216 protein-coding genes, 1 tRNA gene and 5 pseudogenes are annotated in these 228,791 nt (G+C 69.0%); 104 read left to right on the plus strand and 118 right to left on the minus strand.

Annotated elements, in window-relative coordinates; all coding sequences use genetic code 11:
* Positions 1–604: 604 nt before the first annotated feature.
* The 5 genes from OG496_RS31235 to OG496_RS31255 all read left to right on the plus strand — a co-directional run bounded on the left by OG496_RS31235 (position 605) and on the right by OG496_RS31255 (position 4,497).
* A complete protein-coding gene (locus OG496_RS31235) occupies positions 605–1,300 on the plus strand; it encodes an ISAs1 family transposase (protein WP_405973282.1) in 696 nt (231 codons plus the stop codon).
* Between the two features lie 154 nt (positions 1,301–1,454).
* Complete coding sequence (locus tag OG496_RS31240; RefSeq protein WP_405973283.1) at positions 1,455–1,592, plus strand: hypothetical protein; 138 nt, start codon at positions 1,455–1,457, stop codon at positions 1,590–1,592.
* A 33-nt stretch (positions 1,593–1,625) separates the two neighbouring features.
* The gene (locus tag OG496_RS31245; protein ID WP_405973284.1) at positions 1,626–2,240 is read left to right on the plus strand and encodes a glycosyltransferase; all 615 of its coding nucleotides are present in this window, start codon (positions 1,626–1,628) and stop codon (positions 2,238–2,240) included.
* Positions 2,241–2,357: 117 nt separating this feature from the next.
* Positions 2,358–2,885 carry a hypothetical protein gene (locus OG496_RS31250; RefSeq protein ID WP_405969167.1) on the plus strand — a complete coding sequence of 176 codons (528 nt, stop codon included), beginning with the start codon at positions 2,358–2,360 and terminating at the stop codon, positions 2,883–2,885.
* Positions 2,886–2,958: 73 nt separating this feature from the next.
* Entirely contained in the window at positions 2,959–4,497 is a 1,539-nt protein-coding gene (locus OG496_RS31255) for an ISKra4 family transposase (RefSeq protein WP_405969166.1), read from the plus strand.
* On the opposite strand, the gene OG496_RS31260 is transcribed toward OG496_RS31255, so the two are convergent.
* A complete protein-coding gene (locus OG496_RS31260) occupies positions 4,487–5,248 on the minus strand; it encodes a transposase family protein (protein WP_405973285.1) in 762 nt (253 codons plus the stop codon). The two genes, OG496_RS31255 and OG496_RS31260, sit on opposite strands and share 11 nt — an antisense overlap.
* Before the next feature lie 263 nt (positions 5,249–5,511).
* On the opposite strand from OG496_RS31260, the gene OG496_RS31265 reads away from it, so the two are divergent.
* Together OG496_RS31265 and OG496_RS31270 are read left to right on the plus strand one after the other, a co-directional pair.
* Positions 5,512–6,039 (plus strand): glycosyltransferase family 4 protein, encoded by a 528-nt coding sequence (locus tag OG496_RS31265; protein ID WP_405976747.1) that lies wholly within the window; start codon positions 5,512–5,514, stop codon positions 6,037–6,039.
* A 200-nt stretch (positions 6,040–6,239) separates the two neighbouring features.
* A complete protein-coding gene (locus OG496_RS31270; RefSeq protein WP_405973286.1) occupies positions 6,240–8,696 on the plus strand; it encodes a hypothetical protein in 2,457 nt (818 codons plus the stop codon).
* A gap of 1,031 nt (positions 8,697–9,727) precedes the next feature.
* Here the strand turns inward: OG496_RS31270 and OG496_RS31275 are convergent.
* The 4 genes from OG496_RS31275 to OG496_RS31290 all read right to left on the minus strand — a co-directional run bounded on the left by OG496_RS31275 (position 9,728) and on the right by OG496_RS31290 (position 14,008).
* Positions 9,728–9,889 (minus strand): hypothetical protein, encoded by a 162-nt coding sequence (locus OG496_RS31275; RefSeq protein ID WP_405973287.1) that lies wholly within the window; start codon positions 9,887–9,889, stop codon positions 9,728–9,730.
* A 47-nt stretch (positions 9,890–9,936) separates the two neighbouring features.
* Positions 9,937–10,359, minus strand: a complete 423-nt coding sequence (locus OG496_RS31280; RefSeq protein ID WP_405973288.1) for a hypothetical protein — start codon at positions 10,357–10,359, stop codon at positions 9,937–9,939.
* A complete protein-coding gene (locus tag OG496_RS31285) occupies positions 10,356–12,239 on the minus strand; it encodes a hypothetical protein (RefSeq protein WP_405973289.1) in 1,884 nt (627 codons plus the stop codon). Before OG496_RS31285 ends, OG496_RS31280 begins: the two co-directional genes overlap by 4 nt.
* Positions 12,240–12,763: 524 nt before the next feature.
* Entirely contained in the window at positions 12,764–14,008 is a 1,245-nt protein-coding gene (locus OG496_RS31290; protein ID WP_405969281.1) for an IS110 family transposase, read from the minus strand.
* Between the two features lie 332 nt (positions 14,009–14,340).
* On the opposite strand from OG496_RS31290, the pseudogene OG496_RS31295 reads away from it, so the two are divergent.
* The 3 genes and pseudogenes from OG496_RS31295 to OG496_RS31305 form a co-directional block, all read left to right on the plus strand.
* Positions 14,341–14,448: pseudogene (locus OG496_RS31295) on the plus strand (DUF4244 domain-containing protein); the annotation flags it as partial.
* Positions 14,435–14,812 carry a TadE family type IV pilus minor pilin gene (locus tag OG496_RS31300; RefSeq protein ID WP_366499354.1) on the plus strand — a complete coding sequence of 126 codons (378 nt, stop codon included), beginning with the start codon at positions 14,435–14,437 and terminating at the stop codon, positions 14,810–14,812. The pseudogene OG496_RS31295 and the gene OG496_RS31300, both read left to right, overlap by 14 nt.
* A gap of 71 nt (positions 14,813–14,883) precedes the next feature.
* Entirely contained in the window at positions 14,884–15,336 is a 453-nt protein-coding gene (locus OG496_RS31305) for an Rv3654c family TadE-like protein (RefSeq protein WP_405973290.1), read from the plus strand.
* Positions 15,337–15,384: 48 nt separating this feature from the next.
* Here OG496_RS31305 and OG496_RS31310 read toward each other — a convergent pair whose 3' ends face one another.
* Entirely contained in the window at positions 15,385–17,895 is a 2,511-nt protein-coding gene (locus OG496_RS31310; protein ID WP_405973291.1) for a DEAD/DEAH box helicase, read from the minus strand.
* A gap of 80 nt (positions 17,896–17,975) precedes the next feature.
* Here OG496_RS31310 and bldG point away from each other — a divergent pair, with 80 nt between their 5' ends.
* The 12 genes from bldG to OG496_RS31370 all read left to right on the plus strand — a co-directional run bounded on the left by bldG (position 17,976) and on the right by OG496_RS31370 (position 37,403).
* Entirely contained in the window at positions 17,976–18,317 is a 342-nt protein-coding gene (gene bldG / locus OG496_RS31315) for an anti-sigma factor antagonist BldG (RefSeq protein ID WP_003975386.1), read from the plus strand.
* A 118-nt stretch (positions 18,318–18,435) separates the two neighbouring features.
* Positions 18,436–18,873, plus strand: coding sequence for an ATP-binding protein (locus OG496_RS31320; protein ID WP_399393876.1), 438 nt, complete (start codon positions 18,436–18,438; stop codon positions 18,871–18,873).
* Positions 18,874–19,173: 300 nt separating this feature from the next.
* Complete coding sequence (locus OG496_RS31325; protein ID WP_405973292.1) at positions 19,174–21,582, plus strand: sodium-translocating pyrophosphatase; 2,409 nt, start codon at positions 19,174–19,176, stop codon at positions 21,580–21,582.
* 195 nt (positions 21,583–21,777) lie between these two features.
* Positions 21,778–22,374, plus strand: coding sequence for a small secreted protein (locus OG496_RS31330; protein WP_405973293.1), 597 nt, complete (start codon positions 21,778–21,780; stop codon positions 22,372–22,374).
* 137 nt (positions 22,375–22,511) lie between these two features.
* Positions 22,512–24,032 carry a methyltransferase gene (locus OG496_RS31335; RefSeq protein WP_405973294.1) on the plus strand — a complete coding sequence of 507 codons (1,521 nt, stop codon included), beginning with the start codon at positions 22,512–22,514 and terminating at the stop codon, positions 24,030–24,032.
* 546 nt (positions 24,033–24,578) lie between these two features.
* Positions 24,579–27,089: a protein kinase domain-containing protein gene (locus tag OG496_RS31340; RefSeq protein ID WP_405973295.1), complete on the plus strand. Its 2,511-nt coding sequence runs from the start codon at positions 24,579–24,581 to the stop codon at positions 27,087–27,089.
* 95 nt (positions 27,090–27,184) lie between these two features.
* Positions 27,185–27,382, plus strand: a complete 198-nt coding sequence (locus OG496_RS31345; protein ID WP_266769886.1) for a hypothetical protein — start codon at positions 27,185–27,187, stop codon at positions 27,380–27,382.
* Positions 27,383–27,802: 420 nt separating this feature from the next.
* Positions 27,803–30,643 (plus strand): type I DNA topoisomerase, encoded by a 2,841-nt coding sequence (topA, locus tag OG496_RS31350; protein ID WP_399393870.1) that lies wholly within the window; start codon positions 27,803–27,805, stop codon positions 30,641–30,643.
* 122 nt (positions 30,644–30,765) lie between these two features.
* On the plus strand, positions 30,766–34,065 hold the full coding sequence (tmk, locus tag OG496_RS31355) for a dTMP kinase (protein WP_405973296.1): 3,300 nt from the start codon (positions 30,766–30,768) through the stop codon (positions 34,063–34,065).
* A gap of 121 nt (positions 34,066–34,186) precedes the next feature.
* Complete coding sequence (locus OG496_RS31360; RefSeq protein ID WP_366499345.1) at positions 34,187–35,392, plus strand: DNA polymerase III subunit delta'; 1,206 nt, start codon at positions 34,187–34,189, stop codon at positions 35,390–35,392.
* Between the two features lie 128 nt (positions 35,393–35,520).
* The gene (locus OG496_RS31365; protein WP_405973297.1) at positions 35,521–37,188 is read left to right on the plus strand and encodes an alpha/beta hydrolase; all 1,668 of its coding nucleotides are present in this window, start codon (positions 35,521–35,523) and stop codon (positions 37,186–37,188) included.
* A 141-nt stretch (positions 37,189–37,329) separates the two neighbouring features.
* Positions 37,330–37,403: transfer RNA gene (locus tag OG496_RS31370), tRNA-Thr, on the plus strand.
* Between the two features lie 424 nt (positions 37,404–37,827).
* Here OG496_RS31370 and OG496_RS31375 read toward each other — a convergent pair.
* Positions 37,828–38,328, minus strand: a pseudogene (locus tag OG496_RS31375) (tyrosine-type recombinase/integrase); the annotation flags it as partial.
* Here OG496_RS31375 and OG496_RS31380 point away from each other — a divergent pair.
* Entirely contained in the window at positions 38,248–38,862 is a 615-nt protein-coding gene (locus OG496_RS31380; RefSeq protein ID WP_405973298.1) for a hypothetical protein, read from the plus strand. The pseudogene OG496_RS31375 and the gene OG496_RS31380 overlap by 81 nt on opposite strands.
* A gap of 341 nt (positions 38,863–39,203) precedes the next feature.
* Here the strand turns inward: OG496_RS31380 and OG496_RS31385 are convergent, their stop codons facing one another.
* On the minus strand, positions 39,204–39,935 hold the full coding sequence (locus OG496_RS31385) for a hypothetical protein (protein ID WP_405973299.1): 732 nt from the start codon (positions 39,933–39,935) through the stop codon (positions 39,204–39,206).
* A 108-nt stretch (positions 39,936–40,043) separates the two neighbouring features.
* On the opposite strand from OG496_RS31385, the gene OG496_RS31390 reads away from it, so the two are divergent.
* Positions 40,044–40,283, plus strand: coding sequence for an integrase (locus OG496_RS31390; RefSeq protein WP_405973300.1), 240 nt, complete (start codon positions 40,044–40,046; stop codon positions 40,281–40,283).
* 2 nt (positions 40,284–40,285) lie between these two features.
* On the opposite strand, the gene OG496_RS31395 is transcribed toward OG496_RS31390, so the two are convergent.
* The 7 genes from OG496_RS31395 to OG496_RS31425 all read right to left on the minus strand — a co-directional run bounded on the left by OG496_RS31395 (position 40,286) and on the right by OG496_RS31425 (position 44,707).
* Positions 40,286–40,621, minus strand: coding sequence for a DUF6233 domain-containing protein (locus OG496_RS31395; protein ID WP_405973301.1), 336 nt, complete (start codon positions 40,619–40,621; stop codon positions 40,286–40,288).
* A 26-nt stretch (positions 40,622–40,647) separates the two neighbouring features.
* Positions 40,648–41,460 carry an aminoglycoside phosphotransferase gene (locus OG496_RS31400; protein WP_405973302.1) on the minus strand — a complete coding sequence of 271 codons (813 nt, stop codon included), beginning with the start codon at positions 41,458–41,460 and terminating at the stop codon, positions 40,648–40,650.
* Between the two features lie 78 nt (positions 41,461–41,538).
* A complete protein-coding gene (locus OG496_RS31405; RefSeq protein ID WP_405973303.1) occupies positions 41,539–41,739 on the minus strand; it encodes a hypothetical protein in 201 nt (66 codons plus the stop codon).
* 3 nt (positions 41,740–41,742) lie between these two features.
* Positions 41,743–42,888 carry a radical SAM protein gene (locus tag OG496_RS31410; RefSeq protein WP_405973304.1) on the minus strand — a complete coding sequence of 382 codons (1,146 nt, stop codon included), beginning with the start codon at positions 42,886–42,888 and terminating at the stop codon, positions 41,743–41,745.
* 15 nt (positions 42,889–42,903) lie between these two features.
* Positions 42,904–43,347 (minus strand): hypothetical protein, encoded by a 444-nt coding sequence (locus tag OG496_RS31415; RefSeq protein ID WP_405973305.1) that lies wholly within the window; start codon positions 43,345–43,347, stop codon positions 42,904–42,906.
* 303 nt (positions 43,348–43,650) lie between these two features.
* Complete coding sequence (locus OG496_RS31420; protein ID WP_405976748.1) at positions 43,651–43,842, minus strand: DUF397 domain-containing protein; 192 nt, start codon at positions 43,840–43,842, stop codon at positions 43,651–43,653.
* Between the two features lie 13 nt (positions 43,843–43,855).
* The gene (locus OG496_RS31425) at positions 43,856–44,707 is read right to left on the minus strand and encodes a Scr1 family TA system antitoxin-like transcriptional regulator (RefSeq protein ID WP_405973306.1); all 852 of its coding nucleotides are present in this window, start codon (positions 44,705–44,707) and stop codon (positions 43,856–43,858) included.
* A 249-nt stretch (positions 44,708–44,956) separates the two neighbouring features.
* On the opposite strand from OG496_RS31425, the gene OG496_RS31430 reads away from it, so the two are divergent.
* Entirely contained in the window at positions 44,957–45,403 is a 447-nt protein-coding gene (locus OG496_RS31430; RefSeq protein WP_405973307.1) for an ATP-binding protein, read from the plus strand.
* Positions 45,404–45,423: 20 nt separating this feature from the next.
* On the plus strand, positions 45,424–45,660 hold the full coding sequence (locus OG496_RS31435) for a hypothetical protein (RefSeq protein ID WP_405973308.1): 237 nt from the start codon (positions 45,424–45,426) through the stop codon (positions 45,658–45,660).
* Between the two features lie 482 nt (positions 45,661–46,142).
* Here the strand turns inward: OG496_RS31435 and OG496_RS31440 are convergent, their stop codons facing one another.
* The 19 genes from OG496_RS31440 to OG496_RS31530 form a co-directional block, all read right to left on the minus strand.
* Positions 46,143–46,592: a hypothetical protein gene (locus tag OG496_RS31440; protein ID WP_405973309.1), complete on the minus strand. Its 450-nt coding sequence runs from the start codon at positions 46,590–46,592 to the stop codon at positions 46,143–46,145.
* Between the two features lie 57 nt (positions 46,593–46,649).
* Complete coding sequence (locus OG496_RS31445) at positions 46,650–46,904, minus strand: hypothetical protein (protein WP_405973310.1); 255 nt, start codon at positions 46,902–46,904, stop codon at positions 46,650–46,652.
* Positions 46,901–47,164, minus strand: a complete 264-nt coding sequence (locus OG496_RS31450) for a hypothetical protein (RefSeq protein WP_405973311.1) — start codon at positions 47,162–47,164, stop codon at positions 46,901–46,903. Before OG496_RS31450 ends, OG496_RS31445 begins: the two co-directional genes overlap by 4 nt.
* Positions 47,165–47,196: 32 nt before the next feature.
* A complete protein-coding gene (locus OG496_RS31455) occupies positions 47,197–48,117 on the minus strand; it encodes a GH25 family lysozyme (protein WP_405973312.1) in 921 nt (306 codons plus the stop codon).
* Positions 48,118–48,196: 79 nt separating this feature from the next.
* Positions 48,197–48,622, minus strand: a complete 426-nt coding sequence (locus OG496_RS31460; protein WP_405973313.1) for a hypothetical protein — start codon at positions 48,620–48,622, stop codon at positions 48,197–48,199.
* Positions 48,623–48,637: 15 nt separating this feature from the next.
* Positions 48,638–52,459, minus strand: a complete 3,822-nt coding sequence (locus OG496_RS31465; protein WP_405973314.1) for a hypothetical protein — start codon at positions 52,457–52,459, stop codon at positions 48,638–48,640.
* 2 nt (positions 52,460–52,461) lie between these two features.
* Entirely contained in the window at positions 52,462–54,675 is a 2,214-nt protein-coding gene (locus tag OG496_RS31470) for a phage tail tape measure protein (protein ID WP_405973315.1), read from the minus strand.
* Positions 54,676–54,719: 44 nt separating this feature from the next.
* Positions 54,720–54,929 carry a hypothetical protein gene (locus OG496_RS31475; protein ID WP_405973316.1) on the minus strand — a complete coding sequence of 70 codons (210 nt, stop codon included), beginning with the start codon at positions 54,927–54,929 and terminating at the stop codon, positions 54,720–54,722.
* On the minus strand, positions 54,926–55,420 hold the full coding sequence (locus tag OG496_RS31480) for a hypothetical protein (protein WP_405973317.1): 495 nt from the start codon (positions 55,418–55,420) through the stop codon (positions 54,926–54,928). Before OG496_RS31480 ends, OG496_RS31475 begins: the two co-directional genes overlap by 4 nt.
* Positions 55,420–55,914, minus strand: coding sequence for a phage tail tube protein (locus OG496_RS31485; RefSeq protein WP_405973318.1), 495 nt, complete (start codon positions 55,912–55,914; stop codon positions 55,420–55,422). The genes OG496_RS31480 and OG496_RS31485 overlap by 1 nt, the downstream gene beginning before the upstream one ends.
* A gap of 12 nt (positions 55,915–55,926) precedes the next feature.
* Positions 55,927–56,358 carry a minor capsid protein gene (locus tag OG496_RS31490; protein WP_405973319.1) on the minus strand — a complete coding sequence of 144 codons (432 nt, stop codon included), beginning with the start codon at positions 56,356–56,358 and terminating at the stop codon, positions 55,927–55,929.
* The gene (locus tag OG496_RS31495; protein ID WP_405973320.1) at positions 56,355–56,708 is read right to left on the minus strand and encodes a hypothetical protein; all 354 of its coding nucleotides are present in this window, start codon (positions 56,706–56,708) and stop codon (positions 56,355–56,357) included. The genes OG496_RS31490 and OG496_RS31495 overlap by 4 nt, the downstream gene beginning before the upstream one ends.
* 617 nt (positions 56,709–57,325) lie before the next feature.
* The gene (locus tag OG496_RS31500; RefSeq protein WP_405973321.1) at positions 57,326–57,649 is read right to left on the minus strand and encodes a hypothetical protein; all 324 of its coding nucleotides are present in this window, start codon (positions 57,647–57,649) and stop codon (positions 57,326–57,328) included.
* Entirely contained in the window at positions 57,643–58,047 is a 405-nt protein-coding gene (locus OG496_RS31505; protein WP_405973322.1) for a hypothetical protein, read from the minus strand. The genes OG496_RS31500 and OG496_RS31505 overlap by 7 nt, the downstream gene beginning before the upstream one ends.
* The gene (locus tag OG496_RS31510; RefSeq protein WP_366093204.1) at positions 58,044–58,190 is read right to left on the minus strand and encodes a hypothetical protein; all 147 of its coding nucleotides are present in this window, start codon (positions 58,188–58,190) and stop codon (positions 58,044–58,046) included. The genes OG496_RS31505 and OG496_RS31510 overlap by 4 nt, the downstream gene beginning before the upstream one ends.
* Positions 58,190–59,047, minus strand: coding sequence for a N4-gp56 family major capsid protein (locus OG496_RS31515; protein ID WP_405973323.1), 858 nt, complete (start codon positions 59,045–59,047; stop codon positions 58,190–58,192). The genes OG496_RS31510 and OG496_RS31515 overlap by 1 nt, the downstream gene beginning before the upstream one ends.
* A 12-nt stretch (positions 59,048–59,059) precedes the next feature.
* The gene (locus OG496_RS31520; RefSeq protein WP_405973324.1) at positions 59,060–59,704 is read right to left on the minus strand and encodes a hypothetical protein; all 645 of its coding nucleotides are present in this window, start codon (positions 59,702–59,704) and stop codon (positions 59,060–59,062) included.
* 1,004 nt (positions 59,705–60,708) lie between these two features.
* A complete protein-coding gene (locus OG496_RS31525) occupies positions 60,709–60,873 on the minus strand; it encodes an Rmf/CrpP fold protein (protein WP_405973325.1) in 165 nt (54 codons plus the stop codon).
* A gap of 3 nt (positions 60,874–60,876) precedes the next feature.
* Complete coding sequence (locus OG496_RS31530; RefSeq protein WP_405973326.1) at positions 60,877–63,120, minus strand: phage minor capsid protein; 2,244 nt, start codon at positions 63,118–63,120, stop codon at positions 60,877–60,879.
* 167 nt (positions 63,121–63,287) lie between these two features.
* Here OG496_RS31530 and OG496_RS31535 point away from each other — a divergent pair, with 167 nt between their 5' ends.
* The gene (locus OG496_RS31535) at positions 63,288–64,403 is read left to right on the plus strand and encodes a DUF4062 domain-containing protein (RefSeq protein ID WP_405973327.1); all 1,116 of its coding nucleotides are present in this window, start codon (positions 63,288–63,290) and stop codon (positions 64,401–64,403) included.
* 37 nt (positions 64,404–64,440) lie between these two features.
* On the opposite strand, the gene OG496_RS31540 is transcribed toward OG496_RS31535, so the two are convergent.
* On the minus strand, positions 64,441–65,922 hold the full coding sequence (locus tag OG496_RS31540) for a phage portal protein (RefSeq protein ID WP_405973328.1): 1,482 nt from the start codon (positions 65,920–65,922) through the stop codon (positions 64,441–64,443).
* A gap of 62 nt (positions 65,923–65,984) precedes the next feature.
* On the opposite strand from OG496_RS31540, the gene OG496_RS31545 reads away from it, so the two are divergent.
* On the plus strand, positions 65,985–66,548 hold the full coding sequence (locus OG496_RS31545; protein ID WP_405973329.1) for a hypothetical protein: 564 nt from the start codon (positions 65,985–65,987) through the stop codon (positions 66,546–66,548).
* Here the strand turns inward: OG496_RS31545 and OG496_RS31550 are convergent.
* Together OG496_RS31550 and OG496_RS31555 are read right to left on the minus strand one after the other, a co-directional pair.
* Entirely contained in the window at positions 66,535–67,788 is a 1,254-nt protein-coding gene (locus OG496_RS31550; protein ID WP_405973330.1) for a PBSX family phage terminase large subunit, read from the minus strand. The genes OG496_RS31545 and OG496_RS31550 overlap by 14 nt on opposite strands.
* Entirely contained in the window at positions 67,788–68,234 is a 447-nt protein-coding gene (locus tag OG496_RS31555) for a helix-turn-helix domain-containing protein (RefSeq protein ID WP_405973331.1), read from the minus strand. The genes OG496_RS31550 and OG496_RS31555 overlap by 1 nt, the downstream gene beginning before the upstream one ends.
* 293 nt (positions 68,235–68,527) lie before the next feature.
* On the opposite strand from OG496_RS31555, the gene OG496_RS31560 reads away from it, so the two are divergent.
* Both OG496_RS31560 and OG496_RS31565 read left to right on the plus strand, forming a co-directional pair.
* Positions 68,528–69,433: a restriction endonuclease gene (locus OG496_RS31560; protein WP_405973332.1), complete on the plus strand. Its 906-nt coding sequence runs from the start codon at positions 68,528–68,530 to the stop codon at positions 69,431–69,433.
* Between the two features lie 57 nt (positions 69,434–69,490).
* The gene (locus tag OG496_RS31565) at positions 69,491–70,864 is read left to right on the plus strand and encodes an ATP-binding protein (protein ID WP_405973333.1); all 1,374 of its coding nucleotides are present in this window, start codon (positions 69,491–69,493) and stop codon (positions 70,862–70,864) included.
* A 64-nt stretch (positions 70,865–70,928) separates the two neighbouring features.
* On the opposite strand, the gene OG496_RS31570 is transcribed toward OG496_RS31565, so the two are convergent.
* From OG496_RS31570 to OG496_RS31605, 8 genes are all read right to left on the minus strand, one after another.
* Positions 70,929–71,717: a hypothetical protein gene (locus OG496_RS31570; protein ID WP_405973334.1), complete on the minus strand. Its 789-nt coding sequence runs from the start codon at positions 71,715–71,717 to the stop codon at positions 70,929–70,931.
* Positions 71,718–71,848: 131 nt separating this feature from the next.
* Complete coding sequence (locus tag OG496_RS31575) at positions 71,849–72,193, minus strand: hypothetical protein (RefSeq protein ID WP_405973335.1); 345 nt, start codon at positions 72,191–72,193, stop codon at positions 71,849–71,851.
* On the minus strand, positions 72,190–72,438 hold the full coding sequence (locus OG496_RS31580; RefSeq protein ID WP_405973336.1) for a hypothetical protein: 249 nt from the start codon (positions 72,436–72,438) through the stop codon (positions 72,190–72,192). The genes OG496_RS31575 and OG496_RS31580 overlap by 4 nt, the downstream gene beginning before the upstream one ends.
* Positions 72,435–73,238 (minus strand): hypothetical protein, encoded by an 804-nt coding sequence (locus OG496_RS31585; RefSeq protein WP_405973337.1) that lies wholly within the window; start codon positions 73,236–73,238, stop codon positions 72,435–72,437. The genes OG496_RS31580 and OG496_RS31585 overlap by 4 nt, the downstream gene beginning before the upstream one ends.
* A complete protein-coding gene (locus OG496_RS31590) occupies positions 73,235–74,047 on the minus strand; it encodes a hypothetical protein (RefSeq protein WP_405973338.1) in 813 nt (270 codons plus the stop codon). Before OG496_RS31590 ends, OG496_RS31585 begins: the two co-directional genes overlap by 4 nt.
* Positions 74,048–74,206: 159 nt before the next feature.
* Positions 74,207–75,136: a recombinase RecT gene (locus OG496_RS31595; protein ID WP_405973339.1), complete on the minus strand. Its 930-nt coding sequence runs from the start codon at positions 75,134–75,136 to the stop codon at positions 74,207–74,209.
* Complete coding sequence (locus tag OG496_RS31600) at positions 75,133–76,164, minus strand: YqaJ viral recombinase family protein (RefSeq protein WP_405973340.1); 1,032 nt, start codon at positions 76,162–76,164, stop codon at positions 75,133–75,135. The genes OG496_RS31595 and OG496_RS31600 overlap by 4 nt, the downstream gene beginning before the upstream one ends.
* Before the next feature lie 20 nt (positions 76,165–76,184).
* Positions 76,185–76,463: a hypothetical protein gene (locus tag OG496_RS31605; protein ID WP_405973341.1), complete on the minus strand. Its 279-nt coding sequence runs from the start codon at positions 76,461–76,463 to the stop codon at positions 76,185–76,187.
* 330 nt (positions 76,464–76,793) lie between these two features.
* Here OG496_RS31605 and OG496_RS31610 point away from each other — a divergent pair, with 330 nt between their 5' ends.
* Both OG496_RS31610 and OG496_RS31615 read left to right on the plus strand, forming a co-directional pair.
* Entirely contained in the window at positions 76,794–77,228 is a 435-nt protein-coding gene (locus OG496_RS31610) for a hypothetical protein (RefSeq protein ID WP_405973342.1), read from the plus strand.
* Between the two features lie 111 nt (positions 77,229–77,339).
* A complete protein-coding gene (locus tag OG496_RS31615) occupies positions 77,340–77,552 on the plus strand; it encodes a hypothetical protein (RefSeq protein ID WP_405973343.1) in 213 nt (70 codons plus the stop codon).
* Positions 77,553–77,908: 356 nt separating this feature from the next.
* Here the strand turns inward: OG496_RS31615 and OG496_RS31620 are convergent, their stop codons facing one another.
* The 9 genes from OG496_RS31620 to OG496_RS31660 form a co-directional block, all read right to left on the minus strand.
* A complete protein-coding gene (locus OG496_RS31620) occupies positions 77,909–79,306 on the minus strand; it encodes a tyrosine-type recombinase/integrase (RefSeq protein WP_405973344.1) in 1,398 nt (465 codons plus the stop codon).
* A gap of 74 nt (positions 79,307–79,380) precedes the next feature.
* Entirely contained in the window at positions 79,381–79,578 is a 198-nt protein-coding gene (locus OG496_RS31625; RefSeq protein ID WP_405973345.1) for a helix-turn-helix domain-containing protein, read from the minus strand.
* 463 nt (positions 79,579–80,041) lie between these two features.
* Positions 80,042–81,517 carry an ATP-binding protein gene (locus OG496_RS31630; RefSeq protein ID WP_405973346.1) on the minus strand — a complete coding sequence of 492 codons (1,476 nt, stop codon included), beginning with the start codon at positions 81,515–81,517 and terminating at the stop codon, positions 80,042–80,044.
* Positions 81,510–82,373, minus strand: coding sequence for a DNA primase (locus OG496_RS31635; protein WP_405973347.1), 864 nt, complete (start codon positions 82,371–82,373; stop codon positions 81,510–81,512). Before OG496_RS31635 ends, OG496_RS31630 begins: the two co-directional genes overlap by 8 nt.
* 88 nt (positions 82,374–82,461) lie before the next feature.
* Positions 82,462–84,306 carry a helix-turn-helix domain-containing protein gene (locus OG496_RS31640; RefSeq protein WP_405973348.1) on the minus strand — a complete coding sequence of 615 codons (1,845 nt, stop codon included), beginning with the start codon at positions 84,304–84,306 and terminating at the stop codon, positions 82,462–82,464.
* A gap of 342 nt (positions 84,307–84,648) precedes the next feature.
* Positions 84,649–84,957, minus strand: a complete 309-nt coding sequence (locus OG496_RS31645) for a hypothetical protein (RefSeq protein WP_405973349.1) — start codon at positions 84,955–84,957, stop codon at positions 84,649–84,651.
* Positions 84,958–85,076: 119 nt separating this feature from the next.
* A complete protein-coding gene (locus OG496_RS31650; protein ID WP_405973350.1) occupies positions 85,077–86,087 on the minus strand; it encodes a DUF2637 domain-containing protein in 1,011 nt (336 codons plus the stop codon).
* Positions 86,084–86,380, minus strand: coding sequence for a DUF6303 family protein (locus OG496_RS31655; RefSeq protein WP_405973351.1), 297 nt, complete (start codon positions 86,378–86,380; stop codon positions 86,084–86,086). Before OG496_RS31655 ends, OG496_RS31650 begins: the two co-directional genes overlap by 4 nt.
* Positions 86,377–86,634, minus strand: a complete 258-nt coding sequence (locus tag OG496_RS31660; protein ID WP_405973352.1) for a DUF6284 family protein — start codon at positions 86,632–86,634, stop codon at positions 86,377–86,379. The genes OG496_RS31655 and OG496_RS31660 overlap by 4 nt, the downstream gene beginning before the upstream one ends.
* Positions 86,635–87,097: 463 nt before the next feature.
* Between OG496_RS31660 and OG496_RS31665 the strand changes: the two genes are divergently transcribed.
* The 3 genes from OG496_RS31665 (at position 87,098) to OG496_RS31675 (ending at position 89,746) form a co-directional block, all read left to right on the plus strand.
* Positions 87,098–87,898 (plus strand): GntR family transcriptional regulator, encoded by an 801-nt coding sequence (locus OG496_RS31665; RefSeq protein ID WP_405973353.1) that lies wholly within the window; start codon positions 87,098–87,100, stop codon positions 87,896–87,898.
* Positions 87,895–88,575, plus strand: a complete 681-nt coding sequence (locus OG496_RS31670) for a YdcF family protein (RefSeq protein WP_405973354.1) — start codon at positions 87,895–87,897, stop codon at positions 88,573–88,575. Before OG496_RS31665 ends, OG496_RS31670 begins: the two co-directional genes overlap by 4 nt.
* A 481-nt stretch (positions 88,576–89,056) precedes the next feature.
* Positions 89,057–89,746 carry an HAD family hydrolase gene (locus OG496_RS31675; RefSeq protein ID WP_405973355.1) on the plus strand — a complete coding sequence of 230 codons (690 nt, stop codon included), beginning with the start codon at positions 89,057–89,059 and terminating at the stop codon, positions 89,744–89,746.
* A 313-nt stretch (positions 89,747–90,059) separates the two neighbouring features.
* Here OG496_RS31675 and OG496_RS31680 read toward each other — a convergent pair whose 3' ends face one another.
* From OG496_RS31680 to OG496_RS31690, 3 genes are read right to left on the minus strand one after another with little or no spacing between them, the layout of a single operon-like run.
* A complete protein-coding gene (locus OG496_RS31680; RefSeq protein ID WP_405973356.1) occupies positions 90,060–90,260 on the minus strand; it encodes a hypothetical protein in 201 nt (66 codons plus the stop codon).
* Positions 90,257–90,445 carry a hypothetical protein gene (locus tag OG496_RS31685; RefSeq protein WP_405973357.1) on the minus strand — a complete coding sequence of 63 codons (189 nt, stop codon included), beginning with the start codon at positions 90,443–90,445 and terminating at the stop codon, positions 90,257–90,259. The genes OG496_RS31680 and OG496_RS31685 overlap by 4 nt, the downstream gene beginning before the upstream one ends.
* Complete coding sequence (locus OG496_RS31690; RefSeq protein WP_405973358.1) at positions 90,442–90,855, minus strand: DUF6415 family natural product biosynthesis protein; 414 nt, start codon at positions 90,853–90,855, stop codon at positions 90,442–90,444. Before OG496_RS31690 ends, OG496_RS31685 begins: the two co-directional genes overlap by 4 nt.
* Positions 90,856–91,057: 202 nt before the next feature.
* Between OG496_RS31690 and OG496_RS31695 the strand changes: the two genes are divergently transcribed.
* The 5 genes from OG496_RS31695 to OG496_RS31715 all read left to right on the plus strand — a co-directional run bounded on the left by OG496_RS31695 (position 91,058) and on the right by OG496_RS31715 (position 95,582).
* Positions 91,058–91,324, plus strand: a complete 267-nt coding sequence (locus OG496_RS31695) for a hypothetical protein (RefSeq protein WP_405973359.1) — start codon at positions 91,058–91,060, stop codon at positions 91,322–91,324.
* A 599-nt stretch (positions 91,325–91,923) separates the two neighbouring features.
* Complete coding sequence (gene ltrA / locus OG496_RS31700; protein ID WP_405973360.1) at positions 91,924–93,687, plus strand: group II intron reverse transcriptase/maturase; 1,764 nt, start codon at positions 91,924–91,926, stop codon at positions 93,685–93,687.
* Positions 93,688–93,791: 104 nt separating this feature from the next.
* Positions 93,792–94,325 (plus strand): DUF6879 family protein, encoded by a 534-nt coding sequence (locus tag OG496_RS31705; RefSeq protein WP_405976749.1) that lies wholly within the window; start codon positions 93,792–93,794, stop codon positions 94,323–94,325.
* 22 nt (positions 94,326–94,347) lie between these two features.
* Positions 94,348–95,199, plus strand: coding sequence for a helix-turn-helix domain-containing protein (locus OG496_RS31710; RefSeq protein WP_405973361.1), 852 nt, complete (start codon positions 94,348–94,350; stop codon positions 95,197–95,199).
* A gap of 140 nt (positions 95,200–95,339) precedes the next feature.
* Positions 95,340–95,582 carry a hypothetical protein gene (locus OG496_RS31715; RefSeq protein WP_405973362.1) on the plus strand — a complete coding sequence of 81 codons (243 nt, stop codon included), beginning with the start codon at positions 95,340–95,342 and terminating at the stop codon, positions 95,580–95,582.
* Positions 95,583–95,693: 111 nt separating this feature from the next.
* On the opposite strand, the gene OG496_RS31720 is transcribed toward OG496_RS31715, so the two are convergent.
* The 3 genes from OG496_RS31720 to OG496_RS31730 all read right to left on the minus strand — a co-directional run bounded on the left by OG496_RS31720 (position 95,694) and on the right by OG496_RS31730 (position 100,251).
* Positions 95,694–96,443, minus strand: a complete 750-nt coding sequence (locus OG496_RS31720; RefSeq protein WP_405973363.1) for a transposase family protein — start codon at positions 96,441–96,443, stop codon at positions 95,694–95,696.
* A gap of 404 nt (positions 96,444–96,847) precedes the next feature.
* The gene (locus OG496_RS31725; RefSeq protein ID WP_405973364.1) at positions 96,848–99,121 is read right to left on the minus strand and encodes a S8 family peptidase; all 2,274 of its coding nucleotides are present in this window, start codon (positions 99,119–99,121) and stop codon (positions 96,848–96,850) included.
* Between the two features lie 191 nt (positions 99,122–99,312).
* The gene (locus OG496_RS31730) at positions 99,313–100,251 is read right to left on the minus strand and encodes an AAA family ATPase (protein ID WP_405973365.1); all 939 of its coding nucleotides are present in this window, start codon (positions 100,249–100,251) and stop codon (positions 99,313–99,315) included.
* 506 nt (positions 100,252–100,757) lie between these two features.
* Between OG496_RS31730 and OG496_RS31735 the strand changes: the two genes are divergently transcribed.
* Both OG496_RS31735 and OG496_RS31740 read left to right on the plus strand, forming a co-directional pair.
* Positions 100,758–101,456: a hypothetical protein gene (locus OG496_RS31735; protein WP_405973366.1), complete on the plus strand. Its 699-nt coding sequence runs from the start codon at positions 100,758–100,760 to the stop codon at positions 101,454–101,456.
* A gap of 42 nt (positions 101,457–101,498) precedes the next feature.
* Complete coding sequence (locus OG496_RS31740) at positions 101,499–101,894, plus strand: hypothetical protein (RefSeq protein ID WP_405973367.1); 396 nt, start codon at positions 101,499–101,501, stop codon at positions 101,892–101,894.
* A gap of 429 nt (positions 101,895–102,323) precedes the next feature.
* Here the strand turns inward: OG496_RS31740 and OG496_RS31745 are convergent, their stop codons facing one another.
* The gene (locus OG496_RS31745; protein ID WP_405973368.1) at positions 102,324–103,994 is read right to left on the minus strand and encodes an HNH endonuclease; all 1,671 of its coding nucleotides are present in this window, start codon (positions 103,992–103,994) and stop codon (positions 102,324–102,326) included.
* Between the two features lie 1,190 nt (positions 103,995–105,184).
* Here OG496_RS31745 and OG496_RS31750 point away from each other — a divergent pair.
* From OG496_RS31750 to OG496_RS31760, 3 genes are all read left to right on the plus strand, one after another.
* Positions 105,185–105,892 carry a hypothetical protein gene (locus OG496_RS31750; protein WP_405973369.1) on the plus strand — a complete coding sequence of 236 codons (708 nt, stop codon included), beginning with the start codon at positions 105,185–105,187 and terminating at the stop codon, positions 105,890–105,892.
* 357 nt (positions 105,893–106,249) lie between these two features.
* Positions 106,250–107,206: a DUF6551 family protein gene (locus OG496_RS31755; RefSeq protein WP_405973370.1), complete on the plus strand. Its 957-nt coding sequence runs from the start codon at positions 106,250–106,252 to the stop codon at positions 107,204–107,206.
* Between the two features lie 413 nt (positions 107,207–107,619).
* Positions 107,620–107,922, plus strand: a complete 303-nt coding sequence (locus OG496_RS31760) for a hypothetical protein (protein ID WP_405973371.1) — start codon at positions 107,620–107,622, stop codon at positions 107,920–107,922.
* A gap of 412 nt (positions 107,923–108,334) precedes the next feature.
* On the opposite strand, the gene OG496_RS31765 is transcribed toward OG496_RS31760, so the two are convergent.
* The 14 genes from OG496_RS31765 to OG496_RS31830 all read right to left on the minus strand — a co-directional run bounded on the left by OG496_RS31765 (position 108,335) and on the right by OG496_RS31830 (position 125,156).
* Positions 108,335–109,879, minus strand: coding sequence for a hypothetical protein (locus OG496_RS31765; RefSeq protein WP_405973372.1), 1,545 nt, complete (start codon positions 109,877–109,879; stop codon positions 108,335–108,337).
* 7 nt (positions 109,880–109,886) lie between these two features.
* Entirely contained in the window at positions 109,887–112,331 is a 2,445-nt protein-coding gene (locus tag OG496_RS31770) for a GTPase-associated protein 1-related protein (protein ID WP_405973373.1), read from the minus strand.
* Positions 112,328–113,515 (minus strand): TRAFAC clade GTPase domain-containing protein, encoded by a 1,188-nt coding sequence (locus tag OG496_RS31775; RefSeq protein WP_366497536.1) that lies wholly within the window; start codon positions 113,513–113,515, stop codon positions 112,328–112,330. The genes OG496_RS31770 and OG496_RS31775 overlap by 4 nt, the downstream gene beginning before the upstream one ends.
* The gene (locus OG496_RS31780) at positions 113,516–115,081 is read right to left on the minus strand and encodes an Hsp70 family protein (protein WP_405973374.1); all 1,566 of its coding nucleotides are present in this window, start codon (positions 115,079–115,081) and stop codon (positions 113,516–113,518) included.
* 4 nt (positions 115,082–115,085) lie between these two features.
* Positions 115,086–117,065 carry an AAA family ATPase gene (locus OG496_RS31785; RefSeq protein ID WP_405973375.1) on the minus strand — a complete coding sequence of 660 codons (1,980 nt, stop codon included), beginning with the start codon at positions 117,063–117,065 and terminating at the stop codon, positions 115,086–115,088.
* Complete coding sequence (locus tag OG496_RS31790; RefSeq protein WP_405973376.1) at positions 117,062–118,483, minus strand: hypothetical protein; 1,422 nt, start codon at positions 118,481–118,483, stop codon at positions 117,062–117,064. The genes OG496_RS31785 and OG496_RS31790 overlap by 4 nt, the downstream gene beginning before the upstream one ends.
* Positions 118,480–119,124 (minus strand): 4Fe-4S single cluster domain-containing protein, encoded by a 645-nt coding sequence (locus tag OG496_RS31795; protein ID WP_405973377.1) that lies wholly within the window; start codon positions 119,122–119,124, stop codon positions 118,480–118,482. Before OG496_RS31795 ends, OG496_RS31790 begins: the two co-directional genes overlap by 4 nt.
* The gene (locus OG496_RS31800) at positions 119,121–120,170 is read right to left on the minus strand and encodes a protein kinase domain-containing protein (RefSeq protein ID WP_399393822.1); all 1,050 of its coding nucleotides are present in this window, start codon (positions 120,168–120,170) and stop codon (positions 119,121–119,123) included. Before OG496_RS31800 ends, OG496_RS31795 begins: the two co-directional genes overlap by 4 nt.
* A gap of 2 nt (positions 120,171–120,172) precedes the next feature.
* Complete coding sequence (locus OG496_RS31805) at positions 120,173–120,943, minus strand: protein phosphatase 2C domain-containing protein (RefSeq protein ID WP_405973378.1); 771 nt, start codon at positions 120,941–120,943, stop codon at positions 120,173–120,175.
* Positions 120,940–121,716, minus strand: coding sequence for a vWA domain-containing protein (locus OG496_RS31810; protein WP_405973379.1), 777 nt, complete (start codon positions 121,714–121,716; stop codon positions 120,940–120,942). Before OG496_RS31810 ends, OG496_RS31805 begins: the two co-directional genes overlap by 4 nt.
* A complete protein-coding gene (locus tag OG496_RS31815) occupies positions 121,713–121,928 on the minus strand; it encodes a hypothetical protein (protein WP_405973380.1) in 216 nt (71 codons plus the stop codon). The genes OG496_RS31810 and OG496_RS31815 overlap by 4 nt, the downstream gene beginning before the upstream one ends.
* Positions 121,929–122,071: 143 nt before the next feature.
* Positions 122,072–122,248, minus strand: coding sequence for a hypothetical protein (locus tag OG496_RS31820; RefSeq protein ID WP_405973381.1), 177 nt, complete (start codon positions 122,246–122,248; stop codon positions 122,072–122,074).
* A gap of 149 nt (positions 122,249–122,397) precedes the next feature.
* A complete protein-coding gene (locus OG496_RS31825; protein ID WP_405973382.1) occupies positions 122,398–124,428 on the minus strand; it encodes an FtsX-like permease family protein in 2,031 nt (676 codons plus the stop codon).
* Entirely contained in the window at positions 124,425–125,156 is a 732-nt protein-coding gene (locus tag OG496_RS31830; RefSeq protein WP_405973383.1) for an ABC transporter ATP-binding protein, read from the minus strand. Before OG496_RS31830 ends, OG496_RS31825 begins: the two co-directional genes overlap by 4 nt.
* A gap of 118 nt (positions 125,157–125,274) precedes the next feature.
* Here OG496_RS31830 and OG496_RS31835 point away from each other — a divergent pair, with 118 nt between their 5' ends.
* Together OG496_RS31835 and OG496_RS31840 are read left to right on the plus strand one after the other, a co-directional pair.
* Positions 125,275–126,519: a sensor histidine kinase gene (locus tag OG496_RS31835; protein ID WP_405973384.1), complete on the plus strand. Its 1,245-nt coding sequence runs from the start codon at positions 125,275–125,277 to the stop codon at positions 126,517–126,519.
* Positions 126,516–127,229: a response regulator gene (locus OG496_RS31840; protein ID WP_405973385.1), complete on the plus strand. Its 714-nt coding sequence runs from the start codon at positions 126,516–126,518 to the stop codon at positions 127,227–127,229. The genes OG496_RS31835 and OG496_RS31840 overlap by 4 nt, the downstream gene beginning before the upstream one ends.
* A 45-nt stretch (positions 127,230–127,274) precedes the next feature.
* Here OG496_RS31840 and OG496_RS31845 read toward each other — a convergent pair whose 3' ends face one another.
* Positions 127,275–127,613, minus strand: coding sequence for a DUF4333 domain-containing protein (locus tag OG496_RS31845; protein ID WP_366497555.1), 339 nt, complete (start codon positions 127,611–127,613; stop codon positions 127,275–127,277).
* A 220-nt stretch (positions 127,614–127,833) separates the two neighbouring features.
* Between OG496_RS31845 and OG496_RS31850 the strand changes: the two genes are divergently transcribed.
* Together OG496_RS31850 and OG496_RS31855 are read left to right on the plus strand one after the other, a co-directional pair.
* Positions 127,834–128,226 carry a hypothetical protein gene (locus OG496_RS31850; RefSeq protein ID WP_405973386.1) on the plus strand — a complete coding sequence of 131 codons (393 nt, stop codon included), beginning with the start codon at positions 127,834–127,836 and terminating at the stop codon, positions 128,224–128,226.
* 115 nt (positions 128,227–128,341) lie between these two features.
* Positions 128,342–128,806: pseudogene (locus tag OG496_RS31855) on the plus strand (DUF5994 family protein); the annotation flags it as partial.
* On the opposite strand, the gene OG496_RS31860 reads toward OG496_RS31855, so the two are convergent.
* Positions 128,799–129,623, minus strand: coding sequence for a SigB/SigF/SigG family RNA polymerase sigma factor (locus tag OG496_RS31860; protein WP_405973387.1), 825 nt, complete (start codon positions 129,621–129,623; stop codon positions 128,799–128,801). The pseudogene OG496_RS31855 and the gene OG496_RS31860 sit on opposite strands and share 8 nt — an antisense overlap.
* A gap of 252 nt (positions 129,624–129,875) precedes the next feature.
* On the opposite strand from OG496_RS31860, the gene OG496_RS31865 reads away from it, so the two are divergent.
* The gene (locus tag OG496_RS31865; protein ID WP_405973388.1) at positions 129,876–130,550 is read left to right on the plus strand and encodes a hypothetical protein; all 675 of its coding nucleotides are present in this window, start codon (positions 129,876–129,878) and stop codon (positions 130,548–130,550) included.
* A 151-nt stretch (positions 130,551–130,701) separates the two neighbouring features.
* On the opposite strand, the gene OG496_RS31870 is transcribed toward OG496_RS31865, so the two are convergent.
* The 4 genes from OG496_RS31870 to OG496_RS31885 all read right to left on the minus strand — a co-directional run bounded on the left by OG496_RS31870 (position 130,702) and on the right by OG496_RS31885 (position 134,604).
* The gene (locus OG496_RS31870) at positions 130,702–131,091 is read right to left on the minus strand and encodes an ANTAR domain-containing protein (protein ID WP_405973389.1); all 390 of its coding nucleotides are present in this window, start codon (positions 131,089–131,091) and stop codon (positions 130,702–130,704) included.
* 81 nt (positions 131,092–131,172) lie between these two features.
* Positions 131,173–131,505, minus strand: a complete 333-nt coding sequence (locus tag OG496_RS31875) for an SCO4225 family membrane protein (RefSeq protein WP_366497560.1) — start codon at positions 131,503–131,505, stop codon at positions 131,173–131,175.
* A gap of 46 nt (positions 131,506–131,551) precedes the next feature.
* Entirely contained in the window at positions 131,552–132,244 is a 693-nt protein-coding gene (locus OG496_RS31880) for a response regulator (protein ID WP_399393806.1), read from the minus strand.
* Positions 132,241–134,604, minus strand: coding sequence for a histidine kinase (locus OG496_RS31885; protein ID WP_405973390.1), 2,364 nt, complete (start codon positions 134,602–134,604; stop codon positions 132,241–132,243). Before OG496_RS31885 ends, OG496_RS31880 begins: the two co-directional genes overlap by 4 nt.
* 206 nt (positions 134,605–134,810) lie before the next feature.
* Between OG496_RS31885 and OG496_RS31890 the strand changes: the two genes are divergently transcribed.
* The 4 genes from OG496_RS31890 to OG496_RS31905 all read left to right on the plus strand — a co-directional run bounded on the left by OG496_RS31890 (position 134,811) and on the right by OG496_RS31905 (position 141,538).
* Positions 134,811–135,275 carry a DUF5707 domain-containing protein gene (locus tag OG496_RS31890; protein ID WP_366497563.1) on the plus strand — a complete coding sequence of 155 codons (465 nt, stop codon included), beginning with the start codon at positions 134,811–134,813 and terminating at the stop codon, positions 135,273–135,275.
* 143 nt (positions 135,276–135,418) lie between these two features.
* Positions 135,419–135,865: a DUF3052 domain-containing protein gene (locus OG496_RS31895; protein WP_405973391.1), complete on the plus strand. Its 447-nt coding sequence runs from the start codon at positions 135,419–135,421 to the stop codon at positions 135,863–135,865.
* Between the two features lie 127 nt (positions 135,866–135,992).
* The gene (locus tag OG496_RS31900) at positions 135,993–136,886 is read left to right on the plus strand and encodes a glycosyltransferase family 2 protein (protein ID WP_405976750.1); all 894 of its coding nucleotides are present in this window, start codon (positions 135,993–135,995) and stop codon (positions 136,884–136,886) included.
* A gap of 461 nt (positions 136,887–137,347) precedes the next feature.
* Positions 137,348–141,538 carry a BTAD domain-containing putative transcriptional regulator gene (locus tag OG496_RS31905; RefSeq protein ID WP_405976751.1) on the plus strand — a complete coding sequence of 1,397 codons (4,191 nt, stop codon included), beginning with the start codon at positions 137,348–137,350 and terminating at the stop codon, positions 141,536–141,538.
* A 22-nt stretch (positions 141,539–141,560) separates the two neighbouring features.
* Here the strand turns inward: OG496_RS31905 and OG496_RS31910 are convergent, their stop codons facing one another.
* A complete protein-coding gene (locus OG496_RS31910) occupies positions 141,561–143,249 on the minus strand; it encodes a bifunctional 3'-5' exonuclease/DNA polymerase (protein ID WP_405973392.1) in 1,689 nt (562 codons plus the stop codon).
* A gap of 253 nt (positions 143,250–143,502) precedes the next feature.
* Here OG496_RS31910 and OG496_RS31915 point away from each other — a divergent pair, with 253 nt between their 5' ends.
* Complete coding sequence (locus OG496_RS31915; RefSeq protein ID WP_405973393.1) at positions 143,503–144,048, plus strand: Uma2 family endonuclease; 546 nt, start codon at positions 143,503–143,505, stop codon at positions 144,046–144,048.
* Positions 144,049–144,129: 81 nt separating this feature from the next.
* Here OG496_RS31915 and OG496_RS31920 read toward each other — a convergent pair.
* Positions 144,130–144,354, minus strand: a pseudogene (locus tag OG496_RS31920) (ATP-dependent Clp protease ATP-binding subunit); the annotation flags it as partial.
* Positions 144,355–144,666: 312 nt separating this feature from the next.
* On the opposite strand from OG496_RS31920, the gene OG496_RS31925 reads away from it, so the two are divergent.
* Positions 144,667–145,314: a hypothetical protein gene (locus OG496_RS31925; RefSeq protein ID WP_405973394.1), complete on the plus strand. Its 648-nt coding sequence runs from the start codon at positions 144,667–144,669 to the stop codon at positions 145,312–145,314.
* A gap of 182 nt (positions 145,315–145,496) precedes the next feature.
* Here the strand turns inward: OG496_RS31925 and OG496_RS31930 are convergent, their stop codons facing one another.
* Entirely contained in the window at positions 145,497–145,688 is a 192-nt protein-coding gene (locus OG496_RS31930; RefSeq protein WP_405973395.1) for a hypothetical protein, read from the minus strand.
* 186 nt (positions 145,689–145,874) lie between these two features.
* On the opposite strand from OG496_RS31930, the gene OG496_RS31935 reads away from it, so the two are divergent.
* Entirely contained in the window at positions 145,875–146,993 is a 1,119-nt protein-coding gene (locus tag OG496_RS31935; RefSeq protein ID WP_405973396.1) for a DUF2786 domain-containing protein, read from the plus strand.
* A gap of 6 nt (positions 146,994–146,999) precedes the next feature.
* Here OG496_RS31935 and OG496_RS31940 read toward each other — a convergent pair whose 3' ends face one another.
* The 4 genes from OG496_RS31940 to rpmB all read right to left on the minus strand — a co-directional run bounded on the left by OG496_RS31940 (position 147,000) and on the right by rpmB (position 148,992).
* Positions 147,000–147,521: a DUF4232 domain-containing protein gene (locus OG496_RS31940; protein WP_405973397.1), complete on the minus strand. Its 522-nt coding sequence runs from the start codon at positions 147,519–147,521 to the stop codon at positions 147,000–147,002.
* A gap of 324 nt (positions 147,522–147,845) precedes the next feature.
* Positions 147,846–148,337 carry a hypothetical protein gene (locus tag OG496_RS31945; RefSeq protein ID WP_366497637.1) on the minus strand — a complete coding sequence of 164 codons (492 nt, stop codon included), beginning with the start codon at positions 148,335–148,337 and terminating at the stop codon, positions 147,846–147,848.
* A gap of 113 nt (positions 148,338–148,450) precedes the next feature.
* Positions 148,451–148,756, minus strand: coding sequence for a 30S ribosomal protein S14 (rpsN, locus tag OG496_RS31950; protein ID WP_366497569.1), 306 nt, complete (start codon positions 148,754–148,756; stop codon positions 148,451–148,453).
* Complete coding sequence (rpmB, locus tag OG496_RS31955) at positions 148,756–148,992, minus strand: 50S ribosomal protein L28 (RefSeq protein WP_365302077.1); 237 nt, start codon at positions 148,990–148,992, stop codon at positions 148,756–148,758. Before rpmB ends, rpsN begins: the two co-directional genes overlap by 1 nt.
* Before the next feature lie 75 nt (positions 148,993–149,067).
* Between rpmB and rpmG the strand changes: the two genes are divergently transcribed.
* The 5 genes from rpmG (at position 149,068) to OG496_RS31980 (ending at position 151,697) form a co-directional block, all read left to right on the plus strand.
* Positions 149,068–149,232, plus strand: coding sequence for a 50S ribosomal protein L33 (gene rpmG / locus OG496_RS31960; protein ID WP_189326552.1), 165 nt, complete (start codon positions 149,068–149,070; stop codon positions 149,230–149,232).
* 5 nt (positions 149,233–149,237) lie between these two features.
* Positions 149,238–149,486: a type B 50S ribosomal protein L31 gene (locus OG496_RS31965; protein ID WP_366497572.1), complete on the plus strand. Its 249-nt coding sequence runs from the start codon at positions 149,238–149,240 to the stop codon at positions 149,484–149,486.
* A gap of 2 nt (positions 149,487–149,488) precedes the next feature.
* Complete coding sequence (locus tag OG496_RS31970; protein ID WP_405973398.1) at positions 149,489–150,943, plus strand: GTP-binding protein; 1,455 nt, start codon at positions 149,489–149,491, stop codon at positions 150,941–150,943.
* 2 nt (positions 150,944–150,945) lie between these two features.
* Positions 150,946–151,191 carry a 30S ribosomal protein S18 gene (rpsR, locus tag OG496_RS31975; protein WP_328680562.1) on the plus strand — a complete coding sequence of 82 codons (246 nt, stop codon included), beginning with the start codon at positions 150,946–150,948 and terminating at the stop codon, positions 151,189–151,191.
* 287 nt (positions 151,192–151,478) lie between these two features.
* On the plus strand, positions 151,479–151,697 hold the full coding sequence (locus tag OG496_RS31980; protein WP_051105974.1) for a DUF397 domain-containing protein: 219 nt from the start codon (positions 151,479–151,481) through the stop codon (positions 151,695–151,697).
* Between the two features lie 69 nt (positions 151,698–151,766).
* On the opposite strand, the gene OG496_RS31985 is transcribed toward OG496_RS31980, so the two are convergent.
* The gene (locus OG496_RS31985; RefSeq protein WP_390166408.1) at positions 151,767–152,258 is read right to left on the minus strand and encodes an ATP-binding protein; all 492 of its coding nucleotides are present in this window, start codon (positions 152,256–152,258) and stop codon (positions 151,767–151,769) included.
* 374 nt (positions 152,259–152,632) lie between these two features.
* On the opposite strand from OG496_RS31985, the gene OG496_RS31990 reads away from it, so the two are divergent.
* The 6 genes from OG496_RS31990 (at position 152,633) to OG496_RS32015 (ending at position 158,229) form a co-directional block, all read left to right on the plus strand.
* Positions 152,633–153,457, plus strand: coding sequence for a helix-turn-helix transcriptional regulator (locus tag OG496_RS31990; protein WP_366497638.1), 825 nt, complete (start codon positions 152,633–152,635; stop codon positions 153,455–153,457).
* 118 nt (positions 153,458–153,575) lie between these two features.
* On the plus strand, positions 153,576–155,036 hold the full coding sequence (locus OG496_RS31995; RefSeq protein ID WP_366497575.1) for an aldehyde dehydrogenase family protein: 1,461 nt from the start codon (positions 153,576–153,578) through the stop codon (positions 155,034–155,036).
* 114 nt (positions 155,037–155,150) lie between these two features.
* The gene (locus OG496_RS32000) at positions 155,151–155,696 is read left to right on the plus strand and encodes a DinB family protein (RefSeq protein ID WP_405973399.1); all 546 of its coding nucleotides are present in this window, start codon (positions 155,151–155,153) and stop codon (positions 155,694–155,696) included.
* Positions 155,697–155,720: 24 nt separating this feature from the next.
* The gene (locus OG496_RS32005) at positions 155,721–156,362 is read left to right on the plus strand and encodes a PadR family transcriptional regulator (RefSeq protein WP_405973400.1); all 642 of its coding nucleotides are present in this window, start codon (positions 155,721–155,723) and stop codon (positions 156,360–156,362) included.
* Between the two features lie 74 nt (positions 156,363–156,436).
* On the plus strand, positions 156,437–157,471 hold the full coding sequence (locus OG496_RS32010; protein WP_405973401.1) for an ATP-binding cassette domain-containing protein: 1,035 nt from the start codon (positions 156,437–156,439) through the stop codon (positions 157,469–157,471).
* Positions 157,468–158,229: an ABC transporter permease gene (locus tag OG496_RS32015; RefSeq protein WP_405973402.1), complete on the plus strand. Its 762-nt coding sequence runs from the start codon at positions 157,468–157,470 to the stop codon at positions 158,227–158,229. The genes OG496_RS32010 and OG496_RS32015 overlap by 4 nt, the downstream gene beginning before the upstream one ends.
* A 232-nt stretch (positions 158,230–158,461) precedes the next feature.
* Here the strand turns inward: OG496_RS32015 and OG496_RS32020 are convergent, their stop codons facing one another.
* Both OG496_RS32020 and OG496_RS32025 read right to left on the minus strand, forming a co-directional pair.
* Positions 158,462–159,868 carry a glutamate decarboxylase gene (locus OG496_RS32020; protein WP_366497581.1) on the minus strand — a complete coding sequence of 469 codons (1,407 nt, stop codon included), beginning with the start codon at positions 159,866–159,868 and terminating at the stop codon, positions 158,462–158,464.
* Positions 159,869–159,906: 38 nt separating this feature from the next.
* The gene (locus tag OG496_RS32025; protein WP_405973403.1) at positions 159,907–161,190 is read right to left on the minus strand and encodes an ion channel protein; all 1,284 of its coding nucleotides are present in this window, start codon (positions 161,188–161,190) and stop codon (positions 159,907–159,909) included.
* Between the two features lie 125 nt (positions 161,191–161,315).
* On the opposite strand from OG496_RS32025, the gene OG496_RS32030 reads away from it, so the two are divergent.
* Positions 161,316–162,098, plus strand: coding sequence for a MerR family transcriptional regulator (locus tag OG496_RS32030; RefSeq protein ID WP_405973404.1), 783 nt, complete (start codon positions 161,316–161,318; stop codon positions 162,096–162,098).
* A 21-nt stretch (positions 162,099–162,119) separates the two neighbouring features.
* On the opposite strand, the gene OG496_RS32035 is transcribed toward OG496_RS32030, so the two are convergent.
* The gene (locus OG496_RS32035; protein WP_363101818.1) at positions 162,120–162,485 is read right to left on the minus strand and encodes a YbjQ family protein; all 366 of its coding nucleotides are present in this window, start codon (positions 162,483–162,485) and stop codon (positions 162,120–162,122) included.
* 144 nt (positions 162,486–162,629) lie between these two features.
* Between OG496_RS32035 and OG496_RS32040 the strand changes: the two genes are divergently transcribed.
* Positions 162,630–163,562 carry a DedA family protein gene (locus OG496_RS32040; protein WP_405976752.1) on the plus strand — a complete coding sequence of 311 codons (933 nt, stop codon included), beginning with the start codon at positions 162,630–162,632 and terminating at the stop codon, positions 163,560–163,562.
* A gap of 15 nt (positions 163,563–163,577) precedes the next feature.
* On the opposite strand, the gene OG496_RS32045 is transcribed toward OG496_RS32040, so the two are convergent.
* Both OG496_RS32045 and OG496_RS32050 read right to left on the minus strand, forming a co-directional pair.
* Complete coding sequence (locus OG496_RS32045) at positions 163,578–165,233, minus strand: threonine/serine exporter ThrE family protein (RefSeq protein ID WP_405973405.1); 1,656 nt, start codon at positions 165,231–165,233, stop codon at positions 163,578–163,580.
* A gap of 105 nt (positions 165,234–165,338) precedes the next feature.
* The gene (locus tag OG496_RS32050; protein WP_019070224.1) at positions 165,339–165,830 is read right to left on the minus strand and encodes an inorganic diphosphatase; all 492 of its coding nucleotides are present in this window, start codon (positions 165,828–165,830) and stop codon (positions 165,339–165,341) included.
* A 124-nt stretch (positions 165,831–165,954) separates the two neighbouring features.
* On the opposite strand from OG496_RS32050, the gene dacB reads away from it, so the two are divergent.
* The 6 genes from dacB (at position 165,955) to folE (ending at position 173,627) form a co-directional block, all read left to right on the plus strand.
* A complete protein-coding gene (gene dacB, locus OG496_RS32055; RefSeq protein WP_405976753.1) occupies positions 165,955–167,607 on the plus strand; it encodes a D-alanyl-D-alanine carboxypeptidase/D-alanyl-D-alanine-endopeptidase in 1,653 nt (550 codons plus the stop codon).
* Between the two features lie 80 nt (positions 167,608–167,687).
* On the plus strand, positions 167,688–168,809 hold the full coding sequence (locus OG496_RS32060) for a zinc-dependent metalloprotease (protein WP_405973406.1): 1,122 nt from the start codon (positions 167,688–167,690) through the stop codon (positions 168,807–168,809).
* Positions 168,810–169,001: 192 nt separating this feature from the next.
* A complete protein-coding gene (gene tilS / locus OG496_RS32065; RefSeq protein ID WP_366497586.1) occupies positions 169,002–170,042 on the plus strand; it encodes a tRNA lysidine(34) synthetase TilS in 1,041 nt (346 codons plus the stop codon).
* A gap of 65 nt (positions 170,043–170,107) precedes the next feature.
* Positions 170,108–170,668, plus strand: coding sequence for a hypoxanthine phosphoribosyltransferase (hpt, locus tag OG496_RS32070; protein ID WP_033286141.1), 561 nt, complete (start codon positions 170,108–170,110; stop codon positions 170,666–170,668).
* A 186-nt stretch (positions 170,669–170,854) separates the two neighbouring features.
* A complete protein-coding gene (gene ftsH / locus OG496_RS32075) occupies positions 170,855–172,888 on the plus strand; it encodes an ATP-dependent zinc metalloprotease FtsH (protein ID WP_405973407.1) in 2,034 nt (677 codons plus the stop codon).
* 133 nt (positions 172,889–173,021) lie between these two features.
* Positions 173,022–173,627 (plus strand): GTP cyclohydrolase I FolE, encoded by a 606-nt coding sequence (gene folE / locus OG496_RS32080; RefSeq protein WP_318017968.1) that lies wholly within the window; start codon positions 173,022–173,024, stop codon positions 173,625–173,627.
* A 232-nt stretch (positions 173,628–173,859) separates the two neighbouring features.
* Here folE and OG496_RS32085 read toward each other — a convergent pair whose 3' ends face one another.
* The 6 genes from OG496_RS32085 to OG496_RS32110 form a co-directional block, all read right to left on the minus strand.
* Positions 173,860–174,348, minus strand: coding sequence for a DUF3180 domain-containing protein (locus OG496_RS32085; protein WP_366497588.1), 489 nt, complete (start codon positions 174,346–174,348; stop codon positions 173,860–173,862).
* A gap of 59 nt (positions 174,349–174,407) precedes the next feature.
* Positions 174,408–175,019 (minus strand): 2-amino-4-hydroxy-6-hydroxymethyldihydropteridine diphosphokinase, encoded by a 612-nt coding sequence (gene folK, locus OG496_RS32090; RefSeq protein ID WP_405973408.1) that lies wholly within the window; start codon positions 175,017–175,019, stop codon positions 174,408–174,410.
* Positions 175,016–175,375, minus strand: coding sequence for a dihydroneopterin aldolase (folB, locus tag OG496_RS32095; protein ID WP_033286136.1), 360 nt, complete (start codon positions 175,373–175,375; stop codon positions 175,016–175,018). The genes folK and folB overlap by 4 nt, the downstream gene beginning before the upstream one ends.
* A 269-nt stretch (positions 175,376–175,644) precedes the next feature.
* Entirely contained in the window at positions 175,645–176,148 is a 504-nt protein-coding gene (locus OG496_RS32100; protein WP_019064272.1) for a nuclear transport factor 2 family protein, read from the minus strand.
* Positions 176,145–177,053: a dihydropteroate synthase gene (gene folP, locus OG496_RS32105; protein ID WP_405973409.1), complete on the minus strand. Its 909-nt coding sequence runs from the start codon at positions 177,051–177,053 to the stop codon at positions 176,145–176,147. The genes OG496_RS32100 and folP overlap by 4 nt, the downstream gene beginning before the upstream one ends.
* A 580-nt stretch (positions 177,054–177,633) precedes the next feature.
* Complete coding sequence (locus OG496_RS32110) at positions 177,634–179,445, minus strand: phosphatidylglycerol lysyltransferase domain-containing protein (protein ID WP_405973410.1); 1,812 nt, start codon at positions 179,443–179,445, stop codon at positions 177,634–177,636.
* 224 nt (positions 179,446–179,669) lie between these two features.
* Between OG496_RS32110 and OG496_RS32115 the strand changes: the two genes are divergently transcribed.
* Together OG496_RS32115 and OG496_RS32120 are read left to right on the plus strand one after the other, a co-directional pair.
* Complete coding sequence (locus tag OG496_RS32115; protein ID WP_366497592.1) at positions 179,670–180,806, plus strand: alpha/beta hydrolase-fold protein; 1,137 nt, start codon at positions 179,670–179,672, stop codon at positions 180,804–180,806.
* Between the two features lie 88 nt (positions 180,807–180,894).
* A complete protein-coding gene (locus tag OG496_RS32120; protein ID WP_405973411.1) occupies positions 180,895–182,256 on the plus strand; it encodes a hypothetical protein in 1,362 nt (453 codons plus the stop codon).
* A 7-nt stretch (positions 182,257–182,263) separates the two neighbouring features.
* Here the strand turns inward: OG496_RS32120 and OG496_RS32125 are convergent, their stop codons facing one another.
* A complete protein-coding gene (locus OG496_RS32125) occupies positions 182,264–183,619 on the minus strand; it encodes a PH domain-containing protein (protein ID WP_405973412.1) in 1,356 nt (451 codons plus the stop codon).
* Positions 183,616–184,116 (minus strand): PH domain-containing protein, encoded by a 501-nt coding sequence (locus OG496_RS32130; RefSeq protein ID WP_405973413.1) that lies wholly within the window; start codon positions 184,114–184,116, stop codon positions 183,616–183,618. The genes OG496_RS32125 and OG496_RS32130 overlap by 4 nt, the downstream gene beginning before the upstream one ends.
* 31 nt (positions 184,117–184,147) lie before the next feature.
* Between OG496_RS32130 and OG496_RS32135 the strand changes: the two genes are divergently transcribed.
* Positions 184,148–185,299, plus strand: a complete 1,152-nt coding sequence (locus OG496_RS32135; protein ID WP_366497597.1) for an NADH-quinone oxidoreductase subunit D — start codon at positions 184,148–184,150, stop codon at positions 185,297–185,299.
* Positions 185,300–185,325: 26 nt separating this feature from the next.
* Here OG496_RS32135 and OG496_RS32140 read toward each other — a convergent pair whose 3' ends face one another.
* Positions 185,326–186,357 carry an SAM-dependent methyltransferase gene (locus OG496_RS32140; RefSeq protein ID WP_405973414.1) on the minus strand — a complete coding sequence of 344 codons (1,032 nt, stop codon included), beginning with the start codon at positions 186,355–186,357 and terminating at the stop codon, positions 185,326–185,328.
* 118 nt (positions 186,358–186,475) lie between these two features.
* Here OG496_RS32140 and OG496_RS32145 point away from each other — a divergent pair, with 118 nt between their 5' ends.
* Complete coding sequence (locus OG496_RS32145) at positions 186,476–187,681, plus strand: sensor histidine kinase (RefSeq protein ID WP_019064263.1); 1,206 nt, start codon at positions 186,476–186,478, stop codon at positions 187,679–187,681.
* Positions 187,682–187,779: 98 nt separating this feature from the next.
* Positions 187,780–188,451, plus strand: a complete 672-nt coding sequence (locus OG496_RS32150) for a response regulator transcription factor (protein WP_327402229.1) — start codon at positions 187,780–187,782, stop codon at positions 188,449–188,451.
* A gap of 81 nt (positions 188,452–188,532) precedes the next feature.
* Here the strand turns inward: OG496_RS32150 and OG496_RS32155 are convergent, their stop codons facing one another.
* A complete protein-coding gene (locus tag OG496_RS32155) occupies positions 188,533–189,645 on the minus strand; it encodes a DUF5937 family protein (RefSeq protein WP_405973415.1) in 1,113 nt (370 codons plus the stop codon).
* Between the two features lie 99 nt (positions 189,646–189,744).
* On the opposite strand from OG496_RS32155, the gene OG496_RS32160 reads away from it, so the two are divergent.
* Positions 189,745–189,960 (plus strand): hypothetical protein, encoded by a 216-nt coding sequence (locus OG496_RS32160; protein WP_366497600.1) that lies wholly within the window; start codon positions 189,745–189,747, stop codon positions 189,958–189,960.
* Positions 189,961–190,016: 56 nt separating this feature from the next.
* Here OG496_RS32160 and OG496_RS32165 read toward each other — a convergent pair whose 3' ends face one another.
* A complete protein-coding gene (locus tag OG496_RS32165) occupies positions 190,017–191,237 on the minus strand; it encodes a threonine aldolase family protein (RefSeq protein WP_405973416.1) in 1,221 nt (406 codons plus the stop codon).
* A gap of 185 nt (positions 191,238–191,422) precedes the next feature.
* Here OG496_RS32165 and OG496_RS32170 point away from each other — a divergent pair, with 185 nt between their 5' ends.
* The 10 genes from OG496_RS32170 to OG496_RS32215 all read left to right on the plus strand — a co-directional run bounded on the left by OG496_RS32170 (position 191,423) and on the right by OG496_RS32215 (position 199,668).
* The gene (locus OG496_RS32170) at positions 191,423–192,343 is read left to right on the plus strand and encodes a Rossmann-like and DUF2520 domain-containing protein (RefSeq protein ID WP_405973417.1); all 921 of its coding nucleotides are present in this window, start codon (positions 191,423–191,425) and stop codon (positions 192,341–192,343) included.
* Complete coding sequence (gene panC / locus OG496_RS32175; protein ID WP_405973418.1) at positions 192,340–193,347, plus strand: pantoate--beta-alanine ligase; 1,008 nt, start codon at positions 192,340–192,342, stop codon at positions 193,345–193,347. Before OG496_RS32170 ends, panC begins: the two co-directional genes overlap by 4 nt.
* A complete protein-coding gene (locus OG496_RS32180) occupies positions 193,344–195,062 on the plus strand; it encodes an L-aspartate oxidase (protein WP_405973419.1) in 1,719 nt (572 codons plus the stop codon). Before panC ends, OG496_RS32180 begins: the two co-directional genes overlap by 4 nt.
* Before the next feature lie 5 nt (positions 195,063–195,067).
* Positions 195,068–196,045: a carboxylating nicotinate-nucleotide diphosphorylase gene (gene nadC / locus OG496_RS32185; protein WP_405973420.1), complete on the plus strand. Its 978-nt coding sequence runs from the start codon at positions 195,068–195,070 to the stop codon at positions 196,043–196,045.
* Positions 196,046–196,047: 2 nt separating this feature from the next.
* Entirely contained in the window at positions 196,048–196,845 is a 798-nt protein-coding gene (locus OG496_RS32190; RefSeq protein WP_366497606.1) for a type III pantothenate kinase, read from the plus strand.
* A gap of 307 nt (positions 196,846–197,152) precedes the next feature.
* Positions 197,153–197,803 carry a hypothetical protein gene (locus OG496_RS32195; RefSeq protein WP_366497640.1) on the plus strand — a complete coding sequence of 217 codons (651 nt, stop codon included), beginning with the start codon at positions 197,153–197,155 and terminating at the stop codon, positions 197,801–197,803.
* A 47-nt stretch (positions 197,804–197,850) separates the two neighbouring features.
* Positions 197,851–198,030 (plus strand): hypothetical protein, encoded by a 180-nt coding sequence (locus tag OG496_RS32200; protein WP_033286119.1) that lies wholly within the window; start codon positions 197,851–197,853, stop codon positions 198,028–198,030.
* Between the two features lie 145 nt (positions 198,031–198,175).
* Positions 198,176–198,565, plus strand: coding sequence for a BlaI/MecI/CopY family transcriptional regulator (locus OG496_RS32205; protein WP_393751662.1), 390 nt, complete (start codon positions 198,176–198,178; stop codon positions 198,563–198,565).
* A gap of 9 nt (positions 198,566–198,574) precedes the next feature.
* Positions 198,575–199,108: an amino-acid N-acetyltransferase gene (locus tag OG496_RS32210; RefSeq protein ID WP_019064250.1), complete on the plus strand. Its 534-nt coding sequence runs from the start codon at positions 198,575–198,577 to the stop codon at positions 199,106–199,108.
* A gap of 224 nt (positions 199,109–199,332) precedes the next feature.
* On the plus strand, positions 199,333–199,668 hold the full coding sequence (locus OG496_RS32215) for an Lsr2 family protein (protein ID WP_033286117.1): 336 nt from the start codon (positions 199,333–199,335) through the stop codon (positions 199,666–199,668).
* Here the strand turns inward: OG496_RS32215 and OG496_RS32220 are convergent.
* Positions 199,647–200,294, minus strand: coding sequence for an SCO3374 family protein (locus tag OG496_RS32220; RefSeq protein WP_405973421.1), 648 nt, complete (start codon positions 200,292–200,294; stop codon positions 199,647–199,649). The two genes, OG496_RS32215 and OG496_RS32220, sit on opposite strands and share 22 nt — an antisense overlap.
* Before the next feature lie 442 nt (positions 200,295–200,736).
* On the opposite strand from OG496_RS32220, the gene OG496_RS32225 reads away from it, so the two are divergent.
* Positions 200,737–203,265 carry an ATP-dependent Clp protease ATP-binding subunit gene (locus OG496_RS32225; protein ID WP_019064247.1) on the plus strand — a complete coding sequence of 843 codons (2,529 nt, stop codon included), beginning with the start codon at positions 200,737–200,739 and terminating at the stop codon, positions 203,263–203,265.
* A 142-nt stretch (positions 203,266–203,407) separates the two neighbouring features.
* On the opposite strand, the pseudogene OG496_RS32230 reads toward OG496_RS32225, so the two are convergent.
* Together OG496_RS32230 and OG496_RS32235 are read right to left on the minus strand one after the other, a co-directional pair.
* A pseudogene (locus OG496_RS32230) lies at positions 203,408–204,119 on the minus strand (ATP-binding protein); the annotation flags it as partial.
* Positions 204,120–204,166: 47 nt separating this feature from the next.
* Complete coding sequence (locus tag OG496_RS32235) at positions 204,167–204,778, minus strand: HAD family acid phosphatase (RefSeq protein ID WP_405973422.1); 612 nt, start codon at positions 204,776–204,778, stop codon at positions 204,167–204,169.
* A gap of 457 nt (positions 204,779–205,235) precedes the next feature.
* On the opposite strand from OG496_RS32235, the gene OG496_RS32240 reads away from it, so the two are divergent.
* Complete coding sequence (locus tag OG496_RS32240) at positions 205,236–205,817, plus strand: M23 family metallopeptidase (RefSeq protein WP_366497609.1); 582 nt, start codon at positions 205,236–205,238, stop codon at positions 205,815–205,817.
* A gap of 23 nt (positions 205,818–205,840) precedes the next feature.
* On the opposite strand, the gene OG496_RS32245 is transcribed toward OG496_RS32240, so the two are convergent.
* Positions 205,841–206,437 (minus strand): TetR/AcrR family transcriptional regulator, encoded by a 597-nt coding sequence (locus OG496_RS32245; RefSeq protein WP_366497610.1) that lies wholly within the window; start codon positions 206,435–206,437, stop codon positions 205,841–205,843.
* Positions 206,438–206,564: 127 nt separating this feature from the next.
* Between OG496_RS32245 and OG496_RS32250 the strand changes: the two genes are divergently transcribed.
* The 4 genes from OG496_RS32250 to OG496_RS32265 all read left to right on the plus strand — a co-directional run bounded on the left by OG496_RS32250 (position 206,565) and on the right by OG496_RS32265 (position 210,336).
* Positions 206,565–208,172: an MDR family MFS transporter gene (locus OG496_RS32250; RefSeq protein ID WP_405973423.1), complete on the plus strand. Its 1,608-nt coding sequence runs from the start codon at positions 206,565–206,567 to the stop codon at positions 208,170–208,172.
* Positions 208,173–208,556: 384 nt separating this feature from the next.
* Positions 208,557–209,048, plus strand: a complete 492-nt coding sequence (locus OG496_RS32255; RefSeq protein WP_405976754.1) for a helix-turn-helix transcriptional regulator — start codon at positions 208,557–208,559, stop codon at positions 209,046–209,048.
* On the plus strand, positions 209,045–209,479 hold the full coding sequence (locus OG496_RS32260; RefSeq protein ID WP_366497612.1) for a VOC family protein: 435 nt from the start codon (positions 209,045–209,047) through the stop codon (positions 209,477–209,479). The genes OG496_RS32255 and OG496_RS32260 overlap by 4 nt, the downstream gene beginning before the upstream one ends.
* Positions 209,476–210,336 (plus strand): class I SAM-dependent methyltransferase, encoded by an 861-nt coding sequence (locus tag OG496_RS32265; RefSeq protein ID WP_405973424.1) that lies wholly within the window; start codon positions 209,476–209,478, stop codon positions 210,334–210,336. The genes OG496_RS32260 and OG496_RS32265 overlap by 4 nt, the downstream gene beginning before the upstream one ends.
* Before the next feature lie 106 nt (positions 210,337–210,442).
* Here OG496_RS32265 and cseC read toward each other — a convergent pair whose 3' ends face one another.
* From cseC to OG496_RS32290, 5 genes are all read right to left on the minus strand, one after another.
* Positions 210,443–211,786 carry a two-component system sensor histidine kinase CseC gene (gene cseC / locus OG496_RS32270; RefSeq protein ID WP_366497614.1) on the minus strand — a complete coding sequence of 448 codons (1,344 nt, stop codon included), beginning with the start codon at positions 211,784–211,786 and terminating at the stop codon, positions 210,443–210,445.
* Between the two features lie 8 nt (positions 211,787–211,794).
* Positions 211,795–212,502, minus strand: coding sequence for a two-component system response regulator CseB (cseB, locus tag OG496_RS32275; protein ID WP_405973425.1), 708 nt, complete (start codon positions 212,500–212,502; stop codon positions 211,795–211,797).
* A gap of 124 nt (positions 212,503–212,626) precedes the next feature.
* Positions 212,627–213,316, minus strand: a complete 690-nt coding sequence (locus OG496_RS32280) for a hypothetical protein (protein WP_405973426.1) — start codon at positions 213,314–213,316, stop codon at positions 212,627–212,629.
* Entirely contained in the window at positions 213,304–213,843 is a 540-nt protein-coding gene (locus tag OG496_RS32285; RefSeq protein ID WP_019064956.1) for a SigE family RNA polymerase sigma factor, read from the minus strand. The genes OG496_RS32280 and OG496_RS32285 overlap by 13 nt, the downstream gene beginning before the upstream one ends.
* 341 nt (positions 213,844–214,184) lie before the next feature.
* Positions 214,185–215,132, minus strand: coding sequence for an A/G-specific adenine glycosylase (locus OG496_RS32290; RefSeq protein WP_405973427.1), 948 nt, complete (start codon positions 215,130–215,132; stop codon positions 214,185–214,187).
* Between the two features lie 290 nt (positions 215,133–215,422).
* On the opposite strand from OG496_RS32290, the gene OG496_RS32295 reads away from it, so the two are divergent.
* Positions 215,423–216,244 (plus strand): hypothetical protein, encoded by an 822-nt coding sequence (locus OG496_RS32295; protein ID WP_405973428.1) that lies wholly within the window; start codon positions 215,423–215,425, stop codon positions 216,242–216,244.
* Between the two features lie 25 nt (positions 216,245–216,269).
* Here the strand turns inward: OG496_RS32295 and disA are convergent, their stop codons facing one another.
* Complete coding sequence (gene disA, locus OG496_RS32300) at positions 216,270–217,328, minus strand: DNA integrity scanning diadenylate cyclase DisA (RefSeq protein WP_366497643.1); 1,059 nt, start codon at positions 217,326–217,328, stop codon at positions 216,270–216,272.
* A 136-nt stretch (positions 217,329–217,464) separates the two neighbouring features.
* Positions 217,465–218,874, minus strand: a complete 1,410-nt coding sequence (radA, locus tag OG496_RS32305) for a DNA repair protein RadA (protein WP_366497619.1) — start codon at positions 218,872–218,874, stop codon at positions 217,465–217,467.
* A gap of 198 nt (positions 218,875–219,072) precedes the next feature.
* Here radA and OG496_RS32310 point away from each other — a divergent pair, with 198 nt between their 5' ends.
* On the plus strand, positions 219,073–220,773 hold the full coding sequence (locus OG496_RS32310; protein ID WP_405973429.1) for a BACON domain-containing protein: 1,701 nt from the start codon (positions 219,073–219,075) through the stop codon (positions 220,771–220,773).
* A gap of 10 nt (positions 220,774–220,783) precedes the next feature.
* Here OG496_RS32310 and OG496_RS32315 read toward each other — a convergent pair whose 3' ends face one another.
* Positions 220,784–221,653, minus strand: a complete 870-nt coding sequence (locus tag OG496_RS32315) for a hypothetical protein (protein ID WP_405973430.1) — start codon at positions 221,651–221,653, stop codon at positions 220,784–220,786.
* An 83-nt stretch (positions 221,654–221,736) separates the two neighbouring features.
* Between OG496_RS32315 and OG496_RS32320 the strand changes: the two genes are divergently transcribed.
* The 4 genes from OG496_RS32320 to ilvD all read left to right on the plus strand — a co-directional run bounded on the left by OG496_RS32320 (position 221,737) and on the right by ilvD (position 226,520).
* Positions 221,737–222,669, plus strand: a complete 933-nt coding sequence (locus OG496_RS32320) for a Ppx/GppA phosphatase family protein (protein ID WP_366497622.1) — start codon at positions 221,737–221,739, stop codon at positions 222,667–222,669.
* A gap of 459 nt (positions 222,670–223,128) precedes the next feature.
* Positions 223,129–223,953, plus strand: coding sequence for a sugar phosphate isomerase/epimerase family protein (locus tag OG496_RS32325; RefSeq protein WP_399398531.1), 825 nt, complete (start codon positions 223,129–223,131; stop codon positions 223,951–223,953).
* Positions 223,950–224,555, plus strand: coding sequence for a TetR/AcrR family transcriptional regulator (locus tag OG496_RS32330; protein ID WP_019064947.1), 606 nt, complete (start codon positions 223,950–223,952; stop codon positions 224,553–224,555). The genes OG496_RS32325 and OG496_RS32330 overlap by 4 nt, the downstream gene beginning before the upstream one ends.
* Positions 224,556–224,666: 111 nt before the next feature.
* Entirely contained in the window at positions 224,667–226,520 is a 1,854-nt protein-coding gene (ilvD, locus tag OG496_RS32335) for a dihydroxy-acid dehydratase (RefSeq protein WP_405973431.1), read from the plus strand.
* A gap of 89 nt (positions 226,521–226,609) precedes the next feature.
* Here the strand turns inward: ilvD and OG496_RS32340 are convergent, their stop codons facing one another.
* Positions 226,610–228,715, minus strand: coding sequence for a protein kinase domain-containing protein (locus tag OG496_RS32340; protein ID WP_405973432.1), 2,106 nt, complete (start codon positions 228,713–228,715; stop codon positions 226,610–226,612).
* Positions 228,716–228,791 lie beyond the last annotated feature (76 nt).

Below are 228,791 nucleotides of genomic sequence, written 5' to 3' on the forward strand. Positions count from 1 at the left end.
CGTACAGGTCCGCCAACTCAGCAGGAAGAGGGAGAGTGCCACCGGTCGGCATGTCCCGCTCGGCCGTCTTGACCTGGGGCGCGGCGAGAGCAGTGAGTCCCCTTGCGAGGTCGCCTCTTGTGGGATTCGCGATCTCGAAGGTCGGCCCAACCGACGGAGCCGAATATCGGGCAGTCTCAGGCTGCGGTCTGCTGAATCGCCCTCTGTGTTACCGCATTTGGCGGATGTGCCGGTGGAGGCGGTCGATGTCTCCGGCCCTTGCGTAGTGGTCCGGGCCTGGACCAGATCCGGCACCTCGGCGGGGTGTACGGGTGCGGGACGAGAAGCGAGTGGAGCCACAGCCGTTGTGTGCGGCATCTCGCTGACACCGCGCTCGGCGGACGTCCGGTGCGGATCGATTTGAACGTGCGCCGTCTGTACTGCGAGAACACATCGCAGAAGCACCCGACGTCAGAGTCACAGCGGCGGCCGCCTTCCGCTTGAGCTGACACCTGCGGCTGCGGCTGCGGCTGCGGCTGCGGCTGCGCGCTAACGATCTCTTTGACGCTCAGTCCGCGAGTGCGGAGGTGGGGTCCCAGCGGCTTTTCTGGACGAACCGGTTAGCGTGGTCCTGGCCCAGCGGCAGGTCGCTTCCAAGAGCAACGAGATCCCCTCCTTCGCGCCATTGCTGGACGGTCTCGCGCTGGAGAACACGGTGGTGACCGCCGACGCCCTGCACACCCAGCACGACCACGGGGCCTATCTGACCAGTCGCGGCGCGCACTACGTGGCCGTCGTGAAGAAGAACCATCCGGGCCTGTATGCCCAGGTCAGGAAGCTGCCCTGGCGCGACATCCCGCTCGGGCACCGCACCCGCGACCACGCCCACCACCGCGACGAGATCCGCCGGCTCAAGGTCGCCGCGTTCAGCCACCTCGCCTACCCCGGCGCCCGCCAGGCGATCCAAGTCGTACGGTGGCGACGCGACTTGAACACCGGGAAGCTGACCATCGAGTGCGTCTACCTGATCACCAGCCTGAGCGTCTTCGACGCCACCTGCACCGAACTCGCCACCTGGATCAGAGGCCACTGGGGCATCGAGAACCTCCTGCACCACGTGCGGGACCGCACGTTCCGCGAGGACGACTCCAAGGTCCGCACCGGCCACCTGCCCCGCGCCATGGCCTCCCTGCGCAACCTCGCCATCAGCTTCTTCCGCCAGGACGGCCAGACCAACATCGCCGCCGCCCTCCGCCACACCGGCCCCTACGAGCCCTCGGTCTCACGTGACGAACCCAGACAGATCTCGATCATGCAATAGCCCTGGTCTGGTGCGGGCGCCGACGCCGATGGCGGTCATCGCAACCCGAGGACTGCGACTCCAGGTGCAGCCCCCTGTGCTGCCGGCGCTGCTGAGGAAGGTTCGTGATCTTCGGAACGCTGGATCAGAGCAGACCGTGGCGGACACTCCCGGGATGCGGGAGGCTCGTGTCCAGGAGACGTACGACCACCTTGTGGATGTAGTGATACATGCCAGCATGCCCGCGAATACCTATCTGCCGATGGTGGACTACTTCGTGGCCGGGGTCGCGGCGGATATCGCCGCACGCTGAAGTGAACGCTGCTGCGCCGCCAGCCACCCCGAGGTGACCTCCGTCGTCGTGCCCCACCTGGAGATTCAAATGGCCGCCAAAACACCTGAGCGGATTGCGCACTTCAGTGATACCTACCTGCCGCGAAGATGCGGCGTTCTGACTTCTATGGGGGTTTTGACGGGCGCTTTGGCTGAGGCGGGGGTTAAGTCTCTGACGGTGGTTCCATCTCACCCCGAACTGGCTGAACGGGCCGGTCTGTTCCAACTTCCGTCGCTTCCCTCTGGTGTGGTCGGACTCCGGCTGGCCTGGCCCGGTAAGCGGCAGCTCGAGCGTGTGGCGGCCTGGCGGCCCGACCTGGTGCATGTGCACACCCCCGGCCCAGCGGGATTGTTGGGTGTACTTGTCGGGCGGCAGCTGGATGTCCCGGTGGTACACACTCATCACTCCGATGCGCAGTCTCAAGCGGTGGCCAACCAGGCCCCTGCGTTGATGGCGAGGGTCGGCCTGCGGCTGTTCGCTGCCCGGCTCGGCACGTCGGTTCCGCCGACGGCGCCAGGCCTGACCGGGGCCATCGACGGGGTGCTGGCGCTGCTAATGCGTGATGCAGATGCCGTGATTGTGCCGGGTCGATCAGTGAGTTTCTTCAGCGTTGCCGCTCCAGGGTGAGGATGGCTTTGGCGATGGGTGCGGATCCTTTCGAGGGACAGCTGAGCTGGGAAGACGCTGATTGACGTGTGAGCGGTGCCGTCGTACTCCTACCGTGGCGAGGTGGAGGTGGGCGCCATGGTGTCGTTGCCGGAAGAGCTCCAGGCGCGGGAGGCCGCGGCTCGACAGCGGGTGGAAGAACTCCAGGCCGAAGCTGCGGAGTTGGCCGTGCGGCTGGAGAGGGCCCGGGTGGATCTGTCGCGGTTGGAGATCACGCGGGAGACCGTCGCGCAGGTGCTGGCGGAGTTGTCGGCCGCCCAGGCAGCGCCGGAAGTAGAGGCGGCCGATGGGCCGGAGCCCAAGGAAGCGCCGGCGCCTCACGGCATCGGGGTGATGGCGGTGCCGCCGTGGCGGGAGGGCCTGGTCGTTCAAGTGCTGCCGGACGTGTACCGGGACATCGTGGAGATCGTCGCTGATGCTCCAGGTCCGTTGCAGGCCAAGCAGATCGTGCCGCGGATCGGGCTGGAGGCCACGACGGCGAAGATCGAGGGGACCCGGGGGAAGCTGAAGCGTCTGGTGGAGCGGGGCTGGCTGGACGAGGACGCGCCGGGACGGTTCACCCTCGCCCGCCATGACGGGGACGCCGGCCGGGTCAACTCCCGGTGACCAAGGGGCTCTTCTCCGTAGATTCGAAGGTGCCAACCAAACGAATCGCAGAAGAGCCGAAGAAGAGCCCCAGATGGAACCCTATGACGCCTTATCCGGGCCTGACGCGTATGCCGCCTCCCGTGGTGCCTTCGAACGCCTCGTCTCGACGCTGGCCGGCGCCCCGGCGCGGGGTATGGCCCATGACGAGCTGGAGGAACTGCTCGAACAGCAAGGACGCGAGTTGCTGCGGCAGTTGATGCAGGATCACCTCGACCTGCGGGCGAGGACGGAAGAAGCCGCGGCCCGCATCAACGCAGGGCAACCGGCGGTGCGCGGGCCGGAAGGACAGCCGCGGACCTGGCGGGAGAGCAACCACCCCCGCTGGCTGACCTGCGTGTTCGGGCCGGTCCGGGTGAACAGGATCGCCTATCGCGGCCGGGGCGTGTCCAACGTGCACCCGGCGGATGCGGACCTGTCGCTCCCCGCCGGCCGGCACTCCCGCGGGCTTGCCCGCCTCGCGGTTCTGGAGGCGGTTCGCGGCTCGTTCGACCAGGCCCAGGCCGCGATCGAGCGACGGTGCGGAAGAGTGCTCGGCAAGCGCCGTCTCAAAGAGCTGGTGGTCGCTGCCGCCGTCGACATCGCCGCCTACTACACGGTGAGGATCCCCACCCCGTGCACCCGCGAGATGCCGCTGGTCATCCAGGTCGACGGCAAGGGTGTGGTGATGCGGCCCGAAGCACTACGCGAAGCCACCCGCCGGGCCGCGGCCAAGACCGCGGCGGCCGGACGGCGCGGACGCCTGGCTCCGGGGGAGAAACCCAACCGCAAGCGCATGGCGACCGTGGCCTGCATCTTCGACATCGCGCCCGCCCCGCGTCGGCCGCACGACATCGTTCATCCGCCCGGCGGCCGCAGCCAGGCCCGGCCCGCACGGCCGGGCCCGACAGCACAGCACAAATGGTGCACCGCCTCAGTGATCCGTCCCCCAGAACGGGTCGTCGCCGACGCCTTCGACCAGGCCGAGGCCCGCGATCCGCAGCATCTGCGGGACTGGATCGTGCTCGTTGACGGCGCCCGCCACCAACTCGACCTGATCCAAGCCGAAGCCGCCCGCCGCGGCATCCGCCTCAACGTCCTGCTCGACTTCGTCCATGTCGCGGAGTACTGCTGGACAGCGGCGCATGCTTTCCATCCGCCCGGCAGCCGCGAGGCCGAGACCTGGGCCGCGGACAAACTCACCGCGATCCTCGCCGGACACGCCGAGCGCGCCGCCACCGAGATGACCGCCCAGGCTGCAGCCGAACGGCTTCCTGCCGCCCGCCGCGAGGCAGTTACCATCTGCCACCGTTACCTCGCCGGCCACCTCGATCAGCTTCACTACGACACCGCCCTCGCGGCCGGCTGGCCGATCGCCACCGGCGCCGTCGAAGGCGCATGCCGCCACCTGATCGGCGACCGCCTCGACATCACCGGCGCCCGCTGGGGCCTTGACGGTGCCGAAGCCGTCCTCCGACTCCGCGCACTGATCACGAACGGCGACTTCGAGAGCTACTGGGTCTTCCACACGGCCCGTGAACACCAACGCCTCTACCCCAGCCCCGACCAGCACAAGTACAGCCTCACGGCTTGATCCCGACCGTCACTTCAGAGGATCCGCACCCTTTGGCGATTGACGTCATGCGGTTTGGGCTGCATCGGGATCTGCGGAAGATCTGCCAGGACTTCAGGCGTGCGACGCCGCGTTCGACCGGTGCCCGTGCTGCGGCCAGGGCCCGGTTGAGGGTCTTCTCGGTGGGGGTGAGTTCCTGCAGGGGCCTTCGTTTGATGCCTGTGGTCAGCCAGGGGCCGCCGCCCTGGTAGGCGAGGTCGGCCAGGATGGGGACGCCCTGGCGCTCGCAGATGCGGATGATCCGGTGGGTGCGGGCAGCGGTCAGGTCGTGGGATCGGCCGGGCAGTGCGGGTGAGAGCCACAGCAGCCGGCCGCCTGGGTCGGTGACCACCTGCACGTTCACGCCGTGCCGGCGGTGTTTGTGGGAGTAGTCGGCCCGGCCGTCGCCGACCCGGTCGCACTCCGCAAGGGTGCCGTCCAGCAGGACGAAGTCCGCATCGGTCTCGCGCAGGACCTTCAGCAGTCCTGGCGCACGTTCGGCGAGCAGGTGGATGACCGCGCTGGTGTAGGCGTGGGCGGTGGACTCGCTGATCCCGAACCCGGCGGCGATCTTCGCCAGGGTGGTGTGTTCGCGCAGGTACACCAGTGCCACTATCGCGCGCTGGGACGGGCGGAGCTTGCAGCGCCGGTCCCCCTCACGGGTGACGATGAGCATGGTGAGCCACTCCACGAGCGCATGGGGCAGGTCGAGTGCGGCAGGATAGATGACCAACGAGGCCCCCGAGCAGCGTGGTTGAGACGTCAGACATCTCGATCAACAGCCCGGGGGCCTCGCTCGTTGCGCTCCATGGACCATCACCTGATCGGTGGCCAACTCGAAGAAGCTCAGTGCTGCGCCGTTTCGCGCTTCCGGTGGGCGAGGATCGGATCTTTATCGTTCCCAGTGGCCTGGCCGGACAGAAAACGGAACCTGATGCGGGGCATCGGTTCCGGGCCAGGTATGGCATCGCGCGCGACGATCGTGTTGTGCTCTTCGTGGGGCGAGTTGCGGCGGAGAAGAATGTCCAGTTGCTTGTTGATTCGTTCCGGCTGCTTCGGCGTCAGGTACCCGCAGTTCGGTTGGTCCTGGTGGGGCAGGTGTATCACCGACGGTGGCTGCGTCGGCTGCTCGGGCAGATGGCTGGCGTGGTCGTGACCGGTCAGCAGCCTCCGGAGGTTGTCGCCGAGGCGTTCGCGGGGGCCGAGATCTTGGCGCTCCCGTCCCTCACGGACGTCCAGGCTCTGGTGCAACAAGAGGCAGCCCTGGCCGGGGTTCCGACCGTACTCACCGATGTTGGTCTGCATACATACGGACCACTTGGTGGGGCGACCGTACTGGCGGCTCCCGAGCCCGTCGCCTACGCTGCGGCACTGCGTGGACTGCTCTGCGATCCAGAGCGAGCCCGGGTCATAGGGATTGCTGCCCGCAATCGTGCGTTGGAGCACACTCCGGAGCGGTTTGCCGCCCAGGTGCGCGATGTATACGCACTGGCCGCTGCTCAGCGGTTCAGCAGGAGCGCTTGATGTGCGCCTGGTCAAGGTCATCCATTCACAACGGGAGCCTCGTTGCGCTCGTAGCCGCCCTTGTGAGCATCGGCATCGAGATGTGACCAGCACCATCACTGGATCAACCGAACTTCGAAATAGCCCTGGGGTGTGTGCCCTGTCTGGAGTCCTGGTGCATCTTCCGCAGAGCTCGGTGTAGCACGAATCAAATGTGATCCATGGCAGCGGCCGACCTTACCCTGGAGGGCAACGCTGAAATCGCTCATCATCTCAGCTGCCACAGTTCCGGGCAAGAGATCTTCGAAAAATCTCCTACGCTGTCCGATTTTCGGCTATCATCAGGAAGAAGTTTCGACCAGCTTGAATTCGCGACCTCGTCAGCGTTTTCCAGCCCGGCGGCGTCGAGAGCGGCACGCGACTCTGGATGGAGAAGGAGTATGCCTCTTACCGCCGATTCCACTTCATTGAATCCGAGGAAATGGGCCTTATTTGCTGCGGGTGCCGTGTTCTGCTCAGGATTCGGCGCACTTGCTGTTCTCTATCACTTCAATGCGGGAGATAATGATCTCTCCGGCCTCTATACTTTTCGCTCGGCGACCATCGGCGACGGATTACTTCTACCCCTACTTGCTTACTCTCTCGTCCGATCTGTGAGTCCGCCTCGAGAGTGGAACAAAAGTGAACTCCGCATCATATTTGGCGCCGGATCACTGGCTGCACTCGGTGGCGCAGTTCTGCAACTTCAGTGGCTGCTGAACACGCGGCCCCGGCTGAACTGGACGTTGCCGGCGCCGCATGTATTCAATCTGCCCGGCTGGTATCACGCCATGTTTCTTATCATCTGCTGCGGCTCTTTTTTCGGACTCGCGGTGGCGGTGTGGCTTCGAGCGCGCAGGGAGCCACAGTTCGCATCACTGTGGCTCCTATCGGTCTCTTCTCTGGGAATCCTTATACCGATACTTGGTTTCTCGGCCCTGCTGGCTGAGGATAACTCGGACTCTCTTTTTCCCCAGCCAGCAATCACCGTTCTCGTCTCGGCGGTGTTGCTCGCGTTCGCCCTTCGCTGGGCGCTCGGTTCTGGCGCCACGCAAAGGTGCTCAGTAGTTGTCGCGGCCAGCGCTGTCCCAGCGGTAGCTTTGGCCGCGCTCTTTCCACCGAGACCGAGCCTTGAGGTGACTTCAGCCCTTCCGGCGCTCTCAGCCGCCCTCGTGGGCGCCTTCTGTTCAGCCGGGCTCCGAGGAAGATTCGACATTACTCGGATCACTCTATGTATATTGCCGGCCATCTGCGCGGCTGGCCCCGTCTACGCTGCATCGAGTGTGCGACACGGCACGGTCCTCGGCCTGGCTGTCGGAGGTATAACGGGCCTCGCCCTTGCCGTAACGGAGCTATTCCTGTTGCGGTCGTTGCTCTTCGACACGGCCGAGCCTCGAAGGTCCGTCGTACTCGCGGCCCTATGCGGAGCGCCTCTGTTGGCCCTCGGGCTTGCGGGACGCTACTTCGCGCAGAACCCTACGGCCGCGGAACGCTATTCCACATTCACTGGTGTGGCCGCAGCGATCCTCATCCTGCTGCTGCCGGCGCGAGCCGTCAGACTCAGGTTCGATCTTGTTATCAAAGCCGAGCAGGGCGAGGGACCAACGGGGGTGCTGTCAGTCCTCAAATGGCAGGCGTATCTGACAATATCCACCTTGTACTCAGCTGCGGCTCTGTCTTGCGTTGTCTTCTTTATGGGCACAACACCAACGGAGAATTGGAATGGCGGAATCTCCCGGTCCTACACCTCGCTGATGCTTCTCGGGGCCGCCCTCGTGATTATGATCACATTCCTGCGATGCATCCGCTTGATTTCACGACCGACCGTGCGTACGGCTCTCGCGGCGTTGACCTGTGCAGGATGGTCCACCATTATGTTCCTGCTTCTTTTGGCAGGTTTTGGCGGGTGGAAGCAACTGATCCTTTCGGCAGCCATCGCTACCATTGTCGGACTGTTCGTCGCTGAAGGCGTTATCAGCAACATTGGATATCTGCACAACCTTCCCATTGGCTGTGGCGTGTCTCTCACTGCAATATCGGCCGGTCTCACCAGTGCTCTGACAAGTGCTTGGATGAGTGGTCCAGCAATACAATCTACGGTTGGCCTTCAACGGGTCGGATTCAGCCTGTGGGCCCTGGCGCTTGGCGCGGCTGCTTGCATCCTGCTGCCGTTCTTCTCCGCTAGCGTACTGCCGGGTTCTTCCCCAGTTAAGCAATATGTGATTGCCAAGCCGCTAGCCGGAGTCCTTCAGGATAGCTTCCTGGCCACGTTACTCGGCGTCAGTATCTCATGGATGGCCAACTTCCTTATGGCACACGAACCCGGGGGTGACGCAGTCGGGGCAATCGTTACCTATCTCGCGCTCCTTTCTGCCGCCTACATTTATGTGATGAAGAATAACATCGGGCATGTTTCCCGTGAGCGAAAAAGAATGACGGATCGTGCCACGATTAATGGTCGGAAACTCTCGAACGAGGAGAAGCAGGCCATTGAAGGGCTGGCAAAGCATGTAGGTCGACAGAACAAGCTAGCGGCGATGGTAATTTTCCCTATAGCGCTCCTCGCTGTCGTCACAGAGATTTCCGGGTTCGATCGAGAGGGCTTCCGGCAATTGTGGCGCGTGAGTGGCGACCAGTGAGAGTTTTCCATCCCCTCAGGTCTCCCTCGCGATTTTTCGTTGGCTCAGCGTGCCGGACCCCTACAGACCGCGAAACTGCCTCAACTCCAACCAGCAATGCGAGTCCAAGACCAGGGCCGGATACCGCAGTCCTCGCGCATCGCGGGGATCGGCGACCAGAATCAGGAAACGCCGCAGGTCAGCGACATCGCTTGAGGTGAGGGGATCAGTCGGGGAGTCGAGTTTCCCCGGTGCGGAAGGGATGGGCGATGATGTTCGGGCAGGCACGGTCTCGCTCAGTTCTCATGGGTCTCGACAACCACATGATCACCAGTACCGTGCCTGTTCTGCTCTCCCGGGCCCCTTGCCGCACAACGGACATGACGCCACGTCACTCACGAGACCGACAAACCGGACTAATCCCAATCACGCAATGCCCCTGGCGCCAGCCCCTCGCCGGAGCCACTCGCTGCGGACGGCGGCACACCGGTCCCGGCGGCGTGAAGGCGGACGGTGCACTCCCGTGCGGAGCTACCCGAGGGTGCGGAAGACGGGGACGCGTGCGTGCTGGAGCAGCCGGTCCTCGTGCTGGGCATGGGGTACGCGTCCGCTCCGTCGAACCGCCTGCCGGGCGCTGCCCGTCCTCACCGTGCTGGCGGGACGGGCACGGAGAGAGCCCTGCTCCCCGACGATGCCGGCATGCCCGCCTGGTCCTGGGCTCCGGCCCCTCCGGCGTCAGCGGTCACCGCGTGACAGTCCGCCGGGATTCCCGGGCTCCGGGCACGGTCTGGCGGTGATCAGCAACGCAGGAACCGGCCACCGATGACGCGGGGAAATCATGTTCCAGAACAGTCGTGAAGCTCCTGGACGCCGGGCTTGCGTCGCCACCCCGGGCGGACACCTGCCCCAGCCCTCTTCCGGGATCCGCGCCGCCGGCTGGTCACGGACCGCCGACTGCCGATACCGACCGCACAGCGGCCCGCCCCGGCGGCCTCCCTGCGCCGCCCTGACTGTTGTCGCCCCTTGCGCACAGCGAGGAGCGTCATGGCATGTCAGATGATATCGCCCATGCCTGAAGCGGCTGCCCGGACGGCGGCCGGCCCCGGCCAGAGTTGCACGTCGAGGGCGTCCTCGATGCGGGTGAGGGTGCCGATGTCCGGCAGGACCTCCCCGTTGAGGACACGGGCGACGGTGGAGTGGGCGACATGGGACACCGCGGCGAGACCCCGCAGGGGGCCTTCACCGTCTCGTCTTGGTCCTATTACCGAGCGGTTCTGCGCGGGGCAGGTCGTCGGGGCCCGCCGATAGTGGGGAGCCGCTTGGTGTCGAGCGGCCGCAGAACCGCTCCGATCCGACCCTCGATCCTGCGCACGAGGTCCTCCTTGGTGTCCGCTACCAGCGGGACCACCATCAGGCGGGTCCACTGTGCGGCGCGTCCGGACAGTACGTGTTCCTGGACGCGGTCACCGGCCGATCCGTCGCGGATCGCGCTTCCGGTGTAGCGGATGACGTTCTCGAAGTCGGCGGCGATGTAGACGCCCGTCGAGAATTCACTCCAAGCCCCACCTTCTGTGATCTGCAGGATCGTCGAGGCGACGGGGAGGCGTCGCAGCAGTGCGGATCCGGCAAGATCGCATGCTGTGTTGTAGTTCTCTTGGGTGAGCGTGCACGTGAAACGCTTCATCGGGCGTCACCGCTCCCGTCCAGGTCGGCCCGCATCCGGTCGGCTCGGCGGCGTGCGCCTCGCCATTCCGAGACAAGGTCAGTGATCTCGACGAGCGTGTTCCGCACGTTTGAGTTGTCGTACCCCATCGTGTCCACCAGCGCCACGCCGTCCTTGCCGGTCACGTCGCCGACCTCCTGGGCCGCCGCGAGCAGGTCGTCAAGGCGTCCTTGGAACTCCTTGAGCGCCGCCGCGAATCGGTCCTCTGGGCTGTCGTGCGTGATGCCTTCCTCGTCGGAAAGGTCGGCGAGTTCGCGAAGTCGCACGGGGGTGAGGGCGTCGGCGCCCGCGATTCGCTTGTCCTCCGGCATAGTGCCCTTGGCCAACTCCTGCGGGTCCCGTCCAGCCCGGCCGTCCAGAACGATCTGGCACAGCTGCCGCAGGCCGACGTCGGTCTTGGCCAACTGCCGCATGATCTGCTGGGGCTCGGTGTTGCTGCCGCGGCCGCCGAACTCGGAACGGGTCAGCAGCTGGGTACGGCCTCCGACCAGGTGGTAGCTAGCCAGCGCGGAGAGTTCGGCGATGGCCGGGCCGGCGGCGTCTCCGGCCTGTACGAGTTCGCGGAGCGCTTCGGGCAGCAGGTCGAGCGGGCCGCTGCAGGTCAGCTCGACGCCGCGCAGCACCGACCAGCGCCAGGCCCGGTCGAGCGATGAGCGCAGGGCGGTGAGCCGCTTGTCCGCGGGGAAGCCCCGCAGGGCCACCTCGGCGGCCAGCTGGGTGCGCTCCTCCAGCTTGGGCTTCGCGCCGGTGAGGTCGACGATCGCCTCGTTGACCGCGCGGGCCTGGCGCTTGTTTGGGTGAGGGTTGAGTGCCCCGCAGGCCAGGACGGCGACCTGGTCGGCGAGAAGGCCGTGCTCGCGGTCCGAGCCATCGAGAATGTCACGGACCTCTTCCGCGGTCATCCCGCTGGGAACGGGGAGCAGACCGCGTTCATAGAGGTTGTCCACCGCAGCGTTCGCCTTGGCGTTCAGCGTCGTCGCAGTGGAGAAATTCATGGGGGGCGCCATGTGCAGGTGCGCCACGAAACGCCGACGAGCCCGGTCGAACCCTCGCGGGGCCGAGAAGCCGATGATCACCCGGGCGTTGGGCATGATCGAGCAGCGGACCTTGCGGGCCTGCTCGTCCGTGACCATGTCGCTTCCAGCCCACTCAACAAGGTCTCGGAGCAGGTTGGTCGCGCGACGGCCGCCGGGACGCAGGTTCCACGCAACGTCCTTGAACGTGATGCCGAGGCCATTGTGGCTGGCCACGATACGGCCGAAGCCATCCGTGGACTCCAGCCTGGTCACGGCGCCCACGTCCGTGGTCACCCGGAGGGCGCTCAGCCATCCCGGAGTCTCGATACCGCGGTCGAGGATGGAGCCGACGTGCGGGTTGTTGTCCACCATGTCGGTGATCCGCGGGGCCATCGCATCGATCAGCTTGTCGGCCGAGTCCATCTCGAAGGTGAGCAGCGCCTCCCCTTCGACGGCCCCAAAGCGGGGCATACCGATCGTGCCGCGAGCGTGCTCGTCCTCGAACCGGATGTTGTCGGGCGACGGCAGAACGCGCCAGGTCACGACATCGAACTCGATGTACGTGAACTCCTCGGAGCCGAAACGCTGCACCTTCGGCGAGCGCAGGGCCCGGCGAAGCTGCTGCTGGTCGGCAGCGGCAGCGGTCAGCGTCTCGGCCAGCTCAAGGCTCAGCCCGGCCGCGATACCGGCGGCGACGCTTTTGTCGATCACTGCCTGCGAGGCTGGTGGCCGCAGATGTGCGCCAATGCGTCGGTGATCAACGATGTCCGACTCGGTGGAGAAGGGGAGCTGCGGCGCGGCGGCCGCCGCGGGTACGTGGGACACGGGGGTCTTCCTAAGTCTCTCGACCTGCTCACCGATTTGGTCAACAGAGGGCGAGGGCTTGGACCTGACTCGGCACCGTGCCCCCACCTGCCCTCCCGGCCGGGCGGCCGTCCAGGGTTGTGGCGCGCACCGCCCAACTCACAGTTTCTTCAGGACACTCGCCGATCAATGACGGGTGGAGCCTTGGTAGGTCCGGGCCACTTTCAGAGCAACGGACTTACTGAACACGTGAACTGACGATGATGCAGCTAGCCAAGGAAGGTAGCACAACGGTGCGTCAGGCGAGCCGATGCCACAGCCTGCGGCAGGTCCACGGCCGCGCGGGCCCTGCGGCGAGCGGGCCGGCAGCCCGTTGACCCTATGTGAGCTGCCGACCGGCAGCCGTGAGGCACGTACGACATGCCTCACGTGCCAGAATGCCTGCTCTGCTGTCTGACGCGTAAATAGCAGCAGGTCAGGGTGGGTGTGGGCAGGGCTGGGTGCCCGGTGGCCGTAAAAGGTCGCTGGGTGTCCGGGACTGCCGGTCAGACTGCGGTCTCCCGCGGGTTGAGGGTGACGGTGTATCCGAGCTGGTTGAGTGCGGTGATCGCGCGGCGGGTGGCCCGTTCGGGATCACGTTGGGTGAAGTAGGTGCCGCCGAGTTCCTGGTAGCCGACGTGATCGCTCAGCATGTGCCAGATCGCGGTGATGATCGAGTGCTCGACGGCGACCAGTGCCCTGAGCGGGCCGCGGCGTGCGGTCAGCCGCTTGTAACGGGCGGCGAGGTAGGTTTCCTTGGTTCTCACCGCGCCGAACGCGGCGAGGCCGAGAGCGCCTTTGAGATATGGATTTCCGGGGCGGACCTTCGTGTTCTTGGTGCGGCCGGCCGACTCGTGGTGGCCGGGGCAGACCCCGGCCCAGGAAGCGAGGTGTTTGGCGGAGGCGAACCGGCTCATGTCGCCGCCGGTCTCCGCGATGATCACTTCGGCGACGGCCTGGTTGATGCCGGGGATGGTGTCGAGCAGGTCGAGGGCGCCGCGAAAGGGGGCCATCGCCTCTTCGATGCGTTCGCTGAGCTGGTCGATCATCGTGGTGAGCTGGTCGTACTGGTCCAGGTGGAGGCGGGTCAGGAACGCGTGGTGTTCGCGGAAGCGTCCGGTCAGGGCCTCGGTGAGTTCAGGGATCTTGTTGCGGAGCCTGCGTTTGGCCAGGTCCGCGAGGGTCTGGGGGTCGCCTTCGCCGCGGATGAGGGCTTCGAGCATGGCCCGGCCGGAGACGCCCATGATGTCGGAGGCGACCGCGGACAGTTTGATGCCGGTGTCCTCCAGCAGTTTCTCCAGCCGCTGGACCACACGGCTTCGTTCACGGGTGGCGGTGGTCCGGGCCCGGGTCAGGTCCCGCAACTCGCGCACCGGCTGAGGCGGGACGAAGGAGGGCCTGACCAGTCCGTGGGCGCCGAGCTGGGCCAGCCAGGCCGCGTCCGAGACGTCCGTCTTGCGGCCTGGCAGGTTCTTGACCTGCCGGGCGTTGACCAGGATCACGTTCAGGCCCTCGGACAGCACGTAGTGGAACGGCTTCCAGTAGTCCGAGGTCGCCTCGATCACCACCAGCGTCACCCGTGCGGCGAGCAGATGGTCCCGCAGATCCAGGACCGCGTTCGTCGTCGATCCCCACGTCGTGGTCTCGGTCGTGAAGGACCCCCGCCGCTTCGGACTCGGGGTGCGGATGCAGACCTTGGCGTCCTTCTTGCTGATGTCGAGGCCGGCGCAGCGTTCGTGCAGCACGTCCACGGTCTTGCTCCCTCCCTCGCCGGACGGACCCGTATGCCGTTCCGGGAGGGCCAAGGTGAATCAGGAATTCTGACGCACGTGCTCACAGCAACACTCCACGGTTCCCGTGGACGGCCCCCAGTACCACGCTGACCTGCGAGCTCACCGGCATCACAGAAGCACCGGTTTCGGCCGGAACGAACCCCTCCAGCGTCCCGGACCGACATCGGCCCACGTCAGGGCAGACAGAAGCATCTCCGGCGCGCGCCACGGGATTTACCACGCCCCCGGCGCGCACCGAAGGTGCGCTGAGTCGCTGACCTGTGCACTCATCTTGACAACCCTAGATAACCATCGCGGCGGTGGCGTTCGCCGTGGTGCTTTACAAGGTGGTGACCAGCGGGGCGGTCAGCGCGGAGCTGCAGAGCATCGTGAAGCGGGCCCTCGATGCGAAGGTGTGAACGGCGGGGCGGGGACGAGGGGTTCGTGACGGCGGAGGCGGCCGTGGTGCTGCCCGTGCTGGTGATGTTCGCGATGGCGCTGGTGTGGGGGCTGTTGGTGGTGGCCGCGCAGATCCAGTGCGTGGACGCGGCCCGCTCGGGCGCCCGCGCTGCGGCGCGGCAGGACCCCGCCGACGCGGTCGTCCAGGTGGTCCGGGACACAGCCCCGCGCGGCGCGAAGGTCACCGTGGCCCGGGAGGGCGACCAGGTCCACGTCGTCGTGGTCGCGAAACCACCGGTGTTGAGCGGGCTGCCCTTCGAAGTGCGGGAGGAGGCCGTGGCGTTGGCGGAGGAGACGGTGGGCGAGGGGAGGGCGGGGCCGTGAGGTGTCGTATGCGGGCCCTACGGGATGTGATTCCGGCCCTGGGGCGTGTGATTCCGGTTCTGGGACGGCATATGAGATCCCGTCACTCGGACCGAGGGGCCGCCACCGTGTGGAGCCTCGGGGCGATGGCCGTGATGTGTGTCGTGTTCGGGGTCGTGCTGGCCCTGGGGCAGGCCGTCGTGGCCCGGCACCGTGCGGCCGGCGGTGCGGATCTCGCGGCGCTCGCGGCGGCCGACCACTGGGCGGAGGGCGGTACGGGGGCCTGCGCCCGGGCGGAGCGGGTGGCGCGGGCGCAGGGGACCCGCATCGTGCGGTGCGCGGTCGTGGGTGAGACGTCGGACGTGACGGCGTCGGCGGGCCGGGGGCCGTTCGCGGCGGAGGTCAGGTCACGGGCGGGGCCTGCGGGACCGGTACCGCCACCGGCGTCCGCACCGGCCCCTGCGTCACCGGCGCCTGCCCCTCCACCGGGCCCCGCGCCACCGGCGCCCGCGCCTCCAGCGGCGCCGGCCTCACCGGCACCCTGAGCCGCAGCCGCAGTCCACCGACGCCGTAGCCGGTCCGCAGCCCGCCCGTCAGACCCCGCCCACCTTCTCCCCGGGCACCCCTCCCACACCCCCCGGCGTCTCTCGCGCATCCTCCGGAGCTCCCCGCAGCAGCTCCGTCAGCAACCGAACGGCTCCCCGTTTGTGCAACGGATCGTTCCCGTTGCCGCACTTGGGGGACTGGATGCAGGACGGGCAGCCGGCGTCGCATTCGCAGGAGGCGATGGCCTGGAGGGTGGCGGTGAGCCAGGCGTGGGCGGTGTGGAAGGCGCGTTCCGCGAAGCCCGCGCCGCCCGGGTGGCCGTCGTAGACGAAGACCGTGGGGAGCAGGGTGTCGGGGTGCAGGGGGACGGACACGCCGCCGATGTCCCAGCGGTCGCAGGTGGCGAAGAGGGGGAGCATGCCGATCGAGGCGTGTTCGGCGGCGTGGAGGGCGCCGCCGAGGATCTCGGGGTTGATGCGGGCGGCGTCCAGCTGGTCTTCCGTGACCGTCCACCAGACGGCGCGGGTGCGGAGGGTGCGAGGGGGGAGGTCGAGTTTTGATTCGCCCAGGACTTCGCCGGTGATGACACGTCTGCGGAGGAAGGAGACGACCTGGTTGGTGACTTCGACGGAGCCGTAGCACAACCGGCCCTGGCCCCACGGGATTTCGACGTCCGTCTCCAGGACGGAGATCGCCGTGGTGTCGCGGGCGACCGTCGAATAGGGCGGGTTGGCCTCCTCGACCAGGGCCACCGAGTCCTCCAGGTCCAGGGAACGCACCAGGTACGTGCGGCCCTGGTGGAGGTGGACCGCGCCCTCGTGGACGGTCGCGTGGGAGGCGGCCTCGTCGACCGTGCCCAGGAGGCGGCCCGTGCCGTTCTCGACGATCTGGACCGGGTTTCCGCCCCCGCCGCGGATGTCGGTGAGGTCGGCGGCCCGTTCGCGGCGCGTCCAGTGCCAGGCCTTCGCCCGGCGGCGGAGCAGTTTCGCGGCCTCCAGCTGCGGCAGCAGGTCCGCCGTCGCCGGGCCGAAGAGGTCCAAGTCCTCTTCGGTGAGCGGCAGTTCGGCTGCCGCCGCGCACAGGTGCGGGGCCAGGACGTACGGGTTGTCCGGGTCCAGGACCGTGGATTCCACCGGCTGGTCGAACAGGGCTTCCGGGTGGTGGACGAGGAACGTGTCCAGGGGGTCGTCGCGGGCCACCAGGATGGCCAGCGCTCCCCGGCCGGAGCGTCCGGCGCGGCCCGCCTGTTGCCACAGGGAGGCGCGGGTGCCCGGGTAGCCGGCGATCAGGACGGCGTCCAACCCGGAGACGTCGATGCCGAGTTCGAGGGCGGTGGTGGCGGCGAGGCCGAGCAACTCGCCGGAGTGGAGGGCGCGTTCGAGGGCGCGGCGCTCCTCGGGGAGGTAGCCGCCGCGGTAGGCGGCGACCCGGCGGGCCAGCGAGCGGTCGACCTCGGCGAGGCGTTCCTGGGCGATCAGCGCGATCAGCTCGGCGCCGCGCCGGGACCGTACGAAGGCCACCGAGCGGACGCCCTGGACGGCGAGGTCGGTGAGGAGGTCGGCCGTCTCGGCGGTGGCCGTACGGCGGACGGGTGCGCCCTTCTCGCCGTGGAGTTCGGTGAGCGGGGGCTCCCAGAGGGCGAACACCAGTTCACCGCGGGGCGAGGCGTCGTCGGCGACCTCGACCACCGGGAGGCCGGTGAGGCGGCCGGCGGCGACCGAGGGCTCGGCCGCGGTGGCGGAGGCGAGGAGGAAGACGGGGGAGGAGCCGTAGCGGGCGCAGAGGCGGCGCAGGCGGCGCAGTACCTGGGCGACGTGGGAGCCGAAGACGCCCCGGTAGGTGTGACATTCGTCGATGACGACGTACTTCAGGGACTTCAGGAAGGAGGACCAGCGCGGGTGCGAGGGCAATATGCCGCGGTGGAGCATGTCGGGGTTGGTCAGCACGTAGTTGGCGTACTGGCGGACCCACTCGCGCTCCTCGAACGGAGTGTCGCCGTCGTACACGGCCGGGCGAACGGCATTGCCCAGCGGTTGTGAAAGTTCCTTCACGGAGCGGAGCTGGTCCGCTGCCAGGGCTTTTGTGGGCGCCAGGTAGAGCGCGGTGGTGCCGCGGCCGTTCGGCGCCTCGGAGCCGTCGAGGAGCGCGGAGAGGACCGGTACCAGATAAGCCAGCGACTTGCCCGAGGCGGTGCCTGTGGCAACGATCACTGACTCGCCGTCGAGGGCGTGCTCGGCGGCCTGTGCCTGGTGGGCCCAGGGGTGTTCGACACCGGCTTCCTGGACGGTGGCGATCACCTCGGCGCGAATCCGGTCAGGCCAGACGGCATGGCGGCCCTCGCGCGGGGGCAAGTGCTCCGTATGAGTGATGCGCGAAGCCCGGCTCGGTCCCGACGCCAGCCGGTCCAGAACCGTGCTCGGCGAGAGGCCGGACACGGGGTCCGCCGAGGGTCGATCGGTTCGCTGATTCTTGGCCATCGGCACCGAGTGTGTCACTGGCGTGACGGACAATGGAGCCAAGGCGTCGTGCACGCCCTGCGGTAAGTGATTGAATGCCATCGCGGCTGGCGAACCGTCCTGGGGGCTCTGCCGAGGTGTCCCATGGGATGACCGCTCGATAGCAAGGTGCTGGAGGATCCGTGGACCTGTCCCTGTCGACCCGTACCGTCGGCGATCGTACGGTCGTCGAGGTCGGTGGCGAAATCGACGTATATACCGCGCCCAAGTTGCGCGAACAGCTGGTCGAGCTGGTGAACGACGGGAGTTTCCACCTCGTCGTGGACATGGAGGGAGTCGACTTCCTCGACTCCACCGGGCTCGGTGTGCTGGTCGGCGGCCTGAAGCGGGTGCGTGCCCACGAGGGCTCGCTGCGCCTGGTCTGCAACCAGGAGCGCATTCTGAAGATCTTCCGTATCACCGGCCTCACCAAGGTGTTCCCGATTCACACCTCGGTCGAGGAAGCGGTGGCGGCCACCGACTGACCGACCGTTCCGGGAGCGGTGTGTGACCGCTCCCCGATCGGCCGTATAGACGACCGGTGGACCGGGCTTTCGGCGGCCCGGCCCTCCGACAGCACGCCCGTAGTCCCGAGGGGGATGCATGGCCACCGTTGAACTCCGCTTCAGCGCGCTGCCCGAGCACGTCAGGACCGCCCGACTGGTGGCGGCAGCGGTGGCGCGCAGGGCCGGAGTGGACGAGGCCGTACTCGACGAGGTCAGACTCGCCGTAGGTGAGGCCTGCACCCGTGCCGTCGGGCTGCACCAGAGCAGTGGGATCACCGCCCCGGTGAAGGTGCTGCTGATCGAGGAGGAGAAGCAGTTCTCCATCGAGGTCGGCGACGAGGCACCACGTTCGGCTCCCGGCGACAAGGCGCCCGGGTCCCTGGGCGACGATCCGGACGCGGAGACCGAGGAGGACGAGATGGGCCTCGCTGTCATCAGCGGGCTCGTCGACGACGTCGAGGTCACCGCGGGGGAGCACGGTGGAACGATCCGTATGACCTGGCCGACGACACCGCCGGCCACGACGCTTTCCTGAAGAAACGCCGCACACCACAGCCGAAGGGCCCTGCTCAGCAGGGCCCTTCGGCATGTCCGGGCGAGTTCCGCGACGGTGCGACGACAGGGTTTCCCCGGCGCGAAAGAATTCGTGAATCAATTCACGATCAATGATTTGATCAATGCCTGATCACTGCCCCGATGATTTGATCAAGCGCCAATGCTTTTAAGGCATTACTATGCGAAGGCCAATTCCGTTTGCCGCACTCTGTTTTGATCAGGTTCCGGTACCTACAATCCGTCCACATCTTGAGCTCAGCACAGGCGTCAAGGAGGACGAATGGCGGGGCTTTCTACCCCTCAGCAGTTTGATCACCCCACAACCTTCGCAGCAGCAGTTCTGACCGACGACAACCGCATCCTCGTGATGGTGATCGGCCTCGTGGCGCTGGCGGCGCTCGCGGTCGCGGTCATCCTGGTCCGCGAGGTACTCGCGGCCGACGAGGGCACCGACAGCATGAAGAAGATCGCGACGGCGATCCAGGAAGGCGCGAACGCCTATCTGGGACGGCAGTTGCGCACGGTCGGCGTATTCGCCGTGATCGTTTTCTTCCTGCTCCTGATGCTGCCCGCGGACGACTGGAATCAGCGTGCCGGACGATCGATCTTCTTCCTGATCGGTGCGGTGTTCTCGGCGGCCACCGGCTATATCGGCATGTGGCTCGCCGTACGCAGTAATGTCCGTGTCGCCGCGGCAGCCCGGGAAGCGACCCCGAGGGAGGGTGAGCCGGAAAAGGATCTCACCGCCGTCTCGCACAAAGCAATGAAGATCGCTTTCCGCACGGGCGGCGTCGTCGGCATGTTCACGGTGGGGCTCGGTCTGCTGGGCGCCTCGTGCGTGGTGCTGGTGTACGCGGCCGACGCGCCCAAGGTGCTGGAGGGATTCGGCCTCGGTGCCGCCCTCATCGCCATGTTCATGAGGGTCGGCGGCGGCATCTTCACCAAGGCCGCCGACGTCGGCGCCGACCTGGTCGGCAAGGTCGAGAAGGGCATCCCGGAGGACGACCCGCGCAACGCCGCGACCATCGCCGACAACGTGGGCGACAACGTCGGCGACTGCGCGGGCATGGCGGCCGACCTCTTCGAGTCGTACGCCGTGACGCTGGTCGCCGCGCTGATCCTCGGCAAGGCCGCCTTCGGCGACTCCGGGCTCGCCTTCCCGCTGCTCGTGCCGGCGATCGGTGTGATCACCGCCATGATCGGCATCTTCGCGGTGGCACCGCGCCGGACCGACCGCAGCGGCATGTCCGCGATCAACCGGGGGTTCTTCATCTCCGCGGTGATCTCGCTCGTGCTGGTGGCGGTCGCGGTGTTCGTCTATCTGCCGTCGTCGTACGCCGACCTCGACGGCGTCACCGACGCGGCGATCAAGGCCAAGGACGGCGACCCGCGGATCCTCGCGCTCGTCGCCGTGGCCATCGGCATCGTGCTCGCGGCGCTGATCCAGCAGCTGACCGGCTACTTCACGGAGACCAACCGCCGTCCCGTGATGGACATCGGCAAGACCTCGCTCACGGGGCCGGCCACCGTCATCCTCGCCGGGATCTCGCTGGGCCTCGAATCGGCCGTCTACACCGCCCTGTTGATCGGCCTCGCGGTCTACGGGGCGTTCCTGCTCGGCGGCGTGTCGATCATGCTGGCGCTGTTCGCGGTGGCGCTGGCCGGTACCGGTCTGCTCACCACGGTCGGTGTGATCGTCGCCATGGACACCTTCGGGCCGGTCTCCGACAACGCGCAGGGCATCGCGGAGATGTCCGGCGACGTCGAGGGCGCGGGCGCGCAGGTGCTCACCAACCTGGACGCGGTGGGCAACACCACCAAGGCCATCACGAAGGGCATCGCCATCGCCACCGCCGTCCTGGCGGCGTCGGCGCTCTTCGGGTCGTACCGGGACGCGATCCTCACCGCCGCCAACGACGTCGGCGAGAAGGTCTCGGGACCGGGCGCGCCACTCAACCTGATGATGGACATCTCCCAGCCCAACAACCTGGTGGGCCTCATCGTGGGTGCCGCGGTCGTCTTCCTCTTCTCGGGTCTGGCGATCAACGCGGTCTCCCGGTCCGCGGGGGCCGTGGTCTACGAGGTGCGGCGGCAGTTCCGCGAGCACCCCGGGATCATGGACTACACCGAGACACCGGAGTACGGCCGCGTCGTCGACATCTGCACCAAGGACGCGCTGCGTGAGCTGGCCACGCCCGGTCTGCTCGCCGTGCTCACGCCGATCGCGGTCGGGTTCACGCTCGGCGTCGGCGCGCTCGGCTCGTTCCTGGCGGGCGCGATCGGCACCGGCACGCTGATGGCGGTCTTCCTCGCGAACTCGGGCGGTGCCTGGGACAACGCGAAGAAACTCGTCGAGGACGGCAACCACGGCGGCAAGGGCAGCGAGGCCCATGCCGCCACGGTGATCGGCGACACGGTCGGCGACCCCTTCAAGGACACCGCGGGCCCGGCCATCAACCCGCTGCTGAAGGTGATGAACCTCGTCGCGCTGCTCATCGCGCCCGCGGTCATCAAGTTCAGCTACGGCGACGACAAGAACACCGGGGTGCGGATCGCGATCGCGGTCCTCGCGTTCCTCGTGATCGCCGTCTCCGTGTACATCTCCAAGCGGCGCGGGATCGCCGTGGGGGACGACGGCGACGACGCCGACCGGACGGCCAAGTCGGCGGATCCGGCGGTCGTTTCGTAGGCGGTTCTACGGAGTCCTGCTCAACGGGCGGGCGGGTGGCGCGAGTTGTGGGCGCCGCCCGCCCGTTCTGTCTGTGTTCAGACTTCTGCCGTGAGCCTTCTCTCGCTTGGTGCAAATGGCTTCAAAAGGACTCCTATCGGACCTTAGGCCCGGGGCTGCGGGCCGTCCGCCGTGTATGTTCCGGGGCCGAGAGCCATGGAAGGGACCAAACCGGTGAACAAGAAGCTCGCGGTCGCACTGTCCGGCGGTGCGGTACTGGTACTGGCGCTGTCGGGATGCGGCGGCAGTGGCGACGACAGCGACGCCAAGCTGGACGCCTGGGCCAAGCAGGTCTGCGTCGCGGTGCAGCCGCAGGCGAAGAAGATCCAGGCCGCCAACACGGCGATCCAGAAGGAGACCTCGGACAACAGCACCCCGGAAGAGGTCCAGAAGACCGACTCGCAGGCCTTCCAGGACATGTCCGACGCCTACAAGGCGATCGGGGCCGCCGTGAACACCGCCGGGGCACCGGACGTCGACAACGGCGCGAAGAAGCAGCAGGACGCGGTGAAGGAGCTCAACGGCATCTCCGCGTCGTACGCCACCCTGAAGGGGCAGGTGGACGTGCTGAACACCAAGGACCAGGCGAAGTTCGCGGACGGCCTCAAGGGCATCGCGACCTCGCTGGACAAGCTCAGCACGAGCGGGAACGACGCCCTGAAGACCCTCGAAGAGGGCGATGTCGGCAAGGCGATGACCAAGCAGGAGGCCTGCAAGACGGCTACTCCGGTGGCTTCGTCGTCGGCGGCCTGACGCATTCCCTGTAGGCAGCGATCTTTCAGTAGCTGAAAGATGCCCCGGTACGCGTGCGTGCCGGGGCCTTCGCGTGTGCGGGAGCCTTGTCGGTCGGTGCCACGCGTGTTGTCGGTGGGAGCGGCCACAATGGGGGTGTGAGTAACTCCACCCTGCCCACCCTGCCCGCATCCGACCGCCCGGAGGTCGCCACCCGGCTCCGGGACGCCCTGCTCGGCGCCGCCTTCACCGCCGACGGACTGCTCGAACTGCTCGGTGCCCCCGCGTACGCGGCGCTGGCCCGCAGCGAGACCGTGCCGGCCCTCCGGGCGACCAGAGGCGACACCCCGCTGGAGACGCTGGTCCGGCTGTTCCTCCTCCAGCAGCCCGTGCCGCACGCACGTGTGGCCGACGTCCTGCCCGTCGCCGCGTGCGTGGAGAGCGGGTGGCTGGTCTCCGTCGGTACCGACGAGGTCGCCGCGACCGTGGACGTACGGCCGTACGGCGGGCCCGACGGCGAGGACTGGTTCATCGTGTCCGACCTGGGGTGCGCGGTCGGCGGGGCCGGCGGGATCGGCAGCCGGGAGGAAGGCGTCGTCCTCGGGGTGGGCGGCGCGTCCACCACGCTCGCGGGGATCACCGTACGGACGCCGGTCTCCGCCGCGCTCGACCTCGGCACCGGGTCCGGCATCCAGGCGCTGCACGCGGCCCGGCACGCCACGCGCGTGACGGCCACCGACCTCAACCCCCGTGCCCTGCACATCACCGCGCTCACCCTCGCGCTGTCCGGAGCCCCGGCCGCCGACCTCCGCGAGGGCTCGCTCTTCGAGCCGGTCCGGGACGACGAGACGTACGAACTCATCGTGTCCAACCCGCCGTTCGTGATCTCGCCGGGCGCCCGGCTGACCTACCGCGACGGCGGGATGGGCGGGGACGATCTGTGCCGGTCGCTCGTTCAGCAGGCGGGGGATCGGCTGCGCGAGGGCGGATTCGCGCAGTTCCTCGCCAACTGGCAGCACGTGGAAGGGGAGGACTGGCAGGACCGGCTGCGCTCGTGGGTGCCGCGCGGGTGCGACGCCTGGATCGTGCAGCGCGAGGTCCAGGACGTCACGCAGTACGCCGAGTTGTGGCTCAGGGACGCGGGCGACCACCAGGGCGACACGGCCGCGTACGAGGCGCTCTACGACGCGTGGCTCGACGAGTTCGAGGCGCGCAAGGTCAAGGCCGTCGGCTTCGGCTGGATCACCCTGCGCAGGACGGACTCCGACGCGCCCTCGATCACCGTCGAGGAGTGGCCGCACCCGGTCGAGCAGCCGCTCGGCGACACCGTGCGGGAGCACTTCGACCGGGTCGACTATCTGCGCGCCCGCGACGACGCGGCCCTGCTCGCCGCCCACTTCAGGCTCGCCCCCGAGATCATCCAGGAACAGGTCGGGCTGCCCGGCGCCGAGGACCCCGAGCATGTCGTCCTGCGCCAGCACCGCGGCATGCGCCGGGCGACCAAGGTCGACACGGTCGGCGCGGGCTTCGCCGGCGTCTGCGACGGCACGCTGAGCGCGGGCCGCATCCTGGACGCCATCGCCCAACTCGTGGGCGAGGACCCGGTTTTGCTTCGTGATCGGACGCCAGCGCAGATTCGGTTGCTGGTGGAGCAGGGGTTCCTTGAGCCGGTGGGGTGACCGGTGCCGGCGGCTGACCGGCGCGGGCGAAGACCGGTTGCGGGCGGCGACTGGCGTGGGGTGGCGGCCGGTTGCGGGCGGCTGACCGGCACGGGGCGGCGACCGGTTGCGGGTGGCCGGCCATTTTCCGAGGCCGGAGCGGGCCTGTCGCCCTCGGCCGACTGGCCGCACCCGGACGGGAGTTGGTCCCGGTCGGGCGGTTGCTCTCGGTCGGCGCCTGCCTCTGCCGACCGGCTGCTCGCGGCGGCCGACCGCGACTCGGCCGCCGGTCTCTCGCACCGCCGAACGCCTACGGCCGGCCCGGTCATCGCGCTGCCGCCCGCCCGCCGTATCCGCCGCCCGCCCCTGCCGTATAGCGCCCCAACCCCTCCCCACCCCTGTCACGCCTGAGGCCTCCCCGGGCCACTGGGCCGCATGCGTCCCCATCCGGCGAGATTGTTCGGATCGGTGCGGAAAAGCCCTCTTGTCAGTGGCGGGTGCGAGGCTACTTTCGGAGACAGGTTCCACGCGTCCTCGGGGGAGGCGCGCCGTCTCGGGGGAGGCGTGATGGCCGGGGATACGCCGGAACAGGGCGAGGGCAGCGTCGTCAACGGGCGCTACCGGCTGCTGCGCATGCTCGGCGCGGGTGGCATGGGGCGCGTATGGCTCGCGTACGACGAGGAGTTGGCGTGCGAGGTCGCCGTCAAGGAGATCGCGCTGCCGGATGCGTCGGGGGACGGCGGCGAGCGCGCGCGGCGCATCGCGCGGGCGCGCGGTGAGGCGCGGCACGCGGCCCGGTTGCGCGGCCATCCGCATGTGGCGACCGTGCACGACGTGGTGATCCACGAGGGCCTGCCCTGGATCGTCATGGACTACGTCCCCGACGGAGTCGACCTCCAAGCGGTCCTAGGGCGTTCGGGCCCGCTGCCGCCGGCCCGGGTGGCCCGCATCGGGCTCGCCCTCCTCGACGCGCTCACCGCCGGGCACCGCATCGGCATCCTGCACCGGGATGTGAAACCGGCCAACATCCTTCTGGCACCGGACGCTTCGGGCGATCCGTACGCGCGCGTGCTGCTCACCGGCTACGGCATCGCCCTCCAGCCCGAGTCCCACGAACCCCACCTCACCGCCACCGTCGGCATCATGGGCACGCCCGGCTACCTGGCCCCGGAGCGCGCCCGCGGCGAACCGCCGACTCCGGCCGCGGACCTGTTCTCCCTGGGCGCCACGCTGTACGCCGCGGTCGAGGGCCGCGGCCCGTTCGACCGCGACGGCGACTTCGCGACGCTCACGGCCCTGCTCGGCGAGGAGCCGACACCGGCCGTCCGTGCGGGTGAACTGGCGCCGGTACTCCAGGGGTTGCTGGTCAAGGACCCGGCGTTGAGGTCGACGCCGGAGACCGCGGCGCGGGGGTTGGAGCGGGTGGGGCGGCGGGCCGGTGCGGCGCCGGGGAGTCTGCCGACGCCGGACGGGGTCGGGCGGGGGCGGGGTGACTTGGGCCGGATGCCCAGCGGCTTCGGACCGCCGCCGGAGGGCTTCGGACCGGCACCGGGCGGTCGGCCCACGGCAGATCAGTCGCCGGGGGGTGTCGCCGGCGGTCCGCCCGGCAGCGTCGGGAGCAGTCCGCGCGGCTACGTCGGGCGCGGTCGGCCCGGCTACGCCGAGGGTGATCCACCCGGTCGTGTGGAGAGCGGACCTCGGGGTCAAGTCCCGGGCGGGCAGCCCGGATACGCCATGGGCGGCCCCTACGTGGGCGGTCCCTACGCCCCGCAGACCCCGGGAGGCCCCGGGGCTACCCACCAGGACCCGGCGCCGTACGGTGACCGGCCCCCGGCCGCCCTCGGGGGCTCCACGCCCGGAGGCCGGCCCACTTCGGGGACACCGGAGGCCTTCGGGACGCCGGAGACTCCGGGCGGCCCAAACGCCCCTGGCACCCCGCCGACCTCCAACGCGCCGAATACCCCGGCGGGCGCCGAGTCGCCGTACTCCCCGCAGGGGCAGGCCGGTTCGCCCGGCGGCGGGTCGTACGGGCAATGGGATCCGTACGCGAACAGCCCCACGATGCCCTACCAGGGCGGCTATCAGGGTGCCCGGCCGGAGTCCTACCAGGGCAGCGCGCCGACGCCCCCCTACGCGGGCGGTCAGGGGCCGACGTATCCCGGTGGTCCGAGGGCGATCGGCGGCGGGTCACGCCACGGGGGTCCGCGTCGGAGGCCGGTCGGGGCGGTTGTCGCTCTTGTCGTGGCCGTCCTGATGGTGGTCGCCGGTGGAGTGTGGGCCGTGACCTCGCTGGACGACGGGAAGGGGGCGGCGGCGACCAAGAAGGCGTCCCCGTCGGCGTCGGCCGGGGCCGCGTATCCGTACGGCGAGGACGTCGGGCTCAAGAAGGCGTTGCGGGCCGGGGATTGTGTGCACGCGGTGTGGACCGGGGCGGCGTTCGCGTCGCGGCCCGACCTGGGTGTTGTGAGCTGTGCGCACGGCGTTCCGGACGGGCAGGTGATGGCGGTCGACGCGGCGAGCGACTTCGCCGACGCGCGGGACCACGGGGGCGAGCGGTGCGCGGGCAAGGTGAAGGGGGTGGCCGGGTCCCTGGCCGACGCCGGTGTCTACGCCCTCACGCCGACCGAGGCCGGCTTCCGGGCGGCCGGGGGCGGTACGGCGTGTCTCGTGCTCGGCCGGCATGTGCCGATCGGCGGGGAGATAGGGCGCTTCCGGAGTGCCGGGTCGAACGTGTGGACCACCGAGATGAGCGTCGGCGACTGCTGGCTGTACGTCGACCACAAGACGTATTTCACCGCGTCCCTGACCGACTGTGCCGATCAGCACACCGACCAGGTGATCGGTTTCGTGACGGCCCCGAGGACGATGGCGTTCGAGGAGGCGCTGCGGCAGGGGAACAAGCTGTGCGGCGACAAGTTCGAGTCGACTTGGGCGCCCGGTGCCGACCGTTCCGTCTTCGGGTATCTGTCCGACGAGACCAACTGGAAGGCCGGTTTCGACTCGGTCGTGTGCACCGTCGGCCGAGCCGACCGGTCCCGGACGAGCGGGGCGATATCGTCCTCAGGAACGACCGCCTGAGCGCTGTCCGCCGCGAGTTCACCCGGGGTTGGCCTGCCCGTCGCCTCCGGATGTCAGCCTCCCGGACCGGGGCATCCGGCCGGGAGGGGACACACATGGAGAGCGGGCCTGCGATCTTCGCGGGGTTGGTGTTCGCCCTGTTCGGAGGCGCGCTGCTGCTGTGGACCGTGGTCAGGGTCCGGCACCGCGAACCCGTCGCCCAGGGTGTGAACCCGGTCGCATCGGCGACCCTCGCGAGCCTCGCCGCGGTCGCCGCCCTCCTCCTCGGAACCTGGTGCTTCCTGCACGTCTGAGCAGCGCACCGGAGCCGCGGCACGGACGATCGGCGGACAACCAGGAGATCACCCTCCGGATGGCTCCGAAAAGGCCGGTGGGGACTCCGGGCGGCAGGAATGGCGGTAGTCGGGTTACCGTTCGAGTGGCCGTTGCGGGCTTTTCCCGTTTGACACGGGGGCGGGATGTACCGTCACACTCCGCAGCGTCACCATGACCCGACCTCGGGACCAAGCGACCCCGGGGAGATGCAGGCACGTCCCCGCGCCGCCCGGCAAGCACTCTCGCCGCACCGGTCGAAGGCCCTGGTAGCTCCGCTACGAGGACCTCTCACCGGTACACCGAGAGCCCGCCCGGAACGACGCGGAAGCGCACCTGCTCCTCCCCGGAGCCGTTTGCCCCGGGGGAGGCCCCAGCGTCGACCGGAGAGAAGAGCGAAGTTGTCCCCGACCAGCGAGACCGCACACGGCGGCCGCCGACTCGTCATCGTCGAGTCCCCTGCCAAGGCGAAGACGATCAAGGGCTACCTGGGCCCCGGATATGTCGTCGAGGCGAGCGTCGGGCACATCCGCGACCTTCCCAACGGCGCCGCGGAGGTGCCCGAGAAGTACACCGGTGAGGTCCGCCGTCTCGGTGTGGACGTCGACCACGACTTCGAGCCGATCTATGTGGTCAACGCCGACAAGCGGGCCCAGGTCAAGAAGCTCAAGGACCTGCTCAAGGACTCCGACGAGCTCTTCCTCGCCACCGATGAGGACCGTGAGGGCGAGGCCATCGCGTGGCACCTCCTTGAGGTCCTGAAGCCCAAGGTCCCGGTCAAGCGCATGGTGTTCCACGAGATCACCAAGGACGCGATCCGCGCCGCCGTCGCCAACCCGCGCGACCTCAACCAGCCCCTGGTCGACGCCCAGGAGACCCGCCGTATCCTCGACCGCCTCTACGGCTACGAGGTCTCGCCGGTCCTCTGGAAGAAGGTCATGCCGCGCCTGTCGGCCGGCCGTGTCCAGTCCGTCGCCACCCGGCTCGTCGTCGAGCGGGAGCGCGAGCGCATCGCGTTCCGTTCCGCCGAGTACTGGGACCTGACCGGCACCTTCGGGACCGGCCGGACCGGTGACGCGAGCGACCCGTCGACCCTCGTCGCCCGCCTCCAGGCCGTCGACGGCAAGCGCGTCGCCCAGGGCCGCGACTTCGACTCCCTGGGCCAGATCAAGGGCGCGAACACCCTCCACCTGGACGAGGCCAACGCCCGCGCGCTGGCCGCCGCCCTGGAGGACACCCGGTTCGCCGTCCGGTCCGTCGAGTCGAAGCCGTACCGACGCTCGCCGTACGCCCCGTTCCGTACGACGACGCTCCAGCAGGAGGCCAGCCGCAAGCTCGGCTTCGGCGCGAAGGCCACCATGCAGGTCGCGCAGAAGCTGTACGAGAACGGCTACATCACCTACATGCGTACGGACTCCACGACCCTGAGCGAGACGGCGATCACCGCCGCCCGCGCCCAGGTGACGCAGCTGTACGGCGCCGACTACCTGCCGGCCCAGCCGCGCGTGTACGCCGGGAAGGTCAAGAACGCCCAGGAGGCGCACGAGGCGATCCGCCCCTCGGGTGATCGTTTCCGCACCCCGGCCGAGACCGGCCTGGCCGGCGACCAGTTCAGGCTCTACGAGCTGATCTGGAAGCGGACCGTCGCTTCCCAGATGAAGGACGCGGTCGGCAACTCCGTCACCGTGAAGATCGCGGGCACCTCGTCCGACGGCCGGGACGTCGAGTTCAGCGCCTCCGGCAAGACGATCACCTTCCACGGCTTCTTGAAGGCCTACGTAGAGGGCGCCGACGACCCGAACGCCGAGCTGGACGACCGCGAGCGCAGGCTGCCGCAGGTCGCCGAGGGCGACGCGCTCAGCGCCGAGGAGATCACGGTCGACGGGCACGCCACCAAGCCCCCGGCCCGCTACACCGAGGCCAGCCTCGTCAAGGAGCTCGAAGAGCGCGAGATCGGCCGCCCGTCGACGTACGCGTCGATCATCGGCACGATCCTCGACCGCGGCTACGTCTTCAAGAAGGGCACGGCCCTGGTGCCGTCCTTCCTGTCCTTCGCCGTCGTCAACCTCCTGGAGAAGCACTTCGGGCGGCTCGTCGACTACAGCTTCACCGCCAAGATGGAGGACGACCTCGACCGCATCGCCAGCGGCGAGGCGCAGGCCGTGCCGTGGCTGCGGCGCTTCTACTTCGGCGAGGGCGAGGCGACGGGCGCCGCCGAGGCAGGCAACGGCGACGGCGACCACCTGGGCGGTCTCAAGGAGCTCGTCACCGACCTGGGCGCGATCGACGCCCGCGAGGTGTCGTCCTTCCCGGTCGGCAACGACATCATGCTGCGCGTCGGCCGCTACGGCCCCTACGTGGAGCGTGGCGAGAAGGACTCCGAGAACCACCAGCGCGCCGACGTCCCCGAGGACCTGGCACCGGACGAGCTCAGCGTCGAGCACGCGGAGGAACTGCTCGCCAAGCCGAGCGGCGACTTCGAGCTGGGCGCCGACCCCGAGTCGGGCCACCAGATCATCGCCCGTGACGGCCGCTACGGCCCGTACGTCACCGAGGTGCTCCCCGAGGGCACCCCGAAGACCGGGAAGAACGCCGTCAAGCCGCGTACGGCCTCGCTGTTCAAGTCGATGACCCTCGACACGGTGACGCTCGCCGACGCCCTCAAGCTGATGTCGCTGCCGCGTGTCGTCGGCAAGGACGCCGAGGGCGTGGAGATCACCGCGCAGAACGGGCGCTACGGGCCGTACCTGAAGAAGGGCACGGACTCCCGCTCGCTGACGGCCGAGGACCAGCTCTTCACGATCACCCTCGAAGAGGCGCTGGAGATCTACTCCCAGCCCAAGCAGCGCGGCCGGGCCGCAGCCAAGCCGCCGCTGAAGGAACTGGGCACCGACCCGGTCAGCGAGAAGCCCGTCGTCGTCAAGGACGGCCGCTTCGGGCCGTACGTCACCGACGGCGAGACCAACGCGACCCTGCGCTCCGACGACAGCGTCGAGGAGATCACCCCGGAGCGCGGCTACGAGCTGCTCGCCGAGAAGCGGGCCAAGTCGCCCGCCAAGAAGACGGCGAAGAAGGCCCCGGCGAAGAAGACGGCCGCCAAGAAGGCGCCCGCCAAGAAGACGACGACGGCCAAGAAGACAGTGGCGAAGAAGACGACGGCGACCGCCAAGAAGACGACCACCGCCGCCAAGACCGCGACGGCCAAGAAGACGGCCACCTCCAAGGTGACGTCCGAGGACTGACCCGCACGCTTCCTGCACCACAGGGTCGCGAAACGAACGCCCCGGCATCACTTTGGTGTCGGGGCGTGCGCAGGTCCGGGCGGGCGCGGCTTGTTGTCGGTGGCTGCCGATAGGCTGAAAGCATGACGCCAGCCGAGCAGCCAACGGCCCACCAGCCGGCCCCCGACGACGCCCTTGTCGCGGACTCCCGCGAGCGTGCCGTCCGCGCCCTGCTGCGCCAGCCGCAGCTCAAGCGGTTGTGGAGCGCACAGCTCGTGACGGGTGTCGGCGACACCCTCGCCCTGCTGGTCCTGGTCGTGCTCGCCTTCCAGGCGGCCATCGCCCAGGGCTCGTTCGGCGGTGGCTACCGGGGTGTGGCGTTCGCGGTGGCGACCGTCTTCGGGGCGCGCATCCTGGCGACGCTGCTCTTCGGGGCGGTGCTGCTCGGCCCGCTCACCTCGCTCACCTCCCAGGAGGGGCCGCTCGACCGGCGCTGGACCATGGTCGGCGCGGACGGTCTGCGGGCCGCGCTGCTGATCGTCGCCCCCCTGTGGATCGACTGGACACCGGACAACGCACTGGCCGTGCTCCTGGTGACCGCCTTCGTCACCGGGGTCGCCGAGCGCTTCTGGACGGTGTGCCGCGAGAGCGCGGGGCCTGCCCTGCTGCCGGCCCCGCCGCTGGAGGGCGCCACGGTCCGGCCGCTGCCCGACCACATGGACGCGCTGCGCCGGCTCTCGCTGCGCACGAGCTTCGTGGCGATCCCCCTCGCGGCCGCCGCACTCGTCGTGGCGGCCCTGCTCAACAACCTGCTGGGCACGGGCGTCGCCTGGTTCGACCAGCACCAGGCCGCGCTCGGTTCGTACGTCGCGGCCGGGCTGTTCGCCGCGTCCCTCTCCGTCCTGACCGCCCTGGAACTGCCCGGAATCCGCACCCCGCGCGCGCGGTCGCCGCTCGAAGGGCTGCGCCGCCCCAGGACGGGCACCGGCGTCGACAAGGGCCGTACGGGCGCGATCGCGCTGCTCGTGGTCGCCTGCGCGGCCGTCGCCGCGGCGATCTCCGCCGCCGTCGCCGTGTCCGTGCTCCAGGCCCAGGACCTGCACGGCGGCCCGGTGACCTTCGGGCTGCTGGTGCTCGGGCTGACCGGTGGGGTCGTGGTCGGCATCCGTACGGCGCCCGCCCTGCTGCCGACACTGTCGCGCCGCCGCCTGCTGACCCTCGCCATCGCCTTCACCGGCATCGCGCTGCTCGCCGCGGGCCTGGTCCCGGACGTCACCACCGTGCTGCTGATCGTCGCGCTCGCCGGCATCGGCGCGGGCGTGGCCGCCAACACCGGGCACACCCTGCTCGACCAGGAGGCCGAGGACTACCGCCGGGCCCGCACCACCGAGCACCTGCACGCGGTCGTCCGGGTCGCGGTGGCGCTCGGCGCGCTGATCGCCCCCCTGGTGGCGGCGCTGATCGGCCCGCACCGCCTGGAGAACGGCAAGTTCGTGTTCGCGCACGGCGGCGCCGCGTTCACGCTGATGCTGGTCGGCGCCCTGCTGCTGCCGGTCGCCGCGCTGGTCCTCGCCAAGGTCGACGACCGCGCCGGAGTGCCGCTGCGGCACGATCTGCGCGACGCGCTGCTCGGCGGCGACGACCCGGACACGGTGCCCGCGAGCACCGGCTTCTTCATCGCCCTGGAGGGTGGCGACGGCGCCGGGAAGTCCACCCAGGCCGAGGCCCTCGCCGAGTGGATAAGGGGCAAGGGACACGAGGTCGTGCTCACCCGCGAGCCCGGCGCGACACCGGTCGGCAAGCGGCTGCGGTCGATCCTGCTCGACGTGTCGTCGGCGGGACTGTCCCACCGCGCGGAGGCGCTGCTCTACGCCGCCGACCGCGCGGAGCACGTCGACACCGTCGTACGGCCCGCCCTGGAGCGCGGCGCGATCGTCGTCTCCGACCGCTACATCGACTCCTCCGTCGCCTACCAGGGTGCGGGCCGCGACCTGTCCCCGACCGAGATCGCCCGCATCAACCGCTGGGCGACCGACGGACTTGTCCCGCACATGACCGTCCTGCTGGACGTGGACCCGGAGACCGCCCGTGAGCGGTTCACCGAGGCGCCGGACCGACTGGAGTCGGAGCCCGCCGAGTTCCACGCGCGCGTACGGTCCGGTTTCCTCACGCTGGCCGCCGCCGACCCGAGCCGCTACCTGGTGGTCGACGCGAGCCAGGAGCCCGAGGCCGTCACCACGGTGATCCGGCACCGCCTCGACACCGTCCTGCCGCTCTCCGAGGCCGAGATCAAGGCCCAGGAGGAGGCGCGCAAGGCCGCCGAGGAGGAGGCCCGCCGCAAGGCCGAGGAAGAGGCCGCCCGCAAGGCGGAGGAGGAGCGCCTGGAGCGCGAGCGCCAGGAGCAGCTCGCCCAGCTGCGCGCCGAGGAGGAGGAGCGCAAGCGGCGCGAGCTGGAAGAGGCCCAGCGCCGCGAGGCCGAACGCCAGGCCGAAGAGGCCCGGCAGCGCGCCGAGGACGCACGCAGGCGTGCCGAGGAGGAGAAGGCCCGCCTCCTCGCCGAGGAAGAGGCCCGCGCCGCCGAGGAGGCCCGCCGCAGGGCGGAGGCCGACCGGCTCCGCAAGCAGGCCGAGGACGAGGCCCGGCTGCGCGCCGAGGCCGAGGCACGGCGGCTGGAGAAGCAGCGCAAGGCCGAGGCGGCCCTGCTCGCGGCCGAGGAGGCCCGCCGCTTGGCGGCGGAGGCGGCGGCCGCGGCGGAACTGGCGGCTCGACAGCCGACGGCTCCTCCGGTGCCCGCCGCTCCGGAGGCCAGGCCTGAGGCGTCGACTGTGCCGACGCCGGTGGTGAAGCCGGGCGCGGGGGCTGGTGCCGGTGCGCGTGGGCGGTCGGCGGAGGATACGGCTGTGCTGCGGTCGGTGAGCTCCGGTTCCGGGGACGAGACGGCCGTACTGCGGTCGGTGTCCGGAGACTCCGAGGCGCCCGGTTCCGAGGTGCGCGACTCCCACGGACGGGACTCCGAGAGGACGGCCGAGCTGCCGCAACCGCCCGCTCCCGCGGGGGCCGCGGACGAGACGGCCGTACTGCCTCCGGTGTCGGCTGCTGAAGAGACGGCCGTCCTGCCGCCGGTCGGTGCCGCGGACGAGACCGCGGTGCTGCCGCCGGTGCGCGACCAGGGGCCGTCGGACCGGGTGCCCGCGGGCTTCTTCCGGGACGAGCATCCGGCCGACCGGTCCGAGGGTGGCGAGGACCGCACCCGCGAGCTGCCCCAGGTCGACGAGCAGGGTGCGCCCCGGCGCCGGCCGCGCCCCGACTGGGCCGAGGAGACTCCCCTGGACGACCTGCCCTCGCTGGCCGACGAACTGCTCGGTCCGCGCGAGGACGGCGACTTCGGCCGCGACGACGACATCGGGCGTGGGCGGGGTCGTGGCCGGGGGCGCAGGGGCTGACGGCAGTGGGGGCGATGACCCGTGCTTCGCCCCCCCCGAGCCGCTCCCCGACCCCCGTTGTCAGTGGTGGCCCGCACAATGGATCGCGTGACTCGAAACGTGACGAAAGGGCCGGTGACCCATGACCGTGTGGGATGACCTGGTGGGCCAGGAGAAGGTGAGCGAGCAGCTCGATGCCGCCGCTCGGGACGCCGACGCCTTCGTCACCGCGGCGACCACCGGCACGGCCCCGCCGGAGGCGTCGAAGATGACGCACGCCTGGCTGTTCACGGGGCCGCCCGGCGCGGGACGCAACCAGGCGGCACGGGCCTTCGCCGCCGCGCTGCAGTGCGTGAGCCCCGACCGCGCGCTCGGCGGCAGCCCCGGCTGCGGCTTCTGCGACGGCTGTCATACGGCGCTGATCGGCACCCACGCCGACGTCACCACCGTCGCCGCGGTGGGCGCGCAGATCCTCGCCGACGACATGCGGGACACGGTCCGCAAGTCCTTCACCTCGCCGGCGACCGGCCGCTGGCAGATCATCCTCGTCGAGGACGCCGAGCGGCTGAACGAGAAGTCGGCCAACGCCGTCCTCAAGGCCGTGGAGGAACCCGCCCCCCGCACGGTGTGGCTCCTCTGCGCCCCCTCGATCGAGGACGTCCTCCCCACGATCCGCTCCCGCTGCCGCCACCTGAACCTGACCACGCCCTCGGTCGACGCCGTCGCCGACCTGCTCGTACGGCGGGAGGGGGTCGAGCCCGCAGTGGCGGCGGCCGCCGCGCGCGCCACGCAGGGGCATGTCGACCGGGCCCGCCGACTGGCCACGGACCCGGCCGCGCGTGAGCGCCGGGCGACCGTACTGAAGCTGCCGTTGCGCGTCGAGGACGTCGGAGGGTGCCTCAAGGCGGCCCAGGAGTTGGTGGACGCCGCTTCCGAGGACGCGAAGCAGTTGGCCGAGGAGATGGACGACAAGGAGACCGAGGAGATGAAGGCCGCGATGGGCGGCGGCCAGGGCAGCCGGATGCCGCGGGGCACGGCCGGGGTGATGAAGGACCTGGAGGACAAGCAGAAGCGCCGGAGAACGCGTACGCAGCGCGACAGTCTCGACCTCGCGCTGACCGACCTCACCGCGTTCTACCGGGATGTGCTCGCCCTCCAGTTCGGCTCCCGGGTGGCGATCGCCAACGCGGATGCGGAGGACGCGCTGGAGCGGCTCGCGCGCGCTGGTTCCCCGGAGTCCACGCTGCGCCGTATCGAGGCGATCGGGGCGTGCCGCGTGGCGCTCGACCGGAATGTGTCGCCGTTGCTCGCGGTGGAGGCGATGACGTTGGCGCTCAGAGCGGGCTGAGCGGGCTGAGCGGGTCGAGTGGGCCGCGGCGGGCTGATTGTTCGGGTGTGAGGTTGACGGTGTAACTCGTCCGGGGCGGATCGTGTACGTACGGCATTCAAGTGATCGCGCAGCGTTACGCTCGCTGGATGCACATGAGGCGCCCCCTTCGCCGGCCCGGCCGGAGCAGTCAGCCCAGCCAGCCGAGTCAGCCCAGAGAGGCCGAGGTCGAGGCCCGTCGAAGTCGCCGGAGCCGGCGCGGTCGTAGGACCGGCGGCACGCTGCTCGCCGTAACCGCGCTGCTCGTGTCCGCCGCATGTTCCTCGGGGAGTTCGACGACGGCGACGAGCCCGGCGGCGGACGTGGCGCTGGCCCCGCTGCCGCGGTCGACGCCGTCCACCCTGGCGTCGTACTACGGGCAGAAGCTCAGTTGGCACACGTGCGGTGTTCCCGGTTTCGAGTGCGCCACGATGAAGGCGCCGCTGGACTACGCCAAGCCCACGGCGGGGGACATCCGGCTCGCGGTCGCCCGCAAGAAGGCCACCGGCAAGGGCAAGCCGCTCGGTTCGCTGATGGTGAACCCGGGCGGGCCGGGCGGTTCGGCGGTCGGGTATCTCCAGCAGTACGCCGGGATCGGCTACCCGGCCGAGGTCCGCGCCCGCTACGACATGGTCGCGATGGACCCCCGCGGCGTCGCCCGCAGCGAGCCCGTCGAGTGCCTCGGCGGGCGGGCCATGGACACGTTCACCCAGACCGACACCACCCCCGACGACCGGCGCGAGACCACCCAACTCGTAAGCGAGTACAAGAAGTTCGCGGAGGGCTGCGGCGCGCACTCGCCCGATCTGCTGCGCCATGTCTCGACGATCGAGGCGGCGCGGGACATGGACATCCTGCGGGCGGTGCTGGGGGACCGGAAACTGACGTACGTCGGGGCGTCGTACGGGACCTTCCTCGGGGCGACGTACGCGGGCCTCTTCCCCGACCGGGTCGGCCGCGTCGTCCTCGACGGCGCGATGGACCCGTCGCTCCCCGCGCGCCGTATGAACCTCGACCAGACGGCGGGCTTCGAGACGGCGTTCCAGTCCTTCGCGAAGGACTGCGTACGGCAGACCGACTGCCCGCTCGGCGGCAAGGGCACGAAGCCCGACAAGGTCGGCGACAACCTGAAGGCGTTCTTCAAGAAGCTCGACGCGCACCCCGTCCCCACCGGGGACGCGGACGGCCGCAAGCTCGGCGAGGCGCTCGCCACCACCGGGGTGATCGCGGCGATGTACGACGAGGCGGCCTGGCCGCAGTTGCGCGAGGCGCTCACGTCGGCGATGAAGGAGAACGACGGCGCCGGGCTGCTCGTCCTCTCCGACAGCTACTACGAGCGTGACGCCGACGGCCGTTACTCGAACCTGATGTTCGCCAACGCGGCCGTGAACTGCCTCGACCTCCCGGCCGCGTTCTCGACCACCGACCAGGTCGAGAAGGCCCTCCCCGCCTTCGAGAAGGCGTCCCCGGTCTTCGGCGACGGCCTCGCCTGGGCCTCCCTGAACTGCGCGTACTGGCCGGTCAAGGCCACGGGCGAACCCCACCGCATCGAGGCGAAGGGCGCCGCCCCGATCGTGGTCGTCGGCACGACCCGCGACCCGGCGACGCCGTACCGCTGGGCTCAGTCCCTGGCCCACCAGCTCTCTTCGGGCCGACTGCTGACGTACGTGGGGGATGGGCACACCGCGTATGGGCGTGGCAGTACGTGCATCGACTCCGCGATCGATGCGTATGTGCTGCGGGGGACGGTGCCTGGGGAGGGGAAGCGCTGCTCGTAGCCTTGGTCGGGGTGCGGTCTGGGCTGTGGTCGGCGTGCGTCCGCGGTACCTCCGGGGGTGCTGCCGGGGGGTGTACGGAGCACCCCCGGAAACTGTGTAGACTTTCCGACGTTGCTGATCGCACCATGGTGTGGACAGCGCGCCGCCTTAGCTCAGATGGCCAGAGCAACGCACTCGTAATGCGTAGGTCTCGGGTTCGAATCCCGAAGGCGGCTCTGTGGAAGCCTCAGGACTCACTCGCCGTGACCTGGGGCTTTTGCTTTTTTCGGATACTTTGCGGGGGCGGAACTCGATGATCTTCGCACCCTCGTGTGTGGCCATGGTGTGGCCATCCTGTCCGGCGGTCGTCTCGCCGGTCCGTCCGGCGAGGTGGTCGAGCACCAACTGCTCGACCGTGCGGCCGTCCTGCTCGGCGACTGCGGCGAGCTGCGCGACGAGGTGATCGAGGGCGAGCTGCGCGACCTGCTCGACGCGCTGATCGGCGGCCGACTCGGCGGGCGCTTCATCAGGGAGGCGGGCCGCGCCGCGCGGAACGATGGCGGCCGTCGCCTCGGCAGCGTCGCGAGCAGCTTTCGGCATGACCGACTGATAGATGTCCCGGGTGATCCGGGTGTCGCTGTGGCCGAGGGTCTCGGACACGATCTTGATGTCGACGCCGGCGGCGAGCATGAGCGAGGCGGCGACGTGCCGCAGGTCGTGCAGCCGGATCGGGGGCAGGCCGGAGAGTTCGACGAGGCGCTCGAAATAGTCCGTCAGCCATCCGGGGTGGATGAACGACCCGTCGGGCATGGTGAACATGCGCCCCGATTCGACCCATGCCTCGCCGTATTCGAGGCGCTCGGCCTCTTGCCGTAGTTCCTGCTCGTCGAGAACCTGCCCGCTGTACTCGTCGAGGTCGACGATGCGCTCGCCGCTGTCGGTCTTCGGTGCGTTCTCGATGACCTCCCAACCGTCCTGTACGAGCTGCGTCGCGATGGTGAGCGTTCCCGCCGCGCGGCTTCGGTCGGTACGGCGCAGGCCGACTGATTCGCCCCGGCGCAGTCCTCGGAAGGTGATCAGGTGGAACAGGCCGTACAGGCGCTCGCCGGTGTCGGCGAGGAAGTCGAGGAACTGTCCGGCGTGCTCCGGGGTCCACACCATGCAGGCGGACGGCTTGATGCCGGTCCGGAGCCACTCGGCGATTCTCTCGTCGGTCCAGACAAGTGCCTTGGGTCGCTTGGCGGCTTCGAGTTCGACGTGCGCGGCTGCGTTGAAGATGATCAGTCCGCGCCCGATAGCGACGTTCAGGGCGGCCCGCAGCGTCGCCTTGATGTGGTGCTGTGTCGCGACTCCCGTGATGCGGCGGAACGGGTCCATCGCGTCGATGGTCTCTTTCAGTGCCTTGCGGCGGCGCCGGTTCTCAGCTCCCTTCCAGGCGATGAGCTTCAGCTCGTCCAGCGCGGTGCGGCGCAGAATGTTCGCGTCGTTGATCTCGATGTTCGTCTCGGCGATGCCGGCGAACATCTCGTCGAGGTGCGCCACGGTGAGCCGGTCGAGCCGGATGTGCCCGATCCGCGGCATGAGGTGCACCCGAATATCGAGGTCGTACCGGTTCTTGCCGCTGGTGCGCAGCCCCTTCTTTCCGGCGAGCCACTGTTCGAGCCACTCGCCGACGGTCATGTGCTGCGTGAGTGACTGGCCGGTCGCGAACTTGCGGCGGGTCTCTTCGTGGTCGGGGATCGGGTCTTTGCTCGCCCCCACCGTTTCGAGCATGTCGGCCAAGCGGGTGCGGCCCTCGACGTCGTTCTCGTCGGCGATGTTGAGCAGCGCGCGCACCTTGTCGAGGTCGGCCTGCGCCTTGGTCTTGGTGTCGTAGCCGCTGCGGCGGAAGCGGCGGCGCACGTTGCCCTTCTTGGGCGGCAGTTCCTGATTGAGGCTGAACAGGCCGTGGCTGCGCTGGCTCAGCTTGGTGCAAGAGCCGTTGAGCTGCTTGCCGTCGGCGTCGCGGCAGCCGCAACGCTTGGTGATTGTGCCGTTCACTCAGTCCCTCTCGGGTGGATGGCGCCGGGGTCGTCGAGCATGTCGAGCCCCTGCATGTCCTCGATCAAGGCAGGTCGTAGATCGGGGATCGTGAGCCCCGCGCGGTTCATGTCGTTGATGTGGCGCGCGAGTTCTTCGAGCCGGTGCAGATAGTCGGTCTGTGCTGCGGTGCGTCCCTCCTTGTCTGCGCGGCGCGTTGCCTGCGCGGTCTCGGTGCGCAGATACGCCCTGTGGACTGCCTCGCGCCGCCGCTCGAACTCGGGGTACAGCGAGGCGGGATAGGCCGCGGTACCCCATGCGGCGGACCACTTGGGGCCGACGCCGGCGATGGGCCTGGGGTCGACGTAGTGGCGCCCGTCGAGGGGGCCGGCGAGCGTCGGCGCTTCCTCGCCCGTGCACCACTTCCACACGGTGTAGGGGTCTCGCGGATCGGCCGCGGGCACAGTGGGCACGGTCTGCTCGTCCCCCAGGGGAAGCATCAGGAGGAGCGGGGGCACTGCGAGGGCGAGGCCGAGCACGAGCAGCTCGTCGACGGTCACCTCGCGGCGTCGCTTGCCCTCCTTGTTCCTGCGGCCGGTCTCAATGTTCGTGATCGCGGCGTATGTGAGGTCGACTGCACCCAACCGAGCGCACTCGTCCGCGAGTTGCTGCCGGTTGAGGCCGAGCCGGGCTCGGTGCTTGCGAACCTGCCCGGCGATGGTGTCGCTTGCCGTTTGGTGACTGTGCATATCGACACGCTAGCAGTGCATGTTGCGTAGTGGCCAGCGTTATCGATACGTTATGTTCGATGAACGCCCCAACCGGGAGGGCGTGTTGACCTCGATGGAGGGGAGTTCGTGACCAGCGACGAGCGAGCTATGACGCATGACGAGTTGATGAATCTGCCGGTGACCGTTGACCTTGAAACGGCCAATCGGGCATTGGGCATCGGGCGTACGACGGGGTACAGCCTGGCCAAGGGGGAGCGGTACCCGGTGCGACTGCTGCCGGCCAACCGCGGTTACCGGATCTCGCGGTACGACCTGCTTCGGCACCTCGGGGTCGGTTCAGGGGAGGATGGAGTCGAGGCCGCCTGAGGTCAGTCGAAGAATCCGAGCGCGTTGTCGGGACGGCAGTGTGGGCAAGGGGCGATCCCCTCGGCCAGGGCTCGAAGCGCCTGGTCCAGCTCGACCCCATTCGATCTGGATCCGACCATGTAGCAGCCCCCTTTGTGTATGTACACGGCGGTACGCCCCGAGAGTCCGCGTTCGATCAGCCAATCAGGATCCGGCGTGCGTGCGGCGAGGCCTCGCTGCCGCTCGACCTCGCGCCGCTCCTCGTCGGCGATCCACCGGCGGGTGCGAGCGAGGTCTCGTGCCTGTACGCGCTCCAGAAAGCGCAGCACGTCGAGCCGGGACAGCGAGCTATCGTTCACGTGTTCTATTTTAGTGCGTCGACCGTTTAGGACGCTCGCGCCCGCCAGTAGGTCACCCAGTCATGGGCGTTGCGGCCCATGCGCTTCTTCCACTCTGCCGAGTCGTGGCGGGCGATCTCGTCCCATACATTGGCGTTCGCCTCGGAGAACGAGGCGACCGACGTGTGTGGTGCTGCTGCCCACGACGGGAACTGTGCGCGTGCCCATTCGTCGGCGGCCTTGGCTGTGTGGCCGGCTTCCATGAGTCGCAGGACTAGCACCGCGGGGTCGATCCAGGCGGCGCCGCGGGTGGGCCATGCCCAGTCGATGAGGTGTGCTCGGTCGTTGATGAGCAGGTTGTGCGGTGCAAGGTCGGTGTGCAGCAGTGTGTCGCCGGCGAGCTGTTCGACCCCGTTGGGGCCGGCGTACTTGCTCCATCGATCCTCGGCGATCTTCAGGTCGTCGAGGTCGGGGCACGGGGTGTTCTGTAGCTCGGTCAGCGCGTGGGCGAGCAGCGCCAGGTCGCCCGAGCCGGGGGAGTAGTCGGCGTGCCGGCCGACGAGGTACTCGTATCCGAGCAGGTCCCATCCGGCGGTCTGGACGCGCCACAGTAGCCGGGGGCAGGACGGCGGTAGATAGGGGTTGACCGCGGCTTCACGTTGCTGTGTACGGGCCTGCGGGTGGTCGAGCGGAACGCCTTTGACGAACTGGACAGGGCCGGACGTGCGGACCGTGATGGCGATGCCTGAGTTTCTGCCGGCGGCGACTGTCTCGGCGTGGTGGATGGGGCCGGCCTGCTGCTCCACGGCGCGGCGGGCGTCGAGAGGGAGGTCTTCCCAGTGGATGCGGTCTACGGGCATGTGAGGTTCCTGGGGGTGGGCGGACGAGCCGCCCCCGACCCTATGACGGGTGGGAGCGGCTCGCTGGCGCGTGTTGGCTCAGTACACCTGGTCGTCGCTTGCCGTGCAGGAGCAGTCGGCGCCTTCGGTGAACTCGCCGATGTTCTTGGTGATCCGGATCTCGTCGTCAGCGATCGGACGGGACGTGATCGTGACGGGGAGCGGGCCGGCTGTGGTCGGGCGCGGCGTTATCTCGACCGGCACGGGTCCGGTGGTACGGGGCTCGGTGGCAGTTGCCATGGGTCACCTCACTGGTTCGGGGTCGGGATGTTGGCAGTACATGTTTCGCGGTGCCTTCGCCTCCTGGTAGAGCTTGGCCATGGGGCGGCATGTGGTGCAGCCTCCCGGGTTGCCGTCGGCGTCTTTCTGACCGAACGCGCAGCCAGCGCAGCCACCGGTGCGAAGCTGTAGGCCGTCGGCGATGCCGCCGAGGCGTTTGAGTCCCTCGATGCCTTCCCGCATCAACGGGATGTGGGGATCGCGACCGATCTTGCATATGGACGCGTGGCCGAACGGGTCGGCGTGAAAGAACGTGTGACCGGCGTTGCAGCCGGTGAATACCTTGCGTGGGCGTAGGTACTTGGCGGCCTGCTCGGGCAGGGGTGTCGCGTCGCCGGCGATCGTGGGCGACATGTTGGTGAAGACAGAGCACTCGCCGTACCTCTCGGCGAGGGTCACCATGGCGTCGACCTCGTCGGCGTTGTCGGCCGCGACGATGACGTTCATGCGCAGGCGCAGGCCGGCCTCGCGGGCGGCGTCGAGCCCGCGGGTGAAGCGGTCGAACGCTCCTCGGTTGCCGGTGAAACCGTCGTACGTCTCCGCCGTCGCGCCGTAGATACTCAGGGACAGGTGATGCGGCGGCCGATCGGCGAGCGTCTCCAGGATCTTCGGTTTGTGGAGCTGTGATCCGTTCGTGGAGATGGTCAGCATGATGCCGAGGTCGTAGGCGTACGCGTACGCCTCGGGGAACTCGCGGTCGATCAGCGGCTCGCCCCCCGTGATCTGAAGCCAGAGCACGCCGGCGTCGCGCATGATGTCGAGCAGCCGCACCTTGTCGTCCCAGTGCATACCCTCGAACCGCTTCAACCCGAGGTAGCAGTGCGGACAGTCGTAGTCACAGCCTTTGTTGATCTCGTACGACGCGCGGGCCATGCCGTACGGGGACAGGGCGCGTACGAGGACGGTGTCGCGCAGGGGGCGGTGTGCGGGCAGTTCGAGGGACCATGCCTGATGCGCGGCGTCGACGAGCCACTGCGGCGCGTCATCGTCGGTACTTGCCGCCTTGCTGAGTTCGAGGTAACGAGCGAGCGGGATTTGCACACCGGTGTCGTGCCCGGGGCGCAAGACGAGGTACTCGTCGAGGAACGGACTTGCGATCAGTTGGTGCATGCAGCCTCCAACAACTCAGTGCGCGGTGTTGCAAGGGCGGGATGCTGGGCGGACCGGTACGACGTGTAGCAACAGCTCGTCGGGGACGAGGAATTGGTCGAATGGCCGTACGGTCCACTCATGCCAAGTTCCGTGGCTGCTGATCGAGAATCCGCAGGGGTCGCCGCGGTGAAGGGCGCCGGTGGCTTGCAACGAGCCGCCGCTGTCGGTCCAGTTGAGTGCGCGATCTTGCTCGAATGACGGGAGGGCGGGCGCCAATCTGCGCACGCTCATGCGGATCTTGCGAATGGCCTCGCCCGGGGTGCTGACGATGTCGCGCTCAGGACGGCCTTTGATCTTGAGGTCTGCCTCGGACACAGTGTGCTCGCACCAGAACGCGCGTCTGACCTCAACGGCGGGGCGCTGCGCGGGTGGTGTTGCTCCCTTGTGCTGCTCTACCGACTCGGATGGCGCGCGCATGTATGCCCTCCTGCCGCGGTGTTGCCGGTACTCCCCTCCCGGCGAAGGCGTGTAAGCCAGGAGGGGGCACCCCTCGGGGGCTCTCCCCAACAAGCCTGGAAACAGGGAGAGTTGGCGCCGTTCCGGGAACCGTCGTGCCGTGCATCGGCCCGGTTCGGCGTCACATGGGGACCGTAGCGCTAGCTACAGATCCGTATCAACTGTTTGACGTCTAATGGGTGATACGGCATATGCCAACGATTGATACGCAAGCAAAAGTGACCCCCCGCCGAGGGCGAGGGGTCACTCTGTCGCGTGGGCCGACTAGATGAGGTGGTCGAACTCTCCCGCCTTGGCGCCGGAGAGGAACGCCGCCAGCTTCGCTTGGGTGGTCTTGACGATCACGTTGGGGTTGTCGCTCTCGCGTACGAGGATCTCGTCGCCCTGCGTCGCGAGCTCAAGGCAGTTGCCCTCTGAGTCCGTCGAGAACGAGGACTTTTGCCACTTTATTTCCACTATTCCCACGCCTTCATACTTGTTGTGCTATTTCGTAGATGAAGTCACGCGACTGCACGGCGTCGAGCGACCTCTCTTCGGTTCGGTCCAGGACGGCCCGGTAGTTGGCGAGGCGCGTCTCTGCGTCAAGGAACGCGGGGCCGTGTGGGGTGTCCGTCTGGACCGTGTCGAGCTGCGGAACCGACCCGTATGCGTAGAGTGTCGAACTTCCGGCGTTGGGGAAACCGCCGACGGAGAACGGAACGACGCGCACGGTCACGTTGTCCCGGCTGGACTCCTTCAAAAGGTAGTCGAGTTGCGCGCGAGCGATCTTTCGGCCGCCGAACTCCATGCGCAGGGCGGCCTCATGGATCAAGAACGTGCACGTGGGTGCGCTCGGTCGGTCGAGCACATCTCGACGCTTCAAGCGATGCGAAAGTCGGCGCCGGAGGTCAACGTCGCTGAGAGGCGGCACGGCCTCCTCGAACACGGCGCGGGCGTAGTCCTCGGTTTGCAGCAAGCCGGGCATGTGCATGATCTGCACGGCGCGAAGTGCCGTGGCGTGGTACTCAAGTTCGGATAGATCGAGCGCGCCGGCGGAGAGTTCGCCGCGGTAGTCCTCCCACCATCCCTTGCCGCGTTCTTCAGCCATGGCGGCGAGGGCGTCGACGTATTCAGCGTCGGGGCAGCCGTAGTGAGCGGCCCATGTGCGAACGCGCTCACCGCTTACGCCGAAGCGGCCCGACTCGGTGTTGCTGATGCTCGTCCGGTCGGTGCCGAGTTGGGTTGCGGCGTCGGCGAGCGTGAGACCGGCATGTTCCCGGATCTTTCGCAGTTCAACGCCCAATCGGCGCTGACGTGCGGTCGGCGCCTTCCTTGGTGGCATCGGCTCCCCTCCTGTCGGCTCCCAGTGTGGCCCGTGTCCCAACAAGGATCCACCTCGTTCTACTGTTGAGCCATTCGGGTACAACTAGTGAGACGCATCCGCTACCGTCTTCAGCAGCACCGCGCAGTGCGCCGGTAAAACCGCAGTGCAGCCGCTGACGCGCGCCCATGTACCGGCGCCGTCGCCCGGGAGCGGATCGAGCCACGGTGGCGAGCAGCGCGAGCTACAACCGCGTTGGGAGACGATGAAATGGGAACTGCGTTAGCACCTCCTGCACCACCAACACCACCGTCGGCGTTGTCGTATCGCCTTTCGGCGGCGAACACGCCGACTGCGCCGGCGGTGCTTCGTGACCTGGTCGTGGCTCTGTGCCGCTCGACTGGTCACGGTGCACTCGCAGGAAATGCTCAGCTCTGTGCGAGCGAAATTGTCACGAATGTCTACCGCCACACGGCCGCCCGTCTTGTTCACGTCGATGTGATCGTTGCCGAGGGTTACGTGTCCGTGTGGGTGCACGACGACCTGCCGAAGGAACTGCCCGGTCCTCCCGAAGGGTTGGAGCGCGAGGGTGGCCTCGGCCTCTGCATCGTCGACCAACTCGCCGATCACTGGGGAGCCGCGCTCTACGGCGGGTTGATCCCCACTTCAAAGGCCGTGTGGTTCCGCCTGGACGAGGGTGGCAGGGGGGCCGTGTGATCCGACCCGAGAAAGTAAACGTGTCCGTCAACTGCGGTTCTGGTGACGACGTCGACGTGTGGCTCTACTTCGACGCGAACTTGCTCGTCGAGATCAAACCCGACCTCGCGCGGACGCTGGTCGTCGACCTTGCCGAGCAGGTCGGGATGTTCGCCGGTGTCCGGAACGATGATTCAGGTCGCGGTGCCTGGCCCGCGATCCGCGCCGCGATCCGGGGTTCCTGGCGCCAATTCCGCGGTGTGGAGGAGCGCAAGTGACCGGAATGGAGCTCGATCGCATGGTGATCGGTGTGTTCTGCCTGTGCATCAGTCTCGGCCTGGGCACTCTTTTCGCGATCTATTGGTCGATGCCGAGTCCGCGCCGTGCGGTAGCCCCGGCGCCGGTCGATCGACCGGGCTACACCTACACCTGCTACTGCTACCGCGACTCGATGCGGGTCAAGATCCTTGCGGACGAAACTCCGCGCGGGCGCCACGCCCGGACCGAGTCGAAATCCGCACGCCGCCGAAGCCGCTCTGTGTCGTCTCCCAACGCGGGGGCGGCTGGCGGAAGGGGGGAACACGTTCCCGTGTCCGTGGCTGCATAGGTCCATGGGCACGGTGACCCCCAGGGAGGGCCCTCGACGGATACGGGTCGAGGGCCCTCTCGCATGCCCTGCAACGGCGAAAGAGCCCCCGTTCCCCGGCGCAATGCCAGGGAGCGGGGGCACAGAATTTGCCGAACTGTCCTGCTACACGGGCTAGTTGGATAGCAACTCGGAACGCACCTGAGAGCGAAATCTCTCGGCGACAGCCTCCATCTTCTCGACGTCCCCTTCGCGGGCGACCTCTTCCCACTCTGTGGTCAACAGCCGAACCTCGCCGCTCCCGAATATCTGTACGACCATCTTTGCCTCGACAGACATTTCAAGTCGCCGGGAACTCGGCCAGGAACTTTCAAGGGCTTCAAGCTCCTCCGTGCAGCTCTGCGCCCGATATGTAGCAATGCGCAGGTCAAGCTCGATCATGCGCAAGGCCTCAAAGTATCCTTCGCGTCGCTCACGGCGGACTGACCGCTGATTCTCCGTGGCGTCGACACGCTGGAACACCTGCTCTGCATTCTTGGGTGCTCGGGCGCCAGCGAGCCACGTGAAGAACACGCCGAGAGCGCCTGTCGACGCAGTAAGTACGGGCGCCAGCCATTCAGCCATTCATCCATACTCGGCCAAGATTGCGTGCTAGGGAAGCGTCGTGAACTGCTCCTGTCCCTAAGGGAGTTGGGTGAGCACGGCCAATACGAGCCCGAGCAGGCCTACTAGGGCGCTGATGCTTGACAGGGGCCACCGGCGGGTTTCGAGTTCGTCGACTCGATTTTCGAGTTCACCGAGGCGCCCCTCGGTCTGGTCGGATCTCTGGACGAGCAGCGCGAGCGCACCGTCGATCCGGGCGAACCCCACCTCGACTGTTCCGCGCAGTCGTTCAAGAGCGACGGCCGCGGAGTCGGGCGGCTCAGGTGCGGTCATACGCTGCCCCCGCTCTTCCGGTCGAGCGCGAGCAGCGCGTCGTCGCCGTTCGGTGCGGCGCGCAGCCATACGGGCAGCAGGTTCTCGACGACCGGCAGTGCCATCACGCGCGTGATGGCGCCGGCAACGGCGAGCACGACGCCGACTCCAGCCGCAGTCTGCGGGATGCCGGCGGCGTTGATGAGCAGAGGCAGGCCGGACGTGAGGGCAAGCACGGTCTGCACGATGGTTCGGATGGTGCGACGGTTGGCGTCGGTCATGGGGAGTACCTCTCTTTGTGGTGGAGGTGGGGTCACTTGCCGTAGGCGAGGCGGAACAGGGCGGCCCATCCCTTCGGGCCGATCTTCACGTCGTGCGTGGTGCCCTTGGCGCGGTAAGTCGGGTGCGCGTTGTGGAACTTGGCCACGGCAGCCTGAGTCTTGGGTCCGTAATTCGGCGACTCGGCAACGGACTTGGCCATGTAGCCGGCGGCCTTGAGCGCGCGCTGAAGAGTGATGGACGAGGGCTTGGCCTTGTTCGGGGCGAGGCCGGTCGGGAACTTCGGCGGGGTGTACGTCTTGGGCTCGTCGTCGGTGTCGTCGGCGTCGCCCTGGGCCCACTCGCGCAGCGCGGAGGGGGACATGTAGGCGATGTTCCGGTCGAGGGGGGTCGACGTGAACTGCCAGATCGTCACGGTGCGACCGCTCGGCTTGGGCCGGGTAGCGGCCTCTGCTCGGGCGTAGGTGGCGGCACCCCACGGGTAAGCCGGGTACCACAGGGGAACGCCCGAGGGGACGTGCCCGGCGGAGATGTCCGAGGCGGACGTGTAGATGCCGACGACCTGCCCGGGGAACGCCTTCTTCACTGCGGAGATCCACGCCGTGGCGTACGCCTTGATCTGGGCCGCGGTCCGGCCCTTGTAGTTCCGGCCGTCGCTGTAGCGCTCAAGGTCGAGCCAGTGCAGGAACCCGGGGCCGGCGTACACCTTGACGGCGCTGATGTAGTTGGTGGCCTCGGCGGCGGCGGACTGGTTCGGCCACGCGAAGTGGTACGCGCCGGCGACCAGGCCGGCGCCCTTGATTCCCTTGATGTGGGTTCCGAACTTCGGGTCGTGCGTGCTCTGTCCCTCGCTCGCCTTGGCGAACGCGAAGGTGAGGCCGTCGGCCTTGAGCGCGGTCCAGTTCTGTGCGGACTGGTACGCGGACACGTCGAGGCCGCGCGAGGTGCTGGTCATACGGGGTGCCTCCTGGGCATGAAAAAACGCCCGGCGCGGTGCGCTCGGGCGTACGTGGTGGGCGAGTTGAGGGGCGGGGCTAGTCCTGAATGAAGGTGATGTGCAGGCGCAGATTCCGGCCGCTGCCGGAGGTGGTGGCCTCGCCGACGATCGGCTCACCGTTGGTGGTGCGCAGCGTGGCGATGCCGTCGGTGCCGATGACGAACCCGCCCTCGGCGGTGCCGTCGTCCCAGTTCCCGTTGATGGTGCCGCTGGTGGGTCGCCACCCGGACGGGACGGTGCAGCAGGCGGTGTCGGCGAGGTTGCCGGCGCCCGAGACGGCGATCGTCGCCCCGGAGCGGAACAGGTACATGTTCAACTCGACGTTGTGGCCGCTGCGGTAGCCGCGGAAGTCGCTGACCGTGAACCCGGTCGCCGCCACAAGTCCCGTTGCAGTGGTGAGAGTTGGTGGGCCGTCGTTGAGCCGGTCATCGGTGATCCGCATACCGGGCTGCCACAGGGTCACGAGGGGGATGCCTCCTTACAGGGCGACGATGGCGGGGTATGCGAGCCGCACGTCGGCGCCTGCGGCCTGCGCCTTGACGATGTTGTTGCGGCTGCGGATGACCGTGAAGACCTGCGGGTTGATGACGTCGACGTTGTCGTACCGGATCTGCACGGTGGCCGCGTTGGTGTTGCTGGCGGTGCGGATCGAGCGGGTACCGATCTGGTTCGCAGCGGTGAGCGCCGTGTCGGTGACCTCGATACGCCAGTCGCTCGGCTCCGCGCTCGACGCGAGCCACCCCTTAACCCGGAGCGTCGTCCCGCGCCCTTGGAACCGTACCCGGACGAACTGCCCGGCAACGTGCGTGATCGGCACGGTGTAGGTGCCGAGTTCCGTGGTCACGTCGGCGACGACCTTGCGCAGGGACAGGACGACCGTGTTGGTCGTGCTGAACTGCACCCGGACCATGTACATGTTCGAGGAGTCCAGCATCCGTGCCGTGACCGCGCCGTACAGGCTGTCGCCCGTGGCCAGTGCCGACGTCGTGATGTCGGCGTAGACGTCGAAGTCGGCATGCGCCGCGGTGACCGCTGTACGCCGAGACGTCTCGGTCGTCGACAGGGTGTGCACCCCGTAGCCGGAGCCGACGGAGTAGTCGGACGTCGATCCGCCGCCGACGGTGGACCAGGACGGGCCCGAGTCGGGCATGCCCCAACTCCCGGTGACGGTACGGCCGAAGCTGTCGAGCAGCCATGAGGCCTTGGGCTGGGTGAGGCGGACGCCCCACACGTACCAGACGTCGCCGGCGGTCGGGGTTGCTCCGTGGCGGGCGCGGACGCTCGCCCGTGAGGCGGTGGCGGGAGCTGTCAACGACTGCTGGAGGAACGTCCATTGCCCGGCGGGCGCGGCGACCGCGCTGCCAAGTCCCGTGTTGAGGAACGTGTTTGTGGCGTCGTACCAGTCGATGACCGGCCGGAGGTCGCTCCACCCCTTGGGGGAGTACGCCCACATCGAGGCGACGTACGTCGCGCCCGGCACGATTGCGCCCACGTCGCTGCGGGTGGCGACCGCGCCGCCGGAGGTGCCGACCCCGTCCGGGGTGATCAGCAGGGAGCCGAGGGCCTGCGGGTGTAGGACCGAGGTCGAGCGGGCGACGGTGGCGGCCTGCCCGCTCCAGCCGCTTGAGTCCGACTCGAAGAACGGGTTGGTGTTCAGTAGCCGGCCGGGCGCGGCGACGGTCATTACCTCCCCGCCGACCCGTACATCCCATGGGTAGTCGTAGGGGTTGCTTGTCCAGGTCTGGCCGGCGGTGGTGAGCACGTTCACCGTGGCGGCGGTGTCGGTCGCCGCGGTGGCGAGTTGGGCGCCGCTGGTGTCGCACCACTTGAGCGGGATCTCGTCGACTACGCCCACCGACCAGGGGCCGGCGGGCGAGCAGGTGAACGTGATCGTCCACGTGCGGGGGAGGACGGTTTCGGTCCAGCCGTCGACCAGCAGCTCGACGACGCCCGAGCCGGTGAACCGCTTGGGCAGGTTGACGATGCGGATCTTGTCGCCCTCGCTGAGCGCGAGGACGGACGGGATGAGTTCGGGGAACTTGTGCAACAGCAGAGTGATCGACGGATAGCGGTTCTCGTCCCAAGTGGACAGGTGAAGAAGCCAGTTCGCGACCGGGTCGGTCTGGTCGTCGGTGGCCAGGTTCAGCGTTTTGGAGTCGTCGACCAGGCCGATACCGTCCGGCGGGTCTTGGATGGACAGGGGGCCGTCGTCGAGGACCGCGGTACCGGTCGATCCTCCCTTGCGCTGTACGGCCCATTCGTTGCGTACGGTGTCGTCCTCGATCGGCTCGAACGGCGGCGCGAGGTGGCCGGCGGCGTAGTCGAGGACGAGGGCCGGCTGTTGGTTGTAGAGGGCTGCGCGGGTGCGGTACTTCAGTTCGCGTCCGGCCATGGTCTCGCCGAAGATCCCGCCGTCGGCCTCGGCGCACTCGCGCAGCAGGTCGAGCAGCGGAGCGGGACTCTGCGCCCCCACGGGCACCGTGTCGTCCGGGTCGCCCACGATGGTGAGCAAGACGCCCTCTTCCTGGGCCAGGCGGCGCATGCGGGCGCCGGAGGTCTCCCCGGACCACGCGTCAACTGCGTTGACGTACGCGGCTGTTGAGTCCGTTGGCCAGACCGAGAGGTGACCGAGGGCCAGACCGTTCAGGGCTGAGGCGTAGCCGTCGGCGGGGGAGGCGACGGCGGTAGGCCGGCCGATGGTGCCGGGAGTCGTGAAGTAGACGCCTCCGGGGTCGCCGCCGACGTCGGTCCACACGATGCCGAACTTCACGTTGGCGCCTTGCTGGGCGACGGTGAAGTTGACGCGCTGCCACCGGTTGAAGATGTCCGCCCCGGTGGCAATGTCCTGCGTGGACAGGGTGTTGCCGTCGTCGTCCTTGGCGATGATCCGGCTACTGATCCCGTTGGTGGTCGAACCGAACTGGATCAACCATTCCCGCACGGTGCCGCCGGTGCTCAGTACGCGCATGAACGTCCACCGAGTGGTGGGCAGCGTGTCGAGCCGGTACATCCACTGCACCGACCACGACGTAAGCGCGGTGCTCGGCGCCGGAACGCGGCCCATCATGACGGGCAACTGTCCGGCGCTGGACGCGAGGACGGGCAACAGGCCGGACGAGGCAAGGGTGTTGGCTTGCGCCCATGTCACATTCGACAGGCGCAGTGGGCCCACGCCGGCGATCGGCGAGGACGCCTGAGCCGAACTCGCGCCTTCCTCCATCGGCCAGTACGCGAGCGGCTTGTAGGAAGGGATACGGCGGCGCAGCGCGGACGCAAGAGGCTTCGCCCCTTGGCCGAGGCGGCGCAGGATGCCCGCGGCGGTGATCGGCGTCCACGCGTCCTTTTCCGAGGTGGACCACTTCGGCGGCCACTCGGGCACCTCGCCCTCGAACCGCACGATGCGATCCGTGATCGCAGAGCCGGCGGCGAGCGTCCACGTGCGGCCGGCCGAGTCGGTGAACGAGGTGGTGCCGATCGGCTGTGTGGTGAAGTCCGGCGCGGCGACGACTGTGCCGTCGATGCCGCTGCGGACCTCGGCCCGGTAGACGGTGCCGGTGACCGCGCGGCGGGGCGGGGTGACGTCGGTCTGTTCCGGTGCGATGGACAACGGGGCTGTGCCGCTGAAGATGGTGACCGGGGCCGAACTGGTCAGGTCGCCGCTGAACTGCGTCCAGGGGCCGGCGAGGGTGGGTGCCCAGTACAGGCGCAGGGTGAACCCGCCGGCCCCGTTGTCGACGTCGAGGGTCCCGCGCACGGCAGCGTGGCGCGGCAGAGCTGCGGGCAGCGTGGCGAACCCGCCCCCGTCGACGGTTGTGCCGCCGCTGGTGGTGTTCAGGTACAGCACCCCTGCTCGCACGATCAGGTAGTACGAGCGGTTACCGGCCGCACCCCACTTGCCGATCAGGAACTGAGTCTCGGCCGAGAACCAGTTCGCCTCTCCCTCCCACCGGATATCAAGGTCCCCGGTGATGTCGAGGGCCGCCACATCCGGTGTGGTGGCGCGGTCGGCGGTGCCGGGCATTTCCAGGTGGACGGGGCCACCGGGCAAGGTGTAGCGGAAGGGGGTGTTGCGGTTGAACAGGCCGTAGTACGGGCCTTCGGGGTTGCGGGGGGTGTACGTGCCGTCGAGGTTGCGGATGGTGGCCACGCACGCGGCGGGATCGGCGGCGTTCGACTTGTACGGGCGCCCGCGGGTGTGGGTGATCGGATCACGCGTGTACAGGTCGCCGGTGATGTCCTGCCACGCGGACCCCATCCGCAACTCGCCCTTGAGGCCGAGCGGCTGGTCGGGGAATGCCACGGTTACGCACTCCTTCCGGTGACGGCGAACTGGACGTTTCCGCCACGGACGTTGACCGCGTCCCGGAACACCGAGAGCAGGAAGTCGCCGACCCTGCTGCCGTCCGAGGTGAACGTGACGACCGGCTGACCGCCCCCGCCGCCCGTGGCGGTCGCGGTCTGTGCGGCGACGTTCGCTGCGGTGGCCTGTCCGGCTGTGGGGACGGACACGAGATTGGACATGGCCCGGTCGACCGCGCCGGAGCCGGATTCGATGCCGTCGACGACGCCGGCGGGAATCCACCGGCCGACCTCACGCGCCATGACCTTGGACGGCGACGCAATACCAAGTGCCTTTGCAACCGGCCCCGGAATGACTTCCTTGGCCCAACCCGTGATCTTATTTCTGAGCCAACCGCCCATGGAAAGGATGCCGTTCCACAGGCCTTGAACGATGTTCTTGCCCTTGCCGACGAGCAGCCCGGACAGGTTGTTTCCGAGCGCGGACGAGAGGCGCTCCGGGAGTCCGCGAATCCAGTCGACCATTTCGGTTGCCTTGCCGACGGTCGCGTTTTTGATCGCGGTCCAGTTTTTGATGATCAGACCGAGCAGCGTCCAGTTGAGGAACAGGTTGTACAGACGTCCGGGAACTCCCTTGAGCCAACCAACGATCCCGTTCCACCACGACACTGCGGTATCCCGGATCGAGGACCAATGACTGATCAGCAGACCGATCAGGGTGAAGTTCATAAACGCCTGAACCATCATGTCCTTGGCCCAGATCAGTTTCCCGACGATCCAGTCCCAGACAGAGAGCGTCCACCCCCTGATCTCGTCCCAGTACGTGATGACGAGCACGACCAGGGCGGCGATAGCCATTCCCACCCAACCGACCGGCCCGAGGCCGGCGATCCAGGCAGCGGCCATCTCCGCGCCCGCGATCGTCGCCGCAACACCGATCGCGGCGAACGCCGCACCAATGACCACCGCGGCGACGGTGAACTCGGCGCGGTGCTTGCCGACGAATCCGAAGAACGTGGTCAGGACCGGCACGACGTTGTCGCCAAGGAATTCGACAAGGTTCTGCTGCATCGAATTCTTGAAAGCGGTCAGTTGCGCCCCGGCATTGTCACGAAGAGTGTTGCCGAGTGCGTCGGCCGCTCCGCCGACCTCGCCGAGACCCTGCGCGGCGGTACTCGGGTCCATCGCATAAAGCGCTTTTCCGAGATCCTCGGCCTGAGTGCCGAAAAGTGCGGTCGCCGCTTGCGACTGCTTGATCGGGTCCTTTATCGCCCGGAGCCGGTCGAGCGTGGTGTCGAGTGCGGCCGTCGCCGAAGAGCCGCCCTTGCCGAACTTCGCGGCCATGTCATCGGCATTCAGGCCGAGAGCCTGAAAACCTGCCGCAGTGGTCGCCGAGCCGTTGACAGCCCGGAGACCGAATTCCTTAATGGCGTCCGCGGCGATATCGGAATCCCGGGCGCCCGCCTGAATGGCCTGGTTCATCAGACCAACGGCCGTGGCGCCGTCCAATCCCGCCTGACGGAATTGCGTCCCGTATTCGTTGAACGTGTCGACCAGGTCATCCGCTTTATTCGCGGACGACTGGAATCCCTTCGTGAGGACGTCGAACGCCTCGTCGGCGGAGGAGACGAGACCGGTCCGCAGCATCTGTGAGACCGCGTTCGTGACCCCGCCGAGGTCTTGGTCGAAGGTGCTGGAGAGGTCAGCGACCTTCGTCGAGATCGATTCGATCTGCGCGTTCGTCGCGTCCGGCGGGAGCAGGCCGGCGCCCAGGGTCGCCTTGATCGCCTCGGCCGCGCCCTGGAAATCCTCCGTGACGGCGTCCGAGAACAACTCGCCGGCGACCTCGCCGTACCGCTTCGCCTCGGCCGGTGTCGCGCCGAGCTGCGCGCCGAGCTTGGCCGTGACCTGTCCCTGGTCGATGGCCTCGGACAGGCCGGCCATGAGGGCGGCGCCGAGCGCGCCCCCGATCACGCCCATGGCAAGCGCCTTGAGCTTGCCCGTGAGGGTGTCGCCGGCCTGCTCGGCGCCGTCGCCGGCGGCTTCGTCGAGGCCGTCGCCGAGCGCGCTGCCGGCGTCCTCTCCGCCGGCGCGGGCGCGCTGGGTGATGCGGGCGAGGGCGGCCCGCAATCGGGCTTGGAAGCTGTCGAGTCCCTGCTCGGCCTCGCTGTCGTCGACGGTGATCGTCGCGGCGAGTTCGCCCACTGTCAGGGCCATGCGCGGGCCTCCTCACAGGGGGCCGCACACGCGGGGCGCGGTATTCAGTTACGCCGGGGCTTCTTCGGCTCCGGCGGAGGGTTGAACAGGCGCTGTATGCGGGAGTCGGCGGACAGGAGGCCGAAGATGCGCACGCGCAGCCATCGCCACGAGCGCTCCTCCAACAGTCCGGGTGCGCCGGCGTCGATGCCGTAGACCTCGTGTAGGTCTGCCTCGACAAGCGGCCACTCGTTGAGGAGTTGGGCCCACGTCACTTGCGGCGCGCGCCGCTGCTGCTGCCCTTTCCTCCGCGCCGGTTGGCCGGGCGGGGCTTCGTACCACTCGAAGAGCCCCGAGACCGGGTCTTGTTCGCCGCATCCGATGTACTGCGGCGCTGCTGCCGGTTCGGGGCCAGTTGAGAAGGGTCGCCGCCTGTGTTCCAGTACGCCTCTGCGCGGTCCTTGCTCTGGATGATCCACACCATGGCGGTCACGGCGGCGTGCTTGAGCATCGGCCACTCGACGCCGTCGGCGACCATCTCGGCGTGCGCGGTGCCGAGGACGTCGGCGTACATGTCGCGCTCGGCCGCGTCCGCCAACACCTCTTTGTCGGCCTGTCCGCCGTCGGCGGCCGTGGCGGCGGCCTGCATGATGGCCTGCACCCGCAGACCGGTCGCCGCGGACGGCGCGGGAACCCGGTACGTCTTCCCCTTGATCGGGAGTACGAGGGAGTCGTCGAGCAGGTTGCCGAGTTCCTGAAAGGCCATTACGAACCACTCCCCGCGAGCGGGTTGGTGATCGCGGTCTTGGCGCCCTTGCCGGTGAGCGTGACCCCGACCGAGTCGAGGTCGTCGGTTGCTCCGCCGTCCGGGTCCCACATCACCAGGGCGCGGCCTTCGTAGGCGTCGGCGCGCCCCTCGCGGTCGTACCACCGCACATGGACGGTCGCGCCGCTGCCGAAGCTCTCGGCCGCGAGCCGCAGCTTTTCCTGCGCCGCGTTGAACGCCTTCGTGGTCGGGTGGTAGCGGTGCAACAGCGTCAACTCGACGGACCACGCGAGTTGCGTGACGGTGCTGTCGGCCCAACCGCCGTCCTCGTAGGTGGTGGAATCCTGCTGCGTCGGGTCGACCGCCGGGTCGAACTCCTGGATGCCGGGCACGATCACCCACGAGGGGGTGCTCGTCGAACTCGTGTCGAGTTCGAGGCGGTAGCGGCGCGCGAGCGCGGTCTCGGTCTCCGCCGGCTGCACGGGGGTGGACAAGGGACGGTCCTCCTACTCAAGTCGGGGGTGCGGCCGGTGAGCGCGCAACGCGTAGTTGCTGGTCCGCTCGAACCGGCCGGCCGAGTCGGCGCCGAGCGGGGCGGCGGACTGGCGGGTGATCAGCACGACGCGGGCCGTACCGAAGAGGAACGGGCCGGAGTTGTGCAGCACCTCGAACACGGCGTCGTCGAGGGCGGCCACCTCGCGCGGATCGACGCCGGCGCGGGTACGGGCCTGCACGTAGACGGTGGTGTCGGTGAGGGTCTGGGAGTTGGCCGTGTCGTAGGCGGTGAGGACGACCGCGCGGTCCGGGGCGGCGGGCATCACGGTGTCCGTGATCGCCGTCTCGCCCTCGGTGTATACGCCGTTGGGCCTGTAGGTGGCGACGTTGGCCGCGGCGAGCATCTTCGCCAACCCGTCGACGACGTCGACGAGGAAGGTCACCGCAACGCCCTTCGTACTTGGGCGGCGATGATCTCCGTAATCGTGCCGCTCTCCCTCTGCAACGGCCCTTCGAGGAACTTCGCTTTCCGTCCCGGGCTGTGCCGGGCGGTGAGGTCCTCGTGTACACGTGCGGCGTACGGGGTGTCGTAGGTGACGCCGGCGACGAGGTCCTGCTCGTCGACGGTGGTCGCGCCGGAGCGTTCGAGGGTGCCCTCGGCGATCGGTACCTCTTTGCGGGACTCGGCGAGCAAGTGCTCGGCGCCGAGCAGCAGTCCGCGCACGGCGCCGGCTCGGGTGCGGCCGAGGACTGCGTCGCCGTTCCATCGGATTCGGGCGCGGGGGCGGCTCATTCGCAACTCACCTCCGAATGCGTCCTGTTATTCAGTGTGAGAGCTGCGAGCGTTGTAGTATCTGTGGCGCCTGGCTTCTCTCGCATCCATACGTCCGGCCGAGATCTTCGGCCGGATTCCTCGCAGTGCGGGGGCGTCTTGTAGAGAAAGGAGCAGGCACATGGAAGGCGAAGAGGGAGAGAAGCCCGAGGATCTACCACGCTGGGTACGCTCAGCGGTTGCGATCTTAGGGGCGCTCGTCCCGTTCGCAACGTGTGTGGTGATGCTGCTGCGCTAGATCGCGGCAGGTCAGGGCGGGTAGCGGCTGAACGGACCTTGAGATAGGTCCGGCTGTCTGATACTCAGCCGGACCCACCCAACCTCGCACACGTGCCGGGTCCCCGGTTCCCGCCGGGGCCCGGCACTTCACGTGTGTGAGCTTCAGTTGCAGTCCAACTTGCAGTTGAACTGCGACTCGTGTAGCTACACCATACCAACTTGCTGCAAGTCCTAAGCGTCATTCGCGGCTACTCATAAGCCTTCAGTTCATCATTGGTGAAGTGGTAATGAGCATCCACGTTCTTCTATACGGGACCACTTGGTAAGTTGCTAGTTGGTTTCAGTAGTCCGCCAAGTAGTTATTCGCAACTGACTTCCGTACAGGCTGGAACGGGGAGACCAGGAGCAGTGTGGTGGGCGACGGTGAGTGCAGTCGCGGTGCGGCCGTCGGGCAGGGTGACGCGTGAACTGAGTGGACAGTCGAGGTCAGGGGCGGCGATGAACGTCGCCGCGGCGGTGACCTTGCGGCCGTCCGGGGTGCGTACTAGTCGAGGGGTGGAGTCGACCAGGGCGGGAATGCCCGCGACTGCGGGACCGTACTGCGGCCCGTACGCGGACTCGCCAAGGTAGGGCTCGACACGGATGCGGTGGCGCAGCAGGCCTGCGGGAACGCGGTTCACCATGGCATCACGCAACCGAGGGTGAGGCCAGCGCGGCGCAGGATGCGGTCCGCGCGCGGGGCGAGCTCGACGCCGCCGGTTGTCGAGGTGCGCGAGCTGCGGCCGGATAGGGAGACGGGGCCGATCGAGACCGAGTCCCACTGTCCGGCCGCGCCGGTTCCGTCGTCGCCGGCAGCGAGTTGGTACTCGACCTGTGCACAGGTGGCCTCCCGCAACGCGATCTGAATCGCGGTGTCGAGCGGGTCGCCGTCGTCGTCGACGGGATAGACCGCGGCGAGTAGGGCCGAGTCGATGTCCTCGCCGGCCCGCGCGAGCAGCCGCTCGGCGTCAGCCGGGGCTGGCTGACCGGTCCAACCGGCGAGTTGCTCGGGGGTGGCGTACGGCTGCCGAACAGCGATCACCCCCTCGGCGCGGTGCCGGCAGCAGAACGGGCCGCCGGCTTCTTCGCCGGCGGCCCGTTGGCCTGCTGCTCCTCTTCCGTTGTCTGCTCGTCCTCGTCGCCCGGGGAATCCTCCGGGCGGGAGTGGTAGCGGCGCAGGAGCATCAGGCAGCCGCCCCCCGGGTCTTGAGAACGACGATCCCCTCGTCGTCGAGCCGGTGCGTCGCGTAGTGCACGTTCGTGGTGACCACGGTCGTGCGGGCGAGGATGTCGCGGTCCGTCTCGACGAGCGGCCGACGCTTGTAGAGCAGCCCGAGGGAGCCGCGGCGCACCATCAACGCGTTGTACGTGGCCGGGTTGGTGCCGTCGGCCGCGGTGGTGGTGACGCGGTCGGACACGAAGATGTTGACCCCGCCGATCTGGCCGATCACGCCGCGTGGGATGACCGCGCCCGTGCCGAACTTGTCGGCGCTGATGAAGTTCGGGTCCTTGTAGATGCTCGCCCGCTGGAGCGAGTGAATGATGATGCCGGCCATGTTCTCCGGCTCCCACTCGTCCCCGAACTTGGCGATGCCGTCCACCATCACGTCCCACGACAGGGGGTCGGTCGCGGCGTTGACCATGATGACGCCGGCGGCCTCGGCCGCGGCCGTCAAGTCCTTGTCGATCTTCCGGGCGATCAGTACTCCGAGCTGTCGCTGCGTCTCGGCGAACGGGTCGCCGAACGCGACAAGGCGAGCCTTGTCGGTGATCTCGACCGCCTTGCCGGCCTCCTTGATGGTGGCCGTGTTGCCCGGGTCGGTGCCGAGCTGCTCGGGGGTCATCGGGGTTCCCTCGGTGAGGTCCTCGGCCTCCGTAAGTCCCTTCCACTTGGGGAAGTTGACGGAGTCGCCGGGCTTGCCTTCGAGGGTGGAGTCGTTGAGCGCCATCGTGCCGATGACCAACTTGCCCTTGAACTTGCTTTGCACCATGTCGGCCCAGACGTCCGGGACGATCATCTGTGCCGCGGTCGTCTTCGCCATGCGGCAGCCTCCTTACTCGCTTGCGGCAGAAAGCTGCCGGTACAGGTCGGGGTCGGACTGGTGGAGCTCGACGCGGTCGGCGTAGCTCAGGCGCGCGAACTGCTCGGGCGTGACCGTCTGCGGGGCGCCCGGGGTGAAGTCGGCGCCGCCCTTGGGCGGTCCGGCCGGCAGAGTGCCGTCGGCGCGCAGCAGCGGGTTTGCCTCGACCGCGGCGGCGATCACGGCATCGAGCTTCTCGCCGAACTTCGCGTCGGTCGGGTCGAGCGCTTCGAGCTGCGCGGCCACCGAGCGGGAGTCGAGCAGCCGTGCAGGGTCGGCGCCACTCTTGTGCGCGGCCTGATGGGCGGCGAGCTCGACTCTCAGCCGGCGAGCCTCGGCGAGCGCGGTGTCGCGCTCGGTGGTCGCCTGCTCGGCGAGCTTGGCCGGGTCCTGCTCGCCGGCTGCGCCGTTCGGATCGAGCACCTTGCGTAGCGCGCCGAGCAGGTCGTCGCGCTCGGACTTGGCCTGCTGCGCTGCCTGCTCGGCCGCGGTCGCGCGCTGCTCGGCCGCCGGGTCAACCGTCGGTAGGGTCGGCGCGGGGGGCACGACCAAGGGAGTGGGGGTTGGTGGGGCTTCGGTGCCCGGGTCGGTACCGGCGGCTGGGGCGGGTTCGGGCATGGATTTGAGCTCCTCGAAAGGCTGCGAGAGAAAGCGGATATGATTCTTAAATCGCCCATAAGTTGCATAGCCGGCTTCGATTTATAGGGATCTATATGGGCGGTATGGGTAGATTTATGAAGTGTATAAGTGGCACTCGGCGCGACCGGGGAGTTGAATGCGGGAAAAGTGATGGCACTGGGTGCCACCGTGGCGCTGACCGGCTCGTTGCCTAACTGGGGATGTTCATTCCGGAGCGGAAAATGCCTTGGAAAAGAAGGCTCCTGCAAGGTGGATGGTCAGTATGTGACCATTTGGCGCCCTTTGCTGTGAGTGAGTTGAGGGTCACATCCGGGAATCTGACACGGAGTGACGCTCACCCCTCCCACCTGGGCATTTAATTGATCCACTTCCCTTTGGTCCAGTTTATGAAGTGTCACGCCAGCCGTACGGGGTGTAATCGGCGGGATAAGATTCGTGCACCTTCGGATCGATCGTGCTTTTCCAGCTGGAGGCACGAACACCTTCACGGTTGCGGGACTGACTCCCGTGTGACTGCCGCCCGGCGGGGCGGTAGGAAGGGGCCGGTCTTGAAGATCCTTGCGAGGAAGATTCGAGACCGTTGGAAGGAACGCTTGGCGCCTAAGATCACCGCGCCGCGGGTCTCGGCATCGATTGCCGTGATCATGCTCGCGCTGGCTGTGATCGACAGGGTGCCCAAGTGGTTCTGAATGCGAAAGACCCCAGCTGAGTGATCAACTAGGGCCTTTCGACAACGGTACGCGAGGGGCTCCACTCTGATCCCCCGAGTTACAGCTCGGGAGGGTGGGGCCCTTCGCAGGTCACCCTTTCGAGTGACTACGTATCACAGACGGTATCACCGTCACTGACATTCCGAACAGAGATCAACAGTCTGTTGATGTCTGTTCGGTAGGCAATACAGCCCTCTGAGCTGCTGTTTTGCTCGGTCGTTATGTGAATCGTGAATCCACTCACGAGTGTGAAGCGCTGAGCCTATGTCTTGTTCAAGGCTGGCCCGTCGACCGAGCCATCGCGTATCCGCGAACCCAAGCTGAGCGACACAGATTGCCCCTCGGGTAGGGGCAGGACGTGACGGGCGCGGCGCTGCGGCCGGCCTCGATGCCGGCGAGCAGGGCGCGAACGAGGGAGCCTCGACGCCCCACTGCCACCTCCTAGAGCCGGTTGTTCTGGGTGCTGCGGGAGGCGCGGGCGGTGTCGGCCGCGCTGCTGCGCAGGCCGGTCACCATCTCCTCGTACTCCGCGAGCGTCATGCGGGGGTGATCCTGCCACCAGCGCCTGAGTTCCTCCGAGGCGCGGGCGTAGGCGATGTGCGCGGGGCCGCTGAACAGTGAGACCGGGTCGACGCCCGCAGCCTGCGCGGCCTTGCTGAGCATGTAGCCGTTGGTCGCGTCCTCGGCGGCGAGCATCTGCGACCACACGTGCTCGCGGTACATCTCGCGCATCTCGGCGCGGGTGTAGGCGGTGCGCATCTGCAAGTCGGCGTACTCGCGCTCGGCGATCCATCGCTCGGTGGAGGACATGCCCGCGTACCAGTCGACAGAGAGGCCGTTCCAGGTGTCGGCGCCGGCGGCCGGGGCGAGGATTTCGTCGAGGGCGGCCCGGTCGGCGAGCTGCCCCTCGACGCTGAACGCCCCCTGCGCGTCAGGGAGTTCGGCGGGCGGGTACCGGCCGTCGAGTTCGTCGGCGATGCGTACGGCGTCGTCGGGGACGGCGTAGCGCACGGCCCACCCGAGCACGTCGTCGCCGACGGCGGACAGGTCACCGGCGAGACGCCCGCCGGGGAACACCTCGGCGAGCAGTCCGCGCCGGTTCACCTCGGCGCCGATGGCGGGGCGGTCGTCGACCACGTTGCGGGCGCGGTCGGCGAGTTCGCGCTCGGACATGCCGACGAGGTCACGTCGTGCGCCGGGCAGGGCCGCGTCGACGTCGCGGCGGTCCATCTCCGCCATGACGCGCAGCATGCCGTCGTCGTCCAAGTGCAGGGAGACGCGGGCGAGTTCGTCGTCGCTGAACTCGGCGAGGCTGTCGGCGAGGCGACCGTTCGGGCGGATGCGGTCGAGCAGGTCCTGCTCGTCTCGCCGGTCGGCCTCGCGGGCGATCCGGCCGCGGTCGCGCTCGTCGAGCACGCCTGGGCGGATGGCGGCGCCGAGCTGCTCGTCGTTCATCTCGGGCAGCGTCCGGTCGTCGCCGGCACGGACGCGCGCGGCCTCGAACGGGTCGGTGCCCGGACCGCTTGGCGTACCGGCACGGCCGGCGGTGCCATCGTCGGGGGGGAGGTTGCCGGCGCCGAGCTCCTCACGCTCGCGCCGGCGGATGAGTTCGGGGTGGTCGGCGAGGTGACCGCGCATCCGGCCCTGCCACCCGCGCACACGTGCCTCGGCCGCGCGCTTGGCCTCGGGGGTAGTCGCCGCGGCGGCGCGGTTCTTCCACTTGCGAATGCTGCGCTCGATGGCGCGCTGCTTCTGCGTCGCCTCGTACCCGTCGGGGTCCTCGGACGCGTCCTCGGGAGCGCGGGTCACGCCCGCGAGGTAAGCCGCAACGGAGTGCCGGCAGTTGGGATGCTGAAACCCGCGGGTGCGTGCGGCGTTGAGCGAGCCGGCGACGTCCACACGCACGGTGCGGCCGTCGTCGAGGGCGTGCTCGACCTCGACCTCGTGCGGACCGTCGGGGCCGTCGATCGACAGCACCTTGCCCTCGTACGGTTGGCACACGGGGCACTCGTGCGGGGCGTTGCTGACGATGACGAGGTCGAGGCCGGCCGCGCGCAGGCGGTCGGTGTGCCCCTCGACTGCGGCTCGACCGACCGCGGTACGGGTCGCCATCTCCGCGTAAGACGTCATCTGCCACGCGCGCCCGCTCTTGTCGACGAACGTCCGCAGCCCACGGTCGGAGAACCGTTCCATGGCGCGCTGCGTGGCCTGTCGGCGAGAGTCGATGCCGAGCAGCGGCGTTGCCGACACTTCGGCGATCACTTGCCGGTACCCGTCCTCAACTCCTCGGAGAATCCCGCGGTGCGTCTCGGTGACGAGGTCGATCGTTTCCTGCGCGAGCCGATCCACAGCGCGCGTCGCCGGCGTCGTCTCGGCGATCCGGCGCACCTCCTCGTCGCCCAGGGCGCCGAGCTCGGCGAGGCCGGCGCGCGCACCGACGTTGTACGCCTCGGCGACCACGTCCCATACCTCAAGGTCGACCGCGGTCGAGAGCGCGTCGACGACCTGCTGCGCCGAGCGTCGTAGCGGCTGGATGTCGGCGAGCTTGGCCACCGCCCATCCCGGAGCCTCGAACCCGTCGGAGAGTTGCCGCGCGACGATCCCCAACAGCCGTGCCTCGGCGTCCGCGTACAGGTCGCGGACGCCGGCCGACAAGCCCTCGACCCTCCACGGGGATACGGCCACGCCGCGCACCCCCAGATCTTCTCTGAGATCTCCGTACGGCTCCGGTACCGCGCTTCCCAGTTGCCATGGGGGGCGTGGGAGGGGTTACTGGAAGAGGAGATCGAAACCTAACCGTTGGGCGAGATTCCCGACGTACAACCGCTCATTGCCGGCAGCAGGGAAAGGTTATGCCCCCAAACGGAAAAAGGTATCAAGTCTTTGTTAGCTCTACTTACGAGGATCTCAAAGAAGAGAGGCAGAAAGTAATTTCTGCGCTGTTGCTTCTTGAGGCTATACCGGCCGGAATGGAGCTATTCCCTGCGGCTGATGAGGACTCCTGGGGCCTGATAACAGATGTTATCGATGACTGTGACTATTACCTGTTGGTGATTGCCGGAAAGTATGGATCGATTAATTCGATCGAAGATATGAGTTATACTGAGCAGGAGTTTGTCTATGCCATGAATGCCAAGAAACCCGTAATGGCATTCTTGCACAAAGATCTGACCATGCTTCCTGCTGGGAAATGTGAGTCGGAATCTGGACCGAGAGCACAGCTCGCCGCCTTCAGGGAAAAGGTAAAGACAGCCAGGGTCGTTAGGTTTTGGGAGTCGCCCGACGATCTCGGATATCAGATAGCGACGACCTATAGTACTTATGTGAAACGCTACCCGGCTGTCGGTTGGATCAAGGCGAATGCCGCTACCGACGTAGAGTCGCTTCGCACGATAGAGGGGCTTCGAAAGCGTGTGGAGGAACTTGAGGGCCAGTTGCAAGTCTCGGCCCTCGAACCGCCACCTGGGACGGCTGAACTTTCCAGCGGCGATGAAACGGTCGCCTTGAATATTGAAGTCAGTGGCCGGTATAAATCACCAGTTGGAGGATTTCCTACATTCGTTTTTGCGGTGCGGCTGGGATTCACTTGGGATCAGCTATTTTCTGCGCTTGTTCCCTATCTATTGAAGGAAATGGAGGAGGGTTTCCTGCGCGACTCGTTGGATGGATGGATAACGAATAAGGTGCGCGACATGGATGTCAGTCGCTCGGAAATGAAAGGGGAATTCAATGAGGCGGGTATTGATGTGTCGTCGATAGAATTTATAGGGGTGACTGCTGTTCTTGAGGCGATCAGTTTTGAGTCTGTGATCGTTCAGTTCGTGGCTCTCGGTTTGATAGCGCCTAGTAAGCGGAAGCGAAGTGTGACTGATCCAGGAACGTACTGGATGCTGACGGCCTATGGTCAACATCGAGCGCTGCAACTGCGGGCTATCCGCAGGAAAGGGAGGGGTATCGCCGACGCTTAGGGAAGCTGAGCCGCCGCGGCCATGACGCGCCAATGGGCTACCCGACGACTCCGGCCTGCATGGGGTCCGGTACGGCGGCGCCAGTTTCAACGAGGATTCGCTCGACCTCGGCCTGCACAGCGGCGTCGTCCCAATCCGGGTGCAGGATCCGCACTCGCGTGTCGACGCTCACGGCCTGGGCCTGTGTGAGCAACGACAGGGTTTGGGCGACGCTCGTCGGGTCTTCGCTCACACCGTCGCCGAAGGTGACGCGGGGGCGTTCGACGACGAGCGAGGGGGTGAACATCCGGCGGTCGAGCATGAGCGCCACGTGCAGGATGTCGGCGACCCCGGGCGCCCAATACCGGGCCTTCTTCTCGCGGGTGGTCATCGACTTGCGCTCGCGCGCTTTGACCTCGGTCGCGGTGACCGCGGTCGAGTCGTCCATGCCGAAGGTCTGCGCGGAGTAGCCGGCGGAGCGTACGGCTTGGCGCACGATCGAGTCGGCGGTTGACTGGTGCTCGGCGACCCTGATCGCGAACTGCGACATGGTGATGCCGGCGCCGTTCTCGGTCGGCGGGATGGACAGGGCGGCCCAGATTTCCCGGTCGTCGTCGAACGAGGCGCCGCGGCCGGGGCCGTGGTCGCGCAGATAGGAGTCGGGGACGATCAGCCGCGCGCGGGCGAGTCGGATGTCGCGCATCCAGCTCGTCCATGTCTCGTCGAGCGCGTCCATGAGGTCGTGCAGCGGGGCGTCGTAGTCGCTGCGTCCGTACGGGCTGCCGCGGTGGCGGCGGTTGGGCAGCATGTTGGGGACGTACGAGGCGGTGAGCGCATCCACGCCGGTGGTGATGCTGTCGCCCTCGGTGTCGAGGGAGTCGACGAGGCCGGCCGTGTCGGGGTGCTCGGTGATCGGCACGCGGGTGCCGATTCGGTCCTCGGTGCCCTCGTACAGGGCGTGCAGGATGCGTCCTCGCTCGTGCCGTTCGAGGTGGCGCCATACGGTTGAGCGGTCGCTGCCGGGCAACTCCCGCCAGAACGTGACTGCTTGCAGCAGTCCGTACGAGAACTCGGGCACGGCCTTGTCGGGGTGAATGACCGTGATGAGCGGACGTGCGGCGAGCTCGGCATTCCAGGTGACGCGGAGGAATGATCCGCCGAGGGCGGCGCCGACTTCGGCCGCTTCGAGGAGCGTGTTCGCCAGTCCGCCGGCCTCGGCGAGCGCGTCGAGGCGGTCCTGCGTCGTGGTGTTGTCGACGGTGAGCGCGAGCGGCTCGGCGAACAGCAACTCGGCGGAGGTGCTCGCGATGTCGCCGGCGAGCGGGATGTGCAGCCGGCCGTCGTCCTTGCCGTGCTGGGGGTTGCGGTGGCGTGCCCACAGCCGGCGCCGGCCGTCGTGGCGGCGCTGCCGTTCGGAGCGGTAGACGTCGGCGAGCCGCTTACGGTCGCCCGAGTACCACGCGTCGTTCACCCCTATCTCGCGGTACAGGCCGGCGAGGTGGGGAGGCGGCCACGTGGTGCGGTTGTCAGGCAGAGGCATGCGTCACCCCCTGGTCTTGAAAGCAGCAGCGGGCAGCCGAAAGCGTCGGCAAGATACGCGGCATGGATCAAGGACTTGCGGCGGTACTGGGAGCCAGCGTCGGTGTGACAGGCACGCTGGGTACGGCGTTACTTGCGTACGTTGCGGCACGTCGACAGGCTATTGATCAAGGAAAGATCGAACACGGTAAGCAACTTAGAACCGAACGCCGAGAGGCATACCTGACGCTCATACAGGCGGCGGAACCAGTCGATCGTGCCCTACACAAGATCGCGCACCGGGACGACGTCTCTGGAGTGAGCATGGAGTCCGCTCCTGATGACGCGGTTATCCGAAGCGCCATCGAGGACCTGGGCACAGCAGCACACGAGATCTACAAGTCACACGCGCGAGTCGATCTCGCAGGCCCCAAGGCCATGAGATTGGTAGCGGTCGAAGTTTGGGCGGCGACACGCGACTTGAGGTCGTTCCTTGAAGCTGTATTGCGGGGTGCGATAACCGAGAGCAGCTACCAAGATCGCTGCGAGGAAGTCGTCGATGCGGTCGAGAGGTCTCGCACGCGGTTCGCCGAGGAGGCCAGCAGGGTCATGGAGATAGCGCCTGGTCAACACACTAAGGAGCGCTGAGTTCGGACTTGGGGGTGAGGAGGTGGCGCCATCCGTGCGCGGTGGAGTGCACGGCGTAGCGCAGGGCGTCGACCGAGTGATCGTTCGCCTTCACAGGCTGGTCTTCACCGCGGGCGGCGGCCTCTTCCGACCATGCGTAGCCGGGCAGTTCGTCGAGCAGTCCCTCGCATGAGCGATGGATACGCAGTAGACCGGCGTCGAGCACGTTCGAGACGCTGCGGATGCCGTCAAGCACCGTGTTGTCGGCGCGCGCGACGCCGGGGTGCCCATCGGCCCAGAGCTGTGCGGAGTACGAGGCGGCGCTCGGGTCAACGAACGTCCACTCGGGCTCGATACCGAGACCGGCGAGCCACGCGCGTACGGCGGCGCTGTACTGCGCGTCGGTCATCTGCCGACGCCGGGCACGGGAGTCGTAACGCCACTCGGCCACCGCGTACAGACGATCGTCGTCGCCGAGGCCGAGCAGGACGGCCGAGAAAGGGTTCGTGGTGCCGTAGTCGAGGCCGACCCAGTGCCGGCGCATCGTGGGCAGCTCGTCAACGACGTGCACGGCCTCGTCGTACATGTCGAAAATCGCGCCCTCGGCGACCACCCATGCGCCGTCGATCATCCGTCGGCGCCAAAGTCCGGTGTACTCCGCCGACAGGGCGGCGACGTAGGCCGGCGCAAGCGAGGGGTTGTCGGCGAGGCGGAAGTGCCATGCAGCGAGGTCGAGTTCGGCGGCGCGGTTGAGATAGCCGACCCGCAGCCAGTGCCGCGGACTGTCCGGGTTGGTGGTGCACAGCAGCCGCGCGCCGGGCACGGACAGCCGGGCGAGCAACTGCACGAAGAACGCTTCAGGGACGAGCGTTGCCTCGTCGACGTAGGCCAGGCAGGCAGTCGCACCGCGCAGTCGGCCCTCGGCCCGTGCGTCCGAGGCGCCGATCAGGTGGACCGTGCGGCCGAGGATGCTCGCGACGGTGGCGCCGCGGGTGTGGCGAACCTCGGCGGCGACGTCCGAGCCGAACAGCGTGGGATCTTGCAGGGGCTCGATGATGTTGCGCTCGATCGTCTGCAACGACCGGCCGCACAGCAGGATCAACCCGGTTGCCGGGGCGCGGCGGATCGACAGCAGGAACGCGAGCAGGCTCGCAAGCGTCTTGCCCGACCGGACACTGCCGTGCCAGATCGAAATACGGGACGTGAACGACTCGCGCACCGACCGCAGTTGCTTGTCGGACAGCGGGAGGGGCGCAGCCATCACACCCCCTCGCGGTCACCTCCAGCCGGCCCGATCAGGGCATCGGCGAGGCGGTCGAGCATCGAGCCGCCGGTGCTTCCGGTACCGGTCTGGCGGGCGAGCTCGGAAACTCGGGCGTGCACCTCGGTGAGCGCGCGGGCGGCGGTGGCATGGTCGCGGGCATCCCGCGCGGAGTCAGAGCCCCCGACCCGCTCGACCTGACGCAGGGCGCCGTCGAGGGACTCGTCGGCGAGCAGCTCGCGCCGCGCGGCAGCATCGGCTCGTCGAGCCTCGGTGGCCGCGGCAACTCGGGCGCCCCCGCTGAACGTGAGCCCCTCTTGCCCAGCGATCTTGCTCACGGTGGCGGCGCTGCGCCCGATCGCGCGGGCGATCGCGTTACGCGACTTACCCTCGGCGTGCAGCCGGCGGACCTGCTCGCGGTCCCGGTCGGTGATCGGCTCGGCCACGGTGTCACCTCCCGGCAGGCATGAGTACGCCCCGCCGAGGGGCGAGTCGACGGGGCGTACGAGTTGGGGGTGTTTCCGGGCACGCCGGAGGCACCACCAACATTAGATCACGGAACGATAACGACGCAAGCTCGTTCGGCCCTGAGGGGTCGACACCTTCTCGCGCCGCCGGGGCTGCGGCAGGCGCTCGCCGGAGTGATCCCCTGGGCTTGGGTGCTGGACCTCGCGCTCCGCGGGACGGTAGGCTCTTCATTTAGGGTTGAAATTTGCCCTAAATTTTCGGAGGATTGCGCGTGACTGATTGGGACATCGAGGCCGGAGAGCAGTTCAAGCGGGTGGCGATCCATGAGAAGTACGGCGGACGCAGGCAAGGGGGAATCGGCCCGTCACGTGTCACGTCGAACGTCCTGCTGTTCACTGACCCGGTCAAGGGGCACAAGCATGGCTACTTTGACGGATGGGGAGATGACGGTTGCTACCACTACGCAGGTGAGGGGCAGGTGGGCGACCAGAAGATGACGCAAGGGAACCTTGCGATCCTCAACCACGAGCGGGATGGCCGTGCGCTGCGCCTCTTCCGCGGGGTCTCGTCCGGTGTGTGCCAGTACCTGGGGCAGTTCACTCTGCCTGTCGCGAGCCCGTGGTACCTAACTGACGCTCCAGAAACGGGCGATGGGCCGATTCGTAGCGTGATCATGTTCCGCTTGCAGCCCATAGCTGCGGCGCCTCGGGAAGGGGTGCAGCTGCCGTACACGCCGCCGCCTGAACTGCGAGTGGACGAAGTTGATGTTGAACAGCAGCACACGGAGCGAGCCCTCGTCGATCCGGCTCGGGAGCCGTATGAGGCCGAGCGCCGAGAGGCGGCACTCGCACTCGCCTACGCGGAGCATCTCCGATTGCTAGGGCACAAGATTGTGCGGCAGCGGATCATTCCTCCAGGTGAGCTCAAGCCGCTATACACGGACCTCTTCGACGCGACTGAAAACGTTTTGATTGAGGCTAAAGGGTCCGTAACGAGAGAGGCTGTGCGCACAGCGATCGGCCAACTCTTCGACTATCGCCGGCATATCAATCCCCGTCCATTGCTCGAACTGCTTGTTCCGTCAAGGCCAAGGCAGGATTTGATTAACCTGTGTGGCGATCTGCAAATTTCTATGGTCTGGCCGGATGGGGATAAATACGCAAGATCGTCTGATTGATCTGGCTATCGGGGTAACGGATCGGCGATGTAGAGAATTGACCAACGAGGGGGCTCGGTGTTCGACACGGTAAACATCACGCTGGAGGAGAAGCAGCGTCTGCTCGGTCAGTACGAGGGGCATTTCCTTGACTTCAAAGATCGGAGGATCGCGCCAGGAAAAGTCGCTAGGGCGGTCTCTGCTTTCTGTAACGCAGACGGTGGGGACTTGTACATTGGAGTCTCTGAGTCGTCCGCCGGTGGTACCTTCACGTGGGACGGATTTCCGGACCCTGAAGACGCGAATCAGCTCGTGTATGTGTTGGAGGAGGTCTCCCCATTCGGTACAGACATCGATGGGGAGTTCCTTAGTGTCGACGGAGGCGGCGGCTTCGTCCTGCACGTAAATTCCCGCAAGTCTCGCGTCATTAGGAAAATCCCAGACGGCAAGATCTATAAGCGTCTTGGCGCACAGAACATTCCTGTCGTGTCGGAGGAGCAAGTGCTTGCCCTCCGTCGCCAGAAAGGAATCGAGTCCTTCGAGACCGAGACACTGCCGATCGACCTGAACGTTGTCACCAACTCTGAGGCAATCATCGAGTATCTCCTCACCGCCGTTCCGGTAGGAGAGCCGGAGACGTACCTTCACAAACAGCACCTCACCGTTGCAGGTAAGCCGATAGTGGCAGCTGCGTTGCTGTTCGCTGACGAGCCCCAGGCTTGCCTGCCTAAGCGGTGTGGGATCAAGATCTACCGGTACAGCAGTGAGGAGCAATCTCGCGATCGTCTCGTCGAAGATCCGGCCACGATCGAAGGTCCCCTGTACAAGCAAATCTACGATGCTGTCGATCGCACCGTCGAAATCGTAGCTGCCGCGGCCTTCCTCGATGAAGACGGATTGCGTAGCGTGCGATATCCGCATGAGGCGCTTCATGAAATCATCACTAACGCTGTCCTGCACCGTGATTACTCCATCACGGACGACGTACACGTTCGAATCTTCGAGAATAGGATCGAAATCCAAAGTCCGGGGCGTCTTCCTGGGCATATCACGGTAGAGAACATTCTCGACGAACGGCTCAGCAGAAACCCTTACCTGGTTCGCCATCTGAACCGATTCCCGAATCCCCCCAACAAGGATGTCGGTGAAGGGCTCAATACCGCGTTCGAGTCCATGAAGAAGCTCAATCTCAAATCGCCAGAAATTAGCGAGACGGACAATGCCGTACTCGTAGTGGTTCGGCATGAGAGTCTTGCGTCTCCGGCTCAGCAGGTGGTCGACTTCCTCAAGTCGAATGACTCCATCCGCAATGAGCAGGCCCGCAAAATGACCGGCGTTGACAGCGAGAGCAAGATGAAAAAAATCTTCGAGAGCCTGATCAAAGCCAAAGAGATCGAGCACAAGCCTGGAACTGCGGGGCGCGGCTACGCGTACCAGATCTGCCGGAAGTAATGACATCAGGGCGGACAGCGGTAGAAGTTTGACACCTCCTCGTTGACTTCTACCGCTGAGTCGCTCAGCTATTGGTTGTTTCGTGATGCCCCGTGTCGAGAGCGATGATGAGGTCGAGTACGTTAGGCCACGGCCACATACGTCGACCGTGCTCGTCGAGGCCTACCGTCGCTGTGCAACCGGGTCCAGTCGAGCAGGTCACGGTCGGAGCCTGTTCGGGGCCGGTGTGCAGGGTGAGCTCGCCGGCGCAGTACGGGCACGGGTGGTCGGGTAGCGGGTTGGTGCGCTGGTCGAGGCCGAGGGCGCGCAGCAGCCGGCCCTCGGCGATGCGCGCGGTATGCCGTGCCTCGTGCAGCAGGTGCGGGGGCAGGGGCTCGAACGGCGGCGCGGTGGGCCGGCCGTCGAACTGCTGCTCGGGCTCGGTGTCCTCGTCGAGCACGCGCCCCTCGATCCACACGGAAGCGAAGTGCAGCCCGTGCGCCCGAGAGCCGGCCGTGCGTCGAGCGCTGGCTGCGCCAGGGTGCTGGAACTCCCAACGGCGGGGGTCGTCCTGCTGGGCGTGCTGAACCGCGGCGGCGAGAGTGTCGGCGAGGTCGAACACCATGCGCTCGATGGCGAGGCCGGCGTCGAGGGCGTCGAGGTTGAGCGGGGCGGGGTGCTCGCGCAACACCAGGGGCGCGCGGTCCTCGACGACGAGGGGCTCGTCGTCGCCGGCGCGCAGGGTGTGTGCGAGCTGCCGCGGCGGCCAGACGTCCGCGGGTGCGGTCTCGATGGCGAGCAGCAGCTCGGCCCACTGCTCCCGGACGCAGCGCAGGGCGGTGACGGTCTCGTGTACGGCGAGGGCGTAGCTCATCGGCACTGCTCCTGTTCGGTGGGTTCGTGTGCGGCATGTTGGTGACTGCGGAGGTGCCGCACACGAACTCCCTTGGCTCATCAGCCGGTTGTCGGTGTTCGCGGTGGCCCGGAAGTGGATGAATGCGGGTTTCATCGTCTTGACGGAGAACCACTGCACGTGTGCGTGCCGGCCAGCTGCGCTCGGACCTCGTCGCGCTCGGCTTCGATCTCGCGAATGGCGTCCTCGGCGGCCTCGATCCGCTGGTGCAGCCGCATCACTGCTGCCTGCTGTCCGCCGGCACTGCGCCGGTGGGTGTCGGACTCGGCGACCTCGGCCTCGACGTCAGCGCGGAGCTGCGCGGAGTCCTCGGGCGCGAGCACACCTCGGTCGGCGCGAGCGAGCAGCAGCCGGAAGCGATCGCGACGGGCGTCGCGCTCGGCCTCGCGGGCGATCGTCCGGCCTCGACGAGAGTCGGTACGCGTGCGGGTGTTCATCGGGCGGTGTCTCCGTTCGGGCGTGCGCGGTGAGGAAACAGACGAGCGACGAGGCGCCGAGCGCGCGAGGTCTCCCGCGCGCGAGGCGCGACCGGTCGCGCGGCCGGGGTGGTGGTGATCTCCCAGCCCTCGGCGGTGAGGCGGTCGAGAAGCTCGGATGCGGTGACCGTGGCGCGGTGCGGCGGCAGTTCGAGCGTGTCCGTCAGGTGCGCGGCGAGGGCGGCTCGGGCGGCGTTCGGGGTCATCGGCGGAGTCCTCCGGCGGTGTGTCGGGCGCGGACTTCGCGCGGTACGGGCGGGGTGGCCATGAGGCGGGCGAGGTGGTCGTGCTCGTCCTCGTCCCGCTCGGTGGCGAGGGCGGCCTCGATGCGGCAGGGGTGCGGGGTCGAGCGGGTGCTGCGGCCCTTGCCGCGGCGGCGGTAGCCGGTCCGGCACGGCTGGTCGGGCTCGGCGCCGCACCAACTGCACTTGTGCTGATAGGCATCGGGCTGTCCGGCGGCGACGGCGGCCTCACGGGCGGCACGGGCCGGCCGCAACTCCGCGAGTTGTTCGGCGACCTCGGCCGGCATGTATCGGCGTGGACCGTGACCGACTCCGGCGGCGAGTGCGGCGAGACGTTTCTGCCCGGCGGCGTTGATCTCGGCGCGGTACTGGGTGGGCGGGGTGTGGCCGGTGGCGACCGCGGCTCGGGTGCCGAGCAGTTCCTCGCGCCACGCTGCCGGGTCGTCGGGGTCGGCGGCCGGCACGGGGTCGGTGTGCCGGTTCATGAGCTCGGCGCGGTGTGGCGCCCATGCGGCGAGCACGTCGTGCGGCTCGACGGGGCGGAACTGCGCGGAGCGGTCGCCGCCGCGCTGCTCGTAGTACCGGCGCATGGCCTGCGAGGCGTCCCAACGGGTGTCGGGCAGGGTGGCCGGTACGTCGGCGAGTGCGGCGGTCCAGTCGGCGATGGTCTGCGCGGACTGCTGCGGGTCGGCGAGCGAGCGGCGCACGCGGGAGTCGAGGCGACTGGCGTAGGCGAGTAGGGCGGCGATGTGCTGGTCGATCACGGGGTGCCCTCCTTCTGGGCGTGCAGCAGGGCGAGGCCGGCGGCCAGGTTGTCGGTGTAGGCCGCGGAGCCCGGAGCGCGCAGCGCAACGGCGTTGGAACCAGGGCCAACGGACGGCCCGCGGTCGAGGTCGCCCCAGACCTTGAGCCAGTAGCGGGCCGGTTTCGGCTCGGCGGCTGGCTGGGTGCGGCGGGCGGCGAGCTCGACGAGGGCCTCGACGCCGTGCTGTTCGACGAGGCGCCACACGTCGCGCTGCTCGCCGAGCCCGAGCGTCCAACGGACGACGACGCCGGCGGCGGCGAGGGCGTCGCCGAGGGCGTGCAGTTCGCCAATCAGCGCGGACCGGGTGGGGGTGCTCGCGCGCGGCTGCTGCTGTGCTTCTTGTTCTCTCTCGTTCTTCTTGTTCTGGGGACCGGTTTCCGCTCCCCTTCGGGTCGGAATCCGGCCCCCCTCTGTACCGGATTCCGGTCCCCCGGGGGCCGATTCCCGACCGGGGCCGGAATCCGGCCCGGACTGAGAACCGGCCCCCTCCACGCGGGCGTTGGCGACGACGAGCGGCAGGCGGTAAACGGTCTCTCCCCGAGGCCCCGTGACGTCCTGCACGACGGCGAGCTCGCCCGAGACGAGCAGCGCGTCGACAGCGTCCCGCACCGTAGAGCGAGCCGCCCTGGTGCGCTGCACGAGCATCGCCGTACCGGCGTAGGCGACTGCCTCGACGTTCGCCTTGTCAGCGATGGCGAGCAGCACCGTTCGAGCGGTACCTCGGGCGGTGGCGTGGTCCCACACCCAATCCGTCGCGGCGCGGCTCAACGGTCCTTCTCCTTAATGGTGTTGGCGATCCGGGGCCCTGGGGGCGGCTGGCGAGCGGCTGCCCTCGGGGGCATGACGACGTTGGTGTTTTGATGGCCGGAAACCACCTCCCCTTCGGGGCTGCGCCGCCGCTCCTCCGCGAATTGGTGCGCCTGTGGCTCACGGGGTGATGTCAGCCGCGGCCGGCTCGGCAGCCTCGGGCCGGCCGGCGAATTCCGCTGGCACGTCTTCGACCGCGGCACCTGGGGATCGCTCGTCAACACCTGCTGTCCCCTGGGCAGAGGCTGATTGGACGACCTCGCCCTCGATGTAGTCGCCGGGGGTGTCGAGTCCCTCAGGCGAGGGATCACGGCGCACGGTCTCGTCGTGCGCCACGGCGCGGGCGAGCTCAGCGGACTTCGGCAGCAGCTTGAACAACTGTCGTACGCACGTCTTGCGGGCCATGGCGTCGTAGTCCGTCGACCACGGGCCGAAGTCCTTGGCCTTGCTGCGCTTGCGGATCGCCTCGACGTCGTCGACGTCCAACACGAGGAACGCATTCCCGCCGTTCGCGAGGCGGGCCACGGCGTAGTAGTGCGAGGGCGCTCCCTTGGCGTTGCCGCGGGTGGGTTTGTGCTTGAGGACCGGGGCGAGGCCGTACTCGTACTCGAACTCGTCGCCCTCGAACACGGTGTGCGTGTCGAGGCCGGCGGCGAGCGGGTGCTGCCAAAACAGCTTGATCATGCCCTGATAGCCGATGACGAGCTGTACCTCGTACGCCCGGACCTTCTTGTTCCAGAACGGCAGCAGGTACGCCTCGCCGGACACTCCGCCGGGTTCGAGGCCGAGGGCCGAGCAGGTCATCAGGGCGCCGGCGAACGACTCTTGCGTGCACTCGGCGAGGTGCTCGACCCTGCGCAACTCGGTCAGCGCGATGCGGGCGATACGGTCGGCGCCCCCGACGTGGGCGGGCAGCGCGCGCTCGATCTCCGGGCGCATCTGCTGCACGAATTGCACGAGGGTGGGCTGCTGCGTAGGACGGTGGGCAGGGGCGGCGGCGGTACGGCTGGTGCGCTTGGTGGCGACACGCTCGGCAAGGTTGGTGCTCACGCTGCGGCAGGCTCCTTGGGCACAACGAGGCGTCGGGCACGGTGGGCCCGGTACTCGTCGGGGTGCTCGGCGGCGAGGCTCTTTGTATCGAGCGCTTCGACGCGGTGCGTGTACTTCGTGGCGAGGTCGGGGCGTGCGGCGGTGAACCGCTTCGTGGCGAGCGGGCCGTTCTGTTTCCAGGTGAACGCGACGGTGCCCTGCGTTTTGACGATCTCGGCCTCGCCGGCGATCGCCTTCAACCGGTTGTCGACGTCGCGTAGTTCGTCGGCCGTGCGTTCCTCGCGTGCCTTGAGTTCGCGCCGGCGTTCCAGCAGCGGCAGGACCTCGGCCGGGTCGGCGACCGTCACGGCGTCGGCCTGGACGTCGTAGAGATGGCCGAGCAGTTCCTCGGTCGCCTCGGAGCCGTCGACCGCGGGCGGCCGGCGGTCGAGCACGCCCTGCCAGAACTCCCCGAGCAGGGCGACGAGGTGCTCGACGAGTCCCTCGTCGCGCTCGACACGGTGAATCAGCAGCCGGTTTCCGCCGAGCAGGGCGGCGACGTGCGCGTGCCGGTAGCCGGTCACCGCGAGGTACCAGTGCGTTTGCAGCGCCGGACCGTCCGGCACGCCGAGCAACCACTCGTCGAGCTGGAAGGCGGACCGGGTCTTGATCTCCAACAAACTCGACGGCGTCGACTCGCCCTCGTCGAGCACGAACCGGTCGACGTTCGCGAGCATCCAACGACGCTCGATGTGGGCGAGGGTGCCGGGGCCCTCGATGACGCGCAGGCCGGACCGCTCGGCGAAGACGCCGGCGATCGTGGGCTCGTGCGCCAGTCCCCAGAACGCGGCCTCTTCGAGATCCGGGTTCCGCGGGCGGTCGAGCGGCAACTCGGCGACCTTGTCGAGGTAGACCTCAAGCGACGAGGTGTGCTTGTCCATCCCGAGGACGGCGGCGATCTCCGAGCCACCGATGCCCGTACGCCGGACCGTGAGCCACTGCTCGCGGTCGAGACCGGGCGGTGCAACAACAACGCCCGTGGGAGTCACGGTGGTTGGCGGGGTGGCAGTCACTGCTCGCCCCCGACATAACGCGCGTAGACGCGGTGTTCGACGTCTCCGTTCTTCTGCACGATCGTCCGGGCGACCGCCTCGTACGAACCGGCCGGCTCGTACGCCGGAAGCCGCGCGCTACGGATGGCCTGGGCAGCGGATGCCGCCCGCACGGAGGTGGCCGGGGTACGGACTACCCCCCACTCTTTGGGGTGTTGGCGCAGGCTGTTCGCGATCCGGGAGTGCTTGGTGTTGCGCTGCTTCGGCGGCGGACCAACGAACTCGACAGGACTCACGTGCTTATCTCTCCTCACACTGCGGCTTGGCGCGCTCGGCGCACTCCGTGGCTGCGGGGCGAGGGCGTATCGAACGGCACCCGGCTGCCCGGAAACCGCCGATCCTGTGATTTCGCTGTGCGCGATCACTCTTCCCCCGTTGTCCCACATTTCGAACAGCCGGGGCCCTAGAGTGCCTGTGGCGCTTGCCCCCTGCTGTTGCAGTATTCGAACACTGCAACCGTAAGAGTCTGGTGAGACGCACGTCAACGAACTTTGACCGCCGCGATTCCGGGTGATGGCTGCTTAGATGAGAAGTGTTCGAATTCTGCAACGGAGTGGAGTGAGAGCGTGTCGCAGACCGACACGGACGAGCGTTGGCCTTACGGCACCCCCTTCGGGGACCTCGTGCGCACGGCGAAGGAAGAGACGGGCCTCTCGTACCGCAAGCTCGCCGAGCGTGCCGTCGACCCGGCGACGCAGACAAGAGTCGGGTACTCGACCCTGCACCGGATTGCTCATGATCAGCCGATACACATGCTGCCGGGGGTCGCCGGCGCCATCTCAAGAGCCATAGGGGGTGACGAGCGCAGAGTGCGCCTTGCCGCGGCGATGCAGTACTGCGGGGCCGTGGCCGGTGATCCGCTCGGCGCGAGCGGTGACGAGGCGACCGTCGTTGTCGTCCATGCGCCGGGCATGGGGGCCCGGGACATGCCCAGGGTCGAGGCTCTGCTCAAGAGGTATGCGGCCGGCGATCCCCCGCCGGAACTAACCGACGATGCCTAGGCGTTGACAAATGTGTGGGTGCTCTGGTCACTCCGTGGAGTTTGTGCGTGACCTCGGGTGTACTGCGGAGTAGGCTGATCCGGGCTCTTGACTCGGGCATATGTTCGAGTCATGGCCAGTGATGCCATGAGGGGGCACCAGTTGATCCGCGTAACCCGCACTCAACTCGACACAGGGGCGATTGCAGTCGTTCGTGCGACCGGCGACGAGCTGACGATCGACATGGACCGGCGCCACATCACCCCCGCGGGTGCGGCCGGTCTCGAACAGGCTTTGAACGGGCTTGCCGCCCCCCGTACCGATCGTAACGACTCCGAGGACTAGCGCCGGGGCTGAACAACGGCGAGGGCCACGCGGCGGATGCCGCGCGGCCCTCTTTGTCTGTTGGCGGCCTCGCGGGTCGGGTTCGCCTCCCTCGGCCAGCCGCAAACGGGCTGGCCGAGGAGCTGTTCGGTGTGGCCGATGTGTGGCCGGATTGCCTAGGACCTGCTGTCAGCGCCTGTACTTCGATGGAACGCTGTATGCCTCTGACCTGCACGTATCAGCATTCCGTGACAGTTACTGAACCCCTCTGTCAGGACTGCTCTCGGTCTCGTAATGCGTAGGTCTCGGGTTCGAATCCCGAAGGCGGCTCTGCCGAAGCCTCAGGACTCACTCGCCGTGACCTGGGGCTTTTGCTTTTACCGGATACGGCGGCGGCGCTGAGCGCGGGCCGCGCGGCGGTCGACGGTCTCAGTTCTGGTCTCAGTCGCGGGTTCTGGCGCCGGTTCGGACGCGGGCATGAAGTGGTCGCCCATGCGTCGCATCGCGTCCTTTGAGAGGTGCGACCGACCCTTCACGTATCGCCGGGTCTGGCTGATCTGGGTGTGCCGCAGGATCTCCATGATCGTGGGCATGTCGACCCCGAGTTCATTCAGGATCGTGCCGGCGGTGTGACGGCTCCCGTCGTAGAGGCGGCGGTCTGTGATGCCCGCCTCTTCAAGCAGTTCCTTGAACTCCTCCCAGTCGGCGCGCGGGTCGAGGGGGCGGCCATCCGAGCGTGTGAAGAGCGCGTCGAACTCCTGCCACGCGTCCCCCGCGGCGGCGCGCGTTTCCTCCTGTTGCTCCTTGTGCGCGTGAAGGTAGGGGACGAACGGCGGCGGGATCGGCACGGGGTTCGTGCTCTTCTTGGTCTTCGGACGGGTGAAGACCAGGCCACCCCCCTTTCGATCAAGGCAGGCAGTAGCGTGCCGCCGGCAGTCCTTCGGACAGGGCTTGGGGCAGCCACGCTTGTAGTTCTTGTGCGTCCGGCACTCCGGGGGGCACGGCTCGAATCGGTGCAAGCGCTCACCGCAGGCGTGAGCCTCCGCGCACCCGTGGCGCCAAGTGAGGCGCTGAAGCTGCCACTTGGGGTGAAACAACTCGGCTTCGAAGTCGACGTAGGTCCACCGGAGGCCCAGGGTCTCCCCTTGGCGGAAGCCCATCCCGACACCCACGCACCAGCGCATGAAGGTGGGCCGCTTGGCGGCGGCTTGCAGGAACGCCTTTGCCTGCTCGGTCGTGAACGGGTTCGCCTCGGTCTCGTCGACCGAGGGCGGGTCCACGAGCGTGGCCACGTTCTCACCGATGATCCGGCGGCGGTGAGCAATCTTCAGCGCGCGGGAGAGGATGCGGTGGACCTTGACCACGTGGGATGGCGCGTGGCCGTTGTCGAGCATCTTCCGGTACATCCGTTCCAGGTGCTCGGGTGCGAGCTTGTCGAGGCGGTGCTGGCCGACGCCGGGGACGATGTCGTTGCGGGTCTTGGACCAGTAGTCGTCCAGGGAACGGGGCTTGAGCTTGAGGCTCGCGATGTCGGTCAGGTACGTGGTCATCCACTGCTCTACGGTCGGCTTGCGGCCGGCCTTCGGGGCGCGCCCCTTGTCCCGGAGCTTCTCCAACTCGCGGACCTTGCGGCGCACTTCGGCTTCGGTCTTTGCCCGGCGGTGGCGTCGGTCGGGGCTTCCGTCGTCCTTGACGCCCATGGTGACGCGGCCGTGCCACCAGCCGTCACTGCCTTCGTAGACGGATGACTCCATGTTCGGATTGCGGGGGCTCATGTGTTCCTCTGTGTTCCTTCATGCGGGAGGCGGCCCCGGACGTTGGTCCGGGGCCGCCTAGGGGTGCGCGTGCGTTAGTTGGGCTGGGGTTCCATGGCGTTCACGAATGACTCAAGGTCGCTTCGGCGGATGCGGCGGGAGCGGCCTCGCTTGACGTACTTCAGGGCGCCTTCGGCCATCAGCTCGTAGACGGTGGAGCGGCCGAAGCGGAGGACTGTGGCAGCTTCCTCGGGGGTGTAGAGCAACTGGTCGGCGGGGGAGAGGGTGAGCACGCGGCTACCTCCGGCTGGGCGGGGCCTGTGAATGGAGTTGGCTTCGAGGTTTTGAAGCTCGCGTCTGTCCGAGGTGTGGATTTCTGCGTCACGGCGTCATACGCGTCACTTAGGGCTCTGACCTGTGGTTTTGCCTGACGTAGTGGCTAGAGCGTGCGTCATGCCGGCGTCATGGGCTGGGTCATCGGATGACGCAGGTGACGCAGGATGACGCAGAGCAAGCCGTCTGCGTCATGCCTGTTGCCGCAGGTCACATGCCGTTTTCCGGCTGGCATGACGCGGATGACGCAGCGTCTTCCTTCTTAGGACAAAGAAGGGGCTGCCTTGTTGTAGTTGGGTGCGGCTCACAGAGCGAAGAAGGAGCCGCTGCGCGGCACGTCCTTGGGGCGGCGCAGGCGCCGAACAGCAAGAGGAGCACGCCTCGCCGGTGGTGCTCTTCTTGCTTGTCCGGGTGAGCGTGCGGTCAGAACGCCCGTGCCTGCTCGTGCGGGGCCGGGGGGAGTGTGTGGGTCATTTCGAGGTAGCGGCCCGCGCTGGTGCGGCCCGCGTCGACGAGGACGCGCCGGGCGGCGAGCGTGGGTTGGAGGCGCTTGAGGCGGTCGGAGAGGACTTTGCCGGTGGTCGGCCATCCCTTGGGCAGGGGACGGCAGTCGTCGCCGCTGTAGAGGCGGCTGAGGCAGGACAGCCACTCCGTGGACGTCATCCGCTGCGCGCCGCCCGGCTCGATGGTCTCGGCGTACTTGAGGACGGTCTGTGCCAGCAGGTCGCCCTCGATCACGTCGTCGTTCAGGTCGTCCAGACTCGCCCGGTACGCGGCCAGTGCTCCCAGGCCGGTTGCCGCGTCGAACTGCGCGCACAGGTGTGCGAAGTCCGCCATCCGTAGATCGGTGGGAGTCTCGGCCTCGGCGGCACGGACCTTGACCGTGAGGTCCAGGAGCGAGCCGAGCACGACGGGGAGGACTTCCGCGTAGTCCCTCCACAGTTCGGCCTCGGTGCGCCTCACGCGGGGGCGTTCCAGGCGCAGGGGCAGGAGCCGGTCCGCGAGGTCGGGCCGGATGACGCCGACGTCGATCCCGGTCAGGAGCAGCGGGCGGCGGTAGCCGACGCGGAAGACGTCCCCGTCGGTGAACAGGGCCCGCTTGACGCTCTCGGCTCCGGTCACGATGCAGCACATCGCGTCCGACAGGTCGGGCGTCACGTGGGAGAGGTTGTCCAGGGCGGTGACCCAGCCGGCCGCCACTGCCGCGATCAGGCTTTCCTCGTCCTTCGGCGCCCGGCGCAGGTCACCGCTCATGCCCTCGATGATCCGGGTGAGCATCCGGCCTCCGGTCGACTTGCCTGCTCCCTGCGGTCCGGTGAGGAACGGTGCGGGGACGGGCACGGACGGTCCGAGGCAGCCGATCAGCCACACGATGGCCAGGCACTCGGTCTCGGCGTTGGCGAAGTTGCACAGCCGCATCAGCAGGTCGATGCCCTTGCCGTTGGTGTCCTTGACGGGCAGGGGCAGTTCCCCGGTGAGCTGAGTGCGCCGCCAGCACACCTCATGCGGGTCGGGGACGGTGATGTCCCAGCCCGAAGGGTGGATGCGGACGGACTGCCCGTCGTCGCGGCCCAGGTCCAGCCAGGTCGCCCCGTCGAATCCGGGGGCGACGCGGATATGGACCGGCTGCACGTCCTCGGTCAGCGCGAGTGCTTCGATCAGGTCCAACGCCTCTTTGAGGGCGGAGCCGTTGAACACGCCGATGCCGTCCTTGAACAGGCCGACCATGAGTTCCTGGCGGTGGCTGCCCATCGTTCCCTGGGAGCGGATCGGGCGAGCCACGGGGTGGCCCTTCTTCTGCGCGTAGACGGTCCCGTCAGCGGTGCGGAAGTAGCGGAAGTGCTCCTGCGCGTAGTCCGCGATGACCTCGCGGCCGGGAGTCTTGTCGTCCTCAGACATGGCTCAGTCCCAACGTGGTCAGGGCGTTGGTCCACGCGTCCGTGCAGTGCCGGGCCGATTCGCCCTTGGCCTGCGCGGCGGTGAACAGTCGCGCGGTGTGCGTCTCGGTGAGGCAGCCGCACCGGCCATGCGTGGAGAGCACGGCGAGGAACGTCCGGTAGACGACGGTGTGGACCGCCTCACGGGCCTCGCTGATGCGCTGCTCGGCCATGGCGATGCCACGGTCGAGATAGGTGGGCGTGCGGTGAGGACACTGTCCGCCTGCAGCGGGTGCGGGCACGGCGACGGCCACAGGCCGGGCCGGGGCGGGCTCCTTCACGATCAGCGCGCGTACGACGTCCGGCAGGACCGTGAGGGTGCCAGTACCAGGACCGAGCCAACGGGCGTAGGACATGAGCGACTTGACGTCCACGCCGGGCCGGACCGCGTTGGCGGAAGGCATGGCGCCCAGGTAGAGCCAGTGCTCACCGCGGGTCGTCGGCACGGTCCGTGTGGCGGGCAGGCTGGCACGGGCCCACGTGATGGCGTCCGTGTTGTCGAGGTCCACGACGGTCAGGCCGGCGCCCCCGGGGTGATAGGCGACCGCCGCTGCGTGCCTCCACGCGGTCGCCCATTGGGGGGAGTTGAGGACGTTCGGGTCGGTGGTGGCGGCGGCCCACGCGTGGCAGACGCCGGGGCACATGCAGGGGCCGGCAGTCTTCATGTTCGGTCGGCCACCACAGGCGTTCTTGGCGCAGGCCGGGCAGTTACCGAACGGCACCTTTCCGGCCCGCAGAGGCAGCGGCGGCACGCCCGAGGCTGCCAGGTCGAGAGCGGTAGGCAGGTGTTCTCGCCGAATGTCGGTTGGTTGGGTCATGCTGGAGGTCTCCAGTTCTCTACGTGCGTGCTGGATTGGCGGCGGTCCCGGTTCTTGGTCGGATGGGGGCCGCCGTTGTCGTTCGTGCTCAGGCCGCTTGCTGGCCGGGCAGGAGCCTGCCGTCGGGGGTCCGGTGCAGGGCTCCGCTCTCGGTGAGGGTCTTGATCTCGCGGGAGACGGTGCCCTTGTTGAGGCCGGTCGCATCGGCCACGTCCTTGGCGGTGCGGGCCCCGGACTGCACCGCAGCAAGCACCTTGTCCCGGTTGGTCGCCGCCCCAGTCGCTGCGGCCGTGTTCTTGACCAGGTGCAGCGGCGTGCGCGGCGACATGCCGCCCGACGTCTGCGCGGGAGTCCAGATCGACTTGGGCAGGGCGCGTACGCCGGCGTCGTCGAGGGTCCAGGTGCGCAGCATGCGCGGTCCGTAGCCCTTGAGGTAGCCGTGGCCTCGGTATTCGCGGCCGTCGGGGATCTGGTGCGGTGCGTAGTGCGCGCAGTCGTCGAGGGCGACCTGGGCTTGTGTCGTGCCGGCCACCCGCAGCGAGAACCGGGTGAGGAGGTTGGGGGCGATCAGCTTGTGCACGCCCGGCGCCCCGCCGTCGGTCAGCGGGTACTGCGTGGCCCACCACAGGACGACGCCGCGCGAGCGGCCGAGCGAAGACAGTTCGATCAGCCGCTGTAGCCGGTCCTTGTCCTTGGTGATCAGGGCGAGGATCACCTGTCCCTCGTCGACGACGACGGTGAGCTGAGGGCCGTCCCACACGCTGATGCCGCGCGCCTTCATGTCGGTCTTGCGGCGGGTCATCTCCGCGTGCGCCTGGTCCACGGCGTCGGTGATGTCGTCGCGTTCCACGGCGACGCGGCAGACCGGTTCCCAGATGTTGGCCTCTTCGCCCTTGCCGTCGATCAGGAGCAGATCCCCGCGCAGGTGGGCGGTGGCCATGAGCGGGCGGAACGACCAGGACTTGCCGGTACCGGACGCGCCGGACACCAACAGCCGTTCGTCGAACGGGATCAGGACCTCATCCCCGGTCTCGGTGTCCAGACCAAGGTTCATCATCAGCGGGTCGGACGGAATACGATCCGCAGTCCACAGCGAGGGGACGCCCGCGGCTGCCGAACGGGTCGCCAGACTCAGAACGGCCCAGCCGCCCCGGGAGGCGGAGGTGATCCGTATGCGCAGCGCGGTGCGGGCACCGAGCAGCGCACGAACGGAGTCGGCCTTGTCCGCGAGCGTCTTGACCGTCCATGTGCCGTCCAGCCGGATCTCACAGCGGATGCCGCCCGGCTCCATCGCGGGAGGCGTGGTGACCGTGCCCGACAGACCACGATCCGGGGCGTGCTCGACCCAGTACGACGGGTCGAGCCGTTCCATGAGCTGACGCTCTTCCACCGACACCGACTCGTCCACCGGCACCCGCAGCCTGCGCCGACCGAGCGCGAGGGCGGCGACGTTCGCCCCGATGAGCACGACGGATGTGGTGGCCGGCCAGAGGGTGAGGTGCGCGGTGGACATGAGCGCGGAGGCGATCGTGCTGGGCACGGCGTGTATCGAGTGCGCTTGGATGGCGCGGGCCTTGAGGGTGGTGGGGTAGTTCACGCGCGCGGTCTTGAGTTTGGCGCGGGTGTCGCGTTCGTGGCTCAGGGCTGCCTTGGCTGCGACGCGGGCGGCGCGGCGGCCGGCCGTGAACGGGTTGTTGGACGCGGCGCGGGCGGCGTGTTGCTGGGACTTGGCGGTGGCGTGTGTGGAGCGCGCGGCGTTGTGTTCCTTCTGCGCGGCCATGAGCGTCTTCAGGTGCTCGGGGGTGCGCAGCTTGTTGCGCCGCTCGGCTTCAAGGTCCCAGCGGGCCGCGAACGGAGCGCACACCGGGGCGAGTGAATCGAGAGCCGTGGTGGTGGTGTTGGTGGTGGTCGACCATGCTTGCTTCCAGTCCACGTAAGGGTCCTCCAAGACCGTGGATGAGGGCCGGTGCGCCGTCGCGTGGCGTCACCGGCCCGTCGGGTTGCAGGGGCGGTGCTGTCGGTTGCGTCGACAGCACCGGTTGCACCCCTGCAACCGCATCTGACCTGCGATGTTGCAGAGTTGAGCGGTGGGGAGGGGTGGGGGCCCTACGCGCACGCGCGCGTAGAGCGGCGGAAAATTAGGCTGTGCAACCCCCTCGCGGGGCCCTCAACGGCCGTTCACGGACCGGGGGATGTGCACCCACACGCGAGGGGGGTCGGGGTCTGTGCGGGCCGTCTACGTCTTCCGCCCGTTTCAGGGGTGGGCGGAAGCGGTTCAGTGCTTGGGGCGGGCGAGCTTGAGGGTGATGCCGCCGATGCTGAGGGGGCCGGTGGTCTGGGCGATGACGGTGACCGCGTGGGCGGCGGTGTCGAGTAGCGCGCACAGGGCGGCGACCAGTCCCCAGCAGCCCATGGCGGCGGCTCCGGCGATGACGATGGGGAACAGGTAGTGGCCCAGGGGGCGCCCGTTGTGGTCGGTGGTGTGGACGATGACGACGACCGGCTGTCCGGTGGCTTCGGCGCGGCGGTAGACGTCGGCGGGAATGTGCGGGGCGATGATCCTCGGTGGGTCACGATGTGCCATCAGGGCTCTCCCTCAGGTCAGTTGGAGTCGGCGCACGGCACGCACACGCCGAGCGAGGCGAGGGAGGGCGAGGCGCCATCGGTACACGGGCAGCGAGCCACTCGCGTGCGCGGTGGTCATCAGCGGCCGGTACCGGCGAGATCGACCGGAACGCCGTTGACCGCGCCGCGCAGCTCGGCGTAGCGGGTCGAGACCCAGCCCACCGACCAGCCGCACAACTCCGCAGCCGTGCGCACCGACATGCCCTCCGCGTGCGCGGCGGCCACGATCGCGCGGGCGTCGTCCTCGGACAGCTTCTCCGTGGCGGGGCCGGCAGACAGCAGCGCGGCGCGTTCACGCGCGGCCCGCTCCTCCCGCTCGCTCTGTTCACGACGCTCCCGCTCAACATGCTCTCGCTGCTCGCGTTCCGTGCGTTCGGCGGCCTCACGTTCACGGCGTTCACGCTCCCGCTCCCGCTGTTCACGCTCACGGTCCGCGCGTTCACGCTGCTCGCGCTCGGCACGCTCCCGAGCCTCTTCACACTCGCGTTCCTCACGCCGTGCGGCGGCTTCCCGCTCGGCCTGCTCGCGGGCCATACGGGCTTCGTGCTCACGCTGTTCACGGGTGAGTGCCGCCGTGTGCTCGCGTTCCTCACGGGCCCGCCGCTCGGCCTCGTCACGCCGCTCGATCGCGGCGCGCTCACGGGCCTCCCGCTCGGCCTGCTGCTTGGCTTCCAGCGCCAGCACGGCGGCGGTGATGGCCCGCCGGTAGGCGAGTCCGGTCTCTGCCGTGACGATCAGCAGCAGCGGGGCGACCGCGTGCACGGCTACGCCCACCAGGTCGTTCTTCAGTGCGGAGTCGGCGACGTTGAGGGCGAGGGTCATGCAGCCGGTCATCCACCGCAGCGCGATGGGCCACCGCCCGCCGTTGCCCCCGAGCCGGGCGAGCACCGCGTCGAGGCGGACCACGATGACCACGGCGGCATCCACCACGAGGGGCAGGATGGGTGCGGTCCAGGCCCACTGGGTGGGGGTGTGGGCGGAGGCGAGCGGGGTGACGGTGAGGATCGAGTAGAGCATCGCGCCCGCCACGATCAGCCACGTGCCGGCCGACAACGCCCGCTCCGCTGAACGGATGTGAGCGGCGTTCATACACTCACCCCCGACCATGAACGCACCCGGATCGCCGCGATCAGGACCACCGGGGAGGCGGGGTCGTCGGGGGTCTCGCTGTCCTCGGTCCACTCCCACTCGGCGCCCGGCACCGGCTCGAAACCGAGCACGAGCAGCGCCCGCATACGGTCCGTGAACGTCGGGACGGTGCGCGTGAACCAGTAGTCGGGCCACCGCTCGATGGTGTTCATCAGTGCCACGTACAGGCGCCAACGGCCCTCACAGACGGACATCTGCGCGGTGAACTCCCACGCGGCGTTCTGTCCGCTCATGCCGCACCGCCCCGGTGCGCGGTCGCGGCCTGGCCCGCCAGCGCGGTCAGCAGACGGCGCCGGGCCCGGCGGATACGCCGCACGTCCAGCTCGGTGGGGGTGCGGTCCATGGTGATGATCTGCGCGTCCAGCAGGTCGACGTCCGCCAGGATCACGGGCATCTCCAGCTCGATCGCGTCCAGCTCGGCGTCCGTCGGCTCCATGAAGTCGGCGAACGCGGTAACAGCATCTTGAACAGTGACGATGTGGTCCATTGGGTCGTGTGTCCTTCCACAGGTGAACGGCCCGAACAGCGGTCCCGGTGTTCCAGCACCGGGGCCGCGTCGTTGAAGGTGAAGCCGCGCAGGCTGCGCGGCGCGACCGAAGATCGGCCGCAGTGCCCCGACCGGGAGTTGAACCCGGCCTGCGACCATCGGGGCGGTTGTGCTGTACCGCGCACGGGACAGGACCCGTACGCGCCCGCCCTCTTGCTTGCGGGGTGTGGCGGATTTCCCTCAGATGCACTCTGTTGAGTTGTCAAGGAACGACCAGCTCAGGGCCCCCAAGGCGTGCTAGGCGCTATCCCGAACCGACATGCCATGGCGGAGCCCAACGGCGACCACCTTCCCACTGTCCTAGGACTGCGAGCGGCATGAGAGGACTATGGCATCGCAGTCCTAGGACTGTCAACAGTCCTAGGACTGTGCTTCACTAGTGCGTGTCGAAGGGAGTTCTGCTGTGGCACCGAAGTGGCGTGAACTGGCGGACCGGATCGCGGAACAGATCAGGAATGGCGACTACGCACCAGGGGCTCAGTTGCCCCGGATCAGGGAGCTTGTAGAGGCCGGCGAAGGCTCGAAGGCCACCGTCCATCAGGCGTACAAGGCACTTGAGGCCGAAGGCCTCGTGACATCGACACGAGGCCACGGCACGATCGTGCGTCCGCGCTCTGCCCTCAAACGGCTCGGCATCACCCGCTACGACAAGGTCAAATGGCGGGACAGCGACGAAGTCGCGTTCATCGCTGATCGCGTGGCGTCGGGGCGTGCCTACGACCGGAACGAGCAGACGCAGACCGTCAACCGCGTCGCGGCGGACACGGTGATCGCTGAGGGGCTCGGCGTCCCAGTTGGCTCACGGGTGTACGCACGCGCTCGCCTCGTAAAGGAGGGCACGCAACCGACGCACACCTTGACCAGCTACTACAGGCCCGAACACGTCGAAGGAACCCGCATCGTCGACCCAACGCCAGGCCCCGCCGGCCGTGGCGGCGGATACCGGGTGCTCTACGACGCCGGGTACGAGATCGACCACATGAAAGAGGCGTTGTTCGCTCGCGTGCCGACAGCAGACGAAGTGAAACTCCTACAACTTCCCTCCGGTGAACCCGTAGTTGAGCTTCACCGGACGACATACACCGCAGATGGAACAGTGGTCGAGTTCGCCGTCGGCATCCACGCAGCCTCGCGGTTCGCGTGGGAGTACGAGTTCGAAGTCCCCGACTCCGCCCGGGATAAGGCCAAGGAAGGTTCCGCGTGATCTCCGCTCAGGACTGGGAAGATGCCCGGCTTCTCTGGGACTTCCAGTTGATGCATCACGAGCCGCGTCCCTGCTCGGTCGGCCTCGGTCTTGGCAGCCATGACCTGGGCGTAGCCGACACCACCGTTGACCTGTACCGGCGCGGCATGATGCCACTGATCGTCTTCACGGGCGCGACCAGCCGGACGACACAGGGCCGCATGCCGCGCGGCGAGGCCGAGCACTATCGGGACCGTGCGCTTGAACTCGGCGTTCCCGCGGACGCCATCCTCGTCGAGCCTCATGCCCGGAATACCGGGCAGAACGTCACCCTGTCCCGCGCCCTGCTCAAAGAGCGCGGAATCAAGGTGTCCTCCGTGCTTCTCGTCAGCAAGCCCTACGAGGAACGTCGGGCCTATGCCACGGCCCGCAAGCTCTGGCCTGAGGTGGAGTTCATGAGTGCGTCGACTCCCATGACGCTCTCGGAGTACGCGGACTCAATCCAGGACGCACGGCTTGTCATCGACATGCTCGTCGGATCTCTTCAACGGCTGCTGATCTACCCAGCTCAAGGCTTCATGATCCAACAGGTCGTACCCGACGAGGTGATCTGGGCGTATGAGCGGCTCGTGACGAGGGGTTTTACGAGCCGAGTCGTTCCTGAGGCTGCGGGAAGTGCTGGCAGCTCAAGCGCTTGAGTCCTGAGGGGGCACCGGCACGGGCAGGGACGGCCAGTCGACGCACGGCTTGGCGTGGGCGTAGCTGTGGATTGCTCCGGGCGGGGGCCCCGTGAACTGACCGACACCGTACGCAGGGTTGAGGCTACGGACCCCACTGGGCGCCGGTGGCCGCGGTACAAGTCTGGGGATGATGCCGCAGTGGCCTTCTGCCAATGGCGACTTGACCAGCGAAAAGCGCACGACGTTCCCACAGCAATGGCTGATCTGGACGATCACGAATGGCGTGACCGTTGGCGGAGCCGTGTCATCGTCTGTAAGCACTCGTTTTGGGCTCCAGCGCACGGAGTTGTTTTGGCCCCAGCCGCGGGTCGCAGAGGGCGTGTTGGTGTGATTCACGCCCCTGTGGCAAGGCGATTTGGCCCCACTTCGATCGGGTGGTTCCGCTTCTTGATCGTCTTGGGCTTGCGGCTGGCTCGTCGGCGCCGCCAGGATCGGCTGCATGATCAAGGGTGTGATGTTCGACTTCTCCGGGACCCTCTTCCGGATCGAATCGGCCGCGCAGTGGTTGCGCGCGGTGGCGACGAAGGCCGGTCTGGAGGTGCCCGAGGGTGAACTCGACGCGTGCGTCGGCCGGTTGGAAGAGTTCGGGGCTCAGCCCGGAGGGGTTCCTCCGCGCACGGTGCCGCCCCGTCTGGAGGCGCTGTGGCGGGAGCGCGATCTGACCGCCGAACGACACCGCGCTGCCTTCACCGCCCTTGCCCGGGAAGCGAAACCGCCTGCGGCTGACCTGGCCGAGGCCCTGTACGAACGTTCCCAAGTGTCCGGGGCATGGCTGCCTTATCCCGACACCGAGGAAACCCTCCGCACCCTGCGCGGGCGGGGCATCCCGGTCGCTGTCGTCAGCAACATCGGCTGGGACATGCGCCCTGTCTTCCGCGACCACGGTGTCGACGACCTCGTGGACGCCTACTTCCTCTCCTTCGAGCGCGGGGTGAAGAAGCCCGATCCCCGGATCTTCCAGATGGCGTGCGACAAGCTCGGAGTGGCGCCCGGCGATGCACTCATGGTGGGAGACGAGCCTGTCGCGGACGTCGGAGCCGCCACACTGGGATGCCAGGTCCACCTAGTCGATCCCTTGCCCGTTGACCAGCGTCCCGGTGCGCTGGCCGAGGTGCTCCAGCTCCTCTGAGGTGCCCGACCAGGACGACTTTCGGCACGATGTTGAGGGCCCGGCGACCGAACGCCGTCCAGTCCTCGGGCTCGATACCGCGCAAACGGACCCGCTTACCAGCCCGGAACGAAGTCATCCCCTCTCCGATCACGCCGCAAGATGCGATGTGCAGGCCCTCCTGACCCGGGCCTGAACTGTGTCGTCATACCGGTGGAGCCAGATCAACTTGGTACGTCAGTGGAGCCCCGAAACGCTGGTGCGCTAGTGCCCAAAGAAGAGCTTGCAAACAGCGGGACCATTGGCAGAGTCGTGTCATCGGGGTTGTTCTGCATCAGGACCTCCTCCGCTCCGTGAGCAGTACGCGAGCCAGGATGCGCACCAGCGTGGTGTCCGGCTGGACGAGGTCGGCGTGCTCGCGGTGTGCCCACACGTCCCGCCCCGGTCCGCTCATGCTCTCCTCGTGCCAGAGGTGAACTGCGTCGTCGGGATCGGTGATCGGCTCGTCGCAGTAGCGGCAGAAGCGCCGGGTCATGACGCACCCGCGATCTGTGTGTGGCAGGGGCAGGTGCAGCGTCGTACCAGGACCAGGCCGGCCCCGTGGGGCAGTGGGATGTCCTTGGTCTGGCGGCAGTCGTGGTGCAGTTCTTGGTATCCGTCCAGGGCGGCCACCGCGCACTCGGCGGAGCGCATCGAGGTGTCGTCGATGGGCGCGGTCACGGGCGCACGCCGAGGTTCTCGTAGTGGTCGCACAGAGCGTTCAGGGTGCGTGCCAGGCGTCGGGCATAGCCGACTTCGACGCCGAATCTACGGATCGGCGAGGCACGGAGTTTTCCCCGCGCCTCGCCTACGCAGGCGAGCGCGCAGTACCGGGGGATGCTGTCCTTCTTCAACCGCCTGACGGACTGCTCGACCTCGGGGATGAGCAGCTCCAGGTGCCCCCGAACCATTTGCGTCAGCGTCTCTAGCTCATCAGCGGTTGGGGGCAGCGCCACGGCGTCTGGGTCCAGCAGAATCTGCACGGTCTCGCGCATGACCGGGATATCAGGGCGATCGGCTTGCCGGCGCTCAGTACCTTCGGATGCTGCGGTAGTGCGGTTCACCATGTCGGCCCCTGCCCAGTCGGCCACGCCCGGGGCCGTTCGCATGGTCGCCGGGTGTCGTCGTGCCTCTTGAAGCTAGGAGTGCGATGGACGCCAGCGCCAGCAATGTGCACCGATGTGCACACACGTCTTCAGGAAGGAGTGAGGCTGGATTGCGCCCTTGACGACACATCCCACGAGGGGAGATGTTGACGCACATCGGCGCACAACCTCAACGGTGGAGACAGCCATGGACCTACAGTTCATCGGAATCGACCCTGACACCGGCAAGAACGGGTCACCCACAGCCTGGGTGGACCAGGAGACCCACGACATCGTGATCCAGAGCTACACGGCAGACGAGGCAACGCGAGCCCAATGCGCGGACCGCACCGCACCCGGGCACGCGAAGGGAATCCCCGACCACGAGACGGTGATCCGTATCCCCGCCCGCCTGGTCCCGATCCTGAGGGAGGCCTGCGAGTGCGACACGAGGTCGCTCCAGCTGAGTGGATGAGTGAGAGGAGGAGGTAACCGCCCCGGACCGGTGTCCAAGGTCCGTCCCCACGTTCGCATGCGTCGCTGGCAACGGCGGGGTGTGAAGCCGAGCGGAAAAGTCCAAGAGCAGCCTGGCCATCGGGCAGCCACAGGCGAAGGGGAAGGCTGGACGGGCGAACGTGAGTGAACCCTTGATGACGCCTCGTTACTTCCAAGTCGCGCGGATGGCAGAGCAGTTGGCGGCTATAGAACCCGAGCACGGAAGAGTGCTATGCGATCCCGCGTCTTCGCATAAGCGGGAGTGGACACCGCAGGTTCCGGGGTAAAGAGGGCGCCCACCCCAGCCGCATCTCACTGGAGCGGAACGTGGAAACCCTGTTGGAGTCCGTGAGGACCACGGTAAGCCGGAGGCAACGAAGGCCCAACTCTCCAGCAGGACAGGATGATCCGAGAAGCGAATGCCGACAGGGCGAAAGCCCAGGGGAAACCGGGGCGGACAATCCTCCCCGCATAACCCGTCGGATACGGGCCTGTGCCCGGCCCGAAAGGGAGCCCACGCGGATCAGGTGAGCCTGTGAAGATCAGCTATCTGGAAACCAGAACTGAGGGGCAAGTTAGATGCCGAGTTCAGGAACGAGGACAGGAGCAACTGTCCGGCCTGCTCTGGCGAACGGACCCGAAGACCACACGCAGGCATGGAACAGCATCGACTGGGCCAAGGCCGAAGCGTCGGTACGGCGACTGCGGCAGCGCATCTTCACAGCTACGCGCGAAGGGGACTTGAAGAGAGTCCGAAACTTGCAGAAACTCATGCTGCGATCCCACTCCAACGTGCAGGTAAGCGTGAAGAGGGTGGCCCAGTTGAGTTCCGGACGCCGGACGGCCGGCATCGATGGTGAAACCGCCCTGACTCCGAAGGAGCGAGGACGGATGGTGGCCGAGCTGGCAGCCAAACCCGCCATCGACCATGCTCGCCCCGTACGGCGCGTGTACATTCCCAAAGCGAACGGAAAGCGACGCCCGCTGGGAATCCCAGTCATGTGCGACCGTGCCCGCCAGGCCATGGTCAAGAATGCGCTGGAACCCGAGTGGGAAGCTCGTTTCGAGGCTCGGAGTTTCGGCTTCCGCCCCGGACGAGGGTGCCACGACGCGATCACGAACATCTTCAGCACGGTGGCCCAGAGACGGGCACGGCGGCTGTGGGTTCTCGACGCTGACCTGGCATCGGCATTTGACCGGATCGACCATGAGCACCTGATGACGAACCTTGGCCACTTCCCTGGTAGGGGAATGATCCGTGGATGGCTCAAGTCAGGGATCATGGAGAACATGCGGTTCGCGCCTACTGAGGAGGGAACTCCGCAGGGTGGCGTGGTGAGCCCGTTGTTGTTGAACATCGCTCTTCACGGGATGAGTGCAGCCGCCGGTTGCCTCGAAGGTGCCACGTTGTGGCAGCGGAGGGACGCGCCGGTGCTTGTGCGGTACGCCGACGACTTCGCCGTGTTCTGTCACAGCGAGAGTCAGGCGTATCGGGTCAAGGATGACTTGGCCGGGTGGCTGGAGCCGAGAGGGCTGTCCTTCAACGAGGAAAAGACGCGCGTTGTCCACCTCGAAGAGGGATTTGACTTTCTCGGGTTCAACGTTCGCCGCTACAACGGGAAACTGCTCACGAAGCCGAGCAAGTCCGCTGTCAAGAGGTTCCGGAAAAGGCTCCGCGACGAGATGTTGGCCCACCGAGGGTCTAACGTGATGGCCGTGGTGAAGTGGCTCAACCCGATTCTTCGGGGATGGGCCACCTACTACCGGTCGGGTGTGTCCAAGAAGACGTTCCGCGATCTGGACGACTACTTGTGGAAGCTGACCTTCAAATGGGCCAGACACACGCACCCGAGGAAGTCGAAGACCTGGTGTACCGAAAGGTACTACGGGCAGTTCAACTCGTATCGCCAGAGCAAATGGGTATTTGGTGACCGGGAAACCGGCATGTACCTCTACAAGCTCAGGTGGACCAAGATTGAACGGCACGTCGGCCTCAAGGCGGGGTACTCGCCTGATGATCCGACGCTCGCCGAGTACTGGGCGAATCGCACGCGCAAAAGGATGCCAGTAACCGCGGACAGGACGTCTGTCACGCTGGCAGCTCGCCAAAAGGGGATCTGCCCCCTGTGCAAACAGGCGCTGATCTCCGGTGCCGAATACGAGCCTGACAGCCCACGGGAGTGGGCGGCCTGGTTCTCGGCATCCATGAAGATGCTCCACAAGCATCACTTCGTGTATAGGCGGCACGGCGGCTCGGACGAGAAGACAAACCTCCGCCTCGTACACGCTGAATGTCATCGCCAGCATCACTCTGGCGACAACAGGAGGGCCGGGCAGGCATGAACGCGCGCAACAGCTCTGGGGGCTCGCTTGAGCCGGATGCGGTGAACAGCCGCACGTCCGGTTCTGAGGGGGCCGGAGCGTGGCAACACGCTCCGGCTACCCGACTGCCGCAGAACGTACCCAGTTTTGACGAACTGTTCGAAGCTGCCCAGCGCTCAGCCGTGCACCTCGAAATGCGCGATCAGTACGCCGTCGGCGACGAGGTCGACGACTACAACACCTGGCTGCGCACCGGCCAACGGGACGCAGATCCCGACTCGGAGTACTGGGCGCCCTGGGTCGATATGATCTCCCGAGCGGTTACCCGAGGCGTCGTCGTGCGCCGTGCTCGCATCGTGTCCGAGCCAGTCACCGACTACATCCGGTACGAGCACGCCGCAACCGTCGTCAACGTAGCGGCGGGTGAGCAAGTGCGGTGGCTGCCTCGCCCGCGGGCTGTCGATCTGATGCTGCCGGGTGCAGACCTGTGGATCTTCGACGGGGCGCAAGTCCTGTTCAACCACTTCACCGGCAACGGCGAATGGGCGGACCCGGACATGGAGCTGCAGACCGAGCCGGGCATCGTCAAGCAGTGCGCCGACGCGTTCGAGGCCGTTTGGGAACGCGCCATCCCACACGACCAGTACGAGATCCACTGACAGAAGGCACCACCACCAGCTCATGCCCATCTCCCCGTCATCCTCAGCCCAGGCCGCGCGCGAGAACGTAGCGCGCCAGCTCCGCGACCTGAGGAGAAACGCCGGCCTGACGGTCACTGAGCTGGCCTTGCGGTGCAAGTGGCACCACGCCAAGACATCCCGAATCGAGAACGCCCGCACGCCGCCCTCGCCCACGGACATCCGCCTTTGGTGCCGCGCCAGCAACGCCACCGACCAGGCACCGGACCTGATCGCCGCCTCCCAACACGCGGAATCCCTGTACCGCGAGTGGCGCCAGCGGGTCCGCTCCGGTCTCAAGAAGCTGCAAGACAGCTACGTCGAGCTGTACCGGTCTACCGAACTGCTGCGTGTCTACTCCCCGGTGCTCATCCCCGGGCTGCTCCAGACCGAGGGATACGCGAAGGCCCTACTGAGCCTCAACGCCCGCTTCCTCGACGTCCCCGACGACGGAGCGGAAGCCGCCGCTGCACGCGTACAGCGCTCCCAGGTCATCCACGAGCCGGGGCACCGGTTCGTGTTCGTCATCGAGGAAGCAGTGCTCTACTACCAGCTCGGTGACGCGGACGCGATGGCTGCCCAACTGGGCTACCTACTCACCGCCGGCGCACTCCCGCCGGTGTCGTTCGGCATCATCCCGACGTCAACGCGCGAGCGCGCTCTGTGGCCGCAAGAAACGTTCGACGTGCACGACGACACGCTCGTGTCCGTTGAGCTGCTCTCTGCCGAAGTGAACGTCACCCAGCCATCCGAGATCGCCCTGTATGTGAAGGCGTTCGAGCAGTTGCGCAGCATGGCCTTGTACGGCGCGGACGCTCGCACTCTGATCGTGAAGGCCATCGAAGCCCTGCACTGAGCCCAGACGTCGACCAAATCGGTGGTCGATCTACATCCACCCTTCGATCGCCACTCGCCGTCGTCACCGCACCTGTAGACCTTCCCGTTCCCTGAGCCGCATCCCCGGGTCTGTCCCGGAGGCGACCTAAGATCCAGGTCATGACAGACATTCCCGACGAATTGATCAAGCTGGAACGTTCCTCCGAAGACGCCCGTCGACAGCTCACCGGTCTTGATGGTGAGGAGTACGAGGCGCAGTGGAAGGCGTGGCGTACGGCGGCCGAGGACTTCCAGGCCGCAGTGACCGCATACGCGACGCGCGAAGACGTGACCATGTCACGGCACGAGGTGGAGCAGGCGGCGAAGCGTGCTGTACGACACGCCGAGCCCGCTGATGCTTGACCTACCAGCCGTCGGACCAGCTCTCCAGCAGTCGCTCACCGACGGCGGTCTGTTCGACCAGGGCGACCTGTGCACCCGGCACCTTGCGGGCCGCTTCCTCACTGAGTTTCTTCAGCGTTGCCGCTCCAGGGTGAGGATGGCTTTGGCGATTGACGTCATGCGGTTTGGGCTGCATCGGGATCTGCGGAAGATCTGCCAGGACTTCAGGCGTGCGACGCCGCGTTCGACCGGTGCCCGTGCTGCGGCCAGGGCCCGGTTGAGGGTCTTCTCGGTGGGGGTGAGTTCCTGCAGGGGCCTTCGTTTGATGCCTGTGGTCAGCCAGGGGCCGCCGCCCTGGTAGGCGAGGTCGGCCAGGATGGGGACGCCCTGGCGCTCGCAGATGCGGATGATCCGGTGGGTGCGGGCAGCGGTCAGGTCGTGGGATCGGCCGGGCAGTGCGGGTGAGAGCCACAGCAGCCGGCCGCCTGGGTCGGTGACCACCTGCACGTTCACGCCGTGCCGGCGGTGTTTGTGGGAGTAGTCGGCCCGGCCGTCGCCGACCCGGTCGCACTCCGCAAGGGTGCCGTCCAGCAGGACGAAGTCCGCATCGGTCTCGCGCAGGACCTTCAGCAGTCCTGGCGCACGTTCGGCGAGCAGGTGGATGACCGCGCTGGTGTAGGCGTGGGCGGTGGACTCGCTGATCCCGAACCCGGCGGCGATCTTCGCCAGGGTGGTGTGTTCGCGCAGGTACACCAGTGCCACTATCGCGCGCTGGGACGGGCGGAGCTTGCAGCGCCGGTCCCCCTCACGGGTGACGATGAGCATGGTGAGCCACTCCACGAGCGCATGGGGCAGGTCGAGTGCGGCAGGATAGATGACCAACGAGGCCCCCGAGCAGCGTGGTTGAGACGTCAGACATCTCGATCAACAGCCCGGGGGCCTCGCTCGTTGCGCTCCATGGACCATCACCTGATCGGTGGCCAACTCGAAGAAGCTCACTGAAATGCGGACGGTCTTGAATGCCGTCGCTGCGCGAGTCCGCTAGAACTTTCCCACTCCATCAAGGCTGCTCGCTCCGCTCCCCGCCCGGCGCGAGCCCTGGCCGGGAGCCAGAGCGGGGGTACGTCGTGGCTTGGACGGTCGACTCCCCAGCCACTTCGGTGCGAGCTTCGAAGATTACGGCCCCCACGTCGTGCCTAACGGGCAGGTCCACAGACTGCCCGACGCGCCGGAACATACGGGGCCATGATCACTCGCATCAAAGCAGCTCCAGCCCAAAGCCGCCGCTAGCCGCGCACTTGGGCACGCGCCGCAGCCTGCGCTCTCATAGTGCGGATCTTCGTACGGAGATCCGCATAGACAGGCGGCAAGCGGTCGCCGACCCACAAACGCACCGCAATTGCATACGGTTGCTTCCTTGTAGGCGAATCCCACCGATTGACATTCTGCACGGCAAGAACAAATTCCGAGGAATTTTCATTGAACTTCTTCAGAGCGGATCGCCATATGAATTTTCCGACCTGATTCGCTCCGGCCGACCTTGCCGTTCGACTCGGCCTCAATGGAATTCTTTGCCTATCAGGAAGGCTCGAAATGGTTGGCAAGGTTCGCCCGAGCTGCTTTCTCGCATTCCTCGCCTGTTTTTCCTCTGCCAGAAGCAAGTCAATGGTTGCATTCGGACTGATTCCACGCAGCAACTCGAACTGCATGCGAGATCCCAAATAATCCATGCGGCGAGCCCGGACGGGCGGGTCATAGGAGAGTGAGACCGTAATACCTCGGTCTTCCAACCCTCCAGAAAAAAATGAATCCGGGATGGGGATGGTGTAAAGATGGACCGAATCCAGAGGGATTTGCTCTTCCGCGAAGAGTACCGTATCTCGGTCCCCACTGAGAACGCTGCGGCTCTCTGACACCTGACCATAGCCGGACAGTCGAAGTGTCTGACTTTCCCGAACTCCATCGGTCATACCATTGATCGATTGCAACGGTGAGGCCGCACTCGTAGCTGACTGCAGGACCAAAGCTTTGATGAGATTGGCCGAGGCATCAGGGTACGCATCCTGAACAACAGCACATGCACGGGTGACGTGTGGTGCAGCCAAACTGGTGCCAACGTCGTAAGACACCACCGCCTGTCCATCGAGGCGTCCATCCGCCACTGCCACCATGAAAGCTTCCTCACGCTGTGGATTACCGCCGTCTAGCGGTTGCCCTAGCGTCCCGGCCGGCGCACTGACTTCCGGCTTAATCGCGCCATTGATTCCTAGCCCAATACGAGAGAACGGAGACGGCCACCCCGGCTCGCCGATGGCTACTCGCCCTAGCGCTGCGGATCTAAGTGACGGAACCGCACCTCCGACAGTAATGGAGAGTGCCGATGGAGCGGGATCAATGAGGGCAGTATCAACACTCTCAAGCATGCGGTTCGGATAGTCGCTGCGAAAAGCCACATCAAACGGCCCAGAATACTCTGCTGGAATCACATTCCCGGTCGGAACGATGAAAACGACACCAAACTTCCGAGCCAAACTATCGAGCACCGCGGCGAGAATGGGGGCCCGGTCGCTGCCTACCAAAACGCCGCTTTCATCACCAAGGCTTATATTGATAACTTTGACGCCCTGAGACGCAAGGTAGGCGACTGCTTCCGAAATCTCCGACTGGGGCAATCTCGTGTACGGGATTCGATTCTCCGAATCCAGTACGCGGACTGAGATGATTCGACAAGGTGGAGACTCCCACTCGCCGGAAGCTAGCTGCTCCTCGATGGAACCGCGAAGCAGGATACTAGCAATATTGGTGCCGTGGCCATGCCTGTCGACTCCGTCGCTGAATGCATCGCTAACTGCAGTGGCGTCCACAATGCACCCACGCAAGAGCGGGTGTTCGGCCTGTACTCCGCTATCAATAAGACCTACAACGGGGGCATCAGGTGCCGGGACAGGCAGATCTGCCACTTGCTCTAAACTGACCTCACTCGGGCTCAGGTGATCAGTGGTTCCGGCGGCCAACGTGCCGATTTTGGCAATTAGATCGACCTCCAGCAAGCTCTGGACAATTCGCACGGAAGTCGTAACTCGCATAAGAGAAACGCCGGCGGCCGGACTTGAGAATGAATCATGCACCGTGGCACTGACACTCTCCAGGGCGGTGTCGATCGCTTCAAGCCAACTGTCCGCTTTTTCTTGATCCCCTGGGTGCCAGACCTCAATATCAACCGTCAGTTCTGGATCACTATTACTTTCCACCTGTGCGAGCCAGCCAGATAACCCTGCACTCAATCTGTCGTTCCGCCCATAGGGCCGTACACTCGAAATATTGTCGAAGAAAGTTTCGTAGCTCGCGGTTTTATTGCCATCTTGAGGTCCCTGCGAGTAGGCATCAAGCCGCCGCAGAAACTCCGTCATCTGAGGATCATCGCTAAAAGCAATCACCCGACTGGCTTCTCTTGCCTCCACCACACGGAGGCCCGATCGGCTCCAGTCGGCTTCGTCAGATGGCCCCACCGTTTCAGTGTCGATCTCAACAACCAGGATGAGTCGAGGATCAATACCCAAGGCAGGCCCACGCTGCTGCAACTCATGAAAGACGAAGTCAAGGTTGTCATGGATATCGTCACCATGCTTCTTTCGGTCGCCAAATCGACGCCCCGAACCACGCCCCGGTACCTTACGCCTGGCTCCCTCGACTGCTGTTCGGTCGATCTCTATATGTGGAAGCGCGGCAGACTCAAAGATCGGGAGCGGAATCAGCCCTGAGATTTCCCTGCCTCCTTGTATCTCTTCTTCCGTGAAATAGCACTTTCGACTATATCTTCCGTAGAGATAACCTTAACGCCCGAGAGAACCGACTTTCTCATAACATCCAGGCATACGGCCTCGATTTCCGCGTGACTCATGCCAGACAGAGAACGGGACGTTTGTTCCTTGTTTATCTTGTAGGCGAACTTACGTAGCTTGATATCAATAAGCTGAGGAATTTGAGCCTGCGTCGGATGCTTATAAGTGAGCACCTCATCGAAGCGGCGCCACATTGCTGCATCAAGCGCCGTCCCATGGTTTGTAGTCGCGATCACCAGATTATCGGACCTGTAGTCTTCTAGTTGCTGAAGAAGAACCGTGGAGACACGCCGCATCTCACCATGGTCAGAGTCTTCACGTTCCCCAGCGAACATATCGATTTCGTCGAAGCTAACAACCCATCGGCCACTTTCAGCGTACGCGAGGATTCTTTCCAAGTGGCGAGCGGTCTGGCCGAGATAAGAGGAGACAACTGCAGACAGGCGTACCTTGACCAACGGAATTCCCAGCACATAAGCGAGCGCTTCAGCTGTGCGAGTCTTTCCCGTTCCACTTGGACCAGCCAGAAGGAGCTTGCTTCTGGGCCTCAACCCATGGGCTGCCAGCCTGCTCACATGGCGCTGCTCATTGAGGACTTCAGTAAGAGCGGCGACCGTCTGCGCTGTGAGTACCAGGTCATCTAGCGAGATCAGTGGTTCACTCAAAGTGACGAGGGGCACCTCCTCGTCACTCAGAGGGACAGGTGTCATGTTGTTGACAGTCATCGGCCTGCGCTGGCTTCGACTGGCGGCAGCGCGCTCAAGGCGGCCTGCAAGGTTGGGAGCCTGACGACGGTTGTCCTGGAGGGCTGACCGAACGACGTCGGTCAGCGACTTGTCTTCATCCATCCACAGAGCCTCAGCCTGCTCACTGGCAGCCACTTCGATCCTCCCAGGGCCTCACAATGTGTCCCTGGAGACACCTTCCCGGCGCTACCATACCCAACACTCGGTCGGTTCTACACGATTACGCCGATAGAGATGCCGACTTATGGGCTCAAGTTGGGGGCTGACAGAATGACGGGCGGGACCGTTGGCTACTCGCAGGTAGACTATTCCGAATTGTCTAGCGCCATCAGGAACGGGCTGTTTAAGAAGGCTTCATCCAACGGGGTCCTCACCCTGAGTGGTCCCTGCCCTCGATGTAGTCATGAGTTTTCTTTTAGTCTCCCCGTGAGGCCTATGTACGTCACGCCTGGCTCTTACGTTACTGGGCAGTCCGCAGCCGGATCTTTGACCGCAACTCCGCAAGAGCACACCATCTTTTGCTCATGCACCCACGAGCATGATGGCCGGCCAGTTGGCGAGGTTGGATGCGGCGCCATGACGAGACTCCTACTCCGGAAGGCTCAGGCGTGAGTGCAACAGGGAATAACGGTCCGGACCTCGATCTCAGTAATGTCCCTGTTGACCAACTGGAATTCCTCCCTTCTCCTAACCCGGCAACACCCGAAGATGTTCGTTGGGCCAGGATGGCCGATGAAGCTCGCTTCAATGGACTGCCGGATATTCAGCGATCGGCTGAACGGTGGGGTGCAACAATCCTTGTGATTACAGGATTGCTGACGACTCTCACTGCCGTGCGTGGCGCGTCGGACTTGGCCGCGCTCCAAGACTTGTGGCCCTACAAGGTCTTGGTCGGCTTGTTGGCTGGAACTTCTCTACTCCTGGCAGTCGCTAGCGTCGTCTGGGCAGCGATGGCGGCCCAAGGGCAGCCCGTCAACATCATTGTGAGCGGGCCACGGTATGCCGAGGAAACCACCAAGGCGACGAAAGTAGCTAACAGTCGCCTTAAAACGAGCCGCCACTTTGCGCTTTGGATCGTCCCCTTCTACTTGGCCACTCTAGGCGTTATGGCTTACGCCCCTCAGAAAAGCGACGAGCCTCCCATGATTAATGTGACTGACAGTGTGGGGGGAAGCTATTGCGGCCTATCAGCCAAAGAGGTGAACGGCACACTGGTCATTGTGGGCGAGAAGGGCATCGTCGCTCGTGTACCAATCAAAACTGTAACCAAAATAGTTTCCGCGGCTGATTGCACACAGAAAAATTAGGGCGCAGATAGGTGCTATCACCCCGAGCGTAGAAGGTGGGCAATGTACGGTCGGAGCGATGAGGCGTGGGATCAGTTGGCCGATGCTGGCTTGAAGTTCCTGATTGAGCGAGCACGGCTCCACAAGGTTACGACCTATACAGAGATGAATTCTGTACTGGCCCAGCGGACCGGACTTCCTCGCTTCGACTTCGAGCAGGCAAGCGAGCGAGCCGCTATGGGCCATTTGCTCGGACTGATAGTGGAGCAGGACCATCCCGAGAGTCGGCTCATGATCTCCGCCTTGGTCCACTACCTCGACGCGAACGACGCCGGGCCCGGTTTCTACAGGCTTGCGCAGCAACTCGGCCTGCTGCGCAAGGGCTCCTCCTCAGCGGCAAGGCTTGAGTTCTGGATTGAGCAGGTTAACTCACTCCACAAGCTTCATACCCGTTCGTAGCTGCCGGGAGGCGGCGGGCTGTCATGTCCCACTGGCTCTGGCACACACGAGGCAGCTGCACCACGAGCGCACCAGATCGAGCGAGAGAACAGCGGGCAGGGCCGAGGACGACACAGTTCGGCCGTCTGCCCAGGTCAAGAACCAAAATCGCTTCAGAAGCTCGCAGCTTCCAAGACTGACGCCCGGAGACGAACAGGGGATTTCCGCGGCGGCCTTGCTGGGCCACCTGTGGGCCGTCCGAGGGTGGCCAACGACGACCAGCAACGACCAATGATGGCCGCAATCGTGCAGTTCGTCGGCGGGGTAGAGGACGACCCTGCACCCCACCGACGAGTGCGATCAATACATGCGCAACTTGGCACACGAATCCAGCCGGTCTTGAAAGCCGTTTCCCTTCCCTGGATACCCAGGGAAGGGGAATGCATCGAGCTAACGAAGCGCCTCGGTGTGTAGACGCCGGGCGGTGGCGGCCAAGAGGCGGCGAAGCTTCTCCCTGTTGATGCCGTAGGTCTTGAGGGCGTGGCAGTTGGGGCACAGGGCGATCATGTTCCACGGGACGTCAGGTCCGTCCTTGGCCAGGTCTCGTACGTGGTCGACCTGCAAGATTGGCTTGCCCGCTGTAGTGAGCTCCTTGGGGTGGCCGGCGCATTCGGGGCTCTCGCAGCTGTCCTTGCTGCGTCGGATGACTGCGGCTCTGGCGCTGGGGTCGCGGACGTATCGGTCAGCGAGTGTCGGCTTCTTCAGCTGCCCCCGCTGTGCGGCTTTGGCTTCCGCGTTCTGTGCCAGACGCCCGTACGCGTCCTTGTCGCTCTCGGAGGGATCGCGTACTTCTGGGTCTAGGTCGCTTGGGCGGTAGGAGCCTGTGTCGTCGTGCAGGTCGTCCGACTCAGCGTCTAGTGCTTCCAGAACTTCCGGGCTCCACGTCTCGCGCTCGGGCGAAGGTACGGGGGCCAGTACCCAGAGGAACTCACGGCGCCACTGACCGTCCTCTCCGACGCCCCATCGCAGCCGGCGTTGCACGATGACGGCCCATGTCTCGAAGCTGAACTGTTTCTGGAACGGCTTGTGCCAGTAGCGCAGAGGACGGCTAGCAGACTGATACTCGGCCATGAGCTCGTTGCCCGCGGTGATTGTCTGGTCGCCCGAGAGTCCGTCGCCGACGTAGGCGATCCAGTCCGTATCCGGGATGCGACCGTCGGCATACGGTCCCTTATCGTCCGAGAAAGCACTCAGGATGCCGTCGGCGAGACAGCCGATTCCGCCCATCTTCTGGCCGCCGTAGGCGAGCCAGATGGCGTCTCGATCTTTAAAGGTCTCGCCGAGTTGTGGACGTAGAGCGTCCGCCCACCTTCCATCGAGCAAGTCGTGAAGGCCGAAGTGCCGCAACAGGCCGACAGGGAGAGGGTAGAAGTAGCGCAGAAGGAGTCCGGCCGCGGCGCCGGCCGCGACGTCAGGGTGCGACCGCAGTAGCGCATAGTCGTCTTCGCGGAGACCACCCGATGGGTTGACCTGGTTCAAGGACCCCAGAGTGGGGCGTCGCCCCTGGCTGGTGAGGGTGAGTTCCTGTGTGGGGTCCACGGTCCACAAGTCATCGCGCACAAGTGCCCAAAACGGGTACAGCGTGCCGTCCACACCGTCCTCTAGGTGGGCGTACTTCTCCATCAGTGGTGCCACCGCATCGCGTATATCCGACCAGGGCCGCATGCGGGGCGCCCCAGCTACCGCCTGTCCGACAGCCCAGAGGAGAAGTACGGGGCGGTGCAGCGCAGTGCCGGCCGCGCGACGTGCCGGGCGCACGTCCCCCACGCGCCGCTGGAAGGCCTTCGGCGGCTCCACGACCGTGAAGCCCTCTCGTCGTAGCCAAGCCACCGCATGCTTAAGGCCGCCACTGAACTGTGAGGGCTTGAGCGCCGTTCCAAAGTCGTAGAGGTGAGCAACGCCGGCTATGGCCTTGGAGTCGTACTGCCGCCCCTCGTGAACGAGCAGGTAGGTAACAGCCGCGCGGTAGCCGTAGGCGTCACGGAACGACTCCTGGCCGAGCCGGTCGTGCTCTGCAATCGCGCGTAGGACTCCTGCGCGCGTGATCTCGGAAGGCGCCATGGGCGACACCGTAGATGAGGGTACTGACAATGAGCCTGCGCTGGGCCCGCCAAAGGCAGTGAGCACCGCGCCCGTTCGTAGCCTCAGCCTCAGTTGCGGCGACCTTGAGCGGGGGCGACGTTCGTAGGGGGACGGCTGCGTAAGTATCTATCGACGCCCCACTGTCCGCTGGTTGCGTCGTCGTCTGAGTGACCAGCGGTGTCGGGGGCTCAGCTGCTCCGCTATGTAGGCATGTGCAGACTTGGCGAAATCAATACGGGCGTTGTCTAGATGTGAATGGAGCCCACCGTTCACGCCGACAAGGTAGTCCCAACTGCAAGTCGAGATTTCATGAGCAGTGAACCTTGATATAATTTGCTGGTCGACCAGTGGTTGCAATGATTCTCGAATTCGGTGAGGTGTCTCGTCGATGATTGCCTCGCGGATTTTTTCCGTGACTTCCTCGCCAAATGAATCTGTCAAGTGCCTCGATAGGGTAAATAGTCTGGAGATCCTGATAAATCCTCCAGCCACTAGATGAATTGACTTTAGTGCGGAAATCTCCATCATGCAGTCTTCGTCGATATCTCTTGCTGCTTCGATTATCTCATGCGCTAGGGGGACGACTTGGTTTGGTCCCTCAAGTTCTAGTCGATCGACTGCGGCCCGAATGGCCGCCTGTTCGGCCTTGAGAAAATCGGGTGGAGTTTCAACTGGTCCCTCATGCTGGACTATTTCTAGCAAGGCTGGATAGACGCGCTCAGAAAGGGAGTGCGCGGCTTGTATTACATTCATGCAGGCTTCCCGTTGGGCTTGTAGCCGCATTGTCGCCAAAGCGCCACGGGCCTGCGCTCTACCAGCCGTGTAGGAGGCCCAAGAAGCGATAGGAGTGCTAATCAGGGTCGCTAGAACTTCAGGTTGCATACCTCCATGATCGCAGAATAGGCGCCGAGGTGGGCTACTTTCATCAAACTGCGACGAGGATGGCGGGCTCGGCGAACAAGTCTCTCGCGGTACCTGATCGAAGATTTGTTTGATTACCTAGCGTGCCTATGTGGACGTCGTAGCTCCTCGCTAGTCCTCAGCTAAGGCGCCGGGATTATTGCGCTCTCTGGGGTACCTGGAATCCAAGAGTCTTATGGTGCGAGCTGTTGCAGAGTTGTTGAGATTCCGTGACAGTGATTCGCCGGCCAGGCGCTCACCCTACCGTTATGAGCACTCAGGGGGCGGGGCCGCGGCGGCGCGTAAATTGGTTTCAGCTGATTTCGGCTGCGGTAGTCGCGATCATCACTGTCATCGCGGCTAGCTTGGCCGATGGAGTAATGTCCAGTGCCGCGAGGATCTTCCGCGACAACCCACCCCCGACGATCGAACAAACCTCCGAGCATCACGTGATCCTTTTTGATCCCGAAGGTAGCCTCGGCTCCGAATATACCGTCACTGAGCATATTGGACCTGCAAATTGCTGGGAGGAGAGCCTGGTGAGCGAGTCACCCGGGGCTCTCCGATGTGCGGCGAATGACTACCTGTTCGACCCGTGCTGGCAGAAGGGGAGTTGGGACTCAGGTCACGTTGGCTGCCTGCTGAATCCCTGGAGCCGGAAGGTCACGATACTCAACCTCCCATCCGGGACGGGAGAATATGAGGAGATGCCGCGCAATGAGGTGCCGTGGGGGCTAGAAATTCAGAACCCCAATGACCGCTATGAAACGGTGCGATGTTCATCTGTAGCGGGTGGGACCATAGAATTTGTGGACGGAAAGCCCATTTACTGGAAGTGTTTTGACAAGCTGAATAAGCATGTGGGGTGGGCAGTTGGGAACATCGAAGAGTCTAAAAGTGGGCCGTGGAAGGTCTTCTTCTCCGGGAAGCGCTCGGATCAGATAGTTCAGACTCCGATAAAGAATCTCTGGTGGTGATCCATGTCAATAATTGATGAGGTCCCCAGACTTCGCGACTTTATCGTAGGGCCTGAATGAAAAGCCAGGCAGCTTGAGAGTGTGCCACCGGAATTTGAGCGATTAGCCCTTCTGTCGGAGTCCGGTAGATACCGGAAGCGCGTTACCGAGGATGGGGATCACGATGCTCTTTCAAGTTCCTCTGATATTTGGCCAAGAGCTCATTCGATTTGCCTGTCGCTGCAAGTTCCAGCACAAGATCCCCCGATCTCGCTGAAATCTGATCGGTCCCTTGCCCGGGCCGAATGATCCAGAAATATTGGATCTTGAATTAGTGGCTTGCGGCCCTAGGCGAGTCCACGGCGATCCTCGCTTGTCATGGACATTCTCGCGTTGGCGGTTGAGATCGGGATCGGGGGTGGACGGGGTCGAGGTGCCTGTGGTTTAGTTTTCGGCGCGCTGTATCCCCAAATCCACGGCTATGCCGACAATCCCCTGAACGCAGCGCGGAAGGGCACCTCCATGCCTAAGGCTCAGTACGCGTACGAGCTCCCGGCCCACAAAGTGGACTACGGGAAAGAGGTCGCGGTCGGCGACCTCAAGATCGACCCCCAAGCCCAGCGAACCCTCAACGAGGGGCGGGCTCAGCGCATCGCCGAGAACATCGTGCCTGAGGCCATCGGTCTCATCATGGTGTCTCAGCGGGACGACGATGACATGTACATCGTGGATGGGCAGCACCGTCACCGTGCCTGCCAGCTGGCCGGTATTCGCACGGTGAAAGCCGAGATCCACCATGGGCTCACGCTTGATCAGGAAGCCATCCTCTTCCTGATCAAGAACCGTGAGTCCCACAAGCCGAGGCCCCTTGACGAGTACCACGTGGGTCTCACCGGTGGGGTTCCCCTCTTCGTCGACACTGACCGCGTCCTGAAGAAGCACGGGCTCACCCTCGGCTCCACGTCTACCAACGGTGTGGGGGCCGTGTCCGGGGTCCTGCGAATTACGGAACGATTCGGCGCGTCGGTCCTCGACCGCACCCTCTGGGTTGCCGAGGCAGCTTTCGACCGTACCCCGGAGACTTGGGATGGCATGATCCTCGGCGGCATCGGTCAGTTCCTCGGCCGATGGGGCGACATCGTCGACGACAAGGAGCTCGCCCGAAAGATGCTGGCTATGGGCACGCCGATCAAGTGGCGTGCCGAGATCCTCAGCCAGTCATCGCGCGGCGGCTTCAACAACAGCGGAACCGGGTCGCGTGTGACGACGGCTTATCGGCTCGTCATGGCGGCATGGAACAAGGGTCGCCGGGCGGCGAACCAGATCACGGAGTAGCTCGCAGAAGTCAGCCGGTGCCGCGCCGGACCACGGAGCGGCAGGAGTTTTTACGGCTTGGCGGAGCAGGCGCGCTCTTGTAGCGAGCTAGCGGTATGGGAAACAACTGGTCCAGATACTGCGAGGTGGCATTTCTGCCGTCTGCGTGGCGATTCGGCTAGCCCTGCTGCCTGCCCATATTGGGCTCGGCGTGCGCGGGTTCCCCTGCTATAGCGCTGTGCGGCCTCGCTTACGGTGGTGCGCTCGTACTGTCACGGATCTAGAGGCTGTCCCTGCCTTGTCTCACCGAGTCTTCAAGGCGGGCGGCCCTGCACCGCGGTAGGCGCGCTTTCGACGTGCTCTCGTCTTGCCGACCGCAGCGAAAGGTCAGCAAAACCGTGTTGTTCCAGCTTCCTGACGGCACACCCATGTGGGTGATCATCCCCGTGGTTGCCGTCGGTTTCGTCCTCGCCGTGGCGCGTGTCGTCAAGAACCTCCCTAAGGACGCGATGAAGAACTTCTTCGACCACCGCACCAAGGTCAACGAGATCATCGCCCGCGACACGAAGGGTCGGGTCGCCGCCGTACAGAAACAACGGCTCGTGTTCATGGGGTTCATGCTCGTTTGCGTAGTCGTCGTTGCCCTTGCCGTCGTGGCTTCACGCAGTAGTGAGGTGACGGCACCGCTCCCGGAGCCTCAGCAGGCCAGTTCCCCTACTTCTCAAGCCTCCAAGTGAGTAGTGGAAGGGGAAGCGCATTGTGACCGTCCCGCCCGCCCCTGCGAGGCGGGCGGGACGGCTCCGCATGGTGTGTTGGGCGCCCATATTCCCGACTCGATGCGCGAGCGGCCGTGCACGCGAGCGCTCACAGACCGGTCTCAGTTGCAGTCTCATTTGGCGCTCGGTCCGGCACTGTCCCTGAGCGTCCGACGAAGTTCGCGAACCTTCCCGACCAAGGGAAAGCCTGGGACGCGGATGCTGGTGGACACCCCCGGACCAAGATCGAACAACTCGTAATGCGTAGGTCTCGGGTTCGAATCCCGAAGGCGGCTCTGTGGAAGCCTCAGGACTCACTCGCCGTGACCTGGGGCTTTTGCTTTTGGCGGATGCGGCGGCCGGCAGCCTGCCCCCACCATGTGTCGCGGCTCCCTCACTCGCGCAGGCACCACTCGACGAAGACCCCGATGCTGGGGTCCACCTGCCCCGTCTCGTTCGCCACCGCGCCCGTGCAGAAGAACCGGACCTCTCCGAACTGCAGGTCCATCGTCTTCACCAGGTTCCGCAGGCCCAGTTGTTCGCTCAGCCAGGTCCGCAGGGCGTCGCTGTCGTCCGGCTGGGGGGCCAGCAGGGTGGGCTGTCCGGTCAGGAGGTCTCTCTTGCTGACCGCTACGGCGAGCCGGGCCTTGTCTAGGCGGGTGTCCATCGTGTGGATGGTCTGCACCGAGCGCGAGAACACGTCCTCCGGGTCGACCGTCGAGGCCAGCGTGCGGTCCACCTTCGGGCCCTGAGGGTCCAGGCGGGTCCAGAACGCGTCGACGGCCATCGGGTCGAGGACGAAGACGAAGGTGCGGGCCTCCCGGGCGTAGCGCAGCGCGTCGGTCTCCTCGCGGCTGACGAACCGCTCGCCGGCCGTGTCGAAGACGTGCACCAGCCGTTCGGCGCGGCCGCTGCCCAGCACGAACGAGTGGGCTCGCGGCAACGTCTTCTGGGTGGGGCGGGTGTGGCCCTGGAGCTCCAGAACCTCGTTCAGCACCCGCTGGTTGGTGGTCGACTCGGGGTCCGCGAGCCGGATCGCCGGCCCACCGTTCTCCGCCGAGTTCTCCAGTGACTTCACCATCGCCGCCATCAGCTGTGTCTTGCCCGCGGCCCGGCCGCCGATCAGCGGCAGGATCACCTCGGGCATGTGCCCGGCGTCCGGGTTCATCGGCTCGCCGCAGTGTTCGTACACGCAGTAGCCGCTCAGCCGGGCGTTCCTGCTCATCAGCATCAGCAGGGTCGGAACCCGCTCGTCGCAGGCGCACCGGCGCCTGAAGAGGCCGAAGGTGCCCGGGCGGATGTCGGCGTGCCGGCGTCGGCAGATCGCGCTGGGGCAGTCGTACGCGGGGTAGGGGACGCGTTCGAAGCAACTCGGGCAGAGCATGCCCCGGGGCAGCCCGCGCAGGATCATCACCGTGCGGTCGACGGCCCGCAGGGTGAGCGCGGTCAGCCGGGCGCCGCCCGCCAGCAGGGCCACGCCGAGCGCCTGCACGGCGAGGAGCGTGCCCAGCACGAGTGCCGCGGCGCCCGCGCCGACGCCGAGGCCCAGGTAGAGGGTCAGGCCGTAGGGGATCGAGAAGGCCCGGTTCATGGAGGGCGCGGTGAACTGGTCGGTGGTCACCCGGCGGTAGGCGTCGGTGACCGTGCGGACGCACAACCGCCGTCCCTGGGTGAGGAGTTGCCGCAGGTCGCGGGTGGCGGGGCCGAAGAAGTAGTTGCGGTGGGCCAGTTCGTCGGCGGGCCGGTACGGCGGGACGGTCACGAACTCGTCGGTTCGCAGGCGCAGCACGCCGTTGAGCAACTGGCAGTAGCGCCCGAGTAGTTGACTGACCAGGGCGACCCCGCGCAGGGCCGCGATCACCGGGGCGACGAACAGGTAGAGCAGGAGCAGCGCCAGGTAGGCCGCGGGGATGAGGACGAAGAACACGATGTCGTCCATCTCGGGCTCACCCCTCTTCCGGTCGGGGGCCGTCCGGGGACCGCCGTGGGGTGATCTTGCGGCTCCACTTCTTCACACGGCCCAGACGCTTCACGGCGATCTCCTGGTAGACGTCGGCGAGCCGTGTGTCGTAGGGGCGGAGCGCGCGGGACAGGCGGTCCAGGTCCTCGGACCGCCAGTGGTCGGCGATGTGCAGGCGCAGTGCCTGGACGAGCTCCAGGTGTGCCTGTGGCAGTGCGACCCGTTCGGTGTTGACCGCGATCACTCCGGTGACATGGCTGAACAGCACCTCGTCGACACGGTTCGAGGTCCCCGCGGCCTGGCGCACGGTGCGCAGATAGCCGTCGGTCAGGGAGAAGCCGAACTCCCCGATCTCCGTGCGCAGTCGGGCCGGGTCGGCAGGCAGCCGGAGCATGGCGGACACCAGCCGGTGGCGCTTCAGGGCGCGGGGAGCCGCCCAGGCCTCGATCTGCGGGATCCGGAAAGCGCGGGCGAGTGCGGTGGCCTCGGTGGCCTCGCGCAGGGCCGCGTCCAGCTGGAGGGTGATCCGCACACACTCCTGGGTGACCACCCGCAGCCAGGCGTAGCGGCCGGGCGCGCTGAGCGCGTCGCACAGCACCAGACAGGCCCGTAGATCCTCTTCGTCCCCGATCTCCTGTTTCACCGTGCGGTCGAACCACTCGCCGACCGCCTTGTCCACCGGCTGGTCCGGCGGCAGCCGACGGGCGATCTCGGTCGCCTCCTCGTACCTCCAGGCCGGCGACGGCTGGCGCCACAGACCGCGCAGCAGGTCCGCGTCCGGCGAGGTCAGGCCGCGCACCCGGAGGATCCTGAACAGCAGGTCGACCGTGCGGGCGGGGTTCCGTTCCGCCTGCGCCCGCCAGTAGTGCTCAAGAAGCAGGGGCCGCTCACCGAGGTCCAGCTCGCCCAGCAGCTCGGCCGGGAACTGGGCGAACAGCTGACCCTGACCGCCCCGCTCGTCCAGCGCCTCCTCCACCGACCTCGCCAGTCCGGCCCTGAACTCCGGGAGAGTCTCGACGAGGCGGGTGACCTCTTCGCGCAGGCCGGGGCCCGCGGCGGAGGAGCCGAGCAGGGCGCGGGCCAGCTCCAGGCACTGGGCCGCGAGCAGCTCCGGCGGCGGGGTGAGCCGCGCGCCCACCGCCCACAGCAGCAGCCGTACCCGCTGGCGGCTGGTCGCCGCCTCGCCGAGCAGCCGCTGCCACAGGGCGGTGGCCCGCTCCCGCTCGGCGGGACGCGTGATCGGCACCGGGCCCGGCGCGTTCTCCACACCGGTCGCATAGGCGCGGATCCGGGACTGGTGGAGCTTGCCCTCCAGCTCCTGGTGCAGGGCCGCGTCGCCGCCCGCCTCGGCGGCCGTGCTCAGCACCGCGAGCGCGTCGTCGTCCAGGTCCCGGTGCTTGTGGTGGATGTCCGCCGCGACCGTCGCCCGGCGCGGCCCGAGATGCCCGGCGCCGGGCAGCCAGTCGATCACCGCGCCGACGTCCGCGTCGGTCAGCTCCGTGCCGCCCGCCGCCGCGGCCGCCGCCACCGGGGCGTGCCAGTCGCCCGAGGTCCGCTCCTGGCCGTGCGTGTACTCGGCGGTCCAGGACCACACCGAGCGGATCGACCCGACCCCGATCCGGATCAGCAGCCGTACCAGATGGTGGGTGGGCACCACCTCGGGGAAGCGGCCCGCGGAGAAGTCGAAGACGGTGTACGACTCCTCGTCGTCGGGGCCGAAGTCGGGGTGCGTCCCCGGGACCGTGCCGATCAGGTGCAGCCGGCTGCGGGCGGGGCGGAAGAGGTAGGTCGCGAAGGAGAGGCGGTGGGCCAGCGGGGGCGGCAGGAGATAGGAGACGGCCGCGAACCAGTGGGCGATCCGGTCGGTCGTGTCGTCGATCACCACCACCGAGCCGTCCTCCGCGAGCGCCGCGAACACCGCCGCCAGCAGGGCCGGCAGCTGCTCGGCGTGCGGGTGCGCGCGCAGGAAGGCGCGCACCGAGCGGGGGGACAGCGGGCCGCGCGGCAGGGGCGCGGGCAGCTCCGGAATCCCGGTCGTGCCGGCGACCCGCGCGGTCCACGCCGGGGAGTCCCACAGCTCGATCGCGAGCAGCCCGCCGCTGTCCGCCGTGAACTCGCCCTCGGTGTACAGGGCGTGGGCGAAGTAGTTGCCGAAACGGCGCGCCGAGTCCCGGCCGACGTACCGCACGCACAGCGTGGTCGCGCCGCCCTGCCGGCCCGGGGTGTGGCAGAGGTTCACCGGGCAGTGGGCCAGCAGCTCGGGGGTGTCCGACTCGGCGAGGGAGCGCGGTGGTTCGTACCCGGCCAGGCCCTCCACCCGGTGCCGGGTCTCGGCCGAGACCTGCTCGCTCACCGCGTTGAACTGGAAGCCGGAGGAACCGCTGAGCCCGTGCTCGCAGGAGGTGTAGTAGAGCTGCTGGAAGTTCCTCATCCGCGGCCCGCCCTCGGCACCGAACCGAACTCGCTCAGCAGCCACAGCAGCGGATCCGCGACTCTGTAGGGCTGGATACCGGTGTCGGCGACCCGGGCCTCGGGGGTCGCGCTGCGGCCCAGCGCGGAGACCCCGAAGTAGCGGTAGCGGGCGAAGGTGTTCTCCAGGGACTGGTCGATGGACACGCCGTCCCATTTCCTGAGCAGCTGGCGCACCTCCTCGTCGACGCTGAGGCTGTCGCCGACGTCGAAACGGCCGAGTGCCGGTGCGTGCGACCGCAGCGGGCTGCCGTTCTCCATCAGATGCCAGAAGGCGTCCATCTTGGAGAAGACCACCGCGATCGGGGTGTCCACCCGGGCCGCCTTGCCGCCCTGCGCGGCCAGCAGCATGCTGCTCACCCGGCTCAGCACGTTGATCGGCGGGTCGATGCCGTCCGTGCCGGGCAGCGCCGTGCCGGGTGCCGCGTTGTCCCGGGCGCCCGGCATCTGCAGCGGGTCGAGCAGCAGGATGATGCCGTCCGCGTTGGTCAGATAGCGGGTGTTGAGCTCGACGCTCTCCCGGCTGTTGAAGTCCTCGCCCGCCGTGTCGAAGAAGGACAGCACGCTGTGCTGCGGCCGCTCCCCGAACAGCCCCTTGCGGCGCAGCCCGAACCGGAACACCAGTGGTTCCACCCGGTTGGCGTTGGTCGTCGCGGTCTGTGTGGGCGGGAACATCTGCCGGTCGCGGTAGAGCCGGTCCTCGTACTCCGAGCTGTAGCGGCGCATGGTGACGTCGTCCAGGCCCATCAGCGAGGCGCCGTAGGCCTCGCCGACCTTGTTGCGCATCTCGTGCAGCAGCACGGTCATGTAGATCGTCTTGCCGGAGGACCGCGCGCCGACCATCGCGATCAGCCGGTTCTCCACCATCCCGAACTGCAACGGCAGTTCGACGTGGCAGACCGGGCAGATGCGGTACGTCGTCTCCCCGTCACAGTCCGGGCACAGCGCCGTCGACCTACGGCCGTCGGCGGCGAAGTCCGGGCCCACGTCATGGCTGGGGCGCTTGCCGAAGCGTTCGTCGAGGACCGGGTCGCGGCGGCGCTCGCACTGCTTGCGGGTGCGGCTGAGCCGGCTGTGGCACCGGAACCGGACCTCACGCGGGGCGAAGGTCTCGTAGCAGTAGGGGCAGGTGAGTCGTCTGGCCATTCAGGTCACTCGCAGCCGGTGCAGCGCCGTGGGGCGGATGTCGATGTCGTGCTCCTGGTCGGGGTCGGAGTCGGGGCCGTCCGCCGGGAAGCAGACGAGCCAGGAGGGGCCTTTCGCGCCGGGGAAGGGGAACTCCACGGTCAGGGGGGCGCCGGCGGCGAGGCGCTGGGCCGGGACCTCGTGGAGGACGGTGCCCTCGGCGGTGCTGGAGGGGCGGTAGCGGCCGAGGCCGTGGACTATCCGCAGGGCGGGGAGGTCGCAGCCCGTCCGGGCGGTGAAGGTGACGGTCGCGACGCGGGTGAAGGGGGTGCGGCGGCGCAGGGCGGGCTCGTACTCGACGATCGGGGGCTCGGCCGGGACCCGCAGGGACGCGGCGCCCTCGGTGTCGACCGTGGGGTCGGGAACCAGGGCCTCGACGGTGAGCGTGATCGTGCCCCGGCCGACGGGCAGGTCCAGGCCGCCGTCGTGTTCGTAGACCCGGCGCTGGCAGCGGATGTCGCCGCTGCGGGGGCCGTCGCCGGTCGCGGTCGCGTCCTCACGGCGCCAGCGGACGCGGGCGGTGAGGGCGGAGTCGGGCCAGGCCCAGAGGACGAGGAGGTGGTCGTCCCGGCGGATGGCCTGCAGCTGGGTCACGGGGACGGAGCGGAGGGCGGGCGGGGAGACGGGGGCCGGGGCCGGCCCGGGTTCCGGCTGCGGTTCGGGTTCGGGTGTGGGGATGGGCGGGGTGGGTGCGGTGGGTGGTTCGCCGCGGGGTGACGGGGGCTGGTCGCGCTGGCGCTGCGGTGGCGGCACATCGGATACGGGCCCGCGCTCCTCCACGACGTCGTCGGGTCCGGCGCTTCGCGGTTCGGGATCCTCCACGGAAGTCGGCCAGGGCCGCGGTTCCGGGTCCTCCAGGGGAGGAGGGAAGTGGGTGACCGCCGGTGCCGGGCCCGTGGCTATGCGGAAGAGGCCGAAGTCCTCCAGCAGCAGGAGGCCGTGGACGACGGCCAGTTCCGGGCTCGTGCAGCGGACCGTCAGGCCCTGGGCCTCGGGGAGGTTCTCGATCGCCGTGCGCTGGTCCGGTGCCGTGTACACGTCGCCGGAGAGGAGTACGGCGTCGGGGGCCGCCCCGGTCAGTTCCCGGGCCGTCGCCGTGAGGGCGTCGGCCGGCTCCTCGGTGCGGGTGGTGACGATGCGCACCGTCAGGTCCGGGGTGATCGCGAGGACCGTCAGGTCCACCGTGTCCGCGGTCCGGTCGACGACGAGGACCGTGCGGTGGACGCCCTCGGCGATCGCGCCGTAGTGCAGGGCCACCGCGACCGGTTCCGGGACGATTCTGTGGACGTGGAGGCCGGCGTCCTCGGCGGCGCGGCGGAGGCGGGCCTCGGCCTCGCGGCCGGCGGTCGCGGGCAGGCCGAGCACCGCCTCCTCGTCCTGGGCTCCGGCGAGGAGCGTGGCCAGGGCGGCGGCGGGGTCGGCGACTCCGTCCGTGCCGGCCAGGTCCGTCACCGTCACGGTCGGCCGGCCGCCCGGGTCGAGTCGGCCGGTACGGGCGATGCGGTGGCCGATGGCGATGCCGAGCATGTGGTCAGCCGTTCCCTTCCTCGGTCCTGGCCCACGGCGTGCCGTCGGCGTCGACGCCGAGCCGGATGCGGCCGCCCGGGTCCGGGCGGTGGGCCAGGAAGTGGGCGACCACGGCGGCCCGCAGCCGCTCCAGTTCGTTGCGGATCTGGCGGCCGCCGTAGGCCTGGTGCTCCGGGTCGCTCATCCGCTCGGTGATCCAGGGGTGCAGGGTGTCCGTGTCGGGGACCAGCTCGACCTGGTGGCGTTCGCGGACGGACTCGGTGAGCTGGTCCAGCAGCCGGTCGGCGATCTTCACGATGTGCTCGCGGCGCAGCATGTCGAAGACGACCACGCCCGGCTTGAGGCGGCCGTAGATCTCCGGTCGGCCGATCGTCCGGAACTTCTCCTCCACGGCGCGGGTGAAGTGTGTCTCCAGGACGGAGTACGGCATTTCCGCGCCGCCCTCGGACAGCAGTTCCGGGACCGCCTCCGCGCCCGTGTTGGAGGTGAAGATGATCAGGCACTGGGAGAAGTACGCGGTCTGGCCGCGGCCGTCGGTGAGGCGGCCGTCCTCAAGGATCTGGAGGAACTTGTCCAGCACCCGGGGGTGCGCCTTCTCGATCTCGTCGAAGAGCAGGACGCTGAACGGCCGCTCCTGCACCCGGCGGGTCAGCTCGCCGCCCTGTTCGTGGCCGATGTAGCCGGGCGGTGCGCCCGCGAGCCGCTCGGCCGCGTGTTCCTGCTGGTACTCGCTCATGTCGAAGCGGGCGTACGCGCTCTGGTCGCCGAACATCAACTCGGCGACCGCCTTGGCGAGTTCGGTCTTGCCGACGCCGGTCGGGCCGACGAAGAAGAACGCGCCCCGGGGGCGGGCGGTGCCGGAGCCGCCGAAGTCGATGCCCACGAAGGCGGCCTGGAGCGCGGCGGCCACCGCGTCGACGGCCTTGGACTGGCCGATCACACGGGTGCCCAGTACGCCGCCCGCGCGGGCGACGGTCTCCCGGTCCAGCTGGGTCCACGGGTCGACGCTCACGTTGAGCCGGTGCAGTTCCAGCAGCTTGTCGGGTTTCTGCAGGGGCGCGTTGCGCAGCCACGAGGTCCGGGCGAGCGCGTCGATGTCCCAGCCGGACATGCCGTCGGTCGCGCCGACCAGGGCCTCGATGTCGGGGCGCGTGGCGTCCGTGGCGCCGTTGAAGTCGCCGCGCAGCCAGGTCAGCCACAGGCGGCGCTCGCTCGGGTCCGGCGGGCCGATGTGCAGCGTGGCGATCCGGGGGTCCTCCAGGTGGAACCAGCCGGGCAGCCGGCCGACGTCGCCCACCGCGCACAGGACGGCGTTGCGGGCGTGCGGGCGGCGCCCCTCCAGGGCCGAGCGAGGCGTTACGGCGGCCGCCATCGCGTCACGCAGCCGGAGGTAGCCGCGATGCGACTCCGGCTGGCCGGACGGGAGTTGGTGGTCGACGTCCTGGAAGACGAAGGCGGTGGCCGCGTCGGGCGAGGAGACGAGCCGGTGCACGGTCGCCACGACGTCCTCGAAGCTGCTCGGCCGGCCGGCGGCCCGGGGCGCGAGCAGGTTCGACCGGTCGCGGTCGCGCTCCGCGCCGCGCCGGGCGCGCGGGCCGGCCTGCTGCCCGTCGTCGTCCCCGGGGGCGTCGCGGTTCTCCCAGGGGCGCGGTTCCCCCCGGTCGCCGCCGCCGGCCCGAGTGCGGTTCGCCTCCAGCTCGGCGTGGCGCTCCGCGTGGCCCGGCAGCGGGAAGGTGAGCCCGGCCACCGGGTCCCACCAGCCCACCACCTCGGCGCCGCGCGCTTCCAGCACCCCGGCGACCAGTTCGCGGAAGGAGGCGGGCCGGTCCTCGAACCACCAGCGGTCCCGGATCTGCCCGTCGATGATCGCCTGCCGGCCGCGCCGCAGCTCCCAGCCGAGCGACACCGCCCACAGGGGCATCATGCCGTCGGCGGTGACGGGCCCCGTACCGTCCTCGCTCTTGGTGAAGTCGACCGCGCTCACGGCTGCGTCCACCTCCAGGACGTCTCCCGGGGCAGCGGCTTGGCGCGCCGGCCCGGCGGCTTGCCGTCCCAGGTGAGCTCACCCGGTACGAAGCCGTCGTCGCCGCCGAGTGCCTCGTGCACCCGCTCCAGCAGCGCCTCCGTGGTGTCGCACACCGGCTCGTCCTGCGGGGCGCTCAGCGTCACATCGGGCTCGCCCTCCACGTGGTAGACGAGGACCGGCGTGCCGTCGGCCTCGCTGGCGACCGTCGTCTCGTACGTCGCCCCGGTCGGCCGGACGAAGTGCAGACGGAAGCTGCCCCGCTCGTCCTCGCCGCCCTCGAAGGCGAACCCCTCGTCGGTCATGGCGTCCCGGAGCGCCGCCACCAGGTCGCGGCGCCGGTCGTAGGCCAGCTCCAGTTCGTCCAGCCGGGCCTCCGCGTCGGGGAGCTTGCCCTCCAGTTCGGCGACCGCTGTCAGCGCCCCGGCCGCCGAGCGCGCGGTCAGAGCCTCCGTGACGGCGCGCAGCGCGCCCTCGATCTCGTCGGCGAGGCCCGGGTCGCCGAGCCCGCCGGCCGTGTCCACCACGCCCGCGGCCGCCGGGCGTACGACGTCCAGCCGCTCGGCGGCCTCGGCGAGGGCCGCCTCCAGGGCCTCGGCGCGCTCGCGCTCCGCCGCCTCGGCCGCGGCACGTTCCTGCTCCGCGCGGGCCTGTCGCGCGGCTTCGGCGAGGGCCTGCTGTTCCGCGTCACGCACCGCCTCCGCGACCGTCGCCGCATGCCGGGTGAGCGCGTGCTCGACCGTGCCGAGCAGGGCTTCGAACCGCACCTGAGCCTCCGGGCCGGTGGCCGCGCGCAGCCGGCCGAGCAGTTCGGTGCAGCTCCGATGGCCGTCCGCGTCCAGAGCGGCGCCGTCCGGACCGGTGGCGGTGAACCGGCGCTCCAGGCCGGCCAGGACGGCGGCGCGGTCGTCCGTACGGTTCCCGGCCGCCGCCGTGCGCAGACCGACGGCCCGGCCGCGGAGTTCCTCCACCGCGTCCCCGAGCGGCTCTCCCCGGGCGGCCCGTTCCCGCAGCCCGGCCAACTGCCGCTCCAGGGAACCGATGTCGGCCCGTGCACCGGACCGCTGGGCCTCGGCGATCAGCTCCCGCACCTCGACGAGGGCGCGCTCGTCGGCCCGGGACCGCTCCGCCTGCGTCCGGGCCAGCCGGGCGCTCTGCTCGGCCGTCCTGCGGGCCGTCAACTCGGCTTCCCTGCGGGCGGCTTCGGCGCGGGCGCGGTCCCGCCGGGCGGCCGCCTCCTGGGCCAGCCGGACCCGTTCGGCGGCCCGCCGCTGTTCCCTGGCCCGGCGCTCCGCCTCCCGGCGCCGGCGCTCCGCCGCCTCCCGCTGGGCGTACACCGCGCCCACGCGGACGCTGGTGTACTTCGGTGATCCGCTCATCGTTCCCTCCGTGCCTCGGTGTGCAGCACGAACCCCCGCGCCGCGAGCTGTTCCTCAAGTCCCTCCCGGAATCCCGGAGTCGGCGGCACCCCGGCCCAGGAGAGCGAACCGTCGGCCTCCACCGACAGCTCGATCCCGGCGGTCGTGTCCGGCTCGGCCAGGACCCGTGTGTAGCGGTCGGTGAGCGGGATCAGCCGCTGGTTGTCCGAGCCCCGCCAGCGCAGGCTGCCGTGCCGTGCAGCGACGTACGGCCCGTCGACCAGCAGGTCCAGTCGTGCCAGCAGGGCGAGCCGGTCCGGGCCGCCGTGCCGCAGTGCCTCGTGGCGGAAGCCGGAGTACGCCATCGCGCCGAAGTCCGGGCGCCGCTCCCGTACCGCGTCGAGCAGCCCGGCCAGCGCCCCGGCCTGGCTGAACGGCTCACCGCCGGAGAACGTGACGCCCTCGATCCGGTCCAACCCGGCCAGCCAGTCGGCGAGTTCGGCGACCGGCCGGGCGGTGCCGCCGTCGAAGGGCAGGGTCTGGGCGGCCACACAGCCCTGGCAGCGCAGCGGGCAGCCCTGTACCCAGATGACGGCGCGGCTGCCGGGGCCCAGGACGGTGCAGTGGTCCAGGGTCCGGGCGACGGAGAGTTCGGTCGTCATGCCTCCTCCTGCGGATCGTCGGGGTAGCTGTCGTCGCCCCGCCCGGCCTGGTCGCACCACGGGCACCACGGCCGTTCCACGGTGTGGACGTGACGGGCGTTCACCGCGCACACCTTCAGCCGGCCGGGAGCCGTCTCGGCCGCGAGCGCCCGGGCCCACTCCGCCCCCGTGGGACGGTGGAGCGGGTTCGCGAACGCCCTCCGGAACAGCTCCACGAGCCGTCTCGGCAGCAGGTCGGCGGGCGGCACGGAGCGGGGCAGCAGCACCGACGTACGGTCGGTGAGCCGGCAGCGGCCGTGCAGCACGTTGTCGTCGTACGACAGATAGTCGCTGCCGTCCGTCGGGTGGCCGGCGAAGGGGTGCAGGCCGGCCATGAGGAGTTGGTGGACCAGGAGGGCCAGGGCGAAGTCGTCGGACGCGGTGTCCGGTGGCGTGCCGGCGGGGGCGCCGACCCGCTCGGGGGCCGTGTAGCCGGGGGTGCGCATCCGGCCCGGGAACACCTCGCGGCCGTCCGTGAAATGCCAGGAGTCGACGTCCGCCATACCCACCCGGCCGCTCTCGTCGACCCAGAGGTTGTCGGGCTTGAGGTCGCCCACCACATAGCCCTCGGCGTGCAGTTCGCCCAGCAGCCGGGCGAGGGCGAGGGCGGCGTGGAGGGCGGTCGCCCAGGTCGCCCGGGGCAGGAAGGCGCGGCGGGCGGAGGTGGTGAGGAGGTGACCGAACGGCTGGTAGGCGCGCCGCATGTCGGCCATCACGTAACCGTCGACGGGGTCCGTGCCGGTGCCGCCGGCCGTGCGGACCGGGATCATCGGCCAGGCCAGCCGGACGGGTGCGGCGAGCAGGACGACGGTGCGCGGTTCGCGGCGCTGGCGCACCAGGCGGGCCACGCGACGCCGGTAGGCCTCGGGGTCGGGCGGGTCCGGGACGAGTTTCGCGACGAGGGCGCGGGCGTCGTCGACGCCGTACACGAAGCCTTCCGAGCCGCTGCCGATCCGCTCGGTGAGCCGCCATGTGTGGCCGCCCGGGGACACCACCGTCAGTCCCACGGTCACCGCCCTTCGACGAGAGCGCACAGGAGGGTCAGATCGTCACCGGTCCGGCCGGCCTCCTGACCGGAGAGCCGGCGTCGGAGGGGCTCGGCGTCCCCGTGGTTGTCGCGGAGCGTGGCGGCGAGGCCGACGAAGAAGCGCTCGGCCGGTAAGGGGCCCGCTTCTGGAGGGAGTTGGCGGACGGAGGGGTGGTCGAGGGAGAGGGCGGCGCAGCCGTCGGTGGCCAGGACCACTCCGCTGAGCTCCGGTTCCCAGACGACGAAGGTGCGCAGGCGCAGGGCCGCACCGGGGGAGGAGAGAAAGGCGGGCGGGGCGGTGGGCGGGGGAAGGACCAGGTGGCAGCGGTCGTCGTGGGTCAGCAGGGTGCCGAAGCCGTCGCCGATCGAGACGAAGGCGGTCCAGGGCGGGGTCACGACCGCCGCGGTGAGGGTGGCTGCCAGGGTGCCGGGTTCCGCCGAACCCGTGTCCGTGCCCAACACCCCGGCTGTGGCCCGCAGATACTCCTCGACCACCCTTCCTCCGCGTCCCGCGATCCACCGGGTCCACGTCTCCGGCGTGTCCTCCGCGTCCGGTATCTCCTCCGTCAGCAGGCGGCAGGCGGTGTCGACCGCGATGTGGGCGCCCAGGGCGCTGCGGTCGCGGCTGCTCGCGCCGTCGGACACCGCCAGCACCGCCGTGTCGCCGAGGTCGACCGCCTTGAACGCGTCCTGGCAGCCCTGCGCGGCGGCGAGATGCGCGGTGCCCTGGACGGAGGCGCCCGCGATGATCACTTCAGGCCCCTCTCCATCTCCTCCATGCGTGCGCGCTTGGCGGCGAGGGTGTCGATCTGCTGGTGGATCTCGTCCGCGTCCTGGTCCGGGCCGCTCCGGTCGGAGCTCTGGAAGAGGATGTCGAGGATCTGGCCGAAGTCCAGGTTCTCCAGCTGGGTGGTGGCCTTCGGTGCCAGGACCCGGAGCATCGGCAGGTCGGCGCCGTGCACCCCGATCACCTGGAAGACCCACTCCCCGCTCTCCTCGCCCTGGCGCACCCGCCCTGCCGTACCCGCCAGGGCCGCCGCGTCCAGGGGACTTCCCTGGGCGTCGCTCGGCGCGCCGTCCGTCAGGACCCACAGGAAGGGACGGCGCACCGGTATCCGCTGCCCCTGCAGGGCGCGGTAGCGGGAGCGGGCCAGTTCGAGGGCCGTCTCCACGGCCTCCGTCAGCCGGGTCAGGCCTTCGGCCCGCAACGTGGGCGGGTGCATGCGGTCCACCGGGACGAAGAGCCGGCCGGCGTCGGCTTCGCGTGGCCCGACCGGGACCAGACGGCCCGGGCCGGGATCGTAGACGCGCACCACCGAGTCGAAGGTGATGAGGCAGACCTCCACCCGGGTGCGCAGCCGCTCCTGCGCGCGGACCCCGTCGAACCAGCGGGTCAGCGCGCTGTTCAGCTCGTCGATCCGCGGGTGTTCCGCGGGGCGGCCCATGGACGCGGAGGTGTCGAGGAGCAGGACGACGGGCTGCCGTTCCTCGTACCCGGTTCCGAACTCGATGCCGTGGACGCTCATCCGGCCGCCGTCCCGGTGTCGTCGGCGTGGGCCACCAGCCGCCGCCGTCCGGGATCGTGGCGCACGGTGACGGCCGTACCCGGCGGCAGGCCGGGTGGCTCGGAAACCATGCGCAGCAGGACGCCGTCGACGAGTACGTACGTGTCCGGGGCGGGCCAGGTCACCGTGCGACCCGCGCAGCCGTGCGCCCACTCAACCATCCCCCTGGTCATACGGCCACGGTATGTGAAGGAGGCATCACCATGCGGGGTCCTTACGTGAATTGACACCGCGTCGATATCGGCGGCTCCGGGGTGCGGGCCGCCCAGGGGCGAGGCTCCCCCGGGCTTTCCGCCTGAGCGGCCCGCCCCTCAAGTCAAGCCGACCGGCCGGGCGCCGACCGGTCGCGCACCGGGCGGGTTCCGGCCGGGATCCGCTCCTGCTCACGCCGCCGGCCGCGCTCGGCCGCCCGCTGGGTGAGCAGGGCCGACAGCAGGGTCCCGGCCACCCCGACGATCGCCACGATCGGCGCCCCCGCACCACTGACGTCCATCACCCTCACCCCCGTGTCGCCGTACACCTTCAGCGAACCCGCGCCGTCCCCCGCCAGGGAACCCCATGCCCGAGGACCGCCCGGCCTTCGCCCGCGTCCCGCCCATGCGGGGTCGACACCGGCCGGTGGATCAGGCGTCACGGCATCAGTCAGTCCGGGCGTGGCCCCGCACCCCGCACCACCTCCCGCAGCAACGGCCGGCTGGCCGCGCTCGCGCCTGCCAACCCGGCGAAGCCCAGGGCCAGGCAGCCGGTGAGGAGGGCCAGGCCGTGGGCGTCCAGATGCGGGGTGCCCCCGGCGAACGTCAGGGGTGCCGCGCAGAACAGGCCCGTGAGTACCGCGCCGGTCGTCAATATCGCCCCCGGCAGTACCGACTCCGTACGCCTCGCCGTGTCCAGGACGCGGAGGGGGGTGCCCGCGAGGTGGAGCAGGCCGTAGGTGCGGCGGCGGTCCAGGACCGAGGAGGCCGCTGTGATGCCGGTCGAGGCGATGGCGATGGTGAAACTCGCGGCCAGGACGGTCAGGGTCGCGAGGTGGAAGTCGTGGTCGAACTCGCGTGACTGCCAGTCGATGTCCGTGCCGGTGAGGGGGTACTGGCCGGGGGTGAGTCCGCTCAGCGCGGCGCGGGCCGCGTCCAGGCGGCTCGGGTTGACGGTTGCCGTGAACTGGCGTTCGTCTCCTGTGCCGGCGCCGGTCGCGACCCACGTCGTCGTGATGCCGACCGTCGCCCCGATGCCCGCATCCCGCAAGCGGACCTCCGCCAGTTCACGCACCGCCGCGACCCGCTCCTTCGGTACGGCGAGGGAGAGTTGGCCGGGGGTGTCCCACGGGGAGCCCGCCGCGATGCCGAACAGGGCGAAGAAGCCGGCCACGAAGCCTGCCAGGGTGAGGCCCGAGACCGCGCGCCAGACCGACTTGGGGTCGTCCAGCAGGCGGCGGCCGGCCAGGAGGGTCGTCGGGCGCCGGGCCAGGTCCGTCACCAGGGAGCCCAACGTGCCCACCACCCACGGGCCGATGACCGACAGCGCCCCGAAGACCGCCGCGCAGCAGTACACCACCGCGTTGATGTCCAGCGGCCGGCCCTTGGAGAGCTGCCAGTAGCCGAGGAGGACGGCCACGAACAGCAGAGCCCGTACGGCCTTCAGACGGGGGGTGCGGGAACGGCGTACGACCCCCAACGGGCCTACGACCACCTGGCGCAGGCCCGCCAGCGCGCTGATCGTCACCATCAGGACCGCGCCGGCGAGGACGGCGAGGAGGACCGGCGTGCCCACCCAGAGGTCGGAGAAGTACCAACTACCCCCTGCCACCGGGACGTTGGAGGCCAGGGGCAGCAACGCCGCGTAGCCCAGCGCGCCCGTCACCGCTCCCGCCGCGGCCGTCAGTGCCGCCTCCGCCGCCGCCATTCCCGCTATGCGGCTCGGCGCCGCGCCCAGCAGACGCAGCAGGGCAAGTCGGCTGTCCCGGCGGGAGACGGACAGGCGGGCGGAGGAGGCGCCGAGGAGCAGGAGGGGGATGATCACCAGGGCTGTCGCGAGTTTCGTCAGGTCCTGGTACTGGGCGGATATGCCGTCCGTTGGTTGCCTTCCCTTGAAGCTTGCTATGAGGGTGGGGGTGATCACGTCGCCCGGGCGGCGGGGGTCCGTGCCGCGTTTCGTCGTCATCGTCGGGGAGTTGGCCTCGTGACCGACCACCGCCACCAGTTCGCCCGGCCTTGCCAGTGCGGCTCGGCCCAGGGTGCCTGTGATGGGTTCGGACGACGACCCTGACAGCCCAGGTGGTCCCAACAGCCTTCGCACACCCGGTAGTTCGGCCAATGCCGGTGAAGTCCACAACTCGCCCGGCTCGGGGAAGCGGGGCATGCCGGGTGGTGCGGGGGGACTGGTCCGCCTGCCCGGGAGTGCGGCTACGTCTACGACCGTCACCGGTTCGCCGTTGACGAACGTGGTCGCTACGGCCTGGATCGCCACCGCGTGCGAGAGGTCGGACTTCGCGGGGGTGCGCCAGTCCGTGTGGGCGGCGCGTGCGCCGAAACCCAGGTTGGCGGCCACGCACAGGAACAGGAGGGTGGTGCAGAGGGCGGAGGCGGCTACGGAGAGGGCCACGCCGAGGTTGCCGTGCCGGCCACCGCCTCGCAGTAGGCGCCAAGTCAGCGTCCAGGTCGTGCGGTTGGACTTCACCGTCGGGCTCCCGTGTCCGCTACGGCGATCCGCGCGCCCGGATCGCCCACGATCCGGCCGTCCCGTACCCGCACCGTCCGGTCGCACCAGCGGGCGACCGACTCGTCGTGGGTGACCACCACCAGCGCGGTGTTCTGGGCCCTGGTGACCCTCACCAGCAGGCTGATCACCTCCTGGCCCGTCGTCTGGTCGAGGGCGCCGGTCGGTTCGTCGGCGAAGACGACCCCGGCGCCGGCCACCAACGCCCTTGCCAGGGCGACCCGTTGGGCCTGGCCGCCGGAGAGTTCGCCGGGGCGGCTGTCCTCCTTGCCGTCCAGGCCGAGGGGTGCGAACCAGGTGCGGGCCTGGCGTTCCGCCTCGCGGCGGGGGGTGCCGCCGAGCATCAGGGGGAGCGCCACGTTCTCCACCGACGGGAGTTCGGGCAGCAACTGGCCGAACTGGAAGACGAATCCGAAGCGGACCCGGCGCAACTCGCTGCGGTGCGGCTCGCGCAGCTGGTCGATGCGCTCGCCGTCCAGCAGTACCTGTCCGCCGTCCGGGCGCTCGATGTTCGCCAGGCAGTGCAGCAGCGTCGACTTGCCCGAACCCGAGGGGCCCATCACGGCCACGGATTCACCGGCGTGCACCGCGATGTCCACCGCGTCGAGCGCGTGCGTCGACCCGAAGGACTTGGAGAGCGCGATGCCCTGCAACACCGGCGGAGGAACAGGAGGCGGGGTGGGGTTCATGTGCCCAACATGCCGCTCCGCCACGGCACTTCGCCTCGGCCGGGCGACCGGTTCGCGCCCCTCACGTCGTCCTTTCGGCCGAGGTTGGATGGCAACGGGCGCCCCTACGCTGCGAGTTGTGCGAGAACTGGACGATCAGAATCTGGGCGACGAGCAGACGCCCCTCTCCCGGCTGTCCCGCCGTACCGCGCTCACCGCGTTGGCCCTGGTCATGGCCCTGTTGTGGGTGCTCGATGTGGCCTCCGTCGTCACCACCGCCGGGCTCGAAGGGAACGGGGTCTGGTGGCGGGTGGTACCCGGTGTCGTGGCCGCCGTGGTGCTGTTGACGCCCGGTGCCGAGGCGCGTGTGTTGACCTGGGGCGCAGGGGTGGCCGTGGTCGTCTCCTGGGCGGTCACGCTGGGGATGTTCGGGTCCGTGACGTCGACGTTCGGCGGCTGGGGGCTGCTGGAGACGCTGTGTCTGCTGCTCCTGTTGGTGCGTACGGCGAAGGACGTGTCGTCGCCCTGGGCGGCAGCGACTCTGGGCGCCGCGCTCGGAGTCGCCGTGATCGCGGCTCCGATTCGGTTGGACGTGAACGGGGTCGTCTTCTCCTTCCTGCTGACGTTCCCCACGGGTGCCGCCGTCGGGCTCGGCTGCTATCTGCGGAGCCTCGACGACCGTAGAAGGCGTGCGGTAGCGGATGTGCGGCAGAGCGAGCGGCTCGAACTCGCCCGGGAACTGCATGACTTCGTCGCTCACCACGTCACCGGGATCGTCGTGCAGGCGCAGGCCGCGCGGGCGATCCGGGAGAGCGCGCCCGAGCAGGTGGACGTGTTGCTGGGGCACATCGAGCGGGCCGGGTCCGAAACCCTGCAGTCCATGCGGAAGTTGGTGCGGGTGCTGCGCGAGGACGACGGGCGGGCGGTCCGGCCGGGGGACCTCTTCGCCGAACTCGGGGAACTGGTCGCCGCGTTCGCCGAACGTGATGCCCCCGCCACCCTCCAGGTCGCGGCCGAGGTGCGGCAGGCGCGGCCCGATCCCGAGGTGGAGACGTCCGTGCGGAACGTGGTGCGGGAGGGGCTGACGAACGTACGACGGCACGCCTCGGGGTCGCCCTCCGTGTCCGTGCGGGTCGCGTTGGCGGGCGAGGGGGACGGGGACGGGCGGCGACTTCGGGTCGAGGTGCACAACGCGCCGTCCTCGCGGCGGGCCGCGCCGAACGCCGAACCGCTCGGCGGGCGGGGCGGGTTGGGCCTCGTCGGGCTGGCCGAACGCGCCGAGGCCGTCGGCGGCACGCTGCACGCGAGCCGGGCGGAGGACGGGGGGTGGCGGCTGACGGCGGAGTTTCCGTTGCGCGGGGCTGTGACAGGATCGCCCGCATGACCGAGGCCAATGCCGGTGCCGGCGCGAGTGGTTCGGGGAGACGTATCACGGTTCTGATCGCCGACGATCAGGAGATGGTGCGCACCGGATTCCGGTTGATCCTCCAACTCCAGCCCGACATCGAGGTGGTGGGCGAGGCGGCCGACGGCGCGGAGTGCGTGGAGCTGGCCAGGCGACTGCGGCCCGACGTGTGTCTCGTCGACATCCGGATGCCCAAACTCGACGGGCTGGAGGTGACCCGGCTGCTCGCGGGGCCCAAGGCCGTCGATCCGTTGCGGGTGGTGGTCGTGACCACCTTCGACCAGGACGACTACGTCTACGGGGCGTTGCACGGTGGCGCCTGCGGGTTCCTGCTGAAGGACGCGGGTCCCGGGCTGTTGGTGGAGGCCGTACGCGCGGCCTCGCGTGGTGACGCGCTGGTGTCGCCCGCCGTGACCGTACGGCTGTTGGAGCGGATTGGTGAGCAGCGGCCCGCGGCGGAGTCCGCCCGGCAGGCCGAGGTGTCCTCAAGTCCCCTGACGGGACGGGAACTTGACGTGGTGCGGCTGGTCGCCGAAGGGCGGACCAATCAGGAGATCTGCGCCGAGCTGTTCGTGTCGCTCTCCACCGTCAAGACGCATATGGCCAGCGTCCAGGGCAAGTTGAAGCTGCGGAACCGGGTGGAGATCGCCGCCTGGGCGTGGCGGTGCGGTGTGGTCGGCGACCGTTGATCCGGCCGGTCGCCGTGCCCCGCACCAACTGCCGTGCAACACCGACTACTTCGTCAGGCCGTAGTCGAAGCTCACGCGGTCGCCGTGCACTCCGGTGACGGAGATCAGCATCTTCTTGGTCTCGCCCTTGAAGACGGCGGTGCACGCCACGGTGTAGTCCATCTTCGCGCGCAGCCCGCTCGGGCAGCTCACGGACTGCGGACCGTCCTGGACGAAGGGGATGGCGTAGTTCTCCTTGGCCTGCTTCTCGACCTCGGCGCGCGGCACCGTGTGGTCCGGGCCGCTCGCGGTGGCGACCGACGCGTTGTCGAACACGTTCCATGCCACCACGACGCCGCCGGCCAGGACGGCGGCAGCGGCCAGGGCGATGACGATGCGCTTCATGCGGGGCTCCTCGATTCGCGGTGCGGCCGGTCCTCACCGGCTGCTGTCCTCAGACCTTCCTCCCGCGCGGATGCCCGCCGCCTCGGCCGGGCGGCCGGTTCCGGGGCCGGGCCTCGGCCGGAAGTACGAGGGCCGTTCGGCGGGCTGTCTCTGTTTGCCGGGGCGTCCGTACCGTAGTCGTACGGGATGATGACGACCTGGTCGAAAGCGGGGGCCTGGTATGGCAGTTGAGGGTGTTCGTCCGGCACGCCAGATCCGCGACGAGGACGCGTGGTCGTCCCGCCCGGGGTGGGCCGGCCAAGCGCATGTGCGGGTGTGGCGGACGGCGTCGCATCGGGTGGCGGTGGTGATCAGCGGGCATGGTGCGGAGGACGACCTGGAGACCGTGCTCCCTCTGCTCCGCGGCGAGTATCCGGACGACACGGTCGACTTCTTCTTCCACCGTCCGACCGACTGGGTAGCCCTCGGGTACTACGCCGAGCTGACGTCGAACGACGACGGCACGGTGACCCGGACGCACATCGCGGGCGACACCCTGGCCGCACGCCTCGGGCCCACCCTGTACGAGACCGAGGACCCGGACGATCACTCGACCGGGTGGGGCGGTGCCTGAGGAGTACGCTCGAAGTCACCGAGGGTATTCCGCGCACCGGCCTCCATGCCCGTGTCGTTTTCGGCGATTGATTACGCCGGGCCGGTTGCGACCGGTCCAGAGCAGGGTTCGCGTCATGACTGCGCCCGTTGTGCCTGTTGCCCCCGTTTCGTCCGCCCCCGCACTCCGTATGTCGCTCGCGCCGCTCGGTTCGGCGCCCGCTCTGCTGGACGGGGCCTGGTGGCCCCGGTCCCGGGACCTGGGGGCGGAGCTGCCCTCGCTGGTCGCCGCGCTCGACCCGTTGTGGGGGCGGATCACCCGGGTCACCGTGAACCCCACGCACTGGCCGGCCGCCTTCCCGCGCAAGGTGCCGGCCGACGGGCACATCGTGAAGGTGGGCTGGTTCCTGGACGAGCAGGATCCGCACCAGTTGCTGCTCCTGTCGTACCGGACGAGCCGCTGGGACCTGCTGGTCGTACCCCCTGAGACGGACCCGACCACCGCGGCCTGGCTGATGACCGCCGCGAGCGATCCGTCGCGTACGTCGACCGGGAGTGAGCTGGTCGCCGAAGCGGCGAACACGCCGAGTGCCGTTACGACGCCCTCCTGAACGCGCGCGGTTCGGCCATCACCTGGTCGTGCAGACGGGCGCAGGTGCGGGTGATCAGCCGGGAGACGTGCATCTGGGAGACGCCGAGCTGCAGACCGATGCGGGCCTGGGTCATCTCGCAGTAGAAGCGCATGTAGAGGATCTCGCGCTCCCGCTCGGGCAGCGCCCGCAACAGGGGGCGCAGGGCCTCGCGGTTGACGATCAGGTCGAAGTCGGGCTCGATGTCACCGAGGGTGTCCGTCAGCGGGTGGCCGTCCGTGGGGTGGCCGGGTACGGCGTCCAGGGACCAGGCGGTGTAGGCCTCCAACGCTCCCTGGCCCAGCCGTACTTCGGCCTCCGTCAGCCCGGTGTGCGCGGCGATCTCGCCGACGGCGGAGATCGTTCCGCCCCGCGTGGCGCTCAACTCGTGGTCGGCGGACCGGACTTGACCGCGCAGCTCCTGCACCCGGCGCGGGACGTGGACGACCCAGAGCTCGTCACGGAAGTGCCGCTTCACCTCGCCGAGGATCGTCGGTATCGCGAAACTGGGGAAGGCCGTACCGAGACTCGGGTCGAAGCGCGACACCGCCTTGACCAGGCCGAGTTGGGCGACCTGCGTGAGATCCTCGGCGGACTCGCCGCGGTGCCGGAAGCGCCGGGCCAGCCGTACGGCCATCGGCATCCACGCGCACACCACCTCCTGGCACAACGCGGCCCGCTCCGGGCCGTCCGGCAGTGCGGCGATCCGGCGGAAGGCCTCGGCGGTGTCGGGGGAGTCGTCGTAAGTGCGCTTGGTGGTACGGGACTTGAGTGTGCGTTCGGCCTGCATGGGGACGTGCTCCCTCTTCGGTGGTGTCACTCACCGTGGGGTCGACAGACCGCAGCACACTGGGGAGCAGCGAACACCGCTCCCACGGGGGTGCCTCCGGTCCGAAGCACACCGGACGAGTGCCCGGCGGGACAGCTTTCAAACGGGCTCATTCGAACGGGTTTTCGTGATACCCGTGGTTATGCTGCTGTACAGACGTCCCAGACCCCGGCGCCGCACCACCCCACCGAGTCTTCCGAACCGAGGCGTCTCATGAGCAGCCCGCTGCAAGCGCACGAACCCGAAGGCCAGGAGCCGGAGCCGACCGTCATGGGCACCGTGGACGCCATGGACGCGGTGCGGCTGCGCCGGCTGAACCGCTGGCAGGCCGAGGGCCTGCGGGAGGATCTCGCGGACCTGTACGTGGAGTCCTCCGACGCCGACGCGGGCGAGGAGTTCAACGACCGGCAGAAGTTCCTGCTCCGGCTCGCCGACGACGTGAAACTGCCCGGCTTCGACATGCTCGTCGCCGAGGCGGAGGCCCTGGCGGGGTGCGTCTGCGGCTTCTCCGTGCCGCGCGACGGGTCGTGGTGGCGGGGATTCGACGGGCAGTTGCCGCAGAACCTGGAGCAACTCACCGCGTCCGGGCATGTGTTCGCGATCCTGGAGACCCTCGTCCATCCGCACCAGCACGCGCGCGGCCTCGCCCGCCTGATGCAGGAGCGGCTGCTCACCGACCACCAGGCCTCGCTGGGCGTCACCTTGGTGGACGAGTCCGCCCGGTGGGTCCTGGCCGCGCTCAAGGGGTGGGGGTGGCAGGAGATCGGGCGGATCCAGCGCGAGGACGGCACAACTCCCGTACGCGTACTGGTACTTCCGCTCGGCGAGCGTACGGAGGACCATCCGGACGGGCTGGCGCACAACGACCGGACGCAACGTCCGGGATAGATCCCGGACGGGTCCCGCAGTTCACGTAGTTTTCGAGCTGTTTAGGTCCGGCGGACCGGGCTACCCAGTGGGGGCGTCCGTCGGCCGTTCTGGACGAAGGCACCGGAGAGTTGGAACCACAGCTCCCGGTGCCGTCCCCATCCCGTACGGGCTACGGCCGGTCCGCCGCGTGGAGGCGGCGCAGCGCGCGGCGCAACTCCCGCTGGATGTCGGCCGGGAGCGTCTTGTCCTCCGTCGTGGCCACCAGTGCAGCCGCCACGACCCGGAGCTTGATGTTGCAGTGCTGGGAGACGCCCACCAGCAGGTCCCAGGCCCTGTCGCCGGTGCACGGCGCGAGGGCCATCACCATGCCGCGTGCCTGGTCGATCACCGCCCGGGTCTCCAGGGCCAGCATCAACTGAGCGTTCTGGACGCGCAGTTGGAGGAGCTCGGTCAACAGGACCGGGTCGGGGGGAGGGGGAACGGCCGTCAACAGGGGTCGTAGGGGCCGTTCTTCATGGGTTGTGGTCGGCTGGTGCGTGGTGCAGGGCGCGTGCCTCATGCCGCAGTCCTTCGACGCGGTGGTTGTGCCCGATGCGAAGCAGGGCGAACACCGCGCCCCCAGCCTAGTCCTGCCCGGGGCTCAGCGGGTCGCGTCGGACTGGTTGCCGCGCTTCAGCGCGCGGGCGCACCAGCCGATGACCGAGGCGTTCACCAGAGCGCCGATGACGACGGCGACGAAGAACATGGCCTTGCCGCCCGGCAGTACGAGGAACACGAGACTGCCCGGGGCGGTCGCCAGGATCGGGACGACGCCTGCCATGGACTCGCCGGAGTCGTCCATGACGGTCACGACGACCGTCCAGATGACGATGGCCAAGCAGACGCCGAGATAGGCGAGGGCGAAGGGGTTGCGGAGGTTCTGGCCGAGTCGGTGGAGCGGTGAACGGGCGGCGTTGGCGTCGGTACTGGGCATGGCTGTACTCCTAAGTGGCGTTAGGTGAAGGGGTGTTGAGGGTTGGTCAGAGGTGCTCGGCGCCCGGTGGGTTCGGGCGGGTGATGCCGAGGTCGTAGGCGAGGATCGTGGCCTGGACGCGGTCGCGCAGGCCGAGTTTGCGGAGCAGGGCGTTGACGTGGGACTTGACCGTGCCGACGGTGATGTCCAACTCCGCCGCGATCTCCGCGTTGTTGAGGCCCGAGGCGAGCAGGGCGAGGACGTTGCGCTGGCTGCCGGTGAGGCTCTCCAGCTCGCGCGGGCCGTTCTCGGCGTCGGAACGGAAACCCGTGCCCGCGCCGGACGCGTAGTGGCCGATCAGCCTGCGGGTCGCGGACGGCGCGAGGACGCTCTCGCCGCTCGCCACCACCCTGATTCCTGCCAGGAGTTCGGAGGCGTGGACGTCCTTGAGGAGGAAGCCGGAGGCTCCCGCGCGCAGGGCGTCGAAGACGTACGCGTCGAGGTCGAAGGTGGTCAGCACGAGGACGCGCGGCGCGTTCTCCTTGCCGGTGATGATCCGGGTGGCGGCGATGCCGTCCAGTTCGGGCATCCGTACGTCCATCACGACTACGTCCGGGGCGAGTTCGGCGGCCAGGACCACCGCGGTGGCGCCGTCGGCGGCCTCTCCCACGACCGTCATGTCGTCCTCGGCGTCGATCACGGCGGCGAAGCCCGCCCGGACGATGCCCTGGTCGTCGACGACCAGCACCCTGAGGCTCATCGTTCTCTCTCCTCGTCGTCCGGTGCCGTGAGCGGCAGCCGGAGGTGGACCGTGCCCGGTGGGCGGCCGGCCGTCAGGGTGCCGCCGAGCGGCGCGATCCTTGCCGTCAGGCGGGCCTGTACGGCGGGGTCGGCGGCGCGGGGTACGCCGGTGGCCGTGATCGTCAACGTACTGCCGTCCGCGTCGAGTTCGAGTACGGCGGGGTCGCTGTCGCCGGTTGCGAGGAGGGTTTCGGCGACGTGGTAGGCGGCGAGGTCCACTTCGGTGGGGAGCCGGTCCGGGACGCGGTCGGTGACGCGTATCTGTACGTCGCGGCCGGTGGCTCGGCACTGGTGTGCCAGCAGGTCGAGGGCCTGGACGGTGGGTTGGGGGCGCAGGGCGGGGGTTGCTGTTTCGTCGGCGTCCTGGACCGCGTCCAGGAGGGCGCGCATCGCTGCGAGGGCCTCTCGGGCGCGGGTGGCTGTCCCGTCCAGGCGGCCTGCCTCTGCCTCCGTGATCATGTCTGCGGTGCGGGCCAGGACGGTGGTCTCCAGCCCTGCTGCGATGCGGCGGCGTTCTGCCCAGGCGTCTCTTACGGCTTCTTCGGTCCAGGTGGCGAGTTGTTCTGACTGGGCGCCCTGGGTTGCCTGGTTGCGTTGGGCGATCAGGGATCCGGTGTAGTAGGCCGCGCCAATTGCCAGTGCGGTAGCGGTAGTTGCTGCCGTGGGTACCGCCCAGGTGGGGATGGTTGTGCCTCGGTGCAGGATCGCGATCGTCAGGGCGGTGGCGTGTGCGGCTGTGGCTGCGATGAGGAAGACAGAGATAGGGACCTGAGGTAGTCGGTAGGTGCGGGTCTGTGGGGGCTGGTCGCGCCCCGCGGCGGAGCCGCAAATCGATACAGTCCCGCGCCCCTTTAGGGAGATCACCGCCGCGCATGTTGCCAGCATGCTCAATGTTGGTGGGAGCAGCACCGGGCCTGTGTAGTGGCCCACCGACATTGCCATCGGCCACAGCAACGCCAGCCCGATCAAGGCCAGTTGGACAGTCCTCGGTGCTCTGCGCAGCCACAGCAGGGCTACCGCCTGGGTTGCTGCCAGCAAGGTGAACAGGACTCCCGCCGACACATCCGTGCTGGTCGATGTCGCATCCGCGCGGATGATCAGAACCGGTAGCAGGGGCTGGAAGCACAGGCCGATCGCGGCGACGACCTGGGCTGCGCGGTAGCTGCGTGGGACGACGTGTTCCACCGGGGCCGCCGTACGACCGGGGAGGATCGCTCGTACCTCCCAACCGCCCTCCGGCGTCGGGCCGGTGGTGAGGGTGCCGCCTGTTTCCCGGGCCCGGGAGCGGAGGAAGCCCTGGCCTCGGCCGCCGCCCAGGCCCGCGCCGTGGGCCGTCGTGCCGGACGGGGGTGCCGCGCTGGTGATCACGATGTCGGTGCGGGTGTCGCCGTAGCGGACGGTCACCGTGGTGTGGGCGCCGGGGGCGTGGCGGGCCACGTTGGTGAGGGCCTCGCGGACGATGCCGTAGGCCGCGTCCGCCACGGCGCCGTCGGGGAGGGGGTCGATCTCGTGGTCGACCGGTTGGTTGAGGCGGCGGAAGCCCGCGATCAGGGAGTGCAACCGCTCCTCGGGGGAGGGGAGTTCCTCGCGTGAGGGGGCCGGGGCGCGGACCGAGCCGAGTGCCCGGGTGACCTCGCGGCCGGTCTCCGTCGCGAACTCCAGTGCCTCGGCGGCGAGTTCGGGACGGCGTTCGCGCAGGCCGAGCGCGGCGCCGGCGGTGACGACCACGGCGGTCAGATGGTGGGCGCTGACGTCGTGCAACTCCCGTTCCATGCGGCGCCGTTCGGCCGCCGGGAGCCGGTGGCGCTCGGTCTCGGCGCGGTTCAGGAGGAGTTCGGCCGCCTGGCGGGTGCGGCGGGTGCGGCGTACGGAGAAACCCGCGCCGCACGCGGTGGCGTAGAGCAGGGTGATCAGGACCAGGTCGAGGCCGTTGTTGTCGCTGAGTCCGTGCAGGGTGATGTTCTGCAGGAACTGCCAGAGCGCGAGCGTGACCACGCACAGGACCGTGGTGAAGGTGTCGCGCTCGGCCGCCACCGTGAACAGGGCGAGCGTGACGCCCGCGGTGCCGAAGACGGCCATCGCCCCGGTGGGCAGCGGGCCCGCGCCCACCGCGCAGGCGGCGGCGACCACGATGAGCGTGATCACCGGACGGGTCCGGCGCAGGGCGAGCGCGGCCGTCACGGATCCCGCGACCAGCGCGGCCACGAGCAGGTCGGCCGCGGTCGGCACGGTGCCGCGCAGCAGCGGAGCCACCGGCCACACCAGGGCCTGGGCACAGATCAGCAGGACCGGGAGCAGCCGGTCGTCGGTTCGTTTCATGACACTCAAAGGCTATGGGTGCAGGTGAACGCCCCGGCTCAGGCTGAGGGGGGATTCCGGTCCCGCCCTCTCTATCTCTGGTTCAAGGCGGCAACCGTCCTTCGGCCTGAGGACCGCGCCCCGTCCCGCTCCTAGGCTCGATCACATCGAGGGAAGCGGTCGACCACCGCCTCCCACACCATCCACATCACACAGGGGGATCTCCCATGTCCATGTCCAAGCGCGCTCTTCTCCTCTCCCTCGCCTCCGTCGCCGCGGTCGGCGGAGTCGTCGCCGGCGGGCTCGCCGCGTCCGCCGCCTCGGCGGCCCCCGAGAAGCCGGCCCTGGAGAACGGCTCGGCCCACTACACCGCCCCGTCCGCGAGCGGCGCCGGTTCCTTCACCTACACCGTGGACGTCAGTGACAACTCGGGCATCCGCGGCCTCAAGGTCGTTGCCTGGCCCGCGAGTTCGAAGCTGGAGCCGACCGCGGCGGACCTGCGCGACGTCGAGTCCGCCACGTGCAAGACCACGTCGGACGACACCTCCCGCTGCACCTACACGTTCAAGGTCACCAAGAAGGAGGCGGCCGACGCGGCCAAGGGCACCTGGTACGTCTCGGCGCTCGCCACCGCCAAGGACGGCGACACGACGTTCGTGTCCAAGGCGGCCACCTTCGACATCGCCGGCTGACATCGCAGGCTGACACCGGCACGCCGACGCCGGCACGCGGTCACGTGGGATACGGTGCCCCGTCTCGATCGAGACGGGGCACCGGTCGTTGTCGTAGAAGGCCATGGAAGTTCGTAGAAGCTTGTAGAAGGTCGGAGAAGAGCATGGTCAACTCCCCTGCGGCAGCCGGAGGTTACTCCGGCACCCCGCTCGCCAAGAAGATCGGCGTCAAGCCCGGCCACCAGGTCCACCTGCACCACGCCCCCGCCCCCTGGACCGTCCCCGGACTCCCCGCCGACTGCGAAGTCACCGCCGGTGGCTCCCGTGGCGCGGACGTCACCCTCGCCTTCTACCGGGAGCGGCGGCAACTGGACGCGGAGGCCCAGGAGTTGGTGCTCGGCCTCGCCGACACCGCCATGCTCTGGATCGCCTGGCCCCGCAAGGCCGCCGGGCATGTCAGCGACATCAGCGAGAACGACCTGCGCGACCTCTTCCTTCCGCTCGGTGTCGTCGATGTGAAGGTCGCCGCGCTGGGGGACGACTGGTCGGGGCTGAAGTTCGTGCGCCGGAGGGAAAACCGGCAAAGCGACAACAAAGGTCCCGCAAAATGAACTTGAGTCGGAGCAACCGGCCGACCTGAGGCAACATCTTGGTGAACGGCGAGTGCTGCGCGGTCAGGGCGCGGGCATCGCCGGATGGCCGGATGGAGCGAGAGACGTGCCGGATGGAGTGAGCGACGTGGTCGGACCGAGGATCGCCGTCGCCGTGGTGACCATGGGAAACCGGCCCGCCGAGGTCGACGCGCTCCTTGAGTCCGTGGCCAAGCAGGACCTCCCGCCGGACCGGATCGTGATCGTCGGAAACGGCTGCCGGCTCCCGGAGTTCACCGACCGGCTCTCCCTCCCCGGCGAGGTCACCACCATCGACCTCGACGAGAACCTCGGCTGCCCCGGCGGCCGCAACGTGGGCCTGGCCCGGCTCCGCGCGTTCGGGGACGTGGACGTCGTGGTGGAACTCGACGACGACGGACTGCTCGTCGACGCGGACGTGCTGCGCCGCGTACGCGATCTGTACGCGGCCGAACCCCGCCTGGGCATCATCGGTTTCCGGATCGCCGACGAGCACGGGGAGACCCAGCGACGCCATGTGCCGCGGGTCGGCGCGGGGGATCCGATGGAGGGCGGGTACGTCACCGGGTTCCTCGGCGGCGGCCACGCGCTCAGCATGGCGATGCTGGCCGAGACAGGGGACTGGCCGGCCGAGTTCTTCTTCGCGCACGAGGAGACCGACCTCGCCTGGCGGGCCGCCGACGCCGGCTGGAGCATCCTGTACGCCCCCGAGCTGCTCCTCCAGCACCCCAAGACCTCGCCCGCCCGGCACGCCATCTACTACCGGGTCACCGCCCGCAACCGCGTCTGGCTGGTCCGCCGCCGGCTCCCGCTCGCGCTGATCCCGGTCCACCTGGGCATCTGGACGCTGCTCACGCTCGTACGGACACGGTCGCTCGCCGGGCTGCGGGCCTGGTTCGGCGGATTCGTGGAGGGCGTGCGAGAACCGGCGGGGGAGCGGCGGCCGATGCGGTGGCGGACGGTGTGGCGGCTGACGCGACTGGGGCGCCCGCCGGTCATCTGACCGACCCGGAGTACCCGTACCCGTAGTACCCGTCGTAGTACCTCAGGGGCGTCGTACCTCAGGGGTGTCCGGCCGACCCGTAGTACCTCGGAGGTAAGGGACGAGGGCCCCGGTCGTTCACCTCCGCCGACCGGGGCCCTCTCGCGTCCCCGGACCCGGCCGCGACGGCGACACTCCCCCGAGCTGCGCGTCGTACGCGCGCACCGTCGGGCCAGATCCGATGATGTGATCACATCAGGTCGCACCAACGAATCGCTAACATGTGGCCAATGGTGCGCACGATGCTCCCGGGCCGCGTGGCCTGAAGTCGCCGGACGGCGACGGGAGACGCCCGGTACGGCAACGGATCCCGGCGTTCGGCGGCCGGGACAGGGTGGCGGGAAACCGCTGTGAACAGGGCGGATATCCGCCAAGGGGCACGGTCACGAGAGGCCGTGCGGAAGGGTGACGGGTTCGGTGTGATGCGGTACGAGCTGCGGTTCGGACTGCTGGGCACGCCCGTCCTTTTCGACCCTGTCGACGATGACGCCGTGCACCCCATCGGCAGCCCCAAGGTGCGGGTGCTGCTGGCCGCGCTGCTCCTGGAACCCGGCCGGGTGGTATCCGTGGACGCCCTGAAGGACGCTCTGTGGGGCGGTTCACCGCCGGCGTCCGCACACGCCTCCCTGCACAACCACGTGACCCGCCTCCGCCGCCTCCTCGACGACCCCGACCGGCTGCGCGCGGTACCGCCCGGATACGTACTCCGGGTCGACGAGGGCGAGTTGGACGTCCACGTCTTCGAGTCCCACGTCATCACGGCCCGCACCGCGCACGCGACGAAGGACTGGCCCGCCACGGTCCACGCCTGCACGGCGGCCCTCGCCCTCTGGCGCGGCACCCCGCTCAGCGGCGTCCCCGCCGAACTCGGCGGCTACGCCTTCGCCCAGCGCCTGGCCGAGGCCCGCCTCCTCGTCCTCGAATGGTGCTACGACGCGGAGCTGGCCCTGGGCGGACCCCGACTCGGCGCCCTCGTCCCGGAGTTGGCCGCACTGGTCGCCGACCACCCCCTCCGCGAGTCCTACCACCGCCAGCTGATGCTCGCCCTCCACCACACCGGCCGCCAGGCGGAGGCGCTTGCCGTCCACCGGGACTTGCGCAATCGCCTGATCGAGGAGCTGGGTATCGAGCCGGGGGCGGGGGTTCGGGGGGCGCATGCGGAGGTGTTGCGGGGGGCGGGTGCGTGGGGGGATGCCCGCGAGGAAGAAGAGCGGGAGTTGCGCCTGCGGGGGACGGGGGATGGGGAAGCACGGGCGGAGGTGTCGCGGGGGCCGGCGGGGTCGGAGGCGCGTGGGGAGACGCCGGGCGGGGCGGTGGTGCGGGAGACGTACGGCGAAGTGGCGCACGCGTCTGCGGCCTGGGACGCGCGTGCGGAGGTGCCGTCAGGTGAGGCGGTTGGGGATGCGCGTACAGAGGTGCGGCGAGGTGAGGCGGCTCGGGATGCGCACGTGACGATGCCGCAGGGCACAGAGGTGCGGGAGCCGTGGGATCTGCCGCGTGGGGTGACGGCGGGGCGGGAAGCGGGTACGGAACGGGCGGCGGACGGCGATTGCATCAGGGGCGCCGGGGGCGCCGGGGGCATCGGGGACGTCGGGCAGGCGGGGGACCCGGGGCACATCAGGGACGCCGATCACGCCGACCACGTCGGGAGAGCCAGGCAGAGTGGGCACGTCGGGCGGGCCGGGGGCGCCGGAGCTGTCGAGGTCGGCGGCGTGGACGGGGCGGCGAGCGTGTCTCACGCGCACGGGTTTGTCGGGCACGCCGATGACATCGAGGGCGCCGGGGACGCAGGGCAGGCCAGGGAGGCCAGGGCTCCGGGTCGCTTCGGAACTGCCGGGGCCACCGGCGCGGACGAGCCGGCCAACGCGCCTCGCGCACTTGCGCCTCACCCCCCGGTGCCCGACACCCAGACCTCGATGCGCCACGTTCCCGGTGCCCAAGCCTCTGCCTTCGATGCGCCCGAGTCCGTCGCTTCCGTGCCCGGTGCCCAAGCCCCTGCCTCCAATGCCCCTGAGCCCATCGCCTCCGAGCCTGGCGCCCAAGCCCCTGCCTCCGATGCGCCCGAGTCCGTCGCCTCCGTGCCCGGTGCCCAAGCCCCTACCTCCGGCGCCCCCGAGCTCATCGCCCCCGAGCCAGGCGCCTCCACCCCCACCACCCCCGACCCCCGGGACCAGCCCACCCCCCACTCGCCGCCCTCACCCCGCCCCGCCCAACTCCCGCCCCCACCAGCCCACTTCACCGGACGCGCTGACACTCTCCGGGCCCTGCAAGACACCCTTGTGCCCCTCTCCGCCGACCTCGGAGGGCACCCCCTCGCCGTCATCACCGGCATGGCCGGCGTAGGCAAGAGCGCGCTCGCGCTGCACACGGCCCATGCGTTGAGGAACCGTTTCCCCGACGGGCAGTTGTACGTGAACCTGCACGGCGCCACCCCCGGCATGACCCCCCTCACCCCCGGCCAGGCACTCCACGCCCTGCTCCGCGACCTCGGCGCCGAACCGCGTCACATCCCCGAACACCCGGACGCGGTAAGCGCGTTGCTCCGCTCCCTGCTCGCCCCCACCCGCACGCTGATGGTGCTGGACGACGCCGAGAGCGCCGCCCAGGTACGGCCGTTGCTGCCGGCCGGCACCGGCTGCGCGGTGATCGTCACCAGCCGTTCGCCGCTGACCGCGCTCGACGGCGCCCGCCGCTTCCCGCTCACCCCCCTGTCCGGCGAGGACAGCGCCGCACTGCTGCGCGCCGTCTCCGGCCGCGACGGCCTCGACGCGGCCCACCCGCTCGTCGAACTCACCGGCCGCCTCCCGCTCGCCCTGCGCATCGTCGCCGCCCGACTGGCCGCCCGCCGGGCCCTCACCCCGGACGTCCTGGCCGGCCAACTCGCCGCCACGGAAGGCCGCTTGCGCCACCTGGAGTACGACGACCTCAGCGTCCGCCGCTCCCTCGCCGTCGCCCACGACGCCCTCGCCGCCTCGGACCGTGAGACCGACCGCGACGCGGCCCGCACCCTGCACCACATCGGCACCCTCGACCTCCCGGCCTACGGCGCCCCCCTGCTCGCCCGCCTCGCCGGCACCGACGAACGCCGCGCCGAGGCAGCCCTCGACCGCCTGGTCGACGTAGCCCTCCTGGAGGAGACGTCGTACGGCCGCTACGCCCCCCACGACCTGGTCCGCGACTTCGCCCGCGAACTGGCTTATGGGGGAGGGGAGTTGGAGGGGGAGAGGGCTAAGGGAGGCGGCAGGGAGGGGAAGGGCGCCCTCACCGACGCCGACGCCGACCGCGTCCTCGCTGACTCAACCCTCGCCCTCGCCGACTCAACCCTCGTGGAAACGCCCCCTGCTGACACCGACCTCGTAGACGCCTCCCTCTCCGAACCCACCCCCACCGAAACCGACCCCATAACAACCGCCCTCGCCTGGTACGCCGCCCACGCCGAACGCACCCTCACCGCGATCGTCGAACCAGGCCTCGACCAGGACGACCGCCGCCGGCCGACCGCCGCGCAGCCCCCCGGCCACGCCGCCGAGGTGGCGGCCACCACCCCCTTCCCCCGCCCCGAAGACGCCTTCGCCTGGGGCGACTTGGAGCTGGAGAACGTGGTGACGCTCGTGACCCGGTACCGCGACACCCCCGATCTCCGCCGGACCGCCCACGTCTCGACCCTCGTCCGGCTCCTCTTCCCCTACGTCCTGCGCAGTGGCCGCGTCGCCGAGACGGAGGTGCTCGGCCGGGCCGCCCTCGGCGCGGCCCGGCGGCTCGGGGACGCGGCGGCGGAGGCGTACGCGCTGGGCGATCTCGCCGGGCTGCACTTCCTGACCGGCCGGCAGAACGAGGCGCTCGGTCTCAACGACCAGGCCCTGGCGATCTGGTGGCGGCTCGACGCGGTCTCCTGGATCCGCCGCTGCCTCAACAACCGCGGCCTGCTCCTCGAAGGCCTGGGCCGTTACGCCGAGTCCGGGGTCGCCCTGCGCCAAAGCCTCGCGCACTCACGGCAGTTGAACGACCCGTACGGCGAGGCCGTGACCCACAGCCACCTCGGCAACCTGTACGAACACACCGACCCCCGTGCCGCCATCGAACAGCACCGCCGCTCGCTCGCCATCGGCGACGAGATCGGCGCCGTCATCGTGCAGCACTCCGCGCACTGCAACATCGGCTACGCCCACCTCACCCTCGGCGAACCGGCCGCCGCCGTACCGCACTTCGAGGAGAGCCTGCGCATCCTCGGCGGCCACGGCGACTGGCACGGCGAGTCACAGACCCGCCTCGGCCTGGTCCGCGCCCTCCGCCTCCTCGGCCGCACCGATCGAGCTGACATCGATCGGGCTGACGCCGAACGGGCCGATACCGATCGCGCCGACACCACACAGGCCCACACCGAACGTGCCGGCACCGAGTGCGCCGAACTCCTCCGCCGCGCGGACGCCCGAGCCGACCGCTACATGGGCGGCCTGGCCCGGCACCAACTCGGCCTGCTGCTACGGGAACAGGGCCGCGAGGCCGAGGCGTACGGCGCATGGCGGGCGGCCCTCGACGCGCTCGACGGGACGGACGAGAAGGCCGTCGTCCAGGAACTCGGCGAGCTGTTGTCGCAGCGTGACGCGCGTTGACAACCCGAATCCCCGCCCCGCCCTACTTGGCATCGGCGTAGCACTCGACCACCGCCACTGTGAAGGGAAACCGCACCGGCGTCTCCCCGAACGTCAGCCGCCCGGCGAGATCCGCCGCCTCCTGTATCGCGGCGGCCACGGTCTGAGCCTCCGCCTCCGGGCAGTGCACGATCACCTCGTCGTGCTGGAAGAAGACCAGCTCGGCCGCAAGGTCGGCGCAGGACCGCCGGAGCGCGGCGAGCATCAGCAGCGCCCAGTCCGCCGCGCTGCCCTGGACGACGAAGTTACGGGCGAAACGGCCCCGGGCACGGGAGTTGGTGGAGGCGTAACCCGGCACCCAGCCCTGGTCGGCGGGGGCCGTGACGGGGTCGTCCTGGGGGATGCCCGCCTCCTCCGCCGCGTCCTCGCCCCCGGCCACCGGCGGGCAGGTCCGCCCCAGCCAGGTCCGGACGAGCCGCCCCTCCTCGCCCGCCTTCGCGGCATCGTCGACGTACGCCACCGCCTTGGGGAACCGGCGTCTGAGCGCGGCGAGGTTCTTGAGACCGTCGCCGGAGGTCTGGCCGTAGACCGCGCCGAGCACGGCGATCTTGGCCTGGTCGCGGTCGCCGGAGAAGGCGCGGTCGGACACGGACTGGTAGAGGTCGGTGGCGCGGCCGGCCACCTCCATCAGCCCGGGGTCGCGGGAGATCGCGGCGAGCACCCGCGGTTCCATCTGGTCCGCGTCGGCGACGACGAGCCGCCAGCCCGGGTCGGCGACCACGGCCCGCCGGATGACCTTGGGGATCTGCAGCCCGCCCCCGCCGTTGGTGACCCAGCGTCCGGTGACCGTCCCGCCCGCGAGGAACTCCGGCCGGAACCGCCCGTCCCGCACCCAGTCCTGCAGCCAGGACCACCCGTGAGCCACCCAGATCCGGTACAGCTTCTTGTACTCCAGCAGCGGTTTCACGGCCGGATGGTCGAGGGACTGGATCTCCCAGCGCCGGGTGGACTTGACCTTGATCCCGGCTTCGGCAAACGCCTTGACCACGTCAGCCGGCAGATCGGGCCGCACCCGCCTCCCGAAGGCGACGGACACCTCGTCCGCCAGCTCGGCGAGCCGCCGCGGCTCACCGCCCCCGACATACCGGTCGCCCAGCAACTCGTGCAGCATCTCCCGATGCACGTCGACGCTCCACGGCAGCCCGGCCCGGTTCATCTCGGCCGCGACCAGCATCCCCGCCGACTCGGAGGCGGTGAGCAGCCGCATCCGGTCGGGGTGCGTTGCGGCGTCGTGCCGCCGCTGCTGCTCGGCGTACACGGCGAGCAGGTCGGCCAGGGGGAGATGGACGCTCTGCGGTTCGAAGAGCGAGGGCTGCGCGCCCGGTTCGGCGGCCCGCTGCGGCGGATCCGGCGGTACGGCCCCGCCCCGCAACCGGGCCAGCGCGGCCGCCGCCGACCGCGGTTCACCGTGCCGCCCCTCGTGCCCGAGCAGCAGCGTCTCGGCGTCCTCCACGTCGTAGCACCGCTCCACCCGCACCCCCGCGGCGAGCAGCACCGGATACACCTCGGCCGTGGACCGCCACACCCACCGCCCCACGTCGGGCCGCCCCCGCACGGCCTCGACAAGATCCGCCTCCCGCCCCACCGCCCCCACGGGCAGCCCGTCCGGACCGAGGGCGGCGACCTCCACACCACCACCCTCGGCCGGAGCGAGCGCCCAGCGATCGGTCATGTTCGCGAGTGTGGCACGCGGGTCTGACAACGCCCCCGACCTGCGCGAACCGGCTCGCGGGCGGAGTCGTATCCCAGGAACCCGAGCGAAGAAACGTCACGCGCACACTCGTACGGGTGACGCATCACGAGATCACGGACGGCCCTCTCGCCTACGCTGACAGGGTCGCTCCGTACGAAGGAGGTCCGCCGTGGCACTGACCGCCCCAGAACGTCGACTGAGTCCTCATCCGAGTCCGACTGAGGAGAGGCGCATGGAGGCTTCGGTGGAGGCCGCCTTCGACGCGTTCGACGCTGCTGCCCCGGAGGGATGGCGCGTGGAGTTGATCGAAGGGAAGATCCACGTGGTGCCTCCGGCAAATGGGGAGCATGAGGAGATCGTGTCCGAGACGGCGGAGCAGGTCACGCTCAACCGTCACGACGGCGATCTGCGTACCTACACCGGTATCGGCCTGGACGTTCCGGACGCGTCCGTCACCGGCAAGGTCGTCCCCGACCTGGTGATCGCCCCGAAGGGCAGTTTCGCCGACGACCAGCGCTATCACGACCCCGCGCCCGTCGTACTCGTCGGCGAGGTGACCTCCGAGTCCACCGCCGTCAACGACCGCGGTCCCAAACTGCGTGGCTACGCGCGCGCGGGCATCCCCTGTTACCTGCTGATCGACCGCGAGGCCGGGACGGTCATCGTCTACAGCGAGCCCTCCCAGGACCGCTACACCCGGGCCGCCGAGATCGAGATCTCCAAGACCGTGTCGCTGCCCGAGCCGCTCGGGTTCGACCTCGACACGAGCCAGTTCTGACCCGGGCGGCGGACCGCCCGCGCCTCAGCCCTGAAGCCGGTTGAGCATCTCCACGATGTGCCCTTCGGTCGTGGCCTTGTCGATGCCCAGGACCAGGTGCTCGGGGCGGCCCTCCGGGTTGCGGGCGGCAATGGCTTCGTTGTGGGCGGCCATCACCACGTTGCGGGCGCGTTGCGTGTACCGGCCGAACCCCTGACTGGGGTCGAGGTCGGCGGAGTCCTTCGCCACGAAGCGCTTCTGCGCGGCCTGCCGGGTGACGCCCATGCTTTTGCCGATGTCGCTCCAGGAGGCACCGGAACGCCGGGCGGCGCGGGGTGGACCGGCTTGATGGCCGCGATGAGGTGACGTTCGGGTTGGTCGTCGTGTGTCAACCCTGGGTTGACACCTGTCCTGCAGATGAAGGTGAGGGCGTGATCAAGCAAAAGCCGACCCGCACCGATTTCGATAATGATAGATATGGCAGGTCGTCACCCCCGCCTCCCCAATGGAGTTATCGTGCAAAAGGTCATCGATTACATAGAGGAACGCCGGACATCGTACGAAGGGCATGAATTCTTCACCGACTTATTGGCCGACGAGTCACTCCCCGGCGAAAAGCGCCTGGCGTGGGGTCCGAGCGTGATCCCGTTCATCATGGGCTACTCCGACCTGAACAAGTACGTTTTCCGCAAGGGTGAGGAAGAGGCCGAACTCGACCAGCTGCAGGCTCTGCTGAACGCCCACACGTACGAGGAGGACTTCCACTGGCAGTGGATGCTGACCGACCTGGAGAAGCTGGGCGCCGACCGCGAGTTGCCCCTGTCGGACGCCACCCGCGTCCTGTGGAGCGCGGACTTCCAGCACTCCCGACGCCTCGTCCTGGAACTGGCCGCACTCGCCGCCGACGCGCCCACGTACGCCGTCTTCGCCATGGTCGAGTCCATCGAGGCGGTCTCCATCACGATCTTCACGCACTGCCGGGGAATCGCCCTGCGGGACGGCCGTGAATGCGAATTCTTCGGTACGAAGCACTACCTGGCGGAGGCGTCGCACAGCATCAAGTCACCGGAAGTCGAAGAAGCGAGCCTGCCGTCCCTCGACGAGGCCCAGCGCGAGGAATCCAGGCGCATGGTGGACCGTACGTTCGCGCTTTTCGACGACTGGTCCGGCGCTCTCCTGCAATTCGCGCTCGACAATTCGGACCACGACCACACCTACGCGAGGATGATCCAGCGGAGCAAGGACCTGCTGCCGGAGGCCGAGGCGGCGGCCGCGAGCGCCTTCTAGCCGGCGGACCTAGGCGACCACTTCATAGGCGACCACTCCGCAGGCGACCACTCCTTAGGTCGACCCGGCCGCTGAACGCGGTCCACGCGGCCGGCAGGTCACGGGCCGGGTCGGCCGAGCCACAGACGGGCGTCAGATCGTCGGCGATCCGGGACCGCCACTCCTCGTTACTGAGCCGCCCGTCACGGCCGCCCCGTCACGGCCGCCCGCAGCGACTCGCCCTCGAACGAGGCCCCGGCGAGCGTCCCCTCGGCCGGCCCCCAGGCCCGGTCCAGGGCGTTCATCCCGTCCGGATCCCCCACGTACACGACTCCGTCGAAGTCGCACAGCGCGGCGTCGAACGGCAGCGTCTCCCTACGAACCGGTCTTGCCACGCCGGCTGAAGCCCCACCGTCCCAACGCCCGCACATCCACGCGGAGTTGGTTGTCCACAGGGTGTGGACAGTCCGGGGCGCGGCCCCCGGCCCGGACAACCGGGAGGCATCCCCAGACCCGCCCCTCCCGGCGACTCCGCAAGGTACCCCGCCCCTCTCCCCGCCACCCCGTGACACGATCAACCGGTGAGCAGCACGACCACCACCGTCGAGCGAGCCTTCGAGGCCGCCCTCTACACCGACACCCACGACGCCCTCGACGCGGGTGCCTCGATCCTCGCCGCCGATCCCGCCGCGGACCCTGAACTGGCCATCCGTGGACGGGAGTTCGTGGCGGCGGCATGGCGGCGCGGCTGGCAGCCCGCAGACGTCGTACGGCTGGTTCGGCGGGAGTTGGACGACGTACACGTACGGCTCGTCTCGGCGCTGATCCGGGCGCAGGCGCCGGACGACCGGGCGCGCGGCCCCCGTTGGGCGGCGCAGCTCGACGAGCTGAGCGCCGAAGAGCCACCCCGCACCGACCGTTTCACCCACGCCACCACCGTGCTGGAGCTGTACCGCCTGCTGCTGCGGCTGCCCAGCCTCGAACCCCTGGACGATGGACACGAACCGAAGCGGCACGAGCACCGTCGGCCGGCCTCCCGCATGCTCACCCGGATCCGCGCGCTGCTCGCGAAGGCGGAGGCGACCGGGTTCCCGGAGGAGGCGGAGGCGCTGAGCGCCAAGGCGCAGGAGCTGATGGCGCGGCACAGTATCGACGAGGCGCTGCTCGACGCGCAGGCGCCGGCGAAGGACGCGCCCGGCGCGTGCCGGATCGGGGTCGAGGCGCCGTACGAGCAGGCGAAGGCGGTACTGCTGGACGCGGTGGCCGGCGCGAACCACTGCCGGGCCGTCTGGAACGAGGCCTTCGGTTTCTCGACCGTCGTCGGTTTCGAGGGCGATCTGGAGGTGGTCGAACTCCTCTACACCTCGCTCCTCGTGCAGGCCACGACCGCGATGACCCGCGCGGAGGCGGCCCAGCGCGCGGGCGGCCGCCGGCGGACCAAGACCTTCCGGCAGTCCTTCCTCGCGGCCTACGCCCACCGCATCGGGGACCGGCTGGCGCGGGCCTCCGGGACGCAGGTGACCGACGACCTGCTCCCGGTGCTCGCCACCCGCGAGGTCGCCGTCACCGACCGCGTCGACGCGATGTTCCCGGAGACGACCACGACCCGCCTGCGCGGGGTCACCGACGAGGCGGGCTGGACACAGGGCGCCGAGGCGGCGGACCGGGCCCAGGTCAGGGCCCGGCCACCACTGGACTGACGGACGTCAGTCGCCGGCCTGCGTGAAGGCGCTGACCGAGGCGTCCGAGTCGTTCACGGAGGTCTTGCCCTGGACGGGGCCGTACGACCACTTGTAGCTCGTGGTGTCGCTGCTGCCGGGCAGGGTGATGACCACCTTCGTCGCGGCCAGGCTCAGCTTGTCGCCCGCCTTGCCGCGCACGTAGGTGATGGTGAAGGACGCCGCGTCGCCCTTGGCGAGCCGCAGCTTCTGCGCCTTGGCGCCCTTCTGCGTGGAGAGGACGACCTTGGTGCCGCCGCCCTCCAGCGTGGCACCCGGGAACCCGTTCAGGTCGCACGGCTTGCTCTGGTTGGTGAGCGAGACGGGCACTTCACCGGTGTCACCGGCGGCCGGAGCGGTACTCGCCGGCCCGACCTGGACGGCGACGCCGTCGAACGAGCAGGCCGACCCGTTCTTGCTGTCGGAGGAACCACCGCCGCTGCCACTGTCGCAGGCGGTCAGAAGCAGAGCCGACGCGAGCGCGGCGACGGCGAGGGGAACAGTGCGCATGAGGGGATCATCCCGCACCGAACCCCCCTCCGCCGACCGGCCCACACCCCGGGAGCCACACACGGCCCCCACTCCAAGACCTACAGCCTCAGAGCCATGACAGGTCCAAGCCCCCGGGCTACGCCAGGTCTAAGCCCCCGGGGCTACACCGGGTCTACGACCCCAGGGCTGGGCAGCGCCCCCGCCCCGAGGCCTACAACCCCAGAGCCATGCCAGGTCTACGACCCCAGGGCTACACCAGGTCTACGACCCCAGGGCCACGCAAGGCCGGTGCCTCAAGGCCCACGCCCCCGGGGCTACCCGGACCCCGGACCTGCCTCACCCCTACGACCCCAAGCTCGCCGTAGGCAGACCCGACGGCAGTTTCCCGCCCTCGGCTCGCGTGTACGTCTCCTTGCCGGCACTCCCCGACCAGGTGACCGCGAGGCTCGACTTGCTGACGGAGTCGACCATTCCGGTCGCCCGGGTCTTGCTGTCGTCCGTGCACTTGAGGTGGATCATCTGCATCCCCGCCTCCTCGCCGGCCGTCCCGTTGCACACGGTGCCACCGGTCGTGAACAGTGCGGCCTGTTTGCCGGTGACCACAAGGACCAACGCCTTGCCGCCCGCCGTGGCGAGCCAACTGCCCTGCAGTCCGTCGGACGCGGCCGACGGACTGCTGCCGGAGCCACCGGAGTCCGCCGTCGCGGTCGACGTCGCCGACGAGGACGCGCTCGGCGTGGACGAGGAGTCGTCCGAGGAATCACCGCTGCACGCGGTCAGGACGAGCGCGCCCGCCAGACCGGCGGCAGCCGCCGCGATCCGTACCGTCGACATCGTCGAAAACGCCGTAGTCACTGGTAGCTCCCAAGCTGTAGCCGGACGCGGACGGCCGCCCGATCGGCGTTGGCCTCGGCCTCGGCCGGACGCCCGCAGCAAGCTACCAGTGGTTACCAGGAGGACTTGCGGACACCGGGTAGGTATCCGCTGTGAGCCTGCCCGCGCAGGTTCACCCGGGACAGCCCGAAGGCACGGAAGTAGCCCCGGGGGCGCCCGTCGACCTGATCGCGGTTGCGAACCCGCGTGGCGCTCGCGTCGCGCGGCTGGCCGCGCAACTCCCGCTGCGCGGCGGCCCGTTCGGCCTCCGTCGAACCGGGCCGCCGGATGATCTCCTTCAGCTCGGCCCGCCGTGCCGCGTACCGCGCGACGACCTCCCGCCGCCGCTCGTTCGCCGCGATCTTGCTCTTCTTCGCCATCAGATCCGCACCCCGCGCTCGCGGATCCTGGCCACGGCCGCCTCGACGCCGATCGCGTCCACGGTCTTGATCCCCTTCGTGCTCAGCCGCAGCCGTACGTACCGGCCCTCGCCGGGCAGCCAGTAGCGCTTGGACTGGATGTTCGGGTCGAAGCGGCGCGAGGTGCGCCGGTGGGAGTGGGAGATGCGGTTGCCGAAGCCGGGCTGTGCGCCGGTCAGCATGCAGTGGGCGGACACGAGTGACGTACCTCTCCTCGATCGGGGCCGTAGCCGGTGCTGCTAATGGAATTCATTTTCAGTAAGGTATCAGGCATGGCTCGCAACGAACTCCGCCCGGTCATCAAACTCAGGTCCACCGCCGGCACCGGCTACACCTACGTGACCCGCAAGAACCGCCGCAACGACCCCGACCGCCTGACCCTGCGCAAGTACGACCCGGCCGTCGGCCGCCACGTCGACTTCCGAGAGGAGCGCTGACCGAGATGCGCGAGAACACCCACCCGCCCTACGGCCCCGTCGTCTTCCGCGACCGCGCCGCGAAGCACGCCTTCCTCACCCGCTCGACGATGACGAGCGCGAAGACGATCGAGTGGGAGGACGGGAACACCTACCCCGTCGTCGACGTCGAGATCTCGAACGTCAGCCACCCCTTCTACACCGGCACGGCCCGCGTCCTGGACACGGCCGGCCGCGTGGAGCGCTTCGAGCGCCGGTACGGGAAGCAGGCCTGACGGTGTCCGACCTCTCCGTCGCGATCGTCGCCGGCCTGCACGCCGACGCCCGCAGAGCGACCGTCGCCCAACTCCTCCACGACGTCCCCGACAGCGTCGTACTCCACCACGACCTGGCTACGGCCGCTGCCGGCACGGTCGTCCGCACGATCAGGGACGCCACGGGCATCCTCGAGGCGGGCGAGACCCCGCTGGTCAACGACTGCGCGTGCTGCGCGCTCCGCGAGGACCTGGTCCCGGAGCTCCGCCGGCTCGCCGCGGCCGGCCAAGTCCGCCTCGCCGTCGTCGAGTTGTGGGACTCCGTCGAACCCAAGGCGATGGCCGAGGTGATCACCGCCGGCGGGCTCACGGTCACCGCCGTCATCACCGCCGTGGACCCGTCCCTGCTCCTCCCGTACCTCGGCAACGGCGACGACCTCGCCGAGACCGGCCTCGCGGCGGCGGCCACGGACCAGCGAACCGTCGCGGACACCTTCGCCCGCCAACTGGAGTACGCCCCGACCCTCGCCGTCCTCGACTCGCCCGACGCCGACGACGAAGACCGCGAGCTACTGGCCCAGTTGCACCCGACGGCCCGACAAGTACCGGTCGGGGGCGGCGACTTGACGAGGAGCAGAAACACCCAGGGCGGCCGCGACGCCCCGGCGAACCCCGCCCCGCCCTTGCGCGGCGACCGGGCGATTCCCGCACCGCCTCCGCGCGACGACCCCGCCAACCCTGCCCGCACCCCGGCACACGCTCCCACCCCACCCACCCCCAACCCCCCAGGGGCGCGGGGAACTGCGCGACCAGCCCCCACCGACCCGCACCCCGCAACCGACCCGAACCGCCCACCCTCACCCCGGTCCCCCCGACGCACCCCCGCCCACGCCACCCCGCCCCCGTACGACGCCTCGACATACCCCGCCCCGCCCCCACGCAGCGTTCTCGCCCGCGCCGCCCTAGCCGGTTTCGACGTAGAAGCCGCGGCCGCCGCCCAGCACCCCGCCTGCGCTCTCCTCCCCGTCGAGGCCGATGGGCACGGCGTGGCCACGCTCGTCTGGCATCGGTGCCGGCCCTTTCATCCGGAGCGGCTGTACGCGGCACTTGAGGACATCACCTGTGCCGCCGCCCGGAGTCGGGGGCGGTTCTGGCTCGCGGACAAGCCGGACTCGTTGCTGCACTGGGACGCGGCCGGGGGTGCGCTGTGTGTGGAGAGCGCGGGGCCGTGGCTCGCCTCGTTGCCGGACGCCGCCTGGGAGTTGGTGCCGCCGGTGCGTCGGGCCGCCGCCGCGCTCGACTGGCATCCGGAGCACGGGGACTGCTGCCAGCACCTTGTCTTCACATCCCCCGGGCTCGACCGCGACGGGCTCGAACTGCTCCTGGAGTCCTGCCTGTTGACCGACGCCGAGTACGCCGCGGGCCGTAGCGCCTGGAAACGCATCCCGTCCGCCTTCGACACCCTTCTGGAGATCTGACCGTGCCCCGCAAGCCCGACCTCAAGTCCGCGCGCCGGCCTGCCAAGTCCCGCCGAAATCCGTTGGACGCGGCCGGAGTTACGTACGTCGACTACAAGGACACCGCGCTGCTGCGGAGCTTCGTCTCCGATCGCGGCAAGATCCGCAGCCGCCGGGTCACCGGCGTATCGGCGCGGCAGCAGCGGCAGTTGGCGGCTGCGATCAAGAACGCCCGGGAGATGGCATTGTTGCCGTACTCGACCCGATAGCCGCCCGCATGGAACACAAGGGCCCCCGTACACGTCTTCCCTAGTACATGTCCTGCCCGGTCCTGGGCAGACGCTGGAACGGCATCGGTAAAGCAGTCGTCAAAGCTGTAACCGGAGGACCACCCCCCGTGCACGTGCATCTGCCCATGCATCTGCACATGAACAGGGCTATGATCCGGAACAGTTGACCACTGCATCAATGGCCACACCAGCCAGTGCACAACCGGGAGCGACCTGTGGACCACCGCGTTGACAGCGTGTACTTGGGGTTCGACGTGTACAACGGCATGGCTGCCACGCAGCTGGACGGAGTGGCCTGGCAGAAGAGCCGGCACAGCAACTCGCAAGGATCCTGCGTGGAGTTCGCGCGGCTGCCCGGCGGCGACGTCGCCGTGCGCAACTCGCGCTTCCCCGACGGTCCGGCGCTCGTCTACACCCGCGCCGAGATCGAGGCGATGCTCCTGGGCATCAAGGACGGCGAGTTCGACCACCTGATAGCGGGATAGCGGACCGACGACCTGCGGGAACCACGGCAACGCGCGTAGAACCGCGGCCCCAAAAAGGGCCGCGGTTCCTCACGCGTTGTTCTGTGCGGGGTCGCCCTGGAGCCGGAACAGCGCCCAGACCACCTTGCCGCTGAGCGTGCCCGCCAGCGGGTGCCAGCCCCAGCCGTCGGCGAACGAGTCGACGAGGAACAGGCCGCGGCCCGACTCCGCCGAGAAGTCCTCCGACTCGCAGGCGATGGGACTGTCGTGACTGGGGTCGCGCACGGCGCACACCAGCCGCTCGGTCCAGCGCATCAGGTGCAGCCGCACGGGCGGGTTCTGCTCCGGGACGCGCGGGGTGTTCGCCGGCAGGGCGTGCCGCAGTGCGTTGGTGACCAGTTCGGAGACGACCAGACAGACGTCGTCGAAGCGGTCGCCTATGTCCCACTGGTCGAGCGTGCGGCGGGTGAACTGCCGTGCCTCGCGCACCGCTTCGTAGCGGGCGGCCAGAGCACACGACGCGGCGCTGGACACGGCCGAGGGGTCCAGCGGCGGAAGGCCCTGCCGTAACGGCTCGAGCATGGTCGATCCATTCGTCCCCATGCGAGGCACTCCCGGGAATTCGCGGTCGTTGCGATGCAGCGGTGGCGCGAGACCATGGTTTCGGATGCGTACAGCAGATGCAAGGGCAGATGCACGTGCAGCTGACCGAATTGGACCCTCCCGTACCGCTTGTTGGCCATTTTTTCCGCCAACTTCGCGCCGATCTCGGCCCCGCACCTTGCTTCTTCCTGACGTCTTCCTGACAACTTCCTGTGAACGGGCGTCCCTTCTTTCCATTTCTGTAACCGAACGAGTACTGCTCGAAGTGTTTTAGTGGCAGACTGCGGCCCCTGAAGAGGTTGGGGAGGCTGGCGAACGTGAGCGCGGGAGAGCCCGGATCGGTGGTGCGGCGGATGCTGCTCGGCTCGCAACTCAGGCGACTGCGGGAAGCACGTGGGATCACCCGAGAGGCGGCGGGGTACTCGATCCGCGCTTCCGAATCCAAGATCAGTCGCATGGAGCTGGGGCGAGTGAGCTTCAAGACCCGGGACGTAGAGGACCTCTTGACGCTGTACGGCATCACGGACGAGGCGGAGCGCATCTCACTCCTCTCCCTCGCGAAGGAGGCCAACGTAGCGGGCTGGTGGCACAGTTACTCGGACGTCCTGCCCAGTTGGTTCCCCACCTATGTGGGACTGGAGGGCGCCGCCACCCTCATCCGCGTCTACGAGGTGCAGTTCGTCCACGGACTGCTGCAGACCGAGGCCTACGCCCGCGCGGTCGTCCGGCGTGGCATGAAGGGCGCGAGCGCGGCGGACGTGGAGCGGCGCGTGGCGCTGCGGCTTGAGCGGCAGAAGTACCTGGTGAACGAGAACGCGCCGGACTTCCACATCGTCCTGGACGAGGCAGCCCTGCGCCGCCCGTACGGCGACCGCGAGGTGATGCGCGGTCAGTTGCAGCATCTGATCGAGGTCTCCGAACACCCCAACGTCCGCCTCCAGGTGATGCCGTTCGGCTTCGGCGGTCACGCGGGTGAGTCCGGTGCCTTCACGATCCTGTCGTTCCCCGAGTCCGACCTCTCGGACGTCGTCTACCTGGAACAGCTCACCAGCGCGCTCTACTTGGACAAGTCCGAGGACGTGACCCAGTACGAGAAGGCGCTGAAGGAGCTCCAGCAGGACAGTCCGGGCCCGGACGAGAGCCGGGATCTTCTTCGGGGACTGCTCCAACTCTCTTGAAACACAAGTACGATGACGTGTGATCAGACCGTGATGATCGTGATGGATCGCCCGGTCTGCTGTTGATCGTGTCTGCAACTGATCGTGTCTGCTGACGATTGAGCGATTGAGGGATCACATGTCGTCCTACTTCACCGACCTGGCTCAGCAGTACATCGACGGTGAGTGGCGCCCGGGTACCGGCTCCTGGGACATCATCGACTTCAACCCGTACGACGGCGAGAAGCTCGCGTCGATCACCATAGCCACGGTCGACGAGGTCGACGAGGCGTACAAGGCGGCCGCCCGCGCCCAGAAGACATGGGCCGCGACCAACCCCTACGCCCGCCGCGCGGTGTTCGAGAAGGCCCTGCGGATCATCGAGGACCGCGAGCAGGAGATCTCCGAGGTGATCGTCGCCGAACTCGGCGGCACCTTCCTGAAGGCCGGCTTCGAGCTGCACCTCGTCAAGGAGTTCCTGCGCGAGGCCATCCACCTCGCGCTGCGCCCCCAGGGCCGGATCATCCCCTCGCCGGTCGACGGCAAGGAGAACCGCGTCTACACCGTCCCGGTGGGCGTGGTCGGCGTGATCAGCCCCTTCAACTTCCCGCTCCTGCTCTCCCTCAAGTCGGTAGCCCCCGCACTGGCGTTGGGCAACGGCGTGGTCCTCAAGCCGCACCAGAACACCCCGATCGTCGGCGGCTCCCTGGTCGCGAAGATCTTCGAGGACGCGGGCCTGCCGGGCGGCCTCCTCAACGTCGTCATCACGGACATCGCGGAGATCGGCGACGCGTTCATCGAGCACCCGATCCCGAAGGTCATCTCCTTCACCGGTTCGGACAAGGTCGGCCGCCACGTCGCGACCGTCTGCGCCTCGCAGTTCAAGCGCTCGGTGCTCGAACTCGGCGGCAACAGCGCGATCGTGGTCCTCGACGACGCCGACATCGACTACGCGGTCGACGCGGCGGTCTTCAGCCGCTACGTCCACCAGGGCCAGGTCTGCATGGCCGCGAACCGGGTCCTGGTCGACCGGTCGATCGCCGACGAGTTCACCGAGAAGTTCGTCACCAAGGTCAAGTCCCTCAAGGTCGGCGACCCGCGCGACCCGCAGACGGTCATCGGCCCGGTCATCAACTCCCAGCAGGCGGACGCCCTTTCGGGTGTCGTCGAGCAGGCGATCGCCGAGGGCGCGACGGCTCTGGTCCACGGCACGACCACCGACAACCTGGTCGCCCCGTCGGTCCTCACCGGCCTCCCCGCCGACTCGGACCTCCTGCGCCAAGAGGTCTTCGGCCCGGTCGCCTTCCTCATCCCCTTCGACGGCGAGGAGGAGGCCGTGAGCATCGTCAACGACACGCCGTACGGCCTGAGCGGCGCCGTCCACACCGGTGACATCGAGCGCGGCGTGAACTTCGCCAAGCAGATCGACACGGGCATGTTCCACGTCAACGACGGCACCGTCCACGACGAGCCGATCGTCCCCTTCGGCGGCGAGAAGGCCTCGGGCCTGGGCCGTCTCAACGGCGAGTCGATGCTGGACGCGTTCACCAGCCTGAAGTGGATCTCGGTGCAGCACGGGCGGAGCGGGTTCCCGTTCTAGACAGGTGCTTCCGGCGGGCCATTGAGGACAGAACCTGACCTCGATGGCCCGTAGCTTCGCCGGTGTCGGGCAGGGGGACGGACTCCCTGCCGGCGCCGACGAAAGGCGAAGGCCATGGTCACGCACGTACCCGCAGAGGCGCAGGGCGACGAGCGCGGGGCGCTGCTCGCGTTCATCGAGGAGCAGCGGGGCGGCATCCGCAGGGCGTTGCTCGGACTGACCGAGGAACAGGCCGCGAGCAAGCCGAGCGCGAGCGAACTCTCCCTCTCCGGGCTGCTCAAGCACTGCGCCGAGGTCGAGCAGGGCTGGATCGCGCGGTCGAAGCAGGAGCCGCCGGCGGTTCAGCGGGACGAGACCAACTGGCACGAGACCTTCCAGCTGGTCGACGGCGAGACCGTCGCGTCGCAACTCGCGTACTGGGAGAAGGTCGCCGCCGAGACCGAGGCGTACATCCGCTCGGCGCCCAGCCTCGACGACACCTTCCCGCTGCCGGACCAGCCCTGGTTCCCCAAGGGGAGTGTCTCCGTGCGGTGGGTGTGCCTGCACCTGATCCGCGAGACCGCCCGGCACGCCGGCCACGCCGACATCATCCGCGAGTCCCTGGACGGCGCCACGGCCTTCGAACTGGTCGCGAAGGAGCAGGGCAGCAGCTGGGCCTGACCCGCCTGGTTCTACGCTGGCCTCATGTCAGCGATCCGTCTCCTCGTGCTCGGCGCGGTGCGCCAGCACGGGCGGGCCCACGGCTACCAGGTGCGCAACGACCTCGAATACTGGGGCGCGCACGAGTGGTCCAACGCCAAGCCCGGCTCGATCTACCACGCGCTCAAGCAGCTGGCCAAGCAGGGCCTTCTGCACGCCCACGAGATCGCGCCGTCCACGGTCGGCGGGCCGCCCCGCACGGAGTACGAGATCACCGACCGGGGCGCCGAGGAGTACTTCCGGCTGCTGCGCGAGGCGCTGACGTCCTACGACCAGCAGATGGACGTCAAGTCCGCCGCGATCGGCTTCATCGTGGACCTGCCGAGGACCGAAGCGGTGGCGCTGCTCAAGGAGCGCACCCAGGGCATCGACCAGTGGCGGGCCTCGGTCACCGAGAACTACATCCCCGAGGACGGGCCCGAACAGCTGGGCCACATCGGCGAGATCATGAACCTCTGGATCCACACGGCCGACGCGGAGGCCGCGTGGACCCAGGGGCTGATCGAGCGCATCGAGGGCGGGGCGTACACCTTCGCGGGGGAGGGTGCGCCGTTCGTCGGTGTCCTGAGGGACGACGAGGAGAACCCGTACGCGACGGGGGAGCGGCATCCCGGGGACGCCAGCTAATCAAGTTTGACTAACGAGCTGTGTGGCGTTACTTTCGTGCGTGTAGTCAAGTTTGACTAGCGAAGGGGTGCCCAGTGGCCGACGCGGCGATCATCGTCGAGGACGCGCGCAAGACGTACGGCGAGAAGAAGGGCCGGAAGGCTCAGGGGGCTGAGGAGGGAGACGGCTCCAAGGGGGTCAAGAAGGCGTTGGACGGGCTCGATCTGCGGGTCGCTCGCGGCACCGTGCACGGGGTGCTCGGGCCCAACGGTGCGGGCAAGACCACTCTGGTCCGTGTCCTGTCCACCCTGTTGCGGCCCGACTCGGGGCGTGTCGAGGTCGCCGGGTACGACGTGCTGACCGAGGCCCGTGCGGTCCGCTTCCGTATCGGGCTGCTCGGTCAACACGCGGCCCTGGACGAGGAGTTGGGCGGTCGGCAGAACCTGGAGATGTTCGGCCGTCTCCACCACCTCGGCGCCGGCCAGGCGCGTGTGCGTGCCGAGGAGCTTCTGGAGCGCTTCGATCTCGCCGGCACCGGTCGTAAGCCGGTTCGCGCCTACAGCGGCGGCATGCGTCGGCGGCTGGATCTCGCCGCCTCGCTCGTCACCGCACCCGAGATCCTCTTCCTGGACGAGCCGACCACCGGCCTCGATCCGCGCGGCAGGGCCGAGGTGTGGACGGCGGTCCGTTCCCTGGTCGGGGGTGGTACGACGGTTCTGCTCACCACGCAGTACCTGGAGGAGGCCGATCAACTCGCCGATCGGGTCTCGGTGGTTGACCGGGGGCGGGTCATCGCCGACGGCACCCCGGACGAGCTGAAGTCCCGCACCGGCGGCGACCGTATCGACGTCGTCCTGCGCGACGCGGGCCAACTGGGCGCCGCCGTCGCCCTGTTGCCCCTTCCCGCCGCCGACGTACGAGTCGACGCCGACCGTCGGCTGCTCAGCGCGCCGGTCACTGACCGCATGTCGGCGCTCTCCGGAGTCGTACGGGCGCTGGAGGAGGGCGGGATCGACGCCGAGGACGTGGCGCTGCGGCGGCCCACTCTGGATGAGGTGTTCCTGCACCTCACGGGAGACGGTGACGGGGCGGGCGCGGACCGCCGTACGAACGTGAAGGAGGCCGTGTGAGTGCCTACGCTCTGACCGATTCCTGGACCATGACCCGGCGTGAACTCGCCCACTGGGCGCGGCAGCCCGTGCAGGTCGTGGTGAGTCTGGTTTTCCCGGTGATGCTGCTGTTGATGTTCGGGTATCTGATCGGCGGTGGGCGGGCCGTCGAAGGTGACTACGTCGACTACCTGGTTCCCGGGATGCTCGCGCTGACCATGGCCTTCGGGCTGGAGGGCACGATGGTCGCCGTCACGCAGGACCTCAACAAGGGGGTGATCGACCGGTTCCGGTCGATGCCGATGGCCGACGGGGCGGTTCTGGTGGGGCGTTCGGCCGCGGACATGCTGCAGTCGGCTATCGGGCTGGCCGTGCTCATCGTCGTCGGGCTCGGTCTCGGTTGGCGTCCGCATGCCGGGCCGGGGCAATTCCTGGGCGCCGTAGGGCTGTTGCTGCTTTTTCGGTTCGCCATGTTGTGGGTCGGGATCTATCTGGCGCTGGTGGCGGGGCGGCCGGAGATGGTGCAGGCCGTGCAGATCCTGGTGTGGCCGGTCGGATTTCTGTCCAACGCGCTGGCTACCCCGGCTGCGATGCCCGACTGGCTGGGCGCGGTCGTTCAGTGGAATCCGATGTCTCAGACCGCGACGGCCGTGCGTGAGCTTTTCGGTGGTCCCGGTGGCGAGTCGGGGCACGTCTGGGCCGCCGTCGGCTGGCCGTTGGGCTTGCTGGTCGTGTTCTTTCCGCTGGCGGTACGGCGGTTCCGGGGGCTTGGGGGCTGAATCGTCGGGTGCGGGTGCGTGGGTGGTTCGCCGGGATTCCGTCGTGGGTCGGTGCCGCGTCGGGGGTCTCCGTCCTCGGATCGGCGCGGGGACGTTTCTCAAGAGCGCGGCGGTGTTGAGCGCCGACCGCTGCGGGCGGACACCCCCCGACACATCACCTTCTCGCCGTACGCGGCCTGCGGGCCGTACCGCCCGAGCGGGGAGCGGTACGGCCCGGCTGTCGGCCTGTGGCTCAGTGGTGGAAGCCCGTTGCCGCTCCCTTGTCGCGGGTGAACGGGTGGGGCTGGCGGCGTAGTTCGGGGAGGAGGCGGGTCAGGTCGTCCAGGAACAGTTCGGCGAGGTCGGCCGAGAAGCCGTTGCGGCAGACGACCCGGAGGACCGAGAGGTCCTCGCGGTTCGCCGGGAAGGTGTACGCCGGGACCAGCCAGCCGTGTTCGCGCAGGCGGCGGGAGACGTCGAACACGTCGTACGTCGTGATGTCCGGGGCGGTGGTGAAGGCGAAGACCGGCAACTCGTCGCCCCGGGTGAGCAGTTTGAAGTCGCCGAGCGCCTCGATGCGGTCGGCGAGACCTCGGGCCACGTCGCGGGTGGACTGTTGGACCGCGCGGTAGCCCTCGTGGCCCAGGCGCAGGAACGTGTAGTACTGGGCGACTACTTGGGCGCCGGGGCGGGAGAAGTTGAGGGCGAAGGTGGGCATGTCGCCGCCCAAGTAGTTGACGCGGAAGACGAGTTCCTCCGGGAGGGCCTCCTTGTCGCGCCACAGGGCCCAGCCGACGCCCGGGTAGACCAGGCCGTACTTGTGCCCCGAGGTGTTGATCGAGGCCACGCGCGGGAGGCGGAAGTCCCAGATCAGGTCCGGGTCCAGGAAGGGCGCGACCATGGCGCCGGACGCGCCGTCCACGTGGACCGGGATGTCGAGGCCTGTGCGCTCCTGGAGCACGTCGAGGGCGGCGCACAGGTCGGCGATCGGCTCGTAGGAACCGTCGAAGGTCGAGCCGAGGATGCCGACCACGCCGATCGTGTTCTCGTCGCACAGCTCGGCGGCGGCCTGGGGGTCGAGGTGGAACCGGTCGCCTTCCATGGGGACTTGGCGCGCCTCGACCTCCCAGAAGTTGCAGAACTTCTCCCAGCAGACCTGGACGTTGACACCCATCACCAGGTTCGGGCGGGCGGCCGGGTAGCGGTCCTTGTTGCGCTGCGTCCAGCGGCGTTTGAGGGCCATCCCCGCGAGCATGCAGGCCTCGCTCGAACCTGTTGTCGAACAGCCCACCGCGGCTGACGGGTCCGGTGCGTTCCACAGGTCGGCGAGCATGGCCACGCAGCGCTTCTCCAGCTCCGCGGTGCGTGGGTACTCGTCCTTGTCGATCATGTTCTTGTCCCGGCACTCCGCCATCAGGACGCCGGCTTCCGGCTCCATCCAGGTGGTGACGAAAGTCGCCAGGTTCAGGCGGGAGTTGCCGTCCAGCATCAGCTCGTCGTGCACGAGCTGAGCCGCCGTCATCGGGGGCAACGGCGCGTCCGGGAGCCGGTGCTTGGGCGGGGCCTCGGTCATGCCGCCGACCGGATTGGCCTCCCCGTAGAAGGGGTTCACGGACATGGGGCGCTCGGCGGGCTGGTCGGGACCTTGGTGCAACGGCATGGCGTGCCTCCGATAAGGATCAAAAGAACCAACGGGTACTAGCGAACCGGAGTTCCGTCCGCGCGCAACTGCATCTGCGGTCTCCCGGTCACCAGCAGCCAGGCCGGCAGCGAGCCGATGCACAACAGGGCTAGGACGGCGGGGGAGGCCACCAGGATCGCGGCCGTGAAGAGGCTCACCCAGCCCTGTCGGGTGATCGCCAGGAGCATGCCCAGGACGCCCGCGGCGACCGCGAGCGCCGGGTCCACGGCGGGCACGACCGCGTGGGCGAAGAGGCCGAACGCGACACCGATGAAGACGGAAGGGAAGATCCGGCCGCCCCGGAAGCCGCAGGACGCGGCGACCAGCAGTGCCGCCAGTTTCACGACGGTCATCGTCGCGAACTGTCCCGCCGACCAGCCCTCGGGATCGGCCGCGAGCTCCCCGACCTCGTCCAGCCCCTTGAAGAGCGTCAGATGGCCGCCCACGGCCGCCAGAAGGCCCAGGACCAGCCCGCCGGCCGGCAGCGCCAGCATGGGGTGCTTGAGCCGGGAGAAGGCGCCATGGGCGTACGGGAAGAGGTAGACGGCCACCATGCCGAGCGCGGCTGCCAGCGGCGGCAGCACCAGGACGGTCAGCAGATCGCCCCAGCCGGGCCTGCCGAACGCGGGCAGGTGCAGGTCGAAGGTCGGATGGGCCACCAGGGTGGTCGTCATGGCACCCGCTCCGGCCGCCGCCAGCGGCGCGAACACGTTGTCCCACAGCGCGCCCTTGGTCTGCCGCGCGGCCAGCGCCTCCGAGATGAGCAGCGCCGCCGCGACCGGCGTGCCGAACAGCGCCCCGATCGTCGCCGACTCGGCCAGCGCCCCCCACGCCCCGCCCGGCACCCGCGGCGCCAGCCTGCGCCCCGCCCACAGCGCGAGCCCCACGTTCACGGCGATGATCGGGTTCTCGGGACCCAGGCTCGGCCCGCCCGCGAGCATCAGCGCGGTCGCCAGGACGAGCCCCGGCAACACCATGGGCGGCAGCGGTACGGCCTCCAGGCCGGTGGTCGCCGGATCGGGACCGGCGTGACCGGGGACCTTCCACACCACCAGCCCGACCACGATCCCGGTGGCCGTCAGCATGACGAGCATCCAGAACACCGAGTAGCGGCCGACGCCCAGGGCGTCCGGCAGGTTCTTCCAGAGCACGTGCTGAAGCTGCTCGGCCGCCTCGCTGACCCCGATGAAGAGCAGACTCGCGAGCACGCCCACGACCAGAGCGGGGACGATCAACGGCAGCAGGGTGCGCGCCGGAGTCGTAGGGGCAACGGGTGCCTGCTGCGCGCTGTCCTGGGCCACGGGCTCACCATAAGCGGGCAAAACGGACCCAACATCTTGAGATCGCGGGACAGGGGAGTGCGGGGCTTGCACCTCACGTGGCGTGAGGCCTCAGCGTGGAGCGCGGACAGAAGAAGGGAGCGGAAGTGAGCTACTCCGTAGGACAGGACTCCTACTCCGTAGGGCAGGTCGCCGGATTCGCCGGGGTCACCGTGCGCACGCTGCACCACTACGACGACATCGGCCTGCTCGTCCCGAGCGAGCGCAGCCGCGCGGGTCACCGGCGCTACGGCGACGCCGACCTCGACCGGCTCCAACAGATCCTGTTCTACCGGGAACTCGGCTTCCCCCTCGACGAGGTCGCGGCCCTGCTCGACGACCCGGAGACGGACCCGCGCGCACATCTGCGCCGTCAGCACGAGCTGCTGACCGCCCGGATCGAGAAGCTGCAGAAGATGGCCGAGGCCGTGGAACACGCCATGGAGGCACGCACGATGGGCATCAACCTCACCCCCGAGGAACGCTTCGAGGTCTTCGGCGACAAGGACCCCGAGCAGTACGCCGAAGAGGCCGAACAGCGCTGGGGCGGCACCGAGGCCTACGCCGAGTCGCAGCGCAGGGCCGCCCGCTACACGAAGGCCGACTGGAAGCGTCTCCAGGCGGAGGTCGACGCCTGGAGCGAGCGGTACGCCACCCTGGTGACCGCCGGCGAACTCCCCACCGCCGACGCGGCGACGGCCCTCGCCGAGGAACACCGCCTGCACATCGACCGCTGGTTCTACGCGTGCTCCTACGAGATGCACTCCTGCCTCGCCGAGATGTACGTCTCCGACGAGCGCTTCAAAGCGTTCTACGACGCGATGGCCCCGGGCCTGGCCGAGCACCTGAAGGACGCGATCCTGGCGAACGCGTCCCGGCACACCTCCTAGGGACCCGGCCCGGGGGAACCGCTACTCCCGGGCCAGGACCACCGCCGTCCCGTAGGCGCACACCTCGGTGCCCACGTCCGCCGCCTCGGTCACGTCGAAGCGGAACGCCAGGACGCCGTTGGCCCCACGCGCGCGTGCCTGCTCGATGAGCCGCTCCATGGCCTGGTTGCGGGTCTGCACGAGGGTCTTGGTGAGCCCCTTCAGTTCACCGCCGACCATCGACTTCAGACCGGCGCCGATCTGGCTGCCGAGATGCCGTGAGCGCACGGTCAGCCCGAAGACCTCGCCGATCACCTGCTCGACCCGGTAGCCGGGGATGTCGTTCGTCGTCACGACCAGTACGTCGGCCTGCGGCCCCTGGCCGCCGCCGTATTCGTCGATACCCATGGCTCACAGCTTTGTCCTATGGGGTGCACAGTGCATCCTGGAGTCACCGGTGGAACCTGGGGCGGACACATCGCGTTGATAGCTTTGTGCGGCTGTACCTGGACGCTGGCACCTCCCTCCACCCCTCAGGAGCCCGGAACCGTGATGACGCTCGCCCTCGGCCCGAGCTGGCTCGATCCGAACACCATGCTCGACCGGTTCGGAATCTGGGGCCTCCTGCTCGTGGTCTTCGCGGAGTCCGGCCTGCTCATCGGGTTCTTCCTGCCGGGTGACTCCCTGCTGTTCACCTGCGGCCTGCTGATCACCGCGGGCACGCTCGACTTCCCGCTGTGGGCGGCCGTCGCGCTGATCTGCGTCGCCGCGATCCTCGGCGACCAGGCGGGCTACGTCTTCGGCAAGAAGGTCGGCCCCTCGCTCTTCAGCCGCCCGGACTCACGCCTCTTCAAGCAGGAGAACGTGGTCAAGGCGCACGAGTTCTTCGAGAAGTACGGCCCCAAGTCCCTGGTCCTGGCCCGCTTCGTGCCCATCGTGCGCACGTTCACGCCGATCATCGCCGGCGTCAGCGGCATGAAGTACCGCTCGTTCCTCACGTTCAACATCATCGGCGGCGTCCTGTGGGGCGCGGGCGTCACCCTGCTCGGCTCCTGGCTCGGCAACATCGACTTCGTCCACAAGAACATCGAAGCGATCCTCATCCTGATCGTCTTCGTGTCGGTCGTCCCGATCATCATCGAGTTCCTCCGCGCCCGCTCCAAGGCCAAGAAGAACCCCCAGGACCCGCAGGAACAGCCCGGCGACCCGGCCGCGACCCAGCCGTTCCCGGTGATCATGGACGACTCGACGACGCAGCTCCGCCGCATCGACGAGCCCCAGCAGCAGCCCCAGCCCCAGCAGAACAACGGCTACGACCAGTACTACGCCCAGCCCCAACAGCAGCAGCCGTACCCCCAGCAGACGTACCAGCCGCAGCAACAGCCGTACGGCAACGAGCAGTACGGCAACCAGCAGTACCCCCCGTACGACAACCAGGGCCAGGGGCAGGGGTATTCACAGAACGGCGGCTATCCCCAGGGCTGACTTCTCGGGCGTAGGTCAGAACCCCCTGGTCCGCTTGGCAGCCCGCCGCGCCCCCGCGGAAGCCCCCGGAATCCGCAGGAACAACCGCGAGATCTCCGACCCCAGATTGACCCCGATCGCGATGGCCATGGCGAGAGACGCCGCCGTGGCCAAGGACACCAGCCCCTTGTCGACCTCGTTCTGCGCGATCGCCAACAGCCCGAAGTAGGTGGCGGAACCGGGCAACAGGGGCCCGATCGCCGCGGTCGTGTAGGGCAACGCCGACGCGAACCGGTACCGCGACAGCAACTGCCCGAACAGCCCGACCAACCCCGCCGCAACAGCCGTAGAGGCAACCGGCGAGATCCTCGCGACGAAGTGCATCGCCCCGTAGACCGACCAGGCGACACCCCCGTTGAGGGACACCAGGAGCACGGTGGATCGTTCCTGCTGCAACAGCACCGCGAAGGTCAGCGACAGCAGGACGGACGCGCCGATCTGCCACAGCGGCCGGTCGGAATTGCCGAGAGCCACGTCCGGGTTGAGCTGCGCGCCGAGCTTCACGCCGAAGTACAGGACGATCAGGACACCGGCCACGATGCCGACGAAGAAGTACATGACCTCCAGGAGCCGGGCCGCCGCGGTGATGTAGAAGCCGGTCAGTCCGTCCTGTACGCCCGCCACCAGCGCCCGCCCGGGCAGCAGGGCGAACAGCCCACCGGTGATGACCGCGGAGGCCTTCACATCGACGTTGGCGACCGTGAGGGCGACCCCTATCGCGGCGGGCGGCATCGCGGCGACCGTGAACTGGTAGAACTCCGGCAGCCCGCGCCCCGCGCACAGCCACGCCAGCCGGTCCCCGAGCATCGCGCCGAGCGCGGCGGCGAAGAACACGATGACGTCACCGCCGACGAGCACGGAGGCGGCGCCCGCGAGCAGCCCGCTGGCGGAGGTCAGCACCCAGCCGGGGTACGGGTGCCGGTTGCGCCGCATCTCCGCGAGCCGCCGGTAGGCGTCCTCCAGGGAGAGCGCGGTCTCCGGGTCGCTGAGGTCCTGGACCAGCCGGAACACGGCCGCGAGCCGCGTGTAGTCGGTGCCCCGGCGCCGTACGGTCCGGGACGCGGTCACCGGATCGTCGACCAGGGAGGGCTGATAAGAGATCGACAGCAGAGTGAAGGTGACGGTCGGCTCGCAGCGGTCGAGGCCGTAGGAGCGGCAGACCGCGAACATCGCCGCCTCGACGTCCTCGGCGCCCTCGCCGCCCGCGAGCAGCAACTCGCCGATGCGGAGCGTCAGATCGAGCACGCGCGGTACGGCGGGACCGCTGTCGTCCGGCTTCTGCACCGGCTCCGGCGCGGGCCGCTCGGCCACCGGCATCCGCAGCATCGTGCGCATCCGGTCCTGCCAGGGCACGTCCTTGGTGAGGCTGACGACGGGAATCCCGGTCGGCGGCGTGAACGCGGGCGGCGCCTTGCGCGCGCTGTACAGGCTGGGCGGACTGAACGCCGACCCCTCGGAGTCCTCGGCGGCCGGCGCGGGCGTCACGTCCAGCCCGCTCGGAACGGCGAACTCGGACGTCGTGGACGACTCCCCGTCAGCTGCCGCCACGACCGCCGCCTCGACGCCCGCCGGAGCCGTGAAGGCACTCCTGGCCTCGTCCGACTGCGGCTTGCGGTCCTCGGCTTCCGTCACTCCGTAGCACTCCCTGTACGACACCTCCAGTGATCCTCAGTATGCGCACAGACATGGAAACGGGCCGCACGCGTGTGCGTGCGGCCCGTTTCCATGTCTGAGGGCTCAGTGGCCGCCCTGCTCCTTGAGTCGCTTGTACGAACGCTCGATCTCCGCCTCGGCGTCCGTACGGCCCACCCAGTTGGCGCCCTCGACCGACTTGCCGGGCTCCAGGTCCTTGTAGACCTCGAAGAAGTGCTGGATCTCCAGGCGGTCGAACTCCGACACGTGGTGGATGTCACGCAGGTGCTCCACGCGCGGGTCGGACGCCGGGACGCACAGCAGCTTGTCGTCGCCGCCGGCCTCGTCGGTCATCCGGAACATGCCGATCGCGCGGCACTTGATGAGGCAGCCGGGGAAAGTCGGCTCCTCCAGGATGACCAGCGCGTCCAGCGGGTCGCCGTCCTCGCCGAGAGTGTTCTCGACGAAGCCGTAGTCGGCCGGGTAACTGGTCGAGGTGAAGAGTCGACGGTCCAGGCGGATCCGACCGGTCTCGTGGTCCACCTCGTACTTGTTCCGCGAACCCTTCGGGATCTCGATCGTGACGTCGAACTCCACCGGTGGCTCCTCCATGATCAGCACATAGTTCTGGTGGTTAAGTGTCCCTCACGCAGGTGTGTGATCGCGAAAGGGGCTGGTGGTCGTGCCGGAGCTGAGGCCTTGGCGGGCCGCGAGACCGCAGATGGCGCGGGTCGCGCGAGCCGTCCGGCCCCGTCTCAAGCGGGCCGCACAATCCGTGAAACCGCAGGTCACGCGGCTCACACAAGCCGTGTCACCCCAGGTCACGCGGCTCACCGAAGCCGTGCGACCACAGGCCACGCGGCTCACCCGAGCCGTGTCACCGAAGGTCGCCCGGCTCGTCGGATCCGTGTCACCTCAGGTCGCGAAGTTGCCGCGGCCGAACAGGACCTGGCAGTTCACCGCCGTCGCCGCCACCGCCGGAATGGCGCTGGCCGCCGGTGTGGTGACCGCAGCCGGTCCCTGGGACTCCTCGGGTCAGCGTACGGCCGAGCGGGACTACGCAGCCGCACAGGAACAGTCAGGTGGCGTAGATCACGGCCGTAATTCCGATACGTCCGCCAAGGCACCCCGACCCGCCCCCAGTGCCGCATCCGTCCTCGTCGGCCTCGGCGGCGCCGCCAGCACCGTGAAGTCGGCCCCGACCGGCACGGCCCTCACGGACGTCCTCACGCCCCTCCTGGGCGACTCGGCGCTCGGCACCCGCCACACGGCCGCCGTCGTGGACGTCTCGACCGGAAAGCGCCTCTACGGAGTCGGCGCCGACGACGCGTTGACCCCGGCCTCGACCACGAAGATCGCCACCGCCGTGGCCGCCCTCTCCGCGATGGGCGCCGACCACCGCCTCACCACCCGCGCCGCCCTGGAGCCCGACACCAAGGAACTCGTCCTGGTCGGCGGCGGCGACCCGACCCTGACGGCCCACCAGGACGCCGAGGGCTGGGCAAGCCTGCGCACGCTCGCCGACAGGACGGCGGCGGCCCTGAAGAAGCGCGGCGTGAGCGAGGTGACGCTGTCGTACGACAAGACCCTGTACTCCGGTGCCGAACTCCACCCGATCGGGGTCAACGAGAACCTCGCCCCGGTCAGCGCCCTGATGGCCGACGAGGGCCGTACGGACGACTCGTCCAGCGGTCCGGTGCTGCGCGTGAAGGACCCGGCGGCGGACGCGGCTGAGAAATTCGCGGGCTTCCTAAAGAAGCACGGCATTACGACATCCTCCCCGGGCCCCTCCAAGGCGACCGGCCGCGCCGCCACCCTCGCCACGGTCTCCTCGCCGCCGCTCTCCGACATCGTCGAGCGGATGCTGACCAACAGCGACAACGACATCGCGGAGGCCCTGGCCCGCCAGACCGCCGTGGCCACGGGCAAGCGGGCCGACTTCGACGCGGGCGCCGCCGCGATCGCCGCCCAGCTGAAGAAGCTTCAACTCCCGGTCAAGGGCGCCGTGTTCAACGACGGCAGCGGACTCAACCGCGACGACCGTCTCACCGCGGACCTCCTGACCGCCCTCCTGGTCAAGGCCGGCTCCCCGGCCCACCCCGAACTCCGCCCGGTCCTCACCGGCCTCCCCATCGCCGCCTTCACCGGCACCCTGACGACCCGCTACACGGACGCGACGGGAGCGGCGGGGGTGGTGCGCGCCAAGACGGGCACCCTGACGGGCGTCAACACCCTCGCCGGCACGGTCGTGGACAAAGACGGCCAACTCCTCGCCTTCGCCTTCATGGCCTCCAACACGACGAACGCCCTGGAGGCCCAAGCAGCCCTGGACCACACGGCAACGGCACTGGCGGCCTGCGGCTGTAGCTCGTAACCGGGTGCCGTTCCGGCAGACGTTCACCTGACCGACCTCGCAGCCTGCCCCAAGCGGCAGCGCTCACGTACGGTTGACGCATGACGAGCATCGGTGGTGCCGAGATGGTCGACTGGAATCTCGCGGTGGCGACCGCGACCCGACTTGTGCGGCCGGGCCCCGAGGTGAGCCGTGACGAGGCCCGGGCCGTCGTCGGGGAGCTGCGCCGGCATGCGAAGGCCTCGGAGCAGCACGTCCGGGGGTTCACCCGGATGGGCACGGACGACATCCACGACACCCCGATCCTGGTCGTCGACCGCCCCGGCTGGGTGCGGGCGAACGTCGCCGGGTTCCGGGAGGTCCTCAAACCGCTGCTCGACAAGATGCAGGAGCGGCGCGGCAACACCCCCGGGGGCGCGGTCTTCGGGGCGGTCGGCGGCAAGGTGACCGGCGTCGAGCTGGGCATGCTGCTGTCGTTCCTGTCCTCGCGCGTGCTCGGTCAGTACGAGACGTTCGCCCCGGCGTCCCGCGAGCTGCCGGCGGGCGCGAAGGGCGGGCGGCTGCTGTTGGTCGCGCCGAACATCGTGCACGTGGAGCGCGAACTCGACGTGGAGCCCCACGACTTCCGCCTGTGGGTGTGCCTGCACGAGGAGACGCACCGCACGCAGTTCACGGCCGTGCCCTGGCTGCGTGACCACCTGGAGGGCGAGATCCAGTCGTTCTTGGGAGAGACCGAGGTCGACCCCATGACCGTCCTGGAGCGCATCCGGGAGGCCGCCCAGTCGCTGGCCGGCGGCCGGCCCGAGGGCGAGGAGGACGACGAGGGCCGGTCCCTCGTGGAGATCGTGCAGACGCCCGCGCAGCGGGAGATCCTCGGGCGGCTCACCGCCGTGATGTCCCTCCTGGAGGGGCACGCCGACTTCGTGATGGACGGTGTCGGTCCGGACGTGGTGCCGAGCGTCGCGGAGATCCGCGAGAAGTTCCAGCAGCGTCGTGCGAAGGGCGCCTCCCGCTTGGACTCGGCGTTGCGCAAGCTGCTCGGCCTCGACGCCAAGCTGCGGCAGTACCGGGACGGCGAGCGGTTCGTGCGGGCGGTCGTCGACCAGGTCGGCATGGACGGCTTCAACCGCGTGTGGACCTCCCCGAACACGTTGCCGACCAAGACGGAGATCGCCAAACCGGCGGACTGGGTCGCGCGGGTGCACCGCAAGGCCGAGTCGTGAACGGGTCGCGGGCGTGGTGAAACGAATCCGGCCGACGGCAGGCGAACGCCCCTGCAATCACCCGTCCGAGGGACCGTGAGCGATGGGTAGGCGTGCGATGCTCGGGGAACGCCCCGGTTCTGTCACCATCTACACACTCTGAGTGACCGAACCTCGGGCCAACCCCCGAAAACTTCATGAAGGGAACCGGACATGGGTCCCCATCCTGCGGTCGCGGCGATACGCCTGGCGGTCCGCCGCGTCCTCCACGACATCCTCACCGACCACGAGGCCCTGCAGACCGCCGGCGCCTCCCGGCACACCTCGCACGAGCGCCCGCCCTCGCCGCTCGTGCTCGTCGCATGCTCCGGCGGCGCCGATTCCATGGCCCTCGCCTCCGCCCTCGCCTTCGAAGCCCCCAAGCTGGGCATCAGGGCCGGCGGCATCACCGTCGACCACGGCCTCCAGGCCGGCTCCGACCTGCGCGCCGACGAGGTCGTCCTGCGCCTGCGCGAACTGGGCCTGGACCCCGTCGAAGCCACTTCCGTGACCGTGGGCCGCGAGGGCGGCCCCGAGGCAGCCGCCCGGGACGCCCGCTACGCAGCCCTCGACGACTGCGCCGCACGACACGGCGCCGCCGCCGTGCTGCTCGGCCACACCCGCGACGACCAGGCCGAGACCGTCCTGCTGGGCCTCGCCCGCGGCTCGGGCATCCGCTCCCTGTCGGGGATGGCCGCGGTCTCGGGGGCCGACGGCCGTTACCGCCGCCCCTTCCTGCAGCTCGACCGGCAGACCGCCCGCAAGGCCTGCATGGTCCAGTCGCTGCCCGTCTGGGACGACCCGCACAACGCCGACCCCGCGTACACGCGTTCCCGTCTGCGCCACGAAGGCCTGCCGGCCCTGGAGAAGGCGCTCGGCAAAGGCGTCGTGGAAGCGCTCGCCCGTACGGCGCAGCTGTCCCGGGACGACGCCGACGCCCTCGACACCTGGGCCAGCCAGGCCGAGACCTCCGTACGCGACGCCACCGGCCTCCTGGAGTGCGCCAAGCTCTACGCCCTGCCGCCCGCCGTACGCCGCCGCATCCTGCGCCGGGCCGCCATCAAGGCCGGTGCCCCGGCCGGCTCGCTGTTCGCCCGGCACATCGAGGAAGTGGACCGGCTGATCACCGGCTGGCGCGGCCAGGGAGCCATCAATCTCCCGGGCAAGGTCGTCGCCCGTCGCCAGGGTGGCAGACTGGTGATTCGGCAAGGCTGAATCGACACCCCCTCCGGGCCTCCGGGGGCGGGGCCAGGTAGTAGCCGGTTGGACGACCGAAAGTGATGCGGGTGGACGCGAAAGACATGGGTGACGACCTCCAGTCGGTGCTCATCACCAAGGAAGAGATCGACGCGAAGCTCGTGGAGCTCGCCGCGAAGATCGACGCGGAGTACGCGGGCAAGGATCTGCTGATCGTCGGCGTCCTCAAGGGCGCGGTGATGGTCATGGCGGACCTCGCCCGGGCGCTGTCCACCCCCGTCACCATGGACTGGATGGCCGTGTCGTCGTACGGCGCGGGCACCCAGTCCTCCGGTGTCGTGCGGATCCTCAAGGACCTCGACACCGACATCAAGGGCAAGCACGTCCTCATCGTCGAGGACATCATCGACTCGGGTCTGACCCTGTCCTGGCTGATCTCCAACCTCGGCTCGCGCGAGCCCGACTCGTTGAAGATCTGCACCCTGCTCCGCAAGCCGGAGGCGGCCAAGGTCGCCATCGAGGTGGAGTGGGTCGGCTTCGACATCCCGAACGAGTTCGTCGTCGGCTACGGCCTCGACTACGCGGAGAAGTACCGCAACCTGCCGTTCGTCGGTACGCTCGCGCCGCACGTCTACGGCGGCTAGAGCCACTCGGCCCAAGCCCTGCAAGACGATCGGGAACCCCAGCGGGTTTCGCGCCGTTGGAGCATGCAGACGCGTCTCCCAGCCGTCCCGTGCGACTTCGGGCAACATGGCTGGGGTACGGTCAGAAGAACTGTCTTTATCAAACTCACTATGGCAGGAGGGACGGAGCGATTTTGCTCCGTATGGATGGACGTGAAGCGATACTTCCGTGGGCCGGTCATGTGGATCGTGCTGGCCGTCCTTGCCGTGGTCGTGTTGATGCAGGTCGTCGGCTCGTCCGGCGGCTACAAGGCGGTGGACACCGGCCAGGTCGTCCAGGCGATCAATGACAACAAGGTCGAATCGGCCAAGATCACCACCGGTGACGAGCAGACCGTCAAGGTCACGCTCAAGGACGGCGTCAAGGTCGAGGGCAGCTCCAAGATCCAGGCGAGCTACATCGGCGACCAAGGCGTGGACCTCGCGGCCACGCTGCAGACCAAGTACCAGGACAAGCAGATTCCGGACGGCTACACGGTGTCGCCGACGAAGCAGAACGCTTTCGTCGGGATCCTGTTGTCGCTGCTCCCCTTCGTCCTCATCGTGGTCGTCTTCCTGTTCCTGATGAACCAGATGCAGGGCGGCGGCTCCCGAGTCATGAACTTCGGGAAGTCCAAGGCCAAGCTCATCACCAAGGACACCCCGAAGACGACGTTCGCGGACGTCGCGGGCTCCGACGAGGCCGTCGAGGAACTGTACGAGATCAAGGAGTTCCTCCAGGAGCCGGCGAAGTTCCAGGCCGTCGGCGCCAAGATCCCCAAGGGCGTACTCCTGTACGGCCCTCCCGGCACCGGCAAGACCCTGCTGGCGCGCGCCGTCGCGGGCGAGGCCGGGGTGCCCTTCTACTCGATCTCCGGTTCCGACTTCGTCGAGATGTTCGTCGGTGTCGGTGCCTCCCGAGTCCGTGACCTGTTCGAGCAGGCCAAGGCGAACGCTCCGGCGATCGTCTTCGTCGACGAGATCGACGCGGTCGGCCGCCATCGCGGCGCCGGCCTCGGCGGTGGACACGACGAGCGCGAGCAGACGCTGAACCAGCTGCTCGTCGAGATGGACGGCTTCGACGTCAAGGGCGGCGTGATCCTCATCGCCGCGACGAACCGGCCCGACATCCTCGACCCGGCCCTCCTGCGCCCCGGCCGCTTCGACCGCCAGATCGCGGTCGACCGCCCGGACATGCAGGGCCGTCTGGAGATCCTCAAGGTCCACCAGAAGGGCAAGCCGGTCGCACCGGACGTCGATCTGTCGGCCGTCGCGCGCCGTACGCCGGGCTTCACCGGCGCGGACCTGAGCAACGTCCTCAACGAGGCCGCCCTGCTCACCGCACGTGGCAACCGCAAGCTGATCGACAACTCCATGCTGGACGAGGCGATCGACCGTGTGGTCGCGGGCCCGCAGAAGCGGACCCGGATCATGTCGGAGAAGGAGAAGAAGATCACCGCGTACCACGAGGGCGGACACGCTCTGGTCGCGGCGGCTTCCCCGAACTCCGACCCGGTGCACAAGATCACGATCCTCTCCCGAGGCCGTGCTCTGGGCTACACGATGGTCCTGCCGGAAGAGGACAGGTACTCGACCACGCGCAACGAGATGCTCGACCAGTTGGCCTACATGCTGGGCGGCCGCGCGGCCGAGGAACTGGTCTTCCACGACCCGACCACGGGCGCTGCGAACGACATCGAGAAGGCCACCGCGACGGCCCGCGCGATGGTCACGCAGTACGGCATGACCGAGCGCCTCGGCGCGATCAAGTTCGGCGGCGACAACACCGAGCCCTTCCTGGGCCGGGAGATGTCGCACCCGCGTGACTACTCGGAAGAGGTAGCCGCGCTCGTCGACGAAGAGGTCAAGAAGCTCATCGAGAACGCGCACAACGAGGCCTGGGAGATCCTGGTCGAGAACCGTGACGTGCTCGACGCGCTCGTGCTCCAGCTGCTGGAGAAGGAGACGCTGAACAAGGAGCAGATCGCCGAGGTGTTCACTCCGATCATCCGGCGTCCGGCCCGTCCCTCCTGGACCGGCTCCTCCCGCCGTACGCCGTCCACCCGCCCGCCGGTGCTCTCCCCCAAGGAGCTGTCACTGACGAACGGGACGAACGGCGCGGGTCCCGCGATCACCGCCGGTGCGACCGCCGAGTCCTCTCCCACGCTGGAGAAGGCCCCGGAGGACCGCCCCGACAACTGACGCGAGTCTCACACGGCCCGAAATGGAAGCCGCGCCCCCCTGGATTTAGCCTGGGGGGCGCGGCTTTTCCATATGCCCGCAACTGAGGCGTGTGTCCGCACACGCGTGACCCGCACAGGAACGAGGCACCGCCATGACCGACCCCGTGACGCTGGACGGCGAGGGAGCGATCGGCGTCTTCGACGAGAAGCGCGCCGAGAACGCCGTACGCGAACTGCTGATCGCGGTCGGCGAGGACCCGGACCGGGAGGGGCTCAGGGAGACGCCGGCGCGGGTGGCGCGGGCGTACAAGGAGATATTCGCGGGGCTGTGGCAGAAGCCCGAGGACGTGCTGACGACGACGTTCGACCTGGGGCACGACGAGATGGTCCTGGTGAAGGACATCGAGGTCCTGAGCAACTGTGAGCACCATCTGGTGCCGTTCGTCGGGGTCGCCCACGTCGGGTACATCCCGTCCGCCGACGGGAAGATCACCGGGCTGTCGAAGCTGGCCCGGCTGGTGGACGTCTACGCGCGGCGGCCGCAGGTGCAGGAACGGCTCACCACGCAGGTCGCGGACTCCCTGATGGAGATCCTGGAGCCGCGCGGTGTCATCGTCGTCGTCGAGTGCGAGCACATGTGCATGTCGATGCGGGGCGTGCGGAAGCCTGGCGCCAAGACCATCACCTCGGCGGTGCGGGGGCAGTTGCGGGATCCGGCGACGCGTAACGAGGCGATGAGTCTCATCATGGCTCGCTGACGGTTCGCTTCGCTGGATGGAGCGGGTGGGGCGTCGGTCGGGTGCGGGTCCGTTGGGGCTGGGCGCGCAGTTCCCCGCGCCCCTTTGGGGCGCTCAGGTGACCGGCGTTGCCGCGGCACGGTGGCGGGTCGTGGCCCGGGTGCGGCCTCGTCGTGGCTGGCGCACCCGCGCGGCGGAGCCGCAGATCGACACTGCCCCGCGCCCCTTTGGGGTGCCTTCGCTTCAGGGCGCCTCAGGTGACCGGGGTTGCCCCTGCCGCGTTGTTGTCGTCGTCCTCCGGGAGTTTGCAGACCCGTTCCAGGAAGATCGCGGCGACTATGACCGCGATGCCTGCCAGGACCGAGAAGCCGGCGTAGATGGCCTGGTCGCGGCGGGCGGGGATGTCGAGGAACTCCAGGAGGTAGGCGCCCGTGCCGCCGTACATGCCGGCGACGAGGGCGGCCACCAGGGCGCTGGCCTGGCCGAAGACGACCGCGCGGGCGGCCATCAGGGGGTCGACGCCCTTGGCGCCGGGGCGGCGCTCGCGCTGGGCCTTGAGGCGGGCGCGCAGGGAGAGCGCCGTGGCCAGCAGGACCACGGCGATCACGGCGAGGACGATGGGCGCGGCCAGCGGGACACTCGGCAGGGTCCCCACCGCGCTCCACAGGCGGGCCCCCGCCCAGGACAGCACTCCGGCGATCACGAACACGCCGGCCAGCACCCTGATCCGCAGCTCTCTCACGGTGTTCCTTCAGCTCCCCGTGCCCTGTCCGGGCGTAGTGGTCGTCTCGACCTTAACGACTACTCGGGCAGCCGGAGTTCCAGATCCTTGCGGGGCGCGACACCGTCACGGGTGATGTCGTCCAGGAGGGTGGCGACCGGGCCGCGGCCGGGCAACTGCGCCTCGGGCTCCACGTCGTGCCACGGCGCGAGCACGAAGGCCCGCTCGTGGGCGCGCGGGTGGGGGAGCGTCAGGACCGGGTCGTCCGAGACGACGTCGGCGTACGCGACGATGTCGACGTCGATCGTGCGCGCGCCCCAGCGCTCCTCGCGGACCCGGTGGAAGGCCTCCTCGACCGCGTGCGCCCGCTCCAGCAGGGAGGACGGGGGCAGGGTGGTCTTGAGGACGACGACCGCGTTGAAGTACGACGGCTGGCTGCCGGGCTCGACGCCCCACGGCTCCGTCTCGTAGACCGGCGACACGGCCTTGATGCGGACGCCGGGGGTGTCCTCCAGGGCGTCGATGGCTCCCTGGAGGGTCTCCAGGCGGTTGCCCAGGTTCGCGCCGATGGAGATCACGGCGCGCCTCGGGTTGCTGAGGGTGGTGTCGGCGGCGTCCACCTGCTGCACCACGGAGGCGGGCACCGGCTGGACGGTCGGGTCGCTGTGACCCTCGGTGAACGAGAAGGTCATACTCGGCTCCGGGTGATGGTGACGGTCACGTCGTCGAAGGGGACGGTGATCGGGGCGTCCGGCTTGTGGACGCGGACCTCGACCTCCTCGACCCCTTCGTGCTTCAGGCAGGTCTGCGCGATGCGCTCGGCGAGGGTCTCGATGAGGTTGACGGGCTCGCCCTGGACGACGGCCACGACCTCCTCGGCCACGATGCCGTAGTGCACGGTCTTCGCCAGGTCGTCGTCGGCGGCGGCCGGCCGGGTGTCCAGGCCCAGGACGAGGTCCACGATGAAGGTCTGGCCCTCCTCGCGCTCCTTGGGGAACACGCCGTGGTGCCCGCGGGCCTTCAGGCCGCTCAGCGCGACACGATCCACGCGAATCACTCCTGCAATCGTCGGTGGTGGCCGGTTCGTACCGTGTGCGGGCGGTACCCCGGCCTCGAACGAATCTACCTGCGGGCACTGACAACGCCCGGCCGCGAGGGCGTGGGCGCTGTCCGGGGCCAGAGGGTTCATGGAGCGTTTCCCCTGGGGAACCCGGTGGCTCATGGGTCGGTAGCCGCCCCTACCCCGGGGTTCGTGATTCCAACCACTTCTTGGTCCCGACGGGTTGCGACGGGTTCTCCCAGGGGGCGCCTACCCACTCAGGTGGGGGTGTCCTCGCCCTCGTCCTCGTCGTTTTCGGCCAGAACCGGGGACGCGTGGTGCGACCAGAGCTTCCAGCCCTCGGGGGTGCGCCGGAACACGTTCGTGGCGACCACGAGCTGGCCGACCAGCGGGCCCAGTTCGTCGCTGTCGTCGGGGGAGGGGCCGCCGCTGAGGATGTTCTCCGTGCAGGTGACCAGGGCGGTGTCGCCGGTCACCGAGACGTGTACGTCGGTGAGGAAGAACTGGATGTACTCGGTGTTCGCCATGATCAGCGCGTACGACCGCAGGACCTCGCCGCGGCCGGTCAGCACCGGCCAGCCCGGGTGCACGCAGGAGATCACGCCGCTGTCCGCCGGGTCGTGGTACTCCTCGTCGACGCCGAGGTCGGCCGGGGTGAGCCAGAGCGCGGACAGCTCGTCGAAGTCACCGCGCTCAAGGGTCTCGTAGAACGCGGTGTTGGCGAGTTCCACCTGCTCGACGTCGGTGTGCGGGGCGGTCACAGGGCTCCCTCGGAGCTGGTGTGCGAGGCCGCTCGGGCGCCCGGGGCGCGCGCCCCCTCGACGGCGCGTGCGACGCGTACGGCGTCGGCGGTGGCGCGGACCTCGTGGACGCGCACCGCCCAGGCGCCGGCGTGCGCCGCGAGTGCGGAGACGGCGGCCGTGGCGGCGTCGCGCTCGCGCGCGGGCGGGGGCGCGCCCTCGGGGCCTGCCAGGACGCGGCCGAGGAACCGCTTGCGGGAGGCGGCGACCAGGACGGGGTGGCCGAGGGCGAGCAGACGGTCGAGGTGGGCGAGGAGGACGAGGTCGTGCTCGGCGTCCTTGGAGAAGCCGAGGCCCGGGTCGACGACGACACGGTCGGGGGCGACACCGCCGGCCAGAACGGCCTCCACGCGTGCGTGCAGTTCGTCGACGACCTCGGTGACGACGTCGTCGTAGACCCCCCTGACGTTGCCGCCCTCCAGGAAGCCGCGCCAGTGCATGACGACGAAGGGGGCGCCCGAGGCGGCGACGACCGGGATCATCGCGGGGTCGGCGAGGCCGCCGCTGACGTCGTTCACGAGGGCGGCGCCGGCGGCGAGTGCCTGCTCGGCGACGGAGGCGCGCATGGTGTCGACGGAGACGGTGACGCCCTCGGAGGCGAGGCCGTGCACTACGGGGATGACGCGCTTGAGTTCTTCGGCCTCGTCGACGCGGGAGGCGCCGGGGCGGGTGGACTCACCGCCGACGTCCACCAGGTCGGCGCCCTCGGTGACCAGGTCCAGGCCCCGCTTGACGGCCGCCGTGGTGTCGAAGAAGCGGCCGCCGTCGGAGAAGGAGTCGGGGGTGACGTTCACGACCCCCATGACCGCGCACCGGTCCCACTCCGGAAGGCCCGTGACGCGCCCGCGTCCGCTCTGCTTGCTCATACGTTCAGCGTAGGCCCAGGAGGAGGGGGCACGGCCCCGCGGGCCGGGCGGAAGCGGGCTGGTCCGGGGCGGGAGGGGGACGCCGGGGTGGGGCGGGGTGCGGGGCGTTGCGCTTGAGGGGCGCGCGGGAGTCTGTGGGTGGGGTCCTCGCGCGGGGGCCGTCTTCGTGGTGGTGGTGCGCGGCTGCGTCGTATCGGCTCGCGGTCTTGGAGTGTCTGGCGGTGGCCGTCGGCCTTTGCCGTCGTCGCTCGCGGCCTTCGTCGGAGTGGACAGCGCTCCGGAGGCCGGCCTGCTTCGCAGGAGGAGGCGTGCGAGAGCCGGTGAGCAGGGGGCTCGGCCGTGGATCGTCCGGTGGCGGCCCGTCTTGGCGGTACTGGCCTGCAGTCTTGGAGTGTCTGGCGGTGGCCGTCGGCCCTTGCCGTCGTCGCCCGCGGCCCTCGGCGGACCGGAGCGTGGCCGTCGCCGTACGGCCCTGGGGTCCGTGAGGAGGGCTCCGGGGCGGTCGGGCGGAAACCTCCGGCGCGGCCCGAGCGGTGCCCCCAGCCGGAGCTGAGGGGCCCGCTCGGGCCGCGCCTGTCGGTCAGGCTGCCCGGACATCCCGTTCCGCCAGGCCGTGGGTGCAGGCCGGGGCCGCGGTCGTGCGGCGGCGGAGGAAGCGCGGGAGGGGGAGGGCCAGGTTGACGAAGCCTTCCGCCTGCATCGCGGCGAAGCCGATGCGGGGGAGGTCGCCGGAGGCGCGGTAGACCACGAAGCGGGGTTCCCAGCGGGGCTGGAACTTCGCGTTGAACTTGTACAGGGACTCGATCTGGAACCAGCGGGACAGGAAGACGAGCAGTCCGCGCCAGGCGCGCAGCACCGGGCCCGCGCCGATCTTCTCGCCCCGCGCGAGTGCCGCGCGGAACATCGCGAAGTTGAGCGACACGCGCGTGATGCCGAGCTTCGGTGCCGCCTGGAGGGAGGCCACGATCAGCAGCTCGTTCATCCCCGGGTCCGCCGCGCGGTCACGGCGCATCAGGTCCAGCGACATGCCGTCGGTGCCCCAGGGCACGAAGTGCAGGATCGCCTTCAAGTCGCCGTATTCGCCCGGCTGTTCGTCAGCCTTGTGGGCGGTCGCGATGAAGCAGTCACCGTCCTCCGGGTCGCCGATGCGGCCGAGCGCCATCGAGAAGCCGCGCTCGGTGTCGGTGCCCCGCCAGGCCTCCGCGGCGAGCCGGATCCGCTCCAACTCGCCCTCGCCGAGGTCACGTACACGCCGTACCCGGGTTTCGTAGCCGGCCCGCTCGATGCGCTTCACCATTTGGCGTACGTTGCGCATCGCGCGCCCGGCGAGCGAGAAATCCGCCACGTCGACCACCGCCTCGTCGCCCAGTTCGAGGGCGTCGAGACCGGTCTCACGGGTCCACACCTCGCCGCCCGTCTCCGAGCAGCCCATGACGGCGGGCGTCCAGGAGTGGGCCTTCGCCTCGTCCATGAACCGCTCGATGGCGCCCGGCCAGGCCTCCACGTCGCCGATGGGGTCACCACTGGCGAGCATCACTCCGGAGACGACGCGGTACGTCACCGCCGCCTTGCCGCTGGGCGAGAAGACGACGGCCTTGTCGCGGCGGAGCGCGAAGTGACCGAGCGAGTCGCGCCGGCCGTGCTTCTCCAGGAGGGCGCGCAGATGCGTCTCGTCCTCCGGGGTGAGCTGCGCGGCCGGGTGCTCGGGGCGGAACGCGAGGTAGATCGTGGTGACCGCGGTGAGCAGCCCCAGGGCGCCCAGTGAGAAGGCGACCGTCCAGGAGGTGCTGCCCTCGTAGTCGACCGGGCCCTCGAAGCCGAACAGGCCGTACAGGACGTGCGTAATCCGATCGGCCAGGCTCGGGTCGCCGACCATGCGCTTGGAGTGGACGCTGACGATGACCAGTCCGAGGACGAGGGAACCGGCGCCCATGAGCACGAAGTTGGCGAGCGCGCGCCACCTGCTGCGCGGGTCGGGCAGCGCCCGGAACTCGTCCCGGTGCAGCAACAGCGGCGCGAGCAGCGCCGCCGAGATGACGACTCCTATGAGGGAGTGCCGGTACGCGAACTGCGCCACCGCGCCCGCCGGAAGCAGCGCGACGGCGGCCCGCCACGCCCGGCGCTTGCGCCGCCTGAGCCCGTGCGCGAGGAGCAGCAACAGCACACCGGCGCTCAGCGAGAGCGCCGCGGCGAAGGGGCCGAGCGCACCCGGCAGCACCTCGGCCATCGTGTGCATACGGCTGTGCCGGAAGCGCGGGAACACCCCCGCGGCGATGTCCAGCAGGCCGACGAGGGCGCAGGCCCTGGCGACGAGCGTGGGAACGACCTCGGGGCGCGGACCTCGGACTATGCGCCGGACCCGACCTGTTCGGCTCGGAACCCCACCCGACATTTCCCCATCTATCCTGACAGACATCGCATCCCGTAGTTCTGCGAGAGACCTTGGATCCGGGCCCGATTCGGGCATCCGGCGACATTGCGCCCTCTAGGACGGTGTCTAGGGGGAGGAGGTTCCTTCCTCACCGGAAAGCCGGTTCAAAGGCAGAGGAAAGCCCGGGGCAAACGCTCGCGAAACTTGCGTGCGCCGAGGGCGGAAAGCGCAGGCGGGGACAGCTCATGGGACTCACGAGCAGGAAAGTGCTGGTACTGGCGGTCGTCTGCGCCGTACTGCTGTTCATCGGCACAGTATGGCTGTGGCCCCGCCTGGCCAGACACAACTGGCGGGCCGTCAGCGGGCGCGTGGGCCTGTTGCTGGCAACGCAGTTGGTGCTCTTCGCCTCGGTCGGCCTCGGCGCCAACCAGGCCTTCGGGTTCTACGCCAGCTGGGCCGACCTGTTCGGCAAGGAGACCGACCAGGGAGTGGTCGTCGACAACTCGGCGCTCCAGGGCACGGGCGGACCGCTCCAAGTGGTCGAGACCCGGCGGGTGGACGCACCGGGCGGCTCCTCGCGGCCGCAGAGCGTCGGCCAGGTGCAGCGGGTCGACATAGTCGGCCGTACGACCCACATCGCCACCCCTGCGTACGTGTACCTGCCGCCGGAGTACTTCCAGCCGCGCAACCGCACGCGCTCGTTCCCGGCGACGGTCGTCCTCACGGGGTACCCGGGCACCGCCCAGGCACTCGTCGACAAGCTGAACTACCCGCGCACGGCACTGGAGTTGGCCAGGGCCGGTCGGATGCAGCCGATGATCCTGGTGATGATGCGGCCCACGGTGGCGCCGCCGCGCGACACGGAGTGCGTGGACGTCCCGGGCGGGCCGCAGACCGAGTCGTTCTTCGCCAAGGACCTCCCCGACGCCGTACTGGCCCACTACAGGGTGAGCAAGAAGCCCGGGAGCTGGGGCATCATCGGCGATTCCACGGGCGGTTACTGCGCCCTGAAACTCGCCATGCACCACCCCGGGGTGTACGCCGCGGCGGCGGGCCTGTCGCCGTACTACAAGGCGCCGAGCGACGCCACCACGGGAAACCTCTTCCAGGGCGACGAGACGCTGCGGAACGAGGCCGACCTGTCGTGGTACATCAAGCACCGGCCCGCGCCCGACACCTCACTGCTCGTCACCAGCAGCAGGATCGGGGAGCACAACTACAACGACACCCTGAAATTCATCGCCCAGGTGAAGGCCAGGAACTCCACCCGTATCTCGTCGATCATCCTGGACAGCGGCGGCCACAACTTCAACACCTGGCGACGGGAGATCCCGCCGGCCCTCCAGTGGATCAGCGGGCGGCTCACCGACTGGTGGAAGTGACCACCGAACCCGTGTGAGGGAAGAGGGGTAGCTGTGTTTTTACCGCGCGGGGCACCATCATTCGCCTACGCGCGGTAAGTTTCTGGCCATGCCACGTGGACGTCACCGCCATTCCCCGCCGTTGCACCGGCTGTTGCCCCCCTCGGCGATCGCAGGCGTGTCGCTCGTCTGCGCCTTCGGGCCCTGGGTCTTCTCGCAACCGGCGGCGCTCCGCATAGTCGCGGCGATCGCCGCCGCGACCGCGCTCGTCGGCGCGGCGTTCATGCGCCGCTGGGACACACAGGCGGGCAAACAGGTGGCCGACCTGATACGCGCGCGTACGAGCGACGAGTGGCGCTACGAGGAGCGGCTCGCCGAACTTGAGTCCGACCTCGACGAGTCGCGCGAACTCCGCGTCAAGCTGGAGCACAAGCTGCGCGCCAAGCGCACGGAGCTGGCGGGCCTGCGCAACGAGCACGCGGCCCTGCTGCGCCGGTACGCCACGGCCGAGACCGAGCGCGCGAGCGCCCTGGAGGGCCGCCGCCTGCTGGAGATAGAGGCCGCGGAACCCGCGCGCGCGTTGCCACCGGTTCCGGCGGACGACGACGAGGCCTCGGCGGACGTGGAGTTGGAGCTCCAGGACGACGTTCCCGAGACGGACGACACCGAGGCTGTGGCTGCTTCGGTCGACTCCGCGGACGAGACGGACGCCGAGGGCGAGACCGACACCGACGCCGACGCCGAGGGTGACACCGAGGACGAGGAGTCGGAGGCGGCCGAGGTCGCAGCGGCCGTCGCGGAGAAGCCCGCGGAGTCCACGGTGTTCTCCCCGGAGGGATCCAAGCTGTTCCTGCGCGCCAAGGCGGCGCTGGTCAAGCTCGACGACGACAGCGAGACGCCGGCGCCCGCGCCGAAGGACTCCGCGCCGAGCGACCCCGCGCCGAAGGACCTCGCACCGAAGGACGACGACTCCGCGCGGGCCGAGCCCGCCCCGGTGCCGGCCGACAGCGGCGGTACCGAGTCGGAGGCCGCGCAGGAGGACGAGGCGGAGGGGAAGCCCGAGGCGGTCGACGGGCATGAGCACGCGGCCGCCGTTCCCCCGGCCGCGACGTCCGCACAGCCCGCCCAGCTCGCCCCGTCCGCGCAGCCGTCCGGCCACTTCACCGTGCCGACCGCGGTGGCGGTCGTACCGGCGTCCCCCGTGCGGCGCCCGATGGTCGAGGGGGGCTTCGACTTCTTCGGTATGCAGAAGGGTGCGACGTCCGCCGCGATGGACGCCGTGCAGAACGAGGACCTCGCCGACGTCGTGGGCGAGGAGGCCATCGCCGTGCACAAGGCGGAGTCGGAGGCGCAGTTCAAGCCGGCCGACGAGCGGTCGCGCGATGTCGGTGTCAGCCAGGTCATCGACCTGACGGCCCACGATGAGACCGAGCAGATCAACCTCCACGGGCTGCGCAGCGCCGCCTCCTGACCGGCTGTCAGGCCATCCAGCGGTCCGGGCGCGCGTCCCTGCGGCCCGTCCGTGACCGCTCGGCCTGCCCGCGCAGCAGCTCCGCGGCCTCCTCAGCGTCCCGCAGACGCGCTGTGACGGTCTTGTTGGCCCCGGTGTCCACGTGCACCTCAGCAAGCCGCCAGAGGCGCTCCCAGGGCCCCTGACTCAGCCGTACGCTCTGCACCTTCGCGTGCGGCACCAGCGCCAGGCTCCGGCGGAGCAGGCCGTGCCGGGCCGCGAACACCGTGTCGGTGACCGCGAGGCCGTAGCCGCGCCACCACAGCGGCACGCACCGGCCAGCTCGCCGCGGTGGGCGGGACAGCGCCTCGCGTGGCGGGACCGTCACGCCGGGCAGCACGCGCGCGACGACCGCCTCGGCGATCTCGCGCGGGGCGACCGGCACCAGCACGGAGTTGGACGAACCGGCCACGTCCAGCTCGACCCGCACCCAGCCACGCCGCCGCCACAGCAGCGGTTCCACGATCCGCACGGTCTGCACCCGCCCCGGCGGCACCGTCTCGTGCGTCCGGTCCAGCAGCCCGTGGTCGATGCGCAGCCCGTCCGGGGACTCGCCGACCGTCCAGTCGTACTCGCCGACGAACCGCCCCACACTGCTCGCGCCCGCCGCGCCCAGCAGCGGCAGCGCGGTCGCGAGGACCGTCCACACGCTGTGCGTGGCGAACCACAGCAGCGGCGGTACGACGAGTGCGGCGGCCAGCGACCCCCAGGTGGCGCCGGTCAGCACCAGGGACACCGCGAGGACCCCGGCCGGCACGTGCAGCAGCTGGCGCGCCGGTGCCTCGCCGACCTCGTGCGCGGTCTCGGGCGCGAACCCGGCCGCCCGCGCGAGGAGTTCGGCCCGCAGCGCCCGCGCCTCGCCCTCGCCCAGGAAGGCGAGTTCGTCCTTCTTGTCGGTCCCTACGACGTCCAGCTTCAGCTTGGCGACGCCCGCCACGCGCGCGAGGAGGGGCTGCGTCACATCGATCGCCTGGATGCGTTCCAGCCGGATGTGCGCGGTGCGCCGGAACAACAGGCCGGTGCGGATGCGCAGTTCGGTGTCCGTGACTGCGAAATGCGTGAACCACCAGGTCAGAAAGCCGTACAGGGCGGCGGCCGGGACGAACACGGCGAGCCCGATGAGCAGCGTGACCGTGGTCAGCCGGGTCAGCTGCTCCTGCGCCTGGTTGGGGTCGTGCACCGCCCACCCGATGATGACGGCGACCGGCGCCCACGCCCGGCGCAACGGCGTCACCGGATGCAACCGCCGCTCCACGACCGGCACTTGCTCCCGTACGACCTCGGTGGCCTCGGGTACGTCCTTGTCGGCGCCCGGCGTCGTCACAGCCCCGCCGATCGGGCCTCGCCCAGCTCGGTGAGCCGGTCGCGCAGCCGCTCGGCCTCGGCCGGGACGAGCCCCGGGATGGTCGCGTCGGTCGCGGCGGCAGCCGTGTGCAACTGCACGCTGGCCAGCCCGAAGTGCCGCTCCACGGGCCCCGAGGTCACCTCCACGAGCTGCATCCGCCCGTAGGGCACGATCGTCTCGTGGTGCCACAGCACCCCCCTGGTGATCAGCAGGTCGTCGGCGCGCTCGGCGTACCTCCAGGAGCGCCAGTTGCGGCCCAGCAGCACCCAGCCCCACGCCATCAGGGCGAGCGGCAGCAGCGCGAACGCAGCCCACCCAGGGCCGGCGAACAGCCCCAGCGGCACACCCAGCGCCACGGCCAGCAGCCCCAACCACACCACCAGCAACAGGCGTCGCATCTTCAGCAGCCCCGGCGGCAGCCCGGTCCACACCGGCTCGCGCGCCGCGCCGTCCTGGGCGGCAGTCCCCGTTTCCATGCCGCAAGCGTACGTACGAGAGACTGTGCCCATGACTCCCACGACGGAGACCATGGTCGGGATCGGCGGCGCCGCGGAGAGCACCGACATGGTGCTCAACATCGGCCCCCAGCACCCCTCCACGCACGGTGTGCTGCGCCTGCGGCTCGTCCTGGACGGCGAGCGCATCCAGCACGCGGAGCCGGTGATCGGCTATATGCACCGCGGCGCCGAGAAGCTCTTCGAAGCGCGCGACTACCGCCAGATCATCATGCTCGCCAACCGCCACGACTGGCTGTCGGCCTTCTCGAACGAGCTCGGCGTGGTCCTCGCCGTGGAGCGCATGCTCGGCATGGAGGTCCCCCAGCGCGCGGTGTGGACGCGCACCCTCCTCGCCGAGCTGAACCGGGTGCTCAACCACCTGATGTTCCTGGGGTCGTACCCCCTCGAACTCGGCGGTATCACCCCGGTGTTCTACGCGTTCCGGGAGCGCGAGGTGCTCCAGAACGTCATGGAGGAGGTCTCCGGCGGGCGCATGCACTACATGTTCAACCGCGTCGGCGGCCTCAAGGAGGACGTCCCTGCGGGCTGGACGGCACGCGCGCGTGAAGCCGTCTCCGCGGTGCGCTCCCGGATGGACCGCTTCGACGACCTGGTGCTCGGCAACGAGATCTTCCGGGGCCGCACGCGCGGAGTAGGCGAGCTGTCGCCGGAGGCCGTGCACGCGTACGGCGTGAGCGGGCCCATCGCGCGCGCCTCGGGCGTCGACTTCGACCTGCGGCGCGACGAGCCGTACCTCGCGTACGGCGAACTCCAGGACACCCTGAAGGTCGTCACCCGCCAGGAGGGCGACTGCCTCGCCCGCTTCGAGGTGCTCCTGGAGCAGACCCACAACGCGCTCGACCTCGCGGACGCCTGCCTCGACCGGCTCGCCGAGCTGGAGCCCGGCCCGATCAACCAGCGGCTCCCGAAGGTCCTGAAGGCGCCCGAGGGGCACACGTACGCGTGGACCGAGAACCCGCTCGGCATCAACGGCTACTACCTCGTCAGCAAGGGCGAGAAGACCCCGTACCGGCTGAAGCTGCGCTCGGCGTCCTACAACAACATCCAGGCGCTCGCCGTGCTGCTGCCGGGGACGCTGGTGGCGGACATGGTGGCGATCCTGGGGTCGTTGTTCTTCGTGGTCGGGGACATCGACAAGTAGGCGAAATCGGCGGCCAGTAGGGCGCGTTACGGCTCCTGCAGCGGGTCCGGAATTCCAACCGACTGCACGAGCCAGCCGAAGTCGCCGAGGCCGCCGGTCGCGGTGAGCTCGGCCGCCTCGCCGGCGCCGGCGAGGGCGCGGACGTAGGCCGCGGGGTCGGTGGAGGCCAGCGTGAGCGGGGGGCGCACGCCTGTGACGCCGAGGGCGCGCAAGGCGGCGCGTTGGGTGAGCAGGCGTGCGCTGGGGAGCGTGCCCGCCGCATTGGCCGCCGTCGCGCCCGCTTCCGCACAGGCGTCCAGGGCGACGTGCGCCGTGATGTCGCACGAGCCGTCCGGTACAGGTGCCGTCTCGCGGCCCTCGCGGAAGCCGGTGAGGGTGCCGAACGGGGGGCGGGTGTCCCGGGTGTGCGCGTAGTCGACGGCGATCGCGAGCCCCCGCTCGACGCCGGTGACGGCGGATGCCCAGGCCGTGTCCCTCGGGAGGCCGATCTCGGCGCGCAGCCCCTCCTCGGGCGCCTGCGGCCACCACCGGGCGAGCCACTCGGCCTCCGCGCCGGACAGGGGCTCTCCGAGCCGCTCGGTCCCGTCCTGCCGTACGAGGACGAGACGCGGTACGCCGGCGGGGTCCACCTCGGCCACCTCCACGGGCACGTTGTCCAGCCACTCGTTGGCGAACAGCAGTCCGGTGATCCCTTTCGGGGGCTCGGTCAGCCACTCGACGCGGTGATCGAGCTCTACGGGGCGGTCGGCGATCTCGACGGCGTACGCACGCACGCGTGCGGTCACTTCGGCGGGCAGCGCGGCGAGCACGCCGGTCACCAGTTCACCGCGGCCGGCGGCGAGGTCCACGAAGTCGAGTCCGGCCGGTCGCCCCAGCGCCTCGTCCACCCGGCACAGCAGCCGTGCCACGGCGCCCGCGAAGAGCGCCGACGCGTGCACGGACGTACGGAAGTGTCCGGCGGGTCCCTCGGGCCCGCGGTAGAAGCCCTCGGGCCCGTACAGGGCGTCCTCGGCCGCTGCCAGCCAGCCGCGCCACCGGCCCGTGGTGTCTTCCGTCACGTGGTCAGACTAAGTGCACAGGACAACGGGGCCTCCACCTTGGGGAGTACGCGGGACGTATACGGATCGGTCCTCCGGTTGACCCCCGCACACATCACGCGTCCCTACGCTGGGTTACGTGCAGCGCCTCTATGACTTCCTCCGCAGACACCCGACATGGGTCGACACCTTCTGGGCTGTCTTCCTGCTGGGGCTGAGCGGCGTGAGCATCGCGAGTACCAGCTACGCGTCGGGCCGGCACGGGACGGCGGCCGGGGCGATCGCGGCGTCCGCCGTCATGTGTGTGGCGATCGCGCTGCGCCGCCGCTGGCCGGAGAAGATGCTCGTCCTGGCCGGGGCGACGGGCCTTGCGCAACTGGTCCTCGACATCGAGCCCGTGGTGGCCGACTTCGCCATGCTGGTGATCGTCTACACGGTCGCCGCGGTCGGTGCCCGCTGGGCCTCCCGCTTCGCCCTGGCCTCCGGTCTGTCCGCGGCGACCCTGGCGCAGATCCGCTGGCCCCAGGAGCACACCAGTTCCGCCGGACTCGTCGCGCTGGCGATCTTCCAGACGGTGCCGTTCGCGCTGGCCTGGGTGCTCGGCGACTCGATGCGCACCCGGCGCGCGTACTTCGCGCAGCTGGAGGAGCGCGCCGCCCGGCTGGAGAAGGAGCGCGAGGCGCAGGCGAAGGTCGCCGTCGCCGCCGAGCGCGCCCGGATCGCACGCGAGCTGCACGACGTGGTCGCGCACAACGTGTCGGTGATGGTGGTCCAGGCCGACGGCGCCGCCTATGTCCTCGACTCCGCGCCGGACCAGGCGAAGAAGGCCCTGGAGACGATCTCCTCCACCGGCCGCCAGGCCCTCGCCGAGATGCGCCGCCTGCTGGGCGTGCTGCGCACCGGCGAGCACAAGGAGGCCGGCGAGTACGTGCCGCAGCCGGACGTCGAGCAGATCGACGACCTGGTCGAGCAGTGCCGTACGTCCGGACTGCCCGTCGACTTCAAGGTCGAGGGCACCCCGCGCCCGCTGCCGAGCGGCGTCGAGCTGACGGCGTACCGGATCGTCCAGGAGGCGCTCACCAACACCCGCAAGCACGGCGGCCCGAACACGGGGGCCAGTGTGCGGCTGGTCTACTTCGACGACGGACTCGGGCTGCTCGTCGAGGACGACGGTAAGGGCGCCCCGCACGAGCTGTACGAGGAGGGCGGCGCCGACGGTCAGGGGCATGGTCTGATCGGTATGCGTGAGCGGGTGGGCATGGTCGGGGGCACGCTCGACGCGGGACCGCGGCCCGGCGGCGGCTTCCGTATCAGCGCGCTGCTGCCGCTGAAGCCCGCGCACTGACGTGCCGTACGCCGAGCAGTGACACCTGTAACGAATTGTTGAACGACCTGTTGAACCAATTGTTGAACGATCCTGTTGACGGAACGGAAGAGGACCCGATGGCGATCCGCGTGATGCTCGTCGACGACCAGGTGCTGCTGCGCACCGGGTTCCGGATGGTGCTCGCCGCCCAGCCGGACATGGAGGTCGTCGCCGAGGCGGGCGACGGCGTCGAGGCCCTTCAGGTGCTGGCCGCGACCGCGGTCGACGTGGTCCTGATGGACGTCCGTATGCCGAAGCTGGACGGGGTGGAGACCACCCGCCGCATCTGCCAGGGCGAGAACCCGCCGAAGGTGCTGATCCTGACCACCTTCGACCTCGACGAGTACGCCTTCTCCGGGCTGAAGGCCGGTGCCTCCGGCTTCATGCTCAAGGACGTGCCGCCCGGCGAACTCCTCACCGCGATCCGCTCCGTGCACAGCGGGGACGCCGTGGTGGCGCCCTCGACGACCCGGCGCCTCCTGGACCGCTTCGCCCCGATGCTGCCCGCCACCGGCAAGGAGCCCCGGCACAAGGAGCTGGAGCGGCTCACCGAGCGCGAGCGCGAGGTCATGATCCTCGTCGCCCAGGGCCTGTCCAACGGCGAGATCGCGGCCCGCCTGGTGCTGTCCGAGGCGACCGTGAAGACCCACGTCGGCCGCATCCTGACCAAGCTCGGCCTGCGGGACCGGGTGCAGGTCGTCGTCCTGGCGTACGAGACGGGGCTGGTGCGGGCCGGCGGCCACGGCTGAGGAGACCGCCGACGATCTACGGCAATGGCGGCGGATCCACGGCGATACGGCATTACGGGACCGCTGCCCGGCCCGGGCCGGCTACCTGAGGATGCCCTCCAGGAAGTCGCTGCCCAGGCGGGCCACCATCGTGACGTCCAGCTGGTGCAGGACGTAGCGGCCGCGGCGGCGGGTGGTGATCAGGCCGGCCTTCTTCAGGATGCCGAGGTGGCGGGATATCTCGGGGGCGGTCATGCCGTGCACCTGGGTCAGCTCGCCGGTGGTGAACGCGCTGCGGGCCAGGCTGCGGCACAGGCGCATGCGGACCGGGTGGGACAGGGCGGTCATCCGCAGGGTCAGCTGCTCCAGGGAGGTCGGCGTGGCGATCTTCGGGGTGTTGTGCACGGGGTAGTGCACGACGGGCTGCCAGCCGTACCGGTACAGGACCGTCAGGTGCGGCCAGCCCAGGGCCGTGGGCACCAGGAGGAGGCCGCCGTCCTGGGTCGCCGTACTGCCGGTACCGAGCTTGTCGACCGTGATGCGCGTGGCGTCCTCGTCGAGGGTCACCGCGGTGGACATCGACGTCAGTGCCTCGGCGAGGCCCTTGTGGCGCAGGAGGTCCGTCTTGTGGCGGGCGTCGGCCACGAGTTGGTGGTGCGTCCGGGACCAGGTCTCCGCGAAGAACGCCTCGTCGCAGTCCTCCAGGAACTGCCGCAGCCAGGCCCTGGTCCGCGGCGGGTCGGCCAACAGCCTCTCGGTGAACGCCAGTTGATGCGGTCCGCGCGCGGCCGCCTGCTCCAGGGCGCGCCGCCGGATCCCGGCGTCGGTGAGCGGGCCGGGCCCGCCCGTGCTGTAGGAGATCGCGCAGGTGGTGAACTCCATGGCCGCGTCCACGAACTGCTCGTCCGTCAGCTTGTCCAGCAGGTCCAGCTCCTCGGCGAGCGTGGCCCCGGGGAGCGTGCTGCGGCCCGGGATGCCCGCGTACGGCAGGAACAGGTCGGAGAACGTCGACCGCCACAGGAAGTCCGCCTCGCACATCCGGTCGGCCAGATGCGGATCGAGCCGCGCGGTGACACCGGTGACCCAGCCCTGGAGACCGGGGTGGTGCCCCGGCTCGGACATCGCGTGCAGCGCCATGCACAGCTCGCCCAGGGGTGAGGGCGCGAAGGTGATCCGCTCCTGCCGCAGCCCGGTGATGTCGATGTGCACGCTCATGTCCTCAATCGTGCACCCCGCCACTGACAACGCCACCCTCGTTTGACGGCGCCCGTCAATCGACGCGACAGCCACCGGGCGGCGGCGCAGCCTGGAGACATGAGCATCACCCAGCAGTACCTCCTCGACACCTACCGCGCCCAGCGGCTCGGCGAGACCCCGCCGCCCCCTCCCGGCACCCACGACTGGCGGACCGCCCGCGAACTGCGCGGCTACCGGCAGTTCCGCGCGGTCGTCGCGGAACGCCCGGCGCACGGCCGGCTACGGCGGGCTCTGGGCCGGCTGGTGCACCCGCAGACGCGTTCAGCCTGCTGACACACCAGGGGCCGTGTTCTGCCGCTGACGTCTCCGGGTGCTGTGGCCGCCGCCTCCTAGCGGGCGGCCGTCTCCTCCTTCAGCCGGATCACGAAGTCCGCGACCGCCGCCTTCACGTCCTCGGCCGTCCACTCCAGGGCGGCGGCGCGCACGTAGACCTCGGTGACCGCCAGGCCCGGGCCCTTCGCGTCCCAGGGATTGGAGAAGAGGGCGGTCTTCGTCTCCTCGGCCTGCCGGATCGAGGCCTCCGTGACGGTGTCGAGGTCGTACGGCAGCCAGACCTGGAACTCGTTCGTGTGCGGCTGCTCGGGGTGGACGCGTATCCAGGGCACCCCGGCCGCCGCGAAGCCCTCGCGCAGTGCCTCGGCGACCACGCGCGCGTGGGCCACGTACGCGGGGAGCCGGGGGAGTTCCCGGTCCAGGCCCGCGAGGGCCGTCAGCGCGGTGGGGAACTGCTGGAAGACCGTGCCGCCGTAGCGGTGCCGCCAGGTCTTCGCCTCGTCGATGAGGGTCTTCGGGCCGGCGAGCGCGGCGCCGCCGAGGCCTTCGAGGGACTTGTAGAACGACACGTAGACGCTGTCGGCGAGGCCGGCGATCTCGTCGAGCGGGCGGCCGAAGTGCGGGGTGGACTCCCACAGGCGGGCGCCGTCGAAGTGGACCACCGCGTCGCGTTCGTGGGCGGCCTCGACGACGGCGGAGAGTTCCTCCCAGGAGGGCAGGACGAAACCGGCGTCCCGGAGGGGCAGTTCGAGCATCAGCGTTCCGAAGGGCTCAGGGAAGTCGCGGACCTCGTCGGCGGTCGGCTGTCGGGGCTCGCTCGTCACATGGACCGGGCGGAGCCCGCTGACCTGGCTGAACGCGTCCCGTTCGTGCACTTCGGGGTGGGCGAGCGGGTGCAGGGCGACGGTCGGGTTGCCGGTGCGGCCGGCCCAGCAGCGCACGGCGACCTGCTGCGCCATCGTGCCGGTGGGGAAGAAGGCGGCGGCCTCCTTGCCGAGCAGTTCGGCGACCCGCTTCTCCAGGGTCTCGACCACGCCGCCGCCGTACATGTCCGAGTTCTCGTCGAGGTCGTGCAGCTCGGCCGCCTCCTGCACGAAGGCGAGCCGTTCCCGGAGCGTGCCCAGGAAGCCGAGGCGTGCGAGGGCGCGCTCCGCGTTCCGGTTCGCGCTGACGCGCCGTTTGCGGCGCGCCAGGTCGCGTTCCTCGTCGGTTGTCGGCTCCGTGCCCTGCTCGCCCTGCTCCGCCTGATCCACGCGCTGTTCCGCCGTATCGCTCATGCTCCGGATGATGCCTGGCGCGGGTCCGCGGAAGCACCCGGATTTCCACGGGCTTTCCCGTACGGCACGGCTGTGCGACAACCCACAGCCTGTGGACAACCGGACGCCCTTCGAACCGATCGCGTTAACATGACGAGAAATCGTCCGGTACCCGGAGCGGACTGGAACGGGAAGGCCGCCGTCGCGTGAGTACATTCCAACAGCCAGAGCCCAAGGACCGCCCCGCGCGGCTCGCCGTCGGTGTCGTCGGCGCCGGCCGGGTGGGACCCGCGCTGGCCGCCTCGCTCCACCTGGCCGGGCACCGCCCGGTGGCCGTCTCCGGGGTGTCCGACGCGTCCAGGCGACGGGCCGCGCTGATGCTCCCGGACGTGCCGGTCGTCACGCCCGCGCAGGTCCTGGAGCGCTCCGACCTGGTGCTGCTGACCGTCCCGGACGACGCCCTGCCCGGGCTCGTGGAGGGCCTCGCCGACACCGGGGCCGTACGCCCCGGGCAGCTGCTCGTGCACACCTCCGGGCGGTACGGCGCGCGGGTCCTGGACCCCGCTCTGCGGGTGGGCGCGCTGCCGCTGGCCTTGCACCCAGCGATGACCTTCACGGGCACTCCGGTGGACGTCCAGCGGCTCGCCGGGTGCTCCTTCGGGGTCACCGCGCCCGAGGAGCTGCGGCTGGCCGCCGAGGCCCTGGTGATCGAGATGGGCGGCGAGCCCGAGTGGATCGCCGAGGAGAGCCGCCCGCTCTACCACGCGGCCCTCGCACTGGGCGCCAACCACCTGGTGACCCTGGTCGCCGAGTCCATGGAACTGCTGCGCACGGCCGGCGTCGAGGCCCCCGACCGGATGCTCGGCCCGCTTCTCGGCGCCGCCCTGGACAACGCCCTGCGCTCCGGCGACGCGGCGCTCACCGGCCCCGTCGCGCGCGGGGACGCGGGCACCGTCGCCGCGCACGTCACCGAGTTGCGCAAGCACGCCCCGCAGACCGTCGCCGGCTATCTGGCGATGGCCCGCGCGACCGCCGACCGGGCCCTGGCCCACGGGCTGCTCAAGCCGGAGCTCGCCGAGGACCTCCTCGGGGTGCTCGCCAACGGCACCGAGGGAGATGCCGGATGACCGCCACCCTGCTGCGGACCGCCGAGGAACTGCACGCACGCACGCGTGCGGGCCGTCGCGCCGTCGTGATGACGATGGGCGCCCTGCACGAGGGCCACGCCACCCTGGTCCGCACCGCGCGCGAGACCGCCGGACCGGACGGCGAGGTCGTGGTCACCGTCTTCGTGAATCCGCTCCAGTTCGGCAAGGGCGAGGACCTCGACCGCTATCCGCGCACCCTGGACGCCGACCTCAAGATCGCCGAACTGGCGGGCGCCGACGTCGTGTTCGCGCCCTCCGTGGACGAGGTCTACCCCGGCGGCGAACCCCAGGTCCGCATCTCGGCGGGCCCCATGGGCGAACGCCTGGAGGGCGCGGTCCGCCCCGGTCACTTCGACGGCATGCTCACCGTCGTCGCCAAGCTGCTGCACCTCACCCGCCCCGACGCCGCCCTGTTCGGCCAGAAGGACGCCCAGCAGCTCGCCCTGATCCGCCGCATGGTGCGCGACCTGAACTTCGGCACGGACATCATCGGCGTGCCGACCGTGCGCGAGGCCGACGGCCTGGCCCTGTCCAGCCGCAACCGCTATCTGTCCCCCCGGGAGCGGCGTACCGCGCTCGCCCTCTCCCAGGCCCTGTTCGCGGGCCGTGACCGGCACGCCGCCCAGGAGGCGCTCCGCGCGCGGGCGCGTGAGGTGCCCGCCACGCACGCGCGTGCCGAGGCGCTCAGCGCCATAGGGGAGTCCCGCGCGGCGGCCGACGCGCACGCCGTAGCCAAGGCGGCCCCCGGCCCCGGCAACCCGGCCTCCGTCCGCGCGGCCGCCCGCCTGGTCCTCGACGCCGCCGCCCGCCTGGACCCGCCGCTCGCCCTGGACTACCTCGCCCTGGTCGACCACTCCGACTTCACGGACGTGGACGAGGACTTCACCGGGGAGGCCGTCCTCGCCGTCGCCGCCCGGGTCGGGACGACCCGGCTGATCGACAACATCCCACTCGCTTTCGGAACCCTCGGAGCCGCCTCGTGACCAGCACAGGCATACGACTGCACGCGCCCGCCCCCGGGTGGTCCATCGACGCGGACGTCGTGGTCGTCGGCTCCGGAGTCGCCGGCCTGACCGCTGCCCTGCGCTGCGAGGCGGCCGGGCTGCGGACGGTCGTGGTCACCAAGGCCCGCCTCGACGACGGTTCCACCCGCTGGGCCCAGGGCGGTATCGCCGCGGCCCTCGGGGAGGGCGACACCCCCGAACAGCACCTGGACGACACCCTGGTGGCCGGCGCGGGCCTGTGCGACGAGGAGGCCGTACGCATCCTCGTCACTGAGGGCCCCGACGCCGTACGGCGGCTCATCGAGACCGGTGCCCACTTCGACGAGTCCTCCGAAGGAGGACTGGAGCTGGCCCGCGAGGGCGGTCACCACCGGCGCCGTATCGCGCACGCCGGCGGCGACGCGACCGGCGCGGAGGTCTCCCGAGCGCTCGTCGAGGCCGTACACGCGCGTGGCCTGCGCACGATCGAGAACGCGCTCGTGCTGGACCTCCTGACGGACGCGGAGGGCCGTACGGCGGGTGTGAGCCTGCACGTCATGGGCGAGGGCCAGCACGACGGTGTGGGCGCCGTGCACGCGCCCGCCGTGGTCCTCGCGACCGGCGGCATGGGCCAGGTCTTCTCGGCGACCACCAACCCGTCCGTGTCGACCGGCGACGGGGTCGCACTCGCCCTCCGCGCGGGTGCCGAGGTCTCCGACCTGGAGTTCGTGCAGTTCCACCCCACCGTGCTGTTCCTCGGCGCGGACGCGGAGGGCCAGCAGCCCCTCGTCTCCGAGGCGGTGCGCGGCGAGGGCGCCCACCTGGTCGACGCCGACGGCGTGCGCTTCATGGTGGGCCAGCACGAACTCGCCGAGCTCGCGCCCCGGGACATCGTCGCCAAGGGCATCACGCGGCGCATGCTGGAGCAGGACGCCGAGCACATGTTCCTGGACGCCCGGCACTTCGGCGCCGACATGTGGGAGCACCGCTTCCCGACGATCCTCGCCGCCTGCCGCAGCCACGGCATCGACCCGGTCACCGAGCCCGTCCCGGTCGCCCCGGCCGCCCACTACGCCTCCGGCGGCGTCCGCACCGACTCCCGGGGCCGTACGACCGTCCCCGGGCTGTACGCGTGCGGCGAGGTCGCCTGCACAGGCGTGCACGGCGCGAACCGGCTCGCCTCCAACTCCCTCCTCGAAGGCCTCGTCTACGCCGAGCGGATCGTCGCGGACATCACCGGGAACCAGGCCGAGAGCGCCCTCCACGCGCGTGTGCCCGAGCCGGTACCGCACCCCCAGAAGCCCGCGCACCCGCTGCTCGCCCCGGAGGCCCGGTTCGCGATCCAGCGGATCATGACCGAGGGCGCGGGCGTCCTGCGCTCCGCCGACTCCCTCGCCAAGGCCGCCGGACAGCTCCAGCGACTGCACAGCGACGCCCGTGACGCCCTCGACGAGAACGGCAAGACCGCCGAGCCCGGCGTCGACACCTGGGAGGCCACCAACCTCCTGTGCGTCGCCCGCGTCCTGGTCACCGCCGCCGCCCGGCGCGAGGAGACCAGGGGCTGCCACTGGCGCGAGGACCACGCCGACCGCGACGACACCGCATGGCGCCGCCACATCGTCGTACGGCTGAATCCGGACCGCACGCTGGCCGTACACACCACGGACACCGCAGACTTCCCCCCGACCCGGCAGCACCGTCCCCAGGAGCAGTGACAGAAGTGAGCACCCACGACCTTCCCCTCGCCGACAGCGGCGGCTGCGGCGACGGCTGTGCCTGCGGCGCGGGCGAAGATGCCGAGTACATGGAGTGCGGCCTTGATCCCGCGCTCGCCGAACTCCTGGCCGACGCCGGACTCGACCCCCTGGAGGTCGAGGACATCGCCAACGTCGCCATCCAGGAGGACCTGGCCGGCGGCGTCGACGTGACGACCGTCGCGACGATCCCCGAAGAGGCCGTCGCCACCGCCGACTTCACCGCGCGCGAGGCCGGTGTCGTGGCGGGCCTGCGGGTCGCCGAAGCGGTGGTCTCCGTGGTCTGCACCGACGAGTTCGAGGTCGAGCGGCACGTCGAGGACGGCGACCACGTGGAGGCCGGACAGAAGCTCCTGTCGGTCACCACGCGCACGCGTGACCTGCTGACCGCCGAGCGCAGCGCGCTCAACCTCCTGTGCCGCCTCTCCGGCATCGCGACCGCCACGCGCGCGTGGGCCGACGTCCTGGAGGGCACGAGGACGAAGGTCCGCGACACCCGCAAGACGACGCCGGGACTGCGTTCCCTGGAGAAGTACGCGGTCCGCTGCGGCGGTGGCGTCAACCACCGCATGTCCCTCTCTGACGCGGCCCTCGTCAAGGACAACCACGTGGTCGCCGCGGGCGGCGTCGCCCAGGCCTTCAAGGCCGTACGGGAGGCCTTCCCGGACGTGGCGATCGAGGTCGAGGTCGACACCCTGCACCAGCTCCGCGACGTCCTGGACGCGGGCGCCGACCTGATCCTGCTGGACAACTTCACGCCCGAGGAGTGCGCGGAGGCCGTCGGTATCGTCGCGGGCCGCGCCGCCCTGGAGGCTTCGGGACGGCTCATCCTGGACAACGCCAAGGAGTACGCCGACACCGGGGTGGACTACCTCGCCGTAGGCGCCCTGACCCACTCCGCGCCGATCCTGGACATCGGCCTCGACCTCCGTGAGGCGCAGTAGTCATGCTCCTCACGATCGACGTGGGCAACACGCACACCGTCCTCGGTCTGTTCGACGGCGAGGAGATCATCGAGCACTGGCGCATCTCCACGGACGCGCGCCGCACCGCCGACGAACTCGCCGTCCTCCTCCAGGGACTTATGGGCATGCACCCGCTCCTCGGAGAGGAGCTGGGCGACGGCATCGACGGCATCGCGATCTGCGCCACCGTCCCGTCCGTCCTGCACGAACTGCGCGAGGTCACCCGCCGCTACTACGGCGACGTGCCCGCCGTCCTCGTCGAACCGGGCGTCAAGACCGGCGTCCCGATCCTCACCGACAACCCCAAGGAGGTCGGCGCGGACCGCATCATCAACGCGGTCGCCGCGGTCGAGCTTTACGGCGGTCCGGCGATCGTCGTCGACTTCGGTACGGCGACCACGTTCGACGCGGTCTCCGCGCGCGGGGAGTACATCGGCGGTGTCATCGCCCCCGGGATCGAGATCTCGGTCGAGGCCCTCGGTGTGAAGGGCGCCCAGCTACGCAAGATCGAGGTGGCCAGGCCGCGGAGCGTGATCGGCAAGAACACCGTCGAGGCGATGCAGTCGGGCATCGTCTACGGCTTCGCCGGCCAGGTCGACGGCGTCGTCACCCGCATGGCCAAGGAACTGGCCGACGACCCGGACGACGTCACCGTCATCGCGACCGGCGGCCTCGCCCCGATGGTCCTGGGCGAGGCCTCGGTCATCGACGAGCACGAGCCCTGGCTGACCCTGATCGGCCTGCGGCTGGTCTACGAGCGGAACGTGTCCCGGATGTGACCCGGCGCCGGGGTGCGGGCGGTACCCCGCCCCCGCCGGTGTCGCTCAGGCGCGTGCCTACGAGGCGCAGGTGCTGCTTGCGTCCCGGGGCTTCCGGCGTGCTGACGGCGGCTGCTGTGCGCGGGACGGAGCCGTCGCACGGGGCGGCCGACGCTCCGCTTTCCTTCGCTCACGCGGGCCCGCGTGCAGTGCCACCGTCACCCGCCCCCGGGCGAAATACCCACGCCACACCCGCCCCCTATGTCGAATTTGTCTGATTAGCGCGTATCGTCGCCGCATGCCCACGCCATACGGATCCCGCGGCGGCATGGCGTTCGGTGCGGAGGAGCTGCGTGTGCTCCGTCGCGCTCTCGCCCTCGCCCTTCAGCCCAAAGCCGCCTCGGCCGAGGACGTCCAGGACTGTCTCCGGCTCGCCGAATCGCTCGACGAGGCGGTACGCGAGGGAGTCCGACTGCGCGCCTTCCTGGTCGCCGACCTCGCCCGGTACCGCGCCGCCCTGCCCGGCACCACCGCCGGCTACCTCACCCTCCTGGAGGAGGCGCTCGGCGCCGGGTACCGCCCGGACGTCGACGACCTCTCCGCGCTGAGAGCGCTGCGCGGGAACCCCTCCGCAGCCGCCCTCCTGGACCGCTGCCTCACCCTCGCCGAACAGGACGTACGCGCGCGCCTGGCCCGTCGTACGACCGCCAGGACCGCCGCCCCGACCGTCCCCGCCTCGCGCACCCGCCTCCTGGCGCTCCCTGGAGGCCTCTCCGGCGGCTTTCGCGCAGCCGGCGGCGAACCGGCCGGGGAGGACGCCAAGGAGCCCGTACGCAAGCCCGTGGAGCGGCCCGCGCCGACGCCCGCGCCCGCGGCGCCGAAGCCGTCCCGGCCCATCCCCACCCCCGGTGAGGTCTTCCCCCGGCGCAAACCGGCACCACCTCCCGCGAACCCGTCGCAGCAACTCGCCGCCGGCTGAACCGACCCCGCCCCGTCCTCCTTGGGGCACGTGGCTACTCTGGGGGCATGGACTATGTCTCCGCGCTCGTGCCCCCGGTCGTCATGGCCGTGTTCTTCATCGGACTGATCCGGGTCATCGTGAAGACCCAGGGCGGGGCCATGAAGGCCAAGGAGGACGCGGCCGTCGACGCCGCCATCGCGCGCGCGGAGAGCGCCCGCCAGGCCTCTTCGGCCGCCGACGCCTGAACCCTCCGTTTTCCGCGGCGCCTTCAAGGGCGTACGACTCCTGCCACGCGCACGCGTGCTTTCCGAGTCGTACGCCCTTTTTGTTCCTTTTCCACTATGGTTCTGAGCTGTGCCTCGCCCATTGGGAGAACTCGAAGACTCGGTCATGACGCGGGTGTGGAAGTGGAACCGCCCGGTGACCGTTCGAGAAGTCCTGGAAGACCTTCAGCGGGAACGGTCCATCGCGTACACCACGGTGATGACCGTTTTGGACAATCTCCATCAGAAGGGCTGGGTGCGTCGTGAGGCGGAAGGCCGGGCCTATCGATATGAGGCGGTCTCCACACGAGCCGCCTACTCCGCCGCCCTGATGAACGACGCCTGGTCCCAGAGCGACAACCCTGCGGCTGCTCTCGTCGCCTTCTTCGGGATGATGAGCGACGAACAGCGTGAGGCCCTCCGCAGCGCCGTACGCATCGTCCAGGGACCGGAAACACCCGAACCCGCGGATGGCGTCCAGAACCCCGGCTCCGCGCCCTCGGGCGGCGGGCGATAGCGTCCGCTCATGTCAGCAGAGCACCCCGAAGTCACCGCGAAAGCCATCACCGTCCGGCGGGCCCGGACCGGCGATGTCGAGGCGGTGCGCCGACTCCTTGACGCCTACGTCCGCGGTCGCATCCTGCTCGACAAAGCGACGGTGACTCTTTACGAGGACATCCAGGAGTTCTGGGTCGCCGAACGGGACGACAACGCCGAGGTCGTCGGCTGCGGGGCACTGCATGTCATGTGGGAAGACCTCGCGGAAGTCCGCACTCTCGCGGTGAAGCCCGGCTTGAAGGGCGCCGGTGTGGGCCATCAGTTGCTGGAGAAGTTGCTGCACACGGCTCGCTGGCTAGGCGTTCGTCGCGTTTTCTGTCTCACCTTCGAAGTGGACTTCTTCTCGAAGCACGGCTTCGTGGAGATCGGTGAGACACCTGTTGACACCGATGTCTACGCGGAGCTGTTGCGTTCCTATGACGAGGGCGTGGCGGAGTTCCTCGGTCTCGAACGAGTGAAACCGAACACCTTGGGCAACAGTCGGATGCTTCTGCATCTGTGATCGCGGCCCCCAATTCGGCCGGGTCGCCCTGCCCAGGTTCCCTATGTCCGAAACGCGCATCTTTCTGGGCGAGGGAGGTCACTCGGTCTCTCCCAGGGGTTTGTGTTTTTCCAGCAAAAGCGGTTTGCTTTCCGACGTACTGCAGTACTGCATATAACAGGGGACGGCGAAACGGCGGACGCCGCAGACCCCAGGCCCGCAAGTAATCGATGAAAGGAAATCCGGTGGCACAGAAGGTTCAGGTCCTTCTTGTCGATGACCTCGACGGCGGCGAGGCGGACGAGACGGTGACGTTCGCGCTGGACGGCAAGACGTACGAGATCGATCTCACCACCGCGAATGCGGACAAGCTCCGTGGACTTCTCGACGCTTACGTGAAGGGCGGGCGCCGTACCGGTGGCCGTGCTTCGGGCGGTCGCGGAAAGGCGCGCGCCGCAACGGGCGGCAGCCAGGACACCGCGCAGATTCGCGCGTGGGCCAAGGAGAACGGCCACGACGTGAACGACCGCGGCCGAGTTCCCGCGGCCATTCGCGAGGCCTACGAGAAGGCCAACGGCTGAGCGCACGAGCGCCGCAGCCGTACCCGGTGGCACTGTGTGGCCACCGTGTCCACAAGTCGTACGAGATCAGGGGCGTGCCCAACGCCCCCCACGGCCGGCATTGTCGGCAGCGAGGCCTCGACCTCGCACCCCGGCTCGGGGGGTCGCAGCCATACGGCGGCCCCCTGCAAGGGACGCGAACTGCCCGCGGGGAGCGGTTGCGCCTTTGCGATCCCCGAGCCCGGCAGCGGTCCCCCTGCGGGCCTCGCCCCGGGGAACGACGGCGCCTCCATGTGCCCGTCCGCGCCCAGCGCCACCAGATCCAGCGCTGGCGCCAGAGCGCCCCACTCCAGCCAGTCCAGCAGCCCCGGTAGTTCCTCCGCGCTGCCCGCGGCCACCAGCAGCCGCATCCGGTCGCCCCGTACGGCCACCGGAGAGTCCGGGCCCAGCCGCCACAGCGCCGCGGCGCCGGCCTCGACCGGCACGTCCAGGACGTCGAAACGCAGGCCCGTGACGAGCCGTAGCGGCTCTCCGGGCACCGTGCGCCACTCCAGTTCGTTCTCGTACCAGTTCCGCTGCCGGTCGTCCGGATCGAGCGGGCGGCGGGGGAGCGGGACCGTGCCGAGAGGGGGGACTGTGCGAACCATGCCAAGAGCAACCGCCGAAGCGGGCCGGGAGTTACGCTGGGTGGTCCAACGAATGCGCTGGGTACGGGAAACGGGGGCGTTCGGGGGTGCGGCGCGGCGCAAGGTTGTTCGCCCGTAGCGGAGGGAACCGGTGCGAACGGCATGGAGTGTCAGTCCGTACGGGTAAGACAATCCCTAGTGGGAGGGGGCGACACGCAGAAAAGGGCGTCTCACGTTCGCCATCGGCGTACTCATGGTGAGGGTAACTGCCTGGCCTGCGGGAACATCGTCTCGCACCATCAGGTTGGAGCAGATGTCGGCGTTCGGGTTCAGGAGGCAGTGTTGGTTCTCGGTCCGGTGTCGGCAGTTGGAATGAGCGGTCCCCGCTTGCGGGACTAAGCTGCGGAAGGACAGGGAGGGGAGCGTCCCCTTACTGCCTGACCGCTCTGAGGAGCGATTAACGATGTTCGAGAGGTTCACCGACCGCGCGCGGCGGGTTGTCGTCCTGGCTCAGGAAGAAGCCCGGATGCTCAACCACAACTACATCGGCACCGAGCACATCCTCCTGGGCCTGATCCACGAGGGTGAGGGTGTCGCCGCAAAGGCCCTGGAGAGCCTCGGCATTTCGCTTGAGGCGGTCCGCCAGCAGGTGGAGGAGATCATCGGACAGGGCCAGCAGGCGCCGTCCGGTCACATCCCCTTCACTCCCCGAGCCAAGAAGGTCCTGGAGCTCTCGCTCCGCGAGGCCCTTCAGCTGGGCCACAACTACATCGGCACGGAGCACATCCTGCTCGGCCTGATCCGTGAGGGCGAGGGCGTCGCCGCCCAGGTCCTGGTCAAGCTGGGCGCTGATCTCAACCGTGTGCGGCAGCAGGTGATCCAGCTGCTCTCCGGTTACCAGGGCAAGGAGACCGCCACCGCCGGCGGCCCTGCGGAGGGCACCCCCTCGACGTCCCTGGTCCTCGACCAGTTCGGCCGGAACCTCACCCAGGCCGCTCGTGAGTCCAAGCTCGACCCGGTCATCGGGCGCGAGAAGGAGATCGAGCGGGTCATGCAGGTGCTGTCCCGCCGTACGAAGAACAACCCGGTCCTGATCGGTGAGCCCGGCGTCGGCAAGACCGCCGTCGTCGAGGGTCTCGCGCAGGCCATCGTCAAGGGCGAGGTGCCCGAGACCCTCAAGGACAAGCACCTCTACACCCTGGACCTCGGCGCGCTGGTCGCCGGCTCCCGCTACCGCGGTGACTTCGAGGAGCGCCTGAAGAAGGTCCTCAAGGAGATCCGCACCCGCGGCGACATCATCCTGTTCATCGACGAGCTGCACACGCTGGTCGGTGCGGGTGCCGCCGAGGGCGCCATCGACGCCGCTTCGATCCTGAAGCCGATGCTGGCCCGCGGTGAGCTGCAGACCATCGGTGCGACGACGCTGGACGAGTACCGCAAGCACCTGGAGAAGGACGCGGCCCTTGAGCGCCGCTTCCAGCCCATCCAGGTCGCCGAGCCGTCCCTGCCGCACACCATCGAGATCCTCAAGGGTCTGCGCGACCGGTACGAGGCGCACCACCGTGTCTCCATCACGGACGAGGCCCTCGTGCAGGCCGCCACGCTGGCCGACCGGTACATCTCGGACCGCTTCCTGCCGGACAAGGCGATCGACCTGATCGACGAGGCCGGTTCCCGGATGCGCATCCGCCGGATGACCGCGCCGCCGGATCTGCGCGAGTTCGACGAGAAGATCGCCGGCGTCCGCCGCGACAAGGAGTCCGCGATCGACTCGCAGGACTTCGAGAAGGCCGCCTCCCTCCGCGACAAGGAGAAGCAGCTCCTGGCCGCCAAGGCCAAGCGGGAGAAGGAGTGGAAGGCCGGCGACATGGACGTCGTCGCCGAGGTCGACGGCGAGCTGATCGCCGAGGTCCTCGCGACCGCCACCGGCATCCCGGTCTTCAAGCTCACGGAAGAAGAGTCCTCCCGGCTCCTCCGCATGGAGGACGAGCTCCACAAGCGGGTCATCGGCCAGAAGGATGCCGTCAAGGCGCTCTCGAAGGCGATCCGTCGTACGCGTGCGGGCCTCAAGGACCCGAAGCGTCCCGGTGGTTCGTTCATCTTCGCCGGCCCGTCCGGTGTCGGTAAGACCGAGCTGTCCAAGGCCCTCGCCGAGTTCCTCTTCGGTGACGAGGACGCGCTGATCTCCCTCGACATGTCGGAGTTCAGCGAGAAGCACACGGTGTCGCGGCTCTTCGGTTCGCCCCCCGGATACGTGGGCTACGAAGAGGGCGGCCAGCTCACGGAGAAGGTCCGTCGCAAGCCGTTCTCGGTCGTCCTCTTCGACGAGGTCGAGAAGGCCCACCCGGACATCTTCAACAGCCTTCTCCAGATCCTGGAGGACGGTCGCCTGACCGACTCCCAGGGCCGGGTCGTGGACTTCAAGAACACGGTCATCATCATGACGACCAACCTTGGAACCCGTGACATCTCGAAGGGCTTCAACCTGGGCTTCGCGGCCACGGGTGACACGAAGTCCAACTACGAGCGCATGAAGAACAAGGTCTCGGACGAGCTCAAGCAGCACTTCCGCCCCGAGTTCCTCAACCGCGTCGACGACGTCGTCGTCTTCCCGCAGCTCACGCAGGAGGACATCCTCAAGATCGTCGACCTGATGGTCGGCAAGGTCGACGAGCGCCTCAAGGACCGGGACATGGGCATCGAGCTCTCCTCGGCCGCGAAGGAGCTCCTCTCCAAGAAGGGTTACGACCCCGTCCTGGGCGCGCGTCCGCTGCGGCGCACGATCCAGCGCGAGATCGAGGACACGCTCTCGGAGAAGATCCTCTTCGGCGAGCTGCGTCCCGGTCACATCGTGGTCGTGGACGTCGAGGGCGAGGGCGACGCGAAGACCTTCACCTTCCGGGGTGAGGAGAAGTCGGCGCTTCCCGATGTGCCGCCGATCGAGGATGCCGCTGCCGGTGGCGCGGGTCCGAATTTGAGCAAGGAGGCGTAAGGCTCAGCGGTTTGGGTTTTACGGCTGGGAAAGGGGTCGGTGCTTTTGGCACCGGCCCCTTTTGCTTGTTCGTAGTTCGGGGGTGGGGTCAGAGGCGGTCGTCGGTTACTTCGGCGGTGGGGAAGATTTCGGTGTAGAGGTGACGTTCCTCTGTCGCCGTCGCTTCCAGGCTCAGGTACGCGACTTCTAGGGGCCAGCGGTCCGGGGAGTCGCGGAGGTCGATGCCGTAGATGGTGATGTGGTTGTGGCGCTCGGCGACGTACGGGAGGTAACGGCGTTCGAAGGTGCGGTCGTGGGTGCCGGGGCGTGGGCTGCGGGCGATCAACTCGTCGACGCGGGCGATCAGTTCGGCTTGCGTCCGGGTCTGTTCCACCAGCGTGCGGGCCACGAACGTCGACCTGCGAGTGAAGAACTCCAGGATCTGCAGGCCCACTCGGTGGCGTTGCCGAGGAAGTAGCGGGCGTCGGTGGAGAGTCCGGCGGGGGCCGCGGCGCCGTAATCCAACTGCCGTGCCAGGTGCCGGTGTCCGAGCCGTACGGCCTGGACATCGTCCATGTCCAGGTCGCCGAGGGCTAGCAGGCGGCGGGCCAACGCGTCGGCCACGGCGGTCTGTTCGTCGGGTGGGAAGGGGGCCTCGCCGGGGGATTCCACCGCCCGCGCCACCAGGTGGTCGGCGAGCTTGTGGACGTCCTTCTCCGTCAGGGTGCGTTTCTCGCCCTTGAAGGAGACGAGAGACGACAGGCGGATCGGTCTGTCGACCAGGCCGGCACCGGGGGCGTCGGGCACGAACAGCTTCTTCAGCAGGGTGTGATCAGGCCTGACGCCAGCTTGCCACCGAGTACCGCGGGCTCCATCCGCCGCCCCACCCCCGTCGTCGCGCGAACGGACGGAGCCTAACGGCTTACGACAACTGGCCGTCGTAGTCCGGCAGTTTGAAGGTCTTCTCGGCGTGGCCGCCCGACAGGTCGGTGGCGCTGTTGCCGATGTTCGCGATGATCGTGTAGCCCTTGCTCTCGATCGCGGTGCGCTGGGCCGTCTTGTAGTCGGCGACGTCCTTGAAGAGGTCGAGGAGGCCGCGTACGTAGAGGCCGTGGACGTCGTAGCCGTCGTGTTCGAGGTTGTACTCGGTCGGCAGGTAGATGATGCCGGGGCGGGCCGTGACGAAGAACAGCGAAACGCCGTGCTCCTGGGCGTACTTGGCGACCGCGAGGACCGGCTTGTTGGCAGGCTGCGGCCAGCTGAAGCCGAAGTCGGTCTCGAGGGTGGTGTTGTCGATGTCGAAGACGATCGCCTGCTTCTCGCCGGGCTTGGTGGCCGCGATCCGCTGCTTCAGGTAGGGCAGGGCCTGGTTCATCACCGTCTGGCAGTCGGTCTGCCACGTGGCGTAGTCCACGGTGGCGGCCGCCGAGGTGGTGCTCGTCGCGGCCTCCGCCGGGACGGTCAGCGTCGCGAGGGCGGCCGCGGTCACGGCGGCTATGGCGGTACGGCGGGCCCAGGGGCGTCGTCTCGTCATGGGGTGGGGGTTCCTCTCACGTCTGTGCGCTGCAGGTCGGTGCAGAAGGCATGGTCGCGGGCGCGGGTGGCGCGAGGGGAACCGTAAGGTTACTGAACGGTAGGTGTATAGAGGTCTGCGCCCCATTTCAGCGGTCGGTGATCGTCCCCGCCGGTGACAAGCCGCACAGGCGATTCGGGCCCTACTAGGGGAGATAGTCGCGCGGCCCAGTCGGGGCAAAAGGGACTTTTTTCTTGAGGCTCGTGGAACCGAATGACCGATTTCGCCCTCCAGGGGGTTGAATCGGGATGCACGGGCGCTCTGTCAAGAAGTGTGAAGTTTTGTGGTGAAGTACTAGGTTCCGTCGTAGAAGAGGGGTTTGGGGGTCCGCGGGGTCCGGGGTTACCAATGAACGTGCCATCCGGCGGCCGTCTGTGTGCCGGGTGGTTTTTCTGTCCCCGTCCCCCGTGAGGTTTCGATGTTCCAGCGCGCCACGTCCCGTTCTTCCCGTACGTCTTCGCTCCGCACCCGTGTGGCCGTCCTGGCCGTCGGACTGGGGGCCACCGCCGTGCTGGGTACCGGGGTCGCCAGCGCCGCCTCCTCGACCGTCGCGCCGAAGGCCGTCAGTGCGAAGGTCGCCGCCTCCTGGGTCGACCCGGTGAAGAAGTACACGCTGTCCGCGACCTTCGCCCAGGCCGGCAGCATGTGGCAGTCCACCCACAGCGGGCAGGACTTCGCCGTGGCCAGCGGTACCAACGTCATGGCCGCGCACGGCGGGACCGTCGTCAAGGCCGGCGGCAACGGCGCGGGCGACGGTGCCGCGTACGGCAACGCCATCGTCATCAAGCACGGCAACGGCACGTACTCCCAGTACGCCCACCTCTCGCGCATCGACGTGAAGGTCGGCCAGGTCGTCAGCACCGGTCAGCACATCGCGCTGTCCGGCAGCACCGGCAACTCCAGCGGCCCCCACCTGCACTTCGAGATCCGTACGACCGCCAACTACGGCTCGGCGATAGACCCGGTCGCGTTCCTGCGCGGCAAGGGTGTCTCTGTCTAGGAGCGCCTGGGGATCTACGCCCCTTACGGCTGCTTCGAGCCCGCGTGGGCCTGCGTGATCATGTCGGTGGCGACCTCCAGGACGGCCTTGCGCTTGTCCTCGGGGTCGCCTTCGAGGTCCTGCACGGCGAACATGCCTGCGTGCAGCGTGAAGATCGCGCTGAGCGAACGGACCTGGTCGACCAGGCTCGCCTCGGGGTCGATCACGATCTCCCGCAGGCCGCGCATCCGCTCCTTGAAGCGCTCGCCGATGCGCAGGTCCCGTACAGTCGCCTGGTTCTCCTGCATGAAGCGGAACAGCGGGGTCGCGCCGTCGAGCGCGACGGCGTAGCGCCGTACGATCTCCTGCTTGGTCTCCAGGGTGTGGGGCTGGCCGCGGCCCCACTCGATCAGGTCTTCGATCGGCTTCGTCAGGTCCTCGAAGATGCCGACGAGGATCTCTTCCTTGGTCTTGAAGTGGTAGTAGAGCGCCGCCTTCGTGACGTCCAGGTGCTCGGCGATCTCGCGCAGCGAGGTCTTCTCGTAGCCCTGCTCGGCGAAGAGTTCGAGCGCCACGTCCTGGATGCGCTGGCGGGTGTCTCCGCGACGCTGCCGCTTGGTGCCGTCCATGGTGCCGCCCATTCGTCTCATGCTCCAGCAAACTTACTTGACGCCCGGCTAGTTACGGGTCTACTTTCCCTGAGTGTAGTCAACTAGCCGGGCGGCAAGTAAGTAGCCGGCCGGGGGCAGTACAAGGGGAGTGGGAAAGATGGCGGACACACAGACGGTCGAGGCCGGGCCAGGGGCGCCCGGGCCGGGCGCGGACGGTAAACAGCCGAGGAGCGTGCGGGTCGTCCTGCTCGCGCTGATGATCACGATGATGCTCGCGATGCTCGACAACATGATCGTGGGTACGGCCATGCCGACGATCGTCGGTGAGCTGGGCGGTCTTGAGCACCTGTCGTGGGTCGTGACCGCGTACACGCTCGCCACGGCCAGCTCCACGCCCCTGTGGGGCAAGCTCGGTGACATGTACGGGCGCAAGGGCGCCTTCATGACCTCGATCGTGATCTTCCTGGCCGGTTCCGCGCTGAGCGGTATGGCGCAGGACATGGGGCAGTTGATCGGTTTCCGGGCCATCCAGGGTCTCGGTGCCGGTGGTCTGATGGTCGGCGTCATGGCGATCATCGGCGACCTCATCCCGCCGCGTGAGCGGGGCAAGTACCAGGGCATGATGGCCGGCGTCATGGCGCTCGCGATGATCGGCGGACCGCTGGTCGGCGGCACCATCACCGACAACTGGGGCTGGCGCTGGTCCTTCTACATCAACCTGCCGCTCGGCGTCATCGCGCTCGCCGCGATCAGTGCCGTGCTGCACCTCCCGAAGAAGCGGTCGCAGGCGCGCATCGACTACCTGGGTGCCGGGCTGCTGACCGTGGGCATCACCTCGATCGTGCTCGTCACCACGTGGGGCGGTTCGCAGTACGACTGGACGTCCGCGCGGATCATGGAACTGATCGGGCTCGGTGTGGCCTCGCTCGTCGGGTTCGTGTTCTGGCAGACCAAGGCCGCGGAGCCGGTCGTACCGCTGCACATCTTCCGCAGCCGCAACTTCACGCTGATGGCGATCATCGGCTTCATCACCGGGTTCGTGATGTTCGGGGCGACGCTGTTCCTGCCGCTGTACCAGCAGTCCGTGCAGGGCGCGTCCGCTACGAACTCGGGCCTGCTGCTTCTGCCGATGCTCGGCGCGATGCTCGTGACCTCGATGGTCGCGGGGCGCGTGACCACCAACACCGGTAAGTACAAGGTGTTCCCGGTCGTCGGCAGCGTTCTGATGGGTGTCGGCCTGTACCTGCTCTCGACCATGGACACCGATACGACCCGGGTCATGTCCGGTGTGTTCATGGCCGTCGTCGGGCTCGGCATGGGCTGTCTGATGCAGATCACCATGCTGGTCGCGCAGAACAGCGTGCAGATGAAGGACATGGGCGTCGCGTCCTCCACGAGCACGTTGTCCCGGACGCTGGGTTCGTCGTTCGGTGTCGCCATCATGGGGGCGCTGTTCAACAACCGGGTGCAGGACGTGATGACCGAGCGGGCGGGTGCGCTGGGGTCCAAGGTGACCGAGCAGTCCGCGACGCTCAACGCCGCGAGTCTGGCGAAGCTGCCGGCGGTGGCGCGGGAGGCGTATCAGCACGCGGTGTCTGCGGGTATCCACTCCGCGTTCCTGCTGGGGGCCGTGGTCGCTGTGGTCGCGATGATCGCCGCCGTGTTCGTGAAGGAGGTTCCGCTGAAGGGGGCGGGGCCGGCTGCGCCTAAGCCTGGCGAGGAAGCGGAAACGGTGGCGCCGGCGTCGATCGTCGAGGCCGTCTGATCCGCCGACAGTGAGCTGAAGGTCCCCCGGTTGGTGTCCGCCCCGGGGGGCCTTCTTTGTGTGTGTGTGAGTGAGTGTGGGTGTGGGGGCGGGGCGGGCGTTGGGTTGTGCGTTCGGCCGCGGGTCCGTTGCCGGGGGCTCTGCCCCCGGACCCCCGATCGGCCCTGAAGGGGCCTCGTCCTCAAACGCCGGACGGGCTGAATAATGCCGGCCTGAGTTGAGGGGTGCCGGACGGGCTGACTCATGCCGGCCTGAGTCGAGAGGTGTCGGACGGGCTGACTCATGCCAGCCTGCGTTTGAGGGGTGCCGGACCCCGGAGCCGCCGGATTCATCGGCCCGGTGTCGATGTCAGTGGGGCGTGCCACCATCGGTCGCATGGACAAAATGCGGCAGTTGCGTCTTGCCAAGGACGCCATGGATCGCGACTGGGCCGAGCCGGAGCTCGATCTGGGCGTGGTGGCCGCGCATGCCGGGTATTCGCGGTACCACTTCATCCGGGCCTTCAAGGAGGCGTACGGCGAGACGCCCGGGCAGTATCTGACGCACCGGCGGATCGAGCGGGCCGAGGAGATGCTCCGTAGCGCCGATCTGTCGGTGACGGAGATCTGCCATCTGGTCGGGTTCAGCAGCCTCGGTACGTTCTCGGCGCGGTTCAAGGCGCGGACCGGGCTGACGCCGAGTGAGTACCGGACCAAGCACGTGGGTCGCGGGGCCGCGCTCATCCCCGGGTGCTACGCGATGCTCTGGGCCGGCGGTTTCCCCGCCGCAACTTTGAAGAAGCGTCGCGACGTCCGCCCTGCCTACGGTGATGAGCAGGAAGCCGGCTCGACATCGACCTCGGCATCAACCTCGTCCGACAGGAGTGCGGAGTCATGATCCAAGGCTTGGGCATCGCCACCGTGTGGACCTTCGACCAGCAGCGCAGCAAGGCCTTCTTCACCGAGAAACTCGACTTCGAGGTGCGCGACGACATCTCGATGGGCGACATGCGGTGGGTCACCGTCGGCGCCAAGAACCAGCCCGGCCTCGCGCTCACGCTGATGAGCCTGGACGGGCCGGGCCTGGACCCCGAGTCCGCCGAGGCGTTGAAGAAGCTGATCAGCAAGGGGGTGCTGGGGGCCGGGGCGTTCACGACCGATGACTGCCGCGGTGATCACGCGACCTTCAAGGCGCGCGGGGTCGAGTTCCTCCAGGAGCCGACCGAGCGGCCGTACGGCATCGAGGCCATCTTCCGTGACGACAGCGGCAACTGGTACTCGCTGACCGAGCGCAGCGCGGAAATGGACTTCTCGAAGGACTTCGGATGAGCCGGGAGCAGTCGGTGGCGGAGGTCGAGCCGGACCACACGGCGGTGCGGGTCGCCCTGTGGCGGGCCCTGCACGTCCAGGCCGATCCGCCGCCGCACGTCATCGAGGACGAGGTCGGGCTGCGGCTCGCGGACCCCGGGGACGACTGGCGCGAGCGTCCCGACATGGACGTCGAGGCCACGCGGCGTATCCGGGCGTCGATCGTGGCCCGGGCCCGCTACGTCGAGGACGTGGTGGAGGAGCAGGCCGGGAGGGGTGTGGAGCAGTACGTCATCCTCGGCGCCGGTCTCGACACCTTCGCCCAGCGGCGGCCCGAACTCGGCGCGAAATTGCGGGTGTTCGAGGTCGAGCAGCCCGGCACGCAGGCCTGGAAGCGGCGACGGCTGACGGAACTGGGGTACGACATCCCGGACTGGCTGCGGTTCGTACCGGTCGACTTCGAGGGCGACTGGTGGGGTCAACTGGCCGCCGCCGGGCTCGACATGGGGCGGCCCGCCGTCGTGGCCGCGACCGGCGTGACCATGTACCTCACCCTGGACGCCATCACCACCATGTTCCGCCGGGTCGCCGGTCTCGCCCCGGGCTCCACCCTGGTCACCACGTTCCTACGACCCGTGGACGACGTGGAGCCGGAGCAGCGCGCGCAGTTGGAGGTCGCGGTACGTGGCGCCCGTGCCGCGGGCACACCGTTCCTGAGCTTCTTCACCCCGGAACAGATGCTGGAGCTGGGGCGGGAGTGCGGGTTCCGGTGCGTACGGCATGTGCCCGCCGCGGAGCTTGCGGAGCGGTATTTCGGGGGCCGGGTGGAGGGGGCTGCGCCGTCTCGGGGGGAGGAGGTGATGGTGGGGAGTACGTGAGGGCGGGCTGGCGGTGGGGAGTTGGGGAGGGTCCCCAGGCGGGGAGCGCGTGAGGGGCCTGCTCGCCGAAGCCTCAACGGCCCCACGGGGCACCCGCCGACGCCCCCTACGGCAACATCGGATAACTCCCCGTACTCGTAGGCGCATGCTCCGGCAGCCACAGCACCGCCACCGCGCCCTCCGCCGGTATGTGGTCCGGTGCGCCCGCGGGGCGGACGTTGCGGAAGGTCAGGCGGGCGCCGAGGACGCGGGCCTGGCCGGCGGCGATGGTCAGGCCCAGGCCGTGGCCGTGGCCCGCGCGGTCCTTGCTGCCGGTGCGGAAGCGGCTCGGGCCCTCCGCGAGGAGTTCCTCGGGGAAGCCGGGGCCGTGGTCGCGGACCCGGATGACCCGGCCCTCGACGGAGACCTCGATCGGCGGCTTGCCGTGGCGGGCCGCGTTGGCGAGGAGGTTGAACAGGACGCGTTCCAGGCGGCGCGGGTCCGTCGTCACCTCCGACTCGTGCACGACGTGCACCACCGCGTCCGGGTCCTTCGCGATCACCCGGCGGCTCACGAAGTCGCCCAGCATGAGGTCCTGCAACTCGGCCCGCTCGGACGCCCCGTCGAGCCGGGCGACCTCCAGCACGTCCTCGACCAGCGTGCGCATCGCCTTCGCGCGGTCCAGGACCAGTTCGGTCGGGCGGCCCGGGGGGAGGAGTTCGGCCGCGGTCAGCAAGCCCGTCACCGGGGTGCGCAGCTCGTGTGCGATGTCAGCCGTGACTCGGCGTTCCGCCTCAAGTCGCTGCTGCAGCGCGTCCGTCATCGCGTCCACCGCACGCGCGAGGTCGTCGGTCTCGTCCCGCACGACCCCGCCGATCGCGTCCCGCACCCGTACGTCCGTCTCGCCCTTGGCGACCTGGTTCGCCGCGGCCGCCGCCTTGCGCAGCCGGCGCGAGAGCTGGCCGCCGATCAGCACACCGAGCGCGCTGCCCCCGAGCACGGCCGCGATCGAGCCGATCACCAGGGCCTGGTCGAGGTCCTTGAGGATGTCCGTGCTGCGGTCGGTGAACCCGGTGTGCAGGGACATGACGTGGCCGTCCTTGAGCGGTACGGCCGCCCAGATGTCCGGCACCCCGTGCGGCCGGTCGGTGACGTACGTCGCCCGGCGGCCCTCCTCGACCTTCTCGCGCAGCGCCGGCGGCAGATTCGGGTCGTCGATCTTGATGCTGGGGAAGTTCGGCCGCCCGGACAGTTCGTAGTTGCGCTGGGCGATCTGGACGCGTTCGTCCGCGAGGTCGCGCGCGTTGTCCAGCATCGAGACCCGGGCCGCGTTGTGCACGACCAGGCTGAGCGCGATCGCGACCAGCGTGCCGACCAGCGCGATGGCCGCGCTGAGCTTCCATCTCAGGCCCGTACGGATGCCCGCTCTGTCCATGAACGACGGGACCCTGCGCCGTGAATTCCCCCGCATACCCCTGCTCAGGCCTTCAACTTGTAGCCGAAGCCGCGGACCGTCTCGATCCGGTCCTGGCCGATCTTCGTCCGCAGCCGCTGCACATGGACGTCCACGACCCGGGTGTCACCGCCCCAGCCGTAGTCCCACACCCGCTCCAGCAGCTTGTCGCGGGACAGCACCGTGCCCGGCGCCGACGAGAACTCCAGCAGCAGCCGCATCTCGGTCGGCGTCAGCGCCACCGGCTGCCCGGCCCGGCGCACCTCCATGCCCTCGGTGTCGATCTCCAGGTCCCCGAAGGTCAGCACCCCGCCGCCGACCGGCGCCGCCTCCGCGTCCGCCGTACGGTCGCTGCCGCTCGCGTGTCCGAAGCGGCGCAGGACCGCGCGGATGCGGGCGACCAGGACGGCGCCGTCGAAGGGCTTCGTGACGTAGTCGTCGGCGCCCGCCTCCAGGCCGAGTACGACGTCGATCGAGTCCGCGCGTGCCGACAGCATGATCACCGGGACCGTGGAGTCGTCCCGGATGCGGCGGCACAGGCTCACCCCGTCCAGGCCCGGGACCATCACGTCCAGCAGCGCGATGTCGGGGCGGTCGGCCCGGAACGCCTCCAGGCCCGACAGCCCGTCGGGCATGGCGGTGACCACGAAGCCGTCCCGCTCCAGGGCGAGTTGGGTGGCCTCGCGGATGACGTCGTCGTCCTCGACGAACAGGACGTGGGTCTGGTCTGCCATCCCGGTGCTCTCAGTCCTCGTGTGGGTCGATCTCAAGCATGGGACGCCTGGGACGGCGTCCGCGTTCACTGAAGCATCGGATCAGGGCGGCCGATCGGTTCAGTCCCGACCGGTTCGGTTCCGGTCAGTTCTTGCTCGGAGTGGGCGAGGCGTCGCCCCCGACCGCGTTGCTGTACTCGTTGTGGGTGCTGTACTCCTGGACGAAACGGCCCGAGGTCCAGCGGTACGTGATCACGTTCTCCCCGGAGGGACTCGACACCGGGTCGCCCTTCTCGTACACCTGCTTGGTGACGACCAGATCGCCGCGGTCTATCTCCGCGTAGACCGGGGGTTCCTCGGCCTTGAACACATTCTCGTACGTCCCGCCCTTGTCGCGATACACGTACGAGCCGATCCCCACCGCATCGCCGCAGGTCATCACGTTGACGACGACGTCGTTCGCGGTGCCGCCGGTCAGTACGCCGTACGACACGTCGACCGCGTACTCGTCGGCGACGCACGGCTTCAGCTCGTGCTTGACCGCCGCCGAGACCTTCGGGTCGTCCATGACGAGCTTGACCGCGTCCACGTGGTCGTCGACGGTCGCGGAGGGCGAGGGGGACTTGGCCTCCGCGACGCCCGCCACCGAGTCGGAGTGCGCCGGGCCCTCGTCACGGGCACCCGTGCCGCCGGTGGCGCAGCCGGACACCAAAAGGGCGAGGGCGGCGAGCACGGCCAGCGCCGCGAACGCCGCCTCGAAGCTTCCGCGCACCCTGCCGGGCCCGGGGACGCTGTTCAGCCCGGGCCCAGGGGTGTCGTCGCTCAGGCCGCGCAACGCTCCCGCTCCTCACGCTCCAGCGCGCGTGCGTCCAGGTCGCGGGCCTCCAGCTCCTCCCGGAGCCGGGCGAGCGCCCGGTGCAGCGTGCTCTTGACCGTACCGGCCGACATGCCCAGGGCGGCGGCCGTCTCTTCGGTGGACATCTGCTCCCAGTGTCGCAGGACGACAACACTGCGCTGTTTCGGTGCGAGAACTTTCATGATGTCCATAAGAAGCGCCCGGTCCGCGTGCTGCTCGGTCGCGTCGTCGACGCTCGCGTCGGGCAGCTGCTCGGTGGGGACCTCTTCCAGCTTGCGGGCCCGCCACCACTCGGTCCGCGTGTTGATCATGACGCGGCGCAGGTACGCGTCCGCGAGGCGCTTGTCCTCGATGGTCTCCCAGCGGCCGTACGTCCGTACCAGCGCCGTCTGGAGCAGGTCCTGGGCGTCGACCGGGTCCGGTACCAGCCGGCGGGCGCTGCGCAGCAGCGCGTCCTGTCGGGTGCGGACGTACTCCTCGAATTCGAGCACCTCGCCCTGCGCCATGATCAACCGCCTCCATCCCCGTTTCCGACCCGCCTGCTGCCGGTTGTCCTCTGCTGCTGTCCCGCCGGTCTGCGGTACACAAATGAAGTTACGGAGGGGTTGTCACGGCACTGTGCGGAGCAGCCTGCGGAGAGCGCTCGGCTGTCCGTCGGTTGTGTAACGGAAGTAGGTCCGGGGTAAGGGGGGTGGGTTGTTGGGGTGGGTATGGGGTGTTTTGCCTGGCCAGGTGGAGGCACGGGAGTGTTGCGGGAGCTTGGTGTGGGCTGTGGGGCGGGTCGGGGTGGGGGCTCTGTCTGTGAAGTGACCGTGTGTCAGGTCGTGACGGGGTGTGTCCGGTTGTTTCAGGCTCGGGTCGCGGGGAGTTGATACAGGCCGTCCGGGAGGGGTTCCACCAAGCCGTCCGCCACCAGGCCGTCCAGTGCCCTCGCTCTCTGTACCGGCTCGTGCCACACGCGGTCGAGTGCGGACTGGGGGACGGGCGTGTGCGCTTCGCGGAGTACGGCGAGGAGCTTGCCGCGGACCTGGCGGTCCGTGCCCGCGTACGTCTGGCCTTTGCGGGCCGGGCCCTCGTGTTCCGGCTTGCCGGCGAGGTTCCAGGCGCACTGGGCGGAGATGGGGCAGCGGTGGCACGTCTCGTTCTTCGCGGTGCAGACGAGTGCGCCGAGTTCCATGGACGCCGCGGCCCAGCGGGCTGCCGTGTCGTCGTCCTGGGGGAGGAGCGCGCGGGCCAGCTTGCGTTCGGCTGCGGTGGTGGCGTTCGGGGGGTACTGGGTGCCGGTGACCGCGCGCGCGAAGACCCGGCGGACGTTGGTGTCCAGGACTGCGTGGCGTTGGCCGTAGGCGAAGGACGCGACTGCGGCTGCCGTGTACTCGCCGATGCCGGGGAGTGCGAGGAGCTGGGCGTGGTCGGTGGGGACGTCGCCGCCGTGGCGTTCCGTTATGGCGGTGGCGGCGCCGTGGAGGCGCAGCGCGCGGCGGGGATAGCCGAGGCGGCCCCAGGCGCGGACGGCTTCGCCGGGGGCGTCCTGGGCGAGGTCGGCGGGGCGGGGCCAGCGGGCGAGCCACTGTTCGTAGACCGGGAGGACGCGGTTGACCGGGGTCTGCTGGAGCATGAACTCGCTGACCATCACGCCCCAGGGGCCGGCGTCGGGGTGGCGCCAGGGGAGGTCGCGGGCGTTGTCCTCGAACCAGTCGATGACCGGGGTGTGGAGGTGGGCGCCTCCGCTGTTTCCTCCGTCCGGCGTGGTCGGGGTGGATGTGGCGTGCGGGGGTTTCGTGGGCGCAGTCATGGCGTTCCGATCCTGCCACGGCTGGTGGGGGGTCGGGGTCGTGGCGGTACGGCGAGCCCGCCGCTGGTTGGGCCCCTCTGTCTGTCGACATGGCTGAACGGGTTGGTGCCGGGTACGCGGCGGGCTGCGCCGTACCGCCACGACCCGCTCCCGGTTCGTTGGAGGCCGCGGGCTCGTGGTCCATCCCGGCCTGTTCCAGGCGGGGTTGCCGGAATGATGATCCGGAAAAGTTGGGGCTGGGGCGGCGGGTGGGGCGAGGTAACTCGCCGATCTCTCGTACAGTTTGCGCCGTGGGATCACTGCGCAATCCGGTCGGGCCGCTTCCCTCCTCCATCTATTGGCGACGGAGGGTCCTCATGGTGTCCGTGGTCGCCTTGCTGGCGCTGCTGATCACCTGGATCGTCAACTCCGGTGGCGGGGGCGGCAAGAACGGTGCCGATGGGGCGAAGAACGGAAAGACTCCCGCTCCTACGATCACTGCCGGGCCGTCGGGATCTGGTCCCGCCATCAGTCAACACCCGGGTGGGCGTGATGACTCGGGGGGCGCGAGTAGTTCGAGTGGGGCGAGCGGTGGGGGCTCTGATTCCGGCTCCGGCTCCGGTGGGTCCAGTGCCGGGTCCGGTGGTGGTGACAGTGGTGGCAGTGGGTCCGGTGGTGGATCCAACGGCGGTAGCAGTACGGGGACTACGGTTCCTGCCGACTCGACGCTTCCCAACTGCACCGCCAGCGCTGTGCAGTTGAGTCTGCGGAGTCTGCACAACTCGTACTCGCCGGATCAGACTCCTACCTTTGTGCTCACCGCCAAGAACTCCTCCGGCAGTGACTGCAAGGTCGATCTCGGGCCCAAGAGTGCCGTGTTGACCATTACGGAGGCCGGGGGCAGTGCTGATTTCTGGTCGTCTGCCGACTGCCCGAAGAGTGCCGGGAGTGTCTACTACCGGGTGTCCGCCGGCAGCAGCGTCACGTACACCCTGAAGTGGGACCGCAAGCCGAGTGCGCCCGAGTGCGCCACTCCGGCCGCTGGTTCGGCCGGGGCCGGGACCTATCTGGTGGAGGCGCAGGCCTCCGGGTTCGCCAAGGCGCAGACCTCGTTCGTACTGGCCAGCGACTAAGGGCAGTTGGGTTGACGCGGTCGGGTTATACGTAGCGTTCCAGGATTGACGATTCCGCCAGGCGGGAGAGGCCCTCTCGGACGCTGCGTGCCCTTGCCTCGCCTACGCCGTCCACTGTCTGCAGGTCGTCGACGCTTGCCGCCAGGAGTTTCTGGAGGCCGCCGAAGTGCTCCACCAGGCGGTCGATGATCGCGCCGGGGAGGCGCGGGACCTTGGCCAGGAGGCGGAAGCCTCGGGGAGACACTGCTGAGTCGAGCGCCTCGGGGGAGCCGGTGTAGCCCAACGCGCGGGCCACGGTGGGGAGTTCGAGGAGTTCCGCGTGGGAGAGGGCGTCCAGTTCGGCCAGGGCTTCGTTCACCGTGCGGGAGCGTTTGGCCGTGGGCTCGGGGACGTAGTCGCGTACTACTAGTTCGCGTTCCGGCTCTACGCCCGCGATCAACTCCTCCAGCTGGAGGGCGAGCAGGCGGCCGTCCGTGCCGAGCTCTACGACGTATTCGGCGATCTCGGTCGCGATCAGGCGGACCATTTCCAGGCGTTGGACCACGGTTGACACGTCTCGGACCGTCACCAGGTCCTCGATCTCCAGGGCCGACAGCGTTCCCGCCACCTCGTCCAGGCGGAGTTTGTAGCGCTCCAGGGTGGCGAGGGCTTGGTTGGCGCGGGACAGGATCGCCGCCGAGTCCTCCAGTACGCGGCGTTGGCCGTCTACGTAGAGGGCGATCAGGCGCATGGACTGGGAGACGGAGACCACCGGGAAGGAGACCTGTTTGCTCACTCGGTCCGCCGTGCGGTGACGGGTGCCCGTCTCCTCGGTGGGGATGTTGGGGTCGGGGACCAGCTGGACGCCTGCTCGAAGGATCTTGGAGAGGTCCGAGGAGACGACGATGCCGCCGTCCAGCTTGCAGAGTTCTCGTAGGCGCGTGGCCGTGAACTCCACGTCCAGGATGAAACCGCCTGTGCACATCGCTTCTACGGTCTTGTCGGAACCGAGCACGATGAGGCCGCCCGTGTTGCCGCGGAGGATTCTCTCCAGGCCGTCGCGCAGGGCCGTGCCAGGGGCCGCGGCGCTCAGTGAGGCGCGCATCAGGCCATCGCCGCCGGACTTTCCGGGAGCTGACGCCCGGTCGTTGGCTGCCACTGCACTCCTCCGGTCGCAGGTTTTTCCGGTGCTCCCGTTTCGCGTACCAGGTTCGTACGGACGGGCGAGACCAGGGCAAAGTCTACCGGCGGTCCTCGGCGTCCCGTGGGGCCTCTCGCTTACGGGACCTTGGAAGGACCCGGAGAGCGTCTCCTATGTCGGCTACTTCGATGACCTTCATGCCTGCGGGGATCTTGCCCGGGTCGGTCGGGACGAGGGCGTGGGTGAAGCCCAGACGGTGTGCTTCGGAGAGTCTGCGCTGGACGCCCGTGACCCTTCTGACCTCGCCTGCCAGGCCTACTTCGCCGATCGCGACCAGGTTCTTGGGGAGGGGGGTGTCGCTTGCCGCGGAGGCCAGGGCGAGCGCGATGGCCAGATCTGCGGCCGGTTCGGAGAGTTTCACTCCGCCCACCGTCGCCGAGTAGATGTCCCTTTTGCCCAGGGCGCTGATGCGTCCGCGTTGTTCCAGGACCGCGAGCATCATCGAGACCCGGGATGTCTCCAGGCCGGAAGTGGTGCGGCGGGGGGAGGGGATCTGGGAGTCGACCGTGAGGGCCTGGACCTCGGCCACCAAGGGGCGGCGGCCCTCCAGGGTGACCGTCAGGCAGGTGCCGGGGACCGGCTCCGCGCGGCGGGTCAGGAACAGGCCGCTCGGGTCGGCCAGGCCGGTGATGCCCTCGTCGTGGAGTTCGAAGCAGCCGACCTCGTCCGTTGTGCCGTAGCGGTTCTTGACGCCCCGTACGAGGCGTAGGCGTGCGTGGCGGTCGCCCTCGAAGGAGAGGACCACGTCCACCAGGTGTTCGAGGAGGCGGGGGCCTGCGATCGCCCCGTCCTTGGTGACGTGGCCTACGAGGAGGGTGGACATGCCGCGCTCCTTGGAGGCGCGGATCAGGGCGCCGGCGACCTCGCGGACCTGGGCCATGCCGCCGGGTGCGCCGTCGATCTCCGGGGAGGCCACCGTCTGGACGGAGTCCAGGATCAGGAGGGAGGGCTTCACCGCGTCCAAGTGGCCCAGGATCGTGGCCAGATCGGTCTCGGCGGCGAGGTAGAGGTTGTCGTCGATCGCCTTGATGCGGTCGGCGCGCAGCCGGACCTGGCTCGCCGATTCCTCGCCGGTGACGTAGAGCGTGCGGTGCTCCTCGCTCGCCGACTTCGCCGCCACGTCGAGGAGGAGGGTCGACTTTCCCACGCCCGGTTCGCCCGCGACGAGGACCACCGCTCCGGGGACCAGGCCGCCGCCGAGGACCCGGTCCAGCTCGGGGACGCCGGTCGAGCGGGCGGTGGCCTGCCTGCCGTCGACCTGGCCGATGGGCACCGCGGAAGTGGTGACGCGGCCCGGGGTCGTCGTCCGGACCGCGGGGGTGCCGTACTCCTCGACCGTTCCCCAGGCCTGGCACTCGGAGCAGCGGCCGAGCCACTTGGCCGTCTGCCAGCCGCACTCGGTGCAGCGGTAGGACGGTCGGTCCTTGGTGGTCTTCGTACGGGCAGCCATGCGTGAACCGTAACCGCCGCCACTGACAACGCGGTCGGCGGTCGAGTCGTGCCTCTTCGGTATCCGGCCACTGGCCGTCAAGAACGAGCCATGCAGGTAGGGGTGCCTGTCCCCTTTTGAGGGATCGTTTCACCCGTACGGATTAAATGTGCTCAAGGGGGCGGAAGGGGGCATCGCCCGCCGCCTACGGTCGCACGGGTGATGAGCAGCAGTCCGGAGACCTCGACCCGCACCACCGGCGCACACCGGGCGCATCGGGAGGCGCGCGACCGCGCTGCGGCGCGCACGCTGGCGCAGCGCCCGCCCGCGCGCTACGAGCCGTATCTGGACGGCCTGTTCACCTACTGCCTGTCCGTGCTGTGCGACCACGACGCGGCGACCGCCGCCCTGGGGGACGTGCTGGCGCTGGCCGAACGCCGGGGCGCGCGGGTGCCGGAGACGGCCGGTGACCGGCGGGCCTGGCTGTACGCGCTGGCCCGCTGGGCATGCCTGCGCAAGCTGGCCGAGGCCAAGCAGAAACGTCAGGGCACGCACGCGGTGGGGCGTACTGAGGTGGAAGAGCCCGCTGTCTCCGAGGAGTTGAGGGAGCAGCGGCGGCGTGAACTCGCCCTGCTCGCCTGGCCGGAGGCCGCCGGGACCACCCCGGAGCAGCGCGAGGCGCTCGAACTCGCCGTGCGGCACCGGCTCGCCGCCCATGAGGTCGCCGCCGTTCTCGGCATGGACCTCGCCGGTGCACGGGAGTTGCTGGCGGCCGCGGCCTGCGAGGTGGAACGCACGCGTGCCGCCCTCGCCGTCGTGGAGACCGGGAGCTGCCCGAGCGTCGCCCGGCTCACCGGTGACCATCAGCTGGTGCTCAGCAGCGCCCTGCGCCGCGAACTCGTCCGGCACGTCGACGACTGCCCGCACTGCCGTCGTACCGCCGAGCGCGCGGTGCCCGGCAGTTGGCCCGGCGCGAGTGTCACGCCCGCCGAACTGCCCGTCCTGGAGGCACCCCGCGCGGCCCTGCATGTCGCCATGGCGCATCTCCCACGCGCGCGTGGCGCCGCGGCACCGCGCTTCGACCGGCGCGGTTTCCCGATGGACCCGAAGGACCGTGCCGCCCGGAGAGACCGCCTACGCGCGCGTGCCGTCACGACGACCGTCGTCGCCACCGTCATCGCCGCGCCCGTCCTCGCCCTGTGGGCCGCCTACCGGGGCACGCCGACCGGCGAGGGCGCCGAGGGCCGGGCCGTCACCGCGAGCGAGCAGCACGGACCCGGCAGTCTGGAGGGCGAGGTCGCGAGCGGCGGCTACGAGAACACCGGGAACGCCAGCACGACTCCCCGGCCCGGCAAGGGCGGCAAGAACGACGTCTCCGTAGAGGTCATCAGCGTCACCGGCGCCGGCCAGAAGGGCGCCGGCCACCTCGCCGTCTCGGCCGCCAACAGCAGCGACACCACGCTCATCACCCTCACCGCGTCCGGCTCGGCCCCGGTCCGCTGGTCCGCGACCACCGCGGCGCCCTGGCTCTACCTCAGCCAGTCCTCGGGAACCCTCGCACCGGGCGAATCGTTGACGATCAAGGTGTACGTCGACCATCTGCGCGAGCCCTCCGGCCACTGGACCGCGCGCGTGGCCGTCTCACCGGCCGGAGCCGTCGTCTCGATCGAGGGCTACGGCACCGCGCCCGCCCCGACCGACCCGGGCAACCCCACGCACCCCACCGATCCCGGCGACCCGCCCTCGTCGAGCCCGGACCCGACGCCCACGAGCACGGCACCCACCGACCCCACGCCCAGCGACCCGCCGCCCTCGTCCGCCGATCCGACTCCGACCCCGACTGCGACGGACTCGTCCTCCGCCGACCCGGGCAGCTCGACGCCGCCGCCCGACGACGGCGGCGGCCCGAGCTCGTCCTAGTCGCGGTCCCTCAGGCGACCGGGTCCGCGGGATGCGGTGCCAGCAGCGGGAGTTGCGAGGCCAGGCGCTGTTCGCAGAGCTCGACCAGGCGGTCGTAGCCGGCCTTGCCCATCAGCTCGGTCAGCTCCGGGCCGTAGGACACGTAGACAGGGTCGCCCGCGCCGTGCGCCGAGGTCGCCGACGTGCACCACCAGTGCAGGTCGTGGCCGCCGGAACCCCAGCCCCTGCGGTCGTACTCGCCGATCGACACCTGGAGCACGCGCGTGTCGTCCGGGCGGTCGATCCACTCGTACGTCCGCCGCACCGGCAGCTGCCAGCAGACGTCCGGCTTGGTCTCCAGGGGCTCTCGGCCCTCCTTGACGGCCAGGATGTGCAGCGAGCAGCCCGCGCCGCCGGCGAAACCGGGGCGGTTCTGGAAGATGCACGAGCCCTGGAACGGGCGGGTCTGGCGGTCGCCGTCCTCGTCCTTGGAGATCCAGCCGTTCTCCACGCCCTCGTCGTGGTGCTGCCAGATGTCGGGCGTGAGCCTCGCCACATGCCCGGCGACCCGTTTCTCGTCGTCCTTGTCGGAGAAGTGCGCGCCCAGGGTGCAGCATCCGTCGTCCGCGCGGCCCGCCTGGATGCCCTGGCAGCCGCTTCCGAAGATGCAGTTCCAGCGAGAGGTCAGCCATGTCAGATCGCAGCGGAACAGCTGCTCATCGTCCGCCGGATCCGGGAACTCCACCCACGCGCGCGCGAAGTCGAGCCCCTTCTCGTCGGCTTTCAGGGCCTTCTTCGTCGACGGCTTCGGGGGCTTCGGGGACTTGGCCGACGTCACCGGCGAAGAATCGCCGGGTGATTTGGCCGCCTTGTCGGTCTTCGCCTTTTTCGTCTTTGGCACGCGTCCAGGGTAAGTCGCCCGAGGCGGCCCCAGACACCGCTCCGGGGACCGAGATAGGTGCAGGTGGCAGTAGCGTTCCGTATATGAGACTCGGTGTCCTCGACGTGGGATCGAACACGGTGCATCTGCTGGTGGTGGACGCACACCCGGGCGCGCGCCCGCTGCCCGCGCACTCGCACAAGGTGGAACTCCGCCTTGCCCAACTCCTCGACGAGGACGGTGCGATCGGCCCCGAGGGGGTCGACAAACTCGTCGGCGTCGTCCAGGAGGCGCTGCAGGCGGCCGAGGACAAGGGCGTCGAGGAACTCCTCCCGTTCGCCACCTCCGCCGTCCGCGAGGCCAGCAACGCGGACGACGTCCTCGCGCGCGTGCAGACCGAGACCGGCGTCGAGCTCCAGGTCCTCACCGGCGCCGAGGAGGCCCGGCTCACCTTCCTCGCCGTCCGCCGCTGGTTCGGCTGGTCGGCGGGCAAGCTGCTCGTCCTCGACATCGGCGGCGGCTCCCTGGAGATCGCCTACGGCATCGACGAGGAGCCCGACGCGGCCGTGTCGCTGCCCCTCGGCGCGGGCCGCCTCACCGCCGCCTGGCTCCCCGGCGACCCGCCGGAACCGGACGCGATAAGGGCCCTGCGCCGCCATGTACGCGCCCAGATCGCCCGTACGGTGGGGGAGTTCAGCCGTATTGGCGCCCCCGACCTCGTCGTCGCCACGTCGAAGACCTTCAAGCAGCTCGCCCGCCTCGCCGGCGCCGCCCGCTCCGCCGACGGCCTCTACGTCCAACGCGAGCTGAAGCGCGGCTCCCTGGAGGCCTGGGTCCCCCGCCTGGCCGGCATGACCACCGCCCAGCGCGCCGTCCTCCCCGGCGTCTCCGAGGGCCGCGCCGAACAGCTCCTGGCGGGCGCGATGGTCGCCGAGGGCGCGATGGACCTCTTCGGCGTCGAGACGCTGGAGGTCTGCCCTTGGGCGCTGCGCGAGGGCGTGATCCTGCGACGGCTGGATCAGATGCCGTCGGCGTAGGCGGGGCGGTCGCCGCGGGTGCAGGACTGTGCTGCACGTGTCGTGCGGCACGCGCGCGTGCCGGTTCGTGCCGCACGCGTGCGTGGCCCTCGGTGGCGCCGGCGCGTGGAGACGATCCGTCGGGCGCATCTGTGTGACTGGTCGTGCACGCGCACGAGGGTGGCCGTTCGTGTTGCACGCGCTTGGATTCGGTTGGTGACGCACGCTCGCGTGGACTCGGTGCGGGACGCACACACGCGTAGCCGTTCATCCCGCCCGCACACGCGCCCTGCTGAACGCCCGCACGGTTCGGCCACGCGTGCGTACTGAACGCCCGCACGGTACGGGACGTATCGAACCCGCATGAAGTATCGCCACAACGCGGCCCCGCGTCGCAGATGGCCGATTGCCGTCTCCCGCACAGCGCGGCCACAGCAACCGGCTCCCTCGCGCAAAGCGCCGCCCCGTAGTCTGTCCTCCGTGGCAGAACCAGTCGTGCGCATCCCGGATGCGAAGGTCGCGCTGTCCACGGCGTCCGTGTATCCGGAGTCGACGGCGACGGCCTTCGAGATCGCCGCACGCCTCGGCTACGACGGCGTCGAGGTCATGGTGTGGACCGACCCGGTCAGCCAGGACATCGACGCGCTGCGCAGACTCAGCGACTACCACCAGGTGCCGATCCTCGCCGTGCACGCGCCCTGCCTGCTCATCACGCAGCGGGTGTGGTCCACCGACCCGTGGATCAAGCTCCAGCGCGCCCAGGCGGCCGCCGAGAAGCTCGGCGCGAGCACGGTCGTGGTGCATCCGCCGTTCCGCTGGCAGCGCCAGTACGCCCGGGACTTCGTCAGCGGGATCTGGCGGATGGCGAACGAGACGGATGTGCGGTTCGCCGTAGAGAACATGTATCCGTGGCGCTACCGCGACCGCGAGATGCTCGCCTACGCCCCCGACTGGGACGTCACGAACGAGGACTACCGGCACTTCACGATCGACCTCAGCCACACCGCGACCGCCCGCACGGACGCGAACGAGATGATCGAGCGCATGGGCGACCGTCTCGGCCATGTCCACCTCGCGGACGGCAACGGCTCCAACAAGGACGAGCACCTCGTCCCCGGCCGCGGCACCCAGCCCTGCGCCGAGCTGCTGGAACGGCTCGCGACGACCGGCTTCGACGGCCATGTCGTCATCGAGGTCAACACCCGGCGCGCGATGTCCAGCGCCGAACGCGAGGCCGACCTGGCGGAGGCACTCGCCTTCACGCGGCTGCATCTGGCCTCGGCCGTGAAGGTGCCCCGGCGGTGACCGACGCCACCGCCAAGCGCCGGGGCCGGCCCCCTCGTACGGAATCCGCGGACACCCGCGACCGCATCCTGACCGCGGCCCGCGAGGAGTTCTCCGAGCGGGGGTACGAGAAGACGTCCGTGCGGGGGATCGCGAAGGCGGCCGGGGTCGACTCGGCGCTCGTGCACCACTACTTCGGTACGAAGGAGCAGGTTTTCGAGGCGGCGATCGAGGTCGCGTTCGCACCGGCGCAGAACGCGCCGGCGGCGGTCGCCGAGGGGCCGCTGGACGGCGTCGGCGAGCGGCTGACCCGCTTCATCTTCGGTGTGTGGGAGAACCCGGCCACCCGTAAGCCCTTGCTGGCGGTCGTCCGTTCCGCCGTCAACAACGAGGCCGCCGCGGCCGTCTTCCGGCGGCTCGTGGTCGCCCAGGTGCTGGGCCGGGTCGCCGCCCAGCTCGACCTCCCGGACGCGGAGCTGCGCGCCGAGCTCGCGGCGGCGCAGTTGGTCGGTACGGCGATGCTGCGGTACGTGATCAAGGTGGAACCGCTGGCCTCGGCGGACGTGGAGCAGATCATCGCGCGGGTGGCGCCGGTGGTGCAGGGGCATCTGACGGGGCCGTAGGACACCCGCTGTCGCGAGACAGGCGTCCCGCGATGCGGACACCGTGTCCGACCCCTGGATGACCGGCGTACGCTCTTTAGCAGCCCTATCTGTCTGAAGGAGCGATCGACGATGCCCGAGCTGAGGTCCCGTACAGTCACCCACGGCCGCAACATGGCGGGCGCACGCGCCCTTATGCGCGCCTCCGGTGTACCCGGTGCGGACATCGGCCGGAAGCCGATCATCGCGGTGGCGAACAGCTTCACGGAGTTCGTGCCCGGCCACACCCACCTCCAGCCCGTCGGCCGGATCGTCAGCGAGGCGATCACCGCGGCCGGCGGCATCCCGCGCGAGTTCAACACCATCGCGGTGGACGACGGCATCGCGATGGGCCACGGCGGCATGCTCTACAGCCTGCCCTCGCGTGACCTGATCGCGGACTCGGTCGAGTACATGGTCGAGGCGCACTGCGCCGACGCCCTGATCTGCATCTCCAACTGCGACAAGATCACGCCCGGCATGCTCATGGCGGCACTCCGTCTGAACATCCCGACGGTCTTCGTCTCCGGCGGCCCGATGGAGGCCGGACGCGCCACCCTGCAGGACGGCACCGTCCGCACGCTGGACCTGATCGACGCGATGGTCGACGCCGCCAACGACAGCATCTCCGACGCGGACGTCCTCAACATCGAGGAGAACGCCTGTCCGACCTGCGGCTCCTGTTCCGGCATGTTCACCGCCAACTCGATGAACTGCCTGACCGAGGCCATCGGCCTGTCGCTGCCGGGCAACGGCTCGGTCCTCGCCACGCACACGGCCCGCAAGGGCCTGTACCAGGACGCGGCCCGCACGGTGATGGACATCACCCGCCGCTACTACGAGCAGGACGACGAGACCGTCCTGCCGCGCAACGTCGCCACCTTCGCGGCCTTCGAGAACGCGATGGCCCTCGACATCGCGATGGGCGGCTCCACCAACACGATCCTGCACCTCCTCGCCGCGGCGCAGGAGGGCGGCGTCCAGTTCGGCCTGGAAGAGATCAACGCGGTCTCGCGCCGGGTGCCGTGCCTCGCGAAGGTCGCCCCGAACGTCGCGAAGAACCGCACGTACTACATGGAGGACGTGCACCGCGCGGGCGGAATCCCGGCCCTGCTGGGCGAGTTGCACCGCGCGGGCCTGCTGAACGAGGACGTCCACTCCGTCCACAGCCCGTCCCTCGCGGACTGGCTCAAGACGTGGGACGTGCGCGGCGGCTCCCCGTCGCCGGAGGCCGTGGAACTGTGGCACGCGGCGCCCGGCTGCGTCCGCTCCTCAGAGGCCTTCTCCCAGTCCGAGCGCTGGGAGGCCCTGGACGAGGACGCGGCCGAGGGCTGCATCCGCTCCGCCGAGCACGCCTACTCCAAGGACGGCGGCCTCGCGGTTCTCAAGGGCAACCTGGCGGTCGACGGCTGCGTGGTGAAGACGGCGGGCGTCGACGAGTCCATCTGGACCTTCGAGGGCCCCGCGGTCGTCTGCGAGTCGCAGGAAGAAGCGGTCGAGAAGATCCTCAACAAACAGGTGACGCACGGCGATGTCGTCGTCATCCGCTACGAGGGCCCCAGGGGCGGCCCCGGCATGCAGGAGATGCTCTACCCGACGTCCTTCCTCAAGGGCCGCGGCCTCGGCAAGACCTGCGCCCTGATCACCGACGGCCGCTTCTCCGGCGGCACTTCGGGCCTGTCCATCGGCCACGCGTCCCCCGAGGCGGCGTCCGGCGGCACGATCGCCCTCGTCGAGAACGGCGACCGCATCCGCATCGACATCCCGAACCGCACCATCGAACTCCTCGTGGACGACGCCGAGTTGGCCCGCCGCGAGGCCGCGCTGGACGGGCGGTACGCCCCGAAGCAGCGCGAGCGGAAGGTGTCGGCGGCGCTGCGTGCGTACGCGGCGATGGCCACCAGCGCGGACCGGGGAGCGGTGCGGGACGTCAGCAAGCTGGGCTGAGTTCGTAACTCCTGTAGTACCGGAGCTCGTTGGGCCTCGGGCCGTCCCCCTTCGCGGGACGGCCCTTCGGCTTGCTGGGCTTACGGCCGCTACCAGGCGCCCGGAGCAAGGGAGTTGACGGCGAAGACCGTGCCGTCGGGGGCGGCGGCGTAGACGTGGTTGTTCGCCACGACGGGTTCGGGCAGCGCCGCGCTGACCCGGTCGGAGTTGGAGTCCAGGCGCGCGGGAGTCTGCCCGACGAGTCGTCCGGCGCGGGCGTCTACCGCGAGCAGCCGCCCGTCTCCGGAGGTGACGTACACCTGCCGTCCGTCCGCGACCGGTGCGGAACTCCGTGCCACCGCCGTCTCCAGGCTCCACAGCTGCTTCCGCGCCGCCACGTCCACGGCTCTCAGTGATCCGCCGGTCCCCATGAGGTAGACGACGTTCCCGTGGACGGTCCCGTGGGCCTGGTCGACTCTGGCGGGCAGCGTCACGCGCCGCGTGGCTCCGGTGTCCGGTGTGTAGCGGACCACGGCCTCCGTGGCCCCGTAGACGGTGTCGACCGAGAGGAGATACACGGACCCGCCCGCCGCGCCGACGGGCTTCAACGACCCCTTCAGCCGCGCGTCCCAGCGCACCGCGCCCGTCTCCGGATCGACCGCCGTCACCCGGGTTCTCGCCCCGTCGTCCGACGTGTTCGTCGCGTACGCCGACGAGTCACCGGCGAACGAGGTGAAGTACGGCGCCTGTTGGCCCGGAATCCGGTGGCTCCACTTCGTGGCGCCCGAGGCGCCGTCCACACCGGTGACCGTCCCGTCCGCGTGGGTGAGCAGGAGCATGCCGCCGGCGTCCGTGAGCCCGGTGTAGGCGGGGACGGTCTTCTGCCAACGCGCCTTGCCCGAGGCGGGATCGAGGGCCTCCAGATGCCGGCCGCTGTCCAACGAGGGCTGCACCAGGCCGCCCGAGAGGACCGGCGGCCCGCTGCGGTGCGTCGTCGCGACGGAGTGCCGCCACAGCACACGGCCGTCGGACGGGTCCAGGGCGAACACCACCCCGGGCTGCGCGCAGAGCAACTTCCCTGCCCCGTACGAGCATTGGGGCGTGCTCTTCTTGGAGACCGGTGCCGTCTTCCACTCGCCGAACCCGGTGCTGGGCGTGGTGTGCGGGGTGGTGCTCTTCGCCGTCGCCTCGCCGTCGTCGGTCAACTGGAGCGCGGCGAGCGTGCCGATCGCGGCCAGGCCGAGCGCTCCCGCGCCGAGGGCGAACCGTTTGCCCAACAGTCGCCGTCCGCGCGGCCGTTCGGACTGTTCGGGCTCTTCCGTACGGTGCTCCGGCACCGGCGTGACACCGGGCCGCTGCGCCGGTATGTACGCCTGCGTGTCGTACGAGGCCGAGACCGACCGGAGTTCCCGCATCAACTCGTCAGGCGTGGGCCGGTCCTCGGGCTCCTTGGCGAGGCAACGCAGCACCAGCGGCGCGATGTTCTCCGGCAGCCCGGCCAAGTCCGGCTCGTCATGGACGACTTGATAGGCGACGACGTACGGACTGTCGGAGTCGAACGGCCCGCGCCCCGTCGCCGCGTGCACCAGTACGGACCCGAGCGCGAAGATGTCGGCGGCAGGACCGACCTCCCGCGGCCGGCGGAACTGCTCGGGTGCCATGAACGGCGGTGTGCCGATCAACTTGCCCGTCTCGGTGCGCAGTTCGCTGTCCTTTGGCCGAGAGATGCCGAAGTCGATGACCTTCGGCCCGTCCTCGGCGAGCAGCACATTGCTCGGCTTGAGATCTCTGTGCACGACGCCGACCCGGTGGATGTCGCGCAGCGCCTCGGCCAGCCCCGCCATCAGGCGGCGCAACTCACCGGGCGCCATGGGCCCGTTCCGCTTCACGTGCTCGGACAGGGTCGGCCCGGGGATGAACGACGTTGCCATCCACGGCCGTTCGGCCTCCGGGTCGGCATCGACCACCGGCGCGGTGAAGGCCCCGCTCACCCGTCGGGCCGCCGCGACCTCCTGCCGGAACCGGCCCCTGAACTCGGGGTCCTGGGCGAACTCCGCGTGGACGACCTTCACGGCGACCTTCATCCCGGAGGTGCTCTGCGCCAGATGCACCACGCCCATGCCGCCGGAGCCCAGGCAGGACTCCAGGCGGTAGTGACCGGCGTACTCGGGAAGTTCCGCTTCCGCGCCCGCTCCGGTGTTGCGCTGTGGCGCCATGGAACCACCCCCGTGCTGATCGTTCGCGCGCGCGACGCACGGAGCCTAGTCGATGACCCGTACGGGACAGAGGTGG

The organism is Streptomyces sp. NBC_00988 (genome assembly GCF_045162645.1).
Classification (GTDB): Bacteria; Actinomycetota; Actinomycetes; order Streptomycetales; family Streptomycetaceae; genus Streptomyces.

Bases quoted from the DNA above. Each gene is read 5' to 3' on its own strand.
- OG496_RS31240 (WP_405973283.1), top strand. From the start codon at position 1,455: ATGCGGGAGGCTCGTGTCCAGGAGACGTACGACCACCTTGTGGATGTA.
- OG496_RS31250 (WP_405969167.1), top strand. From the start codon at position 2,358: ATGGTGTCGTTGCCGGAAGAGCTCCAGGCGCGGGAGGCCGCGGCTCGA.
- OG496_RS31255 (WP_405969166.1), top strand. From the start codon at position 2,959: ATGGAACCCTATGACGCCTTATCCGGGCCTGACGCGTATGCCGCCTCC.
- OG496_RS31270 (WP_405973286.1), top strand. From the start codon at position 6,240: ATGGCAGCGGCCGACCTTACCCTGGAGGGCAACGCTGAAATCGCTCAT.
- OG496_RS31280 (WP_405973288.1), bottom strand. From the start codon at position 10,359: ATGAAGCGTTTCACGTGCACGCTCACCCAAGAGAACTACAACACAGCA.
- OG496_RS31300 (WP_366499354.1), top strand. From the start codon at position 14,435: ATGCGAAGGTGTGAACGGCGGGGCGGGGACGAGGGGTTCGTGACGGCG.
- OG496_RS31305 (WP_405973290.1), top strand. From the start codon at position 14,884: ATGAGATCCCGTCACTCGGACCGAGGGGCCGCCACCGTGTGGAGCCTC.
- OG496_RS31310 (WP_405973291.1), bottom strand. From the start codon at position 17,895: ATGGCATTCAATCACTTACCGCAGGGCGTGCACGACGCCTTGGCTCCA.
- OG496_RS31320 (WP_399393876.1), top strand. From the start codon at position 18,436: ATGGCCACCGTTGAACTCCGCTTCAGCGCGCTGCCCGAGCACGTCAGG.
- OG496_RS31325 (WP_405973292.1), top strand. From the start codon at position 19,174: ATGGCGGGGCTTTCTACCCCTCAGCAGTTTGATCACCCCACAACCTTC.
- OG496_RS31330 (WP_405973293.1), top strand. From the start codon at position 21,778: ATGGAAGGGACCAAACCGGTGAACAAGAAGCTCGCGGTCGCACTGTCC.
- OG496_RS31340 (WP_405973295.1), top strand. From the start codon at position 24,579: ATGGCCGGGGATACGCCGGAACAGGGCGAGGGCAGCGTCGTCAACGGG.
- OG496_RS31345 (WP_266769886.1), top strand. From the start codon at position 27,185: ATGGAGAGCGGGCCTGCGATCTTCGCGGGGTTGGTGTTCGCCCTGTTC.
- tmk (WP_405973296.1), top strand. From the start codon at position 30,766: ATGACGCCAGCCGAGCAGCCAACGGCCCACCAGCCGGCCCCCGACGAC.
- OG496_RS31360 (WP_366499345.1), top strand. From the start codon at position 34,187: ATGACCGTGTGGGATGACCTGGTGGGCCAGGAGAAGGTGAGCGAGCAG.
- OG496_RS31365 (WP_405973297.1), top strand. From the start codon at position 35,521: ATGCACATGAGGCGCCCCCTTCGCCGGCCCGGCCGGAGCAGTCAGCCC.
- OG496_RS31385 (WP_405973299.1), bottom strand. From the start codon at position 39,935: ATGCACAGTCACCAAACGGCAAGCGACACCATCGCCGGGCAGGTTCGC.
- OG496_RS31400 (WP_405973302.1), bottom strand. From the start codon at position 41,460: ATGCCCGTAGACCGCATCCACTGGGAAGACCTCCCTCTCGACGCCCGC.
- OG496_RS31405 (WP_405973303.1), bottom strand. From the start codon at position 41,739: ATGGCAACTGCCACCGAGCCCCGTACCACCGGACCCGTGCCGGTCGAG.
- OG496_RS31410 (WP_405973304.1), bottom strand. From the start codon at position 42,888: ATGCACCAACTGATCGCAAGTCCGTTCCTCGACGAGTACCTCGTCTTG.
- OG496_RS31415 (WP_405973305.1), bottom strand. From the start codon at position 43,347: ATGCGCGCGCCATCCGAGTCGGTAGAGCAGCACAAGGGAGCAACACCA.
- OG496_RS31425 (WP_405973306.1), bottom strand. From the start codon at position 44,707: ATGCCACCAAGGAAGGCGCCGACCGCACGTCAGCGCCGATTGGGCGTT.
- OG496_RS31430 (WP_405973307.1), top strand. From the start codon at position 44,957: ATGGGAACTGCGTTAGCACCTCCTGCACCACCAACACCACCGTCGGCG.
- OG496_RS31440 (WP_405973309.1), bottom strand. From the start codon at position 46,592: ATGGCTGAATGGCTGGCGCCCGTACTTACTGCGTCGACAGGCGCTCTC.
- OG496_RS31445 (WP_405973310.1), bottom strand. From the start codon at position 46,904: ATGACCGCACCTGAGCCGCCCGACTCCGCGGCCGTCGCTCTTGAACGA.
- OG496_RS31450 (WP_405973311.1), bottom strand. From the start codon at position 47,164: ATGACCGACGCCAACCGTCGCACCATCCGAACCATCGTGCAGACCGTG.
- OG496_RS31455 (WP_405973312.1), bottom strand. From the start codon at position 48,117: ATGACCAGCACCTCGCGCGGCCTCGACGTGTCCGCGTACCAGTCCGCA.
- OG496_RS31470 (WP_405973315.1), bottom strand. From the start codon at position 54,675: ATGGCCCTGACAGTGGGCGAACTCGCCGCGACGATCACCGTCGACGAC.
- OG496_RS31480 (WP_405973317.1), bottom strand. From the start codon at position 55,420: ATGGCCTTTCAGGAACTCGGCAACCTGCTCGACGACTCCCTCGTACTC.
- OG496_RS31495 (WP_405973320.1), bottom strand. From the start codon at position 56,708: ATGAGCCGCCCCCGCGCCCGAATCCGATGGAACGGCGACGCAGTCCTC.
- OG496_RS31500 (WP_405973321.1), bottom strand. From the start codon at position 57,649: ATGGTGAACCGCGTTCCCGCAGGCCTGCTGCGCCACCGCATCCGTGTC.
- OG496_RS31510 (WP_366093204.1), bottom strand. From the start codon at position 58,190: ATGCTCCTGCGCCGCTACCACTCCCGCCCGGAGGATTCCCCGGGCGAC.
- OG496_RS31515 (WP_405973323.1), bottom strand. From the start codon at position 59,047: ATGGCGAAGACGACCGCGGCACAGATGATCGTCCCGGACGTCTGGGCC.
- OG496_RS31520 (WP_405973324.1), bottom strand. From the start codon at position 59,704: ATGCCCGAACCCGCCCCAGCCGCCGGTACCGACCCGGGCACCGAAGCC.
- OG496_RS31535 (WP_405973327.1), top strand. From the start codon at position 63,288: ATGCCCCCAAACGGAAAAAGGTATCAAGTCTTTGTTAGCTCTACTTAC.
- OG496_RS31540 (WP_405973328.1), bottom strand. From the start codon at position 65,922: ATGCCTCTGCCTGACAACCGCACCACGTGGCCGCCTCCCCACCTCGCC.
- OG496_RS31545 (WP_405973329.1), top strand. From the start codon at position 65,985: ATGGATCAAGGACTTGCGGCGGTACTGGGAGCCAGCGTCGGTGTGACA.
- OG496_RS31550 (WP_405973330.1), bottom strand. From the start codon at position 67,788: ATGGCTGCGCCCCTCCCGCTGTCCGACAAGCAACTGCGGTCGGTGCGC.
- OG496_RS31570 (WP_405973334.1), bottom strand. From the start codon at position 71,717: ATGAGCTACGCCCTCGCCGTACACGAGACCGTCACCGCCCTGCGCTGC.
- OG496_RS31575 (WP_405973335.1), bottom strand. From the start codon at position 72,193: ATGAACACCCGCACGCGTACCGACTCTCGTCGAGGCCGGACGATCGCC.
- OG496_RS31580 (WP_405973336.1), bottom strand. From the start codon at position 72,438: ATGACCCCGAACGCCGCCCGAGCCGCCCTCGCCGCGCACCTGACGGAC.
- OG496_RS31615 (WP_405973343.1), top strand. From the start codon at position 77,340: ATGGCCAGTGATGCCATGAGGGGGCACCAGTTGATCCGCGTAACCCGC.
- OG496_RS31620 (WP_405973344.1), bottom strand. From the start codon at position 79,306: ATGAGCCCCCGCAATCCGAACATGGAGTCATCCGTCTACGAAGGCAGT.
- OG496_RS31630 (WP_405973346.1), bottom strand. From the start codon at position 81,517: ATGTCTGAGGACGACAAGACTCCCGGCCGCGAGGTCATCGCGGACTAC.
- OG496_RS31635 (WP_405973347.1), bottom strand. From the start codon at position 82,373: ATGACCCAACCAACCGACATTCGGCGAGAACACCTGCCTACCGCTCTC.
- OG496_RS31645 (WP_405973349.1), bottom strand. From the start codon at position 84,957: ATGGCACATCGTGACCCACCGAGGATCATCGCCCCGCACATTCCCGCC.
- OG496_RS31650 (WP_405973350.1), bottom strand. From the start codon at position 86,087: ATGAACGCCGCTCACATCCGTTCAGCGGAGCGGGCGTTGTCGGCCGGC.
- OG496_RS31655 (WP_405973351.1), bottom strand. From the start codon at position 86,380: ATGAGCGGACAGAACGCCGCGTGGGAGTTCACCGCGCAGATGTCCGTC.
- OG496_RS31660 (WP_405973352.1), bottom strand. From the start codon at position 86,634: ATGGACCACATCGTCACTGTTCAAGATGCTGTTACCGCGTTCGCCGAC.
- OG496_RS31675 (WP_405973355.1), top strand. From the start codon at position 89,057: ATGATCAAGGGTGTGATGTTCGACTTCTCCGGGACCCTCTTCCGGATC.
- OG496_RS31680 (WP_405973356.1), bottom strand. From the start codon at position 90,260: ATGACCCGGCGCTTCTGCCGCTACTGCGACGAGCCGATCACCGATCCC.
- OG496_RS31695 (WP_405973359.1), top strand. From the start codon at position 91,058: ATGGACCTACAGTTCATCGGAATCGACCCTGACACCGGCAAGAACGGG.
- ltrA (WP_405973360.1), top strand. From the start codon at position 91,924: ATGCCGAGTTCAGGAACGAGGACAGGAGCAACTGTCCGGCCTGCTCTG.
- OG496_RS31710 (WP_405973361.1), top strand. From the start codon at position 94,348: ATGCCCATCTCCCCGTCATCCTCAGCCCAGGCCGCGCGCGAGAACGTA.
- OG496_RS31715 (WP_405973362.1), top strand. From the start codon at position 95,340: ATGACAGACATTCCCGACGAATTGATCAAGCTGGAACGTTCCTCCGAA.
- OG496_RS31730 (WP_405973365.1), bottom strand. From the start codon at position 100,251: ATGGATGAAGACAAGTCGCTGACCGACGTCGTTCGGTCAGCCCTCCAG.
- OG496_RS31740 (WP_405973367.1), top strand. From the start codon at position 101,499: ATGTACGGTCGGAGCGATGAGGCGTGGGATCAGTTGGCCGATGCTGGC.
- OG496_RS31745 (WP_405973368.1), bottom strand. From the start codon at position 103,994: ATGGCGCCTTCCGAGATCACGCGCGCAGGAGTCCTACGCGCGATTGCA.
- OG496_RS31750 (WP_405973369.1), top strand. From the start codon at position 105,185: ATGAGCACTCAGGGGGCGGGGCCGCGGCGGCGCGTAAATTGGTTTCAG.
- OG496_RS31755 (WP_405973370.1), top strand. From the start codon at position 106,250: ATGGACATTCTCGCGTTGGCGGTTGAGATCGGGATCGGGGGTGGACGG.
- OG496_RS31765 (WP_405973372.1), bottom strand. From the start codon at position 109,879: ATGGACGACATCGTGTTCTTCGTCCTCATCCCCGCGGCCTACCTGGCG.
- OG496_RS31770 (WP_405973373.1), bottom strand. From the start codon at position 112,331: ATGAGGAACTTCCAGCAGCTCTACTACACCTCCTGCGAGCACGGGCTC.
- OG496_RS31775 (WP_366497536.1), bottom strand. From the start codon at position 113,515: ATGGCCAGACGACTCACCTGCCCCTACTGCTACGAGACCTTCGCCCCG.
- OG496_RS31780 (WP_405973374.1), bottom strand. From the start codon at position 115,081: ATGCTCGGCATCGCCATCGGCCACCGCATCGCCCGTACCGGCCGACTC.
- OG496_RS31790 (WP_405973376.1), bottom strand. From the start codon at position 118,483: ATGAGCGGATCACCGAAGTACACCAGCGTCCGCGTGGGCGCGGTGTAC.
- OG496_RS31795 (WP_405973377.1), bottom strand. From the start codon at position 119,124: ATGACGACCGAACTCTCCGTCGCCCGGACCCTGGACCACTGCACCGTC.
- OG496_RS31810 (WP_405973379.1), bottom strand. From the start codon at position 121,716: ATGAGCGTCCACGGCATCGAGTTCGGAACCGGGTACGAGGAACGGCAG.
- OG496_RS31815 (WP_405973380.1), bottom strand. From the start codon at position 121,928: ATGACCAGGGGGATGGTTGAGTGGGCGCACGGCTGCGCGGGTCGCACG.
- OG496_RS31820 (WP_405973381.1), bottom strand. From the start codon at position 122,248: ATGGACGTCAGTGGTGCGGGGGCGCCGATCGTGGCGATCGTCGGGGTG.
- OG496_RS31830 (WP_405973383.1), bottom strand. From the start codon at position 125,156: ATGAACCCCACCCCGCCTCCTGTTCCTCCGCCGGTGTTGCAGGGCATC.
- OG496_RS31840 (WP_405973385.1), top strand. From the start codon at position 126,516: ATGACCGAGGCCAATGCCGGTGCCGGCGCGAGTGGTTCGGGGAGACGT.
- OG496_RS31845 (WP_366497555.1), bottom strand. From the start codon at position 127,613: ATGAAGCGCATCGTCATCGCCCTGGCCGCTGCCGCCGTCCTGGCCGGC.
- OG496_RS31850 (WP_405973386.1), top strand. From the start codon at position 127,834: ATGGCAGTTGAGGGTGTTCGTCCGGCACGCCAGATCCGCGACGAGGAC.
- OG496_RS31860 (WP_405973387.1), bottom strand. From the start codon at position 129,623: ATGCAGGCCGAACGCACACTCAAGTCCCGTACCACCAAGCGCACTTAC.
- OG496_RS31865 (WP_405973388.1), top strand. From the start codon at position 129,876: ATGAGCAGCCCGCTGCAAGCGCACGAACCCGAAGGCCAGGAGCCGGAG.
- OG496_RS31870 (WP_405973389.1), bottom strand. From the start codon at position 131,091: ATGAGGCACGCGCCCTGCACCACGCACCAGCCGACCACAACCCATGAA.
- OG496_RS31875 (WP_366497560.1), bottom strand. From the start codon at position 131,505: ATGCCCAGTACCGACGCCAACGCCGCCCGTTCACCGCTCCACCGACTC.
- OG496_RS31880 (WP_399393806.1), bottom strand. From the start codon at position 132,244: ATGAGCCTCAGGGTGCTGGTCGTCGACGACCAGGGCATCGTCCGGGCG.
- OG496_RS31885 (WP_405973390.1), bottom strand. From the start codon at position 134,604: ATGAAACGAACCGACGACCGGCTGCTCCCGGTCCTGCTGATCTGTGCC.
- OG496_RS31890 (WP_366497563.1), top strand. From the start codon at position 134,811: ATGTCCATGTCCAAGCGCGCTCTTCTCCTCTCCCTCGCCTCCGTCGCC.
- OG496_RS31895 (WP_405973391.1), top strand. From the start codon at position 135,419: ATGGTCAACTCCCCTGCGGCAGCCGGAGGTTACTCCGGCACCCCGCTC.
- OG496_RS31905 (WP_405976751.1), top strand. From the start codon at position 137,348: ATGCGGTACGAGCTGCGGTTCGGACTGCTGGGCACGCCCGTCCTTTTC.
- OG496_RS31910 (WP_405973392.1), bottom strand. From the start codon at position 143,249: ATGACCGATCGCTGGGCGCTCGCTCCGGCCGAGGGTGGTGGTGTGGAG.
- OG496_RS31915 (WP_405973393.1), top strand. From the start codon at position 143,503: ATGGAGGCTTCGGTGGAGGCCGCCTTCGACGCGTTCGACGCTGCTGCC.
- OG496_RS31940 (WP_405973397.1), bottom strand. From the start codon at position 147,521: ATGCGCACTGTTCCCCTCGCCGTCGCCGCGCTCGCGTCGGCTCTGCTT.
- OG496_RS31945 (WP_366497637.1), bottom strand. From the start codon at position 148,337: ATGTCGACGGTACGGATCGCGGCGGCTGCCGCCGGTCTGGCGGGCGCG.
- rpsN (WP_366497569.1), bottom strand. From the start codon at position 148,756: ATGGCGAAGAAGAGCAAGATCGCGGCGAACGAGCGGCGGCGGGAGGTC.
- rpmG (WP_189326552.1), top strand. From the start codon at position 149,068: ATGGCTCGCAACGAACTCCGCCCGGTCATCAAACTCAGGTCCACCGCC.
- OG496_RS31965 (WP_366497572.1), top strand. From the start codon at position 149,238: ATGCGCGAGAACACCCACCCGCCCTACGGCCCCGTCGTCTTCCGCGAC.
- OG496_RS31980 (WP_051105974.1), top strand. From the start codon at position 151,479: ATGGCTGCCACGCAGCTGGACGGAGTGGCCTGGCAGAAGAGCCGGCAC.
- OG496_RS31985 (WP_390166408.1), bottom strand. From the start codon at position 152,258: ATGCTCGAGCCGTTACGGCAGGGCCTTCCGCCGCTGGACCCCTCGGCC.
- OG496_RS31990 (WP_366497638.1), top strand. From the start codon at position 152,633: ATGCTGCTCGGCTCGCAACTCAGGCGACTGCGGGAAGCACGTGGGATC.
- OG496_RS31995 (WP_366497575.1), top strand. From the start codon at position 153,576: ATGTCGTCCTACTTCACCGACCTGGCTCAGCAGTACATCGACGGTGAG.
- OG496_RS32000 (WP_405973399.1), top strand. From the start codon at position 155,151: ATGGTCACGCACGTACCCGCAGAGGCGCAGGGCGACGAGCGCGGGGCG.
- OG496_RS32005 (WP_405973400.1), top strand. From the start codon at position 155,721: ATGTCAGCGATCCGTCTCCTCGTGCTCGGCGCGGTGCGCCAGCACGGG.
- OG496_RS32020 (WP_366497581.1), bottom strand. From the start codon at position 159,868: ATGCCGTTGCACCAAGGTCCCGACCAGCCCGCCGAGCGCCCCATGTCC.
- OG496_RS32035 (WP_363101818.1), bottom strand. From the start codon at position 162,485: ATGGGTATCGACGAATACGGCGGCGGCCAGGGGCCGCAGGCCGACGTA.
- OG496_RS32040 (WP_405976752.1), top strand. From the start codon at position 162,630: ATGACGCTCGCCCTCGGCCCGAGCTGGCTCGATCCGAACACCATGCTC.
- dacB (WP_405976753.1), top strand. From the start codon at position 165,955: ATGGCGCGGGTCGCGCGAGCCGTCCGGCCCCGTCTCAAGCGGGCCGCA.
- OG496_RS32060 (WP_405973406.1), top strand. From the start codon at position 167,688: ATGACGAGCATCGGTGGTGCCGAGATGGTCGACTGGAATCTCGCGGTG.
- tilS (WP_366497586.1), top strand. From the start codon at position 169,002: ATGGGTCCCCATCCTGCGGTCGCGGCGATACGCCTGGCGGTCCGCCGC.
- hpt (WP_033286141.1), top strand. From the start codon at position 170,108: ATGCGGGTGGACGCGAAAGACATGGGTGACGACCTCCAGTCGGTGCTC.
- ftsH (WP_405973407.1), top strand. From the start codon at position 170,855: ATGGACGTGAAGCGATACTTCCGTGGGCCGGTCATGTGGATCGTGCTG.
- folE (WP_318017968.1), top strand. From the start codon at position 173,022: ATGACCGACCCCGTGACGCTGGACGGCGAGGGAGCGATCGGCGTCTTC.
- folK (WP_405973408.1), bottom strand. From the start codon at position 175,019: ATGACCTTCTCGTTCACCGAGGGTCACAGCGACCCGACCGTCCAGCCG.
- folP (WP_405973409.1), bottom strand. From the start codon at position 177,053: ATGAGCAAGCAGAGCGGACGCGGGCGCGTCACGGGCCTTCCGGAGTGG.
- OG496_RS32110 (WP_405973410.1), bottom strand. From the start codon at position 179,445: ATGTCGGGTGGGGTTCCGAGCCGAACAGGTCGGGTCCGGCGCATAGTC.
- OG496_RS32115 (WP_366497592.1), top strand. From the start codon at position 179,670: ATGGGACTCACGAGCAGGAAAGTGCTGGTACTGGCGGTCGTCTGCGCC.
- OG496_RS32120 (WP_405973411.1), top strand. From the start codon at position 180,895: ATGCCACGTGGACGTCACCGCCATTCCCCGCCGTTGCACCGGCTGTTG.
- OG496_RS32130 (WP_405973413.1), bottom strand. From the start codon at position 184,116: ATGGAAACGGGGACTGCCGCCCAGGACGGCGCGGCGCGCGAGCCGGTG.
- OG496_RS32135 (WP_366497597.1), top strand. From the start codon at position 184,148: ATGACTCCCACGACGGAGACCATGGTCGGGATCGGCGGCGCCGCGGAG.
- OG496_RS32150 (WP_327402229.1), top strand. From the start codon at position 187,780: ATGGCGATCCGCGTGATGCTCGTCGACGACCAGGTGCTGCTGCGCACC.
- OG496_RS32155 (WP_405973415.1), bottom strand. From the start codon at position 189,645: ATGAGCGTGCACATCGACATCACCGGGCTGCGGCAGGAGCGGATCACC.
- OG496_RS32160 (WP_366497600.1), top strand. From the start codon at position 189,745: ATGAGCATCACCCAGCAGTACCTCCTCGACACCTACCGCGCCCAGCGG.
- OG496_RS32165 (WP_405973416.1), bottom strand. From the start codon at position 191,237: ATGAGCGATACGGCGGAACAGCGCGTGGATCAGGCGGAGCAGGGCGAG.
- panC (WP_405973418.1), top strand. From the start codon at position 192,340: ATGACCGCCACCCTGCTGCGGACCGCCGAGGAACTGCACGCACGCACG.
- OG496_RS32190 (WP_366497606.1), top strand. From the start codon at position 196,048: ATGCTCCTCACGATCGACGTGGGCAACACGCACACCGTCCTCGGTCTG.
- OG496_RS32195 (WP_366497640.1), top strand. From the start codon at position 197,153: ATGGCGTTCGGTGCGGAGGAGCTGCGTGTGCTCCGTCGCGCTCTCGCC.
- OG496_RS32200 (WP_033286119.1), top strand. From the start codon at position 197,851: ATGGACTATGTCTCCGCGCTCGTGCCCCCGGTCGTCATGGCCGTGTTC.
- OG496_RS32205 (WP_393751662.1), top strand. From the start codon at position 198,176: ATGACGCGGGTGTGGAAGTGGAACCGCCCGGTGACCGTTCGAGAAGTC.
- OG496_RS32210 (WP_019064250.1), top strand. From the start codon at position 198,575: ATGTCAGCAGAGCACCCCGAAGTCACCGCGAAAGCCATCACCGTCCGG.
- OG496_RS32220 (WP_405973421.1), bottom strand. From the start codon at position 200,294: ATGGTTCGCACAGTCCCCCCTCTCGGCACGGTCCCGCTCCCCCGCCGC.
- OG496_RS32225 (WP_019064247.1), top strand. From the start codon at position 200,737: ATGTTCGAGAGGTTCACCGACCGCGCGCGGCGGGTTGTCGTCCTGGCT.
- OG496_RS32235 (WP_405973422.1), bottom strand. From the start codon at position 204,778: ATGACGAGACGACGCCCCTGGGCCCGCCGTACCGCCATAGCCGCCGTG.
- OG496_RS32240 (WP_366497609.1), top strand. From the start codon at position 205,236: ATGTTCCAGCGCGCCACGTCCCGTTCTTCCCGTACGTCTTCGCTCCGC.
- OG496_RS32245 (WP_366497610.1), bottom strand. From the start codon at position 206,437: ATGGGCGGCACCATGGACGGCACCAAGCGGCAGCGTCGCGGAGACACC.
- OG496_RS32250 (WP_405973423.1), top strand. From the start codon at position 206,565: ATGGCGGACACACAGACGGTCGAGGCCGGGCCAGGGGCGCCCGGGCCG.
- OG496_RS32255 (WP_405976754.1), top strand. From the start codon at position 208,557: ATGCGGCAGTTGCGTCTTGCCAAGGACGCCATGGATCGCGACTGGGCC.
- OG496_RS32260 (WP_366497612.1), top strand. From the start codon at position 209,045: ATGATCCAAGGCTTGGGCATCGCCACCGTGTGGACCTTCGACCAGCAG.
- OG496_RS32265 (WP_405973424.1), top strand. From the start codon at position 209,476: ATGAGCCGGGAGCAGTCGGTGGCGGAGGTCGAGCCGGACCACACGGCG.
- cseC (WP_366497614.1), bottom strand. From the start codon at position 211,786: ATGCGGGGGAATTCACGGCGCAGGGTCCCGTCGTTCATGGACAGAGCG.
- cseB (WP_405973425.1), bottom strand. From the start codon at position 212,502: ATGGCAGACCAGACCCACGTCCTGTTCGTCGAGGACGACGACGTCATC.
- OG496_RS32285 (WP_019064956.1), bottom strand. From the start codon at position 213,843: ATGGCGCAGGGCGAGGTGCTCGAATTCGAGGAGTACGTCCGCACCCGA.
- OG496_RS32290 (WP_405973427.1), bottom strand. From the start codon at position 215,132: ATGACTGCGCCCACGAAACCCCCGCACGCCACATCCACCCCGACCACG.
- disA (WP_366497643.1), bottom strand. From the start codon at position 217,328: ATGCGCGCCTCACTGAGCGCCGCGGCCCCTGGCACGGCCCTGCGCGAC.
- radA (WP_366497619.1), bottom strand. From the start codon at position 218,874: ATGGCTGCCCGTACGAAGACCACCAAGGACCGACCGTCCTACCGCTGC.
- OG496_RS32320 (WP_366497622.1), top strand. From the start codon at position 221,737: ATGAGACTCGGTGTCCTCGACGTGGGATCGAACACGGTGCATCTGCTG.
- ilvD (WP_405973431.1), top strand. From the start codon at position 224,667: ATGCCCGAGCTGAGGTCCCGTACAGTCACCCACGGCCGCAACATGGCG.
- OG496_RS32340 (WP_405973432.1), bottom strand. From the start codon at position 228,715: ATGGCGCCACAGCGCAACACCGGAGCGGGCGCGGAAGCGGAACTTCCC.